Origin of the sequence: Labrys miyagiensis, assembly GCF_030160835.1 — a bacterium.
Taxonomy (GTDB): domain Bacteria; phylum Pseudomonadota; class Alphaproteobacteria; order Rhizobiales; family Labraceae; genus Labrys; species Labrys miyagiensis.
Genome location: NZ_BSPC01000054.1, coordinates 1 through 226,182, shown reverse-complemented (window position 1 = coordinate 226,182; position 226,182 = coordinate 1). Strand labels below are relative to the sequence as shown.

Sequence of the window (226,182 nt, the reverse complement as noted above, 5' to 3'; positions counted from 1 at the left end):
ACAGCCCTCGACGCCGTAGGCACGAAGTGTAAAATCTCAGTGACATTTATGCTTATTTTCCATGCAGCTAGAACGCGTAACTGGCTCCGCGTATTCAGGGGTTGACGCGGCCGAACGCCCATAGTTCCTTGCGGGATAGAAAAGCTCGGCGAATGGCGCCGACCGAGGATCGGAAATAGAACGCGATGATGCGTGGCATTGATTTTCGCGATCATTATCGAAATTTCCCGGAACAACTCATCGTCAATATGCTGGTGGTAAAGGGATGGGCCCACGAAGCGGATCGTTCGCAGGCTGAGGCGGCAACGCGCCAGGCGCTGGAGCGCTGGATCGATATCGGGCTTGGTGTCAGACACGGTGACCATGAGCGAATGTTTGACCCGGTCGAGGTCATCAATTTCCTAAAATGGGCCGGCGTGAACGAGCGTGATACATTTTGGGCCGACCGATATGTTGCCACCGAGCGACGGTTGACAGACGATCTCGCCTCCTTGGGTGAGAGCGAGACCTTCAAGGTTGTTTTTCGGCGAAGCTTCCATATTCGTGAAGGGGCCGACCGCGCGCGTTTGCGAATGCCGCTCCCACTCGCGAGCCCCCATCTCGTCGATCTTGTGATTTCACCGTTCGCGGAAACACCTGGCGATGTAAGCTTGCACGTCAGCGCTGGCCGCCTCGAAGCCCGGGTTTCGGCGCTGAGACCAGGCGACCTGACGATTGGCGCAGAACTTTCGTTCAAGGCCCTTCGCAGACCCGTAGGCACGACTGAACAGTTGAGCGAAAAAGAGTTCGAGCTTTATCTCCGCCCCAACGAGGGCTTGATCGTCGTGTCGGAACGCATCAAGGCACTTGCGCGATCGCTGACGGTGCAGGCGCGGACCTCAGCAGAGGCTCTCCGATCTTTCTGGGATTTCATACTCGACGAGTTCTTCATCGGGTCGATCCACTATGACCAGGTTGATGTCCAACAGCCCTGCGATTGGGCATTGGAGGCGGGATGGTGCGACTGCCAACTCGCCTCCGCCCTCTTCGTCGCATTGTGTCGCGCGAACAATATCCCGGCCCGGCTGACAGGAGGCTACATGCTCTATCGGCCGGCACCGGCCAATCACTATTGGGCCGAGGCTTGGCTCGACGGCCGGGGCTGGACGCCCTTTGATTTCCTAAGCTGGGATCTCTCAAGGGGTGGCCGCGACGCCCAATGGCGCGACCGATGCTTCGGACGCTTGGACCCCCGCATGACGACACAAGCCATGCCGTTGGCATTTACTGGTGCGCTAGGAATTCCAATGCCTGCCGACTTCATTGTCGTGCCAACGGCCGGACCTGGCGGGTTCGAGATTCCGCTGTTCGGCGCCGATGGCAACGCTGTGTACAGCGATCTCATCGAGTTTAGAACCTAGAGCAAAACGCGTTTAGGCGTAAACGCTGCATTGCTCTAAGTCTTTGTTTCGACGCGTCTTTGCGATTCTTGCCGATTCCGACAAATCGCAAAACGCTTTAGGTTAAACTTATGATATTCCCAGAAAAATCCTAGGCATAATCGGGTCACGATCGGCCCGCTCAGCGCAAGAGCCGCCAGGACCTGACTTCGAACGGCCGGAGATCGGCACCGTCGCCGCGGTCCATCGCTTCCTCCAGGATGTTGAGCGGGCCTTCCGCGCTCCAGCCCTGCGCCAGGGCGAGTTTGAAATCCCCCCGCCGGCCGGCCGGTTCGTAGACGCGCAGGATCAGCCCGTTGCCGTCCTCGGCGGCCTTCAGGCCGGAAAAGGCGGCCGGAATGCCGGTGGTGGCGATAGGCGCCAGGACACCCTCGGCGAGGCCATTGGCAACTGTCGCCAGCAGCGGCTGGTTGAGATCTTCGGCCTCCTCGCGCACGCCCGCGTCGAACCAATCGTCGGTATGCGGCATCAGCGAATAGGTGAAGCTCTGCTCGCCTTCATCGGCTTGCGGATCCGGATAGGTCGGCGAGCGCAACAGGCTGAGGCCGATTACATTACCGCGCACGCTATGGCCGTATTTGGCGTTGTTAAGCAGGGCAAGGCCGAAGCCGGGCTCGGAGAGATCCACGAAGCGGTGGCCCGGCGCCTCGAACATCGCTTCGTCCCATGAGGTGTTGGTGTGGGTCGTGCGCCTGATGACGCCATAGGCGCATTCGAAGGTGGCGGTGGAAGAGCGTACCGCAGCGGAGGTCTGGGTGCGCAGGAAGACGCGGCGATCATGCCAGTCCAGATGCGTCTCGATGTCGAGCCGCAGCCCATTGGCCGCGAGCGCCAGCGTTTGCGTGATGGTGGAATGGCGATAGCGCCTGACAATGCGGAGCGCGGCGCGGTGCGGACCCTGCTCCGTGACCTCGATGCTTTCGACGTCGAGCAGCTCCTCGCCGCGCTCGGCATAGTCCTCCTCGACATCCCAGGCATCCCAGTTGCGCGGCTTGTCGGCCGGATAGGCCCAGAGCTGGTTGCCCCGGCCGGCGAGCGCCTCGCGGCCGCTGGCCTTGTGAACCAGGCTGGCGATGGTGCCATCGGCGCCGATCGTCACCCGCAGATGGGCGTTTTCGAGATGCGTCCTGCTGACGGACAGGCCCGGCACGGCAGCCAGGCGCGATCTGTCGAACACGGCGATGCCCATCGGCGGCACGCTCTCCCCGGCGGCGAGGAAGCTGCCATCGGCAAGGCGCAGCCGCAACGGCCGGGCCGACAGGGATGGATTGACCACGACCAGGGCATCGCTGACTGATCCCTTGGCGAGGTTGCCGGCGATCGCCGTCATCGCGGCCTGCTGGGCGGCAAGGCCGTTGTCGATGACGGCGCCAAGCTCGCGCTCGGCATCCTGATAGACCTCGCGGATCGACGAGCCCGGCAGGATGTCGTGGAACTCATTCTTCAGCACCACGCGCCAGAGCGTTTCGAGGCTGCCCGGCCTCTCGCCACCGATCATATGGTTGAGGCCCGCGAGCGCTTCCGCCGTGATGAGGGCGCGTTCGGCCTGCCGGTGCATGCGCTTGACGCCGCTTTGCGTGGTCAGGGTGCCGCGGTGCAGTTCGAGATAGATCTCACCCAGCCAGACCGGCATCTTCTGTGCCCGTGCGCTCTGCTGCGCGCCCTCGAAGAAGGCTTTGATCGTGGTCCAGCGCGCCTTGGGCAGAGCGGGGAAATCGCGCAGCTGTTCTTCGCGCTCGATCATGCCGGGCGTTACGCCGCCGCCACCATCGCCATAGCCCACGGCGAGCAGCGTGGTGGGATGCTTGGTCTTGCCGCGGAAATTCTTCCAGGTCGGCACGAAGCAATCGGGCTGCACGAAGCCGTTATAGCCATGCATGGGATTGTCGAAGGTGTGGGTCAGCACGCGGCTGCCGTCGAGCCCTTCCCACCAGAACAGATCGGCGGGGATATGGTTGGTCTCGCTCCAATTGACCTTGATGGTGAAGAAATTGTCGACGCCGCCCTGCCTGAGCAATTGCGGCAATGCTCCTGAAAAACCGAAGCAGTCGGGCAGCCAGCACACGGTGTGGCGCAGGCCGAAGGTCTTTTCGAAATAGCGCTGGCCATAGAGAATCTGGCGAGCCAGGCTTTCGCCCGTAGGCATGTTGGTGTCGGGTTCGACCCACATGGCGCCGACAGTTTCCCAATTGCCGGCCTTCACCCGCGCCGCGATCTTTTCGAACAGCGCCGGATCGTCTTCTTGCATCTGTGCATAATAATGGGCCGTCGACTGATTGAAGCGGAAGTCCCCGGACTTCTCCATCAGCGAGAGAGCGGTGTGGAAGGTGCGGCGCATCTTGCGGCGCGTTTCGTCATAGGGCCACAGCCAGGCCAGATCGATATGAGCATGGCCGGTCAGGGCGATTTCGCCCTGCTGGGGGAAGCGCTGCTTCAGGATCTTCAACTGCGCCACCAGGGCGTCGTAGGCCGTCGCGACGCTGGCCCGCTCGGCCTGGTTGAGGCCCGCCGGCGCGTCGATGAGTTCGGGCAACTGCCATATCCGTTGCTGGCCGGCCTCCCGGGCGGTGCGCGCGACATAATCGGCGGTTGCCGAGGGCCAGTCGAGGGCGCGGGTCGTCGCCTCCGCGGCGTCGAGCAGATGGGGCACCACTTCGTGGCCCTCGAGTGTCGCCACCGCCTCGGCGATCTGGGTCAGCAGCAGATGCAGCCGGTGGACCGGCAGGTCCAGCCAGACAAGCTCGGCGCGGTTAAGGCGGGGTTCGCGCACCGGCTCGCCGAACGGCAGGCGTGCCACGCTGTCGGTCGCAATGGTGAAAGGCCCGGCCTTCAGCGGGAATTCCTCATGATAGGGATCGAGGCCGAAACGGACGACCTGCCCATCGGCATAGGTCAGGGAAAGCAGGCTTTCGCCGCCGACATTCAGCGACAGACGAGTCTCGGCCAGCGGCCAGCCTTCGGGAACCTCGGCGGAAGCCGCCAGATGCACCACGCCATCACGGCGCGGCCAGAAGGCCCCCCTGGCGATCGGCTCGCCTTCGAAGGTCCAGTTGTCGATGGGACGGCGTTCGCGCTCGCGCCAGAAGGCGAGTTCCGCCAACCGCACCTTGAGTCGATTGAGCCGCTGGGCGAGGGTGAGAGCCATGGATCTGTCCTGTCGCGAAAAACCGTGGGGGAATGGAGCCGCGCTCCGAAGGCCGCGCGAGGGCGGCGTCTCCGGGACGCGACGAATGGCGGGCGCTAGCGCGAGCCGATGACGCCTCTGAGGAAGGCGAGGGCCTTGCGCTCCCCTTCCTTGCGAGCCGCCAGATCCTTGCCCGGCCAGCCATAGTCCGAATCCTCGTGCTCGATCGATATCGTGCCGTCGAAGCCGAAATCGCGGGCCTGGGCGATGAATCGCGGCCAATCGAGAAGGCCGCTGCCGGGCAGGCGATAACGCCACCAGCCCTTGGCGTGATAGCCGATGGCCTGCAGCCGCTCGGGGTCGATCGAGGTATCCTTGCCGTGCAGGATCTTGACGCGGTCCTTGACGAGATCCAGCGCCGCATAGGGGTCGATGCCGAGGCGTATCAGGTGCGACGGATCGAATTCGAGGCCGAAGCGGTTGCTGGGGATCAGCGAGAACAGCTTCAGCCAGCCTTCCGGCGTGACACCGATGAAATCATCGTTCGGCCCCGGCCAGTTCTCGATCGCAAATTGCAATCCGCTGGCGGCGGTGTCGGCGATGAGCTGGTTCACATGGGCGGCGAAGCTGGCATAGTTGTCCTCTTCCGATGAGGTTCTGTCACGCCCCGGAAAGATCACCAAGAGCGGGACGCCCGCATCGCCGACGGCCTGGGCGAACTCGCCTGTAATTGTGCGCAAGGCCTGGCGCTGAGCCGGATCGGGATCAAGCTGGTTGCCGAAATGGGTGATCGAGCAGACGAAAAGGCCCGCCTCCCGCGCCTTGGCGACGACGGGCGCCACGTTCTCGGGCGTCTTGATATGGCCCCTGACGTCGAGTTCGATGGCGTCGAATCCGGCGTCCTTGGCAAAGCCGATCACTTCCTCGGCGGGCCGGTCGTTGAAGGTGGAGGTGTAAAAGCCGATCTTCATCATAATGTCTTTCAGCTATTCGATGACTTGCTAGGGAGAGTTCGGTTCAAAAGCCTGTCGGTCGTTGTAAATTCTGGAGCGGCATGCGCGTACGCTGGGCTGGATCGACTGAGCCGAGCATCAGCGCCGAGGCTGTCGACATCGCCGCCGCGCCCAACGCTCCGGCATCCTCGGCAATCGAGGCGCGGTGAATGGAGGGCAGGTTCGGGTCTGCCTTGGCGAGATGCTCGTGGATGTAGCGCAGCAACTCGTCGATCATGCGAACCGGGAGCCGTCCGCCAACAAGCACGGCGTCGGGATCGACGATCAGGCCGATATGGACGACCGCATCGGCGATGTGGATGCTCATCTGCTTGAGCCAGGCGGAGACCAGGGCTCGCCCGCGAGCGTCCAGGGCCAGCAGATCCTGCGGCTTGCTGACGTGCACATCGTGCTGGCGCAGATATTCGTAGAGCCAGAGCAACGCAAAGACTTGCCCGAGCAAGGTGATCTTGCGGGGCGCCGGGCCATCGTCGGTGATAACCGGCATCCAGCCTATTTCGCCACTGAGACCCATGGCACCGCGATGGCGCACGCCGTCGAGCACCAGGCCACCGCCGAGGAGGGCGTTGATGGAGATGTAGAAGAAGTCGCGGCTCTCCGCGCCAAGGCCATAGTCGAGTTCGGCCACCGCCGCGGCGTTGGACTCATTATCGATGAAGATCGGGCACGCGGTAAAATTGGCCAAAGCGGTGCGGACGTCGAAATTGGTCCATTGCGAGTAATTATCCGGCATGCCGAGAAACGGGATCTCGCCGAGCCAGTCGGGGATGGCGAGGCCGATGCCGCTCAACCTGGCCTCGTCGATCAGCTTGCTGCGGCGGAAATAGGAGATCGCCTCGCCGGTAAGTTCGACGAATTCAGCGGGGAGGATGGCGCGTTTCTCGTGGTGGACGCGCCCGCGCACCGTGCCGATGGCGTCAACCGCCAGGATGGTCAGGTGGTCGCGGTCGATATGCACACCGATGGAGTAGCAGCCTTCGGGGTTGATCTCGAGCTCGATGGCCGGCTGGCCGCGCAGGCCGTGGCGGCGGCGCGCCTCCATGATCAGCCCCTCGTCGAGGAGCCTGTCCACGATGCGGGCGATCGTTTGCTTGGTCAATCCGGTCTTGCGTGCGATTTCGACGCGCGAGATCGGTGCATCCCAGTGGATCGCCCGCAGCACCAGGGCACGATTGTGCTCCCCGGCATGCCCCGCATTGGAGCCGGCAAGGTCCTCGGTCTGGATTGGCTGGGTCCGTTGTCGCGCGACCATGATACTGAAAGCCCACTTTCGAATTGACACGGCTCGAATTGCATCTCGCGCCGTTGCGAAGCTGTTGACCGCCATCCGTGAGGGATCCGGCCTATCCCTTGACCGCTCCCGAGGTCATCGCCCCTAGGATCAGCCTCTGGAGCAGGAGGAAGGCCACGATCGCCGGCACGACCGAGATCAGGCAGGCGGACGCGAGCAATTGGATCGAGGAATCGGTCTGCATGCCCTTGAAGTTGAAGATGCCGACCCCGATGGGCAGCAGATCGTTCTTCGTCAGCAGCAGAAACGGCACCAGGAACTGCGACCAGCCGGCGATCACGGTGATGATGAAGACCGAGGCGATGCCCGGCCCGGACAGCGGCAGGATGATGCGCCAGAATGTCGAGAAGCGGCTGCAGCCGTCGATCATCGCCGCCTCGTCGAGGCTCTTGGGAATGGCGTCGATCGTCCCCTTGAGCAGCCAGGCCGCGAGCGGCACGCCAAGGGCGATATAGACCATGATGACGCCGAAGTGACTGTCGGTCAGGCCGACGCGGTTCATGTAGCGATAGAGCGGCACCATGATCACCAGCGGCGAGATCATCTGGAAGGCCAGCAGCCCCATCATCCACAGGCCCTTGCCGCGGAAGGTAAAGCGCGAGAAGGCATAGGCGGCGGGCATCGCCACGATCAGCACGCCGATGGCGCTGAGCGAGGCGAGCTTCAGCCCATTCCACAGATAGGTGGGGAAGAAGCTGTTGGTCATCACCGCGATGAAATTGTCGAAGGTCGGGTTCTTGGGAATGTAGCGGGAGACGCCGAGATAGATCTCCCGCTTGTCGCGCATGGCGATCGACAGCAGCCAGGAAAGCGGCCCGGCGAAGAACACGAAGGTGAGCGCCATGAAGACATAGCTCAGCACGTCGCCGACGCGATCCACGGTCCTGCCGGTCATGTCGGCTCCTCCCGTGGCAGGAACCAGGCATAGACGAGGGCAAGCCCCAGGCTGATCACCAGCATCAGCACCGACAACACGCTGCCGCCGGAAAGGTCGTAATTGCGGAAGACGATGTTGAAGACATAGAGCGAGAGCACTTCCGTGGCGCGTCCCGGTCCGCCGCCCGTCAGCGCAATGATGGCGTCGAAGGTATTGATGGTCAGGATCGTGATCAGGATCATGTTGACCAGGATGGCCGCCCGCAATTGCGGCAGCGTGATGTAGATCAGGCGCTGGCCGGCCGAGGCGCCGTCCATCTCGGCTGCTTCATAGAGCGCGGGGTCGATGCTCTTGAGGGCGGCATACATCACCACCATCGAGAAGGCGGTGCCGCGCCAGACATTGGCGATCACGGCCGACCACGGCGCCATGGCGGGATCGGAGAGCCAGGCCACGGGGTGCAGGTGCATGACCCGCAACATGCTGTTGAGCGCGCCGTAAGGCGCCTCGCTGAACAGCATCTGCCAGATGATGCCGCCCGCGATGCCGGGAACCACCCAGGCGACGAGCGCGGTCGTGCGCAGCACCGTGGTGCCCCACAGGCGGCGCTTTTCCCCACGGATGACCACCAGCGCAATCGCCAGGCCGAACAATTGCTGGCCGACCACACTGCCCCCCGTGAAGATCAGCGTGGTCAGCAGGATGCCCGGCAGCGCCGGGGAGCTCAGCCCGTTGACGATCGAGCCCAGCGTATAGCTTTCGCGATTGCCGATCAGGGTGGCGTCCGTGAACGCCAGACGAAACACGTCGAAGACCGGATAGAGATAGAAGACGCCGATCACCAGGATAACCGGCAGTATCCAGGGCAAGGGCGCACCTGTGAAGCGGCGTCCCAACCGGCTGGCAAGTCGGCCTGTCAGGGGGGCCGCGGTCACTGCGCTCATGGTTCGCCTGGTTCGCCTGGATCGAGAAAAAGGTCGGCGCCGCCCGGGGAGGAAGCAGACGGCGCCGGCTCATCGCCGCTAAGCAGACTATCGTTGGCAGGCCAACGCTTCGTCCGCTTAGTTGCTTGTTTTGCCGCAGATTCTTGTCGGAAAACCGCGGAACACTTTTCCGGAATCTGCTCAGAGGCGCTTGTAGGCCTCGAGCGCGGCGTTATAGGCGCCCGTCAAGGCGTCCTCGGGAGACTTGGTCCCCGACAACACGTCGCCCATCATAATCTGAATCTGATTGGAGATTTCAGGATAGATCGGCGCGCCCGGCCGGGCCTGGCCATCCTTCAGCGCCGCTGCGAAGGTCTTGTTCTCTTCGGTCGCGAACACCGGATATTTGTCGAACAGCGATGCCCTGGTCGGCAATTGCTGCTGCAAGGCGTTGGCCGGGCCCATATAGACGTCGCGCACCAGGTTGGCGCACATCTCGATCTTCTTGGGGTCCTTGCTGAAGGAAGCGAAGGTCCAGCCGCCGGTGCCAGTCTGGCGCTTGTCGGCGGTTGGTCCCGGAAGCGGCGAGAAGGCCCATTTGGCGAAGGCGTCGGGTTCGAGGGTCGCCTTGAGTTGGGCGAGCTGCCAGTTGCCGCCGAAGAACAAGGAGGTTGTTCCGGCAGCGGCCGCGGCATTCAGGTCATCGTAGTTGGCGATGGTTGTCACACGCTTGGGCGCGGCGCCCGAATCCACCAGGCCCTTGTAGTAGTTGAGGGCCTTGAGGAATTTGGGCCGATTCTCGTCGTCGCCGAACACCGGCTTGCCGGTATCGTCGACGAGCTTGCCGCCGAGATCCCAATAATTGGAAAGCCAGTCGAAGGTGGCGCCTTCATAGCGGCCGCCATTGAACAGCACGCCCTCCATGCCCTGGTCCTTGGAGGCGAGGCCCGCCTTCTTGAGATCGTCCCAGGTCTGCGGCGCATCCTTGTTGATATCGGTGCGACGGTAGAGGACGCGCAGATCGGTGTCCCACCACCAGGCGTAGATCTTGCCATCCTTGTCGCTGATGCCATCGCGTACGAAGGGGAAGAGGTCGGAGATCTCTTCCTTGCTGAAGAACGGCGTGAAGTCGGCCAGGACGTGATTGACCTTGAACTGGCCGAGGACGAAGGAGTCGACCGAGGCGCAATCGGGTGCCGTGCCGGCCTTGGCCTGCTCGAGCATCTTGGCCTGTTCGGTACCGATGTCCTGCGACATGTACTGCATCTGAAGTTGCCAGTCGGGGTGCTTCTTGATGAAGTCGACATAGAGATCCTGGTAGCCCTTGGCGATGTTCGCATCGGCATTGCCGGGGCTGTCGAGGGTTACGCGCAGGATCAGCTTGTTGGGTGCGCTGGCCAGCCCGATACGGTCAGGGGCCGTCAGATCATCGGAATAGGCGGGCAGTGCGGAGCATAGGATCGTGCTCAGCGCCAAGGCGCCGACGAGATGTCTCATCACAATGGTTTCCTCCCAAGGGAATGCCCTGCAGCGGAATTCTCACAGTTGACCTGAGGTAGTTTTGATGCTGCATTGATTAGATTAAGTGACTTTGTTTTCGTGTCAAGTCGCCAAAAGACGACCCCGGGAGGAAACCAGCATGGCTTCGGTCAGCATCGAGAACGTGCGCAAAAGCTATGGCGCCCTCGAAGTCGTGCATGGCCTGAATGTCGAGATGGAGGACGGTTATTTCATCGTCCTGGTGGGTCCGTCGGGATGCGGAAAATCGACCCTGCTTCGCATGATCGCCGGCCTGGAAACGATCACCTCGGGCACCATCCGCGTCGGCGACCGGGTTGTCAACGACCTCGCCCCCAAGGAACGCGACATTGCGATGGTGTTCCAGAACTACGCTCTCTACCCGCATATGACGGTCTACCAGAACATGGGGTTCTCGCTGAAGATCGCGCGGCGGCCCAAGTCCGAGATCAGCCAGAAGGTGGGAGGCGCCTCCTCGATCCTCGACCTTGATCGCTATTTGGAGCGCAAGCCCGTGGCGCTGTCGGGCGGCCAGCGCCAGCGCGTCGCCATGGGCCGGGCCATCGTGCGCGATCCCAAGGTCTTCCTGTTCGACGAGCCCTTGTCCAACCTGGACGCCAAGCTCCGGGTGCAGATGCGCTCGGAGATCCGTGACCTGCACCGGCGCCTGGGCACCACCACGGTTTACGTCACCCACGACCAGACCGAGGCCATGACCATGGCCGACAAGATCGTCGTGCTCAATGCGGGCCGGATCGAGCAGGTCGGCTCGCCGCTGGACCTCTATCGCAACCCGGTGAACCTCTTCGTCGCCGGCTTCATCGGCTCGCCCCACATGAACATCATTTCGGGCCCGATCGCCCAGCGGCTCGGCGCCGAGACCATCGGCATACGGCCGGAACATCTGCTGGTCAGCCGGGAGGGCGAGGGCTGGGAAGGCGTCGTCGCCGTCGCCGAGCATCTGGGCAGTGATACATTCCTCTATGCCGACGTGCCGGATGCCGGACGCGTCACCGTTCGCACAGGAGGTGAGTTTGCCGTGCGCCTGGGCGAGACGGTCCGGCTCAACCCGATGCCGGACCAGATCCATCGCTTCCAGCAGGACGGCTCGGTCGTCGGCCGGTCCTGATCCCTTTCACCCCAACCGGCGTTCCGGGGGGCGCGCCTTATTGCTCACGCTCAAGGAAAGAACATGCGCATTCTCATTCTCGGCACTGGCGGCATGGCCAAGCAGCACGCCGAAAACTTCTCCGCGATCGACGGCGTCAGCGTCGTGGGGGGCGTCGATGTCGTGCCCGACCGGCTCGCGGCCTTCTGCGCCGCGCACAACATAGCCCGGCAGTTCGCTAGCCTCGAAGACGCCCTGAAATGGGGTGAGTTCGACGCGGTGGCCAATGTCACACCTGACCGTATCCATCATCCCACCACCATGCAGGCCATCGCCGCCGGCAAGCATGTCTTCTGCGAAAAGCCGCTGGCGACGGATGCCAGTCTCGCCATGGAAATGACCGAGGCTATGGAGAAATCCGGCAAGGTCGGCATGGTCAACTTCACCTATCGCAACTCGCCCGCCTTGCAGAAGGGCCGGCAGATGGTGCTCGCCGGCGAGATCGGCGCCGTGCGTCATATCGAGGCTTCCCACCTGCAGAGCTGGCTGGTCGGCAAGGCCTGGGGGGATTGGAAGACCGAAAGCAAATGGCTCTGGCGCCTGTCCAGGAAGCATGGCTCCAACGGCGCGCTCGGTGATATCGGCATCCACATCGTCGACTTCACGTCCTATGGATCGGGCCTGGACGTCGCCCATGTGTTCGCCCGCCTGAAAACCTTCGACAAGATAGAGGGCAACGCCATCGGCGAGTATGATCTCGACGCCAATGACAGCTTCACCATGAATGTCGATTTCAGCAATGGCGCCGTCGGCACCATCCAGGCCACCCGCACGGCGGCGGGACAGCTCGATCAGCTTCGCCTGCGGGTCTATGGCGAGAAGGGCTCGATCGAGATGATCTATGACACCGGCAGGTCGTATCTGCGCGCCTGCCTCGGCCGCGACCTCGACACGGCCAACTGGCGCGATATTCCCTACGATCCCGTCGACACCAACTACAAGCGTTTCGTGGCCGCGGTGCGGGCGGGCAAGACGCTGGAACCCTCCTTCCGGCGCGCCGCCGATATCCAGAAGGTGCTGGACAAGGCGATGGCCTCCGATCACAGCCGCCGCGACGAAGCCATCGTGTAAGGCTCGAGGGGTGGGTCTGAAACACAGCTTGGGGATCGTCAAAACGTAAGTGCTTCGAGCGCGCCACTCCTGGTTCGCTGAACACCGGCTTGCCGATTCACTGCTCTTTTAACGATCCCAAGCGTCAATCTCTTTCGCCTCCGCCGCCTTCCCACCACAACGCACAAACGCCCTCGTTCCCACGCCCTTTCCGGCTGGGTTGATAAGGAGACCGGGCGATGGCGGCTGCGGAGCAGCCGTGAATGCAAGATCATGGAAGATGCAAGGCCGCACTGTCGGTGCAGGCCGCCATCGCCCCGTTCCGGTTGCCTGGCCCGCTGACAAGGCGTGCAAGGCCACCTGTTTTTTCCGCCTTCTGAAGGCGGAGGCGAGCCGGGAGCGGACGGCACGGACCATCCGAACCTGACCAGCCGGCTCGGTGAAGGGGCTCAGCGCTGCAGTCCTGGCCGGACAGTGGCATGAGCCGTCTTCACCGCATCGGCGGGACGTGGAGACGAAGGCGTTGCCGGGCTCAAGCCCTTCACGCTCCGTCCAGGGATCGCGTGGCACTTCCATGGGGTGCCGATCCCGTCTGTCCCGCTCGTCACCCCCTGGAAGCCGGCTTCGAGAGAAGCGTGACCGCCGGCGCCTACCCGCGTGGACAGGCTGTCGGGGTGGATGGAAGCGTTCGGAGCCGGGTTGCGCTTGCGCCGGCTGCTGACGCCTCATTCCATTAGGGAATAAAGCATGGCAACGAACAGGAGTCAAGATCCGTTCTCTTTTTGTGTCGATGAACACCAACGGCGTATATCACCGGCGGAGGAGGTCGCGCGGCGTGTTGTCGATTGATCTGGTCGCTGGCGAGGGGTTTGACCGGCTAACCAAGGGATCGTTCAAGAATGCGCTTCTCGCGCCACGCCTCTCCCGCACTCTCAACAACGGCTTGCCGATTCACTTATTTCTTAACGACCCCTTAGACGGCTGCCATCGGCGAGGGCAGCAGTTGATCGAACAGGGGCAGCAGGGCGGCGCCGACGGCGATGCCGCCTCCGGCAAAGCTTGCTGGCCGGATCGGCGAAATCCACGGTGTCGAGACCGGCCGAATCGTGCGGTCGCCGCGTTCCATCGCCATGCGCGCGATCAGGGCATCGATTGCGTTGCGCGGCAGGTCGCCCCCGATCAGGATCGCGCCAGGCGCCACGAATCCCGCCATCGCGATGATGGCGTCGAGCAAATGGCCGGCCGCGGTTTCGATCCAGGCGCATACCGCAGGCGTCATCGGCAAATCCTCGCCGTCCTGCAGCATCTTCTTCTCGGCAGGGGTCAGCTTGGCGTGCAGGGCACCCAAGCCCACCACGGAATCGAGCGGCACCTGGTCGGGGCCGGTTCGCATGGCGCCGATATCGCCGGCCCGTCCATGCACGCCGCCGAAGGGAACACCTTGCAACAGGAGGCCGGCCCGCACCGCCGCGTCGATGACGATGAGGACGAGGCCGCCATCGACCGGACCCGCACCGAACATGCGCTCCGCCAGGGCGCCGACCACGCAATCGCGCTCCACCATCACGCGGAGTGGGCTGAGGCCGGCGCTCAGGGATCCCGGGTCCAGGGCGCCTGGCGTGCTGGCACCGATGCCGATGCCGACGATATTCTGTGGCTGGGCCGGCCCGCTCCTGAGGCGCGCCAGGATTTCGCCGATCGCCGCAGCCAGGTCGGCGCCGGGATCGAAGATGACCCTGTCGCGCACCTGCCCGCCAAGATCGATCAGCACCGCCTCGCTCACAGCCCCCGCCAGGCGAATGCCGATGGCGAAGGCGCCGTTCGGGTTGATGGCAAATTCCACCGACGGCTGGCCCGATCCCTCGCCGCGGCGCCGGCTGGCCGTCACCAGCCCGTTTTCGCTGAGACGACGCAGGATGTTGGTCAGTCCCGGCGCGGACAAGCCGCTGCGGCGCGCGAGTTCAAGGCGGGTGAGGGGACCGGCGCGGCGGATCGCCTCGAGCGTAACGCGCAGATTGTGCTCGGCAACCAGGAGCGGCGTGCGCCCGGTGCCGGCGCCGGGAGCGGCCACCGATGCTGGCTTTTCTCGTCGCCTTACCCGGGCTCGTCCGCTCTGCATGATCGCTCCTGCGCGCCAAATTCGCCGGCTCAGCTTTGGCCCGAGCCGTGTGCGCCCATCATTTTCGCGAGTCAAGTCATCCTAAAGTGGAGCAATCCCGAGGCCAGTTTCCCTAAAGCGTTTTGCGATTTGACGGACTCGGCAAGAATCGCAAAGACGCGCCGAAACAAAGAGTTAGAGTAAAGCAGCGTTTACGCTTAAACGCGCTTTGCTCCAGGAAAAGCAACGGTTTCTGCCGCGAGTTCTTACGCAGGGCCGAGTGAAGACCGCGCCCTTCGTCGTTCCGGCCATTCACTGGACCCGACCTGTTCAAGGCGACCTGCCTGTCCGAACAAAGAGAGGGCGGGATCACGCCCGCCCTCTCTTCGTTTTCTTCAGATCGGCTTCCTATTCAGCAATCGCGTAGGCGTTCTCGGTGGGCAGAGGCGCTCTTGCATCCACGAGGCCCTCGGTCTTGAGGTCGGACCAGAGCGAAGCCGGAATGGTCCAGCGCATATAAGCGAGATTCTGTTCAAGCTCGGCCACGGCGCGTGCGCCGGGAATGACGCTGGCCACAATGGGATGGCCGAGCGGGAACTGCAGGGCGGCGGCGGGGAGGGGCACGCCATGGCTTTCGCAGACCTTCTGGATGCGCCGCACCCGCTCCAGCACCGTTGGGGGAGCGATTTTCGTATTGAAGGTCGCGCCTTCCACCGGGCCTGTCGCCAGGATACCGGAATTGTAGGGGCCGCCGATGACGATCCTGGTGCCGCGCTTCTCGCATTCGGGCAGCAGGGTGGCGAGCGGTTCCTGTTCGAGCAGCGTGTAGCGGCCCGCGAGCAGGAAATAGTCGAAGCGCCCGGCCGTGACGAAATCCGCCAGCATCTGCCACTGGTTGATGCCCACGCCCACCGCCTTGATCACGCCTTGCGAGCGCAATTCATCAAGGGCGGGATAGGCGCCCTCCATCGCTTCCCTGAAGCGGCTGCGGGCGAAGGGATCCTCTCCGGGGGCGAAATGCAGCGCCTCGTCGGGATCGTGGATCGCCAGCATGTCGATGGTATCGACCCCGAGACGCTTCAGGCTGCCCTCGATCGAACGCAGCACGGCGTCGCGCGAATAATCAAAATCGGCCCGGAAGGGTGGGGCGGCGTCCCAGAGCACCGGCTTCACCTCCTCGGGGGGGATGGGTACGAGGTCGTAACCGACCTTGGATGAAATCACGATCTCGTCGCGGGGCAGGGAAGCAATCGCCTCGCCCAGCCGGCTTTCGGCAAGGCCGAAGCCGTAGACGGGCGCTGTGTCGAAGTAGCGCAGGCCGTTCGCAAAGGCGGCATGCACGGTGTCATGAGCCACCTTGGGATCGGTGGCGCGATACATGTTGCCGAGGCCGGTGCCGCCGAGGCCCATCGTGGTCACCTTCAATCCGCTACCCGTGACGGCTCTCGTTTCCATCTTAAACATTGATTTTCCTGAATATTTCTTGCTTCGCCGCACATGCCGGCCACCGCCCGGCAGCTGTGCCGCCGCAGGGCGTGAAAAACATATTGACAGAAAATTTGTCGTACAACAAGGTAACCGTACGATGGGAAGCGCGCTCAAGGCGTCGCTCATATCGGCTCAAGGGGAGGTTGCAGTGACCAAGGAATTCCAGGACGAAGAGGCCGAGCTTCTTGCGCGGCGCCGGCTCAACCGCCGGCAGGCTTTCAGCTTCGCCACCAAGGCCGGCCTCGGCGCGGCGGCGCTGGCGAGCGGCGCGGCCGGACTGCTGGCGAAGACCGATCTCGCACTGGCCCAGGCCGCAGGGGCCAGCGCCGGGCTGCCGAAGAAGCCCTTCAAGTTCCATTTCGTCTGCCACGTGACGCTGGACCAGTTCTTCACTCCCTGCATCTACGGCATCCAGGACGCCTGCGCCGCCTTCGGCACCACCTATCAGTGGACGGGCTCGCAGAAGAATGTCGTCTCCGAGATGGTGTCTGCCATGCAGACGGCCATCGCCCAGAAGGCCGACGGCATCGCGGTCTGCCTGGTTGATCCCAAGGCCTTCGACGCCGCCACCGACATGGCCACCGCCGCCGGTATCCCGGTGATCGCCTTCAATGCGGATGTGCCGGCCGGCAGCCCCAACAAGCGCCTGTCCTATGTCGGCCAGCCGCTCTACACGGCCGGCTACAACGTTGCCATGAAGTGGCTGAAACTCCTGCCCAAGGACGCCCATGTGATGTTGACGATCGGTGTGCCCGGTTCGCTCAACACCCAGCCGCGACTCGACGGCTATATCCAGGCCATCAAGGATTTCGGCAACGGCGTCACCTATGACGTCGTCAATTCCGGCCCGGATCCGCAGACCGAAATCTCTCGCGTGGAGAGCTATTATCTCAGCCACCAGAACGTCGCCGGCCTGTTCGGCACGGGCGGCTCGGATACCTATGCCTGCGGCTTCGTCTCCAACAAATATGGTCTGGCCAAGAAGGGCGGCGTTGTCGCCGGCTTCGACCTCTTCCCGCAGACATTGACCTATATCAAGAGCGGGGACGTGACCTTCACCACCGACCAGCAGGCCTATCTGCAGGGCTTCCTGCCGGTGCAGCAGATGGTCCTCTACAAGATCTCCGGAGGCCTGGTCGGCCCTGCGAACAGCGACACCAGCCAAGCTTACGTGACCAAGGACAATGTCGACAATTATCTCGGGCAGACCCGCTTCGAGGGCCGCACCAACGCGGAGCCGACTTGATCCAGCGTTGGCACTCCGACTGGCGCACCAAACACGGAGTGGCAGTCTCCGACTGCCATCTTCCCGTCTTGCCTGCGCATCGTTTCCAAGAATGGCGGTCGGAGACCGCCACTCCACTGGCGCGAAAGTTCCTTATCGATGAACACGAACTCCGGTAATCCCGAAGCAAGGTCGGCCAGCATCGCGCCACGGCCGAAATTGTCGGTGGGCAATGTCCTGATCATGCTGCTCTCCCGCTACAGGGAGGCCAGCATCGCGGTCGTCGCCGTCCTGCTGGTCATCTATTTCCAGATCGGCAGCAATGGCGGCTTCCTCACCACGCAGTTGATGAGCGTGGTGCTTCGCGATGCCGGCCGGCTCGGCATGATCGCCGCCGCCGAGGTGATGCTGATGATCACCGGCGAGATCGACCTCTCGCTGAGCAGCACATTTTCGCTCGCGCCCTATCTGATGGTGCTGATGTCGATCACCTTCGGGCTGCCACTCTATGCGGGTGCGGCCATCGGTATCCTGCTCAGCGTGCTGGTGGGGTTCGTCAACGGCTTCATCACGGTCAGGCTGCGTGTACCCTCGCTCATCACCACGGTGGGCACGCTGTTCCTTCTGAATGGCATCACCGTTTCGATCTATGACAGCCAGCCCATCGTCGCGCCGAGCGAAGAGCCCTTCAATGCGATTTTCGGCGAGAGCCTGTTCGCGCCGAACGATTCACCGTTCTCGGTGCATGGCCTCTCGGCCTTCTCGCCCTTCCTGTGGGCGCTGCTCGTGGTGCTGGTGCTCGCCGTGGTGTTGACGCGCACGCGTTTCGGCCTTCACACCATCGCCACCGGCAGCAACATCACTGGGGCCCGCGAGATCGGCATCCGCACGGACTGGATGAAGATCTATAATTTCATGATCGCCGGCGGCATCGCCGCCTTTGCCGGCATCATCAACACGGCGGAATTCTCGTCCGCGGATCCCACGGCCGGCAGCCCCTTCCTGACCCTGCAGGCAATCGCCGCGGCGGTGATCGGCGGCACTTCGCTGATGGGTGGTTCGGGCACGGTGGTCGGCTCGCTGATCGGTGCCTTCGTGGTCGCCGCCCTCAACAACGGGCTGGTGATGGTGGGCGCCCAGGCCACCACCTCGGACATTTATCTCGGAGCCGCCATCGTCGCGGCGATGATCCTCAACGTGCAGGTCGGCCGGCTGCGGCTGAGGAGGCGGACATGACGAGCGATATTTTGCCCCCGCTGCCGGTGGATGCCCCGGTCATCCTGGAGATGCAGCATATCTCCAAGAGCTTCGGCCCGGTGACGGCGCTCGTCGATGTCAGCCTGAAGCTACGCAAGGGCGAGGTGCTGGCCCTGGTCGGCGACAATGGCGCCGGCAAGTCGACCCTCATCAAGACCATGTCCGGCTTCCACGCGCCCGACGGTGGCAAGATGTTCTTCAACGGCAAGGAGACGCATTTCGCCTCGCCTCGTGATGCGCGGGCGCTGGGCATCGAGACCGTCTACCAGGACCTGGCCCTGATCGGCGATCTCAGCGTCTACCACAATATGTTTCTCGGTCGGGAGCAGCGCCGGCGCTTTCTCGGCTTCAACCTTCTCGACAATGAACGCATGCGCGAACTCTCGCGCTCCTATCTCGACACACTCGGCATCGCCATTCCGAGCGTCAACAGCACGGTCGACATGCTCTCCGGCGGCCAGCGCCAGTGCATCGCCGTGGCACGCTCGATCTATTCCTCGCCCACCGTCCTGATCCTCGACGAGCCGCTCGCCGCCCTCGGTGTGCGCGAAAGCGCCCATGTGCTCGGCCTGATCCAGAATCTGCGACGCCAGCGCGAAGTCTCGGTCGTGCTGATCGTGCACAATTACAACCAGATCTTCGAGGTCTGCGACCGCATCAACTTCCTGCATTCCGGCGAGATCGTGCTCGATGCCGCAACCTCCGAGACCAGCGAGGAAGAGCTGATCCGCATCGTCAAATCCGGCCTCGGCAAGCGCGCCATCCTGGCCGCCGAGCAGGAGATCGGACCGATCTCGCCGATTGAGCTGAGAAACTGAGAGGACATTCCATGAAGATCGACGTCAGGCACGCCTCGCATGCCGATGCGGTGCGCGGATACGACACGCAGACGCTGCGGCGCCATTTCCTGGTCGAGACCGTGTTTGCCGATGGCGAGATCCGCCTCACCTATTCTCACTATGACCGCATGGTGATCGGCGGCGCCATGCCGCTCGGCGAAAGTTTGACCCTGACCGCACCGAAGGCGGTCGGCCAGGAGACCTTCCTGGCCGAGCGCGAACTCGGTGTGCTGGCCATCGGCGGTGCCGGCCGCGTTGTCGTCGATGGCAATGCTCATGAACTGAGGAAATATGACTGCCTCTATGTCGGCCGCGGCGCGGGCGAGGTGCGCTTTGAAAGCGTGGATGCGGCGGCGCCGGCCAAATTCTACCTCGTCTCGACCCCGGCTCACGCCAACCACCCCACGGTGCTCCTCACCCGCGACAAGGCAAGGCACCTGGCGCCCGGGGACGCCGCCACGGCCAACAGGCGTGCCATCTTCCAGTTCATCCATCCGGAGGTCTGCCAGTCCTGCCAGCTCACCATGGGCCTGACCATGCTGGAGACGGGCAGCGTGTGGAACACCATGCCCAGCCACACTCATGACCGGCGCATGGAGGCCTATCTCTATTTCGATCTCGATGCCGACCAGCGCGTTTTTCACTTCATGGGCGAGCCGCAGGAGACGCGGCACATGCTGGTGGCCAATGAGCAGGCGATCATCTCCCCACCCTGGTCGATCCATTCGGGCGCGGGCACCAAGAACTACAGCTTCATCTGGGCCATGGCCGGCGACAACAAGAGCTTCACCGACATGGACCATGTCGCCATCGGCGATCTGAGGTGAGCATGGCGGCGAACCCCTTCTCTCTCACCGGCCGCGTCGCCGTCGTCACCGGCGCCAACACCGGCATCGGCCAGGCCATTGCGCTTGCCCTTGGCCAGGCGGGGGCGGCGATCGTTGCCGTCGGACGCTCACCCATGGACGAGACCGAGGCGCTGGTGCGGGGGGCGGGTGCCCGCTTCCATGCCATCCACGCCGATCTCGGCAGCATCGCACCGGTGAAGGCCATCGTTGCAGAGACGCTTTCGACCTTCGGCGGCCTCGACATCCTGGTCAACAATGCCGGCATCATCCGCCGCAGCGATGCGATCGACTTCAGCGAAGAAGACTGGGACGCGGTGATGGCCGTCAACCTGAAGACGGCCTTCTTCCTGTCGCAAGCGGCCGCCCGCCACATGATCGGACAGGGGAGGGGCAAGATCGTCAACATCGCTTCGCTGCTCTCCTTCCAGGGCGGTATCCGCGTGCCGTCCTACACGGCCTCCAAGAGCGGGCTTGCCGGCATCACCCGGCTGCTCGCCTGCGAATGGGCGGGCAAGGGCATCAATGTCAACGCCATCGCGCCCGGCTATTTCGTCACCAACAATACCACCGCCCTGCGCGAGGATCCCGACCGCAGCGCGGCCATCCTGGCGCGCGTGCCGGCGGGACGGTGGGGCGACCCGGCGGATCTCGGCGGCGCGGCGGTGTTCCTGGCCTCATCCGCCTCGGATTATGTCTATGGCACCATTATCCCCGTGGATGGCGGGTGGATGGCGCGGTAGGGACGCGGTCTGCCATGCACTGTCGCAGCCGGTCAGCCGGTTTGTCATCCTGAAAACGCCGGGTCTGCAAATAGGGGTGATATCGGCCGCGAGATGGATGCTCCTGATTGTGCCTCGTCAGCTTGCCGTTTCTGCCTAGGCATGGAGCTGTCAACTAGCGGAATTCCCTGTCTTTTCCAACCCAGGTCGTCTTCCAGACCCAAAGCCTCTTGCCCATCACAGAGAGAAAGAGTACGGTTGCCGTCTTGAGGGGTTGTCGTACAATCTCTTCAACAAGATCGCCCTGATCGGAATGTCGCGAAACAGCGATGGCAGCAGCTCCGGGGGCCATTCAACGGGAGGTATTTCATGATCGACAAGGTCAGTTCGCGTTTCGGCGTCCTCAATCGCCGCTCGTTCCTCGCCACCGTCGCGGCCGGCGCCACGGTCGCCGCATTGCCCAGCCGGCTCTTCGCGGCCGACAAGCCCACGCTCGTCACCTCGATCCGCTCGCTCTCGAACCCCTATCACGCCGTCTGGAAGACCGGTGCCGAGGCCTTTGCCTCCGCCATCGGCCTCGACCATGTCACGCTCGTCTCCGAGGGCAACAGCGAGAAGGGCATCGCCGACATCAAGGCCATGCTTGCCAAGACGGGCGGTAACATGGTGCTCAATTCCGACCCCAACGACACGCCGGACGCCCGGCCGATCGTCGAGTCATGCGCCAAGGCCGGTGCCTATGTCGTCACGCAGTGGAACAAGCCGGATGACCTGCATCCGCGCGACCTCAACCCCTATTACGTCTCGCATATCGAGTTTGATGGCATCGCCAGCGGCAAGCAGATCGCCGAGATCCTGTTCAAGGCGATGGGCGGCTCCGGCGGCATCGTCGCCCTTGGCGGCCAGATCTCGAACACGGCGGCGATCGAACGCAAAAAGGGCCTCGATGCCGCGCTGGCAGCCAACCCGAATATCAAGCTGCTCGACTTCCAGGTCGCCAACTGGAAATCCTCGGAAGCCTATGACCTCACCGGCAACCTGCTGACCCGCTTCGGCGATGACGTCAAGGGCGTGTGGGCCGCCAATGACGACATGGGCACCGGCGCCCTGGAATCCCTCCGTTCCGAGAACCTTGCCGGCAAGGTGCCGGTGGTCGGCGTCGACGGTATCAAGGCGGCCGTGGATGCGGTGCGCAAGGGCGAGTTTGCCTGCACGGTTACCTCCGACCCCTTCTGGCAGGGCGGCATGGGCCTCGCCATCGGCCTGGCGGCGCTGCAAAAGAAGATCGATCCGGCCAAGGAACCGCCGGAGCACCGCGAGTTCTATGGCAAAGCCGTGCTGATCTCGAAGGATAATGTCGAGGACTACTACAAGACCAATATCGACTCCCATCCCACCCTGGACTGGAGCGACCTGTGGGGCCGTGTCGTCGGCCCGATCCGTTCTTAAGGGCAGATCTTGCCCTAACTCTCTGTCTGGCCGTCAGCGGTGCTTCCTCTCGCGACTGGCCTACTGCTGGCGGGCGCCTCGTGTCCGCCAGCCTTTTCAGATGGCGTAGCGAGGTGTTCTCTTTTGACCATCGATGCCGAGAACCTTAAAACTGTCGCGAAAAGCGAGCGGGAAGGTGTGATGCCGGCCTTTGCGAGCCGCCTGTCCGGCAGGCTGAATCTCAAGCGCTGGCGCAATTATGCACCGGCCCTCGTCCTGATCGCGTTGTGCATCCTGATTGCGATCGCCAATCCGAACTTCATCGAGCTGCGCAACCTGGTGCGTGTCGCCAATTCGGCGGCCGTGCCGCTGACGCTTGCCATGGGGCTGACCTTCATCATCCTGCTCGGCAGCATCGATCTCTCCGTCGAAGGCTCGCTCTCCATCTCGGCCATGGTCACGGTGCTGCTCGCCGCCAATGACCTGAACGGCAATTCCTATGGCTGGCTTGCCGTGCTTGCCGCCATCGTGGCCAGCACGGCAATGGGCTTCACCACAGGGGTGATCCAGACCTATCTGCGCATTCCCTCCTTCATGGCGACGCTCGGCGTCTGGTTCATCGGCCTCGGCGTCTCCGTCTACATGCTGGGTGGGTCGGCCGTCAGGTTGATGGATCCCTCGATCCGCGACCTTGCCCTGGCGCGCTTCCTCGGCCTGCCGCTGGCGGTCTGGGTGGCGCTTGGGGCCTTCGTGCTGGCTTGCATCGTGCAATATTTCACCCGGCTCGGCCGGCATATCATGGCGATCGGCGGCGGCGAGGATGTCGCCGAGCTGTCGGGCATCAATCTGCGCCGTGTGCGCATCATGGCCTTCGGCCTTGCCGGCTTCTTCTTCGGGGTGGCCGGCGTGCTGTCCGCCTCCCAGCTTGGCCGCTCGGATGCGGTGATCGCCGACGGGCGCCTGTTTGCCGCCGTCACGGCTGTCGTCGTCGGCGGCACAGCGCTGACGGGCGGGGAGGGCGGCGTGATCAACACCCTCGTCGGCGTGCTGATCGTCACCGTCCTCGGCAATGGCATGATCCTGCTCGGCGTCTCGCCCTATGTGCAGCAGACCGTCCAGGGCCTGATGATCATCGCGGCCGTCGCCCTTTCCCTCGATCGCCTGCGCCTGAGGATCGTGAAATGACCGCCCTGCTGTCAGCCAGCGCCATCAGCAAATCCTTCGCCGGCGTTCCCGCCTTGCGGGAGGTCTCCCTCGATATCCGGCCCAACGAGGTGGTGGGACTGATCGGCGAGAATGGCGCCGGCAAGTCGACGCTGATGCGCATCCTGGCCGGCACGCACCAGCCCGACAGCGGCACGCTCCTGCTCGACGGGCAGCCGGTGAAGCTCCGCAGCGCTCGTGACGGGGCCGGGCACGGCATCGGCATGGTCTTCCAGGAGCAGTCCCTGCTACTCAACCTCTCGGTCGCCGAGAACATCTATCTCGGCCAGGAGGACCGGTTCATCCGCTTCGGGCTGATGAACTGGCGGGCGATGCGGGCTGCGGCGCGGCGCCAGCTTGCCAAGGTAGGCGTCGACATCGACGTGGCCGCCCGCACCTCCGAGCTCACCTTCGCCGCGCGTCAGATGGTGGAACTCGCCAAGGCCCTGACGCTGGAAGAGGCAGTCTCGCGTCCCCTGGTGATCCTGCTCGACGAACCGACCTCGGTCCTCGGCGGCAGCGACATCGAGATGCTGTTCAGCCGGGTGCGGTCCCTGAAATCGCGCGCGAGCTTCGTCTTCGTCTCCCACCGCCTCGAGGAGGTGCTGCATGTCTCCGACCGCGTCTACACCATGAAGGACGGGCAGGTGGTCGCCGAGCATCAGGCTCGCGACGTCAGCGCGCCGCAGCTCCATCAGATCATGGTCGGCCGCGGCCTGCAGGCGGCCTATTACAAGGAAGACAAGCAAGTCCCGCCACGCAGCGAAATCGTGGTGGATGCCAGCAGGCTTGGTGTCGAGGGCGTCTTCCGCGGTGTCGACCTGCAGATCCGCGCCGGCGAGATCGTCGGCATCGCCGGCGTGGTGGGTTCCGGCCGCGAGGAGGTGACGCGCACCATCGGCGGCTTCCTCACCCACACCTCCGGCACGCTCAGGATCAAGGGCGAGGCGGTGCATTTCCGCTCGCCCGAGCAGGCCGTGCGCAAGCAGATCGGCTACATCCCGCGCGAGCGGCGCGTCGAGGGGCTGGTGATGTTCCTTTCCATCGCCGAGAACATCTCGCTGGCCGACCTTTCCTCGGTGATGCGCGGCGGCGCCATCAATTATGGCCTGGAGCGGCGGCTGGCCGGCGAGTGGATCAAGCGCCTCCACATCAAGGCTCCCAGCCCCGACATCGCCTGCCGCAAGCTTTCCGGCGGCAATCAGCAGAAGGTGGTGCTGGCGCGCTGGATGACCGCGGGCTCGCGCATCCTCGTCCTCGACCATCCGACCCGAGGGCTGGATGTGGGCGCCAAGGAGGAGGTCTACGAACTGGTGCGGGAGCTGTCGTCCCAGGGGGTGGCGATCCTGCTGATCTCCGACACGCTGGAGGAGACGATCGGCCTCTCGCACCGCGTGCTGGTGATGCGCGACGGCGCGGTGACAGCCCATTTCGACGCGGCCCCGGGCCACAAGCCCGACCAGGTCGAACTCGTGCGGGCGATGGTTTGAGGAGTACGTGGTTTGAGGAGTACGTCATGGAGCGAACCAACAGCCTGAAGACCCTCCTGGCCACCGGATGGCTGCAGGGCGCCATTCCCGTCGCCTTGCTGGTTGCGCTGGTGCTGGTCATCGAGATCGCCGCGCCAGGCTTCCTGACGGGCGATACGCTCCTCCTCCTGCTCTCCAACACGGCGGTGCTCTTCATCCTGGCCGCCGGCGTCACCTTCGTGATCCTGATCGGCGGCATCGACTTGTCGATCCAGTCGGTGGCCTCGCTCGCCAGCGTCATCCTCGCGCAGCTCCTGCCGCGCCTCGGCTTGCTGGCCTTTCCTGTCGCCATCCTGTCGGGCTTCGCCTTCGGCCTGCTCAGCGGCTATGTGCATGTGCGGCTGAAGGTGCCCTCGTTCGTGGCGACACTGGCCACAGGCGGCGTAGTGGCGGGCATTGCGCTCTGGGTCGCGGACGGCCGGGCGATCACCATCGAGGAAGGCGGTCGCGAAAACACGGCCTGGATCAATGGCAGCCTCGGCGGCTTGCCGACGGTGGTGATCATCGCCGCAGTGATCGGCATCGTGGCCTATGTCGGTCTGCGCTATACGCGCTTCGGGCGCTACAGCATGGCCATCGGGGCCGGGGAGCCGGCCGCCATCGCGGCGGGCATCAATGTCGACCGCACCAAGATCATCGCCTTCGCCATTTCCGGCATGCTCGCCGCCATTGCCGGCACGATCCTCGCCGCGCGCCTCTCCAGCGGCTCGCCGGTCCTTGCCAACCAGCTGCTGCTGCCGGCGATCGCCGCCGTCATCGTCGGAGGGACGGCGATCACCGGCGGTCTCGGTGGCATTGCACGCACCGCGGTGGGAGCGCTGATCATTTCCATCGTGCGCATCGGCACGACTTTCGTGGGGATCAACATCTTCGCCGAGAACATCGTCTTCGGCGCCGTGCTCGTCATGGCCGTCGCCATCACAATCGACCGCAGCAAGATCGCCATCATCAAATGAGGGAGCGGTGGCAAAGGGAACGGGAGGACGGAGGGCCGGGCTTGAAGGCGCGGCTCCCCGATGGGTCGGGCGTCACTTCATGGTGTCGAGGCCGATCAGCTCGATCTTGTAACCGTCCGGATCCTCGACGAAGGCGATATGCGTGGTGCCGTGCTTCATCGGGCCGGGAGGGCGGGGAATCCTTGCGCCCTGCTCTTCCAGCGCGCCGCAGACGGCATAGATGTCGTTGACCCCGAGGGCGAGATGGCCGAAGCCGGTGCCGATCTCATAAGGCGTCGCCTGGTCCCAGTTGTAGGTCAGCTCGACCACCGTGCTGTTCTCCTCGGGGCCGTAGCCGACAAAGGCGAGGGTGAAGCGGCCGCCTGGGAACTCCTCCTTGCGCAGCAGCTTCATGCCGAGCAGCTCCGTATAGAACTTGATAGACGTATCGAGATCGAAGACTCGGATCATCGTATGCATCATTCGAAATTGGCCGGACGCATCGGTCATCGTACGGATCCTCCTACAAGTTGTCGTTTTCACACTGGTTTTTAGGAAAGCAGGGCGCGGGAGGGGCCCTCTGCTCTTGATGTTCCAAGCCAGCGTTGTATGATAACCATGCAAGCAGTCCAATTGTCCAGATGTTTTCCCCTCCAGTCGGAGCTTCCGAATGAATGCCCTTCCGCCGTCCCAGCAAAAAGCGCTCGCGGCTCTGTTCGCGGCGATGCCGGCGGATCTGCTTTTGTCGGATGGAGAGGCGCTGGAGCGCTACAGCCGGGACTGGTCCGGCGACCATTACGGGCGCCCGCTGGCGGTCGCAAGACCGCGCTCGAAGGAAGAGCTCAGCCTGCTGATGGGTTGCTGCTACGAGCAGCAGATCCATGTGGTGCCGCAGGGCGGCCTGACCGGGCTGGTGGGCGCCGCCGTGGCGAGCTATCCCGGCGGGGAGGTCGTCGTCTCGCTCGAGCGCATGAACAAAGTCCGCTCGGTCAATCCGATCGATTTCGCGATGGTCGTCGAGGCGGGCTGCATCCTGGAGGATGCCAAGCGCCAAGCCGAGGCCGCCGATTGCATCCTGCCCATCACTTTCGGCGCGCAGGGCAGCTGCCGTATCGGGGGCAATGTCTCCACCAATGCCGGTGGCTTCAACGTGCTGCGCTATGGCATGTCGCGCGATCTGGTGCTCGGTCTCGAAGTCGTGCTTGCCGACGGGCAGGTCTGGAATGGCCTGCGAACCCTGCGCAAGGATAATCGCGGCTATGATCTCAAGCAGCTCTTCATCGGCAGCGAAGGGACGCTCGGTATCGTCACGGCCGCTGCCCTGAAGCTCTTCCCAAAGCCGACGCAGGTCGAGACCGCGCTTGTCGGCCTCGCCTCCGTCGACGCCGCCATGCAGCTCTACGCCCGGGCACGGCGCGAATGCAGCGATCTCCTCTCGGCCTTCGAGCTGATCCTGCGCGGCGGCATCGAGATCGCCCTCAACGCCAGGGATGATCTGCACGATCCCCTCGGCGAGGCCTACCCCGTCTATGTGCTGATCGAGGCCTCCGCAGCGGGCAGGGTCGACCTCAGGGGCCTGCTGGAGGGCTTCCTTGCCGATGCTTCCGACCTCGTGCTCGACGGTGTCATCGCGGGGAGCCGAGCCCAGGCCGACAGGCTCTGGCTCTTGCGCGAAATGATGGTGGAGGCGCAGGGCCGGGGCGGGCGCTACCTTCGAACGGATGTCTCGGTGTCGATATCGAGCCTTGCCACTTTCGTCACGGACACGCTCGACGCACTCGCGCAGATGCTGCCAGAGGCCATCGCCGTTACCTACGGCCATGTCGGCGACGGCAATATCCATCTCAACATCGTGCCACCCGAAACCATGCCGCCAGCCGACTTCGACGGGCTGTTTCACGCCGCCGAGGAGGTGATCTTCGACATCGTCGACAGGCATGGCGGCTCGATCAGTGCCGAGCATGGCATCGGCCGCGTCAAGCAGGCCGCTTTCCTCAAACGCGCCGATCCTTTGACGCTGGAACTTTCCCGCCGAATCAAGGACGCTTTCGATCCCAAGCATTTGCTGAGCGAGGGGCGGATCTTGGCAAGCGCGCAGGGGGTGTGGAATGACGCTGAAGCTCGGTAAGGTCAATCGGGGGCCGCATCTTTCGACCTTGGTGGCAAGCTCGATCTCCCGCGAGATCGCGCAGGGCCGGCTGAAATCCGGCGACCAGCTGCCGACGGAGCAGCAACTCGCGCAGACCTTCGGGGTGAGCCGCAACGTCGTGCGCGAGGCCATTGCGCGCCTGCGCTCGGAAGGGCGCATCTGGTCGCAGCAGGGCCGCGGCGCCTTCGTGGCCGACGAGCCCAATGCGACCGTGCTGACCATCGATTTCGAGGCACTCCAGCAGGGCGACGCCTTCCGCTCCCTCTTCGAACTGCGCGGCATCCTGGAGGTTCAGGCGGCGGCACTTGCCGCCAGGCGCCGGACCGAGGAGGATCTGTCGGCCCTGGAGGGGGCGCTCGCGACGATGCGGGAAGCGCCCTATGGCAGCGTCACGTGGCTGAAGACCGATCTCGAATTCCATAAGAAGGTCGCTGCCGCCACTGGCAACGCCTATATGGTGCAATTTCTCATGTTCGTTTCCGAGAAAGTCCGCGAGAGCATCCTCGCCTCCGGCAACCAGCAGCGCTCGGAAGACCTCGCCGCCGTGACGCTCGGCGAGCATCAGCGCATCCTCGACGCCATCGCCGCCGGCGATGCCGACGAAGCCCAGGACGCCATGCGCGCCCATCTCCATAACGCCGCCGGCCGTGTAGGCCTTGCCGACGAGCAATCCGGATAGGTTCCTATCATCAAGTCAGCGCTCCAATTGCCTGGCTCTGACTGGTCGATACCGCTGCCTCGTCTTTGTCCCGTGCAAAGCATGGCTTTGCTTTTTGGGCTGCCGCAGGGTAGCTACGTTGACAATATTGGTTGTCGGACAGCGGGCGGGCTTCGAGCGGCATGAGAGACAGGGACAGCGCAGTCTTCAACACGATCCAGCAGACGCCAAATCTGCGGAGCGGGCTCGCCGACCGCCTGATAGCCCAGATCGAATCCGGCGACCTGAAACCCGGCCAGCGCCTTCCCACCGAACAGGCGATCATGGAGGCGACCGGTGTCAGCCGCACGATCGTCCGCGAGGCGCTGGCGACCTTGCGGGCAAAGGGGTTGATCACAACGCGGCAGGGGCTGGGGGCGTTCGTTTCCAACGATCCGAATCCGCGTTCCTTTTCAATCATTCCGACCGATCTCGAGTCGATCGACGAAGTCCTGCGCGTGCTGGAGTTGCGGATCGGCATCGAATATGAGGCGGCAGGATTGGCGGCCCTCCGGCGCACGCCCGATGACATTGCCCGCATGCAGAAGCGCCTGGACGCGCTCGACCGCGCCATCCAGCAGGGTGGATATGGCGCCGAGGAAGATTATGCCTTCCACCGTTCGATCCTGGTGGCCACGCAAAACTCCTATTACGGGCGGCTTTTCGATACGTTCGGTACGTCGATGGTTCCGCGCCAATGGATGCGGCTGGACAGGATGACCGACGCCGAACGCCAGCGGCACACCACGCGGATGCGCAAGGAGCACTACGCAATCTTCACCGCGATCCGCGACGGCAACGAGGCTGCGGCGAGGAAAGCGCTTCGCAACCATCTGTCTCGCAGCGCCGCGCGTTTCGAAAGCCTGCGTGACGAGGGCCTGTCCAGGTAGCAACACCCGGCGCCGGCAATTGCGGATCGCTCATGGTATCTTTTCGGTGATGCCGCCCAGATAGAGTTCCCGCATGAGCGACATATCCCGAAGCTCGCCAATGGGACCGGAAATGGCGATGCGGCCGTTCTGCATGAGATAGCCGCGCGATGCCACCGAAAGCGCCAGGCCTGCGTTCTGCTCGACGAGCAGCACGGAGGCGCCGAAACGCTGCCCGATATCGAGGATGATGGCCTGGATCTCCCTCACGAGCAGGGGGGAGAGGCCGAGCGAGGGTTCATCGAGCAGCAGCACGCGCGGCCGCGCCATCAGGCCGCGCGCGATGGCAAGCATCTGCTGCTGCCCGCCGCTCAGGGAGCCGCCCTTGTGCCGGCGCTTTGTCGCGAGGATGGGAAAGAACCGTTCCATTGTCCGCACGTCGGCGTCGACCCCGGTCGCATCGCGGCGGGCATAGGCGCCGAGCCGCAGATTCTCCTCCACGGTCATGTCGGCGAAGATGCGCCGGCCTTCCGGCACGAGTACGACACCGCGCTTGGCCATGGCATCAGGGGCAAGACCGGTGACGTCCTCGCCATTGAGCGAGATGCTGCCGATGCGCGGTTTGACCAGGCCCACGATCGTCTTGAGCAGGGTTGACTTGCCTGCGCCGTTCGGCCCGAGAATGGTGACGATCTCATTGTCGGCCAGCGTGAGCGAGACGTCACGATCGACAATGGTGGCGCCGTAGCCATTGGTGACGTTGGAGACGGAAAGAAGCGTCACAACGCAGCTCCAAGATAGACTTCCAGGACCTTCGGATCGTTGAGCACCTCCTGCGTGGGGCCGTCGGCGATCTTCGAGCCGAAATCGAGCACCGCCAGCCGCTTGCAGAGCATCTGCATCAGCTTCATGTCGTGGTCGATCACGCAGACACTGATGCCATGCCCCGGAAACTGCCTGACGAGCCCGACGAGCGTCGCGGTCTCGCGGTCATTGAGGCCGGCGGCCGGTTCGTCGAGCAGGATCAGGGACGGTCGGGTCGCGAGAGCCAATGCGATGCCGAGCAGGCGCAGGTTGCCGAAAGGCAGGATCCTGGCCTCGTCTCCCGACAGCGCCGAAAGCCCGACGAAATCGAGCAGCGCCTGCGGCGTCGTCCAGGGATAGGAGCCATCCGTCCGGCGCACATGCTCGCAGGCGATGCGGACATTCTCCATTACCGACAGGCCGGGAAAGGCCATGGCCTGCTGGAAGGTATAGCCGATGCCGGCGCGCGAGATCTCATGGGCGGCGAGACCGGTGATGTCGCGCCCCCGCCAGAGGACTCTACCCGCCGTCGCCTTGTGGACGCCCGTGACGACATTGAAAAGCGTGGTCTTGCCCGAGCCGTTCGGGCCGACGACACCGAGGATCTCTCCTTCCTCGATGGCAAGGTCTACGCCCGAGAGGGCGGTGACACCGCCGAACTGTTTGCGAAGGCCCCTGATTTCCAGGATGGCGCTCATCGCTCGGCTCCGGAAGTCTGTCCGGCGGCGGTCGGCGCACCGCTGCCATTGCGGGAGGGGCCGAAAAGGGCGCGCCAGCCAGCCATCAGCCCGGCGATGACGCCGTTCGGGAGGAGCAGGATGACGGCGATCAGGCAGACGCCATAGAGGATGCGTGATTCCACAGGATCGAGATTCATGATCTCCGGCAGGAAGGACACGAGGATGCCGCCGGCGATCGGCCCAAGCAGCAGGCGAGCGCCGCCGATCATCACCATGAGCGCCAGATAGATGCTGGGGAAGGAGGCGAACTGCATCGGCGAGATGTGGCGCAGGAAGTAGCCGAGCAGCACGCCGGAGACGCCGGCGAACACGCCGCTGACGATGAAGGCGCCGATCTTGTGGCGCCCGACATTGATGCCGAGGGAGGCGGCGAGCTTCTCGTTTTCGCGGATGGCGCGCAGCGTACGGCCATAGGGCGAGTTGATGATCGCCCAGCTTGCGATGGCGCTGACGGTGACCATCGCGAACACCAGGGTGTAGTAGAAGGGCAAATCGTCGATGGGGTGGCCGAACAGGGTTACCGGGAACTGCAGGTCGAGGCCGGTGGCCGCACCGGTATAGTCGCCGCCATTGGTGAGTATGATGGTCAGCAACTGTCCGAAGGCGAAGGTCATGATCACGAAATGGTGGCCGCTGACACGCAGCGAGGGAATGCCGATGATAGCGGCGGCCACCGCCGCGAACAGGCCGCCGAAGGGCAGGGCCACCCAGAAGCCGACGCCGAAGTCGCGGGCCAGCAAGGCGGCTGCATAGGCACCGACGCCGACCAGCGCGGCATGGCCCATCGAGAGGATGCCTGTCTGGCCGAACAACACCGAGAGGCCGTAGAGCGCCACGATGTTGATCCCAGCGGAGATGGCCAGCGACAGCAGGCGATTGCTCGGGGACAACAAGGGCACGAGCGCCAGCAGTGCCAGCACGATCAGGGCGGGCAGCAACGACCGGAGGGGCGAGACGGATTTCTTCATGGTATCAGGCCATCTTCGGGCCACTGGTGCCGCCGAAGAGGCCATTCGGCCGAAACAGCAGAACGAGGATCATCAGGCCGAAGGAATAGGCATCGGTCCATTGGGAGAGGCCGTAGCCGGCGCTGAAACCTTCCACCACGCCCAGGATGAGGCCGGCGACGACGGCGCCCGTCAGATTGCCGAGGCCGCCGATCAGCGCCACGGCGAAACCCTTCATGACCATGGTGCCGCCGGTGAAGGGTGTGACGGGAAAGAGCGCGATGAGCAGGGCGCCGCCCAGGCCCGCGAGCGCACTGCCGAGCACGAAGACGCCCGTGATGTAGCGGCGCACGGGAATGCCCATCAGGGCGGCGGTGTCGCGATCCTCGACGCTGGCGCGCAAAGCCCGGCCGTAGCGGCCGCGGGTGACCATGGCGATCGTCAGGGCGACGACGGCGATGGTCACCAGGATCACCATGACGCGCACCGAGGCGATGCGGACCCCGCCGACATTCCAGATGCCGGTGAGCGGCCGGGGGATGCTCTTCTGGTTGGGATCCCAGAAGAAGATGACGATGTGCTGCAGCACGACGATCAGGCCGAGCGACACGATGAAGCCGTTGGTGGGCCGCTCCAGCGTGAAACGGAACAGCGCCCGCTCGAGAACAAGGCCCATCAAGGCCACGGCAAGAATCGCGAGGACCAGGGCGAGCGGAAAGACGAGACCATTGCTCACCGCAAGCCAGGTGATGATGCTGCCGACCATCAGAAATTCGCCATGAGCGAAATTGATGATGCCTGTCAATCCGAAAATGAGCGTCACGCCAACCGCGATCAGAGTGATCACGCTGGCGATGCAAAGCCCGTTGAGGAGTTGCTGTACCAGAATGTCCAAGGCCGTCTTCCGTCTGCTTGGTCTATCCGCCAGGCGGATGGAGGGCGGGGCGCTCGATGAAGGCAGCGGCCCCGTCCCGATGTCAGGCGATCATTGCGGTGCGTCGGCAGGAGGCTGCTGCATCGAGCATTTGAAGTCACCATTGGGCGCGGCGGCGCAAACCTCCGTCGCATGGGTTACCTGATGCGAGGGATTGAAGGAGAGGTCATCGGAGACGACACCCTTGTAATGCAGCTCCTCCATGGCGGCGACTGTCTTGTCCGGATCGGTCGTGCCGGCCTTCTCCCAGGCATCGACGAGGAAGTGGACATAGTCGTAGTAGAGCAGCGACACCGAGGAGGTGACGCCCTTCGGCGCGCCGGAGGCGAAGTAGCGCTGGAAGTAATCCTTGGCCTTGTCGCTCGAAGATTCACCCCAGCACAGCGGTACGCAGCTCATGGCCACCGGAACGTCGGCGCTCAGCCCGCGCTGCTTCCAGATGCCTGGATCGACGCCGAACAGGAAATAGCTGGGGGCAACTCCAAGCTCGATGGCCTGGGGCAGGGCGGTGAGCGTGGAGTCGCCATTGTACCAGAAGTGCACCACGTCCGGGTTCAGGCCCTTGGCGCGGGTGAGGAAGGGCGAGAAGTCCGTCGTATCCGGCGGATAGAAGATGATGTCGGGGACTTCCTGGCCTTCCGCTTTCAGTGCCTTGACGTAGTAGGAGGTCAGGAACTGGCCCGTCGCGTCATTGCCTACGATGACGACGGACTTCTTCAAGGGATGGCCGACCAGCGGCGTCAGCAGGTTGAGGACGCCACGAGCGGTGGAGCCGGAGCGCTGGAACTCCTGTGGTTCCGACTGGAAGAGATAGTGATCCTCACCGCCGGCAGCGACCGATTGCGGGTTGAGGATCTTGGCCAGCGTGCTGTTGCCCGCAATGTGGATGACCTTGGCGGGCTGGGTGATCTTCGCCATGGCCAGCGTGAAGTCATGCGTCTCGGAACCGAAGATCGCCGCGACCTTCTCGTCGCGCACCAGTTCCTGCGTCGCGGCGATGGCGGTCGCGATATCCGTGCGGTCGTCGCGCTTCAGCAGCTGAAGCGTATAGGTCTTGTCACCGAGCTTGACGCCACCGGCCTTGTTGATTTCGTCGACGGCCAGGCTGACGCCGGCCGGCAAGGTGTGGCCGGCGGAAACGAAGGCGCCGGATTCGGCGGCGACCACGCCGATCTTGATCACGTTCCCCGAATCCTGTGCCGACGCGGCCGCCAGAGGCAGGCCGAAGCATAGCGCCGCAAGGGCGCCCTTCCTGAGCAGGTTCCTCACGATCGTCCTCCCGATCCGATTTTGCATTCTTACATGGTTGTACGACAACCGTGTTTTCTGATAATAGCCGTCCCCGTGGATGTCAAGTCCGGGGCCGGCTGGCATGGAAGCCCGCCGCGAGAGGCTGAATTCTGGGATAGAGCGAGATGCGATCAAGACAGTTTGGCCGGACGGGCCGCAGCGTGAGTGAAATCGGCTTCGGGGCCTGGGCGATCGGCGCGGCCTGGGGAGAGATCAATGACGAGGACGCCCTGGCCGCCCTGCATGCTGCTCTCGACGCGGGCGTGACCTTCATCGACACCGCGGATGTCTATGGCGACGGCCATTCCGAGCAGTTGATCGCCCGGGTCATGCGGGAGCGCGGCGGGGAGCGTCCGTTCATCGCGACCAAGGCCGGGCGCCGCCTGCCGGCGCAGTCCGTGGAGGGCTACAGCGCCGAAAACCTTGCGACTTGGATCGATCGCAGCCTGAAGAACCTCGAGACCGAGGTGCTCGACCTGGTGCAGTTGCACTGCCCGCCGACCGATCTCTATTACCATCCGGAGGTGTTCGAACGCCTCGACCGGCTGGTCAAGCAGGGCAAGATCCGCAATTACGGCGTGAGCGTGGAGCGTGTCGAAGAGGCCTTCAAGGCGATCGAATATCCGGGCGTCGTCAGCGTCCAGATCATCTTCAACGCCTTCCGCCTGCGCCCGAGCGAGCATTTCTTCCGACAGGCGAGGGAAAAGAACATCGCCATCATTGCCCGCGTGCCGCTGGCCAGCGGTCTCCTCTCCGGCAAGTTCAGGAAGGACACGAAGTTCGAGAGCACCGACCATCGCCTCTTCAATCGCAGCGGCAAGGCTTTCGATGTCGGCGAGACCTTCTCGGGCGTGCCCTATGAGGTCGGGCTTCAGGCTGTCGAGAAGGTCCGTCCGCTGGTGGGTGATGACACCACCATGGCGAAATTCGCCCTGCGCTGGATCCTGATGTTCGACGCCGTCAGCGTCGCCATTCCCGGGGCCCGCAATCCCGCCCAGGCTCGTTCGAATGCCGAGGCGGCGGATCTTCCCGCGATCCCGCAACAGGCGATGGCGGAGATCCGCGCGATCTACGACACCTGCATCAAGCCCTATGTGCACCAGCGCTGGTAGGAGCGGCGTTTCCTATCCACTCCCATCGTCGACGCCCGTCACCCTGCCTGTGGCTGGTTGAACGCCCTCTTTGAGGCGATCAACAGCAAAATCCAACCGTCCGATCTTCGCCCGGCGCTCGTCGGAGAACTTATACCAACGGCCCTAAGCGTTGACCTGTCATCCCCGGCGTCTGTGAGCCAATAATTGGAGCCGCTGGTATTATTCTTTCTTTTCGCCCAGCGACTCATAGGACACGACCTGATCCCTGCCTTTCATTTTGGCCCGAAACAGCGCCTGGTCTGCGTTATGCAGCAATTCTCCGGCGGAGTTTTCCTCACCGGGTAATGCGTTGGCCACGCCGATGCTGATGGTCACGCATCCCTCGCCATGTGGAATCTGAAGGTCGCGGACCGCCTGGAGCATCTTCTCCGCAATCTGGTTGGCTCCCGTCTCTGATCCATTGACCAGGACTGCGACGAATTCCTCGCCGCCGAACCGGGCAGCCAGGTCGGTCGCTCGGCTCAGGCTGTCCTGAATCGCCCGCGCAACGCGCTTGAGCGCCTCGTCTCCGGCAAGATGGCCGTAGGAGTCGTTGTATCGCTTGAAGTTGTCGACATCGATCATCAAGAGCGAGACGGGCGTTTGCCTTCGCCGCCCACGCATCCATTCCAGGCTGAGATACTCGTCGAAATAGCGGCGGTTGCCGAGGGAGGTCAGTCCGTCGATACGCGTCAGGCGCTCCAGCTCGAGATTGGCCTTGATCAATTGGCGCTGGCTCTCGCGCAGGGCGCGATAGGCCTGGTTGCGTTGCACATGGTCGAGATAGGCGCGCGTGTGATAGCGGATACGGGCGATCAGTTCGATACGATCCGGCAGCTTGACCAGATAGTCGTTGGCTCCGGCGTTGAAGGCCTCGCCCTTGATGGCCGGTTCCTCCTTGGCGGAAAGCACGATGACGGGCACCGACTGCGTGGCCGGGTTCTGCCGATACTCGCGGACGAGGTCGAGCCCATCCATGCCGGGCATGACAAGGTCCTGCAGGATCACCGTGGGCTTGGTCTCGTTTGCAATCCTGATGGCGTCGAGCGGATTGGTGCAATAATGGAAGTCGAGCTCGGGCTGGCCGGCCAGAGCGCGGCGCACCGCTTCGCAAATCATCATCTGATCGTCGACGAGCAGGACCATCGACAGGTATTTGTCGGCAGGGGCCGGCACGAGTTCTAGATCGAGATCGGGATCTTCCGACATGGGCAAGGGTCCTTCAACCATGGTGGCCACAGGCCTGGATGAGGCGGGGAGCAATGAGATCGAGTGGCAGAATCTCGACGGCGGCTTCGATCGCCGCAGCGGCCTTGGGCATCCCGTAGACGGCGCTTGTCGCGGCATCCTGGGCAATGGTCAGATGCCCTTTCTCGCGCAGCAGCTTGAGCCCTCTGGCGCCGTCACGTCCCATTCCGGTCAGCAAGGCGGCGATGATCTCGCCGCGCCATCGCCGTGCCGCGCTCTCGAAGAACACATCCACCGAAGGCCGGTAGAGGTTGTTCAAGGGCTCGGGCGTGTATTTCAGTTCGCCCGTCGATTTGAAGGCGAGATGATCGTTCGTCGCGGCGATGAAAACCGTGCCCGTCTCCAGGCGGTCGCCGTCCTTTGCGGGGCGAATGGGCAGGGCCGTGTGCTGGCTGAGCCATGTCACCAGGCCGGGAACGAACTGCGCATCGACGTGCTGGATCACCACGATGGCGGCCGGCAGATCCCTGGGCAGCTTGCTGAGCACGGCGGCGACGGCGGCAGGTCCGCCGGCCGAAGCCCCGATCGCAATGAGGCGCCGGGCGAGGGAGAAGGAAGAGGCAGACTTCTTCCCGTTTCCCCCGGCCAGCGGACTATCCTTGATGAGCCTCGCTATATTGGCGATCTTGGTCAGGAAAAGCTGCGCCTGGGCCGATGTTCCCCCGTCGGCACTGATCGTTGGCACCTCGACGGCATCGAGAGCGCCATAGCCCATCGCGTCGTAAACTTCGGGAATGTTCGCGTCGATGCTCGCTGTTACGACGAGGATCGGGCAGGGGGTTGCGGCCATGATTCGCCGCGTGGCCTCGACACCGCCCATCTCCGGCATGGTCAGATCCATCAGGACCAGGTCGGGCAGATCGAGCGCGCAGGCCTCCACGGCCTCCCGCCCGTTTGTGGCGATCCACGCGACCTGATGCTCGGCCGTGATCGACAGCGTGCGCCGGAGCAGTTCGATCGCCATGGGCAGATCATTGACGATGGCAATTCTCATGATCGAATACTCATTCGCGATGTCATTCGTTGGCCTCCCCGATGAGATCGGCCACCGCGCGGATGAGCGTCTCGTCGTGGAAGCTTCCCTTCGCCAGGTAGTAATCCGCGCCGGCATCGAGACCGCGGCGGCGATCTTCCTCCCGGTCCTTGTAGGAGACGATCATCACCGGCACTCCGCTGAGCCGCCCGTCACTCTTGATCAGCTTCACGAGCTCGATACCGTCCATGCGCGGCATGTCGACGTCGGTGACGACGAGATCGAACAGATCCGAGCGCACGGCGTTCCATCCATCCATGCCGTCGACGGCGACCTCGACGTGATAGCCGCGCTGATCGAGCAATTTGCGCTCGAGCTCGCGCACCGTAAGGGAATCATCGACGACCAGGACGCGCTTGCGTTGCTTGCGTGCGGCGTCGTCCGAAGCCCGGCTGAGCGTGCGAAGCTGCCTGGACGAAGCGAGCTTCTCGATGGAACGAAGAAGGTCCTCGACATCGATGATAAGCACGGGCGAGCCATCATCCATCAGCGCCGCTGCGCTGATATCCCTGACCTTGGCGAGACGGGGGTCCAGAGGCCGTATGACGAGTTCCCGCTCGCCAACGAAACGATCGACGATCACGCCATAGATCTCGTCGCGTTCGCCAATGAGAATGACGGAAAGCTCGCTTCCCTCCGGTTGCCATTCGGTGCGTTCCAGCACCTCATGCGCGGTGATCAGGCCGATCTGTCGCTCCTCGAAGCGGAAGTGGGGACGGCCCTCGACCAGTTCGACACTCTCGCGCGGCACATTCAGCGCGCGCACGATGCCGACAAGCGGAAAGGCATAGGGCTCCCCGTCGATCTCGACGAGCAGGGTGCGCGCCACCGACCGCGTCAGCGGCAACTCGAGCTGGAAGCTGCTTCCGATGCCCAGCTTCGAAGTGAGGCTGACGAAACCGCCGACCTGCCTGGCCATGGCCCTGACCGCGTCGAGCCCGACGCCGCGCCCTGAAATATCGCTCACCTCTGCCTTGAGGGAGAAGCCGGGCAGGAAAAGAAATTCCAGAAGCTCCTCTTCACTGAGGCTGGTGACGGACTCCCGGCTTGCAAGCTGCCGGGAAACAATCCGGTCCCGCAGGGCGGAGAGATCGATGCCCCTGCCGTCGTCGGAGGCGATGACCTGCAAGCGACCTGCACTGTGCCGGGCCTCGAGCCGAATGCAGGCTTCTTCGGGCTTGCCGGTTGCCAGGCGTTCGACCAATGTCTCGATCCCGTGATCCACGGCATTGCGCAACAAATGCCCGAGCGGTGCATCGAGCTGTTCCAGGATATCGCTGTCGATGGTGGTCGAGCCGCCGACGATCTCCAGTCGAACCATCTTGCCCAGAGCCATGCCGAGATCGCGGACCATGCGCGAATATTGTTTGACGCCGTCCTCGAAGGGCCGCATGCGGCTGGCTAGCGTCTCGTCGTAGAGCCTGTTGGCAAGGTCGGTTACGCGCCTGTCGATCGAATCCAGCTCTTCGAGACGCTTTGCCAGGAATTCCTGCATGGTCACGAGCTTTTGCTTCGCATTGGCAAGCGCCGGCAGGGCCTGTTCGCTGTCTGTGGCCTGCTCCAGGCCGAGGTTGAGGGAGTCGAATGCCTTGCCGAGATCCGATTGCAGCCGCTTCAGCCGGACAAGACTGTCGGCGAATGGCCGCAAGCGCCTCGCCTCGATCAAGGCCTCACCGGCGAGCCCGAGCAGCCGGTTGAGACTGCCTGCCGTCAGCCTGACGATGCGATCCGGCCCCGCGCTGCCGGAAGCCGGAATGCCGGCTTCGACAGGCTCCGGGCGTGCCGGCTCCGGTCTTGCCGAAGCAAGGGCGCGCGAAGGCTGCGCCGCCAGAACAGGCGTGGCTACCTCCGTCCGTGCGGGCGCCGAGGCCTGCTCCAGGGCATCGACAAAATCAGTGATCTCAGGCGCGTCTTCGTCGGTGTCCAGTTCCGACTGCGATGCGAGCGAAGCGAGCAGGTCGACCCCTTTCAAGAGGATATCGATATGGCCTCGTCCCAGTCGGATCTGCCCGCGCTGGGCCGCGACGAAGCATTCCTCCATGGCATGCGTCACCGCGACCGCGGGCATGAAATTGATGATGCGCGCGGCGCCTTTCAGAGAATGCGCGGAGCGCATGCAGGCTTCGAGGTGATCGGCCGCGCTCGGATTGCGCTCGAGCGCCAGAAGGCCGGTCGTCAGGGCATGGGATTGCGTCTCGAGTTCGGCTCGAAACAGGTCGAGCATCGAGAACTGGCTGAAATCCTCCCCGCTCATGCAAGGCTCCGATCCAGCATGTCCAGCACCGAGGTCTCGTCGAGGCAGCCGACGGTCCGACCCTCCCATGCCAGCATGGCGGTGGTGAATGCCGACGCCGACTTGCTGACCGTCGCTGGAATGGTCAGGAGGCTACTTTCATGACGGCGCTGGAGGCCGTGCACTTCGTCGGCGACAAATACGATACGCCGGTGTTCGCTCCCGATCACGACCATGCGCCGAAGTCTGTCCACGCGGGTCGAGCGAGCCTGGGGCGCGGATTGCCCGATATGGAGAAGCTGGGCGAGCGAGACGCAAACCAGCAGTTCACCGCGAACATTGACAAGGCCGAGCACGAGGGCATCGCGGCGATGGGGAAGGGAGTGCACCGGACGGGGTTCGACGACATCGTGAAAGATGGCTGCTGGCAGCGCCAGCCATTCCTCTCCGATGCGGAAAATCATGAAGCTGCGCGATTTCTCCGAAGCGTCGTCCTCTCCCCGGGCGCCTCGGTCGTTGCGCGCGAAATGCTGTGCCCACTCTTCGCGATATCCGACGGGCAGGGGACGGTCGAGCAAGCTTCGTGCCGTTTGGGCGGCGACCGGGGCGTTCGGCAGGGTTGCAGAACCGGGCGTTGGCTGTTCGGCCTTGGCTGGGGCTGTCATGACCCGCTCCTCCTTTGCTCAAGTTTGGCGAGGCGGCTGTTGAGGGCCTTGGCGGCTGAGATATCGCCCCGGCTTTGGAGAAGCAGCGCGAGGTGTGCGAGGGTTTCGGCATGATCGGGCGCCAGGTACAGCGCCTTGCGATAATGCTGGATGGCTTCGCTCGTCTCGCCGCTCGCGTCGCAGATCAGCCCCATCAGGTAAAAGATGTCGGCCGACGGTCCAAAGTCGGCAAAATGAGCGGCGGCGGCCTGCCTTGCCTCTGTCATCCTGCCCGTGTTGGCGGCTCGCTCGATCGCGGCAAGGCTGGCTGCTGCCCTGTCCGCGGACGATACGGCGCTTTCCGGCATGGCGGTTCGCGGCACGCCGAAGGGCTTCACCGCAGCTTTGCCTGCAGCGGCCGTCGGCTTCGGCTTGGGCGAGCCTGCGGGTGCTGCAGGTCGCGGCGCCAGTGACGACTGGAGCGGAAGCACGGCTGCAGGAGCCATCTGCGGTCGGTCGGCTTTGCGAAATGCAAAAGCTCTCGGCGCCCGAACCGAAGCATAGCCGCAGGTCGTCGGAATGCCGGATTCTCCGGGGCCGACCAGCAGCAAGCCGTTGGGCGCGAGCCAGCCTCCCAGCCGGCGAAGGGCCCGCTCCTGCGTCTGGCGATCGAAATAGATCAGGAGGTTCCGGCACAGAATGACGTCGTAACCATGCTCGCCGAGGACCGGCGCCCATTCGAACAGGTTCGCGCGCGTAAAGGCGACCTGCCCGCGCACCCTGTCGTTCGGTTGCAGCCCCACATCGACATTGTCGAAATAGCTGGCACACAAGCCAAGGTCGCTGCCGCGAAAGGAATTGCGGCCGTAGATGGCTCGCTCGGCCTTTTCGAGATTCTGGGTGCTGACATCGACCGCGTCGATCCTGAAATCCTCTGCCCCAAACCCTGCTTCGAACAAGGAGATCGCCATGGAGAAAGGTTCCTCCCCGCTCGAGCAGGGAAGGCTCAGGATGCGCTTGGGACGGCTGATGTCGGAGGTGTTTCGAAGGTGTTGCACGGCTGCCCCGAAGGCCTCGCGGTCGCGGAAGAACCAGGTTTCGGGAACGACGACGGCGTTGATCAGTTCCTGGCGTTCGTAATCCGAGGTGACCAGATGCTGCCGATAGATCTGGATATCGGTGATCCCACAGGCATTCATGCGTTGTTTGATGGCGTGATCGATCACGGAGGAGCCGATTGTGCCGCTATGGAGACCGATCGCCTCCTTGAGGAACAGCTCGACGGCGTCCGACATCACGCCACCGCTTCGATCTGCTGAAACAGTGCGTCGCGAATCTCCGCCGGTAGGAGACCATCCACCTGCACCAGTTGTATGAGGCCCTGCTCGTCTGCCAGGACGGGGCCAAGATAGGCCGGCGTCCCGGCATCGATACCGGAGGGGCCGAAATCATCGAGATTGCGGCTGAGAATTTCAGTCGCGCGCTCGGCAAGCAGCCCGAGCAGGCGCGGCTCGCCCTGCGCAGATGGGTAGCGGACCAGGATGGTGCGCGTGCTCATCACCTCCGCGGATGGACGGCCGAGCGCCAGGAGGCTGAGGTCGATTAACGGCACGGGCCGGCCATGATAGTTGATCGCACCGGCGACACCGTGCGGCGTGCCTGGAATGGCCTTGGCGGCAATACAGGGCAGCACTTCCTCGATCTGTCCGACATCGAGGACATAGCGGTCCTTGTTCAGATGGAACATCAGGAAGAGCATCGTTCAACCCCGGCCTGTCGGTGGCGATACCCGGTCATGCCCTCAGCTTGAACCGGGAAATACTTGTGCGCAGCCCGCTTGAGACCTGGTTCAATTCATCGATCGCGATGGTCGATTGCTGGAGGGACTCGACGGTTTGTTGGGCTGCCTCGCTCAATTGCACCAGAGCTTCGCTGATCTGGACGGCACCGGCCGCCTGGGCTTGCATACCCTCATTGGCCACCTCGAACCGCGGAACCAGCCCTTGGACCTGGTCGATGATTTCGGACAGCCGGCCTCCGACCTCCTGAACCTCGGACATGCCGCGGCGGACTTCTTCCGAAAACTTGTCCATGCCCATGACACCGGCGGCAACGGCAGACTGGATATCCTTCACCATCTGCTCGATGTCGTAGGTCGAGCCCGCGGTCTGGTCGGCGAGACGGCGAATTTCGGTGGCGACGACCGCAAAGCCGCGTCCGTACTGCCCGGCCTTTTCAGCCTCGATCGCCGCGTTGAGCGACAGGAGGTTGGTCTGGTCGGCCACCTTCGTGATGGTGGTGACCATCTGGTTGATGTTGCCGGCCTTTTCACTGAGGACGGCAAGCTTGGCGTTGATGGCGGCCGCAGCGTCCACCACATGCCGCATGGTCGCCTCCATGCGCGACAGGCCTGCCTGCCCGCCTCCGGCCAGCGTCGCCGTCTGCTCGGCGACGGCCGACAACTCCTGCATGGAGCGCGCGAGTTCGTTCGAAGTCGCCGAGATCTCCTTGGCCGTCGCGCCGATTTCCGTTGTCGTCGCGGCGATCTCGTGGGCGGTCGCCTGCTGCTCCTTCGATGTCGCGGCGACTTCGGTGATCGATGTGTTGACCTGGATGCTGGACTTCTGCACCTGGCCGATGAGATTGGTGAGGTCGTCGGCCATGGAATTGAAGCCGGCGCCCAGCGTGCTGAATTCGTCCTGCCGGCCGAGATCAAGGCGCTCGCTGAAATCGCCTTGACGCAGGGTGTCGACGGTTCCAAGCAATCGGCCGAGTGGGGACATCACGGCCCGGAAGAGAAGATATCCGCACAACAGGGAAAGGACAAGCGCGGCAGCAAAGCCGATAGCCAAGCCATAGAGGGCCACGTAGACCGCATCCACGATACGCCGGCTTGAATTGTCGGATTCGCCTCTGTTGTAATTGAACATCGCACCGAGGGCTGTTCCGATATCGGCATAAGGTTCTTTCAGGTGGTCTCGAATATCCGCTTGGACATCCGTTACGACGCCTGACGCACTGGTGGTGAGCCCGCGCTGTAGAACCGCGTCTTCTGCCGGAAACAACTGGTTAGCGATATTCGCCACGGTGTCGTAGTTCTTTTGATCCTGTTCAGTGTCTATTGTGGTCTTGTACTTTGATATCAGCTGACGCAGATTCTCTTGGTTGGTCTTAATCTGATTAGCGACGCGCGCCCGATCCGCCGGGGTATCCTGCAGCGCGAATTCCTCAACGCGGCCAAAGGCCTGTGCCCAAGAGGATTGTAGTTGAGCGCTGTAATAGAGCGCCGGCACCGTGCTGGATTCCAAGGTGTTGGCTTCGTTTTCAATCTGCTGAAGCCAATAATAGATGGCGATAGCCATGATGGAAAGAATCACTAGAATTATTGCAAAGCTTAGCAGAATGCGGTTCTTTATGGTTATATTATTCATTGCCTTGCAGTCTCTCTGGCGTTAAGAGCTGATCGCTGTTTCATATCGTAACGTAAATGCCATATGAGTGGTGTTTCGAAAGTTCACATCGAATCGAAACAGTAACATCGTTGACCGTCATTACTTTCATTTTTATTGAAGAATTCAATAGCAATGGTTGCCTGTTCCGCCAAGCCGCGAGTGGTTGAAGGGAGAATTCCCACTCGGTGCAGTTCTCTGGAGCCTGCCCACATGCATCGCGGGTGACCAGGTTGAAGCGGCCAGAACGCTCTACAGCTCCGAAGATGGGAAATTCGAGGTGGGCGTGTGGGAGTGCACGCCGGGCTGCCTTACGGCTGATCTTGCACGGCATGTCCGGCAAGACACCACTCAACCCTCCGGCTTTGAAGCTGAGCGAGATGTCTCAAGCGCCCCTTCTTCCGCGCCGACGGTGCGCATCGCGCTCGCAACCAGATGATAGCGCGCCTGGATGACGCGATAGTCGCGGTACCAATTCACGAGGTCGCCCCACGGGTCGTTGATCTTGGCAAGCCCGGAGACGAAAGCGACCACGGTGCCGATTTCTGTCTGTCCGTTGACGACGAGATAGCCGCCAATACCCAGGATGACCGCCGTTCCCAGGGCGCTCAGCCAGTTCATCGCGAAGTTGAGCGCGAATTTGAGCTTGTAGATGCTCATGTTCAGACGAAAGACCTGGTCGACACGCCGGGATTGGGAATGGTTGGTGCTCTCGTCGCGCCTGACGGTATCGACGAGCATCACGCTGATCTTGCGCAACACCCAGATGCGAGCCCCGACCCGCCGGTTTATGGCGCCCTGCATCCACGGCACCAGGAAACATTGCGGCAGGAAAACCAGAATGCCGACGAGAGCCATGAGAGGCTGGAGGTATATGAGATAACCGAAGACGGAAATAAGCACGCCGGACTGGAGAATGGGGTCGGAGAAGCTCGACCCGACGAAGCCTCCGATCGGATCGACCTCCGCGACGACCATGGCGATCTCGACCCCGCCTGCCTTGCCGGAGGGTAGCGCCGAGTCGGGCTGCTGGGCGACGAGCGAGATCTCGTTGCGAAGCCATCGCACGGCGGATTCCCCGGCCCAGTTGCGATAGAGATTGAGACCGATCTTGAGGAGGCCCTGCACCAAAGCGCGAACGGCAAACAAGATCGCCAGCATCAGCACGATCTTGAAGTCGCCGCCCTTGACCGCGGAATTGACAAGGCGTCGTTGCACTTCGAGCGGGACCGTGTCCGCGATGAACAACAGGACCGCCAGCAGCCCGATCCAGATCTGATGTTTGCCGGAGACCCGGATGACAAAGCCGAACAAGCTTGGCGGCATCTGGGAATCCGGCGTCGTACGCGGGATCTCGTGCGGACTCACTTCTGCTCCATTCCGCCCGGAGATCAAGGTCATGAATTGTCCAAGCAACGCGTTGCGACCTGATGGTTGACGCGAGTTCAACGCCGACAAGGCGGAGGTGTTCCGTACGCGGTCGAGGTTTCCACCGGCGGCGGAACTTCGATACCTCGTCATAGTTATCACGTCGAAAGAGACGCGGTCGGAAATGGACATTCGACGCCAATCCAGACGCGAATGAGCCGTCAACGAAAGATCCTTCCCATGAAGAGAGAAGATTTTCTTCGTATCGCCGGCCTCTTCGAGGAACTGGATGAGCTTGAACTAACCCTCAAGGAAATACGCCAGACACCGGAATTTCGGTTGATCTACACGACGAAGTCCAATCGGCCGACGGAGCGCGCCGTGAGGCCCCAAATTACGGCCCTGCTGGTATCGGGCCTGGAAAATATCCTCACAGCGGAGATTGCCCGCGTCAGATCGGTCCTCAAGGACTATGGCGTGGAGTTGGCCGAGGAAGCCGCTGCCTAGTGCGTCTTACCTTCAGATCGAACCACCAATTTCGGCGCCGACGAATGGTCGGATGCTCGTTCCCTGGCTGCCGCGCGGGATGCTTTCAATCCTCACCTCGGAAACTATCTGGTGGGCACGCCAAACCTTCCCGACCTGCTTGACGAGGGATTGGCGGCAATCGGGCTCGGCTTCGAGGACGACGAGGAGGGCCGTGCCTGAGGAAGCGTCGGAGAATAAGTGCTCCTTTTCACGCAATTCCTGATCCATACGCCACAGTGCGTAAGTCCGATTCCGGCTTGTCACAAAAGCGCGCGGCCATGTGCATCGATGGACAGAAGAGCCGGGGTGGAACTCATCACCCAGCCGGGTCTTCGTAGATGCCGATGATAAGGAGCCATGCGCCCGAAATGAGGAAGGCGAACAAGACAATGGTTGCAACACCTGCGATGTAAAGTCCTGCGCTATATCCGAGAATAAGTAAAATTGCGCCTACAACCTCAGCAAGGTAACACATTGTGCCACCCGCGAGCCGCGGCGCGTTCAACCCAATGGAACTCATCCCTGCTCTGATAGCTATAGTATAACCTCTTATAAATATGACTGTTGCGATGATCCAGAGGAAAAGCCATTCAAAGCCGAGTGCTATAAGATATTGCTTTCCCAAAAGCGCAAGGCTGCATGCCATGAAAATCGCGCTGAAGCCCGATAGCATATTAATTGCCCGGTTCTTATGTGTGGTGTTTCGGATAATACTTTCGGGATTGATCGACATCGCGACAAAAATCAACCCTGCAAGCGCCGCCGCGCCGCTGCCCACCATGACAAAAAAGTTATCCCATTGATCCAACATAAGATATTCCTCAGTTCCAATTCAATGAGACGCTGCTGATTTCGATGCTCTCGGCGTGAATCTGAAAGAGAATATTCATTCGATTGCTGGAGCGCGCCGATTGTGGACACGATTACGGTCAATATTGAGAAGCAATATCTTTCGCAGAACTCCCAATCTTTCCGGCACCCCTACTTATGCGAACGAGTTTCCCGACAGGTCTGCTATCGTCTCACATAATGTGAGCGAATGGCGATGGTTGCGAGTGCGTCGCAGATAATTCGAGCAAAATTTCAGCTGATGTAAGCGCAGATCTGCCAGCACTCTCAATCAATTTTGGCTTTAGGCAATCTTCATTGTTCAAAGCTACCCGGGAGACGCCGTGTCTTGCAGTTCGGCTGCGGTTTGCGTGCGGGACTGGTAGCCAAGCGATACGATGATATCGTTGTTGTTCTTGGGGTTAGCCGGAAGGGCTTGCCACATCCTCTCCAAGGATAGCTGCCCGATGGCTCGGATTTCCAGCTACCGTGATCGGGGTTACCTCTGCGCCTTCTGCCCGCCTGCCGCCGTGATCACGCCCACGATGATCGCTCCCGTCAGGACCAGGCGCACGCCGGCGCTCACGCCGAAGGTGTTGAGCATGGTGAGCAGCAGCACCAGGAAGAGGGCGGCGCCCCAGATGCCGGGGATGTTGGCCTTGCCGCCGGCCACCGAGGTGCCACCGATCACCACCACGGCCAGCGAGGACAGGAGATATTCATTGCCGAGGTCGACATTGGCGCCGCGGAAATAGCCGGCGAGCAGGGCGCCGTCGATGCCGCCCAGCGCCCCCGAGAGCGTGTAGGTGAGGAAGCGGATGCGCCCGACTTTCACCCCTGCCAGCCAGGCCGCGCGCATGTTCTGCCCGATCGCCAGCACGGAGCGGCCATAGATCATGCGCTGGAGCACGATGGCGGCGAGGATCGTGAACAGGATCACGACAATGGCGAGGACGGGAACGCCGAGGACCTGCAGGTTGGTGAAGTCGGCAAAGCCCGGCGGCGGCTTGATCTGCAGGCCGCGGCCATAGCTGATGTCGACGGACTGGATGATGAAGCTCGCCGACAGGGTGGCGATGATCGGCGGAATGCGCAGGGCCCAGATTAGCAGGTAATTGCACATGCCGATCGCCATGCCGCAGGCCAGCGCCGCGAGCAGGCCCACGGCGACCATGGAGTCGCTGCCGTCCATCACCTTCATGGCGACGGCGCTGGCGAGGCCGATATTGGCCGGCAGCGAGAGGTCGACATTGCCGGGGCCTAGCGTGATGACGAACATCTGGCCGACGCCGACGATCACCGTGAATTCGGCCAGCGCCAGGGCGGCGGTAACCATGCCGCCTGCACCGTAGCCGCCGGTGAAGGCAATCGTCGCCAGGAACACGGCGAGGGCGCCGACGAAGGACCACAGCCAGGGCTTTTCCGTGAGAAGCTTCAGGGACCCCACGATCACCCCTCCCTGCGGCTGATCAGCGCCCGGGCGGCGAGCACGATGATGAGGATGGCGCCATTGGCGGCAACCTGCCAGTCCGGCGGAATGCGCATGAAGGTGAGCAGCGGCGAGGCGGCGAGCGCCAAGGTCAACGCACCGATCACCGCGCCGATCGGCGAGACGCGGCCGCCCACGAACTCACCCCCGCCGAGGATGACGCCGGCCACCGCCAGCAGCGTGTAGCCATTGCCGATATTGGCGTCCGCCGAGGTGGTGATGCCGATCAGCGCCATGCCGGAGAGCACGCCGAACAGGCCTGTCAGGGCGAACAGGCACATCTTGATCTTGAGGAGGGACCAGCCGGCCTTCGCGATGGCTGCCGGATTGCCACCCGAGCCGCGCAGGATCACGCCATAGGAGGTGCGCATCAGGCCAAAATGCACGATCACCGCAATCAGCACGGCTGCGAGGATCGGGAAGGGCACGAAGGGCGGCTTGAAGCCGACGAGGGCAAGAAGCCAGTCGGGCGCCTTGCCGCCGGGCTTGGGCAGGACGAGGATGGCGAGCCCTTGCCACACGAAGCTCATGCCGAGCGTCACCACGATCGAGGGCAGGTTGCGCAGATGGATCAGCGCGCCCAGCGCGGCGTAGACAAGGATGCCGCCGATCAGAACGGCGACGCCGAGCAGGGGCTCGTCGCGCAGCCAGGTCGCGGTGACGCAGGCGACGAAGCCGACAAAGGTGCCGATGGACAGGTCGAGCTCGTTGCTGGCGATCACGAACATCTGCGCGATGGTGGCGAGCGCGATGGGGATCGCCAGGTTCAACATCAGGTTGAAACCGAAATAGCTGATGGCGCGCGGATTGAGCCAGGCGATGGCGATGAGCACGAGAGCGAGCGACAGCGCCGGCAGCAGCGTGCGCAGCAGTCGCGCCCGCGCCATGCGCCTTGCGGCCGCACTTCCTGGATTGGCGTGAACGGCAGGCATCGTCATCTCAGCCTGCCTCGCTGAAGGAGGAGTGGATGATCCGCTCTTCCGTCAATTCGGAACGCGCCAGGTTGGCGACGATGCGGCCATTGTGGAAGACATAGACGTGGTCGCAATTGTCGAGCTCGTCGGTTTCGGTGGTGTACCACAGGAAGGTGCGGCCCTTTTGCGCCTCCTCCCGCACGAGGTCGTAGACCTCGAGCTTGGTGCCGATATCGACGCCGCGCATCGGGTCGTCCATCAGCACGATTTTCGCGTCCGAGCCGAGGGCGCGGGCGAACAGCGCCTTCTGCTGGTTGCCGCCGGACAGCGAGAGGATGTTGTTGGTCATGTCGGGCGTGCGGATCTTGATCTTCTTCTGCCAGTCCTGCGCAAGGTCGGCCTCGCGGCGCGGCGAGATCAGGAGGCCGCTGCGCAGCCGGTTCAGCGAGCGGATGCCGATATTGGCGGCGATCGACCATTGCGGGAAAATGCCGTCCGACTGGCGGTCGCCGGCCACCAGGGCGACCGGCGCGGTCACGCTGATGCCGGGCCGGCGGCGCTCGGCGGCACGATAGATGGCCAGGAGTAGATCGGTCTGGCCATGGCCGGCGAGCCCGGCAAGTCCGATGATCTCGCCCTCGCGGGCGACCAGTTCCTCGCCATCGGTCTGGCGTTCCGGGCGGGCCCTCACCCGTTCGAGGCTCGTCGTCCGCACGATGGCAGCCGCGGCGGCGGCCTTCTGGCGCGGCTCGACGGAGCCCATCGCCGCCACCAGCCTGATACGATTGAAGGATTTCGCCGCGTCGGTAACCACCACCTTGCCGTCGCGCATCACCACGATGCGGTCGGTATTCCCCAGCACCTCGCCGAGGATGTGGGAGATCAGGATGCAGCTCTTGCCACCAGTGACGAAACGCCGGACGAAGGCAAGCAACTGGCCGGCGGTCTGGGCATCGAGCGAGGAGGTCGGCTCGTCGAGGATGACGAGGTCGAGCGGCTCGTCAGTGACGGTGAAGGCGCGCGCGATCTCCACCATCTGCCGCCGGCCGATGGAGAGATCGCTTACGATGTCGGAAGCCGAGATATCGTGGCCGGGAAAGATCTCGTCGAGCTTGGCGGAGATCAGGGTCGCCGCCCGGTGCCGCCAGCCGAAACCCCGAAGCGCGGCGTGGCTGACGCGGGTGTTCTCCGCCACCGAAAGGTTGGGGCAGAGCGAGAGTTCCTGGAACACGCAGCGTATGCCACGCTGCTGGGCCCGCAGGATGGAATAGGAGTCCTCCACCGTATCGCCGACGGTGATGCGCCCGCCGCTCAGCGAGAGCGTGCCGGCAATCATGTGCATCAGCGTCGACTTGCCGGCGCCGTTATGGCCGACAAGCCCGATGCATTCGCCCTCGGCGACGGCGAAATCGACCCCGTCGAGGGCGCGGACGGCGCCGAAATGCTTCTCGACGCCGTCCAGCCTGATGATGGTTCTGCTTACCTCGGCCGGCACGCTCGCTCCTTGCTCACTATAGCGTTTTGCGATTTGACGGAATCGGCAAGAATCGCAAAGACGCGTCGAAACAAAGAGTTAGAGCAAAAATGCGTTTAAGCATAAACGCGTTTTGCTCTAGTGGTCGATACTGCACCGAGGACCGCAGTCTCACTTGATGTTCGCCTTGATGGCGGCCTGGGCTTCGTCCTGGGTGTATTCGTGGCTGGCGACGCCGCCCTTCTCGATGGTGGGCAGGGCCGCCTCGAAATTCTCCTGGGTGAAGGCGAGATAGGGCACGAGCAGATCGTGCGGGATATCCTTGCGCCCGTCCAGCACCTGCTGGGCCACCCAGAAGGCAAGGCTCGACACACCCGGCGCGATGGAGGCGGACCAGGTGGTGTAGCCATCCTTGTCCTTCTGCTCCTTCCACCATTGCAATTCATCCTGGCGGTTGCCCATGATGATGGTCGGGCGGGGCTTGCCGGCGGCGGCAATGGCCTGGGCCGCACCATAGCCGTCACCGCCCTGGTCCACCACGCCGATGATGTCGGGCAGCGAGGGCAGCACGGTCGCCACCGCCTTCTGTGCCGTGGTCTGGTCCCAGTCGCCGGTCACCGAACTGACGATCTTGAACTGCGGATTGGCGGCGACACCCTCGAGGATGCCGGCATGGATGGCATCGTCGATCGAAGTGCCGGCGAGGCCGCGGATCTCCAGGAGGTTGCCGCCCTTGGGTTGGAACTTGGCCATCTGGGCGACTTCGGCATTACCCATGGCCTTGAAGTCGACGACCACGCGATAGGCGCAGGGCTCGGTAACGATGCCGTCGAAGGACACCACCACGATGCCGGCGTCGCAGGCCTGCTTGATGGCGCCGTTGAGCGCATCCGGGGAGGCGGCATTGATGACGATGGCGTCATAGCCCTGCAGGATCAGGTTCTGGATCTGCGCGGCCTGGGTCGGCACTTCCTTGTCGGCCGTGGTGAAGACATCGGCCGCGGCGACGACCTTGTCGGCAACCGCCTTCTGGGTGACGGCGCCATAGCTCTTGAGCATGGCCTGGCGCCAGGAATTGCCGGCATAGTTGTTGGAGAAGGCGATCTTCTTGCCGCTGGTGTCGGCAAGGGTCGTGGTGGCGACGAGAACGCTCGCGAGCGCGCTCAGGACAAGTAGCTTCTTCATTTCGACATCCTCCCGTTTTTGATCGTCATGCCGGCGTGGCTGCCGGCAGCTTCAGTTGTGGCGCTGGAGCGCCGTTCGCCGCCGGTTCGGCCGGAGGTCATTTGGAGCTGGGCCGACCCTGTCGGCTCAGAACAGTCTCAGTCCCGGCACGCGCACCCGCAAGCGGTGCAAGGTGCTGGATGCGGTAATGAACAGGCTGCGAAAGTCATCGTCGCCGAAGGTGAAGTTGGCGCAGGGTTCCGGCGTCGCGATCACGCCCACTATACCACCGGACGGGTCGAAGACATGAATGCCGCCGGGCCCGCAGCAATAGAGATTGCCGCAGCTGTCGATCTTCATGCCATCGGGCGCCCCCGGCCCATCGCCTTTCGTCTCCGCCCAGACGGCCCCGCCGCCAAGATGACCGCTGGCCTCGACGCTGAACACTCTGATGTGCCCGCGCGCGGTATCGTTGACGAAGAGCCGGGAGCCATCCAACGAGAAACACAGGCCGTTGGGCTGGGCGAAATCGTCCGCCAGCAAAGTGAGGCCGGCGGCGTCGAGCCGGTAGACGCCCTGGAAGGCGAGTTCCTGCGGCCGCGGGACGCCGAAATAGCTGCGCCGGCCATAGATGGGGTCGGTGAAATAGATCGCGCCGTCGGCGGCCACCACGATGTCGTTCGGGCTGTTGAGCGCCTTCTCGCCATAGTGGGTGACGAGAACCTCGCTGCTGCCGTCAGGCCTCGTCCGCGTGACGCGGCTGGTGGCGTGCTCGCAGGAGAGCAGCCGCCCCTGGCGGTCCAGCGTGTTGCCGTTCGCCATGTTGCTAGGATCGCGGAAGATCTCCACCACGCCGGCCGGGCTCCTGCTATACATCCGGCTGTTGGGGATGTCGCTGAACACCAGCCACTTCTCATAAGGGTGCCAGACCGGGCCTTCGAGGAAGCCGAAGCCGGTCGCCAATGTCTCCAGGCTCGCATCGCCGACAATGTCGGCAAAGCCTGTCGGGCGGGTTTGCACGGCCATGGTCTTCAGTTTTCGGACTTGGCCACAGTCTTGCCGCCGACATACCAGTCGGGCGCGGCCACATCCTCGAACACCACCCAGATCGCCTCCTTCGGCAACCCGGTCTCCTCGCTGATCGCATCGGTAACGCGGCGCGCGATCTCGTCCTTGCGCTTCTGAGGATGGCCCTTGAGGATCTGGATGTTGACGAAAGGCATTGGCGTCTCCCCGAACTTCTTGATTGTTGAAGTCGAGGCTAGGCGCGCCGGGGCCGTGTCGATACGAGGCAAGCGACAAGATCGACTGTGCGTTTGCACAGTCGGTGTTGCGTATTCATGCAGAGGCCAGCTGATGTCGGCGATCTTATCCGTAGACGCGCCGGTGCAGAATGAGGCTGTCATCCCCGGCGGGCTGAAGGCCCGGGAAGGGGATCCAGGGGCCAAAAGTTCCGCGCCTGTAGGCCCCTGGATTCCCTTCCCCTCGCACTCTCTCGCTACGCTCGCGAGAAGCTCGGCCGGGAATGACAAGCCAAACCTCAAGGCCTTTGGTTATCAGGAATCATCGCCGAGATCCCCCGCCTGGTGTAGCCAGTCATCGAAGCGCTTCTGTTCGCGCTTAAGGGCATCGACATTGATCAGGCCGCGGGCCAGGGCCAGATAGATTGCCCGCGTGCGCGAATTGAAGACCGAGGTCCCGTCGCCTGGAACCGTGGCGAGGCCGAGCTTGTCGTAGAGATGCTGGATGCGGCTCTGGGCGCCGCGCGTCGACAGGCCCCGGCGATGCGCGATGGCCTTGTCGGTGAGGCCGAGCGCGATGTCGATCAGGCTTTCATATTCGGTGTCCGTGATGCCCTCCAGCCGGTCATGGACGCGGTGCTGGATGCCGCGCACCTCGCGGTCGATGATGCAATGCCCCTCGCGGAAGACGCCGCGAAGCGCCGAACGCATGCCTTCCTCGGAGGCCGATTTCAGGACATAGCCGTAGACCGAGCCGGGCGGCACGATGCGCGCCACGCCGCGGACATAGGCCTCATCAGCGAAATTGGACCAGAACAGGATGTGGGTGTCGGCGCGGCGGCTCCAGATCGTGCGGGCCACCTCGATGCCCGTCGCTTTGGGCAATTGCAGGTCGAGCACCACGCAGGGTGGTTCGCGCTTCAGCGCAAGATCGATGGCGCCGTCGCCATCGGCAGCCTCGATCACCTCGACCTCGCCGGGCCAGAGCTGCTCCACGATGCCGCGGGCGAAGCTGCGATGCAATCCGTCATCCTCGGCGATCATCACCAGCATCGCATCGTTCTCCGTCATTGCCCGGCCTCGGCCGACTCAACCCGCGGCGGTGCCGCTTCATCGTCGCCGGCCTTGCGGTCGATGGCAATCTCCACCCGTGTGCCGCCCTTGCGACTGGCGCGCCCGATCTCCAGGCGCGCGCCGATGAGGGCGGCACGGGTGCGCATATGGCCGACGCCGCCGGAAGCGACGGCGGCAGGCGGATCGCAGCCCCGGCCGTCGTCGATCACCGCAACCACGAGTTCGGCCGACGTCGAGCCGATATGGACCTCGATGCGGCCGGCGTCGGCATGGCGAACGGCATTGTTGATCGCTTCCTGGGCGATCCGGTAGAGGGCGGTGCGCGTGGTCTCCGGCAGGTCGTCGGCGCTACCGTCGCTGCTATCCACAATGCCGACGGCGATCGGCGGTTTGGCGCGGCTGACGCTGCGGTTGAGGTGGGCCTCGACGGCGTCGCGAAAGCCGAAGAGTTCGAGCACGCTCGGGCGCATGTCGTCGACGATGTGGCGCAGTTCCGTGAGGCAGCTGACGACCTCCGCTTCCAGGTCCGCCAGTTGCCCCGCCCGCGCCACGCCCTGGCTGCGGAGTGCGGAGATCTGGCGGGCAACACGGGCAAGATCGGCAAGCGTCTGGTCGTGCAGGTCCATCGCCATACGGCGGCGCTCACGCTCCATGCCCTCCGTCAGCCTGGAGGCGCCGACGCGCAGGAGCTCTTCCCGGTTGCGAGCCTCAGCCTCCGCCAGGACGGCCCGCTGCGCCTCGTTTGCCTGCAGCAGGGCGAAGATGTAGGGCGCGATGAAGTCGGCACATTGCTGGGCGACGTCGACATCCTCGAGGCAATAGCAGTCCCGGTCGTGCCGGCTGATATTCAGGGCGCCGACGATCTCGCCCCGCGCCCTGAGCGGCACCACGATGCGGCTGCGCAATTCGGCGGAGTAGATCGGCCCGTCGAGGGCCCCGTCGAAATGGAAGCGCGGATCGGCGACGGCGTCGGCGGCGAGAAGGTAGGGCATATCGCCCCACAGCACCGCGCGGACGGGACTGCGACTGGTGGGCAGCGGCTGCTCGGCGAGGCTGCTCCAGCTCGTGTGATAGCCCGCCTCATAGCAGGCATGGCTGGCGCCTTCCTGCAGGAGCACGGCGACGTCCATATGGTCGTGCGGGATCAGCTTGCCGATCTCGACGGCGGTGGCGCGGAAGGCCTCGCCCGGGTTGGTGTGCCCGGCAAGGGCGCGCGAGATCGCCAGCAGCCGGTCGACCAGAATCGGAGAAACGCTTGCCATGGCTGACCTGTCATCTCCCTGCCGACGGCTGGACGCGACGCTTCTGCGCCGGCTCCCCAATCCGCCATCAAAGCGGTTCCGCCTCTCGCTCGCAAGGGGAGGCGATGGCGTCCCAGGGCAATCACTCGGGGTTAGCGAAACGCCAGAGATGATGGGGTGTAGTACAGCCTCATTCGTCATTGCGAGTGCAGCGAAGCAATCCAGTGGCAACGGACACTGCCCTTCGACCCCTGGATTGCTTCGCTGCGCTCGCAATGACGGCGAGGAAAGCGCCAAACTAACCTGAAGCGATTGCCCACTATGGCAGGAAAAGGGTGCCGGCATCGCCGGGAGGGCGAATGGACGCTAAAGCGTTTTGCGATTTGGCGGAATCGGCAAGAATCGCAAAGACGCGTCGAAACAAAGAGTTAGAGCAATGCAGCGTTTACGCTTAAACGCGCTTTGCTCCAGGATTGGAATATGCATGATGGTCCATCATGACGGGAAGGAGTCCCGACACACAGTGCAAGGAGAAGACGATGACGTTCAAGATCATCGAAGGCGGTAATCCCGCCACGCCGGAGCCGATTCAGTTCAACAATCTGGCCGCCGTCTTCGCTAATCTCGACGAAGCCGCGCTGGTCGAAAAAATCATCCGCCGAAACGAAGGTTTGCTCTCCCCCAATGGTGCTGTTGTCGTCGACACGGGAAGCCACACCGGCCGCTCGCCGAAGGACAAGTTCGTGGTGCGCGAGGACGCCACGGAGGAGAAGGTCTGGTGGGACAACAACAACGCCATCACCCGGCAGGCCTTCGACAAGCTGCTCGACGACATGCTCTGGCACGCCACCGGCAAGGAACTCTATGTCCAGGATCTTCGCGGCGGCGCCGACCCGGCCCATGGCATCAATGTCCGCGTCTACACCGAATATGCCTGGCACAGCCTCTTCATCCGCAATCTCCTGATCCGTCCGCCCGCCGCCGACCTCGTCGGCTTCTGGCCTGACCTCACCATCATCGACCTGCCGAGCTTCAAGGCCGATCCCGCCAAATACGGCATCCGTTCGGAGACGGTGATCGCCTGCGATCTCACCAACGGCATCATCCTGATCGGTGGCACCGCCTATGCCGGCGAGATGAAGAAATCGGTCTTCACTTATCTCAACTACACCCTGCCCGAGGCGGGCGTGATGCCGATGCATTGCTCCGCCAATATTGGCGCGGATGGCGATGTCGCTGTGTTCTTCGGCCTGTCGGGCACCGGCAAGACCACGCTCTCTGCCTCGTCCGATCGCGCCTTGATCGGAGACGACGAGCATGGCTGGGGCCCCGACGGCGTCTTCAATTTCGAGGGCGGCTGCTACGCCAAGACCATCAAGCTCGATCCCGCCGCCGAGCCGCAGATTTATGCAGCCACGCAGCGCTTCGGCACCATCCTCGAAAACGTCGCCATGCATCCGGTGACGCGCCGGATCGACTTCGATGGCGCGGCCTGGACCGAGAACACCCGCGCCGCCTACCCGCTGCACTTCATCGAGAACGCCTCGCCGACAGGGCGCGGCGGCCAGCCGAAGACCATCGTGATGCTGACGGCCGACGCCTTCGGCGTGATGCCGCCGATCGCCAAGCTCTCGCCCGACCAGGCGATCTATCACTTCCTATCAGGCTTCACGGCCAAGGTCGCCGGAACGGAGCGGGGCGTCACCGAGCCCCAGCCGACCTTCTCGACCTGTTTCGGCGCCCCGTTCATCCCGCGCCATCCGGCCGAATATGCCAAGCTCCTGCGCGAACTCATCCTCGAGCACGAGGTGACTTGCTGGCTGGTGAACACCGGCTGGACGGGCGGTGCCTATGGAACCGGACGGCGCATGCCGATCCAGTGGACGCGTACCTTGCTGTCCGCGGCGCTCGATGGAACTCTGGCAGGCGGTGGCTTCCGCACCGATCGCCATTTCGGCTTCAAGGTACCCACGGCGGTCACCGGCGTGCCGACGCATGTGCTCGACCCGTTCAAGACCTGGGCCGACAAGGCTGCCTATGAGGCGCAGGCCAAGAGGCTGGTCGGCCTCTTCGCCGAGAACTTCCGCAAGTTCGAGCCTCACGTCGACAAGGATGTCAAGGCCGTGATGCTGACGAGCTGAGATATCGCACGGGTAAGCGATACCTGGTGGAGAGAGGCGTGGATTTTGGCATGCCCGGGCTTGTCCCGGGCATCCAGTTGCGACTTTGGCCAGGGGTGGCGTTCCTGGATTGCCGGGGCGAACCCGTGAGCCCGCCGGGGGGCGGCGCCCGATGCTGCAGGCCTTTACGGTTCAGAAGCGTTCGCCCACCATCGCCTCACTCTTTGCCCACAGGGCATCGGCATGAGCGACGTCGAGAGCATAGCCGCGCACGCCTTCGCTGATCGCGCTGATCACCGCGTCATCCGGGACGATCCGGCCGACATGGCAATTCTCGCAGTAGCGGCCGCCGATCTCTTCCGCGGGAGCGACCGCGCCAGCCCAGACCGACGTCGCCGCTCCCTGCGGAATCGTCTTGAACTGGAAAGGAGGCTTGCCTTCGGCGGCGAGTTGCTGGGTAAGCTGATCGACCATCGCCTGGAGCTGGCTTGGATCCATATGGCGAGCGAGTTCGGTGTGGATGCCGCCGGGATGCACCGCTGCCGCGCGTACGCCACGCCCGCGATGACGCTGGTCGAAAGCGACGGCGAACAGGATATTGGCGGTCTTCGAACGGCCATAGGCGACGAAGGGTTCGTAGGCGGTTCGTTCGAAATTCGGATCGTCCAGATCGACATCGGAAAAGCGATGGCCGGATGAGGCAAGATTGACGAGCCGTGCGCCATCGTGCAGCAAGGGCGCGATGCGGTTGACGAGCACGAAATGGCCGAGGTGGTTGGTTCCGAACTGCGTTTCGAAACCATCCGCCGTGTGTCCGAACGGGGTCGCCATCACCCCGGCATTGGCAATCACGAGGTCGAAGGGCTTGCCCTGCGCGGTGAGGCTGTCGGCGCAGGCGCGCACGCTTGCCAGACTCGCAAGGTCGAGCGCGATCAGCTCAAGGGCGCCGCCGCTTTGTTGCGCTTGCTCTTGAGCCAGCCGGGTGGCGGCCTGTGCCTTCGCAAGGTCGCGCGCGGCGCCGACCACGTGCGCGCCATGGGCGGCAAGGACGCGGGCTGTCTCCACGCCCAGACCCGCCGATACCCCCGTCACCAGAATGCGTTTGCCTGAGAGATCCACGCCCGCCAACACATCGTCGGTGGTGGAGGTTGCGTTGAAAGCCTGTGTCATGATGTCCTCTTGGTCCAGATACGCGCCATTGTTGCGTGCTGGCATAGACGTTATACGGAGGGATGCTCCGTTTCGGTCATATACGGAGGATGCCTCCGTTTAACAAGGGCAGGGATCTGAATAAGCGCCAAGCGTCCCCGTCGTCATCCGTATTGTCCGCTCGCCCACAGACACGATGCGGTCGACCTTCAGCGTGTTCTGGTTCGCCGGCGTGCTGGAACTCGTCGGCGGTGTGAGGCGGTGCGACGCTAAGACAAAGAGTTGGAGCGGGATTGCGATTCAACGAACCCGCCATCCCGCTCCGGCTGGAGTCCAGATCATTGCCTACCCCACCCAATTGCGCGGGCCCGGCCCCCGGCGGCCGGCCTCGTCGGCGGGGTTGGCCAGGTGGCAGCGGTCGATCGACAGGCAGCCGCAGCCGATGCATTCGCTGAGACCGGCCCGTAGGCGCTGCAGCTCGGCGATGCGCTGGTCGATGCGCTTCGTCCATTCGCCCGAGAGTTTCTGCCAATCCTCGCGTGAGGGCACGCGATGTTCGGGCAGCTTGGCGAGTTCCGCGCCGATCTCCTCGAGCGACAGCCCGATCTTCTGGGCGAAGACGATGAAGGCGATGCGCCTGAGCGTCGAGCGCGGATAGCGCCGGTGCCCGGAGCCCGCCCGTTCCGAGGTGATGAGGCCGCGCTCCTCGTAGAAGCGCAGGGCCGAGGACGCGACGCCACTGCGGCGCGCGATTTCGCTGATGGGGAGCACGGTATCCATCGGCGAATAAGAGCATGATCGGCTCTTGACTTCAAGTTCACTTGAACTTCTATGACAATACCTTCGTTGAACGAAGGAACATCGAATCATGCCCATTCAGACCCCTCTGCGAGGACTGCGCGTGGCCGTCACCGGCGGCACGTCGGGCCTTGGGCTGGCGCTGGTGCGAAACCTCGCAGCCCAGGGCGCGCACGTGGCCTTCATCGCCCGGACGCCGGGCGCAGTGGAACGTATCGCCAGCGAGACAAGCGCCCATGGCATCGTCGGCGATATTGCCAGCAAGGAGGACATCCATCCCATCAGCCTGCAGATTCTCGGCCTGCTCGGTGGGCTCGACGTCCTCATCAACAATGCTTCGAGCCTCGGCCCCGTGCCGCTCGCCTTGCTGGCAGACACCCAATGCGAGGAGCTCGAACAGGCGCTGGCGGCCAATCTCGTCGGGCCCTTCCGGCTGACCAAGGCTCTCTTCGGCGCTCTCGCGGCCTCGGCGCGCGAGGGGCGCGGCGCGGTGGTGGTCAACATCTCCAGCGACGCCGCCGTCACCGCCTATGCCGGCTGGGGCGCCTATGGTGCCAGCAAGGCGGCGCTGCGCCATCTCACTGGGATCTGGGCCGAGGAGGCGAGGGGAGAGGGCGTGGCCTTCCTCTCGCTCGACCCCGGCGACATGGATACGCCGCTGCATGCACTGGCGGTGCCTGAGGCCGATCCCGCCACGCTGAAACACCCGGAGGATGCGGCAGCCGAGATCATCACAGCCATCCGCTCTGCCCTCGATGCCGACACCGCGGCGGAGGTGCAGCGATGATCGTTGCCGACAGCCCGGATCCGGGTGGCGCCAGGCTGCTCGCCGCCGATGCCGGAGGCCGTATCCGCCATTTGCCGCGCCAGGCGCTCGGCCTCCTGTTCCGGCCCGATGATCTCGTCATCGCCAATGACGCCGCGACGCTGCCCGCCAGCCTGCAGGGCCGGCACGAGGCGAGCGGAGCGCCCGTCGAGATCCGGCTCGCCGCCTGGCTGTCGCCGGATGATCCGCTGCGCTTCGTCGCCGTGGCCTTCGGCGGGGGCGATCATCGCATCCGCACGGAGGATCGGCCGTTGCCGCCGCCGCTCGTCACTGGAGATCGTCTCACGCTGGGGCCGCTCACCGCTGTTGTCGAGGGGCTGCTCGACCATCCGCGGCTATTGGCGCTGCGTTTCGAGGGGGATTGCGAAGGCCTGTTCGCCGGCCTCGCCCGCCACGGCCTGCCGATCCAGTATGCCCATGTGCCTGAGACGCTCGCTTTGTGGGATGTCTGGACGGTCATCGCCGCCGAGCCCTTCGCCTTCGAGGCTCCGTCGGCCGGCTTCGCGCTCGATTGGCGCACGATCGACACCTGGCGGACGCTTGGTGTCCGCTTTGCCACCCTCACCCATGCGGCGGGGATCTCCTCCACCGGCGACCCCCTGCTCGACCGGCGCTTCCCGCTGGACGAACGCTATCGCATTCCCGCCGCCACCGCGGCCGCGGTGGCCCGCACGCAGGACACGGGTGGCCGCATCATCGCCGTCGGCACCAGCGTGGTGCGGGCCTTGGAGGCGGCGGCGGTCGGCATCGGCCATATCAGCGCCGGGCCAGGCGTGGCGCGCGGGCGTATCGGGCCGGACACGCCGCTCCGCATCGTCGATGCGATCGTCACCGGCGTGCATCAGCCGGGGGAGAGCCATTTCGAGCTGCTGCGAGCCTTTGCCGATGATGTCCTGCTCCACCGTCTCTCCCTGATGGCCGAGGCCTGGAACTACCGCACGCATGAATTCGGCGATTCCATGCTGATCGAACGCTAGAGCAAAGCGCGTTCAAGCGTGAACGCTTCTTTGCTCTCACTCTTTGTTTCGACGCGTCTTTGCGATTCTTGCCGATTCCGTCAAATCGCAAAACGCTTTAGCACGCCGTCAGTCACAGATCGGTCACGCGGGAGGCGCTAACTGCAGCGGAGCTATGAGGGGAATGAGCCTATCGGCCATCCCCTGTCGGAGATTTCCCTATGACCGAGAAGCCAGCCAGATCGAACCCGGATCCCGTTTGCACCGTGATGCACAGCCAGGCAGCCTTCGTGGGCAAGCAGGGCTTTTCCTATGCGCCGGCCATCTCCGCCGAGACAGTGGGCGCCAGGGCCATCCACCTGCAGATCGTCACCATCCCGCCCGGCGCCCGCGCCAAGGCGCACAAGCACGAGGCCCATGAGACGGCGATCTATGTGCTGGAGGGCGAATCCGGCATGCATTATGGCGAGAAGCTCGAACACCACCTTATCGCCCGCGCCGGTGAGTTCCTCTACATTCCCGCCAATATGCCGCATCTGCCCTATAATCTCAGCGACACCGAGCCCTGCCGCGCCGTGATCGCGCGCACCGATCCCAACGAGCAGGAAAGCGTGGTGCTGCTGCCGGAGCTCGACCGCGTGCAAGCCTGATTGCCGGGGTGCGCGGACATCTTGTCCGCCGCTGGGAAACCGGGCGCTTGGTGGATGGGCACACCGATACGAACGCCTTGCTGGTCGGATAGGAAGATGCAGGCAATATGCCTGCGCACCCGGGAACCGGTCGCGCCTCCTGTGCTACAGCGCCGAGAGGATCTTCTCGATCTCCGCCACGGGATGGGAGGTCAGCTCCTTTGGCACCTCGGCCGAGATGCAGGCGGTGACTTCCTTGTGGAAGGCCTTACGCATCTCGCCCAGCACCTTGGGCGGCGCCACCACGACCAGCTTCTCGCGACGGCCGGCATGGATGCGGCGATAGAGCGTGTCGGCGATCTCGACGGCGAAACGCTCTTCGGCAAGGCGATGCCAGTCTGTCCCCTCTATGGCACCGTTGCGGGCGGTGCCCACGCCGGTCACGGCGCGGCCGGGCTGGTCGGTGCCCTGTTCGGAGGTCGATGGATTGTCCTGCTCGAACACATCCTCCACCTCGAAGCGCAGGCGGGCGGGAGCTCCCTTGTTGCGGAGGAACAGGGCCTTCCGGCCATCGCCGATGAGAACAAGAGCGCCGTGGGGAATCATGCTGTCGATCATGTCGCTATACCATCACCTGTGGGGGCCGGGTTCGGCGGTGGCAGGTTTGGATGGGATGGACAGTCCGGGATGTCCGGACAGCACGGCCATGGGCGTGCCACGCAGGCGAACCTCTCACTGAAAACTTGTGCCCTCGGGTAAAGTTCCTGCCTGGTGCCGGCTATCCGGAACACAGCCGGAATGAATGCCCCGACATTTGACGTTTTGTCAGCGGCCGAACGACAAGATAAGGCAGCACCCGTCTCCATGATCGGGTGCTGCTTCTGTTCGGGGGATGGGCCTTATTGCATCGGGATGCCGGCCTTCTTCAGGCCCGTCTCGATGGCCTTGTGGCAGGCGGCGTCATCGTCCTTTTTGAGGGCGGCGACCGACCGCGTCTTGGCTTCCTCGAGCGCGGCTTTCGCGGCAGTAGACAGATTGGGCGTCTGCAAAGCTTTTTCGAGCTGGTTCATGTCGCTTTCGCAATCGGCCCGGGCGATGGTGGTGGCGGCAAGGCAGGCGAAGGCACTCGCCAGCGCGATCCTGATGGCGTGGTTCAGCATGAGACATTCCTGTGTTGATCGATGCCGGGAAGAAGCGCCAAGGCGCGCGGCTGACGTGGCATCGGGCGTCAACCGTATCGAAGCCCGCGAGGTCTGGAGCAAAGCGCGTCTAAGCGTAGACGCTGCTTTGCTCTAACTCTTTGTTTCGACGCGTCTTTGCGATTCTTCCCGATGCTATCAAATCGCAAAACGCTTTAGAGAAAAATGCATTCAGGCAGGAGCGGATTCCCAGATTGACGCGTTGGCACCAGATGCGTTCTGCGGTTCTTGGTGTTTCGATCTGAAGGCAAAACGCTCTACGCCTGGTTCAGCGGAATCTCGTCTGGTTTGCGGATCGCCAGATAGGAGACGGCAAACAGGATAACAGCGAGGAACACGAGGCTGGTCGTTACCGTACCCCAGCCGAGCCCGCCGGCGAGGACCGGCTTGGCGAGGAGGTCGCCCAGGGAAGCACCCAGGGGCCGCGTCAGGATATAGGCGAGCCAGAACGACAGGATGGCATTCATCCCGATGCCATAGCGCAGGAAGGCAACCACGCCGATCATCGCGGCGAACACCATCAGCGCCTGATCATAGCCAAGGTCCATGCTTTCGGCCAGGAGATCGCCGACCGACGTTCCCATCGCGAAGGTGAAGAGGATGGCGGCCCAGTAGAAGAGCTCGCGGCGGCGCGTCACGATGGAGTGGATGGAGAGCGTGCGCTCGCTGGAATACCAGGCAGCGAATACGCCGGCGAGGATGAAGCCAAAAGCCATCGAGGTGGTGACCAGGCTGATGCCCATGCCGTCCACCAGATTGTCGGAGATCAGCGTGCCGACGATGCTGATGAGCACCACTGTTGTCCAGTAGAGAGGCGCTGTGTAGCGCGGCGCCCTGAGCTGGAAGAACAGGGCAATCACGAATGCGACACTCATCACCCAGGAGGTGAGGGTGAGGCCGAGATCGAGCCGTATCGAGAGCAGGTCTGCGGCGGTCTCGCCCACAGTGGTGGATAATATCTTGATCGCCCAGAAGATCAGCGTGACCTCTGGAACCTTGTTCAAGGATAACGAGACAGCATCATTTCCTGCGGAACTCATCTTGGCCTCAATCGGGGTTCGGCACAACGGAAAGACATCGATCTTCAGGGAAGTATCGAGTGCATTCGTGCAGTGAATGTTGGTGAGCGTAGCGACCGAGACTTAGACGTGACTTAGGGAGGTAGATGTTCGAGTGGGGCGTATCCGGCAGGCGCCGCCGAGGCGCCCTTTGGGAAGCCCCTTTCCCGGCACCCCCGGACGAGAGCAGCACTGCTAAAACGAATGCTCCGACATTTGACGTTTTGTCAGCGGCGATGGATAATCCCACGCCTGCAGTGGATTGTTACACCGCAAGACCGTCTGCAGTGACATGCACGACAATAAAAGCATGAAATCGGGAGGATTGGATGGCTTCTAAATCAGGGGTTTTCAGCGCTGCCTTCATGGCGGTTGCGCTCACCACCACGGCATTGCCTGCCGCTGCTGGCGAATTTGACGGCGTGACCGTCAATGTCATGACGCAGACCGGTGCGATTCAGGAGCCTCTGCAGAGGCGTGCTCCTGAATTCGAGAAGCTTACCGGCGCCAAGATCAACGTGATCGCGGTTCCCTTCTCCGACCTCTACCAGAAGGTCCTGACCGATTGGGCCAGCGGCACCAATTCCGTCGATGCGGCGGTGTTCGCGCCGCAATGGATGGTCGACTATGTAGCCGGCGGCTATCTGGAAGACATCGGCGACCGGGTCGCCAAGGACAAGGGCATCGAGTGGACCGACATCGCGCCGTTCTTCCGCGACTTCTCCTCGAGCTATGGCGGCAAGACCTATCTCGTGCCGCTCGATGGCGACTTCCACATGCTCTATTATCGCAGCGATATCTTCGACAAGGCCGGGCTCAAGCCACCGACGACTTGGGACGAATATCTGGAAGATGCCAAGAAGCTGAACGGCATGGAAGTCGATGGCCAGAAGGTCTACGGCTCCTGCATCGCCAAGAAGCGCAATGCCCAGAGCTACTGGTTCGTCACCGACGTGGTCGGCGCGATGACCCAGTCGAAGGGAACTTCGCAGGGCACCTTCTTCAACACCAAGGACATGACGCCGCTTGTCAACAACGAGGCCTTTCGCAAGGCCCTGGCATTCCTGAAGGAGTCGTCCAAGTATGGTCCGCCGGACGAACTCAACATGGATGTCTCCGACACTCGTCCGCTGTTCACGTCCGGAAAATGCGCCCTCAACCTCGATTGGGGTGACGTCGGCGTGCTTGCCATAGACCCGGCCACCTCCAAGGTGATCGACAAGACCGGCGCCAGCATCATGCCTGGCTCCAAGGAAGTGCTGAACTGGGATACGGGCAAGCTCGAAGCCTGCACCAAGGACAGCTGCCCCAATGCCATCGACGGCGTGAGCCATGCACCCTATGCGGCCTTCGGCGGCTGGAGCGGCGGCATCAATGCCAAGGCGAGCGACAAGGTGAAGGATGCGGCCTACGCCTTCTTCTCCTATATGAGCGCGCCGGCGCAGTCGAATGTCGACGTCACCATCGGCAAGACCGGTTTCAATCCCTATCGCCTGTCGCAGCTGTCCTACAATGACAGCTGGAAGAAAGGCGGCATGAGCGAGAAGGCCGCGGCGCAATATTTGGGCGCCATCAAGGACAGCCTCAACAGCCCGAACATGATCCTGGACCTGCGCATCCCGCAGAACCAGAAATATCAGCAGGTCGTGCTGGATGAGGCGATCTCACGCTTCCTCGCCGGTGAGATCGACGAGGACACCACCATCAAGACGATCTCCGATGGCTGGAAGGACCTCAACGACCAGATCGGCACCGACGACCAGCTGAAGTTCTACAAGAACACGCTCGGCGCGAAGTAAGCGCTCGAAGATCCGGCCGTGGCGATTGTTCGCCGCGGCCGGTTGAAGAGGCGATGTGACTGGGACCGCGGACGTCCCCGTCCGCTCTTCTCTTCCTGCTCCCGTACCGTTTCCAAGAGGCGGACGGGGACGTCCGCGGTCCCAGTCACTGCGCGTTCCCGGCTATGTCTCGCAATACCGGGCACAGCATGGCCGTCAATGTCACCATCCCCAATGAAACCGACCGGCGGGAGCGTCTGTCCCAGTGGCTCGACCGGCATTCCGGCCGCATCATGGTGCTGCCGGCCGTGCTCATCCTGCTGGCCTTCGCCATCTTTCCGCTGATCGCCTCGGCCTATCTCTCCCTGTCGCGCTTTGCGCTGGCGGCCGGCGGCTTCAAGCTCACCTTCATCGGGCTCTACAATTACAACCGCCTTTTCCTGGGGGTGCAGCAATATCACTTCCTCGGCACGCTGAAGGCGCTCGGACCGCTCGAATGGGTACTGCTGCTGGCCGTCGTCGCCCTGATGCTGGCCTGGTTCGTGCGCTTCGCCATGACGGGCTTCACCTTGCTCGGTTTTCTCGGCCGGCTGGTCACGGCGAGCCTGATCACCGGCATGTGGTATGTGGTGCTTGCCACGGCCTTCAGCGGCGCCATTCCCGGCACGCTGCTCAACACCCTGCTCTATGTCTTCGTCGGTGTGTTCTTCCAGTTCCTGCTCGGCCTTTGCCTGGCGCTGCTTTGCGCCCAGCCGATCCGCGCCCGCAACTGGTTCCGGGTGATCTTCTTCATTCCGGTGATGGTGACGCCGGTGGGCGTCGCCTACATCTTCCGCATGCTCGCCGACATGCAGAAGGGGCCCTTCGCCCCGCTCAGCCAGATCCTTGGCGTCAGCCAATGGTCCTGGGCGACGGAAGCCTGGTCGGCCCGCCTGATGGTGATGATCGGCGATACCTGGCAGTGGACGCCCTTCATGTTCATCGTGCTGCTGGCGGCGGTGGAGAACCAGCCCCGCGACCAGCTCGAAGCCGCCCATCTCGACGGCGCCGGCCCCTGGCAGATCTTCAAGGATATCACCTGGCCTTCCATCGCCCCTGTGGCGGCGACGGTGGTGCTGATCCGCCTGATCGAGGCCTTCAAGATCATCGACATGCCCAACGTGCTGACGGCCGGTGGACCGGGCCTGGCCACCGAATCCCTCACGCTGCATTCCTTCATCGCCTGGCGCACGCAGGATCTCGGCGGCTCTGCGGCGGTCGGCTATCTCCTCCTGTTCGTCTCGACGGTGACCTGCGTCTCCTTCTTCAACTTCGTGGTGCGGCCCACCAGGAGATATCAGTGATGAGCACGGCTCCCGATACACGCTCGCTGATGGAGCGCCTGTTCGAGCGCCGCAGCCTCGACGAGATGGCGCCGGTGCCCAAGGCGCTGACCTATCTCGCTTTGCTCGGCTGGGCCTTCGTGGTGCTGTTCCCGCTCTACTGGGTGCTGGTCACCTCGTTGAAGGTGCAGATCCAGGTCGATGCCGGGCCCTATTACATCCCCTTCGTCGACTTCAAGCCGACCCTCGGTGCCTGGAACTTCATGCTGTTCCAGAACAATACGCTCTGGCCCTATGTCAACTCGATCATCGTGGCGCTGTCGAGCACCATCCTGGCGCTGCTGTTCGGCTCGCTCGCTGCCTATGCGCTGGTGCGCATCCGCTTCCAGGTGAAGATCGCTGCCGTCATCTGTTTCATCCTGTTGGTTATCGGCATCATCCTGGCCGTGACGCAGTTCGCCGTGCCCTGGCAGGTCGCGACGGTGGCCGCGATCGTGCTGTTCTTCCTGATCCTCGGCACCATCGGCCGCCGCTTCAAGGCGGCGCTCGGCAACAACGATATTGAGTTTTGGATGATCTCGAACCGCATCATGCCGCCGATCGTGGCCGTGCTGCCGATCTATGTGATGTTCCAGAACCTAAAGCTGCTCGATACGCAGGTGGCGCTGATCTCGACGTACACCGCCGTCAACCTGCCCATCGTGGTCTGGCTGACGCGTGACTTCTTCGCCGGCATTCCGCTCGACCTCGAGGAAAGTGCGGAGATCGACGGCGCCTCCAAGTTCCGCGTCTTCTTCACCATCGCCTTGCCGCTGGTGCGCTCGGGCCTCGCCGCCACCTTCATGCTGGTGCTGATCCTGGCCTGGAACGAGTATCTGCTGGCGCTCTTCCTCTCCAATGCCAATGCGCAGACCATGCCGGTGCTGGTCTCGGCCCAGAACACCACCCGCGGCCCGCAATGGTGGTACATGTCCGTGCTGATCGTCATCATGATCGTGCCGGTCATCGTCATCGCGGCCTTCCTGCAGAAACATATCGCGCGGGGCCTAATGGTCGGTGCGGTGAAGGGGTAGGATGCGATGGTGGAGGGAAAGGACGCGCCCGTCATTCCGGCCGTAGCGCAGCGAAGAGCCGGAATCCATGAACACGAACATCACAGGACGGGGTTCATGGATTCCGGGTTCTTCCTTAGGAAGCCCCGGAATGACGTTGCTCGCGCCATGCCTTTATCCCGCCCGCATGAAATCGGATCAAACGAATGCAAGTGACGCTGCAGAACATCCACAAGTCGTTCGGCGCGGTCGATGTCGTCAAAGGCCTCGACCTCGATGTGAAGGACGGGGAGTTCCTGGTGCTGCTCGGCGCCTCGGGCTCGGGCAAGACCACGGCGCTGCGCATGATCGCGGGGCTGGAGACCGTCACCTCCGGCATCGTGCGGATCGGCGAGCGCGACGTCACCAACATCCTGCCGAAATATCGCGACATCGCCATGGTGTTTCAGTCCTATGCGCTCTATCCGCACAAGACTGTGTTTGCCAACATTGCCTACCCGCTGACGGTGCGCAAACATCCCAAGGCCGAGATCGAGGCGGCGGTGAAGGATGTCGCCCGCCAGGTGCAGCTCGACCAGTTGCTTGACCGGTATCCTCGCCAGCTTTCCGGCGGCCAGCGCCAGCGCGTGGCGCTCGCCCGCGCCATCATCCGCCGCCCCGCCGCCTTCCTGATGGACGAGCCGCTCTCCAACCTTGACGCCAAATTGCGCGGTCATATGCGGGCCGAGCTGAAGCATATGCAGCACGAGCTCGGCATCACCACCATCTATGTCACGCATGACCAGGTGGAAGCGATGACGCTTGCGCACCGTGTCGCCCTGCTTGACAAGGGCGTGCTGCAGCAGCTCGATACGCCCGCCAACATCTACAACCGGCCCGCCAATCTCTTCGTTGCCGGCTTCATCGGTTCGCCGCCGATGAACTTCCTCGAGGGCGAATTGAAAGATGGTGGCTTCTCCTCGCCCGCTGGCAGTTTCGGCACGCCTAGCCATGCCAGCGCGGCCAAGGCCGTCGTCGGCATCCGGCCGGAGGATTGCCGGGTGACGACGCCGGAACTCGGCAAGTTCGCCGGCGAGGTCTTCGCCACCGAGCTGATCGGCGACCACTCGCTCGTGACCTGCCGCTGCGCTTCCTCCACCGTCACCGTGAAGGTCGACAAGGATTTCCAGCGCGAGATCGGCGAGAAGATCGGCATCGGCTTTGACGACCGGGCGTTGCATCTGTTCGATGCGGCAAGCGGGGATCGGTTGGGATAATCGGGGGGCGGGTCTTCAGACCCGGCTTTTGGAACAACCGTCCTCTGAAGAAGAGAGCCGGGTCTGAAGACCCGCCCCCCGATTCACTTCTGGAGTCCCTCATGGCCACCGTAAAGCTGCTCACCGATGCCGAGGTCGCCGCCATTCCCACCGCGCGGGCGGTGTTCGACGACATCCGCGCCACGCGCAAATCCGATTTCGTCAACAATTTCTGGCGCGGCCTCGCCAATGATCCCGTGCTGCTGAAGCGAACCTGGGAGGATGTGAAGGCGGTAATGGTGGGCGAGGGGGCTCTCGATCCGCTGGTGCGAGAGATGATCTATATCGCCGTCTCCACCGCCAATGGCTGCCAATATTGCGTCCACTCGCACACCGCAGCGGCCCGCGCGAGAGGCATGTCCGATGCTCAATATGGCGAGCTCCTGGCGGTGATCGGCCTTGCCGGCAAGACCAACCACCTCGTCACGGCCATGCAGATTCCGGCCGATCCGGAATTCCAAGTGAAGAGCTGAGGGGGCGCCTCAGCCGTCGTTCTCCGCATTGAGCTGATCCGGGCGCAGCCCCTCGGCCTGGTCGATGCCGGAGGCCTCGCGCAGGATGGCGTTGATGCGATCCTGCCAGCCGAGGCCCTCAGCCTGATAGTGCTCGATCACGTCCCGGTCGAGCCGCAGCGAGACAAGTTCCTTGGCATTGGGGATGGCCGGTTTCTTTGGGGCCGGGCTCGCCGCCTTGGGAACCTTCGGCTTGAAGGCTGACTCCGCAGTTTTCCACGGATCGCTCGGCCGGCGGGGTCTGTCGCTGGACATGGAAGCAAGTTCCTCCTGCATTGCGGGGCAAAGGAATACCACGGTGGCGCGAGATGGTTGCGGCCCGGAGCAATCTCTATGCTATTTCGGGGCTTTATGGCCGAATTGCGCGGTGCCCGCATCATGGAAATTTGGACGACCGAAAGACTGACCGCCCAAAGGCTCAAACATGCGGACCTTGATGATCTCGTCGCGCTTCATCTCGACCCGGATGTTTCACGCTATCTGGGTGGCGTGCGCTCGCCCACGGTGACCACGGCCTATCTCGAAACCAGCCTGGCCCATTGGGATCGTTACGGATTCGGGCTCTGGACCTGGCGGACATCGGACGGCAAGTTCGTTGCACGTGCCGGCATCCGGCACGTCGTGGTCGAGGATGCGCGGGAGGTGGAGATTGCCTACGCCTTGAAGCGATCTTTCTGGGGAATGGGCCTGGCAAGTGAGATCACCAAGGCGTTGCTCGAGGTGGGATTCCAGCGGCTGGGCCTTTCTTCGCTGGTCGGCGTGGTCTTCGTCTCGCATGCCGCTTCCCGCCATGTTCTGGAGAAAGCGGGTTTCCTGTTCGAGCGTGATGTCGTCTTTCACGACCAGCCATGCGTTCTCTACCGAAAATTGTCTCCCGAGGCGCCTGGCGGCGTCACGCCGTGACCTTGGCATCCCACCACACAGCTTCACTGCCCTTTCGGGCGATGGCCAGGGTCACCTTTGGCGTCGTCCAGTATTCCACCAGTTCGCCGCGGTTCTTCTTCGCAAGGCGGCGAGCTTCGGCTTGATCCTGCGTGATCACGAGCTTTCGTGTGGTGATGCCGTATTGCGTATGGGCGCCATAGGCGAATTCGCCGTCCGGCAACCGGATCGCCCAACCCAGGAACTGAAAGCGAATACCCTGTGCTTCCTGGTCTTCGATGAGTTGTTTCAGATTATCGAGATCATGGACCTGACGTCGAGGCATCTGCCGCTGCCTTTTGGTATTGTGACCTGGGTTACATCGCATGACCCAAATGCCCCGGCCTGTGCGATCCAGCACATGGAACGGCGTCTCCCGCCGATCCCTTTGCGGCGAATGCTTCCCTGACCTGTTTGAGGCGGGTACGCCTTACACCGGCAGGCCCTGATCGGCCTTCACTTCCTCCATCACCGTATAGGTCCGGGTCTCCCTGACCCCGGGCACGGTCCACAGCGCGTCGCCGAGGAAGTTACGGTAGGCGGCCATGTCGGCCACGCGCACCTTGAGGAGATAGTCGAAGCCGCCGGCCACCATGTGGCATTCGGCGACGTCGGGCGTGCGGCGCACGGCGTCGGCAAAGCGGTCGAAGACATCGGGCGTGGTCTTGTCGAGCAGCACTTCCACGAAGACGAGGAAGGCGCGGTCGAGCTTGCCGGCATCGAGGCGTGCGCCGAAACCGGTGATGAAGCCCTCGCGTGTCAGGCGCTTGACCCGTTCGGTGGTGGCGGTGGGGGAGAGGCCGATGCGCTCGGCGAGTTCGACGGTGGCGAGGCGTCCATCGGCCTGCAGGAGGCGCATGATCTTGCGGTCGGTGCGGTCGATGGAGGATGGTTCTGGCATGGGGCTCGGGCTCGGTGTGCCGACCTCCAGGTCGGCACTTTTGCGCATCGCACGGCGGAGAAGAGTGCCGACCTGGAGGTCGGCACACCAAAACCGCGCCTTCCGCGAATATCGCTATCACTATAACAAAAGCTAGTGACTATCACTACCAAACTCCAAAAATCGCCGTCGAAAAACTACGCGATCAGTGCGAGATTCCAGCATCTCCAAGGGAGTTCCCGAAATGCCTGTCATGCCGCAGTTCCATGCCCCTTATGCCGCCGACGATTCCACCATCGTGGCGCAATTGCTGGCCGATCCCGCCATCGACCAGGCGGGCCAGGCTCGCATCGATGCCACCGCCACCCGCCTGATCGAGGCGATCCGCAAGGGCGTCGGCTCGATCGGCGGCATCGAGGACTTCCTGCGCGAATATTCGCTCTCCACCAAGGAGGGCCTGGCCCTGATGATCCTGGCCGAGGCGCTGCTGCGCGTGCCCGACAAGGAGACGGCCGATGCCCTCATCGAGGACAAGCTCGGCCAGGGCGACTGGGCCAATCGCGAGACCAAATCCGAGGCGCGTCTGGTGGCTGCTTCGGCCTGGGCGCTCGGCATCACCGCCCGCGTGATCCAGCCCGGCGAGACGCCGGAAGGCATCGTCGCCTCGCTTGCCAAGCGCATCGGCCTGCCGGCAGTGCGCACCGCCACGCGCCAGGCCATGAAGGTGCTCGGCTCGCATTTCGTGCTGGGCCAGACCATCGGCGACGCCCTCAAGCGCGCCGCCTCCGGCGAGGGCAGGGGCTTTCGCTATTCCTTCGATATGCTGGGCGAGGGCGCCCGCACGGCCGAGGACGCAAGGCGCTATTTCAAGAGCTACAGCGACGCCATCGATGCCATCGGCCGCGCGGCCGGCAAGCAGGCGCTGCCCGCCCGTCCCGGCATTTCCGTCAAGCTCTCGGCGCTGCATCCGCGCTACGAGGCCCTCAGCCGTGACCGCGTGATGGCGGAGCTCGTGCCGCTGGTGCAGGAACTCGCCCGCAAGGCCAAGGGCTACGATCTCAATTTCACCATCGACGCCGAGGAGGCCGACCGCCTCGAACTCTCGCTCGACGTCATCGCCGCCGTGCTGGCGGATCCTGCCCTGGAAGGCTGGATCGGCTTCGGCCTCGCCATCCAGGCCTATCAGAAGCGCGCCTTCGCGGTGATCGAATATGTCGAGGCGCTGGCCAAGTCTCTCGGCCGCCGTCTGATGGTGCGCCTGGTCAAGGGTGCTTATTGGGACACCGAGGTGAAGCGCGCCCAGGAACGGGGCCTCGAAGACTATCCCGTTTTCACCCGCAAGGCCGTGACCGACCTCAACTACATCCACTGCGCCCGTCGCATGCTGGACGCGCGGCCGCACATCTATCCGCAATTCGCCACCCACAATGCGCTCTCGATCGCCACCATCGTCGAGCTTGCTGGCGGCACCGAGGGCTATGAGTTCCAGCGCCTGCACGGCATGGGCGATCTTGCCTACAAGGCCCTGATGAAGGAGCGCCCCGCCACCGCCTGCCGCGTCTATGCCCCGGTCGGTGGTCATGCCGACCTGCTCGCCTATCTGGTGCGGCGCCTGCTCGAGAACGGCGCCAATTCGAACTTCGTCTCGGTGGCGGCCGATCCCGCCGTGCCGATATCGAGCCTGTTGCGCCGGCCCGAAATCCAGATCGGCAATGCCCGCAAGGCCCGCCACGTCCGGATCCCGATGCCGAGCCAGCTTTATGGCGAGGAGCGCGACAATTCCGATGGCGTCGAGCTTGGGTCGCGCGAGGATCTCGCCCGCCTGCAGGCCGACCTTGCCAAGGGCGGCAAGGTCGACGCCACGCCCCTGATCAACGGCAAGCCGGTGTCCGGCAAGGCACGGCCGGTGATCTCGCCCGTGGACGGCAAGACGGTGGCCGGCAGCGTGGTCGAGGCCGGGGAGGACCAGGCGCGCGAGGCGATGAAAATTGCCGCCGCCGGCTTCCGTGCCTGGGACCGCACCGATGTCGCCAGGCGTGCCGCCGCGCTCGACAATGCCGCCAATCTGATGGAGGCCCGCCGCGGCCCGCTCCTGTCGCTCCTGCAAGTCGAGGCCGGCAAGACTATCGACGATGCCATTGCCGAGCTGCGCGAGGCGGTCGATTTCTGCCGCTATTACGCCGCCCAGGCCCGCAAGCTCTTTGCGGAGGGCGAGGCCATGCCTGGCCCCACGGGTGAAGAGAACCGCCTTGTTCATCGTGGGCGCGGCGTGTTCGTGTGCATCAGCCCCTGGAACTTCCCGCTGGCGATCTTCCTCGGCCAGGTCGCGGCGGCGCTCGCCGCCGGCAATGCCGTGGTCGCCAAGCCCGCCGAGCAGACGCCGCTGATCGCCCATGAGGCGGTGAAAATCCTGCTGGAAGCCGGCGTACCTGGTTCGGTGATCCAGTTCGTGCCGGGAGACGGCCGCATCGGCGCCGCCCTCATCAACAATGCCGCCGTGGCAGGCGTCGCCTTCACCGGCTCGACCGAGACGGCCTGGGCGATCAACCGGGCGCTCGCCGCCAAGAACGCTGCCATCGTGCCGCTGATCGCCGAGACCGGTGGCATCAACGCCATGATCGTGGATGCCACCGCGCTGCCCGAGCAGGTGGCCGACGATGTCGTGCTCTCTGCCTTCCGCTCGGCCGGCCAGCGCTGCTCGGCCCTGCGCCTGCTGTGCGTGCAGGACGATGTCGCCGACAAGATCGTCACCATGATCAAGGGCGCGGCGGAGGAGCTGAAGCTCGGCGACCCGCGCGACCTCTCGGTGCAGATCGGCCCGGTGATCGACGCCGAGGCCAAGACCGGGCTCGAAGCTCATATCGCCGAGATCTCGAAGACCGCCAAGACCCGTCTTGCCACCAAGGCGCCCGCCGAGGGCACTTTCGTCGGGCCGCATATCTTCGAGATCGGCAAGGTCGAGGACCTCAAGCGCGAGGTGTTCGGGCCGGTGCTGCATGTGGTGCGCTGGAAGGCCGGCAAGCTCGACGCCCTGCTCGATGCCATCGCCGCCAGCGGCTACGGCCTGACGCTCGGCGTTCATACCCGCATCGATAGCACCATCGAGGCGGTGACGGAGCGCATGCCGGCGGGCAATATCTATGTGAATCGCAACATGATCGGCGCCGTGGTCGGCACGCAGCCCTTCGGCGGCGTCGGCCTCTCCGGCACCGGCCCGAAGGCGGGCGGCCCGAACTACCTCAAGCGCTTCGCTTCCGAGCAGGTGGTGGCGGTGAACACCGCGGCTGCCGGCGGCAACGCCAGCCTGATCGCGATGGGCGAGGAGTAGGCTGGGAGCGCCGGTTTTTCCGGGTGCACGGGCATCTTGCCCGTTCTTCCCAACCTTCAAGCGCGCCGGTTCAAGAACGGGCAAGATGCCCGTGCACCCGGAATGCTCCCAGGGGCTTCCTTCCCCTGCTTCCCCATGCCAAGAATAGTCCAACCGATAAGTCAGACTATTCAGGGAGGAGGCCGCCATGGCCAAGACGCGTTGGGGTATCATTTCAACCGCCAGGATCGGCACCGGCAAGGTGATTCCAGGCATCCAGCGGGCGCCGTCGGCGGAAGTCGTCGCCATCGCCTCGCGCGATCTCGCCCGGGCGCAGGAGGCGGCCAGGGAGCTCGGCATCCCCAAGGCCTATGGCTCCTATGAGGAGATGCTTGATGATCCCGACATCGAGGCGGTCTATAATCCTCTACCTAACCACCTTCACGTGCCGCTGACTTTGCAGGCGGTGGCGGCTGGCAAGCATGTGCTGTGCGAAAAGCCCGTCGGTCTCGACGCCGCCGATGCCGAGAAGTTGCTCTCTCTGCCGCAGGACCGGCTGGTGATGGAGGCCTTCATGGTGCGTTTCCATCCGCAATGGCTGCGCGCGCGGGACGCTGCCCGCTCGGGCGAGCTTGGCGAGGTCCGTGCCATCCAGTGCTTCTTCTCCTATTACAATGACGATCCGGCTAATATCCGCAACCAGCTCGACATCGGCGGCGGCGGCATCATGGATATCGGCTGCTACCCGATCGTCGCGGGCCGCTTCATCTTCGAGGCCGAGCCGCAACGCGTCATCGCGCTGGTCGACCGCGATCCCCACACGGGCGTCGACCGCCTCGCCTCGGCCATCCTCGATTTCGGCGGCGGGCGGCGGACGGAATTCACCTGCTCCACCCAGCTCACGCCCCTGCAGCGCGTCGATATCGTCGGCACGAAGAAGCGCTTCCAGATCACCATCCCCTTCAATGCTCCACAGATGGAAGCGGTGACCGTGCTCACCGACGACGGCTCCAAGCTGGGTGATGCCTCGGTGGTGCCGGAGATGATCCACCCCGTCGACCAATATGCCGAGCAGGCGGAGGCTTTTTCGAAGGCCGTGCGGGGCGAGATCAAGCTGCCCTACGGGCCGGCAGACGCCGTGCAGAACATGAAGATCATCGACGCGCTGTTCCGCTCGGAGAAGAGCGAGGCGTGGGAGAGGGTGTGACTGGGCACCTTCCCGGGATCGCAGGCATCCTTGCCTGCTCTTTCCTTCAGCATGTGTACGAAAGCGTCGGAAGCGCTCCTGGGACCGCAGGCGTCTCGCCTGCTCTTGAACCGCATCGTTTCCAAGAGCAGGCGAGGCGCCTGCGGTCCCAGGAACGCTTCGCCGGTTTGTGCTTCGCTATGTCGGTCTCCAGACCAGCACGGAACCACTGCGGTTCCAAGGGCAGGCATCTCAGGGGGTTACCGTCACTTCTTATTGTAAGGCACCTGCCTCCAGTTGCAGATCTTCGTCCGCGTGCGGATGCGCCTGCCCTGATACACCGCCCCCGGCGCGAACCAGCGGCAGCCATACCAAGGTGGGCGGCGGGTGGTGGTCTCGATGTGCACCGATCGATAGGTGCCGGGCGTGACGCGGTGGCCGCCCACGAAGACGTTGTTGCCGATCTCGACCTGGGCCGAGGCCGTCCCGCCGACGAGCAGTATCGCCAGCTGGAACGGCAGGACAACAAGTCGAAGCAGCCTCATTTCGGCGTGGTGAGCGCGGCTTCGAGGATATCGAGGCCTTCCTTCAACACGCGGGGCTGGATGGTCAGCGGCGCGAGCAGGCGCACCGTCTCGCCAAAGACGCCGCAGGTGAGGATCATCAGGCCGCGCTCCAGGCATTCGGCCGCCAGCGCCTTGGCGGCGTTGGGGTCGGGCTCGTTGCCGCCATGACTGGTGACGAGCTCGAAGGCCGTCATGCCGCCAAGGCCCCGGATGTCGCCGATCGGGCGGCCTTCCTTGCGGCGCTTGATCGCCTTGAGGCGCTTGATGATGATCTCGCCCTGCTTCATCGATTTGTCGAGCAGGCCCTCGGTCTCGAAGGCCTCGATCACGCCCAGCGCGGCGGCGCAGGCAACCGGGTTGCCGGCATAGGTGCCGCCGAGGCCGCCCGGATCGGGTGCATCCATGATCGCGGCCTTGCCGACCACGCCGGCGAGGGGGAAACCGCCGGCCAGGCTCTTGGCGGTGGTAAGCAGGTCGGGCTCGACGCCGGAATGCTCCATGGCGAACCATTTGCCGGTGCGCCCGAAGCCGGTCTGGATCTCATCGGCGATCAGCAGGATGCCGTGCTCGTCGCAGAGCGCGCGCAGCCGCTTGAGGAATTCGGGGGAGGCGACATAGAAGCCCCCTTCCCCTTGCACCGGCTCGATCACGATCGCGGCGACATTCTTCGGGTCGACATCCGTCTTGAACAGCCATTTCAGGGCATCGAAGGTGTCGTCCACCGAGATGCCCTTGTGCTCGATCGGGTAGGGCACGCGCCAGACGCCGCCGGGGAAGGGGCCGAACTTGGTCTTGTAGGGCACGACCTTGCCGGTCATCGCCATGGCCAGCAGCGTGCGGCCATGGAAGGCGCCATTGAAGACCACGACGTCGGAGCGGCCGGTATGGGCGCGCGCGACCTTGATGGCGTTCTCGACCGCCTCGGCGCCGGTGGTGACCAGCATCACCTTCTTGGGGCCGGAGATCGGCGTCATGGCGATGAGCTTTTCGGCCAGCGTCACCGCCGGCTCGTAGGGTGTCACCATCAGGCAGGTGTGTGTGTATTTCTCGAGTTGCTCATAGACGCGCTTCATCACCGTGGGGTGGCGATGGCCGGTGTTGAGCACGGCGATACCGCCGCCGAAATCGATGAAACGCCGGCCCTCGACGTCCCAGATCTCGGAATTCTTGGCCTTGGCGGCGAAGACGGGCTGGCCCGCGCTCATGCCGCGCGAAAAGACATTGGCGCGCCGCTCGAGGAGTTCATCCGTCTGCGTCCTGTTCGAGCCGTGCGCCTTCGCTGGTGCGTTCATGGTTCCTCTCCGATTGCGGCGATTCTATCCCGATGCCTTCCTTGCTATGGCGCTGGCAGCGAGCGGCGTCAATCGACGAGGTCAAGGTCATCCCGGACGCGATGCGGCACGCAGTGACGCTTCGCAGATCCGGGACCGTCAGCGGAGAGAGACTCACCTTCTTGCGGTCCCGGATCTGCGCCGCAGCACTGCGCGCTGCGCCTTGTCCGGGATGACCAAAATGGGCCTATTTGTCAGACAAATTGTTGCAGATTCGCCACTCTGTGGCAAGAAAGTGCTAACCATTCCCTTAAAAAGACCCCGGTGTGGAGAAGTTTTGTAGCCACGTTGTTTTTTCGCCACATAATTCATTACCGGTCGTTAACTTCCTCACAGCACAACGAGCGTATGAAAACAGACACCATCAAATTTGCCGCACGTTTCCTCGCGATCGCGATTGCGACGTCCGGCCTTGGCGGCTGCGCCCTCTTCTCCGGTTCGCGTGTGGCCAGCACGACCAATGAACGTGAGTGCCTGGCGCGCGCGATGTATTTCGAATCCAACCGGTCGAGCGATGACGGCATGCTCGCCGTCGGCACCGTGGTGATGAACCGCTACGAATCCGGCAAGTATCCCCGCTCCATCTGCGGCGTGGTCGGCCAGCGCGTGCAGTTCGCACCGGGCGTCCTCACCAAGCAAATGGCCGATTCCGGCAAGCCGCGCGCCTTCCGCATGGCGGACGCGGTGCTCTCCGGCAAGCGCTATCCCGGCATGGCGAAGAACGTCATGTTCTTCCACACCGCTGGCTATACCTACCCCTATTCCAACATGCATTACGTGGCTGTCGCCGGCGGCAATGCCTTCTACGAGAAGCGCAGCAGGCCGGGTAGCGCGCCTGCCGAGGCTCCGGTGATGGTGGCCCAGGCCGATATGCCGCCGCTGGCTGCTCCCGAGCCCGCGCCGCTTCCCGAACCCGCGCCGCTTCCCAAGCCCGTCCGCATGGATGTCGCTTCGGCCGAGATGCCGATGCCGCCGCGCGAGCCCCGCAAATATGGTCGCAGCACGGCGGCCAAGCCTTTGGCGGTCGCAGCCTATCAGGCTGATCCCGGCCCGCAGGCGGATCCCGTCATCGACATCCTGCCGCCGGCCCGTCCGGCTCGCCTGAACACGGCGAAGAAGCTGCGTACGCCAGAAGCGGAAGTGGCGCAGAACGACACGGATGCTGGCAACGCGCCTGAGGCCCTGCCGCCGGTACGCCCGTCGGTTGGCCAGGTCCATCTGCCGCCGATCCGCAACCGCGCGCCGCAGCCGCAATTCAACTTCGAGCAGGGCCCGTCGGGTGTGGCTGACGCCGCGCCGGCCGTGAAGCCCCAACGCGCGAAGGCTATGGTGGCGCAGTCCCGCGCTGTGCCGACCGTGACCATCCGGCCGGCCGCCGTCGAGGCCGACATGGGTGGCATGCCAGTTCCGGCCCCTGCGCCGAAGCCTCGGCCCAAGCCGCTCTCGGCCCTGGAGCCGCAGCCGCTGTACTGAGGCTGCAAACCCATCTCGCCTTCCCCAAGCAGGGAAGGCCCCAAAGGGCGGATGAGGGGGTCTCTCCGCCCTTTTCTTTTGGGCGCTGGACGGAAGCCTGCGGTCTCAGGGCTTTCGGGTGCACGGGCATCCTGCCCGTTCTTCCTTTGTCATTGGAGGCGTCGTTTCCAAGAACGGGCAGGATGCCCGTGCACCCGGAAACTCCCAGCCTCACGCGATCATCGCGTAGCCCTGCTCTCTCGCTTCCCGGTCCCAGGCGAGCGTGCGCTCGAAGTCGGCCAACTCCACCGGCGCGAAGGCGGTGAGGTGCAGCGCCTCACCCAGAGGCGCGAACCAGGGCTGGTGATGGGCGGCGGCGAAGGCGGTCTTGAGGCGCACGATCGTTTCGGCCGGCAGGCCCGGCGCGGCGACGAACGAGGGTATCGGGGCGAGATCCGTGCTGGCGATGACGCGGATGCCATCCGTGAGGTCGGGGCGATAGGCGCGGATCAGGTCATGCCAATAGCCGTCGAGCGGGCCGACGTCGATCTCACCGGCCAGCACCGCGTCGAGGATGCCACGCGCGGTGATCAGATTGCCATGTGCTTCGCTGTAGAGCGTAGGACACTTCGGTGTGCGGTAGGCAAGAAGATGGTGGCGCAAGGCGTTGAAGCCTGAATGCGAGTGCTCCACCGTCCAGCCGACGCGATGGCCGAACGTATCCTCGATGCGCCGGAAGGGGCTGTCCTTCCTGACGATCAGGTCGGAGCGATAGAGCGGCTTGCCCTGTGACCAGGGGGCGGAGGGGATGGGCGCCGCGATCGGGATGACTTCTGAGAGCTGGAAGGCGATGGGATAGCCGCACATGAAGACGCATCCGAGATCCTCGCGTTCCCACAACACCTCCAGCGGCTTGGGCGCGGGATAGGGCACATAGTCGAAATCGACGCCCGCCATGGCCAGTACATGGCCCAGCAGCGCCTTCCAGCTCTCCTCGACCTCGGGCGTGACGGAATACATGCGGGCATTGGTGATGAAGCGGGTCATGGGCTTTGATTTTGTTCTAGTTCTGAGAAGTCGCGCAGCCCCTCACCTCTATCCTCTCCCCGCAAGCGGGGCGAGGGGACTTCGAAGGCTCGCGTAGTTTGGAAAGGGCTCATCTCGCGCAACGGTTGGGCGAGATGAGGCGCCAGAGAACAGGTCTCGCCGATTGCGCCCCCTCGCCCCGCTCGCGGGGAGAGGATAGAGGCGAGGGGCTGCGCGACTTTTGAAAGAAGAGCACAACCTACAGCCCGCCCGGCTGGATCGCCAGGCCGGTGCCGATCATTGCATCGCGGGTGACGAGCTGGGCCAGGGCCATTTCGCTCCAGCCCTTGGTGCCGTCGGGCCGCTCGGGCAGCACGAGATAGCGCAGTTCCGCCGTGGAATCCCAGACCCGGATCTCCTTGCTCGCCGGCAGCTTCACGCCGAATTCCTCCAGCACGCCGCGCGGGTCGATCACTGCCCGCGAGCGGTAGGGCGCCGATTTATACCAGACCGGCGGCAGGCCCAGCACCGACCAGGGATAGCAGGAGCACAGGGTGCAGACGATGAGGTTATGCACCTCAGGCGTATTCTCCACCACCTTCATGTGCTCACCCTGCCGCCCGGAATAGCCGAGCGAGGCGATGGCGGCGGTGGCGTCCTCCAGCAGCCAGTGGTGGAATTCCTCGTCGCGCCAGGCATGGGCAACGACATGGGCGCCATTGCGCGGGCCGACCTTGGTCTCATAGGTATCGATATAGACATCAAGGGCGGCGGGATCGACATAGCCCTTTTCCACCAGCACGGCTTCGAGCTTCTTCACCCGCTCGGCCATCGGGGAGGGCGGCGCGCCATGATGGTGGTCGTCATCATGGTCATGGTCGTGATCATGCGTGCTCATGGCGGATGTGTCGCAGAGATTGAGGCAAGTGGCAATGCTCGCGCTGCACTCTTGTCCTGCCGTCGCTGCATCGTTAGATCATAGCCACCACGCTCCCGCCGAAGGCCTTAAGCTGAGATGCAACCGATCTTCATCATCATTGTCTATCTTCTCCAAATCTACGCCTTCATTCTCCTGGCTTCGATCGTCTTTTCGTGGCTGGTGGCGTTCAACATCGTCTCTCGGCGCAACCCGATGGTCGCGTCCGTTGGCGACGTGCTCTATCGGCTGACCGAGCCCGTGCTGGCGCCGATCCGCCGGCGCCTGCCCGATTTCGGCAATCTCGACCTGTCGCCGATCGTGGTGTTTCTGGTCATCTGGCTGCTCCAGATGGAAATCGTGCAATACGTCATTCCGAACGTTCCCTGAGGATGCTCGCCGCCGGCTCGGCCTGGCAGGCTTCGCCCGAGGGTCTGCGCATCGCCATGCGACTGACCCCGCGCGGCGGCAAGGATGCGCTCGGCAAGGTCGAGGTCCTCTCTGACGGCAGACCGGTGCTTGCGGCCCGCGTGCGCGCCGCGCCGACGGATGGCGAGGCAAACCAGGCGCTGATCAGGCTGATTGCCAAGACGCTGAAGGTATCCGCGTCGCAAGTGTCGATTGCGCAGGGCGCGACCAGCCGGGTGAAGATGGTGCTGGTGGCGGGAGACGGGGAAAAACTGTGCGCTGCCCTGGAGGGATTGACGCGATAATCCCGGGTGCAGTCCATCCTGTCCGCATCTTCCGATATCGTAGAGCGAGCCGTTTCCAAGGGGCGGACAAGATGTCCGCGCACCCGGGCACGGGCTCCCAGTCAGCGCGAAACATTCCCCAGGCTCGTATCCTTGTCCCATCTCGGGCGCACCAGGCCCTCCTGCGCCACGGAGGCGATCAGCTTGCCAGCCTGCCAGATCTGGCCGCGGGCAAAGCCGCGCGCGGCGCCGGTGAACGGGCTCTCCTGCGCGTAGAGCAGCCACTCGTCCATCTTGAAAGGAGCGTGGAACCAGAGTGCATGGTCGATCGAGGCGGCCTGCACGTCGGTGTCGAACACGCTCTTGCCATGGGCGACGAGCGTGGTGTCGAGCAGCGTCATGTCGGAGGCATAGGCCAGCACCGCCTCATGCACGGCGGGATCCTCGGGCAGCTTACCGGCTGCGCGGATCCAGATATATTGCCTCGGCTCCTGCGGAATGCGGGCGACATAGCGCGTGAGGTCGACGGGGCGCAGTTCGATCGGCCGCTCGCGCTCCCAGTAATCGCGCACGCTCTTCGGCATCAAGGCGAGGAAGCGCTCCTTCAGCTCGATATCGCTCGGCAACTGGTCGGGCTTGGGCACCTCGGGCATGGTGGACTGGTGGCTCCAGCCTTCCTCATAGCGGTGATAGGAGCAGGAAAGCGAGAAGATCGGCTGGCCGTGCTGGATGGCGATGGCCCGGCGGGTGGCAAAGCTCTTGCCGTCGCGCAGGCGGTCGACCTCATAGATGATCGGCACGCTGGGATCGCCCGGGCGCAGGAAATAGCCATGCAGGGAGTGCACGCGCCGCTCGGCATCGACCGTGCGGCTGGCGGCGACCAGGGCCTGGCTGATCACCAGCCCGCCGAACACGCGCTGCCAGCCCACCTGCGGGCTCGTGCCGCGATAAAGATTATGTTCGAGCTGTTCGAGATCGAGTATCGAGAGCAGATTGGAGATGGGATCGGGCATCATGGCTTCCTTATGGATGCAGACGAGCCGTTCCTGCTGCTGAAAGTCAAGTGTGAGGATCAACCATGGTGAAGCAAGCCGATCTCATCATCGCGGGCGGCGGCTTTGCCGGCCTCGGCCTCGCCGTGGCGCTGAAGGTGGAACTGGGCGGGGGCTTCGACATTGTCGTCGTCGATCCCGTCCTGGGTGGAACGCCTTCGCGTGATGCCCGCGCCTCCGCCATCGCCGCCGGTGCACGCCGTTTCTTCGAAAGGCTCGGCGTCTGGGGCGAGGTGGCGAGCGAAAGCCAGCCCATCCTCGACATGGTGATCACCGATTCCAGGCTCGACGATCCGATCCGGCCCTCGTTTCTCTCCTTCGGCGGCGATGTCGAGCCGGGCGAGCCCTTCGGCCATATGGTCGAGAACCGCCTGCTGCTCGATGCCCTGGTGAAGCGGGCCGCCGCGCTCGGCGTCGAGCTGCGCGGGCAGGGCGCCTCCGTCAGCCGCTACAGGCGGGAGGACGAGGAGATCACCGCCATCCTGCCCTCGGGCGAGGACATCACCGCGCGTCTCCTCGTGGCGGCCGATGGTGGGCGATCGCGCCTGCGGGAGCAGGCCGGCATCGCCATGCATGGCTGGGACTACGGCCAGTCCGGCATCGTCACCACGGTGGAGCACGAGCTCGATCACGAGGGCCGCGCCGAGGAACACTTCCTGCCGGCCGGGCCCTTTGCCATCCTGCCGCTGACCGGCCGGCGCTCCTCCTTGGTGTGGACGGAGAAGACCGCGGAGGCGCAGCGCATCATCGGCCTCGACGAGGCCGGCTTCCATGCCGAGCTCGAAAAACGCTTCGGCCTCAAGCTTGGCGAGTTGCGCGCCGTTGGCCCGCGCGCGGCCTTCCCGCTCGCCATGCGTATTGCCCGCTCTTTCGTGGCCGATCGCCTGGCTCTCGTAGGCGATGCCGCCCACATCATCCACCCGATCGCCGGGCAGGGGCTCAATCTCGGCATCCGCGATGCGGCGGCGCTCAGCGAATGCGTCACCGATGCCGCCGGCCTTGGCCTCGATATCGGCGCGCCCGATGTGCTGGAGCGCTACCAGCGCTGGCGGCGCTTCGACACCGTCTCGATGGGCATGGCGACCGACGGCCTCAACCGCCTGTTCTCCAACGACAACGACGCCATCCGCCTGGTGCGTGATTTCGGCCTCGGCCTCGTCGAACGCTTCCCGGCCGCCAAGCGCTTCTTCATCCGCGAGGCGACGGGCCTGACTGGCACGGTGCCGAGGCTGATGCAGTAGCTGGGAGCGCGGGCCTCTTCCCGGGTGGGCGGACGTCTCGTCCGCCTCTTCCTTTATCGTGGAGCGACTCGTTTCCAAGAGGCGGACGAGACGTCCGCGCACCCCGGGAAGAGCAGGCTGGGACGCTTGCGATCCAAGGAACCCCGCCAAGTTGCTCATTTCCGCGCCATCTGACACTCTCGGCTCCTTTTTGAGGTGAGCAAAGCATGGATCTTGAATTTGCCGGCAAGGTGATCGCGCTGACGGGTGCTTCGCGCGGTGTGGGCCTTGCCATTGCCGAGCGCCTGGCTGCCGAGGGGGCGGCAGTGGCGATCGCGGCGCGTTCCGCGCAGGAACTGGCCGATGCCCATGCCGTGATCGAGGGCCATGGCGGCCGGTGCCTCGCCTATGCCTGCGATCTCGCCGTGCCGGGCGAAGCCGCGGCCTTCGTTGCCAGCGTCGTCGAGATCTTTGGACGCCTGGATGGCCTTGTCTGCAACGGCACCATGGCGACCAAGGGGGGAGCGGATCGCGAGGCCTGGCAGGCGGAGCTTGCCCTCAATGTCGGCCATGCCGTCGAGGCGGTCGAGGCCGCCGGGCCGCTGCTGCATGCCTCCAGCGCCGTCCTGCTGGTGGCCGGTGCGGAGAGAAAGGGCGAGCCCTGGCCGGCGGCGGGCGTGCGCGGCGCCCTGGCCGAGGCGGCCCGGCACTTCAGCGACGCGTTCGCCGCGCAGGATATCCGCGTCAACCAGCTTCTTTCCGGCGGTCAAGCCTTCGCGGATACGGCGGCCTTCCTGCTCTCCGCCCGCTCGGCCGATATCAAGGGGACGACGCTGCCGCCGCGGTGAGGTGAATTGGAGTGGCGGTCCCCGACCGCTAGTCTTGAACCGCTGTGCTCCCCGGATAGGAAGATGGCGGTCGGAGACCGCCACTCCAAGCCGGCGGCTCCTCAGCCAAAGTTGGCGCCAACGCTATTTTCGCTCGCCGCAGGCCTCCCACGCCCGTTCCTCCGCAACGCGATCGGCGAGATGCCGAAGGCCTCCTTGAAGCGCCGCGAAAAATTCGAGGAATGGGTGAAGCCGGTCACCCCGCCGATCTCGATCATGCTCTTGGCCGTCGTTACAACCATCTGGTGCGCCACTTCGAGGCGCAGGCGCACATAGGCGGCGTTGGGGCGGGTGTTGAGCGCGTTCATGAACAGCCGCTCCAGGCCGCGCGTCGAAAGCCCGCAGCGGCTGGCGATCTCCGAGATCGGCAGCGGATCGGCCATGGATTGCTCCATGATCAGCAAGGCGCGACGCACCCGCTTGTCAGAGACGGGCCGGGCCACCGGCACATGCGGCTGCGGATCGGACGGCGCCCGCGCCTTTTCGATCTGCAGCACGTCGAGGGCCTTCTGTTTCATGGCGAGGCCGAGATGGCGTTCCACCAGCAAGGCGGCGAGATCGGCCGCCCCGGCGCCGCCGGAACAGGTGATGCGGTTGCCGTCGACGAAGAACAGGCGGTCGGCGATGGGCGTGTTGTCCGGAAACTCGCTGCGGAATTCTTCGAGATGGTACCAGCTCACGCAGACCTTGCGCGCGCGCATTAGGCCTGCGCGCGCGAGGATGAAGGTGCCCGTGCAGACGCCGATCAGCGGCACGTTCTCTTGTGCCGCCTTGCGCAGAAAAGCCAGGGCCGCGGCGCCGACCGGCTCGGGATCGCGCAGCAGGCCGCCGACCACGGCGACATGGGTGAAGCGCCGCGGATCGGCGAGCGCCGCCGTGGGCGCCACCTCGACGCCCGTGCTGGAGCGGATGAGATGGCCGTTCGCGCTGAGCACGTCCCAGTCGCAATGGACCTTGCCGCTGCGATCGCCCTCGTCGCCGGCGAGGCGGAGCGTGTCGACGAAGAGCGAGAAGGCCGAGAGCGTGAAGTCGTTGGCCAAGATGAAACCGATGCGCAGGGGCTTGCGGGCGGGAGGCTCCATGGTGGCTAACGCGCGGTGGGTTTGGGATTGGTCGCAGCACCGTCATTCCGGCTGGAGCGTAGCGGAACGCCGGAATCCATGAACATTGCCCTCGGAAGATGGTGTTCGTGGATTCCGGATCTCCCTTCGGTCGTCCGGAATGACGCTGGTATTCGCTTAGCTACTAAGGGAACGTGTTCGTACATGCCTTACCCTTATCAGATCGACAGAACACCTCAGGCTGCCAGCTCCTGCTGCGATACCGTCTCGCGCAGGAAGGCTGCGAAACGCCTGGTCGCCACGCTGGCATTGGCCGGGACGACCAGCGCGATGTCGAGCGGCGGCAGCTCGGGGAAGCCTTCGGCCTCGCCCAGGCGGCGCCATTCCTTCGGGATCGAGGAGACCCCCAGGATCGAGACGGCCATGCCGGCATTCACGGCCGAATGGATGCCGGGCATGTGGCTGGAGGTGTAGGCGATCCGCCAGGACCGGCCCATGGCCTCCAACGAGGCGAGCGCATCCGGCCGGCAGCGGCAGCCGTCGGGGAACATGGCGAGCGGCAGCGGATCGATCAGCTCAGGGCGATGGTCGCGTGCGGCGCACCAGGCTCGCGGCTCGCGGCGAAGCACCTCGCCGAGCGGACGGGCCGGATCCTGCGTGATGATGGCAAGGTCGACCTCGCCGCGCTCCAGCATGGGTTCGAGGCGGAAGGAAAGGTCGCAGCGCATTTCGAGCTGCACGCGGGGAAATCGCCGCGAGAAGGCACCGATCAGTGGCGTCACCATCATGTCGACGAAGTCATCCGGGACAGCGAGGCGCACGCGTCCGGCCGCCTCGTCCCCACCGATGGCGGCGAGCGCCTCGTCTTCCAGGCTGAGGATGCGGCGGGCATAGCCGATCAGGATCTCGCCGGCGAAGGTCGGCGTCACGCCCTTGCGCGAGCGCTCCAGCAGGCGCTTGCCGACGCGGGCCTCCATGCGCGAGACGATGACACTGACCGCTGCCTGCGTCTTGCCGAGCGCCTCGCCCGCCGCCGTGAAGCCGCCGCGGTCCACGATGGCGACCAGCGTTTCCAGACTGTCGGTGTCGAAATGGCGCATGGCAGGCAATCCATAAGGATTTGATATCCTTCCATATGATACATTCGTTTTCGCGTATGGGAAGTCCCGCTTATGGTCAGCCTCGGCAAATATGTCCCCTGCGTGAGCCTGTTATGAGCGATATTACCTCCACCAGCCGTGCCGCCAGCCTGCCGGTGGTGGATTCCGTCGGCCTCGGCGCCATGATCGCGGCCGTGCTGGCGATTGCCTGGTCGCCCATTCTCGCCCGCTTCAGCGATGTGGCGCCGGCGGCGACGGCGTTCTGGCGGCTGATGTTTTCGCTGCCTGTGCTGGTTGTCTGGGCTCGCGCGGAAGCCGGTCGAGCCGGCGGCCAACCCCTGGCGAACCTGCTGTCGCGCCCGGGGCTCGTCGCAGCCGTGCTGGCGGGCATCGCCTTTTCCGGCGACCTCGCCTTCTATCATGCCGCCTTGCCGCTCACCTCTGTGGCCAATGCCAGCTTCATCTCCAATCTCGCGCCGGTCGCTTCCGTCGTCGCCGGCTTCGTGCTGCTGCGCGACCGGATCCGCCCCTTGGTGTTGCTGGCGCTCGGCGTCGCCTTGGTCGGCGTGGTCATCACCAGTGGGGCCTATCATGGCGGCTTCTCAATGGGGCGAGGCGACCTGCTGGCCACCGCGGCGGGTTTTTCCTACGCCTTCTATCTCGTCGCCCTGCGCGTGGCGCGCAGCAGCCGTCTTGCCGCCGACGTAACGCTGGTCTCCACCATCGCGGCGGCTATGGGCCTGCTAGCCATTGTGCTGGTCGAGGGCGGGACCTTCCTGCCGCATACGTTGCAAGGCTGGGCCGTGGTCGTCGGCCTCGGCCTGATCTGCCAGGTGCTCGGCCAGGGCCTCAGCGCCGTCGGCATCGGCCGCCTGCCCGCCGGGATCGTGGCGATCATCCTGCTCTCGCACCCCATCTTGTCGGCGATCATCGCCTATTTCGTGTTCGGCGAAGCTCTCAGCCTCGATCAGCTTGTCGGCGGCCTCCTGATATTGGGCGCGGTGATGATGACGAGAATCAATATGAAGTGATCGCCTACCTCCATTGGACGGCTCGACTCCTGCATAGGTTGCGGATTACTTTCTGACAGGAGTGTTACGGCGGCGAGGCCGTCACTCGCCGTTTGGTGACCCATGCGTCTCATCTGCATGTTGTCGGCCCTGATGATCGCGGTCCTGCCGGCAACCATGGCGCAGGCTGCCGGGCGCAGCGCGACGACCGATCCGATCTTCGGCGATATCAGGCTCTTCAAACCCTTTGCCGCCCCCAAGAACGTCGTCGTTCTCCTCTCGGATTCCGATGGCTTCGGCCGGGACGAGAGCCGGGTCGCGGTGGAATTCATGCAGCACGGCGATCTCGTCGTTGGCCTGAGCTGGCCGGCGAGCCGGCATGTCATCGGGCTCGGCCGCACCATGACCTGCACGGAGCTGGCCGGCCATATCGAGGATGTCACCCTGCATGTGGAGCGCCTGCTCGACATCGCGCCCTACCAGACGCCGGTGCTGGCCGGCGCCGGTCTCGGCCAGAATGCCGCGCGGGCGCTGGCGCTCGAAGCCGCGGGTCACAGCATCGCCGGCGTGATCGCCCTTCACACCACCGACATGAAGCCCGACACGGTGTCGGCCTGCGCCGCCAACACCTCCACGCTCACCAATGCCGATGCCAGCGCCTCTACCGCAGCGAGCTTCACGGCCTTGCGCGAGATCGAGGATGGCGACGAGACGGCCGCGGAGGAGGCGGCCGAGGCGCTCGGCAAGGATGCCGGCCCGCATGGCCCGGGTGATCTTGCCGACCTGCCGCTTTATGTTGCACAGCCCGACGCACTGCCCCATCGCCTAGCGGTGGTGCTGTCCGGGGATGGCGGCATGGGCCCGCTCAACCGCAATCTCGCCACCTCGCTCACCAAGCGGGGCGTCGGCGTGGTGACCATCGATTCCCGGCGCTATTTCTGGGCCAAGCGCGATCCCGGCGATGTGGCTGTGGATCTGCGCCGGATCATCCGCCATTTCCGCGCGGCCTGGCCGGTCGACCGGGTGGCGCTGGTCGGTTATTCCTTCGGCGCCGATGCGCTGCCGCTGGTCTATAACCGCCTGCCGCCGGCCACCAAGCGCATCGTGGCGGTGGTGTCGCTCCTGTCGATCGCGCCGGTGACCGATATGCGCATCGAACTCAGTGACGACGATTATCCCAATGAGACGCCGCTGCTGCCCGAGGCCGCGCGCATCGACGCGCCCAGCGTGCAATGTATCTATGGCAAGGAAGACCGCATGGCGGCGATGGCCTGCCCAGCACTCGCCAATGCCCGTCCCGATTTCACGATCCTGCCGGAGTCTGGCGGCCACGGTTTCGATGGCGATTCCGATCGTCTCGCGGATATCATCGTTTCGCCGCTGCTCTCCGCCCCGCCGGTGCCGAGACGGCCGCGGTCCGTGCCGCCGCAGACGCTGGCGAAGCAGCCCCAGGCATTGGCGAAGCACTGATTTCCTGGGTTCGCAGGCATCCTTGCCCGTGGGTGCTCATTTTGTTGGAGGAGGCGCGACACTCACCCTCCCCATCAAGGGGAGGGTGGGCGTTGCACCCATCTTCGCAAGATCCGAGTCCTTCGGGGTTATCTCAGCTCCCCGTTCTTTGCAGCGGAACCACCGGCGCCACCTGTCGGTGCCGGGCATCGACCAGCGTCTGGAAGTGCCGCAGCAGCGTGCGGTAGAGGTCCTCGCCCGCCGCCGCATCCTCCATGCCGATATCGATGTTGGGATTGTCGTTGACCTCGATGACCAGCACTCCCGTCCTGGTCTGCTTGAGGTCGACGCCGTAAAGCCCGTTGCCTATCAGGCGGGCGGCAGCGAGGGCCGGATCCAGCACCTCGCGCGGGACATCCTGGACAGCCACCGCCTGGGTGCGGCCCTCGACATATTTGCCGGCGCCTTCATGCTGTATGATCTGCCAATGGCCTGACGACATGAAGTATTTGGCCGCGAAGATCACCTCGCCGGCGAGGATGCCGATGCGCCAGTCGAAAGCGGTGTAGATGAATTCCTGCACCAGGATGAGGTCGGACTCCTTCAGCATCGCGGCCGCGATCTCCTGGAACTCGGCCCAGTTCTCCGCCTTCTTGACGCTGAGGCTGAAGGCCCCATCCGGCACCTTGAGCACCACGGGATAGGTCAGGCCCGTTTCGAAGGTCGGCAGCGTGCGCCTGGTCAGGAACAGGGTGCGCGGCGCGGCGATGCCATTGCCGGCGAGAAGCTCGGAGAGGTAGGCCTTGTTGGTGCAGCGCAGGATCGAGTCCGGGTCGTCGATCACCGGCATGCCCTCATTCGCCGCCTTGCGCGCGAAGCGGAAGGTGTGATGGCCGATCGCCGTGGTCTCACGGATGAACAGGGCATCGAACTGGGTGAGGCGCGGGAAATCCTTCTTCTCGATCAGCTCGACCGCAATATCCATGCTCTGGCCGATGCGCGCCATCGCCTGCAGCGTCTTGAGCTTGGAGGGCGGCATCGGGTCCTTGGGATCGTGCAGGACGGCCAGATCCATGCGCGGCCCGCTCGACGTCGGCGCAGCCCGCCAGGGCCGGCGCGCAAACTTGCCGAGGCCATCGAGAAAGACCTTGTCTCGGCTGGCATCGACGTCGCGCGGGTCGAGGGGATGGAGGTTGGCGATCTTCCAGCCATGGCCGCCACCGATGCGTTCGAGGTCGATGGCGAGCAAAGGGCAGCGGAAAAGCTCGAAACTGCGGGCCGCCATCTCGGCCAATTCCTTGTCCTCGATCTGGCCGAAGAAAACCTGCACGCGCATGGCGTTGACGGCGCGCGGCACCGAGGGCAGGGGGCCGAGGCAGCGGTTGAGCCCGGCGAGCTTGAGGGCCTGCACCCCCTTTTGCTGCAGGTCGGTGATGGTCTCGACGCTTGGCGTCACCCGGTCGCCACGGGCCTCGGCCAGCAGCGAGACGTAATAGCCGATGCTGAGATAGGCGTAGCTGCGGCACAGATTGATCACCCGATGCGGGCGATTGAGGGCATTTCGGCCCTCGGCGATGAATTCCTGCGCGGTGAGGACGCGCGCCTCGGGATCCGGCCAGCGGAAATCGCTGCGCTTTTCGACGATGATCAGTTGAGATGACATGACTTGCTTTCGGGGCGCGCATGGATCTCGTCGTCCGAAATCATGCGCTGGTAACGAATGGCCTCGGCGCCGTCCTCGTAATAGGCGGGGATGCGCTTGAAGGGCTTGAAGCCAAGGTGGATGAACAGGCGCTGGGCCTGGAGATTGTCGAAGCGGGTCTCGAGCCTGAGGAGGCAGGCACCGGTCTCGGCCGCTGCCAGCATGACGACGTCCAAGAGCAGCCGGGCGACGCCCTGCTTGCGGGCCTCCGGCGCGACGGCGATCGAATAGAGCCGGGCGATGGCGGTGCGCTTATTGAGGAGCACGACCGTGCAGCCGGCGACGATGTCGCCGACCGTGGCCACGGTCACCAGGGCGGAAGGGCTTTTCAGGAGATCCCGCCAGCTTCGGCGGGAGATGCGGTCACCGGGAAAGACGGAGAATTCGAGGTTCACCAGGGTGTCGAGATCCTCGGCCCGGGCTTTGCGAAGTCTGATGGTGGTCATGAGCTTGACGGCACTGCGGTCTTGAAGACACCCGAGAAAATAGGCTCGACGAGAGCAGCCGACAAATAAGGAAAGTATAAGGGATGGCATCAGGTCGGACGCGAAGGTCGCCGGGCATACCCTTGAAAAGGCTTGATTTTCCAGAAGTTGGCTGGGGCGCCGAGTTGGTCAGGTGCCGGTCAAATCCGTGTCGGCTTGACTGATCCAGGCCAGAGGCGATGCCTATTGGATCACGATGCGCTTCTGCGCGCTGATGCCGATGACGCCCTTCTGGCGCACATAGACCATCACCTCATTGGCGAGCAGCTTGCCATCGGTGGCGCCGATCAGCACCCGACCTTTGGCCAGCGCGGTGTATCCGTCGCCGCCGGCGAGCATGAAATTATTGGAGGCGAGCTTGTAGCTCTTGGTTGGATCGAGCGGCTCGTTATTGATGCTGACCGAAACGATGCGGGAGCCGACCGGGGCCTTGCTATCCACTGTGACGATCATGCCCGATACCTGGGGAAAGCGGCCGGCATAATTCTCCAGCTGCGAGACGCCATTTTCCAACGCAGCCTTCAGATCGCTCCCCTTCAGCTCGACGAGCACCGTGGTGTTGCCGAAAGGCAGTTCGGAGAGGATGTCGCGGCGGGTGAGCTGCGAGCCGGCCGGGTAGAGCTTGTTGGCGCGGATGCCGCCGCCATTGGTGAGGGCGCAATCGGCATCGGTACGGGCGCGGATGGCGTCGGCGATCAGATCGCCCATGGTCGTTTCCTCGGAGCGCACGCTGGCGGTTCGGCTGTCGAGTGCGACGACCGTTTTGCCGATCACCACGTCCAGTTCCTGCGACAGCTCGGCTTCGAGCTTGTCGACGACGGCTTGCACCTCGGGATCCGGCGTCACCGACATGCTGTCATGTACGCGGAAATTCGGCAGCCAGCTCAATTTGCGCTGGTCGCCTTCGCCGCTCACTGTTACCGCGAAGTCGATGGCCGTGACGAAATTGCCTTCCTCGTTGGACTCCACCATCACCGTGCGGCCGTCATAGCCGATGGCGAGGTCATGGTCGTGGCCGGAGAGCAGCACGTCGACCAGGCGCGAGCGCACGATCTCATTGTCCATGGTGCGGTCGGTATGGGCGACGCAGACGATGAACTCGGCACCCGCCTTGCGCAGCGCCGCGGTCTCGGCGCGGAGGGTCTCCATCTCCGGCTTGAAGACGAGGTTGCCGCTCTGCGACATCTGGGGCGTGGCAGCCAGCGCCAGGCTGGTGACGCCGACCTTTATGCCGCCGAGCTCGATGATCGTGTTGTCCTGCATGCCAGGGATGGAGGAGCCGTCGGCCTGGCGCATATTGGCGGCGAAGAAGGGGTAATTGGCTTCCCTTAGTCGCTTGAAATAGACGTCGGTGCCGAAATCGAACTCGTGATTGCCGGGCACGAAGACATCGGGCTTGATCATGTTGGTGAGCGTGACGATGTGCTCGCCCTGGTCGAAGCCCGACATCAGCGAGGGCGAAAAGCTGTCGCCGGCGTGGCAGAACAGCATGGGCACGCCACGGGCCCGCTCGGCCTTGACCACCGCCGCCAGCTTGGGGAACCCGCCCCGGCCCTTGGTGTCACCGGCCTGGTAGATGTCGTTGACCAGGAGAAGCGAGAAGGTGGTGCCGGCGGGCGCCGCCTTTGCCGTGTCTTCGCCACCGGCAAGCATGGTCATGGAGAAGCCGGCTGCCAGGCCGAGACCAAGGGTTTGACGGCGCGAGATCTTCGACATGGGCCTCTCCCGGGAGTGCGGACAGTGGGTCTGCCAAGCCTTCCACAGGGATGTGACGCAGGCAAGTCAAGAGAGTTGGTATGATGCCTTATGTCGGCGATTTTGTGTAATGCATTGCGTAAAATAATTTGACCATCGAGCCATTTAATGCCAGTGAATCCTTTATATTTGAGGTTCACGCATGACCGCTCCGGAGACCAACCGCAACAAGATCGTCAAGCGTCTTGAAGCGGAGGGATGGGTAAATGTCGGAGGCGGTGAGCACGATAAGTTCGTCGAGCCGGGCTTTTCCTCGATAATGGTGCCGCGTCATCGTGAACTTTCGCCAGGTGTCGCGCGCTCTATCGCCAAGGCCGCGGGCTGGAGATAGGAGGAATTCATGCGATATGTTGCACTCGTGGATGGCAAGGCTCCTTCCATCGGCGTTTCCTTTCCCGATTGCCCAGGCTGTGTCGCCATGGGCAAGACCATGGATGAGGCCGTCGGCAATGCCATCGCGGCTCTCGCGGAATGGATAGACGATGAAGAGCGTGCCGGCCGCCAGCGTCCCGTTGCCCGCTCTCATTGGGAATTGCACGACGATCCGGAAGTCAGTCAGGCGCTGGGAGAGGGGGCGATTTTCATCGCTATTCCCTATCTGCCTGAAGCTGCCAAGAAATGGGTGCGTCTGAATATCTCGATCGATCCGGATCTCGTCGCGGAGATCGATGCGGCGGCTGAAGCGCGTGGACTGACGCGATCCAGCTTTCTGGCGCATGCCGCCAGGGAAAAAATCCGGACCGGCATATAGGATAAGCGGCTGGAGGCGTTCCTGGGACCGCAGGCGTCTCGCCTGCTCTTGGAAACGTTGCGGTCCAAGGTGCAGGCGGGACGCCTGCGGTCCCAGGAAAGCCTCCCGCCGTGTCACATCACTCGGCCAGAAAGAAAATGGCAGCCGAAACCGCCATCTCCTCCTACTTCTTCAGCCGATCCAGGATGGCGCGCGCCACCGGTTCGTAATTGCCGTCGAAGTGGTGGCCGCCGGGGCGCTCGATGATCTCGGCCTTCTTCATCTCCGGGAAGACGCAGGCCGTGTCGTTGTCGGGCACTTCCTCTGCGCCGTAGAAGCACATGGTCTTCTCGAAGGGCAGGCCGGGCAGATAGGGCTTCAGGTCCACATCGGAGGAGGAAGCGACGCCGAGCCAGCCGGACACCGAGATTTCGAAGTCGGCGGTGGGTTCCAGGCCCAGCATGGCGAGGAGGTTGACCTTCTTCTGGGTCTGCGGCGACAGCTTCTGCCAGGTGAAGGGGATCACGTCTGCCCCGAGCGAATAGCCGATTATCGCGATGCGCTTGGCCCCCCACAGCTTGGTGTAATAGCTGATGATGCGGGTAAGGTCGCCGGCGATGACATCCGGCTCCTTGGTGCTCCAGAAATAACGCAGCGAATCGACGCCCACCACCGCGACGCCTTCCTTCTGCAGGATCTCGCCGATGGTCTTGTCGATGTCGCGCCAGCCCCCGTCACCGGAGATGAAGATGGCGAGGCCGACCGGCGGCCCGGAAGCAGGCAATTCCACCAGGGGCAGGTCGCTCAGTTCCTGGTTCGGCGGCGCGCCCATCTCGACGGCCGCCTTTACGGCAGCGTCGTTGACAGCATCCGTGCCGTCAGCAGTGACGACCGAGGTCGCGCCCTTGGTGCCGGCGATGAAGGCCTGCTCGGTGGCGTCGGGCGGAGAGGAGGTGACCAGCGTCCAGCGGCCGGGCATCTCCTCCAGCGGTTTGTACTTCCAATTGCCGTCGGCGGCTTTGTCGCTCGAGGGGCCGTCGCACATGCGCAGCTTGGAGGCCATCTCATCGCTGAAATCGGTGGAGACCGCGCCGGCCGCGGTGTTCTCCGGAGCCTGGGCGAGGTTGATATAGGCGTAGGTGCCGCCGAGCTTGCCGAGGCCCATCACCACCGGCCAGCGCCAGGTCTGCATGCCCAATTGGCGCTGCGCTTCGCGGGAGGCGTCCTCGATGTCGCCGAAGGCATAATGGCAGTCTTCCTCGTCGCCCTTGGCAAGGCCATCGATGAAGGCCTGGGAATCGATCAGCATCACGGCGCTGCCCTGGGCCACCAGCTTTTCGGCCACGTCGTTATAGGCCGGCGAGAAGCCGTCCTTGTCGGAGAGTAGCGCGATGAACTTGGTGGGTTCGTCCTCCGGAGCGAGAACAGTGACTTTGCCGAGGATTTCTTCCTGGACCTGGACCTGACGGGGTGCCGCAAGGGCAGAAGTCGTACAAGCCAGCATGGCAACGCAGAACAAGGCGATGCGCCGCATCAAGTAGTCTCCTCAGACAAAGCTCGTCTCGGGCTTGAGGAAATCAAGCCGGTAACATCCATGAGAATTTGCGGTAGGGCCAATCCACCCGGGAATGCAAGATATTTCGGCCGCCATTCCGGCTTGAATTTGTCCTTGTAGGACCGAAGCCCTTCGAAATTATAAAAGCGGTCGCCACGCCGGTAGACGAAGGCGCCGACCCGGCTCCACAGCGAAGCGAGGGGGTGGCGCGCCAGGCCGGAGAGGGGCGCCATGCCGAGATTGAACCACTGATAGCTCTCGCTCTTGGCCTGGGAGAGCAGGCCAATGAACAGGAGGTCCATCATGCCGGCCGGTCCATCAGGCAGATAGCGCATCAGGTCGACCGTGTATTCCTTCTTGTCGGCGCCGCGCCAGATATTGGCGAAGGCGACGATGCGGCCGCTCTGCCGGATCACGGCCTGGTCGTAGCGCCTGACATAGTCTGATGACCAGAAGCCGAGCGAGAAGCCCTTCTCCTTGTTACCCTTTTCCGCGAGCCAGGCATCGGAGACCGCCTCGAGCTCAGGAAGAATGGTTTCGACTTTGGCCGCTGGCACGAGCTCGAAAGTGGCGCCGGAGCGTTCGGCTTTGGCCTTGGCCTGGCGCAGGCGTCGGCCCTCGCTGCCCTCCAGCGTGAATTTGCTGAGATCGACCCAGGCTTCCTCGCCGAGCTTGGCCAGCGAGAAGCCGGCATCGAGATAAGCGGGCAGATGGCCGGTGGTGATCTGGTAGAACACTGGCATGCCGCCATTGCGATCCACCAGCTCCTTGAAGCGCCAGACCATGCCGTCGATCTCTTCCTCGGGCGCCACAGGATCACTCATGGCGATCCAGCTGCGGCCCTGCACGCCATACATGGTGAAGCCCTTGCCGCTGGCCGAGAGCAGGAAGCGCTTGTCGCCGAGCATGGCGAGATGGGCGTCGGAGCGGGTGCTCGCCTCGATCAGCGGCTCCAGTGTTGCCAGCTCCTCGCGCGTGGCCGGATCGAAGGCGGCGCGCGTGCGGTGCATGATGATGTAGGCGGCAATGCCGAAGGCGACCACCACGGTGGCGAGCGTGGCGCGCAGGAAGCGCGGGGCATCGTCGCTGTAGGCGAAGTCCCACCACAGCTTATGCTGGTAGTCGACATTGGAATAGACGAAGAAGCCGAGCCAGATGGTGGCTCCAACAGCCACGATGCAGGCGATGATCCAATGGAAGGAGGGGCGTACCGAGAAGAGCTCGGCCTGGCGGTAGAACTCGTCCTTGTAGAGCACGAGCAGGCCCGCAACGATCGAGCAGATGATGGCTTCCTCGACATCGAGGCCCTTGAACAGGGCGCAGACGGCGCCGGCGAGCAGCAGTAGCACGGCCAGGCGCTGGGCGTTGGCCATGCGCCGCACCAGGCCGTAGGAGATGATCAGGAGCACCATGCCAGCGATGCTGCCGGCGAGCTGCGAGAGCTCGACGAAAGGCAGCGGGATGATCGTGCGCAGGATGGCGATGCGGTAATGCTCCTCGGGCGTGGCGCTGGAGAACAGAAGCACGACACCGCCGAGGAACACCGCGATGCCGGCGGCGCGCGGGGCGATCGGCCGGGCGAAGGAGCGCAACGCCTTGGCGAACTGGCCGACCTCCTGCTGGCGCTGGCGCACTTCATAGGCGCCGAACATCAGGCAGGCGATGGCGAACGGGATGATGTAGTAGACGAGGCGGAACAGGATCAGCGAGGCCCACATGTCGCCGCGCGGGATCTGCGGCTGGGCGAGCAGCAGCGTCGCTTCGAAGACGCCGACGCCGCCGGGGACATGGCTGATGACGCCGAGCACGGTCGCGATGGCGAACACGGCCAGGAAGCTGATGAAGCCGGCATCGGGCCCGGCGGGCAGGATCAGCCAGAGTGCCGCCGCGGCGGCGACGGTGTCGAGCAGGCCGACGAGAATGGCGCCGAGCGTCGCCTGCGGGCCGGGCAGGGGCATGGTCACTTCGCCCACCGTTAGCGTGCGCTTGCGGATGGTCGAGACCGTCACCCAGGTGCCGACGCCGACAAGCACGGCAACGCCGATGATGAAGTTGAGATTGGGCGCCAGACCGTCGATGGGCGCCAGCGAACTCGGCCGGAACAGCAGGCAGATGGCCGCCACCGTGGCGATGCCGAGCCAGAAAGTCAGGGTAGTGAGCGCGCCGACGGCGAGGATCTGGCTGGGCTTGAGGCCATAGCCCTGATACATGCGCCAGCGCACCGCCCCGCCTGTCAGCACGCCGAAGCCCAGCGTGAAGGTGAAGGTCTGGCTGACGAAGGAGGTGAACGCGACGGCGGGCAGCGGCACCTGCTTTGCCCCGACATGGTGCAGCGCCAGGATGTCATAGCCGATCAGCGCGGCATAGGAGAGGGCGGCGGCGGCGAAGGCCAGCGCCACCTGGTGCCAGACGATGCGCGACAGCGCGTTGGCGATGTCGTTCCAGGTCAGGTCTTCCAGCGTGTCATAGAGGACGAAGGCAGCGATGAGGAAGAGGGCGAGGCCGACGAGAAGGCCGGCCTTGCTCCAGTCGATCCGCTTCAGCCAGCTACCTTGAGCAGGAGGGACCGCGGCGATTCCAGCGGGTGCAGGCGAGGGGCCGGGAGCATCGTCGCGCGTCACGGCGCGATCGAGCGATCCCACAATCTCAGCCATGCCTTAAGCCCCATCCTGAAAGGCGGCCGCCTCAACGGACCCGCCCACTGTCGACACGTCACTGCGCCCTGAACTGGATCGTGACCGACAGAAAAGGGCACATGCCATCGGGAGAGCACTAACAAGGCACTCCCCGCGATTCAAGCTCAGCGGTCACTTATCACGCGCAATGTTCATGCTGGCAGAACGTGGCATTCCGGCGGCGGGTATGTGAATTGTGTGTAACAAACTGCAACGCCGGGCGCGGGACTGGTGGGCCTGGCTGGAGGTTCGCTCGAGACCGGCCGGGCTCAATAGCCGCCGTCAGCTCGAAAACAGCGTCAGCCCGTGATACAACAGATAGGCCGAGCACGCCCAATGCGAGTAGCGCGTACTGACATTGGGAACGACCGCGTCGAAGTTCGCCCAGCGGCCGCCGACGTACCAGCTCGACCCCATAGGATTGTCGCCCGATGGTGATGGGCGATTCTGATAGATGATGCCCTTCGCAGGCCGCCAGGTCGAGCCGCCGGTCTGTGCTACCCCATCGAGGTCGAAAATGCGGGCCGTCATGTTGTCCGTGCCGACGCCGCGCGTTTGGAAGGAGCGGTGCGCGTTGACGCCGTTGGAGAAACTCGAAGTATAGATCGAGGAAAACACGAACGTGTCCCTGAGGGCATAGGGGTTGATGTCGTTCATCGCGGCAGTGACCACCGCGCTGACGACATCGCTCCAGTCGTCGCAGAAGCTCCCGAGATTGTAGCCTTGGCTCGTCTTGTAAAAGGGAATGACCAGAACTTGGTTGACGCCAGCGGCCGAAATCAGCCCGCCGATCCGGTCGGTATAGTCGTCCCACAATTTCGTCCAGCCAGCGAATGAGTCGTAGTTGCCGTCGGTGTAGCCGCCCTGGATGGGCGTGGGGGTGAAAAATAGGTGGGGCGAGGCGCTCCCGATCGTCAACACGACACTGGCGGGCACCAAGACCCCAAACCATTTGATCGAGGTTCCCGTGACGGCGACCAGGCGGCGCGAATAGACCGTCGGCTGGCTCATGGGAATGAGCGGCGCCCTTCCAGGCATGCTGGAGACGGCAGCGAAAAACGGCACCGACGCGACATTGTCCACCAGTAATCCGCCGCCTGGATCGTAGACCCTCGCGCCAAGGGGCGGGTCGGCGGCCAATTGGTTCATCAGGCGCAACGTGCCGCCACCGGGATCCACCACCGAGTCGGCCGACGCCATATCGTTGGTGGTCTGGAAGGTGTTGATCTGGCCGGCGATCTCCGAGATCAGCGAATCGCGATCGATCGGCCAGGCTCCGGGGGAATCCGCCGTGCCGCCGCTCGCCGTGGGGATGCGGTCCAGCAGGTCGCTGATGGTGGCGAGATCGATATTCCGATTGGGCATCGGCTGCACGCCGTTACGTAGACCGACCGCGGCCCCGATGCTGACTCTCTGCGTAGCCATGGAAACTTCATCTCCCCAAAGCATTCTGCGGCCTAGTCGAACCTGCCCTTCCGCGGAATACACGTCAGCAGGTCGATCCTGCCCCTCGTCGAGGAGCTTCTGACCCAGGGCGATCTGCTCGCTCCGGTGTCGCCAAACATCGGCATCTTCGCGACATGAAGAACATAATGCTGGCTCGCTTCGGGAGTGTTTCATCAGGCAAGGCGACCACCGTCGACCGCAAGCTCGGCACTGGTGATGAAGGCGCTCTCGGCAGCGGTCAAGAACAGGATCGCATTGGCCTACTCGGAGGGCAAGGCTCATCCTGAGCAGAGGAACGGTGGAGCGTACCATTTGTCGTCCCTCAGTTTCTCCTGAGCCCACGAACGACTCCATCATGGGGGGGCATGCGGCAACGTTGCCACCACGCGTACGCCATAAGGCGCCAGCTCCAGGGCCGCGCTGCGCGTCAGGCCGGTGACAGCGAACTCGCTGGCGGCATAAATGCCAAGCGAGGTGGCACCGGTTCGCGTAAATAAAATGTGTCGAAACAAATGGATAGAGATATCTTCCGATCCAATGGGATCGGAAGATGCTCCAGCGACAGACCGCAGGTGACGGTTTGGCAAGCGATGGTTTGCCTGTACTGGGGGCGTGGCTCCTATGGAGCCTGACCGAGAAATCGCTGGAAGCTCGACAAAATCTACGCCCTTCCCCCTATCGTGCGCTTTTTGAGCCAGGCTCCTACACGCCCGCCATCGCCTCTGCCGGGATGATCGCGCCGCGATGGGTGATCACCCGGGCGGCGAGGCGATGGCCGGCGAGCGCCGCCGCTTCCTCGGAGGCGCCGCGATGGCGGGCGGCAAGATAGCCGGCATTGAAGCTGTCGCCGGCGGCCGTGGTGTCGACCGGCGAGACCTTTTCAGGCACCGGCACATGGATCTGGCTGGTGCTGCTGCGGATATAGACGCCGTTGGTGCCGTCCTTCACCACGATCTCGCGGATGCCGTAGCGGGCGAGCCGCGCCAGCGTATCCTGTGGCCTCAAATCCCCCCACAGGGCCTGCTCGTCGTCGAAGGTCGGCAGCATGATTTCGACCAGCGGCAGGAAGCGGGAAAAGGTCTTGCGCGCCCGCTCGGTACTGCCGCCCCAGCCGCGCGGGCGGAAATTGCCGTCGAAGGCGATGCTCGCGCCGAAGCGCTTGGCGGCCTTCAGCACCTGCTCGAAGCGGTCGAGGCCGGCGGGCGTATAGAGCGACAGCGTGATGCCGGAGAAATAGATGATCCCGGCCCTCTCGATGCGGGCCGTGAGATCGGTGCTTTCGGCAAGTTCGAACAGGCTGCGGGCGGGGGCGCTGTCGCGCCAATAAAAGAAGCGCCGCTCGCCCTTGTCGTCGGTCTCGATGGCGTAGAGGCCGGGCACCCGGCCGGCCAGGCGCGGCACGCCGGTCATGGCGATGCGCTCGCTGGCGGCGAGGTCGCAGATGCCCTGCGAATAGGGATCATCGCCGAGCGCCGTGGCATAGGCGACATCGAGGCCGAGGCGCGCGGCGTAGACGCAGGTATTGAAGGTGTCGCCGCCATAGCTCAGACTCATGACATTGCCGCTATGACGCGAGAGTTCCACCATGCATTCGCCGATGGCGATGAGATCGGTCATGACGTCTGTCCTGGCGGGTTGGCGGTGAGGCAAAGCCAGCGGGCAAGCATCGGGCCGGTGTGAACGATGACAGGCTTCACGCGTGGTTCCCCGGATTGGCGCTGAGGAACTCGCCCATCCGGCCGAGGGCCTTGCGGATATTCTCGGCGGAATTGGCGTAGGAGAGGCGGATATAGCCCTCGCCATGCACGCCGAAATCCGGGCCGCCGATGGTAGCAACGCCGGCCTGCTCCAGCAGGGCGGAGGCGAGGGGCTTGGCCTTCCAGCCGGTCTTGCGGATGTTGGGGAAGGCGTAGAACGCGCCCTTCGGTGTAATCGACGAGACGCCGGGCAATCGGTTGAGTCCCTCGACCACGATCTTTCGCCGCCGGTCGAATTCGGCGACCATGGCGTGGACCTCGTCCTGCGGGCCGGTGAGGGCGGCGAGGCCGGCCCATTGGGCGCTGGCGTTGACGCAAGAATAGGAGTTGACGGCGAGCTTGCGCGCCGCATCGCCCCAGGCTTTGGGCCAGAGCGAGAAGCCCATGCGCCAGCCTGTCATGGCATAGGTCTTGGACCAGCCGTCGAGCAGGATCAGGCGGTCGCGGATGGAGGGATAGGTCAAGAGCGAGACGTGCTCCAGCCCGTCATAGCTCATCTGGCTGTAGATCTCGTCGGAGAGGATGGCGACGTCGGGATAGGCTTCCAGCCCCTTCACCAGCGCGTCGATCTCGGCCTTGGGCGTGACGCCGCCGGTCGGATTGGCTGGCGAGTTGAGGATGAGGAGGCGCGTGCGCGGCGTGATCAGCGAGAGCGTCTCCGCCGCCGAGAAGGCAAAGCCATTCTCCTCGCGGATCGGCACCGGGATGGGCGTGGCCCCGGTGAACTCGATCATCGAGCGGTAGATCGGAAAGCCGGGATCGGGATAGAGGATCTCGGCGCCCGGCTCGCCGAACATCAGGATCGCCATGAACATGGTGACCTTGCCGCCCGGCACCACGATCACCTCGTCCGGCGAGATCGAAACGCCGGTGCGCTTCTCGACATCCGCTGCCACCGCCTCGCGCAGGGGCAGGATGCCGGTGGCCGGCGTATAGCCGTGATGACCGTCGCGCAAGGCCTTGACCGCCGCCTCGACGATATGGGCGGGAGTGGGAAAATCCGGCTGGCCGATACCCAGATTGATGATGTCCTTGCCCTGCCCGGCGAGGTCGGTGGCGCGGGCAAGTACGGCGAAGGCATTCTCCTCACCGATGCGTGAGAAGGCGGAAACCAGGTGAGGAGGCATTGGGGCGTTCCGTTACGGGAAGAAGTCTTCTATGACGGGCAGGCTACAACGAGAATCACGGCTGTGGGAACCCGCTTTTCCGCACCGCTTCGCTTTGGCGTTGCGAATGGTCTGACAAAAGTGCTAGATCGTCAATTGCGCAAGAAGGCAGCGGCCTGGTGCACAGGCCCGGCAGGAAATTAGGGAGTCTCACGATGGCTGACACCACTGGCAAACCCCGGAAATTGCGGTCTCAGGCCTGGTACAACAACCCGGACAATCCCGGCATGACGGCGCTCTATATCGAACGCCAGCTCAATTACGGCCTCACGCGCAAGGAACTGCAGTCCGGCAAGCCGATCATCGGCATCGCCCAGACCGGCTCTGATCTCTCGCCCTGCAACCGCCATCATCTCGTCCTGGCCGAGCGCGTGCGCGAGGGTATCCGCGAGGCGGGCGGCATCGCCTTCGAATTTCCTGTCCATCCGATCCAGGAGACGGGCAAGCGCCCGGGTGCGGCGCTCGATCGCAACCTCGCCTATCTCGGCCTTGTGGAACTCCTCTATGGCTATCCGATCGACGGCGTGGTGCTCACCATCGGCTGCGACAAGACCACGCCGGCCTGTCTGATGGCCGCCGCCACCGTCAACATTCCCGCCATCGCGCTCTCCGTCGGCCCGATGCTGAATGGCTGGTGGCACGGCGAGCGCACGGGCTCCGGCACCATCGTCTGGAAGGCCCGCGAGATGCTGGCCACCGGCGAGATCGACTATGAAGGCTTCATGGATATGGTGGCCTCCTCGGCGCCGTCGACCGGCTATTGCAACACCATGGGCACGGCCACCACGATGAACTCGCTGGCCGAAGCCCTCGGCATGCAGCTGCCCGGATCGGCCGCCATTCCCGCGCCCTATCGCGAGCGCCAGCAGATGTCGTACGAGACCGGCAAGCGCATCGTCGACATGGTCTGGGAGGATCTCAAGCCCTCCGACATCATGACGCGCGAAGCCTTCGAGAACGTCATCGTGGTCAATTCGGCCATCGGCGGTTCGACCAATGCGCCCATCCATATCAACGCCATCGCCCGCCATATCGGCGTCGAGCTCGACATCCGCGACTGGCAGACCATCGGCCACAAGGTGCCGCTGCTGGTGAACCTGCAGCCCGCCGGCAAATATCTCGGCGAAGACTACCAGCATGCGGGCGGCGTGCCGGCCGTCGTGAACGAGTTGATGAAACACAAGCTCATCCATGAGGGCGCGCTCACCGTGAACGGCAAGTCGATCGGCGAGAACTGCAAGAACGCCTCCATCGAGCTGCCTGACGTGATCCGCACCTTCGACACCGCTCTGGTGCAGGATGCCGGCTTCATCGTGCTGTCGGGCAACCTGTTCGATTCCGCCATCATGAAGACGAGCGTGATCTCCAAGGAGTTCCACGACCGCTATCTCGCTGACCCGAAGAGTCCGGGCGCCTTCGAGGGCCGCGCCATCGTGTTCGAGGGGCCGGAGGATTATCACCACCGCATCGATGATCCCTCGCTCGACATCGACGAGCATTCCATGCTGTTCATCCGCGGTACCGGGCCGATCGGTTATCCCGGCGCGGCCGAGGTGGTGAACATGCAGCCGCCCGCGGCCCTGATCAAGCGCGGCATCACGGCGCTGCCCTGCATCGGCGATGGCCGCCAGTCCGGCACCTCCGGCTCGCCCTCCATCCTCAACGCCTCGCCGGAAGCGGCGGCAGGCGGCGGCCTTGCCATCCTCAAGACGGGCGACCCGGTGCGCATCGACCTCAACAAGGGCGAGGCCAATATCCTGATCTCGGATGAGGAACTGGCACAGCGCCGGGCCGATCTCGCCGCAGCCGGCGGCTTCCATTACGCGCCGAGCCAGACGCCCTGGCAGGAAATCCAGCGCGCTATGGTGGATCAGCTCGGCGATGGGATGGTGCTCAAGCCCGCAGTCAAGTATCAGAAGGTTGCCCAGACCTTTGGCGTGCCGCGCGACAACCACTAACCTCGCGCTCCGACATGATTTTGTCGGGATGCTCCCGTAGGTCGAGGTGGGGCTGGGTGCAGCCCCTCCGTGACCTGCCAGGAATTTCGACATGACGACCAGACGCTTCGCTGCCTCCCTTGCCACCGGACTGCTTCTGGCGGGTGTTGCGACGGGCAGCGCCAATGCGGGCCTGTTCGACTTCCTGTTCGGGCCGCGCCAGCGTCCCCAGCCCGTTGCGCCGCCTGTTCAGCAGCAGCCGCAGACTCAACGCCCCAAGGCGCCGGGGCCCGCGGTGAGCGCCTCGCGCATGCGGGGTTACTGCGTGCGCACCTGCGACGGCTATTATTTCGCTACCGGTTTCATCCGCAACCAGCGCGACCAGGACTTGCAGGCCTCGATGTGCGAGTCCTCCTGCACGGGCGGCCAGATGGTGCTCTACACCGCCACAGTCAACAATTCGGACAGCAACGGCAACACCAAGCCGGCGATCGAGTCGGCCCAGGACGAGGGCGGCAATCTCTACACGGCGCTGCCCACGGCCTATGCATTCCGCAATGGCGAGAACCCTTCCTGTACCTGCCAGTCGACGGCGCGCGGCCTGCCGCAGATCCCGATCTCCCTCGACCCTACGCTGCGCAATGGCGACATCGTGGTGATGCCCGATGGGCTCAAGGTCTTCCACGGCTCCAATGATGTGCCGCACGAGGACAGCGACTTCAGCTCCGTTGCGTCCTCCAAGGCGCTGCCAGGGGTGGTGCGCCAGGAAGTGCTTTCGCTTGAACAGCGCATCGCCCCGCAATAATCCTGCTGCCTCTCGTCTGCCCTCTGCCAAGGATAAGTGATGGACCTCTCGGCCTGGAACGGGGTGCCGTGCCCCGAACGCGTCGTTCTCGAAGGCCGCTACACACGGCTGGAACCGCTCGATGCGGCAAGGCACGGCGCCGACCTCCTGCATTCGGCGCAGGAGCCGGGCGCCGATGGGCGGTTCCGCTATCTGTTCGAGATCACGCCGGCGGATGCGGCAGCGTTCCAGGCCTGGCTCGACAAGGCCACCATCGGCCAGGACCCGATGTTCTTCGCGGTGATCGACAAGGCGAGCGGCAAGGCGGAAGGACGCCAGGCGCTGATGCGCATCGATCCCGTGCACGGCGTCATCGAGATCGGCAGTGTCCTGTGGGGCCCGGCCATCGCGCGTACGCGCGTATGTACGGAAGCGCTCTATCTCTTCGCCCATTATGTCTTCGACACGCTCGGCTATCGTCGCTTCGAGTGGAAGTGCCACAATCTCAATGAGCCTTCCAAGCGGGCGGCGGAGCGCTTCGGTTTTGTCTTCGAAGGCATCTTCCGCCAGCACATGGTGGCCAAGGGCCAGAATCGCGACACCGCCTGGTTCTCCATCATCGATGCCGACTGGCCGCGCCTGAAGGCGGGCTACGAGGCCTGGCTGCGGCCGGAGAATTTCGACGAGGCCGGCCAGCAGAAGAGCAAGCTGCAGTTTGATTAGGGGGGCGGGTCTTCAGACCCGCCTGCCTGGAAGCATATCGGATGTCGGGAGGGGAGGCCGGGTCTGAAGACCCGCCCCCCATTTACTTCGCCGCCACCAGCACCGGCTCGGCTCGGTAATAGTCCGGGAAGAGTTGCTTCAATGCGGCGACCTTGGGCAGGTCGTTGATCACGATATAGGGATAGTCCGGGTTCCGGGTCAGGAAGTCCTGATGATAATCCTCCGCCGGATAGAAGCCGCGCAGGCCGCCGATCTTGGTCACCACGGGGGCGCTGTAGGTGTGGGCCGTGTCGAGCTGCTTGATATAGGCGGCCGCGACCTTGGCCTGTTCAGGCGTCGAGGTGAAGATCTGCGAGCGATATTGCGTGCCGGTGTCCGGGCCCTGGCGGTTTAGTTCGGTCGGATCGGTCGCCACGGAGAAGTAGATCTGCAGGATCTTGCCATAAGAGATCTTGGAAGGGTCGAAGGTGATGCGCACGGATTCGGCATGGCCGGTGGTGCCGGTCGAAACGATCTCGTACTGGGCATGGGCCTTGTCGCCGCCGGCATAGCCCGACACGGCCGACGTCACGCCCTTCACATGCTGGAACACGCCCTGCACGCCCCAGAAGCAGCCGCCGGCCAGCACGGCGGTTTCGAGATTGCCGGAGGCGATGCTGTCCACCGCCGGCGCAGGCACCAGATGCGGCGCCTCGTCGGCCTTGGAAGTCGAGAGCCAAAGGCCAGCCGCGAGGGGAACGGCAAGTCCGGCGATCAGCCAGTTGCGGAAAGTCGACGAGGTCTTTTTCATGGCGAGGCTCCAGCCCGATGTCGCGTTACAGCCACTATACGGGTATTTGGAGCCTTCGTTACCTGTGTCACGCGGATTTGAGCCTCACGCCGTCCGGTGCTGACGCCGGCGTGAGGCAAAGCTCTCAAGGCTGGCTGACGGCAGGGACCTTCTTGCCGAACAAGGTGGCGCGGAGTTTGTCCTCGCTCTGCGTGACTGGGAGGGAAGGGGATCCAGGGGCCAAAGGTCTCGGTCCAGTGAGCTCCTGGATTCCCTTCCCCTCGTCCTCTCCCGCTATGCTCAAGAGCGGCTCGGCCGGGAATGATGGAGGCGCCTATTTGCCGACGGGCCTCAGTGGGAACCCTACCACCTCCGCTTGGTTCCCGACTATGCCTTCACATGGAAGGGTTGCAGCATGAGGGTGAGCGCCGGGCCGATGGAAGCGAGTTCCTTCAGGTGGGCGGAGGACAGGGCCTGCAGCTTTTCCTCGCCGAGCGGTGTCAGCCTGATCAGCGCCCGTCGCCCGTCACGGGGATCGGCCACCCGCACCGCGAGGCCGAGCTTGACCAGGCGATCGACCAGTTCGACCACGCTGTGATGGCGCAACAGCAGGATCTCGGCGAGCTCGCTGATCGACAATTCGCCCGGCGACAGGCCGCGTATGGCGAGCAGCGCCTGGTGCTGCTGGCCTGTCAGCCCTGCTCCAACCGCCGCATTCTCGCTGAAGGCGAGGAATTTACGCAATTCGTAGCGAAACTGCGCCAGCGCTGCATAGTCGATCGGTTCCATTCAGGAGGCTGCCCATCTGGTTGTTGCCCTCTTCTCTACAGAAGGAAGGCGGCAAGGGCAATTTATATCGTTTTACGATATAAATTTAGGGAACGGCGCACCGCCGGCCTGCAAGCCGCCGCGGACGACCCAATCGGGGCGAGGGCGCAAATTTTTGATCGCCCCGGCTCCACGAAGAGGCCTCATGCTATATAGCACCGCCGGGCCGTGTGCCCGGCAACCAGAGTGAACCCACGCCATGACTTGGACGACCGCCAGATCCACCTTCCTGCTCGCGACGAGCATCATCATCGTCAGCCTTGGGCCCGCGAGCGCCGATTGCCAGATTCGGGGGCCCGATACGATGTATCTCGGGGATGGTGGATCCTATTCGCTGCAGTTGACAGCCCACCGCAGCGGGACTTGTTCGCTTTCCTTTACGCGCAAGGCGGCCGATGTCAGTTTCTCCTCCGTTGAGGTCACAAACCAACCCAAAGCCGGCAAGTTCAGCGGTAGCGACACCTATAATCTGTTTTATACGCCACCCCCGACCGGTAACAGCGACAGCTTCAGCCTCAAGGTCTGTGGCAAGGACACGCATGGCGCCGGCTGCAACGTCTTGAATTACGCCGTCACCATCGTCGAATAGCGCCGTCAGAGCCCTCTCAGAAGAACATCTCATATTCCCGCACGCTGAGCTCGGAGAGGAACTCCTCATGCTGGCCGTGGACGAGATGGGCATAGGTCTCCAGGTAGCGCCTGGAGAAATAGTCCCTCAGCACCCTGGCGCCCTTCAGGCGGCGGACGGCCTCGAAGACGTCGGCGGGCAGGCCGGGATCCTTGATGAAACCGGCATGCTTGCCGGCCACCGGCGCGTCCGGTTCGAGCCGGTGCGTGATGCCGTGATGGGCGGCTGCCAGGATGGCGGCGACGGCGAGATAGGGATTGGCATCCGCCCCGGCGACGCGGTGTTCGATGCGCCGTCCCGCTCCCTTGTCGGTGGGAATGCGCAAAGCCACCGTGCGGTTGTCCTCACCCCATTTGCGGTTGACCGGCGCGAACAGACCGCCAAAACGACGGAAGCTGTTATGGTTTGGCGCGAAGAAAACCAGGGATTCCGGCATCAGCTTCTGCATGCCGGCCACGGCGTGGCGAGTCGTTGCTTCACCCGTGGCGGCATCGGCGAAGATGTTGCGGCCATCTGTGTCGCTGAGGCTGACATGCACATGCAGGCCTGAGCCCGCCTGGTCGGCATAGGGCTTGGCCATGAAGGTGGCGTCCCAGCCCTCGGCCCGCGCCGTGCCGCGGATCAGGCGCTTAAGCAATACGGCATGATCGGCCGCGAGCACCGCGTCGTCACGGTGGTGCAGGTTGGTCTCGAACTGGCCGACGCCCATCTCGGCGATGACACTGCCCATCGGCACATCCTGCGCGCGGGCAGCATCCTCCAGCCTGGCCGTCCACAGCGCCACTTCCTCCAGCGTCAGCACGGAGAGGTTGGTGGGTGGACCGATAGGCCGGCCGGTACGCCGAATCACCGGTGGGCGAATACGGCCATCGGCCTCGCGGGCGCCGTCGGTGAGGAAGAACTCATATTCGCAGGCGACCGTCGGGAAGAGGCCGTCCGCGTTGAGCTGCGCCACGATGGTCTTCAGGAGATGGCGCGGATCGGTCCAGAGCGGCTCGCCGCTGGCGGCGAAGGTGATGTCGAGCATCACCTGCGCGGTCGGCACCGCCGCCCAGGTCATCGGCTTCAGGCTGCCGGGGATCGGCACCCCCCTGGCGTCGGGATCGCCATCGTCCCAGCCGATGCCACCTGAGCCATAGCCGCCATGCTGCGGGTTCAGCACATAGGGGGCGGCGGAAAAGCCCATGCCGGAGCGATAAAGGCTGTCGATCTCCCCCACCGGCAGGCGTTTGCCGAAGCCGTAGCCGGTGAGGTCGGGCGTGAAGGCTTCGATGAAGCGGGTATCGGGATGGGCGACAAGGAAGGCGGCGACTTCGGGATGGCGCGGCGCGCTGGTATCTGCGGGCATGATGGCTCTCGATGAGGCCCCAGAGAACGCGAGCGCCGGGATGGCGTCAAGGCCTGCCGGCATTCGGGCTTGCTCGCTGCCGTTGTGATGATCGTCCTGGATGGAATGCGTGTTCCACGCGGCCCGAAATCATGGCATCCAGCCACAGCGAGTCACGATAGGGAAGCCTGATGAAGACATATCTCAGGGAATGCCGATGGGGCATGTTCATGCTGCTGCGTGGCGACATGATCAGCCAATATGTCGACATGTATGGCGAATGGGTGGAGACGGAGGTCGAGCTCTTCAGAACCTTGCTGCCCGATGATGGCGTGTGCATCGAGGTCGGCTCCAATATCGGCATGCACGCCGTGCCGCTCTCGCGCTTCTGCGAGAACGGGCGGATCTATTGCTACGAGCCGCAGCGCCCGATCTTCCACATCCTGTGCGGCAACATGGCCCTCAACAATCGCCTCAACGCGGTGGTGCGCAATCTTGCGGTCGGAGAGAATCCGGGGCGTGTCAGCATCCAGACCGGCGACTATGAGGAGGCCTGGAACTATGGCTCCTTTTCGATCGACGCGGGCTTCAGCACCGAAGGGGCCTTCAAGGGCGGCGTCCGCAGCGATACGATCGATGTCGTTAGCCTCGACGACGATCCGGAGTTGGCCGATCTTGCCCGGCTCGACCTGATCAAGATCGATGCGGAAGGCTTCGAGCCACAGGTGCTGCGCGGCGGGCGGCGTCTGATCGGGCGGCACCAGCCCTATCTCTTCGTCGAGGCGAACAAGGCCGAAGTGGTGGAAGATATCCTGGCTGAGCTACGCTCTCAGGGCTATTCCGCCTACTGGTTTCTGGCCTTGCGCTTTCGCACCGACAATTTCAACCGGTCGAACTTTTCGGTGCCGGGCTGGGATTCGAACATGGTCTTCTGCCCGCCCGGCCGGCCCTCCTTCGATGGCAAGCTGATGCCGGTTCGGGATTTCGATGATCTGAACCAGGGCGTGCCGATCTTCTCGCGTTTCGGATGAGGGATGATCAAGAGGTAAGAAGGTTCTGCTTTACGTCATTCCGGCCGGAGCGCCGGAATCCACGAACACAGTCCTCAAAAGATGAGGTTCACAGATTCCGGGTCTCCACTCACAAGCGAAGCTTGTGAGGATACGGTCATCCAATCAAACCTTCGGCTTGGTTTTGGGAATGACGCGCGTCGCGGCTCGGTCTTCTACCAGTGGCCCTGCTGCTTGAGGCTCGTCTCGACATCGCCGCTGAAGTTGTACTGGCCCAGATGAGAGAGCTTGGACTGGGAATCCACCCAGACCCTGCCGCCGATGTCGCGCCAGCGCCGGCAGAAGGCGTAGTCCTCCGAGAGGTAACGGCCGGAATCGGGATCGACCATGCAATCGAAGAACAGCCAGTGCAACGGCTTCAGCGGATTGTCGGGCGGCCCGTCGGGCGTGTAGTTGAGCTGCGGATAGGCCTGCATCATCTTCGGAAAGACGTCGCGCTTGATCACCATGAAGCCGGTGGGCGCTTCCGAAACCTCGATGAAGCCCTCGGCATCGACATGCTGGCCGACCGGCGTCTTGCCATGATCGACCGGGTTGAAGGCGTAGCGCGCGAAACGGATCTCCAGCTGCTCCCTCGTCATGCCCGGCGGCAGGGCGTCGGGCCAGCCCAGCGTCTTGATCGGATAGACGCCGCCGACCACGTCTCTGTCGGCCAACAGCAGCCGGATCACGGCCTGGGTGTTGAAGGATATGTCGGAGTCGATCCAGAACAGATGCGTGAAGGATTCGTCCTGCAGGAACTTCAGCACCACCATATTGCGCCCGCGCGTGATCAAGCTCTCGGAGTGCATGTGCAGCACGGTCTTGAGGCCCAACGCCGAGGCATCGCAGGCGAGGCTGTACATGCTTACCACGTAGTTCATGCTGACGGCTGAGATGTAACAGGGAGTTGCGAACAACACCTTCATCGACTGGAGGGCTGAGATATCGAGCATGCTCTGCTTGTTTTCGATTGGGGCCCCACACCGCGGGGGCCCAGAGGCGGGAGAGATATGGAGCGGCGGCTGACTGCTATCAAGCAATTAGAACATGTCCGGCGCGGGAATCAAAGGCAGCTTCGGGCGCCATGCACAAGCCATCCAACGATACCAACCGGCGGGTTCGACCTTATTTAGCCGGCTGCGCTGTCGGCAGGATAGAAGAACTGTCCGGTGTCGGGAGGATGGAGGACGGCGTCGCGGCGGGTGCCGGCAGGGGAATGGGGGAGGCCGGCGGCGCGGGGGTGGGTAGCGGGATCGCGGCCTGCGGAGTTGACTGCGGCATGGGAACCGGTGCCGGTGCCGCTGGAGTGGCTGCCGTACCGAAGCTCGAATCGACGGAAACGGCGATGCAGGTCTTGTTTACACCGGGCAGTAGGAACACCCGTTTGCCGTCGCGGTCGATCATGATCTGCGTGTTGAGGATCGGAGTGGGCGTGGAGCCGGCGGATTGCATGTATTTCTGCGCCGTCCCGCAGTCGCTCGCGAGCGGGAATACCTGCACGGCCACGCCGTCGCAGGTTCCGCCCGGCGTGGGTGTGGCAATGATGGCCGCCAGGCCGTTGGCCGGCATCACCTCGGGCCGCTCGACCACCGCGACGCTCTGGAACACATGCTGGGCGGGCGCCTGACCGTTCCAGCCCGACTGGACGTCATATTGGCTGTTGAGCGTCCCGCGCGATATCTGGTCGACCATGCCGAGGCACTGGGTCAGGCCGAGCTTCTGGGCCTGCTGCACCGGGAGCGGCGGGTCGGGCAGCGGAGCTGGGGCCGGCGCAGTGGCGGGCGCAGCCTTCTTGGCAGGCGCCTTGCCCTTCTTCGCCGGTTTCTGTGCCGACTGGGCCCGCGGGACCGAGGGCGCGATGCAGATCGCCCCCATCGCACCGATGCTCAGGGCCAGAAAGAGGCGTTGAAAGTGAATGCGCATGCACGTGGCCGTCCTGTTGCCGAATTTGTGCCGCTTATAAGGGAGGATATCGAGTTGAAACAGGCCCTATCCAGCAATGCCGCGGCAGTCCGGCGTTTTTCTTGGACTGGCGACGTAGAGATAGAACGTGGTAGTACCTGACACGTGCAGATCGGTGCGCGATTTGGTCATCCGGCCCGAGGCCGTGACTAACACCGCCCAATCTGGGAGACTGGGTCTCCACTCCATGAAAGCTCCTGCCAAGAGAGATATCCAGGCCCAATGAAAGCCTATCCATTGCAGATATTTTCGACGACAAAACGGCGCCCGCTCGTGTGCCTGACGACCGTGGGCGTGCTCACCCTCGGCCTCGCGGCCGGTTTCATCATACCGGCCGCCGCCCAACAGCAGCCCGCCGCCAAGACGCCCCCACCGGCCGCCGCACCGGCTGGCCCGCAGGCGGTGAAACTGGATCCCAAGGCGATCCTGGTGCTGGTGCGCTCCACCCTGATCGCGCTCGACCAGGCCAACAAGACCGGCAACTACTCCGTGCTGCGCGATCTCGGTGCACCCGACTTCCAGCGCGGCAATACACTGGCGAAGCTCAGCGATCTCTTCGCCGGCCAGCGCCAGGTCGGCCTTGACCTCAGTGCAGCCCTGATCCTGGAGCCGACCATCACGCTCCAGCCGCAGGTCGAGAGCAACGGCTTGCTGCATCTGGCAGGCTATTTTCCCGTCAACGGCGATGGAAAGCTGAATTTCGAGCTGCTCTACCAGTTCGTTGACAAGAAGCTGGTGCTTTATGGGCTCAGCGTGAATGTGAGCCAGGCCGGCACTCCCCCCGCAGCTGCGCAAGCTCCGGCTCCCGCTGCGGCTGCCCCCGCGGCTCCAGCCCCTGCCGCCAACGCTCCGGCACCCGCCGCAACCCCGGCGCCTGCTGCAACGCCGGCACCGGCGGCGTCGGATCCCCCCAAGGCCAAGCCCAAGCCCAAGCCGAAACCCAAGCCGAAGCCGAAGCCCGCACCGGTTGCGGCTCCGGCCCAATAGGCGCGCCGGGCCTCGGGCTCCAGCGCAGCTTGAAACGCCAAGCAAACAGCGGTCCCGCGGGCCGCTGTTTGCATGTGCGGCCTGTCGTGTTCGGGGGGAAGATGTCATGCGCCGACAGGGGAATGGAGGAAGGATGCCTTTGCGATTCTATCCGGGTTGCGAGCCCCTTGCCCTCAGCTTCCTGTCTCACCCGTCCTGTTGAAACCGGTTCCAATATTCCCTAACGTCACTTTTTCACTTGCATTATTGCAAAATTCGATTGTACGAAAGTTACTTTCGTGCTGGTAAATTTTTATTCTTGTCGTGGGTGTACGGAGAGCCCTTTTGCTGCTCGATTCAACGCCCGGATTGATAAGATTCCGTCCAACTTCAGAAGGGGCCGAAAAGGCACGTTCCATGGCTGGAACGGGGACGAAAGGCTTATCTGAAGGTAGGTTTGGGCGATAGGCTATCTTGCGGCTTCGATCATCAACTCCATCCGCTCGATCTCAGCGGGCGCGAAGACCTCGATGTCGTGGGCGCGCAGCAGGGCGGCCGTCACGCCGCTGCCCTTGTGAACTGTCCCATCAAAGTCACCGTTGTGGATGAAGCTGCTGCCGCAGGAAGGACTGCCGTCGATGAGAAGGGCGAAGCGGCAATTTTCGGCCTGCGCAAGCGCGAGCGCGGCCCGGGCTCCCACGAGGTAGAGCGCCGTCACATCGGCGCCGCCCTGTTCGATCACCTGCGCGCCGCCGGTCAGCACATCCTCGCCTGAGCGGCCTGCCGCGATCTCCGCCGGCGGTCGCGGTACGCTGAAGCCGGCCGTGAGCTCCGGGCAGATGGAGACCACGCGTCCCTCCGTCTGCCAGCGGGCAAGGGCAGGATGGATGAGCGGCTTGGCCGAGCCGTTATAGCGCACCGGCCGGCCGAGAAGACAGGCGCTGACCAGGATTCGCGCGGTCATGGAAGGTCTCCTGCGAGCCCTCGCGATACATCCGGGATGAAGGAACCGCAATGCCGGCTTCAGGCCAACGCCGCCAGATCCTGTCGCAACCTGCCGGCGTTGCCGTCCGGCAGGCTCGCTTCCAGCGCCTCATGCGTGCTCTTCCAGATCGGCACGGCGCTCGCCAGGACCGTGCGGCCGGCGGGTGTCAAGGCGAGCAGGCGAGAGCGTCTGTCGGCTGGGTCGGGCGTCACCGTCACCAGCCCGCGCCGTTCGAGGAGCTTGAGCGCCGCGGTCAGCGTGGTGCGATCCAGGGCGAGCAGGGCTGAGACCGGCGCCATCGTCGGGGGCTTGGGGCGGTTGAGCGCCATCAGCAGCGAAAACTGGTTGTTGGTCAGCCCTATCGGGCGCAAGGCGAGGTCGAAGCGGCGGGCCAGCGCCCGGGCCGCGCGCTGCACATGCAGGCACAGGCAGGAATTTTTCACGAGCAGTGTCGTTTCGAAAGAAACAGAAACGTCTTCCATCTGTAGCGACGGAGAAGACGGTTCGATGGTTCTGGTCTGGCGCATCATCTCGATCGGCTATCGGCCTGCGTTCCGAAATTTTCGTGGGAGCGGGGCTCTTTGACAGGCAGGAATAATGTTGATATCAACCTTTTCTGTCAAGAAGCCTGAGGGGCCCGACGGCGTATTTTTCAGTCGGGGCGAACATCGGTTCGCCTGCGAAAAAGCGCGGTGAAACAAAAACTTGGAACGACATCCGGTTCTTTTGGATCGGTTGAAGCTCTTGAGGAGGATGAAATGACAGCACACCCGGTCGTATCGCGGGAGGAATGGCTCGCAGCCCGCAAGGCGCTGCTCGTCAAGGAGAAAGAGGCGACGCGGGCGCGCGACAGGCTCAATGCCGAGCGTCTGGCTCTGCCCTGGGTCAGGGTGGACAAACCCTACGAATTCGACACGCCGCAGGGGCGCAAATCCCTTGCCGACCTCTTCGCCGGCCGCAGCCAGCTGATCGTCTACCATTTCATGCTGGGACCGGACTGGACCGCGGGCTGTACCGGCTGCTCCTTCCTGGCCGATCATTTCGACGGCGCGCTGCCGCATCTGGAACATCACGACGTGACGCTCACGGCGGTGTCGCGCGCGCCACTCGCCAAGATCGAGGCCTACAAGACGCGCATGGGCTGGCGTTTCCCGTGGGTGTCTTCGCATGGCAGCGACTTCAATTTCGACTACCACGTCTCCTTCGAGCCGGCGGCGTTGAAGAACGGCGCGGTCTTCTACAATTTCCGGGAGATTCCGGGCTCCGAGGCGAATGACGAATTGCCGGGCCTCAGCGCCTTCCACAAGGACGAGGACGGCACGATCTTCCACACCTATTCGAACTATGCCCGCGGCGGTGAGGAGATGATCGGCACGCTGATGATCCTCGACCTCGCGCCTAAGGGCCGCAATGAGGGCTCGACCATGGATTTCGTGCGCCGCCGCGATGAATATGAGAGCAAGTCCGCCCACGCCTGCTGCGGTGGTGCCGCAACGGCATGAGCGCCAGATAATCGTCACCTTCTTCCGCTAAGTTTCCACCCGCCCTCCAGGGCCAACGCAAACCCCGTATTCCACAGGGAGAAAACACATGACCGACCACCACGGCAGCTTCGTCTGGTATGAGCTGATGACCAGCGATACCAAGGCCGCAGAGGCCTTCTACAAGACCGTGATCGGCTGGGATGCCGCCGATTCCGGCATGCCCGGCGTCGAATACACCCTGTTCTCGACCAATGGAACGCGTGTCGCCGGCCTGATGACGGTGCCCCCCGAGGCTGCCGCCATGGGCGCCCGCCCGGCCTGGATCGGCTATATCGGCTGTAACGACGTGGACGCCGTGGCCGCCGAGATCAAGATGGCTGGCGGCAGGATCATGCGCGAGCCCGACGATATTCCAGGCATCGGCCGCTTCGCCGTGGCCGCGGACCCGCAAGGCGCCGTGTTCTGCCTGTTCAAGGGTCAGGGCGAGCCGCCTGAAATGCCACCGATGAACACGCCCGGCCTGATTGCCTGGCGCGAATTGAACGCCGGCGACGGGCCGAGCGCCTTCGACTTCTATGCTGGCCTGTTCGGTTGGCGCAAGGGTCAGGCCATGGATATGGGCCCGGCGGGTGTCTACCAGATCTATGGCAAGGGCGATGTCGACTTCGGCGGCATCACGACCAAGATGCCGGAAGCCCCGATGCCCTATTGGCTCTATTACATCAACGTCGCCGATATCGAAGCCACCCATGGCCGTATTGGCTCCAATGGCGGCAAGGTGCTGCATGGCCCGATGGAAGTGCCGGGCGGCATGTGGATCGTGCAGGGCCAGGATCCACAGGGCGCCATGTTCGCGGTCGTCGGTCCGAAGGTCTGAGCTCTCTCTTCAGCATAGGCACGATGCCCGGGCGAAAGTCCGGGCATTATTATGCGGCGACGTGGCGAGCCTCACCCACCATGAATTGTAGGACCAAAGCTTGCCTCGCTTCGGCAAAGGTCCTATCGCTAAGGCCCCGCCCGGTCCGGCGGATCACAAGCAAGAATTCTGGCAGGGCATGGTTGCGCGTCGTCGAACGACCACTCCCGGGGAAATGACGAGGCGTGGCGATGAAGGTGCTGATTCTGGGCGCGGCTGGCATGATCGGCCGCAAATTGTTCGAAAGCATTGCCCAGAGCGGCATGTTCGGCGGCAAAAGGGTCGATGAGGTCCTGCTCAGCGACGTCGTGCTGCCCTTGGTGCCGCCCGGCCTGCCCTTCACCTGCAGCGCCTCGCAGGATGACCTGCCGGCGCCTGGCACGGTGGAACGGCTGATCGCCGCCCGTCCCGACGTGATCGTGCATCTGGCCGCCATCGTTTCCGGCGAGGCCGAGGCGGATTTCGAGAAGGGCTACCGCATCAATCTCGAGGGCACCACGCGCCTGTTCGAGGCCATCCGCCAGGCCCATGGCGGCAGCGCGCCGGGCGAGGGCTATTTTCCGCGCGTGATCTTCTCCTCCTCGATCGCCGTGTTCGGCGCGCCCTTCCCTGAGCGCATCGGCGACGAGTTCTTCAACACGCCGCTCACCTCCTACGGCACGCAGAAGACGATCGGCGAATTGCTGCTGGCCGATTACAGCCGCAAGGGCTTCTTCGACGGTATCGGCATCCGCCTGCCGACCATCGCGGTGCGGCCTGGCAAGCCCAACAAGGCGGCTTCCGGCTTCTTCTCCGGCATCCTGCGCGAGCCGCTCAACGGCCAGGAAGCGATCTTGCCGGTGTCGGACCAGGTGCGACACTGGTTCGCCAGCCCGCGTTCGGCCGTCGGCTTCCTGCATCATGCCGCCGCCATCGACACCGCCCAGCTCGGCTGGCGCCGCAACCTCTCGATGCCCGGCCTTTCGGCCACCGTCGCGGAGGAGATCGAAGCCCTGCGCCGCGCTGCCGGCGACAAGGCCGTCGCTTTGATCAAGCGCCAGCCCGATCCGGTGATCGAAAAGATCGTGGCCGGTTGGGCGCGTGATTTCGACACCGCCCGCGCTCGCTCGCTCGGCTTCGTCGCCGACAAGGACATGGACGCGATCATCAAGGTCTATATCGACGACGAGCTTGGCGGTAAGCTGCCGAACTACTGATACTCCGACCGCAAAACCATTTTTTCTTGCCTGTACCGGATTGTTCTGCCGATGCCTTCGCTCGACTTGCTGATGCCCCGCCCGATGCTGCCGCACGCCACATCGGTGCTGGAAAAGGAGTTCACCGTCCACAAGCTCTGGCAGGCGGTGGATCCGGCGGCGATGCTGGCGGATCTTCGCGACAAGGTCCGCTTCATCGCGGCGGGCAGCCATTCGGCGGTCGATGCGGCGATGATCGAGGCACTGCCGAAGCTCGAGATCATTGCCAATTTCGGCGTCGGCTACGATTCGGTCGATGCCGCCACCGCGGCCAAGCGCGGCATCATCGTCACCAACACGCCCGACGTGCTGAACGAGGATGTCGCCGATCTCGCCATGGGACTGTTGATCTCGACGGTGCGCGAGCTACCGCAGGCCGAGAAATATCTGCGCGATGGCAAGTGGCTTGAAGAGAATTATCCCCTCACCCGCGGCACGCTTCGGGGGCGCACCCTCGGCATCGTCGGCCTTGGCCGTATCGGCAAGGCGATCGCGAAGAGGGCCGAGGCCTTCGGGCTGAAGATCGCCTATTTCGGCAGGCGCCAGCAGGCGGATGCATCCTATCCCTACTATGACAGCGTGCTGGCCCTGGCGGAGGCCGTCGACACGCTAATGCTGATCCTGCCGGGTGGCACGGAGACCCGCAACCTCATCGACGCCAAGGTGCTCGAGGCGCTCGGACCCCACGGCATCCTGATCAATGTGGCGCGCGGCTCGGTAGTGGACGAGCCGGCCCTGATCGCGGCCTTGCAGAAAGGCGAGATCCTCGGTGCCGGCCTCGACGTCTTCGCTGACGAACCCAAGGTGCCGGAGGCGCTGATCGCGCTCGACAATGTCGTGCTCCTGCCCCATGTCGGCTCGGCCTCGCACCACACGCGCGCGGCCATGGGTCAGCTCGTGATCGACAACCTCATCTCCTGGCGCGACGGCAAGGGGCCGATCACGCCGGTGACAGAGACGCCGTGGCCAAAACCGTGAAAGCATCGTGGATCGATTGATCCACGATCAATTGCTGCGGTTGTGCTGCGACATTTGCCTGCGGTGGCGAGGACGTGCCGGGACCTGCGATGCTTCAAAGGGCGCGTCGCAACGGTCTGTTCTCTCTATTCCGCAACGTAAATTTTTCGGTTGCCGTAACGACGTGATCTTGATTTCTTGAAGGCTAACTCCGGGCGTATCGATCGATTAATTCTTGTGGTCATAACGATCCGTAAAATCTGCGCTCTATTTAATGCCTTCGATCACAAATATTTTCTATGTATTATGATGCGCATGTAAATATTTAGTGGATGTAATCTTTTCTAGTAACTAAAATTTACAGGGTCAATGAAGTAAAATGTGTCTTTCAAGTTACACATGCCCAGAAATTTGAGCGCGGCGACCTGAGGGGCAAAACCTGAGTTGTGCAATTCTTCCGGGCGAAGCAGTATTCCTGCAACGATTCATTCGCGATTGCCCTGCTGCCGCAAGTCCAAGAGTGTAATCGAGTTTATGGGTTCGGCCGTGTTGTAAAGAGCCTGGCTCATTGAGTAATGACTGCCTGCTGGGGATAATTTGGAATGATAAAGCCCATCCTTCTCGGTGCTGTTGCCGGCATCGTGTCTATTGCTGCTGCTCAAGCCGCTGATCTGCCCATGACCAAGGGCGAAGCCGTTGAGTATGTGAAGGTCTGCTCGACTTTCGGCCCCGGCTTCTTCTACATCCCCGGCACCGACACCGGCCTCAAGATTGGTGGTGAAATCCGCGCCGATTATCGAGTGTTTGGCCACAGCAGCGACGCGCCGGCTGGGTTGACCGGGCCGGGTCTGGGCGATTTCACTCGCAATGACGACCGCACGGCCTTCAACACCCAGGCCCGCATCTGGTTCGACGCCCGCACCCAGACCGATTACGGCCTGCTGCGCTCCTATTTCCAGATCAATGCCGATTCCCATCCGATCAACGGTTCGCCCGCTGCCGATGCCGTCGACGCTGCCAGCCGCGGCACCTCGAACAAGTTCAGCATCGACAAGGCCTTCATCCAGTTCGGCGGCCTGACGGCTGGTTACGCCCATTCGTTCTTCGGCTTCTACGACAATGAATATGGCGACACAATCTGGGCGCCCTACTACGCAGAATCGAGCACGGTGAACCTGATCGCCTACACCGCCCAGTTCGGCGGCGGCTTCAGCGCCACGCTGTCGATCGAAGACGGCCGTGATCATCGCGTCGACAATTTCAGCTCCGGCATCGCTCTGCCGTTCGAGGGCGGCCAGCAGGTGCCCGACATCGTCGGCCAACTCCGCTATGACGCGGATTGGGGGGCCTTCGCCATCCAGGGTGCTCTGCACCAGCTGCGCTCGGGCGAGGACATCGTGGTCACCGCCCCGACCACGCCTCCTGCCAGCGTAACCATCGGCGTTCCGCACGAGAACAAGTGGGGCTACGCCGTGGGCGCCACGGGCCTGGTCAAGCTGCCCTTCATCGACGGTGGGCACTTCATCGTGGAAGGCCAGTATGCGGATGGCGCGACGCAATATCTCGGCGTCGGCAATTCGCAGCCGGGTATCTTCGGCAATTCAGACCTTTATCCGACGGCCCTGGGCGCCATTGCGTTCTTGAACTACGACACCACCAAGGGCTGGTCGATCGTGGCCGAACTCGGCGGCAACATCACGCCGGTGCTCAATGCCAATCTGGTCGGCAGCTATATCGACACTAAATACGACAATCTCCTGGGTAGTTTTGGCGATCTAAGCCTCAAGGAATACACGATTGCCGGCAACCTGACCTATACGATCGTCAAGGGCCTGACCGTGGCGGGCGAGGTAACTTACACGCAGCAGACGCAGGACGTCCTTTCGGTCAGTTTCAAGGAAGACATCTGGCAGGGCGGTATCCGCTTGAAGCGCGTATTCTGAGGTCCCGCTAAGGCAAATTGGAGGGCTCGGCGGATGCCGGGCCTTTCTTGCGCTTGTGGTCGAAGAAGTCGACCGCGAAAGGCGCTCTCAAGCGGGAGTCATAGTCTCGCTCTCCGCCTCCAGGCCGACGAGTTGATGCGGCAATGCTGATGATAGTTCCGGAAAAATGACCAGAAATTCATGAAGTTTCCCGGCATTGCGGGATTCCTGGCGGTATTTTCCTTAGGAAAGCGCGACGCGATCTGAAATAATGCAGCTGCGCTATCAACGGGAAACTTCGGATGATCGAAGGGTTGGTCGATCGCATCTACGAATGCGCCTTCGTGCCGGAGCAATGGCCGGGCACGCTGGAGACGCTTTCGAACCTGACCTTGGGGGCTGGCGGCAGCCTCTATATCTTCGGCAAGGATGCGACCATGCTGACCGCCTCGCCCGGTGCCCGGGAGCGGGCGGCGGGAGCGCTCAGGGGCGGTTTCGTCGAGCGCGGCAAGGGTTTGGCCCGCGTGCTCGCCTCTTCGCGTTCCGGCTTCATCACCGAGCGCGACATCATGACCACGGACGAGTTGGAGCAGGAACCGCTCTATCGCGACTTCTGGCGCCCGGCCGGCATCGGCTCGATGGTCGTCACCACGGTCGAGCTGCCCACCAAGGAGTCGCTGCTGCTCCTCTTCACGCGCTGGCTCCAGCAGGGGCCAGCAGAACGCGGACTGATCGACCAGCTCGACAGGCTGCGTCCGCATCTGGCACGTAGCGCCCTGATGACAGCCCGTCTGCAGCTCGAACGCGCCAAGGTGGCGAGCAAGACACTCGCTGCTCTCGGCCTGCCCGCTCTCGTCCTCGATCGGCATGGCAAGGTGCTCGCGGCCAACAGCCTGATCGAGAGCCTGCCCAAATTCGTGCATTGGCGCGCCTTCGACGGTGTGTCCTTCAGCGACAGGGCGGCTGACCAGCTCCTGCGCGACGCCATAGCGACCGTCGATCTCGCCGAGGGGGCCAGCGTGCGCTCCTTCCCGGTGCGGGGCGGGGAGGCGATGATGGTGGCCCATGTCGTGCCGATCCGCCTGAGCGCGCGCGATATCTTCGCAAGCTGTGCCGCCACGCTGATCATGACGCCGGTGACCGCGCCCGAGGCGCCGCCGGTCGAGCTCGTGCAGTCGTTGTTCGATCTTACCCCGGCCGAAGCGCGTGTCGCCCGCAGCCTCGCCACCGGTGATACGGTCGAGGACATTGCCGTGCGCAGCGGCGTCACCCTGAATACCATCCGCACGCAGGTGCGGGGTGTTCTGGAAAAGACCGGCTGCAGCCGCCAGGCCGAAGTCGTCTCCCTGCTCGCCGGCGCCATCCCGAGCGTCCGCTTCGGTGCGAGCCCCATCTAGATCGCGATCTTGTTCAGCCTGCACTCTGGCGATGCTGTTCCCTGGGGAACAGAGCGCGCGTCACCTTCGCGCGACAAGAGGCATGGAGCAACGATCAAGGGCCGCGAATAGAGGGTCCATGCTGCTTCCGCCATCAAGATCGCGATGACACGTGGGAATGTAACAAACCGTCCAGCAAGGCACTATGCCGCGCCTCAGGTAAGAAATATTCCCGTCCTCATCTATTTTGGTGATGTCTCCCGGCGCCGCACAAGCGACACTCTGCATCACGCGGTTCCGGATCTCTGGGCGTCATCTTCTACCTCGCCCTCCGGCTGCCTGTACGAGCACCAATCCGACGAGAAGCGGGGCTGACCCCGCCGCGAGCAAAACGAGATGCGGAAAGACACGGGTCATGGATCAGGAGATTACCTACAGGCTTGGCGAGACCGTTCTGGATCTCAACCGAGGAACCCTGCGCAAGGCCGGCGAACTGGTGTCTCTGCGCCCCAAGACATTCAAATTGCTGGGATATCTGGCGCATAACGCCAGCAGGGTGGTGACCAAGGACGAATTGCTCGATGCCGTCTGGCCCCGCACGATCGTGACCGAGGATTCGCTCACCCAATGCATCCGCGATGCGCGCAAATGCATCGGCGATGAGGACCACAAGGTCATCCGCACCGTGTCGCGCCGTGGCTATATGTATGTACCCTCGAGCGATGAGGAGGAAGAGCTCGCCGAGCCTTTGTCCCGGGCGCCCGACGATCTCGACCTCAGCCTGATGTCGACCGAACCGAGGGTCGCCGTACTGCCCTTCCGCCTCGGGGGAGCAAGCCAGGCCCTGAAGAGCAATTTCGACGTGGTGGGCCAGGAGATCCAGACCGCGCTCTCCACCTCCCGTACGATCACGGTGCGCACGCTCTCGCCCACCATGCCAGCCGCGCTCATCGAGGCCAGCGTCGACTATCTGGTGGAGGGGGAGGTCCAGGGCGGCGATCCGCATTTCAACGTGATCGTCACCCTCACGGAGGCGAAGTCCAAACGCCGCCTGCTCACCCAGACCTTCTTCCTGAAAGCCGAGGGTATCCTCGCCTTTCACCAGACGGTGGCCAGGCAGGTCGTCAGCGCCATGGTCTTCAACATCGAGACCTCGGCATGGCAGTGGACGCCGCAGGGAAGCAGCTCCGTGCATGTGTGGTGAGGGTGGGGCTGGGGCGCATGGCGCTGTGCGAGGCCCGGCCACCAAACTCTCGCCCTTGAGTGGGATGCATGCGAGGCTTGCGCCGCCGCCTTTTCTCCCCTAAATCGCTGGCACCGTACTCCAACAGGATGGTGCACCGTGGATTCCAGCCCGATCGCAATGCCGCTACGCCTTGCCAACGGGACCTTGCACATCCATGCCCGCCACTATCACGCTCTCCAATCTGTCGTGGTCCACGCCTGAGGGGCGGCCCCTCTTCTCCCATCTCGATCTGAGCTTTGGGCTCGAGCGCACCGGGCTTGTCGGCCGTAACGGCGTCGGCAAGACCACGTTGCTCGGGCTGATTGCCGGCGAGATCCCCCCACAAACCGGCGCCGTCTCGGTCGGTGGCAGCCTCGGTATCCTGCGCCAGAGCGTGCAGGTGGCGCCGGGCGCGACCGTCGCCGACCTCTTTGGCTTGACCGGCGCACTGGCCCTGCTGCGGCGGGCGGAAGCGGGGGAGGCCGATGCCGACGAACTCGCCACCGCCGACTGGACGCTGGAGGCACGCCTGGCCAGTGCTCTCACCCGCGCTGGGCTCGATGCCGAGGGAGGGACATTGCTCGCCAGTTTGTCCGGCGGCCAGCGTACACGGGCGGGCCTAGCCGCGCTGGTCTTCAGCGAGCCCGATTTCCTTATCCTGGACGAGCCAACCAACAATCTCGACCGCGAGGGACGGGAGGCGGTGATCACACTGCTGGCCGGTTGGCAGGCGGGTGCGGTCATCGTCAGCCACGATCGCGAATTGCTCGAGACCATGGACGCCATCGTCGAGCTGACCACGCTCGACGCCACACGGTACGGCGGCAATTGGAGCCGCTATCGCGAGCGCAAGGCGCTGGAGCTCGCGGCCATCAGGCACGATCTCGCTGACGCTGAAAAGCGCGTCGCCGAGGTTATCAGCAGCGCGCAGATGGCGGTGGAGCGGCAGGCGCGGCGCAACAGCGTCGGCAAGAAGATGGCGGCAAAGGGTGACATGCCTCGCATCATGCTGGGCGGCTTGAAGGAGAAAAGTGAGACCACTTCAGCCAACAATGCCCGTCTCGCCGAACATCGGCGTGCGCAGGCCCTCGGCGCGGCGGCTGCGGCGCGCGAGCAGATCGAGGTGCTGCAACCTTTGTCGGTCACCTTGGCGCCGACCAATCTGCCGGCGAGCCGGGTCGTGCTGAGGCTCGACGGCGTAACGGCCGGCTATCGGCCAGAGGAGCCGGTGATCCGCGATCTCTCCTTGCAGATCACCGGGCCGGAGCGCATCGGCCTCACCGGCCCGAATGGCTCTGGCAAGACGACGCTGCTGGCGCTCATCACCGGCGCACTGCGGCCCTGGGCGGGCTCGGTGCAGGTCATGGTTCCCTTCGCCATGCTCGACCAGCAGGTCAGCCTGCTCGATCCCAGACTGTCGATCCGCGACAATTTCCGCCGCCTCAACCCCGGCACGAATGAGAATACCTGCCGCGCCGCGCTCGCCCGCTTCATGTTCCGGGCCGATGCGGCGCTGCAGCTTGTTTCCACGCTCAGCGGTGGCCAGATGCTGCGTGCCGGCCTCGCCTGCGTGCTGGGCGGCCCGATGCCGCCGTCACTGCTGATCCTCGACGAGCCGACAAACCATCTCGACCTCGATTCCATCGCTGCGGTGGAGAGCGGGTTGCGAGCCTATGACGGCGCGCTGCTGGTCGTCAGCCATGACGAGGCGTTTCTGGCGGGCATTGGGGTGTCGAGGCGGGTGGACTTGGCCAGCGGGGCGAGATGAGGCGATTGGTATAGCGCGAGCCCGGCGTGCGAGGGCCTCCCCCAGCTTCGTGAGGGAGGCTCGCGTCCCGCCCTTTCTCGCCGGACGCTTAACTCGGCCGCTCACTCCCCATAAGGCACCCAGATGTTCTTCACCTGCGTGGCATGGCGCAGATAGTCCTCGCCCTGGGCCTGGGCGTCCACCAGCCAGCTGATCGGCCGGCCTTGGTTGGTCCAGGTCGCCTTGAGGTTGCCGGCAGAAGCCTTCTCGGCGGAGGCCGCGCCGCTCCTGGAGCCGTGATACCAAAGGGCGTCGACATCGTCGTGCTCGGCCAGAGTCTTGGCGAGTTCGTCGCGGGCGCCGGTGACGATGTTGACCACGCCGGTCGGGACGTCGGAGGTTTCGAGGATCTGGTAGAAATCCGTCGCCGCCAGCGGGAAGGCGGGCGAGGGCACCACGACAACCCTGTTGCCCATGGCGATGGCCGGCAGCGCCAGCGAGACGAAGCCGAGCAGCGGCGCCTCGTCCGGGCAGAGGATGCCCACAACGCCGAAGGGTTCGTTCATGGCCAGCGTCACATTGCGCGTGCGAGTCGCATGCACCCGGCCGTCATATTTGTCGGCCTGGGCGGCGTAGTAGAAGATGCGGCGGATTGATTTCTCCACCTCCGCCTTTGCTGCCTTGGCGTTGTGGCCGAAGCTCGCCAGGCGCTGCTCGAACTCGGCGGCACGGGCGGCCATGTTCTCGGCGATGTAATAGAGCACCTGGGCGCGGTTATGCGCGGTGACGCTGCCCCAGCCGCCGGCCTTGGTGGCGGCCTCGACGGCGTTGCGGATGTCCTTGCGGTTGCCGAGGCCGGCCTGGCCGAGCGTGGCGCCGGCGCTGCTCTTCACCGTGTAGCTGTAGCCGGAATCCGGGCGCGCCTGCTTGCCGCCGACGAACAGCTTGGCCGTGCGGTCGATGGTGGGCAGGGCATTGCCGGTAGGCGCTTCGGCTGGTGAGACGCTGAGCGCCGCGGCTTTGGCGTCCTCGGCGGCCGGCAGGGCCTTCTCCCAATCGGGCTTGAGGTATTCGTACATGCCCTCGCGCCCGCCTTCGCGGCCGAAGCCGCTTTCGCGATAGCCGCCGAAACCGGCCGCGGCGTCGAAGAGATTGGTGCAGTTGACCCAGACCACGCCCGATTTCATGCGTGCGGCGGTATCGAGCGCGCGGTTGATGTTCTCCGACCAGATCGACGCAGCAAGGCCGTAGCGCGTATGGTTGGCGAGCTGGATGGCTTCCTCCGGTGTGCGGAAGGTCATGGCTACAGCAACCGGGCCGAAGATCTCGACCTCCGAGACGGTCGAGGAAGGCTCGACATCGACGAAGATGGAGGGCGGGTAGAAATTGCCCTTGGCCGGCAGCGCGCAGTTCGACTGCCAGAGCGTGCCGCCCTCGCTTTCGCCCTTCTTGACGAGGTCGCGGATGCGCTGGAGCTGCACCGGGGCCACGATGGCACCCATGTCGACCGACTTGTCGAGGGGATCGCCGACGCGCAGCGTCTCCATGCGGCGTTTGAGCTTGCCGAGGAAGCGTTCGGCGATACCTTCCTGGAGGAGCAGGCGCGAGCCTGCGCAGCAGACCTGGCCCTGGTTGAACCAGATGGCGTCGACCACGCCTTCCACGGCGCCGTCGAGATCGGCGTCCTCATAGACGATGAAGGGCGACTTGCCGCCGAGTTCCAGCGAAAGCTTCTTGCCGGAACCGGCTGTCGCCTGGCGGATGAGGCGGCCAACCTCGGTGGAACCGGTGAAGGCGATCTTGTCGACGTCGGGATGGGCGACAAGGGCCGCGCCGGTGGCGCCGTCGCCGGTGACGATGTTGACGACACCTTCGGGCAGGCCGGCCTCACGGCAGATCTCGGCGAAGGCTAGCGCCGTGAGCGGCGTGAACTCGGCAGGCTTCAGCACCACCGTGTTGCCGGCGGCCAGCGCCGGGGCGATCTTCCAGGCCAGCATCAGCAGCGGGAAGTTCCAGGGAATGATCTGGCCGCAGACGCCGACGGGGCCGTAGCCGGCAAACTCGCTCTCCATCAGCTCGGCCCAGCCGGCATGGTGGTAGAAATGGCGGGCGACCAGCGGGATATCGATGTCGCGGCTCTCGCGGATCGGCTTGCCATTGTCCATCGTCTCCAGCACGGAGAGGAAGCGCTCGCGCTTCTGGATATGGCGGGCGATGGCATAGAGGTAGCGGGCACGCTCATGGCCCGGCAGGCCCGACCAAGCGGGAAAGGCTTTGCGGGCCGCCTTCACCGCGGCGTCGATATCCTCCGCCGTGCCCTCGGCGACCTTGCCGAGCACGGTATCGCGGGCCGGGTTGGTGACGTCGAAGCTCGTCTTGCCCTTCGAAGCAACGAAGGCGCCACCGATGAAATGGCGGAAGCCCTTCTCATGCTGTTGAAGCCAGGCGGCGACATGGCTCTCGGCTTCCGGGGCAGGACCATAGTCCATGGTTTGCAGGATTTCCTTGACGGTGGGCATGGGAGGGACTCCAGAGGGAGAAGAGGGGCGGTCATCCCGGACGCGCTGCAGCGCGAAGCGATGCTGCGCAGATCCGGGACCGTTAGACGACAAGGGCGGCCTATCCGGGGGACGGTCCCGGATCTGCGAAGCGTCACTGCGTGCCGCATCGCGTCCGGGATGACGCCCTACGCCAGCGCGTGATGCGTGAGCGCCGAGTAGCGCCCGGTGATGAAATGCTCCAGCTGCCGCTCGATGTCCGCTAGCATCGAGCTCGCGCCGATGCGGAAGAGGTTCGGCTCGAGCCAGGGGCGGCCGAGTTCCTCCTTCATCAGCGCCAGCCAGGCGAGGGCGTCCTTGGCCGTCTTCAGGCCGCCGGCCGGTTTGAAGCCGATCATCTCGCCGGTGAACTCGCCATAGTCGCGTAGCGCCCGGATCATGGTGAGGCTGACGGGCAGGGTGGCGTTGACGTCTTCCTTGCCGGTCGAGGTCTTGATGAAGTCGGAGCCCGCCATCATCGCCACCATGCTGGCCTTGTAGACATTGCGCAGGGTCTTGAGATCGCCGGTGGCGAGGATGGCCTTGAGATGAGCCTCGCCACAGGCCTCGCGCATGGCCTTCACTTCGTCATAGAGAGCGTTCCAGTCCTGGGTCAGGACCTGGGCGCGGTTGATGACGATGTCGATCTCGCCGGCGCCCTGGTCGACCGCGTAACGGATCTCGGCGAGGCGCTGCGGCAGGGGCGTCAGGCCGGCGGGAAAGCCGGTGGCGACCGAGGCCACGGGAATGCCGGAGCCTTGTAGCGCCTTCACCGCCGAGGCGACCATGGTGGGATAGACGCAGACCGCGCCGACCGTGGGCGGTGCGTCGGCGAGGCCAAGGGCCGCAACGATGTCCTCTCGGATCGGCCGGCGTGCCTTCAGGGCGAGGCGATGCACGCGGCCGGGGGTGTCGTCGCCGGCGAGGGTGGTGAGGTCGATGCATTGCACCGCCTTCACCAACCAGGCCGCCTGATATTCCTTCTTCACCGTGCGGCGCCCGCCCAGCGTGGCAGCACGGCGTTCGGTAGCGCTGAGATTGACCTGGACGTTCTCGAACCATTCGGGCTTCAGCGCCGTGCCGGGATTACGGGCATGGGCACCATGGCTCGTTACGGTGAGGGCCGAGCCGGTGGGCACCACGCTGAGCGCCGGGGTGGTGGAGGCAGATTTCTTGGTGGCAGTCTGTGTGCCTTGATCGGTCTTATCCATGATGAGCCTCATCCAGGAGGAAACGCGCTGTCTGCTCGTCGGTGACGAGCACGTTGATATAGCCTGCTCGCAGACAGGCAAGGGTAATGGCTTGCTTCGACTTGCCGGCGGCGACGCCGATCGAGAATTTGCGCTCTCGACACAAACGCAAATCGAGGCCGATGGTTCTGGCATCGATGCCGGCATCGACGATATTGCCATAGGCATCGACATAACGGCTGAGAATATCGCCGACCGCGCCCTTCGCCTTCAGCGCGGCCGTCTCGGCCTCGGTGACGAAGCCGGACTGCACCAGCACCGAATCGGGGCTGATGGTGCCGAGGCCGAAGCAGATCACCGGCGCGCGGCGGGCAAGCTCGAGCACACTGGCGATGGTGGGGTCCTGCTCCAGCGCCACGCGGGTGGCGGCATGGCCGAGGATCGCCGGCACGGGCAGCAGCGTCGCCGTGCCATTGGCGGAACGGGCGAAGAGTTCGGCGACATTGTTGGTGCGGATCGAGGGCGAACGGATGTTCATCGCCCCGTTCAGCAGCACCACCTCGACGCCCTCGTTCCAGAACGGCGGCAGGCGGTGGGCGACGGCGCTCATGGTGCGGCCCCAGGAGACGCCGATCAGCGGCACCTTGCCGAGCCCGGCCAGCATGCGCGCGGCGGCCTGTGCCACGCTTTCGAGCAGCAGGGCCTCGTCCTCCTCGCCTGAATGGGGCACCACCACCGCTTCCTTCAGGCTGTAGCGGCGCTGCAGCCGCGCCTCGATATCGGGGCTGCGCGGCGCGCGCGGCACGATCTCGATGCGCACGATGCCGGCCTCGCGGGCATCGGTGAGCAGGCGGCTGGCCTGCCAGCGGGTGAGGTTGAGCTCCTTGGCCAGCTCGCCCATGGTCATGTCGAGCTCGTAGTAGCGCTTCGCGACCTGAATCATCAGGAGCTCGCGCTGCTCGCCCGACAACGTGCGGAACTGAACGTCCTGGTCGAGATTGGTGACGCTCATGCCGCGCCTCCCAATTGCCGCGTGGCGAGGCGGCGCGAGAGCGGTGCCAGGAGTTCGGTGGCTTCCAGATAGTCCTGAAGCAGCTCGCCATAGCGGGCATGAGCGGCAAGATCGGGTTCGATCAGGGTGGTCGGCTGGGTCACCGCATCGGCGGCGGCGAAGAGGTCCTTGAACAGGCCGGCGCCGGTCGCGGCGCAGGCGGTGGCGCCGATGATGGTGAGGTTGGTTTGCGAAAGAAGTTCCACGGGCATTCCCAGGGCGTCGACGGTTGCCCGCAACCATAGACGATTTTTGGCATAGCCGCCCGAACTGACGATGCGATTGCAGGGGATGCCGAGCTTGCGGATTCGCTTGAGCACATTGGCCGAACCGAGCGCCACGCCTTCCACCGCCGAGCGGTAGATATCAGCCCGGCTGTGGCTGAGCGACAGCCCCATCACGGCGCCGCGCAGCAGTGGATCGCGATAGGGCGTGCGGTTGCCCATGAAATAGTCGAGCGTCAGCAGGCCGGTGCTGCCGACGGGCTTGGCGGCTGCTTCGTCCCACAGTGCGGCAAGGCCACCATTGTCGAGCTGGAAAATATCGCGCGAAGCCCAGGAAAGCACCGAGCCGGCCGAAACCTGGCCCGCCTCCACCAGCCAGTAATCGTCAACCATCGCATGCGGATAGGGGCCCCAGAAGCCGGTGACGGGGGCCTCCCCATCAAGCTGGAAGAGATGCACCACCGAGGTGCCGCCGATCATCAAATGCTCGCCGGGCCTGAGCGTGCCCGCGCCGACGATGCCGGTATGGGCATCGATGCCGCCCTGCGCCAGTATCGGCCGATTGACGAGGCCGAGATGTTCGGCCGCCGCGGGGCTGATCTTCCCGATCGGCGCGCCGACGGCCTTGATCTCGGGCGGCAGCTTGCGCGCGAGATCGGGCACGCCGAATTCGGCGAAGAGGTCTTCATGGAAGCATTTGGCGACGGAATCATAATTCCACTTGCAGGTCGCGTTCATGCGCGAGCCGACCCACAGGTCCGTCAGCTTGAAATTGATATAGTCGAGGCACTCGCAGATGATCTCGGCTCCGCCATAGATCTCGGGCTCGTGGCGGGCCAGCCACATCGCCTTGGGCACCAGCCACTCGGCGGCGTCGCTTCCCCCGGCATAGGCGAGGACGGGATGCGCGCTGCGCGCGGTAATGGCGGCCTCCCCGGCGGCGCGGCAATCCATCCAGAGCAAGGAAGGGCGGAGCGGCGTGCCGTCGCGCTTGCAGGCGACCACGGTGGAGGCCGTGGTGGCGGCGCAGACGCCATCGATCACCGGCGAGCCGAGATCGCGCATCAGGCCGCGCGTCGCCTCGCCGAGGCAACGCCACCAGTCGGCGGGCGATTGCTCGGCCCAGCCCGGATGGGGCTGTCGCGTCTCATACTGCACCTCCCGCTCGCCGAGCATGGTGCGGCTGTCGAGGTCGAACACGCCGACCCTGATGCCGCCCGTGCCGAAATCCAGGCCGAGAAGACGTGGCATGGAAACTCCCTGGGAGCGCGGACGTCCCTACGACACTCAAGTGAGTGTCGGACGATCCGCTCTTGGAAACGTAGCGCTTAAGGACAAAGGAAGAGCGGACAAGATGTCCGCGCTCCCAGTTACGGCCTGAACATCACTTTCGAGAAGAAATCATTCTTCCGCTTGAAAGTCTCGAACATGGCCGGCAGCTCTTCGAGCTCCAGCTCGTGCGAGATCATGAATTCCCAGCGCAGCGTGCCGTTCGACAGCGCTTCGAGCGCCACCGTCCATTGCTTGCCGGGAAAGGGTGCGCCGAAGGAGTTCCAGGCCCCGTGCAGCGAGATCTCCTGGCGCAGGAAATGCTGGAAAGTCTTGTTCTCCAGTGTCACGTCGGCGACGGGGATGCCGATGAAGACGACATGGCCGCCGGGCCCGGCGAGCTTTGCCGCCAGGTTGATGGAGGAGGGATGGCCGGCCGCCTCGACGATGAGGTCGCAGGTGAGGCCCGCCGGCACCTCGTCCGTCACCAGCAGTGTCCGAGTGGCGCCGGCTTCCTTCGCCTGGTCAAGCTTCTGCTGCGAGATGTCGACGGCCACCACCTCGGTGCAGCCCATCAGCTTCATCCACTGGATGGCGAACAGGCCGATGGGGCCGCAGCCGATCACACCGCCACGCTGGCCCATGGTGGGCGGCGCCTTCCAGACGGCGTGCAGGGCGATGGAGGCCGGGTCCGTCATCGCCACGGCGCGCGGATCCGCGCCCTCGGGCGTCTTGAGCAGGTTGCCGACCGGCACCGAGACGAACTCGGTATAGGCGCCGTCGCGGCGGCTGCCGAAATAATCATAGTTGCGACAGCGCGAGAAATTGCCGGTGGCGCACTGGTCGCAGACGCGACAGGGGATGAGCGGGGCGACGCCAACCAGCTCGCCGGTCTCATAGCCGCTTACGTCCTTGCCGATTTCGGCGATATGGCCGGAGAATTCATGCCCGCAGACGATCGGCATCCGATGCGCGCCCTTGGTGAGCATGCGCGGCAGGTCCGAGCCGCAAACGCCGACGGCCGCTACGCGCAGGAGCACCTCGCCAGTCGCGGCCGCGGGCTTGGGAACGTCCTCGAGCCGGATATCGCCGGGCGAATACATGACGGCTGCACGCATGATCAAAGTCCTTGGGGTGAAAGGGAAACAGGAAAGGTAAGTCGGGGCAGGGTAGGGCGCGGGAAGCCTCCCCCACGAAGCTGGGGGAGGTGGCATTGCGAAGCAATGACGGAGGGTGTGTGGTCAGGGTAAAGCAGAAGATGAGCCGGTACCCGGCCATTCTGACTTCTTGTCAGAGAGCGGATCCGGCGCCTCATCCCGACCACACCCCCTCCGACCTCGCTCCGCTCGGCCACCTCCCCCAGCTTCGTGGGGGAGGCTTCCCGCGCCCTTCGCCTCATGGCTTTGCCTCTCTGAACAGCGCGCTCGTGAACGCATCGAGCGCGATGATTGCGTCGCGGACGATTTCCACCGACAGCGGCACCGCCACGCGCCAGGTGATCGAGCCCTCCTTCAGCGCGGCCTTGGCGACGCGTTCGATGTCGTCGGCCGTCACCTTCGTGAGCTTGAGGTCGGCCAGGGTGCAGGGCAGGCCGAGTGTCTTGCAGAAGCGGGCCGTTTCCTCGATCTCCGCAAGCGGGCGGCCTTCCAGCATCAGCAGGCAGAGCACGCCGAAGGCGACCTTCTCGCCGTGGAAGAAGCTGTGGGTCTCTGGCAAGACGGTGAGCGCATCATGGATGCCGTGGGCGGCCGAGACGGCGCAGTTCTCGAAGCCGAGGCCGCTGAGCAGCGTGTTGGCCTCGATGATGTTCTCCACCGCTGGCGTCAGCGCGCCCTTCTCGACCGCGATCTTGGCGGCGAGAGCGTCGCGCATCAGCGTCTCGTGGCAGACCTTGGCGATGGCGACGCCCGCGATCGGCGCCGGATAGCCGCCGGCGATGAAGTTGTTGGAACGCGACTCCAGGTTCGAACGGGCCTCGAACCAGGTAGAGAGAGCATCGCCGATGCCGGCGACGAGGAAGCGCACCGGCGCCTTGGTGATCAGGGCGCTGTCGACAACCACCACGTCAGGGTTGCGCGGCAGCATGAAGCTCTCCTTGAACAAGCCCTGCGGGGTATAGGTCACCGCGATGGCGCTGGTGGGCGCATCGGTGGAGGCGATGGTCGGCACGATGGCGATGCGCGCCTGATTGGCGATGGCCGCGAGCTTGGCGGTATCGGCCGTCTTGCCGCCGCCGATGCCGACGACGACATCCGCCTTCGCCTTGGTCACCAGGTCGGTGACGCGGTCGATCTCCTCGCGGCAGCATTCACCGTTGAATTTCTCAATGGTGAGCGCAAGGCCGCTGCCTTCCAGCGAGGCGAAGATGGCTTTGCCGAGCTTCTCCAACACGAGGCCGTCGACCAGCAGGAAAGCGGTCTTGCCGAGCGGCTTGAGGTGGTCGGCCAGGCGATCGATCTCGCCGGCGCGCTGGATATATTTCAGCGGGCCGCCGAAGGCCCGGCCGGAGGCAGCGTGCCAACCCTGTGATGCGCTCATCGGAAGATCTCTCCATTCGCCGCGACAGCTCGGCCGCGGATGATCCTATCTTCACATTTGTGAATAAAGATCATTTATGTGAAAAACTAGACAAAGAAAGGCGCACTGTCAAACTTTTCGACAGCGCGCCCGATTGGTCTCAGCGCTTGAGCGTGCCGGTGGCGTATTGCAGCAGCATGGCCACGACGATGATGAGGCCGGTATAGAGCTGCTGGCTGTAGCCGGGCACGCCGGCCAGATTCATGATGTTGGCGATGATGCCCATCACCAGCGTGCCGAGCAGGGTGTTGATGACATCGCCGCGCCCGCCCATCAGGCTGGCGCCGCCGATCACCACCGCCGCGATCACGTTGAGCTCCATGCCGACGCCGACCTGGGCCGAACCAATGGTGGTGCGGCTGGCCGAGATCACGCCGGCGAGGCCGGCAAGCGCGCCGGAGATCACATAGACGGCCAGGACATAGCGCGGCACGGCGATGCCGGAGAGGCGCACCGCTTCCTCATTGGAGCCGATCGCCGTGATGATGCGCCCGAAGCGGGTGAAGGAGAGCACGATGCCGCCGACGATGAACACCGCGAACATCAGGATCACCGGCTGGGGAATGCCGAGCCAATAGCCGGAGCCGAAATCTGCCAGCGATTGGCCCTCGTCGCCGATCGAGATCGGGCGGCCCTCCGAGATCATGAAGGAGAGTGAGCGCGCGATCGCCATCATGGCCAGTGACATCACGAAAGAGGGCAGGCGCATATAGGCGACGAAGAAGCCCACCGCGAGGCCGCAGGCGGCACCGCACAGGATGACCAGGAGGATCGAAAGCCCGACGCCATAGCCCAGCTTCGAAATGAAATAGGCCGTGAGCACGCAGCCCAGCGCCAGCACCGAGCCGACCGAGAGGTCGATGCCGCGCGTGAGAATGACGAAGAGCATGCCCACCGACATGATGCCGGCGCCCGAGGCGACCTGGCGCAGCACGTTGAGGATATTGGTCTTGGTCAGGAAGCTGTCGGTCCAGAAAGAGGCGACGATGACCAGCACCAAGAAAATGCCGAGGGTGGCGAAGCGTTGCACCAGCGCGCCGAGATCATAGCCGCGTTTCTTCTCGTCGCGCTTTTCGCTGAGAGCCGTCATGTCATCTTACCGCTATGGTTGCGGCTGAGCCGGGCTGTCCGCCTTCGCTCATCGCCAGAGAGAGGAGATTTTCTTCCGAATAGCTGTCGGGCTTGAGTTCGCCCCTGATCTCGCCTTCGCGCATCACCAGCACGCGGTCGCACAGCCCGAACAGCTCCTGGTGCTCGGAGGAGATCACCAGCACGGCCTTGCCAGCCTCGGCGAGCCGGTTGACGAGCGCGTAGATCTCGGTCTTGGCGCCGACATCGACGCCGCGCGTCGGCTCGTCGAGGATGATGATCTCGCCCTGGGCGTGGAACCATTTGGCCAGCACCACCTTCTGCTGGTTGCCGCCGGACAGGCTCGAGACTGGAGCATCGACGCTTGCCGCCTTGAGGCGCAGGCTCTGGCCGAGATCGGTGACGGTACGCCTTTCCAGGCCCTGGCGCAGGAAGCCGAGGGCGGTGGTGATCGAGGACATGCGCGCCATGGTGGCGTTCACGCGGATCTGCTTGTCGAGAATCACGCCCTGGTGCTTGCGATCCTCCGGCACGAGGCCGATGCCGGCCGCCACCGCGTCGCGCGGGGAGCGAAACTTCACTGGCTGCCCCCTGAGCTTGATCGAACCCGAATCCGGCCTGTCGGCGCCGAAGATCAGCCGCGCCACCTCGGTGCGGCCGGAGCCGACCAGGCCGCCGAGGCCGACGATCTCGCCGGCACGCACCGACAGGCTGACATTGCGGACCTTGCGGCCGGCATTGAGGCCGCTGACCGAGACCATCTCCTCGCCGATCTTGCGCGGGGCCGTCTCCGGGAACATCGCCGAGAGCGGCCGGCCGACCATCATGCGGATGATGTCCTCGATGGTGACGTCGCCGGCGGCGACGGTGCCGACGAGCTGGCCGTCCTTCATCACCGTCATGCGGTCGGAGATGCGCATCACCTCCTCGAGGCGGTGGGAGATATAGACGACGCCGACATTGTGGGCGCGCAGGTCCGCGATCACCCGGTGCAGGCGTTCGGCATCCTGCGCCGAGAGCACGGCGGTGGGTTCGTCGAAGATGATGATCTTCACTTCGCGCGACAGCGCCTTGGCGATCTCGACCACCTGCTGATGGGCGACAGCGAGGTTGCCGACGCGCTCGCCCGGATCGATGTCGAAGCCGAGGCGGCGGATCAGCTCGCCGGCCTTCTTCTTCAGGCCCGGGCCGGCGAAGACGCCCGGTAGTTCGCCCAGGAAAATATTCTCCGCCACCGACAGGTCCGGCGCCAGCGCGAGCTCTTGGTGGATGACGGCGATGCCCAGTGCCCGGGCCAGGCGCGGATCGCGGAAGTCGACATGCTGGCCGGCGATCCTGACCTCGCCGCTGGTAGGCTGGAGCTCGCCACCGAGCACGCGCATCAGGGTTGATTTGCCGGCGCCATTTTCGCCGAGAAGGGCGTGGACCTCACCGCTCTGCACGTCGAAATCGACGCCCTTCAGCGCGTGAACGCCGCCAAAGGATTTGGTGATGGCCGTCAGCCGTGCGAGTTCAGGCATGGTGCGCTCGCTGGATTGAATGGTCATCCCGGACGCGATGCGGCACGCATTGCCGCTTCGCAGATCCGGGACGGTAAGACGAGAAAAATGCTTGCTGGGGGACGGTCCCGTGTCTGCGCTGCACCATTTCATGATGCAGCACGCACGGGATGACCCGGTCCCTCAGAACACTGCATCCTTCCTGTAGTACTTGTCGACATTGTCCTGGGTGATCACGGCAGGGGTCGTCAGGTTCAGCTTGGGGAAATCGGCCGGCAAATCACCCTTGAGGGCCTTCATGCCGATATCGACGGCCGTGCGGGCGACGAGGTCGGGGTCGTTGAGGCCGGTCGCGCCATATTTGCCGTCCTTGATGAGGGCGAGCGCCTCCTTTTGGCCGTCGGCGGCGGCGAGCACCAGCACATCGGTCTTGCCGGCAGCCTGGAGCGCCTTCATGCCGCCCAGCGCCATGGAGTCGTTCTCGGCGAGCAGGACGTTGACGTCCGGATGGGCCTGAAGCAGGTCTTCGGCGGCCTTGAGGCCGTCTTCCGTGGCCCAGTTGCCCCAACCCTGACCGAGCACTTCGAAGCCGGCCTTGCCGTCGTTGACGAGCTGGCCTTCCACCAGGCCGCGGAACACGCCGAGGCGACGGTCACGGCCGACTTCATTACCCTGCGAACCGGAGAGCAGGATGATCTTGACCGGCTTGCCCTGCATCTTCTTGGCGAGCCACTCGCCGACCAGGAAGCCGTTCTGGTCGTTGGAGGAGCGGACCTGGGTGATGACATCGGCCTTGGTGTTGATGGAGGAGTCCATCACCACGACCTTCACGCCGGCCTTGGTGGCGGCATTGGCGGCGCCGACGAGGCCTTCGGGATCGCGCGGGTTGAGGATGAGCAGGTTGACGCCCTTGGCGACCATGTCCTCGACGTCGGAGATCTGCTTGCCCATGTCGTTCTGGCCGTCCGAGGTGGTGACCTCGCAGCCCGCCTTCTTGCCTTCGTCGATGGCGGCGGCCTGCTGGGCGGCAAAATAGGGCGCGCTGAGCGTGTACATGGCGACGCCGATCTTGCAGTCGGCCGCCTGGGCAAGGCCGGCCGTGCCCGCCAGCAGGGCCGCCAACAAGGCGCCACCCAAAAGGGATTTCTTCATCGTCCGTCTCCTCCGAAGCCAAATTCGCTGGGCGTTTCTTTGCGGCCCATTTGGTAGCTTAAATACATTTTTCGATAACGGTCAAGCGAGAGGAGAATTCAAAATTTGATGTCGAATCACATAGGTGAAATATTGCAGCGCAATATTGCGCATATTACCGCGCTCCCAGTTAAAAACTTGCCTTCGGTCTTGTCGGTTGATTATCGAAAATGTAGCATAGCTACACAATTTCGAGTCCCAAGGCTCGCTTCATTGCGTTGAAAGGTTGTGCTGAAATGCCGATGCGTGAACCCGGTATCTGCCGCGTCGATGTCGAAAAGGGCGAACTGAGCGGCGCCAGCAATCGCTACACCAGGACGATGGCGGACCTTGCTGGCCTCTATGCGGATGGGAGCGCCTACAAGGCCGTTCTGGCAGAGCTCGGCGACACGGTGGTCTACGAGGTCACCGACTTCAAACCCTCGGCCGATGCCGGCGACATGATCATCGGCGTCACGCGCATGATCCCTGGCCGCGTGGGCGATGAATATTTTCTCACGCGCGGCCACATCCACGCCAACGCCAACCGGCCGGAAATGTATTACGGCGAGGCGGGCTACGGCCTCATGCTGCTGGAATCACCCGCCGGCGAGATTCGCACAGTCGAGATCGGCCCGCGCAGCCTGTGCTACGTGCCGCCCTACTGGATCCACCGCTCCGTGAATGTCGGCACCACGGAACTGGTGATGACCTTCGCCTATCCAGCCGACTCCGGCCAGGACTACGACATCATCGCCAAGGCCGGCGGCATGCGCAGCCGTATCGTCGACGACGGCAGGGGCGGCTGGAAGGCGGTTGACAATGAAAGCTACCGGTTCCGCTCGAAGGAGCTGGTGGAAAGTATCATGGGGCGGTGACTGGGAGCGCGGACATCCTGTCCGCTCCTGAAACGAGTCGTTATGCAAAGGCACGCAAGCAGCTATTGAGCACACGCCCTGAAGCGGACACTGAGAAATGGATTGGGCGGTGCCTTATCCTGAAACATTATCGTTTCCAGAGCGGACAGGATGTCCGCGCTCCCAGGTCCGCGCTCCCAGTCACACCTCGTCGGCATCCCCATCGTCGGCGCCGTCATCGTCGTCGGGATCCATCTCGCCGCCCAGCGCGTGCTTAAAGCCCTTCTCGACGCGCTTCAGCAATTTGCGCAGGCGCTTGCGGTCCTTGCCATCGAGATGGCTGGTGGCCTCCGCCTCGATGTCGAGGGCGAGGGCGGCGATGGCCGCCGCCTTGTCCTTGCCGGTGGGGCTGAGCGCCACGCGCACCACGCGCCCGTCGCCGTCCGTCGCCTTGCGCTCGATCAGGCCTGCTGCGGAGAGGCGGGCGATCGTCTTCGAGGCCGTCGGCGGGCGTACGCGCAGGATGTCGGCGAGTTCGCTCATCGACAGCGCCTCGCGCCCAGCCAGTGCTTCGAGCACCTGCTCCTGGCCGGGAAACAGGCCAAGCGCTTCCAGGAGCTTGGCTGTTCGGGCCCGGTGCAGCCGGGCCACATGGATCAATTGATAACCAAGGGTCTTGGAGGCCGGATGTCGCATGGTAATAATCCGCCGGCTGATGATTTGATGTAGCCGGCTTCAAATACATTTTCTTGCAGAAAATGTCGAGGAGTACCTGCGAATACTGTGAAAATGGTTTTTGTTTGACCGGCGGGACAAGGCGGCGATCCTAAAGCCGCTCGAGCGCTCGCTCCACTTTGGCGAGGAAGGCCCGGCGGGTCTGATCGGTCGACAGGTTCATCGAGTAATGGGCGAGATAGCGGAAGGGTGCGAAAGGTTTCACCACGCCGCGCAGCATGCGCATGATCACGCGCCGCGGCGGATCGCCCATCAGGATCGCCTTGAAACGCGAGCCGCCATAGGAGGTGACCGCCATCACTCGGGTGATGTTGTGCAGCGCGCCCTGCACCTCGCCATCGACCAGATTGAAGGAGACGCCTGGCAGGAAGACCCGGTCGAAGAAACCCTTGAGAATGGCCGGAAAGCCGTAATTCCACACCGGCGTGACGATTACCAGCGCCTCGGCCCGTTGCAGCCGTTCGACATAGGCGGCGACGCCTGCCCGGTTCTTTGCCAAGTCATGATAGGCGCGCCGTTCCGCCGCTGACAGCACCGGCTGGAAATCCTCGGCGTAGAGGTCGCAATCATCGACGTCGTGGCCGGCCTTGCGCAGGGTCTCGACGGCCTTGGCGTGCAAGGCCGCGCCGAAGGATTCCTCGCAAGGGTGGGCGAACAGAACCAGGACCCGCATCAAGCCTTCATCTCGATTTCGACGAAGGCCATCGGGCCGGGCCCGGCATTGAAGACGTTATGCTCGATGCCGGCGGGGCGGGAATAGCTGACGCCGGCCGAGAGCGGCACCAGTTTCTCGCCGGCCGTGTCGACGATGCGCAGGGTGCCGTCGAGCAGCGGCACCACGGCATAGGGATATTCATGGCGGTGCCAGCCCGTCTCGGCGCCCGGCGTGAAGTCGTAGCGCGTGATGCGCACGCGCTCGTCATCGACCTGCAGGGTGCCGGTCGCAAGATTCTCACCGCTCTGGTTGCCGCACATGATTTCTCTCCCTTGGTGGGTATGGGGCAGGGCTGGTACGAGACGGCTTCGGGGACGTGCGCGTCGTCATACCATTACGTCTCCTCCATCTGCATGCCCCGGAACAAATAGGTCCGGCTCGAGGTGTAGTCGTAGTTCGGATCGTCCCAGGAGATCATCTTGCCGGGGTTGAGCAGGCCCTTGGGGTCGGCCTCGCGCTTGAAGGCGAGCTGCAGCGCGTCCGTCTGCTTCATGCCGCCTTCTTCCAGCGTGTAGCGGTGCGGATTGAACACTGGCGCGCCCATCTCCTCGTGGATGCGGATGATCTCGTCAAGCCGCTCCTCCGTGGTGAACTTCACCAGCGGCAGGCCGAAGCAGGTGACCTTGCCGTCGAAGCGCACGAATTCGAGGTGAGCCGGCAATTCGTCGCCGAAGCGCGCATGGATCTCCGTCACCAGCTCGAGCTGATTCGGGAAGGGATAGAGCACCTGCAGATAGGTGATGGTGGGATCGATCTTCAGCGCTCGCAGCGTGGTGTGATTCCAGCCAAGCTCATAGATGTCGGGCAGGCCCTTGCGATCCGCCTCGCTCAGACCCGATGTCGAGAACAGCAATTCGGCGCCCCTGCGCCGGCGCGTGAGGGTAAGGAAGGCATCGTAGTTCTGCGGCGCGATCATGGCGCAGACGATGTGCTTGTCGCGCGGGATCCAGCGCCGGTGCCGATTGAAATAATCATGCGCCGCGGGTGCGGCCACCACCGCAAGCTGCTTCTTGAGGATGCCGTCGGCCTCGCCCGTCTCGTTGGCAAAGGCGGCTGCCTCGGTGAGCGTATCGAAGCCGATGATGACATCCACCCATTCGAAGGCGGTGGTCAGCGGCATTTCCACCTCGGTGATGATGCCGTTGGTGCCATAGGCGTGGCTGACCTTCTGCAGGTCCTCGCCGGTGAGGTCGAGCACGCGCGGGCTTGCCTCCATCGTCACCACCTTGAGGCGGGTGACATTGCCCCAGTCGCGCAAGCCGCCCCAGGTGATCGAGCCGACGCCGCCCGAGCCGCCTGCGACGAAGCCGCCGATGGTGGCGGTCTTGGCGGTGGAGGGATGCATGCGCAGTTCCTGACCGGAATGGGCCTGCGTCCTGCTGTCGATCTCCGCCATCACGGCGCCCGCCTCGGCGACCAGCACGCCCGGCTCGATCTTCAGCACCTTGTCCATCAAGGAAAGGTCGAGCACCACGCCGCGCGAAAGCGGCATGGCCTGGCCGTAATTGCCGGTGCCGGTGCCGCGCGGGGTGACGGGAATGTCGAGGTCGTAGCAGGCGGCGAGCGTGGCGGCGACATCGGCGGCGGATTTGGCGAAGACGACGCAATCGGCGGTGATGTGGTCGAGCTGGCGCTTGAGCACCGGCGAATACCAAAAGAAGTCGCGGCTCTTCTGGCGCACGAGGGTGGGGTGATCCTCGATGCGGATGCTAGGCAGTCGGGCCTTGAGCGCGGCGATGTCGGTCATGGGACCTTCCTGGGGGCGCAGGCTTTCGGCCTGATCTTGGAGACGATACGCGCATGAGAAGGGAAGAGCAGGCTGGAAGCCTGCGGTCCCAGGAAGTCGGGGGGCGGGTCTTCAGACCCGCCTGCCGCGCCGGTGCCTTGGAAGAGGCGGGTCTGAAGACCCGCCCCCCGAAATGTTCCCCTCATCCCCCCAGTACTCCGTCCAGCTCTTCATAATCCGGCAACGCCGTATCGATCGACTGGCCACCACGCACCACCATGCGGTCGCTTTGAGGGCGCGAGAGCAACTCCGTCCAGCCGCGCGCCCGGAACAGCACCAGGTCTGCTGCCCCGCCGACGCGCAGTCGGCCGGCATCGATACCCATGACCGAGGCGGGGGTCGCCGTCACCGCCATCGGCCAGTCGCCGAAGGGGTGGTCGAAATGGGCGATGCGGCTCGCCTCGCGGAATACTTCCAGCGCATCGAGATCGCCATAGGCGTAGAAGGGGTCGCGCGTATTGTCGGAAGACACCGCCACCTTGACGCCAGCGGCCTTCAGCTCATGCAGCAGCGTAACGCCGCGCGAGCGCGGGGTGCGGCCGGAAACGCGGTCCTGGAGATAGAGGTTGCACATCGGCAGCGAGACCACGGCGATGCCTGAGGCCGCCACCTTGCCTATGGTTTCCTTGATCTCCTCCTCGTCCTGCCGAGCGAGTGAACAGCAATGGCCGACGGTAACCTGGCCGGCGAAGCGGTGGCGCTGGGCAGCCTCGGCGATATGGCGCAGCGAGCGCGAGGTCGGGTCCTGCGTCTCATCGACATGGAAGTCGAGGTCGAGGCCGTTGTCGGCGGCGACGCGGAAGAGCGTGTCGAGGTTTTGGTCGAGCTCGGGCACCATATAGGTGACGCCGCCCATGATGCCGTCATGGTCGCGCACGGCGGCCGTGACCTCAGAGACATGGGCGCGGTCCGAGACCTGCTCGATCGAGAACAGGGCAACGGCCTGCAGCTCGATGCGGCCGGCCCATGTCTCGCGCAATTCGGCAAAGACGGGCCAGGAAATGCCGATCTGCTTGCCGATCGAATCGAGATGGGTGCGAATGGCCGAGGTGCCGTGCGCATAGGCGCAGCGCAGCGAGAATTCCATGCGGGCGGCAACATCGGCAGCCGACCAGTGGGCCTCGCGGTCGAGTGTGACATTGTCGAGGGCGCCGAAGAAGGTGCCGTCGGGATTGCGCCGGCGCGGCCAGATATGGCCCTTGTCGAGATGGGTGTGCAACTCGACAAAAGTCGGGAAGGCCATGCCGGCCCTGAGCGCACCGGGCACGGCGCCGGCCGGGGCGAGGGCGGCGATCCGGCCGTTCTCGACGGTGAGGCTGATGCGGGCCAACCCGTCCTCGTCCGGCGTCAGGCCCGGCAAGGCCACAAGGCAAGCGGGCACGGTAGCTTCGATGGACCAGCTGCCCGAGGCAGGAATTTCCGGTAACGATGGCACAATCAGTTTTCCCGCTTCAGGGCGCTCTCGTGCCATTTATGCAAAAGCAGATGCGAGACGAAAGAGAGCAGCAGGAAGATGACGATACCGGACAGCGACAGCAGCACCAAAGCGGCATAGGCGCGCGGGTAGGCGAAATAGCGCGGCGCGAGATAGATGACATAGCCCAGGCCCCCGCGCGCGCCGCCAGCCCCGGTCGCGAGTTCGGCCACCACGGCGCCGATCAGCGAGAGGCCGCCGGCGATACGCACGCCGCCGAGGAAATAGGGCAGGGCGCTGCGCAGGCGCAGCACCCAGAGCTTCTGCCAGGGCGAGGCGCGGTAGAGCTCGAACAGGTTGAGGAGATTGTGGTCGGTCGAGCGCAGGCCGATCAGCGTGTTGGCAAGCACCGGGAAGAAGGCCACCAGCCAGACGCAGACCAGCAGCACCGTACCCTGCGAGAGAATGACGAGCAGGAGCGGAGCAATCGCCAGCACCGGCGTGACCTGCAGGATGATCGCATAGGGATAGAGCGTGTATTCGACCAGCCGCGACATCGAAAACAGCACCGCCAGCACCACGCCGCCAACCACGGCCAGCACGAAACCCTCGATCGTGACCTCGATGGTGAAGAGCCAGGCCGGGCCCAGCGTGTTCCATTCGCGGAAGAAGGCGGCCCAGATCTCGCTCGGCGCCGGCACCACCTTTTGCGGCGTCAGGCCGGCATCGACGCAATATTCCCAGATGGCCACGACCACGACCAGGAAGACGAGTGGCAGGGCCCATTTGAGGAAAGCGCCCGAGCTGCTCCGTGGGACGCTTGCCGGGTCGCTGGTGGCGGTGAGGGTGCTCATGTCGGCCTCCGCTCAATGTCCATCGACGGTTTCGGCCGCCTTGCCGATGGCCGTCGTCAGTGTGGCCGAGGCCTGGCGGCAATAATCCACATAGGCGGCGGAGGCACGGAACTCGGGGGTGCGCGGGCGGGGCGCATCCACGATCATCTCGGCGAAGGCCCGGCCGGGGCGGGCCGCCATCACCACGATGCGATCGGAGATATAGACGCTCTCGAACACGGAATGGGTGACGAACACCACCGTCCAGCCGAGTTCGTGCTGGATGCGGATCAGATCGTCATTGAGCTTCTGGCGCGTGATCTCGTCGAGCGCGGCGAAGGGCTCGTCCATGAGGAGGAGCTTGGGCTTTGTCACCATGGCGCGGGCAATGGAGACGCGCATGCGCATGCCGCCGGAAAGTTCGCGCGGATAGGCACCGGCGAAGGCGGAGAGGCCCACATTGTCGAGCGCATGCATCACGGTGTCCTTCGCCGCGTTGCGCGAGACGCCCTTGAGGCGCGAGGGCAGCCGGACATTGTCGAACACGGTGGCCCAGGGCATGAGCGTCGGCTCCTGAAAGACGAAGCCGACATCGCTGGAATGATCATCGCCTCCGCTCGGCCAGATGATGCGGCCGCTCGAGGTGTCGCCGAGCCCGGCGATGATGCGCAAGGCCGTCGACTTGCCGCAGCCGGAGGGGCCGAGCAGAGAGAGGATCTCGCCTTGGTAGATATCGAGATCGAGATGCTCCAGCGCCAGCGTGCCCGAGGAGAACACCTTACTGACATCGCGGAGCGACACGACGGTCTTGGGGGTGGGTGGGCGGGGAGCGGAGGCGGCTTGGTTCAATGTGAGGTTTCCAATGGCACGGAGCGCCACGCGAGCCTCCCCCACGAAGCTGGGGGAGGTGGCCGAACGCAGTGAGGTCGGAGGGGGTGTGGTCAGAATAGGGCGTGCGAAATGAAAACCGAGGCTAGCGTTTCCTGCGCCTTATCCTGCCCACACCCCCTCCGTCATTGCTTCGCAATGCCCAGTGACAACTTCGCACGCGAAGTTGTCACGGATACCCCCAGCTTCGTGGGGGAGGCTCGCGTCGCGCCCTTCATCCTCACTTCTTGATCAGATCCGAGCCGACATTCTTGTTCACGAATTGCAGCGTGTAGCCCTTCTTGAAATCAAGATCGGCGGTGTAGACCCCCGCCTGGACCATCTTGTCGAAGAAGGACTTCATGTGCTCGTCGGTCATGGCGCCGATGCCCCCCTTCTCGGCGTCGCCCGAGACCACCAGGCCATGCGCCTTAAGCTGGGAGACGCCATAGGCGATCTGCTCGTCGGTCATGTCAGGATCGTCTTTCTTGATCGCCTCGTTGGCGGCCTTGTTGTCGCCGTAGAGATAATTGGCCCAGCCGATGGCGGAGGCGTCGACGAATTTCTGGACGACATCGGGATGCTTGTCGATGAAGTCCTGCCGGGTGACGATCAGGGTCGAATAGGTGTTCCAGCCCTGATCGGCGATCAGGAAGACGTTGGGCTTGAAGCCGCCGCTCTTTTCCACCTGCAGGGGTTCGGAGGTCACGTAGCCCTGCTGCACCGAGTCCTTGTCGGCGATGAAGGGGGCGGGGTTGAAGTCGTAGGGCTTGACCACCTCGTCGGTGAAGCCGAAGGCCGCCTTCATCCAGGCATAGCCGGTGGCCTGGAAGTCGGGACCGATCAGGATGGACTTGGCCTTCTTGAGGTCCGCCCAGCTATCGAGGCCGACGCCGGGATGGGTCATCAGGATCTGCGGGTCCTTCTGGAAGGTGGCGGCGACGGCGACCAGCGGCACGCCCTCCTTCACGGCCGAGAAGACCTCGACCATGTTGCCGCCCATGTAGAAGTCGTTCTTGCCGGCAACCAGGGCCGTGGCGTTGTTGGCCTGCGGACCGCCCTGCACGATCTCGACGTCGAGGCCGTATTTCTTGTAGGTACCGTCGGCGACCGCCTGGTAGAAGCCGCCATGCTCGGGCTCGGCCAGCCAGTTGGTGCCGAAGCGCACCTTGACGAGATCCTCCGCGTGAGCGGCATTCAGGCTGGTAAGGAGCATGGCCGTCGCGATGAAGCCGGCCTTCTTGAGCATCATGTTCATTCGTTCGCCTCTGTTCCGTTCCGGCTTGAGATGCCGTTTGTGATCATGCGGGATGGCCAAGCCTGCCGCGCCGGAAGGGATTGTTAGCGGCAAATCGCGCTTGCACAAGAGACAAGCACGACTAATTTCGCGCCAGCTACTTTTGCCGAGGAACTGTCCCCATGCTTCGCGCCATTACACCGTCTTCCCTTAGGGCGCCCTTCGCCCGCTACAGCCACGCCATCGAGGTGCCCGAGGGTGCGCGGCTGGTGTTCTGCTCGGGTCAATTGGGTATCGGCGCTGACGAAGTGATACCGGAAGGCGCCGAGGCGCAGGCCACGCTGATCTTCAGGTCCATCGCCGCCATTCTCGCCGAAGCCGGCATGGGGCTTGGCGACATCGTACGCATCAACGCCTATGTCACCGGCCGCGAGCACATGGCGGGCTATATGAAGGCACGCGATGCGGTGGTGTCTGATCCGCCGCCGGCCTCGACGCTGATGATCGTTTCGGGATTCACGCGGGAAGAGTTCAAGGTGGAGGTGGAGGTCGTGGCGGCAAAACCGTGAGCCCGCCAATCCGCGGGCAACGCCCCTCATGACAGAAGGCTCTTGTGATTTTCGGCCCGTGTGGAACAATGCCAACACGCGTTGAGAAGGTTTGACGAGGGCGGCACAGGCAGGGGTATCACCATAGGGGAATCAACAGCATGGACCACCTAGTCCGGTGCCTCGCGGTGAATGCGTTGCACGCGTGCTCATCGCGCCTCCGGCTTGCCGGCTTTCTTCCGCGCCCCTCATGCTGAATCTTGACCCCTACTTGCTTCGCGCCTTTATTTCCGTCGCCGAAGTGGGGACGGTGAACGGCGCGGCGCTGTCGCTGCATCGCACGCAAGCGGCGGTCAGCATGCAGATCCGCAAGCTGGAGGGCCTGGTGGGGTCAGACCTGTTCGAGCGCAGTCCCAAGGGACTGACCCTGACTGCCGACGGACTTCTGCTGGTGCCCTATGCCCGTGAAATCCTCACTTTGACCGACGAAGTCGGCAAGCGTCTGAACGGCCGGCAGATCGAGGGACGCATCCGGCTCGGTGTGGTCGAAGATTTCGCGGCGACCCGACTGATCGACATTCTCAGGGATTTCCGTGACAAGAACGCACGGGTCGATATCGACATCCTGGTCGATTCCAATGCGCGCCTGGCGGCCATGCTTGAGAATGACGAGCTTGATATCGCTGTCTGCGATACCAGCCGTTGCAGCCGCAAGCCTGTGCATGTCTGGAACGAGTATCTGCACTGGGTTGGGCGTACCGATATCGAATTCATGCCGGACATGCCGCTGCCCGTCATCATGTTCGTGGAAAGCTGCCCCTGGCGAGGCCCGGCCATGGCGACGCTCGCGACACGCAACCGCAATTGGCGCATTGTCTGCGAGGCTTCAACCCTGGTGGCGATGGCGACGGCCGTCAGGGTCGGCATCGGCATCGGGCCAATGATCGCGGCGACCATACCCGAGGGTTGCCGCGCCCTCGACAGGTCGATCGACATGCCGGGTTCGGCCCGTGTCGACATCGGTCTCTACGTGCGCAGTGGCGCGCGCGAGGAGTCGCGTTTCCTGGTCGATTTCGTACTGCGCCAGGTTGAACTCGGCCACGCCTGAGAGACCGCCTGCGGCGGCGCTCCGCTAGAGCGTTTTGTGTTTTGACGGAATCGGCAAAACGCAAAGACGCGTCGGAAAACAAAGAGTTAGAGTAAAGCTGCGTTTCTACCAAAACGCGCTTTGCACTAAAGCGTTTTACTTTCAGATCGAATCACCAAGAATCGCAAAATGCTTTTGATACCAGTCAGTTAATTTCGAAATCCGCTCCTACTTGAACGCATTTTGCTCTAAGGGCATTCAGCAGCGCTTATACCCTCACATCTATTTTCCGGCTACCGCAGCCGGCCTTTTTCGGGCCCCCTCGGCCGTGCTGGCGCTGCCCACAAGAAGTCGGTCCACGACACGGGCATGGCGGCAGCCGCAGAGGGGAAACATCATGATTGAATTGTCGCGCAGGAATCTGCTCGCGCTTCTGGGCTCGATGAGCGTGCCCGCGCTGTTGGGGGTGGTCGCACCGGCCCGGGCCGCTGGCACCAAGTTGACGGCCGTCGAATGGGGCGGCGATGTCGTCAAGGCGATGAAGGAGATCGCCGCTCAGCAAAGCACCGTCGATATCGATTGGGTCCTCCATCAGGGCGGTGCCGCCGCCATTCTCCCCAAGATCAAGGCGATCTGGCCGCGCACCGATTTCGACTATGTCGCGGGCTGGGAAGGTTCCTTCAACAGCATGATCAAGGAGGACTGGCTGGAGACCATCGCACCGGCCGACATTCCCAATCTCGCCGACATTCCCGCCAAGATGATCATCAAGGACAGCAAGGGAGGAATCAAGGCGGTGCCGCGTGCCGTCGGCGGCATGTATTTTGGCTACCGTACCGATACGGTGCCGATGCCCGTCACCAAGATCGAGGACCTGTTCGATCCCAAGCTGAAGGGCGCCATCTGCTGGCCCGGTCCGACGCAAAGCATGATGCTGCAGATCGTGGCACTGGCGCTGCATGGCGGCGGCGACGAGAAGAACATGGAACCGGGCTGGGCCCTGATGAAGGATCTCGCCAAGTCGGGCAATATCGGCCGCATCGCAGTCACCGATGTCGACTTCACCAACTCCTTCACCGCGGGCGAGACCTCGGTCGGTTTCTTTGCGGAGCCGAGCTGGGCCGCCGTCGCCAAGAATTTCCCGGTAACCCGGCTGACCAAGCAGAAAGGCATGGCGACCTTCCTCTATCAGAGCGGCTTCGCCGTGCTGAAGAACCGGCCCAATTTGAAGGCGACGCTGGACTTTATCAATTTCGCCATCAGCCCGCCGATGAACGCGCTCTATGCCAAGGTCGCAGGCGAGGCGCCGCTCAATGCCAAGGCTGAGACGCCGGACAACCTCAAGCATCTCATCTTCACGGCGGCCGAACTGGACGAATATGTCCACGTGCCAGACTACGATGTGGTGCTGTCCAGCCAGGATGCCTGGGCCAAGCGCTGGGAAGCCGATATCGCACCGCTGCTCTGACACAAATCGAGACGAGGGCTCCATCGCCCTCGCTCTTCTCCTTCCCGCCAGATCGCCGTCTCCCTCACCCCGTGTGCGGGAACGGCCTGCAGGAGAATATGCTTTGTCGTCCCAAGCCATCCCTGCGACCCGCCCGTCGACGACGCCATTCCGCGATCGCGGGGCGATGCTGCTGCTCGTGCCGGCGCTGGCCGTCTTCGTGTTGATCTTTGCCGCGCCGCTTATCGATCTCGCGCTGGAGAGCTTCAGGCAATTCGTGCCGGGCCGGATCGGATCGGCGCCCGATTCGCCTTTCGTCCTCGACAATTACCGCGAGCTCGCCAGCCCCTCCTTCCTGGGGGTGCTGGTCGAGACTTTCCGTATCAGTCTCGCCGCCTCGCTGGTGGGCATGATCATTGCCTTTCCGATCGGCTATGGCATTGTGCGCCGCTTCTCGAGACGGGGGAGGGTCGCCTGCATCGGCTTGATGATCATGCTTGTGCTGCTCTCCATGCTGGTGCGCACCTATGCGCTCGAACTCACCTTCGGCTCGGTCGGCATCGCCCGTCCGCTGCTCACCGCCTTGGGTGTCGCGCCGACCAGCCGTTGGTATATTGAGACCCTGGTCGGGGCCGGGCTGTTGCACGCCGTGATTCCGATCAGCGTGCTGACCCTGATCGGCACCGTGCAGAATCTCGATCCCCGCCTGATCGATGCCGCGCAATCCCTCGGGGCGCCGGTCTGGCGGGCTCATCTTGATATCACCCTGCCGCGCAGCCTGCCGGCGCTGATTTCCGCATTCCTGGTCTCGCTGACTTTCTCCATCAGCGCCTTCGTCATTCCGATGGTGCTCGGCAAGGGACGGGTTCTGTTCATTTCCAACGTGATCTATAACCGCTTCAGCGACGTCTCCAATTACCCCAGCGGCGCCGCCGTCTCGATCACCATGCTGATCCTGACCCTTTGCGTCGTCTATCTCGTCTCGCTCGCACAGCATGGCGGGAGGAAACGCGCATGATCGCGGATGGCAGGACCAAGCTCTGGGGCGATCGTTTCGCCATCGCCGCGACGAACGTGCTGGTCGGGCTGGGCCTGGCCTTCCTCATCGTGCCGTTGCTGGTGGCCGGATTGCTCGCCTTCGACGCCCGTGACTATCTCGGGCCGCTGCCGCCGCCCAGCCTATCGTTGCATTGGTTCGAAAAGCTGTTTTCGCAGGATTACGTCGTGGCGGGGCTGAGCACCAGTCTGCAGATCGCAATCCTGGCAACCCTCGTCAATGTCGTGATTGGAACGGCAGCGGCGGTGGGGCTCGACCGCGGTGATTTTCGCGGCAAGGGCCTGATCATGGCGGCGTTCCTGTCGCCGCTGATCGTGCCGGCCGTGGTGACGGGCTTTGCCCTGTTGCTATTCCTGTCCAAGATCGGCGTGATCAACGGCTTTCCGCGCCTGCTGGCCGGGCACATCATCATCACGCTGCCCTATGCCCTGCGCGCCACCCTGGCCAGCCTGGTTGGTCGCGACAAGCGCCTGACCGAGGCAGCCCTGATTCTGGGGGCCACGGAGAGACAGGCTTTCTGGAGCGTCACCCTGCCGCTCATCCGCACCGGCATCGTCACCGGCGCGGTATTCACCTTTGCGATCTCGATGGACGACGTTGCTGTCAGCCTCTTCCTCACCGATCCCACCACCTATACGCTGCCGGTGGCGCTGGTGAGCAACATGCGGGCCTCCTTCGACCTCACCATCGCGGCTGCGGCCGTTCTGCTCGTCGGCATCACGGCCATCCTCATCATCGTCCTGGAACGACTCGTCGGTTTCGACCGCCTGATCGGCCAGGGCATGTTCAGATAACAGGAGCAGGACATGGCCAACTCCGTGGAATTCACCAATGCTGTCAAGCGTTTCGGCGACATGACGGCTGTTGATGACGTCTCCTTCTCGATCGCCGGCGGCGAGACCGTCGCTCTTCTGGGCCCGAGCGGTTGCGGCAAGACCACGATCCTGCGCATCATCGCCGGATTCGAGAAGCCGGATGCCGGGACCGTGCGGATCGCCGGCGAGGATGTCACCCGGCTCAAGCCTTATCAGCGCAATGTCGGCTTGCTGTTCCAGCACTATGCCCTGTTTCCGCATATGACCATCGCCGAGAATGTCGCCTATGGGCTGCGCTATCGCGGCTGTCCGCGCAATGAGATCGACGACCGGGTCGCCGAGATGCTCGAACTGGTGCGCCTGCCGGATTTCGGGCATCGCAAGCCTCATCAGCTCAGTGGCGGCCAGCAGCAGCGCGTCGCCTTGGCCCGGGCCTTGGCGACACGCCCCGGGCTGGTGCTTTTGGACGAGCCGTTGTCCGCTCTCGACGCCAAGCTGCGTCAGGAATTGCGGGCGGAACTCAAGCAGGTGCTCGCCGCCGTCGATGCCACCACCATCGTGGTCACCCACGACCAGGAGGAAGCGATGAGCCTGGGCGAACGCGTCTTCGTGATGAGAAGCGGGCATATCGTGCAGGCAGGGCCGCCGAACGAAGTCTATGGCCAGCCTCGTTCTCGCTTCGTGGCGGAGTTCATGGGGCGGGCCAATTGGTTCCGCGGCCGCCTTGAAGCCCGTGGCAATGGGCTCGCGGCCTTCGTCGGCGCCAATGGCATGAAGCTGGTGGTCTCCACGCAGCACAACGGCGTCGGGCGCGGCGAGGTCGATCTTTGCGTTCGCCCGGAGAGCATCGACCTGATGGCGCCGCAGGCCGCCGCGGCCTCGGGCGAGCGCAACCGCATTCCCGGACAGGTTCTGGAAATCACCCCGCTTGGCGCCATGCGCCAGGTGTTGATCGAGCTCCAGGGAGGGGAGCAGCTGCTCGCTGTCCAGCCCAATCGAGCCGGCGACGCCCAAGTTCCCGGCCAGCCCGTGGTGGTCGGGCTGCCGGCGGAGGGCTGCGTCGTCATCCCCGTCGCCGCTTGAATACTCTGCATCGTTGAAACGACCCATCCAAGAAAGGACGAGTTCCATGAAGCTGAATTTCCTCCTGCGTGCCGCCGTCGTGACCGCGGCGCTCGTCGCCGGTGCCATCGGCGCCAGAGCCGATGCGCTTGATGACATCACCAAGGCCGGCGTGATCAATGTTGGCGTCTTCGCCGACTTTCCGCCCTTCTCCTCGGTGAGTTCGGACATGAGCCTCAAGGGCTATGACATCGATGTGGCGCAGATCATCGCCGATGGGCTGAAGGTCAAGCTCAACCTGGTCAGCGTCACCGGCCAGAACCGCATCCCCTTCCTCACCGAAAAGCGCGCCGACATGCTCCTGAGCGTGGGTTACAGCGCCGAACGCGAGAAAGTGGTCGACTATGTCTCGGCCTATGCACCCTATTACATCGCGGTGATCGGTCCGCAGGCGCTGAAAGTGTCCGGCAAGGAAGATCTGGCGGACAAGTCCATCGCCGTCAATCGCGGCACGCTCGAGGACACGTCGTTGACCGCGGTGGTGCCGAACTCGGCCGATGTCCGCCGTTTCGACAATTACAACTCGGTGATCCAGGCTTTCCTGTCGGGCCAGGCGCAGCTCATGGTGGTCGGCAATGATGTCGGCTCCCAGGTGTTGGCCAAGCGCGTGGATCTCAAGCCGGAGCAGAAGTTCCAGCTCTTGACCTCTCCCGACCACATCGCCATCAACAAGGGCGAGCCGCGCCTCAAGCAGGCTCTGAACGACGTGATTGCCAAGATGGTGGCGGACGGCAGCCTGAACGCCATCTCCGTGAAGTGGCTGAACAAGCCGCTGGATCCCAAGGACCTGAAGGACTGATCGCGAAAACGGATTCCGGCTTGCGACAGAGGGCGCGACGATGGGCGGTGATCTCGACTTCGGATGGCTCGGCGAAGCGTCTGACGCAATCGCGAGGGGAGCGGCGACAACCATCGGCATGATCCTCGTCTCCGCCGTGGTGGGCATCGTCCTCAGCGTCATCGGCGCGGCGGGGCGGCGCAGCCGGCATGTGCCCATCCGCTATTTCGTCACTGGCTATGTCGAACTGATCCGCAACACGCCCTTCATCGTGCAGATGTTCTTCATTTTCTTCGGGCTGCCGAGCATTGGGCTGGTGCTCAATCCCCTGGTGGTCGCTATCCTCGCGATCACCATCAATTTGACGGCCTATGGCATCGAGATCGTCGGTGCCGGCCTCGACGCCGTGCCGCCGGGGCAGACCGAGGCCGGCATGGCGCTCGGGCTGCGACCCGGGCAGATCTTCGTCAAGGTGGTGTTGCCCCAGGCCTTGCGGGTGATCTCGCCGGCTCTGACCAGCCAAATTATCATCATGATGCTGGAGTCGGCCGCCGTCTCACAGATTGCGGTGAAGGAGCTGACCTATGAGGCCGACCTCATCCAGGCCAGAACCTTCCTGCCCTTCGAGACCTATCTCGTGGTCGCGCTGATCTATCTGGGGCTGAGCATCATCCTGCGCCGGGTGCTGCTGAACGGTGGCCAGCGCTTCCTGTTCAGAGGTGCCGCATGATGGACTTCACCCTCTGGGATATCGTGCGCAATCTTCTGCTGGCGGCCCGCTGGACGGTGCTCCTGTCGATAGCCGCCTTTATCGGCGGCGGCATCGTTGGCCTCGCCATTCTGCTGATGCGGATCGACAGCCGCAAATGGCTGCGGCGGCCGGCAGAATATTATATCGGCCTGTTCCAGGGAACGCCGCTTTTGCTGCAGCTCTTCCTGGTCTTCTTCGGCCTGCCGCGCCTGGGTCTGCGTATCGACCCCTGGCTGACCGCCGTGCTCGGCCTCACTCTGTGCGCCAGCGCCTTCCTCGCCGAGATTTGGCGAGGCGGTGTCGAGGCCCTGCCGCGCGGCCAATGGGATGCCGGGGCGAGTCTCGGCCTGCACTATTTTCTGCAATTGCGCCTGGTCATCCTGCCCCAGGTCTTTTCGATCACACGGGCACCCACCGTCGGTTTCCTGGTGCAATTGGTGAAGAGCACGGCTCTGACCTCGATCATCGGCTTCGAGGAATTGCTGCGTACCGCCAATGCCATCAACAATGCCACCTTCCAGCCCTTCATTGTCTATGGCTGCGTGGCCCTGATCTTCTTCGTGATTTGCTTCCCGCTCACGAGCTATGTGAAGGCACTGGAAACGCGGAAGGCGTGAGCGGGCCTATTCGGCCAGCGCCGCTTCGACCGCCGCCTCATCCACGTCCGCCAGCGGCGCCAGCACCTTGCAGGCCCTGGTCTTCACGCCCGGCTGCATGATCAGGATCACTGTCTCGGTGCCGGGGCAAGAGGCGTCGCCGCACTGGATTTCGCTCACCGACACCGTGGTCTCCTGGCCGAGGCCACACAGCGCACGAACCTGCTCCTTGATGGCGGCCGCCTTGTCGCGTTCGGCCTGGCTCGGCTTGCGGAACAGGCCGAACATCGGCTCAGGCCGCAGCGGGCAAGGTGAGGATGCCGGCCTGGCCGTCCTCGGTGCCGATGGCGAGCTGGGCGCCGGTCTTGTCCCAGGCGAGCGCCGTGATGTTCGAGCCGTCGACGGCGCGGCGCACCAGGATCTCGGAAGCGTCAGTCAGCCGGCAGAGCAGCACGCAACCATCCTCATAGCCGAGCGCCAGCACCAACGCCTTGGGGTGGAAGGCCACACGGGTCACCTTGGCGTGGCGGATGCCGCATTCTCGCGGCGCCTTGCCCATGGGGCCGTCCTTGGACTGGAAGGGCCAGACGATGCCGGCGTCCGCTCCGGAGGTGGCGAGCCAGTTGCCGTCATGCGACCAGGAGAAGGAGCGCGTCTTGGAGGGATAGCCCGACATGCGCATGTGCTTCCTCTCGGCCACCGACCAGCCATGGAGCATGTTTTCCTGCATGGAGGTGACGATGAAGCGGCTATCGGGCGAAATCGTGATGTCGAGGTGGCTGCCCTTCCATTCGTAGAATTCCGGCGTGGCCGTCGAATTGGGGAACCAGAGCGAGACGCCGTTGTAATGGGCGATGGCCAGGCGATAGCCCTTGGGCATGAAGGCAACGCCGCGCACGCCGGAGGGCGCCACCCACTGCTTCACCGCCCCCTTTTCGTCGCGGACGAAGACGAGCTTGCCGGCCGACCAGGCCGTGGCGCCGCTGGGAGAGACGGCCACCGCATCGATCCACTTGTTCTTGACCTCGCCCAATTGGCCGATCTCGCCATTGGCCGAGAGCTTGACCACCTGGCCATCATCGCCGCCGGCGACGAGCATGGTGCCGGTCGAGGCGACCGAGAGCAGGCCGGCATCCTCGAACAGCCTGTCGCGCTTCTCCTCGCCGATTTCGGCCCTGAGGACCGTGCCGTCGGTGAGGGCGAAGACCGGTGTTCGGCCGAGCCAGCTCGCGGCGAGCACATGGCCGCCAGCCTCGATCCAGGTGGTGCTTTCGGACAAGGAGGGGAAGGTGGTGGTGTTCACGATGAGGGGCTCTTGGGATAATTGTCATCCCGGACGCGCTGCATCGCGAAGCGGTGCTGCGCAGATCCGGGATCGCAAGAGGAGAAGGGTGCCTTTGTCGGCATGCGGTCCCGTGTCTGCGAAGCGTCACTGCGTGCCGCGTCGCGCACGGGATGACTTTACGCCGCGCAGTCGCGGAAGCCCTTCTCCAGCGCCTCGCGGTTGATGTCGTGCCCGATGAACACCAGGCGCGACTCGCGCTTCTCGCCCGGCTTCCATTCGCGCTGCAGGTCACCCTCGATGATCATGTGCACGCCCTGCAGCACGAAGCGGCGGGGCTCGTCCTTGAGGGAGAGGATGCCTTTCCAGCGCAGCAGGTTCGGGCCCTCGCTCTGGGCGATACGCTCGATCCAGGGCATCACCTTGGCCGGGTCGACGTCACCATCGATCTTCAGCGACAGGGACTGCATGGTCTCGTCGTGATAATGCTTCAGGCCGTGCTCGTGGTCGTGATGGTGGTGATCATGATCGTGATGATGGTCATGATCGTGGTCGTGATCATGCTCGTCGGCTTCCAGGAAAGCCGGTTCGAGATCGAGGATACGGTCGAGGTCGAAGGCGTTGCGGCCGAGAACATCGTTGATCGCCACGTTGGAACGCGTCGCCTTGTGCAGCTTGGCATAGGGGTTGAGGGCGCGGATACGCATCTCCACCTCGCGCAGCTCGGCGGGGGTGACGAGATCGGTCTTGTTCAGCACGATCACATCGGCGAAGGCGATCTGGTTCTTGGCTTCCGGCGCATCCTTGAGGCGGTCCTTCAGCCATTTGGCGTCGGCCACCGTCACCACGGCGTCGAGGCGGGTCTTGTCAGCGACGTCCTGGTCCATGAAGAAGGTCTGGGCCACGGGAGCCGGGTCGGCAAGGCCGGTGGTCTCCACCAGGATGGCGTCGAACTTGCCCTTGCGCTTTAAGAGGCCGTCGATGATGCGGATGAGATCGCCGCGCACCGTGCAGCACACGCAGCCATTGTTCATTTCGAAGACTTCCTCGTCGGCGTCGACAATAAGGTCGTTGTCGATGCCGATCTCGCCGAACTCGTTGACGATCACGGCGAAGCGCTGGCCATGCGGCTCGGTGAGGATGCGGTTGAGCAAAGTGGTCTTGCCGGCGCCGAGATAGCCGGTGAGGACGGTCACGGGAATCTTGTCGGAAGTCTTGTTTTCGGAAGCAATTAGATCGGCCATGGCAATCTCCGGAGCGCGGGGAGCGCTCTTGAAAAACGGATAGGCGCACGGCCAGGGCGCAATACCGCCTTGGCCGCGTTCGCTCAATCTTATATTGGATCGAAGCGGCCCGATGTAAGCCCCCGCGACGTGGATAGTGCGGGATGAGGTTCAAAAAGCACAGCGTCCCCATGTATGCTGGCGATTGCTGCCCGGCTTTGGCACGGATATCGTTCACCCGCTGCCATCGGCATCCGATGCGGGGAAGGTTATCGCCATGAAATCTGCGACAGCACCAGCACTCCTCCTTGCGATGATGGTCCCGGCTCTCGCGGCTGATGGCAAGAGCGTGCCACTGACGGGCACCTGGAAGGGCTCGTATCTTTGCGGGCAGGGCCTTACGGGATTGACGCTGTCTCTCGATCAGCAGTCAGGAGAAGCGGTCCTCGGCACATTCCATTTCTATCCCTTGCCGTCCAATCCGGCGGCCAAGGAAGGCTGCTTTGCGGTCGCAGGGCACATTTTCGAGGATAAGCGGGTCTTCATTGGCGCTTCGACCTGGATCACGCAGCCGAAGGATTACATCACCGTCGACCTGGAGGGGCGCATCGCCGCCTCCGGCAAAGCGATGAAGGGTGATGTGAAAACGCCTTATGCCGGTCTGTGCAGCGTATTCTCGCTGATCAGGACCTCGCCAGCACCATCAGCGGATAAGCCCTGCCAAAAATAGGGCAAGCCGCACGTCCGCGTGGTCGTGATCGCTGCCGCCGAAGCGGCGACAACCAGTCTCAGCCGGCTGGAAGCTGCGCCAGGCCGTTCTTGGCAGCGGAATTACCCGGATCGATTCCGAGGGCCTGATGGAAGCTCTCGCGGGCTTTCTGGATGTCGTTGAGGCCGGCGGACGCATAGCCACGACCAGCCCAGGAAGCCGGGTTCTTGTTGTTGATCTGCAGGGCCTGGTTGAAGTCGGCCAGAGCCTCCTTGTACTTCTTCAGCTGCAGATAGGAAGTGCCGCGCGAATAATAGGGCGCCTCGGCCAGCGGATCGTTGGAGATCGCCGAGGTGAAGTCGTCGATGGCCACCTCGTGATTGGCACTGGCCTGGCGGATCAGGCCGCGATTGTAATAGGCCTCGGCCGTTTCCGGCTTGATCTGGATGGCCTTGTCGTAGTCGGCCATGGCCTGCTGGGTCTGGCCCTGCAGGCGATAGATGTTGCCGCGGCCGACATAGGCCGGCGCATAGTTGGGATCGACCGAGATGACCTTGTTGTAATCGGCGAGCGCCTGGTCGGTCTGGCCGGTCTGGCGGTAGACGAGGGCGCGGTTGGCGAGGGCCTGCGCGAAGTTCGGATCGAGCTGGAGGGCGCGATTGAAATCGGAGACCGCCGGGCCGAACTGCTTGGAGCGCGCATAGGCGGAGCCGCGCATGTTCCAGGCTTCCGGATCGTTCGGGTTCTTCTCGATCACCTGGGTGAGGGAGGAGATGTCGGTGGAGGCCACCTGGTAGCTCTCGCCACCGTCATCGGCATTGCCGACACGCCCCACGGTCTCGCAGCTCATCAGGCCAAGGCTGGCAGCACCCAGCAACAGGGCGGCCACGAACAGGGAGCGCGAACTCCGCTGGGTGGCCGGTGCGGCTGCATTCATGGGGTCTGTCATCATTCTGATCCGGACAGTTCGAGACAAGTCACAATGGCCAGGGACCTTCGCCCTCGAGGCCTTGGGCCGGCAATTTGCCGCATTAACCTTGCTGGAAGGTAAAGCCTTCCCTTGAACTTTTCGCAAACGCAGCGTTTGCCGGCTTCCTGACTTAACGTCAAGCGCCTTGCGCGCGTCGTCCCCGTTGTCGATCCCGAAGCCGCTAACGGCAAATCTGGGCAAGGCTGTGACAAACGCACAAAACACAAACGCCCGGCCAAATGCCCGGGCGTTCGTCGGAGACGGTAACTTCGATCGGAAGCGGAGCTTACTTCTTCACAACGCGGGGCGTTGCGGGAATCAGGCCTTCGCGCTGCAGCTTCTTGCGAGCGAGCTTGCGGGCGCGACGAACGGCCTCGGCGGCCTCGCGGGCACGCTTTTCCGACGGCTTCTCATAATGGCCACGGAGCTTCATTTCACGGAAAATGCCTTCGCGCTGCATCTTCTTCTTGAGCGCCTTCAGAGCCTGATCAACATTGTTATCGCGAACGAGAACCTGCACGCGTGCTGTCCTATACTTGATGTGAATTGCTGCGGCGGCTTGGCGCAAGAAAACCCAGTGCCAAGGCACCGCCGAATTTGGAAGCGGCGTCATATCAGACGGGGCTTCACCTGTCCATACAGTTTAGCATGGATCAGCGACTCTTGGGGAAAATCCGTGTGACGTGGCCCATTTTCCGGCCCGCACGCGCTTCATGCTTGCCATAAAGATGGACGGAGGCATTCGGCTCGGCCGCGAGCGCGCGCCAGGAATTGACACTGTCGCCTATGAGATTGGTCATCACGGCATCGCTGTGACGATCGGTCGAGCCGAGCGGCCAGCCACAGACGGCGCGCACGTGATTCTCGAACTGGCTGACCAGGCAGGCATTCTGCGTCCAGTGGCCGGAATTGTGCACGCGCGGCGCAATCTCGTTGACAAGCACGTTGTGATCGGCGGTGACGAACATCTCCACTGCCAAAACTCCGACATAGTCGAGGGCGGCGATGATTCTGATGGCGATGGCGCGGGCCTGGTTCTCCACCAGGGCCGACAGGCGCGAGGGCACGATCGACTGGTCGAGGATATGGTCGTGATGCTCGTTCTCGACGAGGTCATAGGTGCGGGCAGCACCGTCGTCGCCGCGGACCGCAACCACGGAGACCTCGGCCACGAAAGGCACGAAGGCTTCCAGGATGGCAGGCTGGCCGCCCATGCGGGCAAGAGCCTCGGAGAGGTCGCTGCCGGGCCGGATGATGGTCTGGCCCTTGCCGTCATAGCCGAAACGGCGCGTCTTCAAGACGCTCGGGCGCCCGAGCGCGGCGACGGCGGAGGCAAGGTCGGCCTGGCTGTCGACGGCGCGAAAGTCCGCCGTGCCGATGCCGAGCGAGCGCACGAAGGTCTTTTCCGTCAGGCGGTCGGCCGTGGTCTCCAAAGCGCGAACGGCCGGCAGGACCGGGCGCGCTGCCGAAAGGATGGCGGCGGTGGCGGCCGGGATGTTTTCGAACTCATAAGTGATCGCATCGACGCTTTCGGCGAAGGCGGCGAGGGCGGCGGGATCCTCATAGGCGGCACAGGTATAGCGGTCGGCGATCTGGAAGGCGGGGCTTGCCTTGTCGGGACAATAGATATGGCTCTGGATGCCGAGCTCCGCCGCGGCCAGCGCCAGCATGCGGCCGAGCTGGCCGCCACCCAGGATACCGAGCGTCCCGCCCGGCGGCACACGCACGCCGCTCATGCCTTGGGAGCCTCGTCATTGCTGGGATGCTCGGCGATGGCGGCTGTCTGCGCGGCACGGTAGCGATCGAGCCGGGCAGCGAGGCCTTCATCGTGCAAAGCGAGCACGGCCGCCGCCAGCAGCGCGGCATTGACGGCGCCGGGACGGCCGATGGCCAGCGTGCCGACGGGAATGCCGGCCGGCATCTGCACGATGGAATGCAGGCTGTCGACGCCCGCCAAGGCCTTGGATTCGACCGGCACGCCGAAGACGGGCAGGGGGGTGAGCGCGGCAGCCATGCCGGGCAGGTGAGCGGCGCCGCCGGCCCCGGCGATGACGAGCTGGTAGCCCTTGGCCTTGGCCGTCCTGGCGAAATCGTAGAGACGGTCGGGCGTGCGATGGGCCGAGATGATCAGCGCTTCATAGCCGACGCCCAGCGTTTCCAGGGTCTGCGCCGCATGGCGCATCGTGGCCCAGTCGGACTGGCTGCCCATGATGATGGCGACAGGCTTGCTAGCGACAGGCTTGGCCTGCCCCGCCGCGGCGGTTGTTGGCATCGAGACTTCCTTCGGCAAAAGGGGTGTCTAGTGCATGACGCGGCGTTTGGGAAGAACCTGGGAGCGCGGACATCTCAGCCACAACCACCAAGATGGTTGTGGCGGTGTCCGCTGTTTCGTCCGGGGCGCCGGCCTCAATCGGTGTGCCGGTCTTCAGACCGGCATGCCCTGGACATAAGTGGCAAGATGCCGGTCTGAAGACCCGCACACCGATCACGCTCTTTCCTGCCAACGGCACCTTTCCAAGAGCGGACACCGCCACAACCATCTTGGTGGTTGTGGCGGTGTCCGCGCTCCCAGTCAGAACGGGTGGTACTGATAGAGCCAGGTCTCGCTCAGCACCTTGTCGCCGAGCTTGAGATAGCAGCGCATCTCCACCGGATCGGGGCCGGTGACCTGCAGGTCGAACTGGGCGCGCCAATGACCGTTGATGCCATCCGGCACCGCCTCGGTGAAAATATAGGAGAGCTCGCCGCGCGAGGCGGTGATGACCGGAACAGGCTTCACGCCATAAGGCAGGTCCTTGAGGGAGTCGCCCAGGAACTCGATCATGAACTTGCGCAGGCCCGGCGGGCGCGGCTGGCCGGGATGGCCGCCATTGCCGAGGCGCGTCGCCACCACCCGTGCGAGATTGGTGGGGAAGGGCTCGTCCGCCGCCCAGTGCAGGCGGTATTTCAGGTTGAACTCCTGGCCGGCCTTGACCGGATCCTTCGGCACCCACATGGCGACCACATTGTCGTGGATCTCGTCATCGGTGGGGATCTCGATGAGCTGCACCTGGCCCTCGCCGAAGGGCGCCAAGGGCTCGACCCAGAGCGAGGGCCGCCGGTCATACATCACGCCGTCGAGGTAATGGTCGAAGATGCGGTCACGCTGCAGCAAGCCGAAACCGCGGGGATTGGAATCGATGAAGGCCGAGGTGGTCGTCGCCGGCACATTGTTGAGCGGGCGCCAGATGTGCTCTCCCCCTCCCGTCCACATCGCCAGGCCGTCGGAATCATGAACCTCCGGCCGCCAGTCGATTGCTGTCTGCTTGATGGTCTCCGAGAACCAGTACATCGAGGTCAGCGGCGTCAGGCCGAAGCGGTTGATGTCGTTGCGCGTGAAGACATGCGCATCGATGTCCATCAGCACGGCCTTGTCGCGCGTCATCAGGAAGGAGAAGGCGCCGGCGACGGACGGGCCGTCGAGCAGGGCATAGACCTTGACCTGGTTGGTGGATCCAGCCACCGGCTCCAGCCAGAATTCCTTGAAGTCGGGGAATTCCTCCTGGTGCGGCGGGTTTGGATCAGCCGCATTCACGGCAAGGCCGCGGGCGGAGAGGCCATATTGATAGAGCTCACCAATGGCGCGGAAATAGGACGCGCCGAGGAAGGCGACCCAGTCATTCTTCTTCCAGTCGATCGGGCCGGTGCGCGGCTCCTGGAAGCGGAAACCGGCAAAGCCGACGCCGTCGGGCAAGGCCTGGGCCGGGCTGTCGGCCGGCATGTCGAAGGAGGATTTGCGGTAGATGATCTCGCTGGCGTTCTTGCCGTCGACCACGTTGATCGTCACCTTCTTCTGGAAGAAGGTGCCAAGATGGAAGAAGGTCACCGGGAAGGGGGCAGGTCCGTTCGCCCAGAGCGCGTCTTCGGTCTTGAACTTGATCTTGCCGAGCTCTTCATAGGTCAGCTTCGAGGTGATGTCCGCCGCGGGCTTCTCGGCCGGCACATAGGCTTCGGTCGCCAGCTTGCGAGCCCGGTCGACCAGACCGTCGAAGGAGAAGGGTTCGGCGGGGCCGAAAGTCAAGGCCCCTTCATCGGCGAATGCGGCCGCGGGCAAGCCCAGAGCAATCAGGGTCGAAAGGCTCACGGCTCCCTGGAGGAATAGCCGCCGGTCGAAAGCGTCGTTCATCAACAAGTTCCTAACTCAAACCGAGCCGCAAGCTAAACAGGGATTATCAGGTGTCAATGCCAAGCTGTCTTAAACATGGCCTATTTCATGACAATAGATTAATCCCACCGACGCCATGACCTTCCTTCCCGCTTCTTTCTATAACCGCAATGTCCTTCAGGTGGCGCGCGATTTGATCGGCGTGACGCTCCTGGTCGACGGAGTCGGTGGCGCGATCGTCGAAACCGAGGCCTATGATCGCGACGATCCGGCCTCGCACACCTTTCGCGGACAGACGCCGCGCAACACCGTGATGTTCGGCGAGCCCGGCCACATCTATATCTATCTATCCTACGGTATGCATTGGTGCGCCAATCTCGTCAGCGGCGAGGGTGGGCGGGCTAGCGCCGTGCTGCTGCGCGCGATCGAGCCGGAGGTGGGGATCGAGCGCATGGAGGAACGGCGGGGCGTCACGAAGCGGACGTTGCTCTGCTCCGGTCCGGGCCGGCTCTGCGAGGCCCTCGGCCTCACCGGTGCGCAGAACGGACTTGCGCTGACGCAGCTTCCTTTCGAACTCCAGCGCCGCCGGGAGGAACCGCCCATCGTCGCCGGGCCACGCATCGGCATCACCAAGGCGGTGGAGCGGCCCTGGCGTTTCGGGTGGGAAGGCTCGAAATTCCTCAGCAAGAAGTTCTGAAACGAAAAGGGCCCGAGAACGGGCCCTTTCCTCGGTTTTGCGTAGGGCGTTGTCCTACTTGCCGCCGAAGATGTCGCAGATCTTGGAGTTCGGCGAGCCGGTGCAGTGTTCCGTGGGCGAACCCTGGGCGGGAACGATGCGGATGAGGCGGTCATCGCCGACGAGGGCGGTCTCGCCCGGCTTGACGATCTTGCAGTAGCCGATCGGGCGATGCGGTGGGCAGATGAAGGTCTTGCCCTCGTAAAGCGTGATGGCGCTGGTCGGGGTGCGCGAATCAACCTGGAATTTCGTGCCGCGGACACCAATCGAGGCCTGAGGGGCCTGGATCTTGTAGGCGCTCTTGGCCGAGTCGCCCGTCGCGAAACGGAAGGCGCCGCGAGCGAATTGCAGCACCACGGAGTTGGCCTTGCCGTTGCCGGCATAGACGAAGGTGTCCAGGGTCACCGAAGAGTGCGAGCCCAGCATGAGGTGGGTGTTGTCGAGGAAGCGCAGCTCGATCACACCACTGGGGCCGGTGTCGATCTTCTCGCCCTGGTGGACCTTGGAGCCAATCTCGAGCAGGCCGGAAACGGTGCCATGGACCGCCGGCGTGAGGCCGACCACATCGCCGATCACCGTCGGGTCCTGGGCGGCGGGCGCTCTTTGAGCATAGGCTGTCTTGAAGGAGTTGGCTGCAAGCAAAATCAGCAGCACCGGGACAAGGCGCAGGAGGCGGGCGATCATGACGAGTTTCGAACCATTAAGCGAATGTTACGTTTGTGCGTCGTCTGGTTCCTTTTATATTAACGCCTTAGCAAGGGAAAAGTGAAGCGCTATTAATCATGATGAGCGTTGCTTGCCCGAAATCAAGATGCGTGTTGCTTTTTTGCACCCCAATTGATCCAAGGATACGTAGAGAATTGATAGTAACCGAGGGGTAGAGCTTAATCCTTTTCGATCTAATCCTCTTTGCTCCCTGAGCCTCAAAAGGGAGATCGAGAGTTTAAGTTTCTCATATTACACTACGGAACTAACTCTTTTGAGGTAGGGTGGATATCTGCGCAATTCATTTAAAAGATCAGATTTGTTGATTAAGCTCAAGCAGCCGCCGGTTACCATCACACTGCTCTACGCCAGCAGGCACGCGAGATGAATTTTCATCCCCTGTTACATGGATTAAACACGCTCCGTCAGCGCAGCTTGTTGCCTATGACATGATGAGGCCGCCATCGACGTTGATGGTCTGGCCGGTAATGTAGGCCGCGTCCGAGCTGGCGAGAAAGGCCACCAGGCCCGCCACATCCTCGCCCGTGCCGGCGCGAGCCATCGGAATGTTGCGCACCCATTCGGCCATCAGTTCGCCCGGCTTGTAGTTGCCGAGGAGCTTGCCCCAGGCGGTATCATTATAAGCCCACATGTCGGTCTCGATGATGCCTGGGCAGAAGGCGTTGACGGTGATGCCTTCCTTGGCCACTTCCTTGGCAAGACTTTGAGTCACGCCCACCACGCCGAATTTCGAGGCGGCGTAATGGGGGGTGAAGATGAACCCCTGCCGGGCCTGGCCGGAGGCGGTGTTGATCAGCCGCCCGCCCTCGCCATGCTTTCGCATGCGCCGGATCGCTTCCTGACAGCACAGGAAGACACCCTTGGTGTTGACGTCCATGATCTTGTCCCACTCCGTCTCGGTCAGGTCCTCGATACGGGCGATGGTGATGACGCCGGCATTCTGCACCGAGACGTCCACCCGGCCGAAATGCTGCTCGGCTGTGTCATAGAGCGCGGCGACGCTTTCCTTGTCGGTCACATCGCCCACGAAGGCCGCGGCTCTGCCGCCCTTGCCCCTGATCTCGGCCGCTACTTCCTCGACCCGAGCCTCATTGGCGCTGACCAGGACCGCCGCCCCTTCCTCGGCGAAGCGTCGGGCGATGGCGGCGCCGATGCCACGGCTGGCGCCCGTAATCACCACGGTTTTGCCGGCAAAGCGGGAAGGGGAAGTCATGGCATGTCCTTTCAGGTCGTATTGATCAGAGCTTGGGAGGCGGTTCGCCGGCCAGCAATTGCCCGGCGGTGAAATGATCGGTGATGAGCACGTCGATATAGCCGCCGAGCATGGCGGCGCGGATGGCAGGCACTTTGCGGGAGCCTCCGGCGACCGCAACCACGCGCTTGGCCGCCTTGATCTCGGCGAGCGTCATCGAGATCACGCGTTCGTTCAGGGGGGTGATCACCGGGGCGCCCTTCGCGTCGAAGAAGCGCAGCCCCATGTCGCCGACGGCGCCGTGCTCGGCGAGCTCGTCCAACTCCTCGCGCGTGAAGGCGTTGCCGGAATTGACCAGCATATAGGAAGGCGTCATCGAGCCGATGCCGACCAGCGCCAGCGTCACCTCCGCGAAGCAGCGCAAGGTCTCCTCCACGAAGGGATCGTTCACCAGGATGCGCCTGCTTTCGGGCGAGCCGGCGACGCCGGGGGCGGGCAGGAACTGCGCCTTGGCGTTGGTGAGCTGGGCGAGGCGGGTGACGATGTGCTGGGCATGCGACTGCATGGTCGGATTGCCCATGCCGCCGAAGGTCTGCACCACCTTGCTCGCCTGCACCCGCTTGATCGGTGTGATGGCGTCGACCGTACGCAGGAGCGACAGGCTCCAGGAGGAGATGCCGATCACTTCATTGTCGGCAATGGTGCTCTCGAGGAAATGCGCGGCGGCGTCGCCGATGGCGGCAAGGATGGCTTCATCGCGCTCGCTCATCGCCTCGGCGACGATGACTTCATCGATGCCGAAGCGCTCGCGCAGCCCCGCCTCCAGCTCGGCGAACACGCCCGGGGGCGGCGTGATCGAGATGCGGACGATGTTCTCGTCGAGGGCCCGTTTCAGGAGACGCGAGACGCGCGCCTGGGGGATGTGCAGCCGCTCGGAAATGTCCGACTGCTTCACGGCGTCGAGGTAATACATCTGCGCGACGCGGGTGATGAGGCGTAGTTCGTCGACCCTGGACATGGTTCTTATCGTTGTCTTACGGGAATGAGGGTTCCGTGCGCTTGCGGCGCGACGGCGCGGAAGCCTCCATTCTCGACCGGATCGCGGGGAAGCGACAAGCGCCAATCTCACTCGTGCACCACCGCATCCCGCCATGGCCAGGTCACCAGCACTCGAAGCCGCCATCCACGAGAAGGTCGACGCCCGTCACGAAGGAGGCTGCGGCGCTGGCGAGGAAGACCGCCGGCCCCACCATTTCGTCGACCAGGGCCATGCGCCCCATCGGCGTCTCGGCTTCGAAGCGCTTGACCTGTTCGGCAACCTCGGGACGCAGGTTCATCGGCGTCGAGGTGTAGCCCGGGCTGATGGCGTTGACGCGGATGCCGCGATCGACCCACTCCATCGCCAGGCTCTTGGTGAGGTGCACCACGCCGGCCTTGGATGTGTTGTAGTGGATCTGCTGGATGCCGCGGTTGACGATGGAGCCGGACATCGAGGCGATGTTGACGATGGCGCCGCGCCTCCTCGGCAGCATCACCCGCGCCTGCGCCTGGCACGACAGGAAGATGCCGGTGAGGTTGATGTCGAGCATGTGCTGCCACTGGTCGAGCGGCATCTCCTCGGCCGGCGCGGCATTGGCGATGCCGGCGGCGTTGATTGCAACCTGCAGCGGCCCAAGGGCCTTTTCGGCTTCGTCCACCGCCCTGGCGAGGTCGTCGGCCTGGGTGACATTGCCTGCGAGCGCAATGGCCTTGCGCCCGAGCTTCTCGATGGCAGTGACGGTCGCGCCGATACCCTTGGAGCCCGGCAGGTCGAAGCCGGCAATGTCGGCACCCGCCTCGGCGAGACCGATGGCGATGCGTTGGCCGATGCCGCTGCCGGCGCCGGTGACGAAGGCGGTTTGCCCGTCCAGTCTGAAGATCTGCATGAACCCATTTCCTGCTGTCAGAGCGTGGCGCGTTCCATCACGGAGACGCGGTTGGCTTGATCGTGATCGAGGATGCCGCGGTTGAGGCCTCGGCTGAGGACCATCACGCGGTTGGCAAGGCCCAGCACTTCGTCGAGGTCGGAGGAGACGACGATGACGGCGAGGCCCTGTTTGGCAAGGCCCGCGATGACGTCATAGATCTGGGCCCGGGCACCGACATCGATGCCGCGCGTCGGTTCGTCCAGGATGACAACCTTGGGCTGGCGCGAGATGCATTTGGCCAGCACGACTTTCTGCTGGTTGCCGCCGGAGAGATGGTTGACCGGCTGGGCCGGGCTCCCCTTCACGCCGAAGCGTTTGATATTCTCATTGGCATAACGGCGCACGGCGCTCGGTGTGACGAAGCCTGAGGGCGCGACACGCGGGTAGTTGCCGAGGGCGATGTTGTCGCCGATCGTATGTTCGAGGATGAGGCCCTGGTCCTTGCGGTCCTCCGGCACCAGCACGATGCCGGCAGCCAGGCTGTCGGCCGGGCTCCTGGGCGCCAGCGGCTTGCCGTCGATGATGATGGAACCGGCAGCGATCGGATCGGCGCCGGCGATGGCGCGCACCAGCTCGGTGCGTCCGGCGCCGACGATGCCGGCAATGCCGAAGACTTCCCCGGCGTGCACGTTGAAACTGACGTCGCTGAAGGATTTGTCGAGTGCGCTCAGCCCCTCGACACGCAGAACCTCGCGGCTGGTGGCGGCAGCGATGGCGGGGAACATGCGCTCGACCGAACGGCCCACCATGGCCTCGACCAGCGTCTTCACCGGCACCTGCGCGGTGGCATATGTGCCGACCAGGCGCCCGTCGCGCAACACCACCACGCGGTCGGCAATACGGGCGATCTCGTCGAGGCGATGACTGATATAGATGAAGCCCATACCCTCCTTCTTCAGGCGCTCGACCTGTTCGAACAGGTGGTCGGTCTCCTCGCCCCCCAACGCCGCGGTGGGCTCGTCGAGGATGAGCAGCCTGGCATCGAGCGTGAGGGCCTTGGCGATCTCGACCTGCTGCTGGGCGGCGATGCGCAGATTGCGCACCAGGGTCGAGGTCCGCACGTGGAGGCCGAGGCGGTGGAGCTGCTCGGCCGCGCGCTTCTCCATGGAGGCGCGGTCGATACGCCCCATGGTGGTCGGCTGACGGCCGACGAAGACATTCTCGGCGATGGAGAGATCGGGAAGCAGCCGCATCTCCTGGTGGATCAGCCCGATGCCCCGGGCCAGGGCATCGCGCGGATTGGCGGGCGCATAGGGCTGGCCGTTCCAGGTCATGGTGCCGGCGGTCGGCTGTACCAGCCCGGCGATGATCGAGGAGATGGTCGACTTGCCGGCGCCGTTCTCGCCGAGCAGGGCCACGACTTCGCCCGGACCGACCTCGAGGTCGACACCTTCGAGCACAGTGACCGGGCCATATTTCTTGCCGGCACCGCGCACCGACAGGCCCGTGGCGAGAGGTTCGTTGGATTGGGACATGACGGGCCTCCAGGGTGTCATCCCGGACGCGCTGCAGCGCGGAGCGATGCTGCGCAGATCCGGGATCGCATGAGGAGTAGGGCGCTTTTCTCGTCCTGCGGTCCTCGGACCAGACCTTTCGGTCTGGTCTGGCTGCGGCGCGGCATTGCACGTCGCACCGCGCACGGGATGACTGCTTACGGATGCTCGGCGATGTACTGATCCACATTGTCCTTGGTGGTCAGCGCAGCATCCTGCAGTTGCTCGGCCGGCACCTTTTTGCCGGCGACGAGGTCGAGCGCCGACTGCAAGGCAAGCTTGCCCATGAACTGGGTGCGCTGCGTCATGGTGCCGTCGAGCGTGCCGTCCTTCACGGCCTTGAGGCCGGCGAGGTCGCCGTCGAAGCCGAAGACCCAGACCTTGTGGTCGGGGCCTGTAGCCTTGACGGCCTGGGCGGCGCCGAGGGCGAGGGCGTCGGCGCGGCCGAAGAATACGCTGATGGTCGGATCACGCTGCAGCATGTTCTGGGCGATGTTGAAGCCCTCGTCCTTCATCCACATCTTGGACGCTTCGCGGGCCACTTCCTTGATGCCGGGGCAGGCAGACATGGCTTCCTTGAAACCCTTGTCGCGGTCGAGCTCAGGTGTGGTGCCGATCTGGCCCTGGATGACGCCGAGCACGCCGGTGCCGCCGGTCTGCTTGCAGGCATAATCGCCCAGCGTCTTGGCGGCGACCACCGAATTGGTGGCAATGAAGGTGTCGCCGGGCGCATCGGCCGGGTTGCGGTCGACGGCGATGACCGGGATGCCGGCAGCCTTCGCGGCCTTGACCGGCACGCTGGCGGCGGCGGCGCCGGCCGGGATATAGATGAGGGCCTGCACCTTCTGGGTGATCAGATCCTGGATCTGGCTGACCTGCGTGGCGCCGTCGCCCTTGGCGTCGACGGTGATGACCTCGGCGCCCATCGCCTCGGCGTTCTTCTCGACCGACTGCTTGATCTGGTTGAAGAAGTCGGCCTGGAGGTTGGCGACGGCGAGGCCCACCTTGATCTTGTCGGCGGCAAGAGCACCGGAGAGGGCGAGCGGGGAGACGGCAAGGGCGAGCGCCAGGGCGAGCATACGCGTTTTCATGGTCATAGAGCGGTTTCCTCAGTTGGTGGTTGGCTTGTTGGTGGTTCTGGGGAGATACCGGGAGGGCAGGGCCCGCCCCGATCTGGTCACCGGCGTCGCCGGATAAGGGTATCGAAGGCCACGGCCGCCGCGATCATGATGCCGATGATCACGTCCTTGTCGTAGGTCTGGGCGCCGACCTGGCTGAGGCCGGAATTGAGGACGCCGATGATCAGGACGCCGATCAGCGTGCCGCCGATGCTGCCGACGCCGCCGGAGAGGCTGGCGCCGCCGATCACCACGGCCGCGATGGCAGTGAGCTCGTAGCCGAGGCCGTCATAGGGCTGCGAGGTCTGCAGGCGGGCGGCATTGGCCATGCCGGCGACGGCCGAGAGCGCGCCGGCCACGGCATAGACGATGACGATCTGCAGCTTCACGGAGATGCCGGCAAGACGCGCCACTTCCGGATTGCCGCCGATGGCGTAGAGGTTGCGGCCGGCCGGGCGGTATTTCAGGAAGGCCCAGGTCAGCACCACCAGGGCCAGGAAGAAGGCGGTGGTGGCGGTGATCAGGCCGAAATGCCGATAGGTATTGAGGGTGTTGAAGGCGTCCGGCCAGCCCGAGACGACATTGCCGTCGGTGTATTTGTTGGCGAGGCCCCTGGCGACCGTCATCATGGCGAGGGTGGCGATAAAGGGCGGCAGGCGCGCCTGCGTGATCAGAAGGCCCGAGATCAGGCCGCAGGCCGCGCCGGCGAGGATGCCGATGAACAAGGCGAGCATGAAGGGGAGGCCGACGATCGAGAACAGCCAGCCCGTCGTCATCGCCGAGAAAGCCAGCACCGAGCCGACAGAGAGGTCGATGCCGCCGGAGATGATCACCAGCGTCATGCCGATCGCCAGGATGCCGTAGACGGTGACCTGGTCGAAGATGATGATGGCGTTCTGGACCGTGAAGAAATGCGGCGCCCGGATCGAGAAGAAGGCGATCAGCACGAGGAGGCCGATCAGGGGGCCCCATACGCCGCTGGTCAGGTCGATCTTGAAACGGGACGTCGTCTGGCCCGTATTCTCTGCTTGAGCTGACATTCCTGTTCCTTCCCGTGTCGATTTCGTCCGCTTTGCGCGATTATCCGTGTCATTCAGGCGCCGCCTGCCGGCCGAAGCCGCGAGCGCGCCACCGCGTCGAGCCAGTGCCGGCGTTCGAGATCCCGCGCGCACGCCTCCATCCCAGGCTCGAATACGTCGTGCGGGCGCTCCAGCGCCGCGAGGGTCTTGGTGTCCCAAAGCCCGGCCTTGAAGCCGGCGAGATGGGCGACGCCGAGGGCGGAGAGCTCGGCCGTGTGGCCGCGCAGGATGGGACGGCCGATCATGTCGGCCTCCATCTGCATGAGCTGGTCGTTGCGGGTCGGCCCGCCATCGACATGGAGCCGGCGCAGCCGGGTGCCGCTGCGGTCGAGGGCCTCCACTACATCGGCGATCTGGTGCGCGATGCTGTCGAGGGCGGCGCGGGCGATGGCCTTGCGGTCGGTGCTGAGCGTGAGGCCGGTGAGGAGCCCCGTCGCCTCCGCATCCCACCAGGGCGCGCCAAGCCCGTTGAAGCCGGGTACGAGGGCGACGCCGTTGCTCGGCGCGGTCTTCGCCAGCGCGGCGAGCTCGTCGGTGGTGACGCCGAGGATGCTGGAAGCCCAGCGCAGGGTCGAGCCGGCGGCGCGGATATTGCCCTCGGCGGCAAGGGCGAGCTTGTCTGGCATTGTGCCGTCAATGGCCCAGGCAATGGTGAGGCAAAGGCCCGGATCGAGGGTGGCGCTGCCAGCGACGAGGCCCATCACCGAGGAGCCCGTGCCCTGTGTCGCCTTGGCTTCGCCCGGCGCGATGGCGCCATGGGCGAAAAGGGCGGAATGGGAATCGGCCATGACAGCCAGTACGGGGATGCCGTCCGGCAGGGGCGCGAGACCGCGCAGGGTGGGGAAGGGGCCGGTTGAAGCCGTGAGCTGCGGTAGCGCCTGGGCCGGCACCCTGAATAGGTCCAGCAGGTCCTGGTTCCAGCACCCCTTCATGACGTCGAGGAGTTGCGTACGTGAGGCATTGCCGGCCTCGATCAGGTGCTCGCCGGAGAGGCGGCTGAGCAGCCAGCTGTCGATGGTGCCGAAAAGGATGTCACCGGCCCGTGCCTTCACCCGGTCCGGGTCGAGCTCATCGAGCAGCCAGGTGAGCTTCAGGGCCGAGAACATGGGGTCGAGCGGCAGGCCGCTGACGCGCCTGACCATGGCAAGGGTGTCGGGCGCGCCGATCTCCTGCGCCAGCGCGGAGGTTCGCTGGTCCTGCCAGGACAGGACGGGAGAAAACGGCGCGCCCGTCTTGCGGTCCCACAGCAGGCAGGATTCGCGCTGCGTGCTGATGCCGGCCGCGACGACACGAGAGGCGAGGTCCGGCGAGACGCAGGCCGCCACGGCCGACTTGACGCTCGCCCAGATTTGCCTCGCGTCCTGCTCGACCCAGCCGGGCCGGGGATGGCTCTCGGACAAGGACGCTTGCCCGCGCGCCACCACGGCGCCGGAGCCGTCGACCAGCAGGCACTTGGTGGAGCTCGTGCCCTGGTCGATCGCGAGGACGAGCGGGCCGGCCATCAATGTGCTCCCTTGCCCAGGAGGCCGAGCGCTGCCTTCACGATGCCCTGCGCATTCAGGCCGAAATGGTCGAGCAGGAACTGCGTGTCGCCCGTTGGCGCAAAGCCAGATACCCCGAGGATCTTCATCGGCACGGGATGGTGCTGCGACACGGTTTCGGCAACGGCGCCGCCGAGGCCGCCGCCGACAACCGCTTCCTCGGCGGTGACGATGCGCCCCGTCTCGCGCGCGGCCTTGAGGATGGTCTCCTCATCGAGCGGCTTGAGGGTGGAGACATTGAGGACGCGGGCCGAAACGTCTTGCTTTGCCAGCAGATCCGCTGCCTCCAGCGCTCGCGAAACCATGGTACCGATGGCGGCGACGGTGACGTCGCTGCCCTCGCGAAGCGTGGCGATCCTGCCGGGCTCGAACCGTGACTCGGACGGGCTGACGGCCGGGATCTTGAAGCGGGGGATGCGCATATAGATAGGTTTGCCGGCGCCGGCGGCCCAGCGCACGGCCTGGCGCGTCTCCTGCGGATCGGCAGGCGCCATCACGGTGAGCTCGGCGATCGCCCGCATCCAGGCGAAATCCTCGATCGAGTGATGGGTGGGGCCGAGTTCGCCATAGGCCATGCCCGGCGACATGCCGCACAGCACCACCGGATATTGCGAATAGGCGCAGTCCGCCTTGATCTGCTCAGTGGCGCGGCCTGACAGGAAGGGCGCGGCGGCGCAGACGAAGGGGATCATGCCGGCATTGGCAAGGCCCGCGCCGACACCCACCATGTTCTGTTCGGCAATGCCGACATTGACGAGGCGATCGGGAAATTCCTTCTGGAAGGCGCCGAGATTGCTGGAGCCGACGCTGTCGTTGCACACGGCCACGATGCGGCTGTCGGCGCGGGCGAGGGCGGTCAGCTCCTCGGCGAAAGCCACGCGGCAGTCGAAAGTTTCCTTCGCGAAGGTTTCGGGCGCCCCGGCAGGGCGGGGAGCTTCGTGGGCGCTCATGACGACAGTTCCTTCAATGCGAGCTCGACCTGTTCGGCGCTCGGCACCTTGTGGTGCCACTCCACCCTGTCTTCCATGAAGGAAACGCCGCGCCCCTTGTAGGTCTTGGCGATCACGGCGCGGGGCTTGTCGGTGCCGCGGGCGGCGAGCACCTTGAGCAGGGCCGCCGTGTCATGGCCGTCGATATCGATCACTTCCCAGCCGAAGGAGCGGAACTTGTCAGCGAGCGGTTCGAGCGTGTTGGTGGCCTCCGTGCCCGCGCCCTGCTGGAAGCGGTTGCGGTCGACGATAGCGGTGAGGTTGGCGAGCCTGCGGTGGCCTGCCGTCATGACGGCCTCCCAGTTCGAACCTTCCTGCAGTTCGCCGTCGCCCAGCACCACGAAGGTGCGCCAGTCCTGGCCGGCGAGCCTGGCGCCGACGGCGGCGCCGACACTGATGGGCAGGCCGTGACCGAGCGGGCCGGTATTGGCCTCGACGCCGGGGATCTTGCGGCGGTTCGGATGGCCGTTCAGCGCGGCGAGCGGCTGCATGAAGGTGTCGACGGCTTCGGGATCGAAGAAACCGCGCAGGGAGAGCACGCTGTAGAAGGCGGCCGCGCAATGGCCCTTTGAGAGGATGAAACGGTCGCGGTTCGGCTTGGCCGGATTGGCGGGATCGATGTCGAGCACGCCGAAATAGAGGGTGGTGAGGATGTCGGTCACCGAGAGGTCGCCGCCTACATGGCCGAGGCCCGCTTTGGCGATGGTCTTGACGATCTTGATGCGCACCTGGCGGGCGATCTCGGCCAGCGCCTTCGGATCAGAGGTGGCGCCGAAGGCGGGGGAGGCCACGGCCCGCAAGGCCGAGTCCGGGCCCGCCGTCACGGCGTCCGGACCCGTTGTCACGGTGTCCTGCAACGCTGATTGGCGATAGGGCGCTGTCATCTGTCCTCCCGTATGGGGCTTTGAATATTTATTCATTAATGATATTAAATTCAAGATAGCACGCGAAACGATGCTGTCAAGAGCGGTCGTCATGACTTGTCAGGCCTGGGCGGCGAGGGCGGAGGTGAGTGGGACTCCAACGGCGGCCGATCTCATGTCGGCGTTCGCAGTGGAAGATCGTGATCCTGCCGCTACCAAGGGATGTCGGCTGAAGGGTCCCTTGAATCGCTTCAGCATCATCCCATCTGGGGTGTGGCAAATCGCACGGACCGAATCGAAAGGATATGCAGGAGCGATTCGTCACCCTTAAAGCGCATGGCAGGCCAGCTTATGCTGCGGTGCAATATCGCTCGAATCCTGCTATGGTGAGCGTGATCAATGAGAAGGCATTCACTCCCGTGAGCGAGACCTGGAAGACAAAATATGGCAGCCGGCGTGTCAAGCAGGCGCTTCCCACCATCGAGGAAGCGATGATTGCCGCGGAATGCCTTAGCGACGAGTTCGAGCAGCAGATCGAAATTGCTGCGTCCCTGCTCGGCATCGGTGCCGAAGAAGTGCGCGCTGTCGCCAAACGCCCGGCGCCGCTCAAGCCGACCGAGCGCCGGCTGAGCCTGCCGATCGGGCAGTCTCGCGCCTCTGCCGCACCGCGCTCCGTCGTGGTGGAATATCGCGCACCCAAGCGTCTGGTCGGCGTGCGCTAAGACGGTATCCGCGCGGTTTCCGGCCGTATGCCAAATCTCGAGGGAGCCATCGCATCGACGGCTTCCTTCTCCTGCCAATGGCATTGCCAGGCCTTGAACGACGGCGGGCGATCTGCGAATGCGAAAAAGCGCAGATTGGTCCTTGCTCGCAGCGAGCTTTCCCGCTATAGGCCCACTCCTTGCCGCTGCTCCCATCGTCTAGTGGCCCAGGACGTCGCCCTCTCACGGCGAAAACACCGGTTCGAGTCCGGTTGGGAGCGCCATTCAACAGCAGTTTCAAATGGTTGCGGAATGGTTAGCCAGGATGGTTCGCCATCGGCCTTTTTCGGCTGCCGAATGTGCCTGACAACCGACTCCATCGTATCTTCGCCAGCTTCTTCTGCGACGCACCGCGCGACTTGCAACCGCTATCACGCCTTCAGCGTGCTGAGGATATGCGTTTTTGCGTGGCAGGAGGCGGAGTGAGTACGGAATCCGCCGAAGGATTATTGTAGGGTAACTCTCTGACTCCGCTGGGTATCCCCCTTATTCTTCTACTATTACCGCTATTTGCAGAATTGACGCTTAACGATAACTTCTTCAATATAATATAGAGGGGCACGCAGAACGCGAGCGAAGTAGTGGACACGGTCGATTTAGTTAAGCTTATATTTTTTCTCCTAGCATGTGTAATCACCGCTAGCGGGATTGCCTCCATATTATTTCGGCGGGACAGTGCATTTCATTGGCTCATAGTTCTTGCTGCAGTTTGGGTTTGTGTTTTAACCTCATTTTATATTGTATCTAATCTTGACTATTAGCGTGATTTGGCGGTTAAATTCGAAGTAGACCTTCCAAGATCGCTTCGGCGGCCTCAGGATCGAGCCGACCCACAAGCCGACATCCTGAGCCTGGGGACAGTCAACAAAAAACCCGGCTCGCGTGCGGCGAACCGGGTTGGGCAAGTCCATCTCGCTCCAGAACGATGGCCTTGGTTGGCGAGGCCACCGATTGGGCAAACATATACCCTCCTGCGCTGCCGGATTATCCCTCAAACAGAGGAGTGTCCTGCACATGACAAAAACCAGCTCGGGGCTGGAGGCTTCGCCGCAACGGAAAGGGCACGTCGGGCAAAAGAACCGGCTCGTTGGAGCCGGTTAAATTGCTGGTGCCGATTGCCGCAGACCGCTCGGGGAGCCGTCGGCGTGCATCTCCAAAACTTTTCTATTTGGGGTAGTGTTCCCTGCGGCAACAAAAACCCGACGCTCGCGAGGTGCCAACTATTGCCGGCGTCAGCGTTTCGGTAGGATGGAGGCTACCAGGACGACGGCGCCAAAGAAGGCAATCGCAGCGATTACGCTCCCCAAGCCCACGAGCAAAAGATATCAGAGGCCTTCATAGAAAGGCATCGACGCAAGGTCGAGAACTTTATTTGACATCTTGTTTGGCTCGCCAAGGGCCAGGTGGCTTCTTCAATATCATGGCGAATGCTGTTTGGAGAAGGGTCATGCCAGCCGATTTCAACGCGCTAGGAATGCCTCATGAACTAACTCGGGACTTTTTGTCCCTTACGGAATCGCGGGCGTTTCCGACTTGCTTTCAGGGTCGCCATCTCCTACGTGAACAAGCGAAGAAACTGGCGCACGTTCGCCAAACTAAGCCCTTGTTTTCATTTGCTCTCGACAGTCCGATTGGGAGCGCCATCCGCCTCAGGCGTGTATGACCAATCCAGCACATCCCGTTTCTACCACCTTCGAGGTTGCCGAAGCCGGCGAGCGTATTGATCGCTTCCTGGCGCGCCAGTTCCAGGACTCGGACGCACAGCCTCTGTCGCGCACGCGCATCAAGGCGCTGATCGAGGCCGGCCATGCGCAGCTCGACGGCAAGCCGGTGCTCGATGCCGGGCACATCCTCAAGGCCGGGCAGACGGTGGGCTTGGGCGTGCCGGAGGCGGTGCCGGCCGAGCCGCAGGGTGAGGACATCCCGCTCGTCATCGTCTATGAGGACGACGACCTTCTCGTCATCGACAAGCCGGTGGGCCTCGTGGTGCATCCGGCGGCGGGACATGAGAGCGGTACGCTGGTGAATGCCTTGATCGCCCATTGCGGTGATTCGCTCTCCGGCGTCGGCGGTGTGAAGCGGCCGGGCATCGTGCATCGGCTCGACAAGGATACCTCCGGGCTTCTGGTGGTGGCCAAGAACGACCGCGCCCATCAGGGTCTCGCCGCGCAATTCGCCGATCACGGCCGCACCGGGCCCCTGGAGCGCGCCTACCTCGCTTTCGTCTGGGGCGGTACCCGCCCGCATGGCACCGTTGAGACCGGCATCGACCGTTCTACCCGCAACCGCGAGAAGATGGCCGTCGTGCCGCTGGGGCGTGGGCGCGAGGCGATCACCCATTATGCCCTGGTCGAGACTTTCGGCGAGCAGGCCGGCCAGCCGCTGGTCAGCCTGGTGGAATGCCGGCTCGAGACCGGCCGTACCCATCAGATCCGCGTGCACATGGCCCATCTCGGCCATCCCCTGCTGGGCGATGCCGTTTACGGTTCGGGCTTCAAGACCAAGGCCGCGCTGCTGCCGGAGGAGGCGAAGGCCGCTCTCGCGGCGATGGACCGGCAGGCCCTGCACGCCCGTCTGCTCGGCTTCGAGCATCCGGTGAGCGGAGAGCATATGGTGTTCGAGAGCCCGCTGCCGGCGGATCTGGCCGCCTTGGCGCAAGCCTTGCGGGGATAACGCCCCTGGGACCGCCGGCATCTTGCCGGCTCTTCCTCTCTTGCGGGCGTATCGTTTCCAAGAGCAAGCAGGGATGCCTGCGATTCCAGGGCGCTATCTTTTCCGGCCGAACCAGAAGCCGCCGGCGAGGGCGGCGATGACCAGAGCCTGGGTGGCGGACTTCTTGTCCGGCAGCACTTCCGAGGCCAGGCCAGCGGCGGCGAGCATGGCGGCGGCGAGCGCCTCGCGGCGCTTGGCGCGCTTGTTCAACTGCATCGATACCATAAGCGCGATCAGGGCGATCACCGCGAACAGGCCAGCGAGGGCGGCATCCGCCCAATAGGGGCCGTAGCGCTCGCTGACGAAACGGTGGAGACTGATCAGGCCGATGATCGCCATGGCCACCATGCAGAGCCCTGCGATGCCCTGCCACAGAAAGACGGCCCCACGCTGGCGCAGGGCCGTGCCTACTTCCTTTTTGGCGAGACTACCGAGAGCAAGAAGACGCATCACGAGCGGTTCTTGCTCCACAGGCCGAGCAGCAGGCCGATGCCAGCCGCGATCGCCACCGATTGCAGCGGCTTCTTGGTGATGTAGTCGAGCGTGGCCTTCTGCAGGTCCGAAGCCTGCTCCCGGGCCGCATCGCTGATCTCGCCGGCCTTGCTGCCGACATCGCTCAGCTTGCTGTCGAGCATCTGCTTGGCGCTCTTGGCCTCCTTGGAAAGGATCTTCGACAAGGTGGACTTTTCCTCGTCGATGAAGCTGCTGAGCTGCTCCGTCAGGCGGGCAACCTCGGCGCGCAATGCGTCGATATCCGTGGTGAGCGCATCGGATATGCGTGCCTTGGCCTGTTCCACTCGCTTGTCTCCGTCCATTCTCATGCCTCCCGTGCTGGTGAACGATGAAATACGGTCTTCGTTTTGGTGTGCGAGGAACTTCCAGGGGGCGGATTTGTTCCCCTCAACAGATAGAGGACCCAGCGGACAGCACAAGGTAAACGAGTGGTTACGGTAAACACCGCGGCCCCGGGGCATCTTGGTCTGGCGCAGGAGATGAAGCCTCCCGGTGACGTTGCAAGAGTCCTCCGCAGCCCTCAGCGCAATGCATGGCGGACCTCCCAAAATTGCAACGTGAAATCGCCGCAATCGGGCGCATGATACGTGCGCGATAGGGGATTGGTCCGTGTCTGCAAGGGCACATGCGGGGCCGCCAGGTGGTGCAAGAAGATTTCCCAAGGGGGTCTTCACAAATGCATGTGCCGTCCCCATATCGTGTAGGCGTTGTCTGCCCAGTATGGGGGATGGCGATTGAACCGCCCAAAAAGGGGGTTCAGAGGAGAGGAACATATGGCTTCTGCCGCGCTTCCCGTCTTGGCCGCCGAGAGTGGCCTTTCGCGTTATCTCGATGAAATCCGCCGCTTCCCAATGCTCCAGCCCGAGCAGGAATACATGCTTGCGAAACGCTGGCGCGAGCATGGCGACCGTGATGCGGCCCACCAGCTTGTAACTTCGCATCTGCGTCTGGTCGCCAAGATCGCCATGGGCTATCGCGGCTACGGCCTGCCGCTCGGCGAAGTCGTGTCCGAAGGCAATATCGGCCTGATGCAGGCCGTCAAGCGTTTCGAGCCGGAAAAAGGCTTCCGCCTTGCCACCTATGCCATGTGGTGGATCCGCGCCTCGATCCAGGAATATATCCTGCGCTCGTGGTCGCTCGTAAAAATGGGCACCACGGCCAACCAGAAGAAGCTCTTCTTCAACCTGCGCAAGGCCAAGAGCCAGATTTCTGCGCTCGACGAGGGCGACCTTCGTCCCGACCAGGTGCAGTCGATCGCCAAGTCGCTCGGCGTGCAGGCGCAGGAAGTGGTGGAGATGAACCGCCGCCTCGGCGGCGACGCCTCGCTCAACGCGCCCGTGCGCGAGGATGGCGACGGCGAATGGCAGGACTGGCTGGTCGACGAGACCAGCAACCAGGAGGCCCGTCTCGCCGAAAGCGAGGAGAGCAGCAACCGCACCACCGCGCTTCGTCAGGCCCTCAACGTCCTGAACGATCGCGAGCGGCGCATCTTCGAGGCTCGCCGCCTGGTCGATGATCCGATCACGCTCGAGGAGCTGTCCGACGAGTTCGGTGTCTCGCGCGAGCGTGTGCGCCAGATCGAGGTCCGCGCCTTCGAGAAGGTGCAGGCAGCGGTGCGCTCGGGCGTCGCCCGTCTCGAGGCGGTGCACGCCCCGGCCTAAGGAAAAAGATCAAGACAAGAAAGCCGCCCGAAAGGGCGGCTTTTTTATTGGCGCGCCGTTCCCGTCATTGCTTCGCTTGCGCTCGCAATGACGGTAGCTCTACCGCCGCTCCGATCTTACTGGATCGCAGCCGTACCGTTATTCCAGGCCACCATGGCGTCGTTGAAGACCTTGTCGCCGGCCGGTCCCTTCTCGAAGGTGATCACGGCCCTCCGGCCATTGTCGAAGGCAAACAGCACGTCGAACCACTCATTGTCCTGCAGCATTTTGGCGTTACGCCCCTTCTCGTTGAAGGGGTCGGCGATGCCCATCAGGAACACCCCGGTCGTCACCTTCATCAACACGCCGTCGAGGGGCGTACCGGTCACCTGCGGCGCATGCTTGACGTTGACGCCGCTGAGTGAGCCGACATTGCCGTTGGGATAATCAGGCGGCACCGTCATCTGGATCTGCAGCAGGAAGGCAGCCGGGAAGGCGGGGTCGGAATTGCGGCGCAGGGTGAGCAGCGCCTTCATCTTGCGGTCGGGGAAATTGAGCTCGCCGACGACCACCGTCTCGAGCGGGCCGTTGGTGCCGCTTGCCTGCGACTCCGTACGCCAGTTCACCGTCCCCTCGAAGACGCGCCCCTTCATCGGAGCCGTCGGATCCTCCTCCAGCATGCGCGCGCGCTGTCCCTCGGGCGCCTGCGTCGGCGCGGAAGGCAGGAGGGGGGCTGGCGCGGTCGTGGGCGGGGGAGACGCCGGTGTCTGTTCGGGCTCGGGCGTGATCGAGCGGGTCTGCACCGTCGGTGTCGGCGTTGCCGCCGCGACCTGGTTCGGGGGCGGTGCGTCGGGCTCGCCGCCGAGGCGGTCGTTCAGCTTGGCGGGATCGGGATCGGCCGGCTTGGCGGCGGCTTGCGGTCCTGGTGCGGGCTGCGCCGGCACGAGCACGGTCTTGTCGTCATGGCTGCGGAGATAGAGCGCGGTGGCCGCACCGCCGCCGACGATGAGAAGGCCGACAAGCCCCATCACGGCATAGCGCCGCAAACCGCCTCCCGAGGCGTTGCGGCGCGGGGCTTGCGGCCGGCGCTTCTCGGCCCGGCGCTCGGCAAAGGCCGGCAGGCCTTCGGGCTGGGAGGCAGGCGCGGCGCTGGGCTCTTCCGCTACCACCTCGTCATCCTCAGGCAGCGCGGTGTCATTGGCCGTGCTTGCGGGTTTGGGTGCCGCTGGGCGCTCTGAGGCCATCGGCTCGGGCGTCAGTTCGGCTTCGTCGTAATGGTGTTCGACCCGCCGGATCGCTTCCTCCAGCAGGCCGCGCTCCCGCGAGATCTGGCCGGGGGTCAGAGCCGGGTCGGCGGCATTGAGTTGCCGAAGCAGAGCCGTGCGCGCCTTTTCGTAAAGGGCGCTGCGGGTCTCCTGGGTATTGGGCAACAGCCCCTGCACCGCTCGCTGGATGGGAGGGAAATAATCCGTCGACACTCGTCCTGGCTCGATCTCTTGAAAGGCAGATGGGGGGCTGCCGCAGGGATTCCAGGCAGCTCTGCATGGCCTTCGCCACCATTGATCCGCCATCCCAGGCGAAATCAAAGACTGCCAAACACCTGGCAAGCTAGGCGAATTTGCTTAAGAATCCGCTTAGCCTAACCTACGGCACTCACGCACTAACGCCCGAATCTGACGGGAATAGGTCTGCTCTTAGACTTGAAAGGGGTTTTGCACAAGGATCGTGTCGTCCCGGTCCGGGCTAGTGGAGAGCACCGCCACGGGAGCGCCGATGAGTTCCTCGATGCGGCGGACATATTTGATCGCCTGCGCCGGCAACTGGGCCCAGGAGCGCGCCTTGGCGGTGGTCTCCTGCCAGCCCTCGATCTCCTCATAGATCGGTTTCACGCGCGCCTGCGCAGCCTGGCTGGCGGGCAGATAGTCGATCTCGCGGCCGTCGAGCTCGTAGCGCACGCACACCTTGATCGTCTTGAAACCGTCGAGGATGTCGAGCTTGGTGAGGGCGATCCCCGTGATGCCGGAGGTGCGGATGGTCTGGCGCACCAGGGCCGCATCGAACCAGCCGCAGCGCCGGGCGCGGCCGGTGACCGTGCCGAATTCGCGCCCGCGTTCGCCGATCAGACGGCCGGTCTCGTCATGCAATTCGGTTGGGAAGGGGCCTTCGCCAACGCGGGTGGTGTAGGCCTTGGTGATGCCGAGCACATAGTCGATGGCGCTGGGGCCGAGGCCGCAGCCGATCGCCGCCTGTCCCGCCACCGTGTTGGACGAGGTGACATAGGGATAGGTGCCGTGGTCGATGTCGAGAAGGGCACCCTGCGCACCCTCGAACAGAATGCGGTTGCCGGCCTTGCGCTCCTTGTCGAGCAGGGCGCCGACATCGTCCATGAAGGGCAGGACGAGGGGGGCGACATCGGCGAGCTCGCTGTAGAGCGCTTCCGGGTCGATCTCGGGCTGGCCATTGCCGCGGCGCAGGGCGTTGTGGTGGTTGAGGAGCCGGGCGATCTTCGGGCGCAGCGCCTCGAGGTCTGCAAGGTCCATCAGGCGGATGGCGCGGCGGCCGACCTTGTCCTCATAGGCCGGACCGATGCCGCGGCCGGTGGTGCCGATCTTGGTGCCGTCCGTCGCCGATTCGCGCAGGCGGTCGAGCTCCTGGTGGAGGGAGAGAATGAGCGGGGTATTCTCGGCGATGCGCAGAACGGCGGGCGTGACCTTCACGCCCTGGTCGCCAAGCTTCTTCACCTCGGCTACGAAAGCACGTGGGTCGAGCACGACGCCATTGCCGATGACCGAGAGCTTGCCGCGCACGATGCCGGAGGGCAGCAGCGAGAGCTTGTAGACGTTCTCGCCGATCACCAGAGTGTGGCCGGCATTGTGGCCGCCCTGGAAGCGGACGACGACGTCGGCCTGCTCCGACAGCCAGTCGACGATCTTGCCCTTGCCTTCGTCACCCCATTGCGACCCGACCACGACAACATTGGCCACCAGCGCTCTCCCTTTCTCTCTGGTCCGGGTATGACTTCGGTGTGCGACAGCCCGGACGCGCAAAAGCCCGGCACATCCGATGGCCGGGCTTTTTCACTTCCTAACGGAATGTAACGGGCGCGTAAACCCGTAAAATTTCGCCCCAAACCGCTAAAATACTGATTGTCATATATGACAATCGGGATTGACACAAAACTGTCAACCGTCATTGATACCAGCGCCGCTGTAAAAACCCGTACGGGAAAAATGGGCCAGCGCGGCACCATCAAGGAGTTGAACAATGAGCAGGAAAACGTGGCTTGGTATCGCATCGGTATCGGCCCTGGCCTTGACGGCCTCCATGGGCAGCGCGTTTGCCCAGAGCCAGGATCTGATCGACGCCGCCAAGAAGGAAGGTCAACTGACCGTGATCGCGCTGCCGCATGACTGGTGCGGTTATGGCGACGTCATTGCCGGCTTCAAGGCCAAGTATGGTCTTCAGGTCAATGAGCTGAATCCGGATGCTGGTTCGGGCGACGAAGTCGAAGCGATCAAGGCCAACAAGGGCAATACCGGCCCGCAGGCTCCCGATGTGATCGACGTCGGTCTGTCCTTCGGCCCGACGGCCAAGAAGGACGGCCTGATCCAGCCCTATAAGGTCTCGACCTGGGCTTCGATCCCCGATACCGCCAAGGATGCCGACGGCTACTGGTATGGTGACTATTACGGCGTGCTCGCTTTCGAAGTGAACAAAGACGTCGTCAAGGAATCCCCGAAGGACTGGGCAGACCTGCTCAAGGACGATTACGCCAACAGCGTTGCCCTTGCCGGTGACCCGCGTACGGCCAACCAGGCTATCCAGGGCGTCTATGCTGCCGGTCTTTCCGCCGCCGGTGGCGATGCGGCCAAGGCAGGCGCTGCCGGCCTGAAGTTCTTCAGCGATCTCAACAAGAAGGGCAATTTCGTGCCGGTCGTCGGCAAGATCGCCTCGCTGACCCAGGGCGCCACGCCGATCATCGTCCGCTGGGACTACAACGCACTGGCCGATCGTGACAACGGCAAGGGCACCAATATCGACGTGGTCGTGCCTGCGAGCGGCGTGGTGGCCGGTGTCTATGTCCAGGCGATCAGCGCTTTCGCTCCGCATCCGAATGCTGCCAAGCTCTGGATGGAATATCTCTATTCAGACGAGGGCCAGCTGCTTTGGCTGAAGGGCTATTGCCACCCGATTCGCTTCAACGACCTGGCCACCAACAAGAAGGTCCCTGCCGACCTTCTTGCCAAGCTGCCGCCGGCTGAAGCCTATGCAAAGGCGGTGTTCCCGACGCTTGACGAACAGGCTGCCGGAAAGGCCGCGATCACTGCGGGTTGGGACGGCGTCGTCGGCGCGGCGGTGAAGTAAGCTTCATCCGCTCTCCGAGGACCTGAGCAAAGCCCGCCTGACACGAAGGTGGGCTTTGCGGTTTTTAACCCCTAGCCCGGTCGAAAAATGTCCACCGATGTGCTCACGACGGCTCCGCCCGTCAAAAATCGAAGCCCGGCGCTCGGCCTATCGTGGTCAGCCCTGGGAATGCTGCCTTTCGCCGCATTCTCCGTGCTGTTCCTCATCGTGCCGACCGCGCTGTTGCTGGTCCGGGCGTTCGAGGGGCCGGATGGCTCCTTCACGCTGAACAACATTGTCGACCTGTTCGGCAATCCCTCCATCGTTCATTCATTCTGGCTCAGCATCGAGATCAGCTTCGTGACGGCCGTGGCCGGCGCGTTTTTCGGCTTTCTGATTGCCTATGCCATCGTGCTCGGCAATCTGCCGGGCTGGGTCCGCGGGGCGGTGATGACCTTCGCAGGCGTGGCCTCGAATTTTGCTGGTGTCCCACTGTCCTTTGCCTTTATCGCCACGCTGGGGCGCGTGGGCCTCGTCGCCTTCATCCTGCGCGATTGGTTCGGCATCAATTTCAACGCGCTGGGCTTCAATCTCTACACCTTCTTGGGTCTGTCCATCGTTTACCTCTACTTCCAGATCCCGTTGATGGTGCTGGTCATCGTGCCGGCGCTTGAGGGCCTCAAGCGCGAATGGCGCGAGGCGACGGCGGTGCTGGGCGGGACGACCTTCGACTATTGGCGTTATGTCGCCATTCCCGTGTTGTGGCCGAGTATGCTCGGCTCCACGCTGCTGCTCTTCGCGAACGCCTTTGGCGCTATCGCGACCGCCTATGCCCTGACCGGATCGGCCCTGACCATCATCCCGATCCAGCTCTACGCGCAGATTCGCGGCGACGTTCTGAATAATCCTGGCCTCGGCTATGCCATCGCGCTCGGCATGGTGGTCATTACCAGCATCACGAGCGGCGCCTATATCTGGCTGCGCAACTGGAGCGAAAGGTGGGTACGATGAAAACCGGATCTCTCTTCGCCTGGATTATCATCGCTGTTGCGGCGGTGTTCTTCATTCTGCCCTTGCTGGCGACGCTTGAATACGCCATGCGCCAGATGGCGGATGGCGCGACTCCGGGCTGGTTCTTCCTGGGCAAGCCGCACAGTTTCGACTCCTTCTTCTCCTCTGTGCAAAGCCCTAACTTCCAGTTCGCCTTCCTGAGTTCCGTCGGGCTTGCGATCGCTACCATCCTGCTCGGCATCCTGCTGGTCGTGCCGACGGCATACCTTATCCGGCTGCGCTTCCCAGCTTGGCGCTCGCCGGTTGAGTTCATCACCTTGCTGCCGCTGGTAATCCCGGCGATCATCATCGTGTTCGGCTATAGCAGGCTGTATCTGGCCAACAGCTGGTCGCCGTTCAACAAGTCGCCTTTTGCCACCGAGGTGCTGCTCGCCTTCGGCTATGTGACGTTGGCTCTGCCTTACATGTATCGTTCGGTCGATACGGGTATGCGGGCCATCGACGTCAAGACCTTGACGGAGGCCGCGGAGAGCCTTGGCGCCAGCGGATCGCGCATCCTGTTCAATGTGATCCTCCCAAACGTCCGCTCTGCGGTATTGAGCGGCGCCTTCATCACCTTCGCAATCGTCATCGGCGAATTCACCTTTGCCAGCCTGTTGGCAGTGCCTGTATTCGGTACCTACCTGCAGGAACGCGGCGCCAATCAGCCTTACGAGCCTTCGGCGCTTTCGCTGGTGGCCTTCTTCATCACCTGGGCCTGCATGGGCCTGATCCAGCTCGTTGGCCGCTCGCGCGGCGCCAAACCCGCGCGCTAGGCGGAGGAACCGACATCATGGCATTTCTCGAGATTTCCAACCTGAAAAAGAGCTACGGCCCCAACCAGGTCGTCAAGCATTTCGAGCTTTCGGTGCAGAAGGGCGAGTTCATCACCCTTCTCGGCCCCTCCGGCTGCGGCAAGACCACTGTGCTGCGCATGGTCGCCGGCTTCGAGACACCGACCTCCGGCTCCATCCGCATGGACGCCAAGGAGGTTACCAGCCTGGCGCCGAACCAGCGCAATGTCGGCATGGTGTTCCAGGCCTACGCGCTGTTTCCGAACATGACGATCGCCCAGAACATCGGCTTCGGCATGAAGATCGCCAAGAAGTCGCCTGCCGAGATCGCCGAGCGCGTCAAGCAGATGCTGGACATGATCAAGCTGCCGCATATCGCGGACCGCTATCCCTTCCAGCTCTCGGGCGGCCAGCAGCAGCGCGTCGCCTTGGCCCGCGCCATCGCGATGCAGCCCAAGATCCTGCTGCTCGACGAGCCCCTCTCGGCGCTCGACGCCAAGATCCGCGTGTCGCTGCGCGATGAGATCCGCGTGCTGCAGCAGCAGCTGGGCATCACCACTTTGTTCGTCACGCACGACCAGGAGGAAGCCCTCTCGATGTCCGACCGCATCGTGGTGATGAGTGCCGGACAGATGGAGCAGGTTGGGACACCCTTCGAGGTCTATAATTTCCCCAAGACCAGCTTCGTCTCCTCCTTCGTCGGGCATCTCAACTACCTCACCGGCACGGTTACCGATGCGGCGAGTGGCCGCTTCTCGATCGATGGCCAGGAAGTCGTGGTCGGCCGTGGCCTGCAGGGCGCCCGCAATGGCGAAACCCGCCGCCTGGCGCTGCGTCCCGAGACGGTGGAACTCGGCGAAGGCGGCAATACCCGCAACACGCTGCGTGGCAAGATCGACCTCGTCAGCTTCCTGGGTTCGATCGTGCGCATCCACGTGAATCTGGGCTCGAACCGCCTGTCGCTCGATACCTTCAACACGTCGAGCGCGGTGCCGCCGAAGGCGGGGGACACGGTGGCCCTGAATTTCGGGCGCGACGACCTGCTGCTGCTGGAAGACGCCGCCAAGGCGGCGTGATCGCTGGGAGCGCGGACTTCCAGTCCGCTCTTGAAACAACAGATTATACGAAAAGGGCGCCAACCGTGAGGTGGCGCCCTTTTCTGCTTCTACATCGCTTCCGAGAGCGGACACCGCGACATGCAAGCATGTCGCTGAGAAGTCCGCGCTCCCAGCTACCCCAGCGGGCCCTTCCTCAGACGCGACAGGTCGAAATCCCTGACGTCCCGCAGCAGGTCCACAAAGGCCTGCGCGCCGAACTCAGCCGATTGCACGCCATGGTCGCGCGTGGCCTTCGAGGCATCGCCTGCAGCGCCTTCGGGGCGGATGTCCTGCGCCATCCAGCCGAAGCCGCCGGGGCGGCCCGTGCGCAGATATTTGAAGGTCTGCTCCATCTCATAGGTCACGGGACGGAAATCCCTCGCGCGGTCCATATGGACGAGCTCGGGCCTGAATTCGAGCATCAGCGCCGTCTCGACTTCGCCGGCATGGATGCCGAGCCGCATCTCGTCCTCCGAGAAGGCGCCCTTGGGATAGCCGAACATATGCCAGGAGGTGAAGGCGACGAGCATGCCGTGGCGCACCCGCAGCTCCCGTGCCACGATGTCCATCACTGCCATGTTGCCACCGTGCGAATTGACGATCAGCAGCTTCTTCACGCCGGCGCGGTGAACGCTCTCGCCGATCTCGACCCAGGCGCGCAGCACGGTCTCCGCCGACAGGCTGATCGTGCCGGGAAATTCCAGGTGCTCGTTCGACTTTCCGATCATCTGGATCGGCAGGAAGGTGGCGGGAATGTCGGCGGGAATGAGGGGAATGGCCCGGTCCAGATAGCCCTGCATGATCATGCTGTCGACGCCGACGGGCAGATGCGGGCCATGCTGCTCGACGGCGGCGATCGGCAGCACGGCAATCCAGGAGGACGTATCGGAGGTGCGGAACTCCTCCGTCGTCATCTCGAACCAATGGCGACGGGGCAGGGCAACGGAAGAGGGCATGGCAAGGTCCGGGCAGGAAGGAAAGGCCGGACGATAGAGCCAGGCAGCGCGGACTTCCAGCCCGCTCATGAAACGATATTGAGGCAAGACGGGGCGCCCAGGGGTTGCGCGCCCTCTCTTCTACCGGATCAACGGTTCGTCATAGGGATCCGGCACGCGGCGCGGGCGGCGGGGATAATAGGGCCGGTCGGGATAGTTCTGCGGCGTCACCACCGGCCGGGGCCGCGGATAGGGGCGCGGGCGCACATAGGGCGGCATCCAGTCCGCGGGCCGGCGCCGAATCGGCGGATCGACATAGACGGGCGGTGGTTCATAGGTCGGGCCTTCCTCCACCACCACCGGCGGGCGACCCTGGCGGGGAGGCTGGTAGTCCTTGCGGGCGGCGCGCCTTTTGAGAGGCTTCTGGCCCTGCGGTGGAGGCGGCGGCGTCGAGATGTAGGGAGCGACGGCCGGCGCCACCATCGGCGGGCAGAGGGCCACATTGCCGGGACCGACATTGACAGCGGCGGCCGAGGCAGCAGCATTGAGCCAGAGCAGCCATTCGCCCAGAAAGTCCGGTTTCCATGGCACAATGGGGCCGGTGTCGTAATCAATCACCGTGGCGGGCTGAGGGAGCACATAGACGGCGATGCCGCGCACCACCTTGATGCGGGTCACCGGTGCGCTGGCCGAGAAGGCGGCCGCGGGGGCGGCGGCCGGCTCCGCGTCGCAGCGGTTGGCGAGCTTGGCCGTCTCGATGAAGGTCCATTGCTTGTCGGCGTTGAAGCTTGCCAGCGTGATTTCCTGCTGGTCGCTGTTGGGGGGCGTCGGTGCCCAGCCGGTCCAGTCGCCGCCGCTGCGCCATATGACCCAGGCGGGTGCCCATTCTGTGCCGGGAATCCAGACCCAGCCGGCCTGGTCGTCATGTGCCCAACGTCCATAGTGGTGCACGATCTTGCCCCAGGTCGTGGGGTCGTCATAGGTCCAGCCATAGGTGCGGTCGTAGACCCAGTGGCAGGCGGGGTAGGGGTGCCAGCCCGCGGGCAGGGAGGTCGGCTGCAAGACATTGCCGTAACGCTCCGAATAGATGAACTGCCCGAAATTCGACAGCGTCGCCTTGAAGGCCTCTAGCGTGGGCGGCTGGGGCTGTACCGCCGCCGCGGGTGCCGCCTGCGCGGGCGCTGTCAGCCCGGCGATCGGCACGAGCGAGGACAGGGCCAGCATCGCCGATGTGAGCAGCACAGTTCCGATATTTCGCCTCGTGCCGGCCATCGCATGCCCCCTCATGTGGGATGTCGCCTCAGTCGTGCGACATCATGGGCTCGTTAGCGTGACCTGTCCGTATGAATTGGCACACGCGTGCGATCGTCCAACACCTCTCCGGCCGCCCAAAATGAAACCGCCGGCCCCGGATCAACTCCAGGCCGGCGGTTGGGAATGCTCCAGCTTTGGCTGGGTCAGTGCACCGTCCCGGTGCTCTTCAACTTCTCAATTTCATCTTTCAAAAGGAGTTTCTTACGCTTCAGCTCTGCAATCTTGAGATCATCCGAGGAGGGATGCGACAAGGCGATGGTGAGTTCGGTTTCGAGAGCGTGATGCTTACGCTCCAACTCAACCAGATGCGACTGCACAGGCATTAACGGCTCCTTGTTGTCACAGTTCCGACATTTGACGTTCTCACGAAATGGAGGGCTTGTCGAAGGAAAATTCGGGTTTTTTGGGTCTTTATCGATTGTGCAAAGCAGCAATTACATTAGTCAGAACAATAGTTTACCGCGCGATGCACCAAAGTGCCTAGCGCTGAAAAAGGGTGCGGAAACAAGGATGTAGCAGCCTTGTCTCAAGGTTCCTCGGCCAATGCCCGCCAAAGCGTGTAAATAGATGGCGATATCTTTCCACAGCGCTTGCGGGTGACGAATCGCACCGGCATAGTTTGCGCTATAATGCCTTCCCCGGGCGGCAACGGGGCAAGGCGAACAAGAATCGCAGCGTGGCTTTCAAGCCGAGGCTGCGCCGTTTGGAACGGAAAGGTGAAGGCTTGTCAGATCCGCTGAGTGAGGAGGAGGAAGCCGCGCTCGTGGCGGAACTGGGCCAGCTGCGCCAGGAACACCGCGACCTCGATGCTGCAATCGCCGCGCTGGAACAGGTGGGCACGCCGGATCGACTGCAATTGCAGCGCCTGAAGAAGCGCAAGCTCCATCTGAAAGACCGCATTTCCTACATCGAGGACATGCTGACGCCGGATATCATTGCGTGAACTGGGAGCGCGGACGTCCCGTCCGCTCTTGGAAGCCCGGCGCTTGATTTGAAGGAAGAGCGGACAAGATGTCCGCGCTCCTGGAGCAAAGCGCGTTTAGGCGCAAACGCTGCTTTACTCTAACTCTTTGTTTCGACGCGTCTTTGCGATTCTTGCCGATTCCGTCAAATCGCAAAACGCTTTAGCCTATCCTGTCACCGCCCCGCTCTGGATCTCGCCCAGCATCCACTCGCGGAAGGCTTTGATCATCGGCTTGTCGGCCTTGGTCTTGGGCACCACCAGATAATAGGCGAATTCCGGCGAGATCTTGAGCGACAGATCGAAGGGGCGTACCAGCCGGCCGGCGGCGAGGTCGTCGCCCACCAGGCTGGTGTTGCCGAGCGCCACGCCCTGGCCGTCGATGGCGGCCTGCAGCGTCATGATCGACTGGCTGAAATGCAGGCCGCGGCTAGGATCAGGCTTGTCGGCCTTGGCGGCAAGCAGCCACATGCGCCAGTCCGGCCAGGCATCGTACTGCCCGTACCAGTCGAGATGGATCAGGGTGAAATGCTGCAGGTCGTTGGGCTCGCGCAGCGGTACCGGGCCTTCCAAGAGTTTGGGACTGCAGATCGGAAAGACCACCTCGTCGAACAGCCGGTCGGAGCGCAGGCCGGGATAGACCCCCCGGCCAAAACGGATGCCGACATCGATCTCCTCGCGGCCGAAATCGGCCAGCGTGTCGGAGATGTCGATGCGCATCTCGATCTCCGGGAACTTCTGCCGGAAATGAGGCAGGCGCGGCACCAGCCATTTGGCCGCAAAGGACGGGCCGGAAGAGACGGTCAGGGTCTCCCGATGCGTGGTGTTGGCGGCGCGGCGCAGGGCCTCGTCGATGGTGCGCAGCGCCCCGGCGGTGGAGGACAGCAATTCCTCCCCGGCATGGGTGAGGCGCATGCTGCGGCTGGTACGGAAGAACAGGCGCGTGCCGAGGCGTTCCTCGAAGGCGCGGATCTGACTGCTCACCGCCGCCGGCGTGACGTCGAGTTCGGCCGCCGCCCTGGCGAAGCTGAGATGGCGAGCGGCGGCGGCGAATGTCCACAGCGCGCCCAGCCCCGCGCCAGATTTGCTCATCATAGACCTGCGATCATCAAGTTATTCTTGATTATGAAGATAGGTCAACTGCCTTGATGAATCCACATAAAACGTTGAAAATAAACACCATAGGGAAATCAGGAACTAACTTTTTGTTAAGGATGAGTGTCATGTCGAGCGTTGAATACCACGAGGATGAATGGGGCCGTCACTGGAGCTATTCCCCGGCCCTCCACGGGACGCAGGTTCGCGTAAACTATCCGCTCTTCGCTACCCTGCTCGAAGGTGTGCAATCGCTGATCGAACAGGCGTCGGAGCGTTATGCCCGGCACCAGGCAGAGCTCTTCGCCTTGTCGCGGCCGTCGCGCCTGCACGACGCCTATAGCGACGACGATGTGCTCCCCGTGCTTTATACCCCGCATGAAGGGGTTCGCGACGAGTTCGGCCGCCCGATCGGCTGACCTCGAAGCAGGGCGACCATTATATGAAAGGCGCGACTGGGAAGCCGGTCGCGCCTTCACCCGTGTAAGGACCTCCGTCGGGGAAAATGTGGGGCGGCAGGCGACAAAGAAAAGCGCGACCACGCTTTGCCGTGATCGCGCTGCGATATCGCATCGATGCCGGACGGCTGAGAAGCCTCAGTCGTCCTTTTGCTTGATGCCCTTGAGCTTGGCGAAGACGTTGGCGACGTCGAGTTCTTCCTCATCCTCGTTCGGGCGCGGCTTGTTGCCGAGCGAGGCGAAGGTATCCTCGACCCTGTGGGCGCGCTCGGCCGGACCGGTGGTGATCTCGGCCGGCAGCAGCGTCGCGCTCTCGGGCTCGGGCGGACGGTCCTTGGAGGCACGGGCCACCTCGAAGTCGAGGTCGATCTGTGTGCACAGGCCCAGCATCACCGGATCCGACGGGGTGAGCTGTTGGGTGTTCCAATGCGTGCGGTCGCGGATGGCGGCGATCGTGGTCTTTGTCGTGCCGACCAGGCGCATGATCTGCGCATCCTTGAGTTCGGGATGGTTCTTCACCAGCCAGAGGATGGCGTTCGGGCGGTCCTGGCGGCGCGAGACCGGCGTATAGCGCGGGCCCTTCTTCACCTTGGCGATGGCGATCTTCACCTTCGGCTCCGCGAGCCTGAGGCGGTAGTTGGGATCGCGCTCGGCGCGGGCGATCTCCTCGCGCGTGAGCTGGTTGGCGATCACCGGATCCTGACCCTTGATGCCGGCGGCGACTTCGCCATCGGCGATACCCTTGACCTCGAGCGGGTGTAGTTTGCAGAAATCGGCGATCTGGTCGAAGGTGAGGGCGGTGTTCTCAACCAGCCAGACAGCGGTGGCCTTCGGCATCAGCGGGGCGGTCGACATAAGCATCTCCTCGGAAGCATGAACTCGCTGCCGCCTCGCACCGGCCTCCCGGAGCGAAGCCCGACGCGAGCTGATTGTCGGGATTCATCCCCCATATAGTCGTCGTCGGTCTGAAAGGAAAGCCTGTTGCGCATTTTCGAGGGTGGAGGACATCGACAAAAGCCGATGGAACGATATCCTCACGCAACGCCAGGTTCGGAATGCGGAGGCGAGAGGTGCTGGCACGGCGCAGCTTCGTGCAGATGGCAGGGGGCGCCCTGGCTCATATGGTGTCCAGGCGTGCTTTCGCCGACACCGATCCCGGGCAGTTCCGCCAGGAAGTCGCCACGAACTCTTCATTGCGAATGCGGATAGGATAAGGCTTGCCACGGCCCAGGAGATGGCGGCACAACGGGCGGAATAGGGCCGCGAGCCCAGGGTTGCAGGAGGAGGAACATGGCCGTTTTCGACGACGAACCGCGCAAGGCCGCTATGGGCCACCAGATCGGCCAGGATCTTTCCACGCTTTCCCTGCACGAGCTCGACGAACGTATTGCGGCGCTGAAGGACGAGATCCGGCGCCTGGAGGAGGCGAAGGAGCGCAAGGCCGCCTCGATGTCGGCGGCGAGTGCGTTTTTCAAGACGTAGCTGGGAGCGCGTTAACCGAACAGTAAGTTTTCTCAGGTAGCCTGTGCCCATTCCAGCTTCCCTGGATGTTCGAGTGGCTCCTGTTCACTCTGTTTGACGCCTCCCTGTTTCTGACTTGGATTAAGCCGCGATCTTCTCGCGGCTTCTTTTTGTACGCCTTTCCCAAAACAAAAGCGGACCCGAGGGCCCGCTTTCAACGTCACAGCGATGGGAACTCGGATCAGCGCTTGAAGCTGATGCCGGCGAAGCGCTGGTTGAACTTCGACACGCGGCCGGCGCGGTCGAGGAGCTGCTGCGTGCCGCCCGTCCAGGCCGGATGCGACTTGGGATCGATGTCGAGCTGCAGCGTGTCGCCTTCCTTGCCGTAGGTCGAGTGCGTGTAGAACTCGCTGCCGTCGGTCAGAACGACCTTGATCTTGTGGTAGTCGGGATGAATGTCGGCCTTCATGGGGTCAAATCCTGCTCTTTGCCGGAGCGCTACCCCGGTCGGATAAGTCAAATTCGAATGAGTGGCGGGTCGATAGCGCAAAACCCGCCAATGTTCAAGCGTCTGTCTGCAGGCCGCTACAGCAAAGTGCCCTTGAGGATGAGCAGCGCCACGGAGAAGTAGATCACCAGCCCTGTCACGTCGACGAGCGTGGCGACGAAGGGGGCCGAGGCGCTGGCGGGGTCGAGCCCGCATTTCTTCAGGGCGAAGGGCAGCATGGAGCCCGCCAGCGAGCCGAAGGTGACGATCGCCGTCAGGGCCATGGCGATGGTAAAGGCGACGAGGCCCCAATGCACGCCATAATCGAAGAAGCCGGCGGTCTGCCACACCGTGATGCGCAACACGCCGAGTACGCCCAGGATAGCGCCGAGGCAGACGCCTGTCGGCAGTTCGCGCAGCGCCACACGCCACCAGTCCCTGAGCTTGACCTCGCCCAGTGCGATCGCGCGGATCAGCAGCGAGGTCGCCTGCGAGCCGGAATTGCCGCCCGAGGACATCACCAGCGGAATGAACAAGGTGAGCACCGCCGCCTTGTCGAGCTCGTCCGAGAAGTGCTGCATGGCGCTGGCGGTGAGCATTTCCGACAGGAACAGGATGCACAGCCAGCCGGCGCGCTTCTTGATCATCGCCCAGAAGCCGATGGTGTTGTAGGGCTCGTCGAGAGCTTCCATGCCGCCGAACTTCTGGGCGTCCTCGGTGCCTTCGGCCACGATGGCGTCGATGATGTCGTCGACGGTGACGATGCCGATGACATGCCAGCTCTCATCGACCACCGGCACGGCCAGCAGGTCGTATTTGGAGATGAGCTTGGCCACTTCCTCGCGGTCGGCCGTGGGGGAGACCGTGATCGGCTTGTCGAAGCGGGCGGCTGTGAGCACCGAGGCCTTGGGATCGGCCGTGATCAGGCGGCGCAGCGCCACGGCTTTGAGAAGCTGACGGGTCTTTGGATCGAGGACATAGACCGAATAGATCGTCTCGCGGGTGCGCTCGACGCGGCGGATATGGTCCAGCGTCTGCTCCACCGTCCAGGAGGAGGGCACCGAGACGAATTCGGTAGTCATCAGGGAGCCGGCGCTGTCAACGGGATAGGACAGCACCTTGTCCAGCGATGTGCGGGTCTCGGGGTCGAGACGCTGCAGCAGGTCCGAGCGCGGCGGATCGTTCATGTAGCGGAACACATCCGCCACGCGGTCCGAGGACATGCCGGCGAGCAGTTTCAGGGCGCGATCGGTCGGCAGCGCCTCGATCAGGGCGGCGGGATCGTCCAGCCCGGGCTGGTCGAGCACTTCGATGGCGCGCTCATCCGGCAGGTGGATGAGGACGCGGGCCTGCTCCTCGATATCCTGCTCGTTGAGCAATTCAACGATATCAGCGACATGCTCGAGACCGAGGCAGACATCGAGGATGTCGCGATCGGCGAGATCGACATTCTTTTCGGCCAGGTCTTCCATGGCTCTTCCTTCCTATCGGCCGTTGCCGGCCGGAAGGACGAGCCCGCGAATGCGGTCAGTCCATCTCAGCCGTCAACGGCGCGAACATTCGACTGGTACTGTCGCTTGGCATGGATCTTGGGGTCTCGTGGGGTCCGGTAGACGAATAAATTCGTGAGCCGGAACAATGGCGAATTGCGCTTCTGCGCCGTCGCAGTCAAGCGCTTTTTTGCACGGCGCACGAAGGTACATGCCGCGGCAAACTGTAGCGGTTCGAAACGGCGCGATTGCAGCCGGGGCCGCGGCGCGGCATTGTCCCGCGCGCTCGCGAGGATGATTGTTACGTGGCTACAGAAATAACCGCCCAGACGCCGGAAACACAGAAAAGCAGCCGCGCGCTCTCCCCGTTGAAGGCCTTGATTCCCTATGCGCTGCACTATCGTGGGCGCATCGCCTTGGCTTTCATCGCGCTGGCTGTGGCTGCTGCTACCACGCTGGTGGTGCCGGTGGCCCTGCGGCGCATGGTCGATTTCGGCTTTTCCCTCGATCATGCCGGCGAGATCAATTCCTACTTCGCGGCCCTGACGGGCGTAGTGCTCGTGCTCGCGCTGGCTAGTGCTTCGCGCTACTATCTGGTGATGACTTTGGGCGAGCGTGTGGTGGCCGACGTGCGAACGGCCGTCTTCGCCCATCTCACCGAGCTCTCCCCACTGTTCTTCGATACGGCCAAGACCGGCGAAATCATTTCTCGCCTCACCGCGGATACCACGCAGATCAAGGCAGCGTTCGGATCATCGGCGTCGGTGGCCCTCCGCAATCTATTTCTGTTCGCAGGCGCGGCGGCGATGATGGTGGTAACCAGCCCGAAATTGTCGGCGCTGGTGCTGATCGCCATCCCCATCATCGTGCTGCCCCTGGTTGCCTTCGGACGCGCGGTACGGGTGCGCTCTCGCAAGGCGCAGGATACGCTTGCCGACGCTTCCGCCTATGCATCCGAGATCATCGGCGCCATGCGCTTCGTCCAGGCCTTCACGGCGGAACGCCTGGCGATCGGTCGTTTCTCGGGGGAAGTCGAGCGTGCCTATACGGCGGCGGTTACCTCGATACGATCCCGCTCCGTGCTGACGGCAATCGCCCTGTTCCTGGTGTTTGCCTCCATCGTCGGCGTGCTGTGGCTCGGCGCCCATGACGTCATCGCCAAGACGATGACTGCCGGCACCCTGGTCCAGTTCATCGGCTATGCCGTGTTTGGCGCAGGGGCTCTATCGGAGCTGAGCCAGGTCTGGTCGGAACTCATCCAGGCAGCCGGCGCGGCCGAGCGTCTGGGCGAGCTCCTGCACGAACGGCCCGCCATCGTGGCTCCGGCCAAGCCCATGGCTTTGCCGGAACCCGCCCGCGGCGCCATCGCCTTCGAGAAGGTCGAGTTCGCCTATCCCGGCCAGCCCGACCGGCCGGTGCTGCATGGCATCGACCTCGCTGTGAAGGCGGGCGAGACCGTCGCCATCGTCGGACCCTCCGGCGCGGGCAAGAGCACGCTGTTCCAGCTCCTGCTGCGCTATTACGATCCGCTGGACGGCCGCGTGACGCTCGATGGCATTGCCCTGCCAACCGCCGACCCCAAGCGCGTGCGCCAGCGCATCGCCGTGGTGGCGCAGGACCCCGTGGTGTTCGCCGCCAGCGCCCGCGACAATATCCGCTTCGGCCGCCCGGATGCCAGCGATGCCGAGGTGGAGGAGGCCGCACGCCTTGCCGCCGCCGATGGCTTCATCCGCGCCATGCCGCAGGGCTATGACACGTCGATCGGCGAGCGCGGGGTCACCCTGTCGGGCGGCCAGCGCCAGCGTATCGCCATCGCCCGCGCCATCCTGAAGGACGCGCCGGTTCTGCTGCTCGACGAGGCGACGTCAGCCCTCGATTCCGAGAGCGAGAAGGCGGTGCAGCGCGCCCTCGACGGCCTGATGACGCAGCGCACCACGCTGGTGATCGCCCACCGCCTCGCCACCGTGCAGGCGGCCGACCGCATCGTGGTGCTGGAGGAGGGCCGCATCGTCGAGGAGGGCACGCATGATGCGCTGGTTGCCCGGGGCGGCCTCTATGCCCGGCTGGCGCAACTACAATTCAGGGACGCGGCGTAAAGCTGGGAGCGCGGACGTCCCTACGACACTCAAGTGAGTGTCGGACGATCCGCTCTTGGAAACGGGATGGTCACAAAAAAGGGCGCGAACCTCATCGGTTGCGCCCTTTTCTGCAAACTCGATGTTTCCAAGAGCGGACAAGATGTCCGCGCTCCCAGTGTTCACGCCGAAGGCGCCGGCTCCATGCCGGGATCCGCCTGGGGCGGGCGGCGGCGGGGCTTGCCCGGGGAGATGGCCGAGCCGCGCGTGGTCGCCGGCTCGTCCAGGGGATCGCGGGACGGCGGCTTGCCGGCCAGGAGGTCGTTGATCTCGTCGCCCGTCAGCGTCTCGTATTCGAGCAGGGCCTGGGCCAGCTTTTCGAAATCGTCCTTCTTGTCGACCAGGATGTGGCGAGCCTCGTCGAGGCCCTCGCCGACCAGGCGGCGCACTTCGGCGTCGATCTTCTGGGCGGTGGCTTCCGACACGCTCTGGGTGCGGCCCATCGACATGCCGAGGAAGACCTCGTCCTGGTTGTCGCCATAGGCGACGGTGCCGAGAATGTCGGAATAGCCCCAGCGCGTGACCATCGCCTTGGCGAGTTTGGTCGCCTGCTCGATGTCGCTGGCGGCGCCCGAGGTGATGTTGTCCTTGCCGAACTTCAGTTCCTCGGCGATGCGCCCACCCATCATGATGGCGAGGCGCGAGGTCATCCAAGTGTACTTGGCCGAGTAGCGATCGCCTTCCGGCAACTGCATCACCATGCCGAGCGCGCGGCCGCGCGGGATGATCGTCGCCTTGTGCACGGGATCGGCCAGGGGGACGTTGAGCGCGACGATAGCGTGACCGGCCTCGTGATAGGCGGTCAGTTCCTTCTCTTCCTGCGTCATGGCGGCGGAGCGGCGCTCCGCACCCATCAGGATCTTGTCCTTGGCGTCCTCGAACTCGACATGGGTGACCATGCGCTTGTTGCGGCGGGCGGCAAGCAGCGCGGCCTCGTTGACGAGGTTCATCAGGTCGGCGCCGGAAAAGCCGGGCGTGCCGCGGGCGATGACCTTGAGATCGACGTCGGGAGCCAGCGGCACCTTGCGCACATGCACGCGCAGGATCTTCTCGCGGCCCGACAAATCGGGGTTGGAGACGACGATCTGGCGGTCGAAACGGCCTGGACGCAGCAGGGCCGGGTCGAGCACGTCGGGACGGTTGGTCGCGGCGATGATGATGATGCCTTCATTGGTCTCGAAGCCATCCATCTCGACCAGCAGCTGGTTCAGCGTCTGTTCGCGCTCGTCATTGCCGCCGCCGAGGCCGGCGCCGCGATGGCGGCCGACAGCGTCGATTTCGTCGATGAAGATGATGCAGGGCGCGTTCTTCTTGGCCTGCTCGAACATGTCGCGCACGCGGCTGGCGCCGACGCCGACGAACATTTCGACGAAGTCCGAACCCGAAATGGTGAAGAAGGGCACATTGGCTTCACCGGCGACGGCGCGCGCCGTCAGCGTCTTGCCGGTGCCGGGCGGGCCGACCAGCAGCACGCCGCGCGGAATGCGGCCGCCCAGGCGCTGGAACTTCTGGGGATCGCGCAGGAATTCCACGATTTCCTGCAGGTCTTCCTTGGCTTCGTCGATGCCCGCGACGTCATCGAAGGTGACGCGGCCATGCGCCTCGGTGAGAAGCTTGGCCTTGGACTTGCCGAATCCCATCGCCTTGCCGCCGGCGCCCTGCATCTGGCGCGACAGGAAGATCCACACGCCGATCAGGGCGAGGATCGGCAGGGCCTGCAGCAGGAGCTGAAGCAGCCAGGGCGTCTCGCCCGGTGGGGCGGCGCTGACCTGAACATTGTAGTCGTTCAGCGTCTTGGCGAGGTTCGGATCGTTCGGCAACTGGGCGCTGAAGGGGCGACCATCGGTATAGCTGCCAGTCAGCTCGCTGCCGGTGATGGTGACTGCCTTGACCTTGCCGTCCTTGGCGGATTTCACCAGGTCGGAATAGGAGATCGTCTCATTGGCGGAAGCGCTCTGGCCGCCTGTCTGACGGAACAGGGTGAACAGTGCCAGCAACAGCAGCACCACGATCACCCAAAGCGCAAAATTACGGAAGTTCGCGTTCATCTCTTGCCTTTCGTGGCAGCCGTCTTGCGGAGTCGCGGCGAGTGCCACAGGATATCCTGGCTAAAATAGGCATATGGAACTCAAATGCCAAGGCAAGCCCTCGGGATAGATTACCGAACGCTCCCTTACAGGCCCGCAGCGCGCTTGTCACGGCCAAGACGCTCCAGGAACCTCATTTCATAAGATATTGAACAGGCGGCCCATTTTAAGGTGCCAGCCACTCACCTGCGTCCATAATGCCTGTAAATGACATTTTCTACATCTTGTTTTTTACCTGTCCGCGCCGGCGCGGTGGCTCGGTGGCGACGTGGATATCGCCATCACGGGCCAGACGGACGAGCGCGCCGCCGAGGCTCCATTGCCGGGCCCTGCCGGCAGGCAAGGCGGCGTCGAGAGCCTGCGCCAGGGTCTCAAGTCTTTCCAGCCGCAGGCCGTAGGGTTTCCCGGCTTCATCAGGCCGGATGTGGTCGATGGCGCGTTCGAGGAGCCGCAGCCTGATCTCGGCCGGCGCGGCGCGATAGACGGAGCCATCCAGAACGCCTTCGGCACCCTCCTGCCGGAAGGCCCGGGCAAAATCGGCCGCGGCGATCGCCTCCAGCGCATCGGCGCTGCGGCCCGCCCGCTCGGCCAGCAAGGCGAGACGCCGGGAATCGAGACCGAGCGGGGCGAGCTCGGTGAGGAGATGGCGCAGGCGCACCCGTTCGAAATGGCTGTTGCGGTTGGAGGGGTCCTCGATCCAGGCGATGCTCTCGGCCTCCAGCGTCGCCACCAGCCTCGCCTTGGGGACGCCGAGGAGGGGGCGAAGATGGGCGAGCCCGTTGCGCAGGCTCTCGGGGCGCATGGCGGCAAGCCCGTCAACCGACGATCCGTGCAGCAGGCGCATCAGCACGGTCTCGGCCTGGTCGTCGAGGGTGTGCGCAGTGGCGATGGCGTCGGCGCTGATCCCTACGGCCGCTTCCGCCAAGAGGGCATAGCGGGCGGCTCGCGCGCTTTCCTGCAGCCGCGAGGCGGGCTTGGGGCCGCTCCAGCGGCGGACAAGGCAGGGCAGGCCGAGGATTTCAGCCTGGCGCACCACTGTGGCGCATTCGGCCGCGCTTTCGGGGCGCAGGGCGTGATCGACGGTGACGACGGTGAGGCGGGTGCCGGGATGCGCCTCCCGCCAGCGGGTCGCCAGCAGCATCATCGCCGTGGAATCGGCGCCGCCGGAGACGGCGAGGACGACATGGGAACGGGCGGCGAAGGCCGTGAAGAGGGAGGGGAGTTCGTCGGCGGTGATGGGGTCGGGCAAGGGCGCAATTCCTAGGAGCGCGGGCGTCCCTACGACACTCAAGTGAGTGTCGGACGATCCGCTCTTGCCTTGTCGCAGAACTGACCGTCTCCAAGAGCGGACGAGGACGTCCATAGGCGCTAACTTTACGCGGTAGGACGCAGATTGGGATCGACAATCTAGGAAACGATGCGTTTTGCGGAAAAGTAAGAGGGCGATCGGTGATCGCCCCTCCAAGTCTCCGCCGCTTTGGCCCGTAAAGTTAGCGCCTATGGACGAGGACGTCCGCGCTCCCAGCTCAACCCGCCGTGCAGGCGTTGCGCTTGATCTCGCGGTCGGCGCCACTCAGGATCGTCGGCCCGGCCTTGGGATATTTGCTGGCCACGGCCTGGAGGGCGGCGCAGGCCGCGTCCTTCTCGCCCATGGCGGCCAGGGTGATGCCGAGCTTCAGCATGCTCGCCGGCGCGCGGCTCGACTTGGCATAGGTCTTGGTCACCTTGAGGAACTGCTCGGCCGCATCGGTATATTGCTTGCGCTGATAAAGGCTCTCGCCGATCCAGTGGATCGCGTCCGGCACGCGCTTGTCCTTGGGGTGGTTCGCCACGAAGCTGCGGAAGGCGGCCTCGGACTGCTCATATTGCCGGTTCTCGAACAGGCGGTAGTCGGCGGTGTATTCCTCCTCGGGCGTTCCGGGCGTCGCAGCCGGGGCGCCACCGCCCACGCCGGCATCCGGCGCGTTGCTGGCAAGCGGCCGGCTGGTATCGACGGCGATGCCTGGCAGGCCGGTGGCCGAAGTCGGCGAGTTCACCCGCTGCTGGCGCGGCGGGGGCGGGGCGGTCGGCTGGTCGTCGCCGGTCTGGTCCTGCATCGCCACGTCGGTGTTCTGGTTGTCGGCTGGGATGCTGCCGAGATTCTGAGGCTGTGCACCCGGCCCGTTCTGGCCGCTGCGCTGTTTCTGCGGAACCGGCTTGGGCGCCGGAGCCTTGGCACCGCCGCCACCGCCGCCTTCCAGGGCCTGCAGGCGATATTCCGTATCCTCCTGCTGGCGCTTCATATCGTCCTGGAGCTTGCGGATCTGCGACTGCAGGTCGTCGATCGTGCCGTTCAGGCGGCGATTGTCGCCCTCCAGCCGCTGCACCCGCACCAGCAGATCGCCCATGGTGGAATCCTGGGCCACGACATAGCTGCCGCCCTGAGACGATGGCGGCGCCGGGGCCTGGCCATAATTCTGCTGTGGCGCGGCCTGGCCATTATCCTGCTGGCCTTGGTCATAAGTGGCCTGCCCGTCGTCCTGGCGGCCATAGCCGTCCTGGGGGCGCTGGGCGGGATAGGCTTGCGGGTCCTGGTAGGTCTGGTCCTGATAGGTCTGATCCTGCCCGACCGAGCCGGGCGGCATCAAGCCATCATCATATTGGGCGGCACGAGCCAGGCCTGGGGACAGGGCCAGTGTCACGGCCAGGGACACGGTCGCCAGGAGCGCGGCGGAGGCGGGGCGGAGCATAGGGCGGCTCATGGGACGGCTCTTGGGGTTGCAAATCGATCCAGGGTTGGACATGTCGATACCACACAGGCCAAGTCAGGCGAAACTTTGAAGAACCGGCTTTCCCCATGAGAGAATCAGCGCAAATGACCCATAATTCTGGCGGCGTGCTTAATGGAGACTGCCACCACCTGCCGTTGCGGGTCTATTACGAGGACACGGATTTCTCCGGCATCGTCTACCATGCCAATTATCTGCGCTTCTTCGAGAGGGGCCGGACCGAGTTCATCCGGGCGCTGGGCGTCGACCAGATGGCGCTGCATCGCGAGGAAGGCATCTCCTTTGCCGTACGTTCGATCAGCGTGGACTTCCTGCGGCCGGCCCTGATGGACGACATCATCGAAGTGCAGACCAAGGCCGGCCTGGTGCGCGGGCCCTCGCTCAACCTCACCCAGACCATCCGCCGCGGCGAGGACGTGCTGACCACGGCCGAGGTCCTGGTGGTCTGTGTCAAGGCCGGCCGCCCGCAAAGGCTGCCGGAGGTGCTGCGGAAGGTGCTGGCGGAGAGGAAGGGGGAGGCCTGAGAGGACGGGGCGCAACGTAAGCCTCCCCCACGAAGCTGGGGGAGGTGGCACGACGAAGTCGTGACGGAGGGGGTGTGGCCCCGACGGGTTGGGCTCGGAGGAACAAAGCTCGGGGCCTTCGGGGGATCAAAGCCCTGTTCTGGTAGGCGAAGCTAGAGCAAAGCGCGTTTAAGCGTAATCGCTGCTTAGCTCTAGCTCTTTGTTTCGACGCGTCTTTGCGATTCTTGCCGATTCCGTCAAATCGCAAAACGCTTTAGCGGGCCACACCCCTCCGACCTCACTGCGTTCGGCCCAGCGCACACAAACCGTGTGCGTGATACCCCCAGCTTCGTGGGGGAGGCGAGTCGCGCCCAGTCTTCATGCGCCGCGCCTCCCACTCCATGCTGCACCGCATCATGAACAAGAAATGTTGAAATCTTCCCCGCCGTAACCCGACATTAACGATACGGATGGTCAATAGGCCGGAAATCTGCCGCGCACAGCGGCGAAGGAAGGGTGCCGTACTGCGGTCACATTCAAAAGCCAAAAGGACCGGGGATCGCTGACGTTGTTGCCCTGCACAACGTCGCCCGTGGATTTCCTGAGTATCGTTTGGTGTGAGGTAGGCTCGCCGGCTTCAGGACGAGGATTTGGACGTATGGACTCGACAGCGGATATTGCGCAGACAGCATTGGCTCCCGTCGCGGATGTGAGCCTCATCGGATTGGTTCTTCATGCCGGCCTGGTGGTGCAGATCGTCATGATCGGCCTGATGATCGCCTCGATCTGGTGCTGGGCCATCATCATCGACAAGACGATCCTGTTCTCCCGCTCACGTGCCGCCATGAACCGCTTCGAGCAGGTCTTCTGGTCCGGCCAGAGCCTGGAGGAACTCTACCGCTCGCTGTCCCAGCGCCAGAACAATTACGGAATGGCCGGCCTGTTCGTCTCCGCCATGCGCGAATGGAAGCGCTCGCTGGAGACGCCCACCCGCTCCTTCCTCGGCGTGCAGGCCCGCATCGAGAAGGTGATGGACGTCACCATCCAGCGCGAGGCCGAGCGACTCGAATCCAAGCTCCTGGTGCTTGCCACCGTCGGCTCGTCCAGTCCCTTCATCGGCCTGTTCGGTACGGTTATCGGCATCATGACGGCCTTCCAGTCGATCGCCGCCACCAAGAACACCTCGCTCGCCGCCGTGGCGCCGGGCATCTCGGAAGCGCTGTTCGCCACTGCGATGGGCCTGGTCGCCGCTATCCCCGCCGTGATCGCCTACAACAAGTTCAACGCCGAAGTCGCCAAGCAGCAGGGGCGCCTCGAAGGCTTTGCCGACGAGTTCTCCGCCATCCTGTCGCGCCAGATCGACGAGCGCATGGCTGCCTGAAAGGGTGGCGACTGACCTCTTTTCCAAGGATTGCATCATGGCTGGAAGTGTAGCGGCAGGGGCAGGCGGTTCGGGTGGCGGCACGCGCCGTCGCCGCAGCCGCCGCAAGGCGCCGATCGCCGACATCAACATGACGCCGTTCATCGACGTCATGCTCTGCCTGCTGATCATCTTCATGGTGGCCGCGCCGCTGCTGACTTCGGGCGTGACGCTGGACCTGCCAAAGACGGCGGCCGGAGCAGTCTCCGTGAACAAGAAGCCGCTGACCATCTCGGTCAAGCAGGACGGTCAGGCTTATATCAACGACAGCGAGACGCCGGAGCCCGATCTCCTCGGCAAGCTCAAGTCGATGGCCGATAACGGCGCGGGTCTCGATGACCGCATCTTCGTGCGCGGCGACGCCAAGGCCAATTACGGTCAGATCATGGGCGTCATGGGCCAGATGTCGGGCGCCGGCTACAAGAAGCTGGCCCTGATCACTGATCAGAAGAATTGACGACGATTGCGAGTGGCCGACAGGCGCCAATCGAAAGGCCGGTTTGAGTATTATGCGTGATTATGGACTTCCCGTTTCGGCGATTGTGCACGCGGTGTTGCTTGGCGCGCTTCTATTTGCGTGGCCGGCCGCCGCGCCGCTCGAGCCACCGGCCGAAACCGTGGTCGAGACAGTCTCGCAAGAACAATATAACGAGATGATGAAGGGCGATCCCTCCGCCCAGCCTTCCCAGCAGGCTGATGCATCCGGTGGCGGCCAGCCGACGCCCTCGCCGCCGCTTCCACCCTCCCGCGAGGTACCGGACCAGCAGCAGGTCGCCGACAATTCCGAGCCGCCGGCTCCGCCTCCGCCTTCTCCCCAAGCGGAGGACGACGCCGCCCCACCGCCGCCCACCCCGCCTCAGCCTCCCAAGCCGGATAGGACGGCGGCGGATGCTGCCCTGAAGCAACAGCAGGCCGAGGCAGCCAAGCAGGCTGAGGCGGCCAAACAGGCGGAAGCGGCCAAGCAGGCCGAAGCGGTGAAGCAGGCCGAGGCAGCCAAGAAGGCTGAGGCCGCCAAGCAGGCTGCCGCTGACCAAAAGGCGGCAGAGCAGAAGGCTCTAGCCGACAAAATAGCACAGGCTGAGGATCAGGCGGCGCAGGAAGAAGCAGCCAAGCAGGCCGCGGCCAAGAAAGCTGAAGCCGCAAAGCAAGCCGAGGCGGCCAAGCAGGCGGAGGTCGCGAAGCAGGCAGCCGCAGCTAAGCAAGCCGAGGCGGCCAAGCAGGCTGAGGTCGCGAAGCAGGCAGCCGCAGCCAAGCAAGCCGAGGCGGCCAAGCAGGCTGAGGCAGCGAAGCAGGCAGCGGCAGCTAAGCAAGCCGAGGCTGCAAAGCAGGCAGCGGCGGCAAAGCAGGTTGAGGCAGCTAAGCAAGCAGCGGCTGCTAAGCAGGCTTCCGCTGCCAAGCAAGCCGCTGCGCTGGATGGTATCCAGGGGTTGCTTGCTAAGCACCAAGTGAAGGAAGGCACCAAACTTGCCAGCGCGGGTCCGGCCACCACGCCGAGCAAGCCCACCGGACGAGCCAGCAATACGCGGGACAACGTCGGTCAGACTGCGTCCACTGGCGCGCCCGAAGCAACGGGTCGCAAAGCCAGTCCTACCGAGCAGATGGCCATGCAGGGCATGATCAACAATCAGATCCGAGGCTGCCTCAACCTCCAGCTCGGTGTTGACGGTGATCAGCAGAAGGCGACCATCCGGCTTCACATGAATGAGGACGGCACGGTGGCTCAAACCGAAGTCATGGATTCCACCAGTGCGACGGTCACTGGAGCAGTCACCCGAGCCATCAAACGCTGCATCACATCCGACAATCCGCTCAAGTTCAAACCTGAACTCTACGCCTCGTGGAAGGTCTTCAATTATGTCGTCAGACCCGGCAGCTTCTGAGAAGGCGCCGGAAGTCTGCAAAGCCGAGAGATAAGAATGTCCATCGCTTCCTTCATACAAGCCAAGGTCCGTCTGTGTGCAACCGTTGTGGCTCTCGCCGTTGTCGGTGTGAGCACGCCCGCGGCGGCGCAAGATACGATCATGACGCTTCAGTTTGACGGTAGAGGAACCATAACCCCCACTTCCGTCGCCATCATGAACATCACTGGCGGAGGCAAAGACCTCTCCGGCATTATCTCCAACGACCTGAGTCGCTCCGGGCTGTTCCAGCCGATCGATCCCAAGGCTTTCGTGGAACAGGTCGGCCCCAATGCCCAGCCGAATTTCGGCAGTTGGCAGACTTTGAACGCGCAGGTGATCGTCGCCGGCCAGGTTGTCCCATCGGGCGGTGGTCTCAGCATTCAGGTGCGTGTGTGGGACGTCGCCCAGGGCAAGCAGATTGCCGGCCAGCAATTCACCACTTCCGCCAACAACTGGCGCCAGCTTGCGCATGTGGCCGCCAACACGGTGTTCAAGGCTGTTACCGGCGAGCCCGGTGCCTTTGATACACGCGTCGCCTATATCGCCGAATCCGGCCCTGCGGACAAGCGCGTGAAGCGCCTCGCCGTGATGGATCAGGACGGCGCCAACGTCGTCTATCTCAGTCGCGGCAACGACCTCGTGCTGACGCCGCGCTTTTCGCCGACCAACCAGGAGCTGACCTATCTCTCCTTCGGCGATGCCGATCCGCGTGTCTTCCTCGCCAATATCCAGACCGGCCAGCGCGAGACGGTCGGCAACTTCCCGGGCATGACCTTCTCTCCGCGTTTCTCACCGGATGGCCGCAAGGTGATCATGAGCCTTGAGAACAACGGCGCCTCGACGATTCAGGTCATGAACCTGCAGTCGCATCAGAGCCAGCAGCTCACGGATGGCAGTGCCATCGACACGTCGCCCTCCTATTCGCCGGATGGCAGCCGCGTGGTGTTCGAGTCCGACCGCGGCGGCACCCAGCAGATCTACATCATGAATGCCGACGGCTCGAACCAGCAGCGCATCACCTCCGGTGACGGCGGTGCACGCTTCTCGACGCCGGTCTGGTCGCCGCGCTCCGATCTCATTGCCTTCACCCGCCAGATGGGTGGCAAGTTCGGCATCGGCATCATGAAGCCGGACGGTTCGGGCGTGCGCATGATCACCGAGGGCTTCCACAATGAAGGTCCGACCTGGGCGCCGAACGGACTCTATCTGATGTGGTTCCGCGACCTCGGCCAGGGCCCACAGCTCTGGCAGGCCTCGATCTTCGGCACGCCCGAGCAGCGCGTGCCGACCCAGGGCTATGCCTCGGATCCGGCCTGGTCGACCAACATGATGGCCTCCCGGTAGACTTGACGCCTGTCTCCGATTGAACGTGAAGCCGCCCTCCTGATAGCTCGTCAGGAGGGTTTTTCTTTGCAGTGGCATCGAGATCCGGGCCGGGCGGAACATCCCTCTGCCGCCGGGTGTTCTCCCTCTGAAACCCCGTCAATTAGGCGCCTTTGCTTGGGAGATTGCGTGCCGGGGGAACGTATCCCACGCCCGACCGCGGAGATGCAAAGGCCCCCAACGCAAGGAGGTCACCATGGCCGACCTGAATATGCTGGGTGAAGAGACTGTTGTCGTCGTTGATATCAAGAAGCGTCTTCTCGATACCGATCACGAGGGCAATAGCTGGCTGCTGGCCAAGAACGACAAAGGTGAGCTATTCATCGAGCATCATTGCCGCACGCGCGCGAACGGCGATCATGATATTCGCGTCATCTCCCTGGTCGATTTCCTCAAAACCCAGGCGCGTAAGCCCGCGGCGCGCGAACTCATCCGGCTCCTCGGCCTGATCGTCGAGGATGCCGAGGCGACCTCCGAGACATCGTGACTATCGGGCGCCCGCTATGACTTCGCCGGCGCGTTGGCCGTGCCTTCGGTTGCAACGGTGACGTCGGACTTCAGGCGCTTGGCGTAACGCTGGGCAAGCACGGCGCAGGTCATCAGCTGGATCTGGTGGAACAACATCAGCGGCAGCACGATGGCGCCGATGTTCTGGCCGGCGAAGATGACGGTCGCCATGGGCACGCCGCTGGCCAGGCTCTTTTTCGAGCCGCAGAACACGATGGTGATCTCGTCCTCCTTGGAGAAGCCGAGCCAGCGGCTGGCATAGGTGGTGGTCAGCAGCACCAGCGCCAGCAGGAGGGCGTTGACCAGCACCATGGTGAGCAGGGCCATGGCTGAGAATTCCTTCCACAGGCCCGTTACCACCGCATCCGAGAAGGCGAGATAGACGACCATCAGGATCGAGCTGCGGTCGACATAGCTCAGCCCCGCCTTGTGTCGGCGCATGAAGTCGCCGATCCAGGGCTGCAGCACCTGGCCAAGCACGAAGGGCAGCAGCAACTGGCTGACGATGGTTAGCAGCACATCGGTGGAAAAGCCGACGCCGCGCGCGCTGAACAGCAGGCCGGCGAGGATCGGCGTGACGAAGATGCCGATGATGTTGGAGCCGGAGGCCGCGCAAACAGCCGCCGGCACATTGCCTCCAGCCATCGAGGTGAAGGCGATCGAGGACTGTACGGTCGAGGGCAGGATGGACAGATAGAGGATGCCGCTGGCGAGCGCCGGGGTGAGGGCCGCGGCGAGGCCGTAATCGAGGACGAGCGCCAGGATCGGGAAGAGCACGAAGGTGGAGAGCACGATGGTGAGATGCAGCCGCCAATGCGAGAGGCCGGCGATCACCGTCTGCCGCGACAGGCGGGCGCCGTGCAGGAAGAACAACAGGGCAATGGCGAAATTGGTGGCATAGCCGAAATAGACGGCCGGCTGGCCCGAGATGGGCAGGAAGCTCGCCAGGATGACCGTGGCGACCAGCATCAGGGTGAAATTGTCGGGACGAAATCGGGAAAGCAAGGGGATGGCCGCTATTGACTGGGACGAGGAAGCATAGACGGCTTGTTCTCGTGCTGCACTCAAAATGGGGTGATGGCCTGGGGTCGTGAGGGGCCAGCCGGCTCTTCCCGGGTGCGCGGACGTCTCGTCCGCCCCCTCCTATCCGGCAGGCGCAACGTTTCCAAGATGCGGACGAGACGTCCGCGCACCCGGGAAGATTACGCCCTTTGAAAGGCGGGCGGCCTCACGACGACGGGGTCGATATTCGGGCCCCGAAAGTAGCGCACTTCGCCATTGGCGGCGAAGACGGTGGCGTTGAGGAGCTTCAGCCCCACCGGCTTGTTGGTCTCGCCGGCGCGCAGGGCCGGCAGGTCGGCCTCGACGATGGTGCGCTGGGCCCCCAGCGCCACTTCCAGGCGGCGGGTGGCGCCGACACGGCGCTGCGCCACCACCACGCCGTTGAGCGTACCCGAGGCCGGCTCAACGGGAGCGACGTCGTGCGGGCGCACGAACAGCGTGGCAGGGCCATCCGGCAGGCCCTCGGCATTGAAGGGCAGGGTGGTGCCCTCGAACTGGATCCGCCCGCCGGTCAGCGTCACCGGCACGCGGCTGGATTCGCCGATGAAGCCGAAGATGAAAGGCGTGGCGGGATGGTCGTAGATCTCGTCGGGCACGCCGAGCTGGTCGATGCGGCCCTTGTCGAGCACGGCAATGCGGTCCGACAGTTCCAGCGCCTCGTCCTGGTCATGGGTGACGAAGATGGTGGTGTGGCCGGTCTTGTCGTGGATGGTGCGTAGCCAGGAGCGCAGGTCCTTGCGCACCTTGGCGTCGAGCGCGCCGAAAGGCTCGTCCAGCAGCAGCACCTTGGGCTCCACCGCGAGCGCGCGGGCGAGTGCCACGCGCTGGCGCTGGCCGCCGGAAAGCTGCGCCGGGAAGCGCTGGCCATAGGCGCCGAGCTGCACGAGTTCGAGGAGATCGGCCACGCGCTTGACGATCTCGGCCTCGGCGGGGCGCTTGCCCCGCGGGCGCACGCGCAGGCCATAGGCGACATTGTCGGCCACCGACATGTGCCGGAACAGGGCATAATGCTGGAACACGAAGCCGACGCGGCGCTCCTGCACGCTGAGGCGCGAGGTGTCGTCCGTGCCGAAGAAGACAGTGCCGGTGCTGGGCTGTTCGAGGCCGGCGATGATGCGCAGCAGCGTGGTCTTGCCCGAGCCCGAGGGGCCGAGCAGGCCGAGCAATTCGCCGGACTTGATGTCGAGATCGATGCCGTGCAGGGCGGGCGAGATGCCGTAGCTCTTGGTGAGGCCGGTAACGCGGATATCCATTGCCGGGGTCCTTAATGTTTGGCGCCGCGCGCCAGCTCATCCCCATAGCGCCATTCCAGGATGGTCTTGGCGACGAGCGTGACGAGCGCGAGCATGGCGAGAAGGGAGGCGACGGCAAAGGCGGCTGTGGCGCCGTCCCCACCGCCCTCATAGAGGATCTGGATTTGCAGGGGCATGGTGTTGGTGCCGCCGATGACGTGGCCGGAGACCACGGAGACGGCGCCGAACTCGCCCATGGCGCGGGCGTTGCAAAGCAGCACGCCGTAGAGCAGGCCCCAGCGGATGTTGGGAATGGTCACCGTCCAGAACATCTTGAGCGGCGAGGCGCCCAAGGTCAGGGCCGCTTCCTCATCCGACTTGCCCTGTGCCTGCATCAGCGGGATCAGTTCGCGCGCCACGAAGGGGAAGGTGACGAAGATCGTCGCCAGCACGATGCCGGGCAGGGCGAAAATGATGTGAATGCGATGGGCGGTGAGCCAGGGGCCGAACAGGCCCTGCGCGCCGAACAGCAGCACGAAGACTAGGCCCGCCACCACAGGCGAGACCGAGAAGGGCAGGTCGATCAGGGTGATCAGCAGGCTCTTGCCCTTGAAATCGAACTTCGCAATGGCCCAGGCGGCGATCACGCCGAACACCACATTGAGCGGCACGGTGATGGCGGCAACGCCGAGAGTCATCCAGATCGCTGTCTGCGTGTCCGGATCCTCGAAGCTCTCGAAATAGGCCGCCGCGCCGGTGCGCAAGGCTTCGTAGAACACCTCGATCAGCGGTACGACAAGGAAGGCGCCAAGGAAGACCAGCGCAATGCCGATCAGCATTCGTCGCACCCAGCGCGACTCGGTGGTGACGTTGTGTTCACGCGAAACCGGCGGTTCGCGATAGAGTTCGATTGCGAGCTCAGACATCGCCTGTCCTCTTGCGGCTCCAGGCCTGGATAAGATTGATGATCAGCAGCACCGCGAAGGAGATCGCCAGCATGATGATGGCAATGGCAGCGGCATCGGCATATTTGTTCTGCTCGAGCTTCTGGAAGATCAGGCTGGGCACGATCTCCGAAACATAGGGAATATTGCCGGCGATGAAGATCACCGAGCCATATTCGCCCACGGCCCGGGCGAAGGAGAGGGCGAAGCCCGTCAGCACGGCGGGAAGCAAAGGTGGCAGCAGCACGCGCGTCACCGTCTGGAAACGGGTGGCGCCGAGCGTGGCGGAAGCCTCCTCGATCTCCTTGTCGATCTCCGCCAGCACGGGCTGCAGCGTGCGCACCACGAAGGGCAGGCCGATGAAGACGAGGGCGACGAAGATGCCCTTGGGCGTATAGGCGACCTTGATGCCGGCCATGGCGAAGAACTGGCCGATCCAGCCATTGGAGGCATAGAGGCTCGAGAGCGCCAGGCCCGCCACCGCTGTCGGCAAAGCGAAGGGCAGGTCCACCGCCGCGTCGACGAGCCGCTTGCCCGGGAAATCATAGCGCGACAGCACCCAGGCCACGATCACGCCGAACACCACATTGACGATGGCCGCCAGGAAGGAGATGCCGAAGGTGACGCGCAGCGCCGCGAAGACCTGAGGTTCCAGCGCGATCGCCAGGATGCCCGATGGGCCGAGCACGGCGGACTTGTGCAGCAGGGCCGCCAGCGGAATCAGCACGATCAGGCTGAGATAGAGGATGGTATAGCCGAAGGTCAGGCCAAAGCCCGGCAGGGCGCTGGGCGCGACGAAAGTGGCTCGGGGGCGGGCGGCTGCGGCCTGCCGGAGGGCGGTATCGGCCATGGGTTATCCGTTGTGTCATCCCGTGCACGATGCAGCATGCCATGATGCATCGTGGATACGGGATCGTCTCACTTAAAGTTCGCGTTCTGCGGTCCCGTGTCTGCGCTTCGCCATTTCATGGCGGGGTGCGCACGGGATGACGTCTCAGCCCTTGGGCTTGTAGATCTGGTCGAAGATGCCGCCGTCCTCGAAATGCTTGGGTTGCACATTCTTCCAGCCGCCGAATTGCGGGTCGTTGATGCTGAACAGCTTCAGCTTGGGGAAGCGGGCAAGATCGGCCGGATCGGCGGCCGAGGTGTCGAAGGCGCGATAGCCATTATGGGCGATGATCTTCTGCGCCGCCGGAGTGTAGAGGAAATTCAGATAAGCCTCCGCCTGCTTGCGGGTGCCCTTGGCATCGACATTACCGTCGACGACGGCGACGGGCGGCTCGGCCAGGATCGATTCCGACGGCGTGACGATCTCGAACTTGTCGGCGCCGAATTCCTGCAGGGTCAGATAGGCCTCGTTCTCCCAGGCGATCATCACGTCGCCGACCTCGCGCTGGGCGAAGGTGATGGTGGCGCCGCGGGCAGCGGAATCGAGCACCGGCACATTCCTGTAGAGCGCGGCCACGAAGTCGCGGGTCTTGGCCTCGTCGCCGCCGGTCTTGTCCCAGGCATAGCCCCAGGCGGCGAGGTAGTTCCAGCGCGTGCCGCCGCCGGTCTTGGGATTGCCAGTGATGACGGCCACATCCGGGCGCACGAGATCGTCCCAGTCCTTGATGTTCTTGGGGTTGCCCTTGCGCACCACCAGGACGATGGTCGAGGCATAGGGCGTGGAATTGCGCGGCAGGCGGGACTGCCAATCGGCAGGAATCTTGTTCGTCGCCTTGGCGATGGCGTCAATATCGTTGGAGAGGGCCAGCGTCACCACATCGGCATCGAGCCCGTCGATGACGGCCCGCGACTGCTTGCCCGAGCCGGCGTGGGACTGCTTGATGGCGATGTCCTCGCCGGTCTTGGCCTTCCAGTCGGCCGCAAAGGCCTTGTTGATCTGCTTGTAGAGCTCGCGCGTGGCGTCATAGGAGACGTTGAGAAGCTCGGCCGCATGGGCACGGAAGGGGCTGCCAAAGGTCATCCACAGCACGAAGCCGAGCGCGATCAGGACGACGAGCGTGTCCCTGAGGCGTACAAAGGAGGATCTGGTCATTTCACAGCCCTGGGCCGGTATTGGATAATTCCACGTCGCAGGCGCTTTATCTACTAAATCAATCGACAATGTCAATGTGTTAAATTGAATAAAATCCACAAATAATGTGTGTTATATGGAGTGGCGGTCTCCGACCGCCATCTTCTTCCCGTATGTAGAGCGCTTCCAAGACGGCGGTCAGAGACCGCCATTCCAACGAAAAGCGGGCCGCAGGGGCCCGCTTCCATGTCAACGAGGGTCGTGTCGCTTATTGCGGCTTGTAGATCTGGTCGAAGATGCCGCCATCGTTGAAGTGCTTGGCCTGCACATTCTTCCAGCCACCGAACTTGGGATCGTCGATGCTGACGAGCTTGATCTTGGCGAAGCGGGCAAGATCGGCCGGATCGGCGGCAGACGAGTCGCTCGGGCGGTAGTAGTCGTGGGCGATGATCTTTTGCGCGGCCGGCGTGTAGAGGAAGTTAAGATAGGCCTCGGCCTGCTTGCGCGTACCCTTGGCATCAACATTGCCGTCGACGACGGAGACCGGCGGCTCGGCGAGGATCGAAGTCGGCGGATTGACGATTTCGAACTTGTCGGCGCCGAATTCCTGCAGCGCGAGGAAGGCGTCGTTCTCCCAGGCGAGCAGCACGTCGCCGGTCTCGCGCTGGGCGAAGGTGATGGTGGAACCACGAGCGCCGGAATCGAGCACGGGGACATTCTTGTAGAGCGCACCGACGAAGTCTTTCGCCTTGGCTTCATCGCCATTGTTCTTGTCGAGGGCAAAGCTCCAGGCCGCCAGGTAGTTCCAGCGCGCGCCGCCGCTGGTCTTGGGATTGGGCGTGATCACGGAGATTCCGGGCTTCACGAGGTCGTCCCAGTCCTTGATGGCCTTCGGATTGCCCTTGTGCACGACGAAGACGATGGTCGAGGTGTAGGGCGAGGAATTGTGGGGCAGGCGGGTCTGCCAGTTCGCCGGGATCTTGTTGGTGGCGGAGGCGATCGCATCGATATCGGCCGAGAGCGCCAGCGTCACCACATCGGCGTCCAGCCCGTCGATGACCGAGCGGGCCTGCTTGCCCGAGCCGCCATGCGACTGCTTGATGCTGAGGTCCTCCCCTGTCTTGGCCTTCCAGTCGGCGATGAAGGCGGCGTTGATGTCCTTGTAGAGCTCGCGCGTGGGATCGTAGGAGACGTTCAGAAGCTCGGCGGAATGAGCGCCGGGGGCCGCGGCGAACGTCATCCACAGCACGAAGGCCAGGGCGAGCAGCACAGCCAGGGTATCCCGGAGGCGTGCAAGGCGAAGGGAGGTGTTCCAAAGAGGGGCGTTCCAAAGGCGAGCGTTCATTGGGGTCCGTTTCCAACCAGGAATATCAGCGTGTCCGCAATGTCCACTAAATCAATCGACAATGTCAATCTATAATACGCAAAAATTTATGGGGAATTTAATATTTCACGTTCAAAAGATGTGTGACATATATGCATCGCCATACGGCAAAGAGTTCGCGCCTTGCGCCTGCCTGCTCCGGGCCACCTTTGCGCCGGATTTGCACAGCACTTCCTTAACCATAACGGCAGTTTAAGGGTAGCGGCACGGTGTTACCGGGCTGCAACGCCCCGGAAAACTCCGCGAACAAGGTTTCCAGAACGTTCGATTAACCAGCTTTCGCTATGCCTCATTCACCAATTCTGACGACCGGAGGAGTAACCGGAATGATGACGTCCCTGCGTGCGGTCCATGGACTGCGCTTCGCTGCTGCGCTGACCTGTGTTCTCGCGCTTGCGGCTTGTAAGAGTACTTCGGGCACGGGTGCCGACGGCGTGGGTGGTGCCGGCGGTGCGGGCTATGGCGCCGGCGGCGCGGCCTCGCCCGGCAGCCCGCAGGACTTCGTCGTCAATGTCGGTGACCGGGTGCTGTTCGAGGAAGACCAGTCCGATATCACCAGCATCGGCCAGGAAACCCTGAACAAGCAGGCCCAGTGGCTGAAGGCCTATCCGCGCTACACCGTCACGGTCGAAGGCCATGCCGACGAGCGCGGCACGCGCGACTACAACTTCGCCCTCGGCCAACGCCGCGCTCAGGCCGTGCGCGACTATCTGATGGCGCAGGGCATCAATGGCAGCCGCATGAAGACGATTTCCTACGGCAAGGAACGCCCGGTCGCGACTTGCAACGACAATTCCTGCTGGTCCCAGAACCGCCGCGCCGTCACCGTCCTGAACGGCGCCGGGAATTCCTGACCCGGGAGCGCGGACGTCCAGTCCGCTCTTGAAACTCGACTTGAACAAAAAAGGCGGAGCGCTTGTTACGGCGCTCCGCCTTTTCTTTTGAACCCGCCGTTTCAAGAGCGGACATCGCGACATGAAGGCATGTCGCGATGTCCGCACGCCCAGGTCACTCCTCGTCCGTGAACAGCGTCATCTGCGGCGGCGTGCTGCTCGGCACGGCGAGGCCCAGGTGCTTGAAAGCATGCGCGGTCAGCATGCGCCCGCGCGGGGTGCGATTGAGGAAGCCCTGTGTCAGCAGATAGGGCTCGATGATGTCCTCGATGGCGTCGCGCGGCTCCGAGAGCGCGGCGGCAATGGTCTCGATGCCCACCGGGCCGCCGCCGAAATTCATCGCCAGCAGATTGAGGTAGCGGTTGTCCATCGCATCGAGCCCGGCCTGGTCGACCTCGAGCGCGAGCAGGGCCTTGTCGGCGATGGCGCGGGTGATGGTCTCGGCGCCGAGCACGGAGGCGAAGTCGCGCACGCGGCGCACCAGGCGGCCGGCGATGCGCGGCGTGCCGCGGGCGCGGCGGGCAATCTCGTTGGCGCCGTCATCGGCGATCGGCGCGCCCATCACGCGGCCTGAGCGCTTGACGATTAGTTCGAGCTCCTCGACCGTGTAGAATTGCAGGCGTAGCGGGATGCCGAAGCGGTCGCGCAGCGGCGTCGTCAACAGGCCCGCGCGCGTGGTGGCGCCCACCAGCGTGAACTTGGCGAGATCGATGCGCACCGAACGCGCGGCCGGGCCCTCGCCGATGATGAGGTCGAGTTGGAAATCCTCCATGGCCGGATAGAGGATTTCCTCCACCGCCGGATTGAGGCGGTGGATCTCGTCGATGAAGAGCACGTCCCGCTCTTCGAGATTGGTGAGCAAGGCGGCAAGGTCGCCGGCCTTGGCGATTACGGGGCCGGATGTAGCGCGGAAATTGACGCCGAGTTCGCGCGAGACGATCTGGGCCAGCGTGGTCTTGCCGAGGCCGGGCGGCCCGACGAAGAGCACGTGATCGAGCGCCTCGCCGCGCTTGCGGGCCGCCTCTATGAAGACTGCGAGGTTTTCCCTCAGCTTGGCCTGGCCGACGAACTCCGACAGGTCCTGCGGGCGCAGCTTGGAATCGACGCCATCCTCGTCGCGCTGGTCGCCGCTGATCAGGCGGCCCGACTTAGGCGTTGAATTGGGCGGCTCGGCGGCGGGTCCTTTGCGGGGCGGCTTCATCGCGCCAGTTCCTTGAGGCCGAGGCGGATGAGCTTGGCGGTCTCGGCGCCCTCACCGGCCTCGCGCAGGGCGACCGCCACGGCGGCGGAGGCCTGCATCTGGGCATAGCCGAGGTTGACGAGGGCGGAGACGGCATCGCTGACCGGTCCGGAGGCGCGCTTGTCGCCGAGCTCGGCCTGCAGGCCGATCACGTCGGACGGCACATGGCCGAAGCTCGGCACCTTGTCCTTGAGCTCGGTGACGATGCGCTGGGCGACCTTGGGGCCGACGCCGGGCGAACGGGCCACCGCCGCCTTGTCGCCGAGAGCGATGGCGGAGGCGAGGTCCGCCGGCTTGAGGGTGGAGAGGATGGCGAGCGCCACCTTGGTGCCGATGCCCTGCACGGTCTGCAACAGGCGGAACCAGTCGCGCTCATTGTCGCTGGAAAAGCCGAACAGGCGGAGCTGGTCCTCGCGCACATAGGTCTCGATCGCAAGCGCCGCTGCCTCGCCCGGGGAGGGCAGGGTGGCGAGCGTGCGGCTCGAACAATAAACGATATAGCCGACGCCCTGCACGTCGAGGATCACCCAATCCTCGCCGTAGCTGTCGATGATGCCGCGCAGTTTGCCGATCATGAAAGTCCTCTCAGGGCGCTTTTAGCGCTTTGCCATGATTCGCGGCATGGGAAGCATTGCTGGGACCGTGGAGTCGCTCCTGGGACCGCAGGCGGCTCGCCTGCTCCTGGAACCGGTGCGCTTGCAGGGGAGGAAGATGCAGGCGAGACGCCCGCGGTCCCAGGAGCGATCCCGCTCCCGATACCCCTCACTTGCCGAAGATTGCGGCCAGCTCCGGATAGGGCATCGCCTCTTTCGCAAAACTGAAGCGGCCCTCGTCGCGCAGTTCGAGCGCGGCGCGGCGCAAGGCCCCGAAGGCGGCGCGGGCGAAGGATCCGCCGACGCTGACCCGGCGCACGCCAAGCCCGGCGAGATCGGGAATGGAGAAGTCCTGCCCCGCCAGCGTGGCGAGGATGTTCACCGGCCGATCCACCGAACCAAGCACGCTCTTGATCTGGTCGAGCCGGACGAGGCCGGGGGCATAGAGCACCTCGGCCCCGGCTTGCTGGAAGGCCTGCAGGCGGCGGATGGTGTCGTCGAGATCGGGAATGCCATGCAAGAAGTTCTCGGCCCGGGCGGTGAGCACGAAGCCTGCCGCCTTGGCCGTCTCGGCGGCGGCGCGCACGCGCTCGGTGGCGAGGCCGATCTCGTAGATCGGCTGGTCCGGGCGGCCGGTGGCATCCTCGATCGAGCCGCCGGCAAGGCCGACACCGACGGCATCGCGGATGGTGGCCTGGCACGCCTCGGGGCTGTCGCCGAAGCCGTTCTCGAGGTCGGCGCTCACGGGAAGCTCGGTCGCCGACACGATGGCGCCGGCATTGGCGAGGGTTTCCTCGCGCGACATCTGGCCGTCCTTGCGGCCATGGCTGAAGGCAAGGCCGGCGCTGGTGGTGGCGATGGCCGAAAAGCCCAGCGAAGCCAGGAGCTTGGCCGAGCCGGCATCCCAGGCATTGGGCAGGAGGAAGAGTTCGGGGCGGCGATGCAGATCGGCGAAGGCAGCTGCTTTCCGGGCCTGGGACATGATTCCTCCGGGGTTATGAATTCACGGTTTGTTCTAGAGGGTCGGGGGAGGAAGTGCAACCCTGGGAGCGCGGACTTCCAGTCCGCTCTTGAAACGCTTCGTCCGCAGGAATTTCTCGCTGGTATCGTCTTTTCTTCGACGCTTCGTTTCAAGAGCGGACTGGAAGTCCGCGCTCCCAGGAGTGGCTGGTCCGATGATGGGCATGCGTGATCGCGATCGCCAGCGCGTCCGCCGCGTCGTCCGACTTCGGATCGGCCTTGGGCAGCAGCACCTTGATCATCAGGCGAATCTGCTTCTTGTCGGCATGGCCGGAGCCGACCACCGTCTTCTTGACGAGGTTCGGCGCATATTCGGCCACGAACAGCCCGGCCTGCGCCGGCACCAGCATGGCGATGCCGCGGGCCTGGCCGAGCTTGAGGGTCGCCGTCGCGTCCTTGTTGACGAAGGTCTGCTCCACCGCCGCCTCGTCGGGCTCATAGCTGGTGACGACCTCGGTCAACCCCTTGTGCAGGGCGAGCAGGCGGTGGGCCAGTTCCTCCTTGTCATCCGAGAACACCGTGCCGCAGGCGATGAAGGAGAGGCGATTGGCCAGCACCTCGATCACACCCCAGCCGGTGCGGCGCAGGCCTGGATCGACGCCGAGGATGCGGGTGGGGTGCTGGGGCATGGTTGTTTCCCGGGTGCGCGGACGTCTCGTCCGCATCTTGAACCGTAGTGCTCGCGGAGAGGGCGAAGGCGGACGAGACGTCCGCGCACCCGGGAAGAATTACCCCGCCAGTTTCGCCATCAGGGCGTCCGACAGCTCGAAATTGGCATAGACGTGCTGCACGTCGTCATGGTCGTCGAGCGTATCGACCAGCCGCATCAGCTTCTCGCCGGTCTCGTCATCCACCGCGATGCTGTTCTGCGGGCGCCAGACCAGGCTCGACTTGCGGGCTTCGCCGAGCAGGGCCTCCAGCGCCTTGGTGACTTCGGCGAGGTTCTCGGCCGCGCAGACGAACTCATGGCCGTCCTCCGACGAAAGGCAATCGTCGGCGCCGGCTTCGAGCGCGGCTTCCAGCATGGCGTCCGGCGTACCCTTGTCGACATCGTATTCGACCACGCCGACGCGATCGAACATGAAGGACACCGCGCCGGTTTCGGCGAGGTTGCCGCCCGCCTTGGTGAAGTAGGAGCGCACATCCGAGGCGGTGCGGTTGCGGTTGTCGGTCAGCGCCTCGACGATCAGGGCGACACCGCCGGGACCGTAGCCCTCATAGCGGATCTCGTCATAGTTCTCGCCATCGGCGCCGGCGGCCTTCTTGATGGCGCGGTCGATATTGTCCTTGGGCATGTTCTCGACGCGCGCGGCGATGATCGCGGCGCGGAGGCGCGCATTCATGTTCGGGTCGGGCAGGCCCAGCTTGGCCGCCACGGTGATTTCGCGGGCGAGCTTGGAGAAGAGCTTCGAGCGCTTGGCATCCTGCTTGCCCTTGCGGTGCATGATGTTGGCGAATTGGGAATGACCGGCCATCTGTCCTGCCTTGGTTCGGTTTGCGGGCGACGTCTTGTTGCACCTGCCCGCGTGAATTGTGGCGCGGCTTATAGAAGTGACGGCGGCAAAAATCCATCCCACACGCGTCATTTCCTCCGCCAGGCCGCAAGAAGGCGCCCCGCCGGACTGGTGGCCGGCAATGGCATGTGCACGAGCGCCAGCGGCCAGGAAGGCACCGCGACGTCGTCGGCAATGCGGCGATAGAGGACGCCGACGGCCGGCAGGGCCCGCGCCACCGAGGCAGGCAGGAGGGCAGCGCCGACGCCGGCGGCAACCAGCGCCAAGGTGGTCATCATCTCCGGCGTCTCCTGCACGATGCGCGGCGTCAGTCCCTGGGTGGCGAATAGGGCGAGGATCGCTTCATGCAGGGCCGGGCCCTGCTGGCGCGGGAACATCACCAGCCGATCGGCGATCTCGGCGAGGGCGATGGTGTCGCCCATCGCCGGAGCCTGCGAAGCGGGCACGGCGGCGACGATCTCCTCGCCATGGACAGGGATGGTCCGCATGCGCGCCGTCATCGCGAAGGGCGGAGAGGCGACGCCGAGGTCGAGCCGCCCGTCTGCGAGAGCTTCGAGCTGTTCGTTGCTGCGCATCTGAATGAGCTCGACCGGAATTTCTTCGTCGCGTGCCAGGGTCAAGAGCGCCGGCATTACACCCCAGAGCGCGGCATGGACGAGGCCGATGCGGACCGGATGCCCCGCCTGCGCGGTGCGCCGGGCCAGCGCGCTGCCGCGATCGAAGGCGCTGACGGTGATGCGAGCCTCCGGCAGCAGCGCCTCGCCGGCCGGCGTCAGTTTCGTGCCGCTGGCAGCGCGCAGGAACAACGTCGCCCCGCTGTCTCGTTCCAGTCTGGCGATCGACTGCGAGAAAGGTGGCTGCCTGATGCCGCAACGCTCGGCGGCGCGGGCGAAATTGCCTTCCTCGGCCAAGGCGATGAAGTGGCGCAGACGCTGTATCGACATATCTCTCCGATATCGATTATAACCAATATGATATTGGATATATATGAAACGGCTCGCTATCTCCACACCATCGAAAAGCAAGGGAGATTGCCATGCGCAGGAAAATCCTCGGAACGGTTGCCGGTGCCATCCTGGCTTTGGCCGCTGGCCTGGTTAGCGCGGCTCGCGCGGACACCGTCGTGCTCGTCCATGCCGCGCTGCTCGACGGCTCGAGCTGGTCGAAGGTGATTCCGATCCTCCAGAAGGCGGGGCTGAAGGTGGTGGCGGTGCAGAATCCGCTGACCTCGCTCGCCGACGATGTCGCCGCCACGAGACGGGCGATCGCCGACGCCGAGGGGCCGGTCATCCTGGTTGGCCATTCCTGGGGCGGCTCGGTGATCACGCAGGCCGGCACCGATGCGAAAGTGAAGGCGCTTGTCTATGTCGCCGCCACGGCGCCGGCGCAGGGCCAGTCGGTGATGGATCTCCTCAAGACCGCGCCGCCGACGCCCGGCGGAGCCGAGATCAAGCCCGACGCCACCGGTTTCCTGGCCATGGCGCCGGATGCTTTCGTCAGGGATTTCGCACCGGATGTTCCTGCTGCCGAGGCCCGCGTGCTCGCCGCGGCGCAAGCCCCCATCGCCGCCAGCGCCTTCGGCGAGAAGGTGACGGAGGCCGCCTGGAAGACCCGGCCGAGCTGGTACATCGTCGCCGGCGATGATCGCATGATGCCGGTTTCGCTGGAACAGAGCATGGCGGCGGCGATCAAAGCGAAGACCGTGACGGTGCCGGGCAGCCACGCCCTGATCATCTCCCACCCCAAGGAGGTGGCGGACGTGATCGTCGAGGCGGCGAAGAGCATGGCCAAGTAACCCCTGGGAGCGCGGACGGGACGTCCATAGGCGTTAACTTAAGGCCCAAATGCGCGACGACTCCTTCCCCGACTGCGGGGAAGGCGCGCACACAAGTGTGCGCTGGGACGAACGTAGTGAGGTCGGAAGGGGGAGAGTGGCGCGACATCTGCTTATTTCTGCGTTGTCGCGCCACTCTCCCCCACCCGTCCCGGCTTCGCCGGTCCACCCTCCCCGAAGTCGGGGAGGGATTCCTGCACCCTCACCGGCTTAAGTTAGCGCCTATGGACGAGACGTCCGCGCTCCCAGCTCCTACATCTCCTCGAGCTCCCGACCCTTCGTCTCGGTGACAAAGCGCCAGACGAAGAACAGCGAGATCAGCGCCATGGTGGCGTAGAAACCATAGGCGAGGCCGAGGCCGGCGGCGGCCAGCGGCGGGAAGGTCTGCGAGACCAGGAAGTTGGCGACCCATTGGGCGGCGGCGGCCAGTGCCAGGGCATAGGCGCGGATGCGGTTGTTGAACATCTCGCCGAGCAGCACCCACACCACCGGCCCCCAGCTCATGCCGAAGAACACGACATAGAGATTGGCGGCGGCGACGGCGACGAGGCCGGCAGTATCGCTGAGCACCGGCTGCGAGGCGCCATTGACCATCGCAGTCGGCGCGGTGCCGAAGATATAGGCCATGGTGCCAAGGGTCAGCGTCATGCCCAGGGAACCGAGCAGCAGCAAGGGCTTGCGGCCGATCTTGTCCACCAGGGCGATGGCGATCAGGGTGGTGGCGATGTTGGTCACCGAGGTGATCACGGTGATCTTCAGCGAATCCGCTTCGGTGAAGCCGACGGCCTGCCAGAGCACCGAGGAATAGTAGAAGATCACGTTGATGCCGACGAATTGCTGGAACACCGACAGGAAAATGCCGACCCAAACCACCGGCAGCAGGCCCGCAGCCGGGCCCTTGAGGTCGGCAAGGGTCTGCTTTTCCTCGACGCCGAGCGTCCTGCGGATATCGGCGACGCGGGTCTCGGCGGGTGGCTTATTGCCGAGGAAGCGGCGAATGACGATGAGGGCGTCCTTCATGTCGCCCTTCGAGACGAGATAGCGCGGTGATTCCGGAATGAGGCTCGCCATCACGCCATAGACGATAGCGGGAACGGCCTCCACGATGAACATCCAGCGCCAGGCCTCGAGCCCGAGCCCCAGCGTCTTCTCCGCCCCACCGGCGCCATAAGCCAGGACGTAGTTGCACAGGAGCGCCACGAAGATGCCGGTGACGATCGCCATTTGCTGCAGCGAGCCGAGGCGTCCGCGCAGATTGGCCGGCGAGACCTCAGCGATATAGGCCGGAGCGATCACGCTGGCGATGCCGACGGCGACACCGCCAATCAGGCGGAACACGGTGAAGGACCAGATATCCCAGGGCAGTCCGGCGCCGATGGCGCTGACGAAGAAGGCGATCGCGGCCGCCCGCATCATGGCGAGGCGCCCATAGCGGTTGGCGAGCGGCCCGGCGAACCAGGCGCCGACCGCCGAGCCGAGCAGCACGCTCGCCACCGAGAAGCCGAGCAGGGCATTGCCGACATCAGCCCATTTCTGGATGGCGCCGACGGCACCGTTCACCACGGCGGTATCATAGCCGAACAGGAAGCCGCCCATCGCCGCGGCGGCGGAAACCAGGATGACGCGCCCTGTCGGGACGGTGTCGGATGGCGCGGTGGCAGATGTCGACGAAATGGGTGCGCCAGCCATGGCACTCTCCTGAAATCACTTTGTTTGTAGGCTTGTCGGGAAAAAGAGGGAAGTCGTTCGGCCGGGGAATTTGAAATGAAGGAGAGGTCCCTGGCAGTATATAAGAACTGTTGCGAAGGGGCTAAGCAATCCGGTGAAATTTGCGCGAGCGTATCGAGAGTCCGGCGTTCGTCATTCCCACATCTCTGTCTTGCGATGTTGGGCACAGGAATCCTTCCCCGCAGTCGGGGAAGGATTCCTGTGCACTTCCTGTAGAGTCCTGAAGGGATAGCCTCCCCTGTCATCAGCCCACGGGTTCGCCTTTCCGCGCCCTGAGCGGGCCGGGCTATGCAAGAAGAGCGGGGCGACGGCGGCCGCAGAGCAGCCGCGATCCTGTGTTCGGTGGAGTGCATGGCAGCCTGTCGATGCGGCCGCCGTCGCCCCTGCCTTCATCCCAGCCCGCGCGCCGACAGCGCGCGCCAGGCCCGGACATGTCCATCGCCCGGAGCCTCATCCCCGGCTTGGCCTTTCGGCCTTGCCGGTTTGAGCGCCTCCAGGCCGCCGGATGGACGGGCATGAAGAGGACAGGAAGGCGCGGCCCCTCCTTATCCAAGCCATGCCGGTCAGACGATGCAGGCGCCTGCGGCTTGCGAGCCAGGCAAGCCATCGGTTCCGCACATCATCTCGCCCACGGAACGGGCGATGGCGAGAGGAGCGCACGCAGCGATCTCTCGCCCCGCTTGCCGGCGCCGACAGCCCTGTCCTCGCTGTCGCCGCCGCCAGGACCGGCGAACCGGCCCTGGTTCCAGACGGACCTCCGCTCCGGCCTTGCACGCCGGACCGAAGAGCCCTTCCCATCGCAAAGGGATCGCAGGGCGGTTCCACGGACCGCCGATCCCACAGGTTCCTCATCAAGCCCCGTACGCAGGCCGAACGGACCGGAATCAAACCCTCGGCAAAGCCGAAGGCGAGAACCCTCGCCGCCCGAAGGCGACGAGCCGGCCTGCATGATCCCTCGCCCCTCCGCCCCATCCTGGTGTGCAGCCAAGACGAGCCGGACGGAAAAAGCAAAGCGGCTGGCGCGCCGCCGGCGAAAGCCGGATCAACCGAGGTGGGCGGAAGCGGCCGGCCGACCCGGATCGGCGCTGCGCTTCAGTCCGGGGAGGAGTAAGGCATAAAGCGCAAGAAATGTCAATTCTCGTATGCCATATGTTCTGGAAGCATCAGGGTCTCTTCTGACTCTCCTAAGACAATGGGAAAGTCCGCTTGTAGGAACTCCGACAACTGTCCAAGAGGGGCTGCAATTATCCGCTTAGGGGCCGATGAACGAACCCGCTGCGCGGGAGGGCGCCTGCGGTTAAGATAGAGATCA

Annotated in this window: 206 protein-coding genes, 1 tRNA gene and 2 pseudogenes; 85 read left to right on the top strand and 124 right to left on the bottom strand. The window is 63.9% G+C overall.

Annotated features, from left to right (window positions below; translation table 11 throughout):
- The first annotated feature begins 185 nt into the window (after window positions 1-185).
- Window positions 186-1,400 carry a transglutaminase-like domain-containing protein gene (locus QQL24_RS24435; protein WP_284314900.1) on the top strand — a complete coding sequence of 405 codons (1,215 nt, stop codon included), beginning with the start codon at window positions 186-188 and terminating at the stop codon, window positions 1,398-1,400.
- Window positions 1,401-1,560: 160 nt separating this feature from the next.
- Here the strand turns inward: QQL24_RS24435 and QQL24_RS24430 are convergent, their stop codons facing one another.
- The 6 genes from QQL24_RS24430 to QQL24_RS24405 form a co-directional block, all read right to left on the bottom strand.
- Window positions 1,561-4,584, bottom strand: coding sequence for an alpha-mannosidase (locus QQL24_RS24430; RefSeq protein ID WP_284314899.1), 3,024 nt, complete (start codon window positions 4,582-4,584; stop codon window positions 1,561-1,563).
- Between the two features lie 95 nt (window positions 4,585-4,679).
- On the bottom strand, window positions 4,680-5,534 hold the full coding sequence (locus tag QQL24_RS24425; RefSeq protein ID WP_284314898.1) for a sugar phosphate isomerase/epimerase family protein: 855 nt from the start codon (window positions 5,532-5,534) through the stop codon (window positions 4,680-4,682).
- Window positions 5,535-5,580: 46 nt separating this feature from the next.
- Window positions 5,581-6,828, bottom strand: a complete 1,248-nt coding sequence (locus tag QQL24_RS24420; protein WP_284314897.1) for an ROK family transcriptional regulator — start codon at window positions 6,826-6,828, stop codon at window positions 5,581-5,583.
- Between the two features lie 91 nt (window positions 6,829-6,919).
- Window positions 6,920-7,762, bottom strand: a complete 843-nt coding sequence (locus QQL24_RS24415; protein WP_284314896.1) for a carbohydrate ABC transporter permease — start codon at window positions 7,760-7,762, stop codon at window positions 6,920-6,922.
- Window positions 7,759-8,688 (bottom strand): carbohydrate ABC transporter permease, encoded by a 930-nt coding sequence (locus tag QQL24_RS24410; RefSeq protein WP_284314895.1) that lies wholly within the window; start codon window positions 8,686-8,688, stop codon window positions 7,759-7,761. The genes QQL24_RS24415 and QQL24_RS24410 overlap by 4 nt, the downstream gene beginning before the upstream one ends.
- Before the next feature lie 180 nt (window positions 8,689-8,868).
- On the bottom strand, window positions 8,869-10,164 hold the full coding sequence (locus QQL24_RS24405; RefSeq protein ID WP_284314894.1) for an extracellular solute-binding protein: 1,296 nt from the start codon (window positions 10,162-10,164) through the stop codon (window positions 8,869-8,871).
- Window positions 10,165-10,306: 142 nt separating this feature from the next.
- Between QQL24_RS24405 and QQL24_RS24400 the strand changes: the two genes are divergently transcribed.
- Together QQL24_RS24400 and QQL24_RS24395 are read left to right on the top strand one after the other, a co-directional pair.
- Window positions 10,307-11,314, top strand: a complete 1,008-nt coding sequence (locus QQL24_RS24400; protein ID WP_284314893.1) for an ABC transporter ATP-binding protein — start codon at window positions 10,307-10,309, stop codon at window positions 11,312-11,314.
- Between the two features lie 63 nt (window positions 11,315-11,377).
- Window positions 11,378-12,424, top strand: a complete 1,047-nt coding sequence (locus QQL24_RS24395; RefSeq protein WP_284314892.1) for a Gfo/Idh/MocA family protein — start codon at window positions 11,378-11,380, stop codon at window positions 12,422-12,424.
- A gap of 952 nt (window positions 12,425-13,376) precedes the next feature.
- On the opposite strand, the gene QQL24_RS24390 is transcribed toward QQL24_RS24395, so the two are convergent.
- Window positions 13,377-14,522, bottom strand: a complete 1,146-nt coding sequence (locus QQL24_RS24390) for an ROK family transcriptional regulator (protein ID WP_284314891.1) — start codon at window positions 14,520-14,522, stop codon at window positions 13,377-13,379.
- 387 nt (window positions 14,523-14,909) lie between these two features.
- Entirely contained in the window at window positions 14,910-15,965 is a 1,056-nt protein-coding gene (locus QQL24_RS24385; protein WP_284314890.1) for an aldo/keto reductase, read from the bottom strand.
- Window positions 15,966-16,137: 172 nt separating this feature from the next.
- Here QQL24_RS24385 and QQL24_RS24380 point away from each other — a divergent pair, with 172 nt between their 5' ends.
- The 9 genes from QQL24_RS24380 (at window position 16,138) to QQL24_RS24340 (ending at window position 25,993) form a co-directional block, all read left to right on the top strand.
- Window positions 16,138-17,235, top strand: a complete 1,098-nt coding sequence (locus tag QQL24_RS24380) for a sugar ABC transporter substrate-binding protein (protein WP_284314889.1) — start codon at window positions 16,138-16,140, stop codon at window positions 17,233-17,235.
- 138 nt (window positions 17,236-17,373) lie between these two features.
- Entirely contained in the window at window positions 17,374-18,450 is a 1,077-nt protein-coding gene (locus QQL24_RS24375) for an ABC transporter permease (RefSeq protein WP_284314888.1), read from the top strand.
- Window positions 18,447-19,289 (top strand): ATP-binding cassette domain-containing protein, encoded by an 843-nt coding sequence (locus QQL24_RS24370; protein WP_284314887.1) that lies wholly within the window; start codon window positions 18,447-18,449, stop codon window positions 19,287-19,289. The genes QQL24_RS24375 and QQL24_RS24370 overlap by 4 nt, the downstream gene beginning before the upstream one ends.
- 11 nt (window positions 19,290-19,300) lie before the next feature.
- Entirely contained in the window at window positions 19,301-20,137 is an 837-nt protein-coding gene (kduI, locus tag QQL24_RS24365) for a 5-dehydro-4-deoxy-D-glucuronate isomerase (RefSeq protein ID WP_284314886.1), read from the top strand.
- A 2-nt stretch (window positions 20,138-20,139) separates the two neighbouring features.
- On the top strand, window positions 20,140-20,898 hold the full coding sequence (gene kduD / locus QQL24_RS24360; protein WP_284314885.1) for a 2-dehydro-3-deoxy-D-gluconate 5-dehydrogenase KduD: 759 nt from the start codon (window positions 20,140-20,142) through the stop codon (window positions 20,896-20,898).
- A gap of 348 nt (window positions 20,899-21,246) precedes the next feature.
- On the top strand, window positions 21,247-22,326 hold the full coding sequence (locus QQL24_RS24355; protein WP_284314884.1) for a sugar ABC transporter substrate-binding protein: 1,080 nt from the start codon (window positions 21,247-21,249) through the stop codon (window positions 22,324-22,326).
- A gap of 180 nt (window positions 22,327-22,506) precedes the next feature.
- On the top strand, window positions 22,507-23,490 hold the full coding sequence (locus tag QQL24_RS24350) for an ABC transporter permease (RefSeq protein ID WP_284314883.1): 984 nt from the start codon (window positions 22,507-22,509) through the stop codon (window positions 23,488-23,490).
- Window positions 23,487-24,998, top strand: a complete 1,512-nt coding sequence (locus QQL24_RS24345; protein ID WP_284314882.1) for a sugar ABC transporter ATP-binding protein — start codon at window positions 23,487-23,489, stop codon at window positions 24,996-24,998. Before QQL24_RS24350 ends, QQL24_RS24345 begins: the two co-directional genes overlap by 4 nt.
- Before the next feature lie 26 nt (window positions 24,999-25,024).
- Window positions 25,025-25,993, top strand: coding sequence for an ABC transporter permease (locus tag QQL24_RS24340; RefSeq protein WP_284314881.1), 969 nt, complete (start codon window positions 25,025-25,027; stop codon window positions 25,991-25,993).
- Between the two features lie 72 nt (window positions 25,994-26,065).
- On the opposite strand, the gene gloA is transcribed toward QQL24_RS24340, so the two are convergent.
- Complete coding sequence (gene gloA / locus QQL24_RS24335) at window positions 26,066-26,482, bottom strand: lactoylglutathione lyase (RefSeq protein WP_284314880.1); 417 nt, start codon at window positions 26,480-26,482, stop codon at window positions 26,066-26,068.
- A 160-nt stretch (window positions 26,483-26,642) separates the two neighbouring features.
- On the opposite strand from gloA, the gene QQL24_RS24330 reads away from it, so the two are divergent.
- From QQL24_RS24330 to QQL24_RS24320, 3 genes are all read left to right on the top strand, one after another.
- Window positions 26,643-28,100, top strand: coding sequence for an FAD-binding oxidoreductase (locus tag QQL24_RS24330; protein ID WP_284314879.1), 1,458 nt, complete (start codon window positions 26,643-26,645; stop codon window positions 28,098-28,100).
- A complete protein-coding gene (locus tag QQL24_RS24325; RefSeq protein ID WP_284314878.1) occupies window positions 28,081-28,800 on the top strand; it encodes a FadR/GntR family transcriptional regulator in 720 nt (239 codons plus the stop codon). The genes QQL24_RS24330 and QQL24_RS24325 overlap by 20 nt, the downstream gene beginning before the upstream one ends.
- Before the next feature lie 161 nt (window positions 28,801-28,961).
- A complete protein-coding gene (locus QQL24_RS24320) occupies window positions 28,962-29,708 on the top strand; it encodes a FadR/GntR family transcriptional regulator (protein ID WP_284314877.1) in 747 nt (248 codons plus the stop codon).
- A 30-nt stretch (window positions 29,709-29,738) separates the two neighbouring features.
- On the opposite strand, the gene QQL24_RS24315 is transcribed toward QQL24_RS24320, so the two are convergent.
- The 5 genes from QQL24_RS24315 to QQL24_RS24295 form a co-directional block, all read right to left on the bottom strand.
- Window positions 29,739-30,470: an ABC transporter ATP-binding protein gene (locus QQL24_RS24315; RefSeq protein ID WP_284314876.1), complete on the bottom strand. Its 732-nt coding sequence runs from the start codon at window positions 30,468-30,470 to the stop codon at window positions 29,739-29,741.
- The gene (locus QQL24_RS24310) at window positions 30,467-31,189 is read right to left on the bottom strand and encodes an ABC transporter ATP-binding protein (RefSeq protein ID WP_284314875.1); all 723 of its coding nucleotides are present in this window, start codon (window positions 31,187-31,189) and stop codon (window positions 30,467-30,469) included. Before QQL24_RS24310 ends, QQL24_RS24315 begins: the two co-directional genes overlap by 4 nt.
- Window positions 31,186-32,199 (bottom strand): branched-chain amino acid ABC transporter permease, encoded by a 1,014-nt coding sequence (locus QQL24_RS24305; protein ID WP_284314874.1) that lies wholly within the window; start codon window positions 32,197-32,199, stop codon window positions 31,186-31,188. Before QQL24_RS24305 ends, QQL24_RS24310 begins: the two co-directional genes overlap by 4 nt.
- 4 nt (window positions 32,200-32,203) lie before the next feature.
- Entirely contained in the window at window positions 32,204-33,073 is an 870-nt protein-coding gene (locus QQL24_RS24300; RefSeq protein WP_284314873.1) for a branched-chain amino acid ABC transporter permease, read from the bottom strand.
- A 90-nt stretch (window positions 33,074-33,163) separates the two neighbouring features.
- Window positions 33,164-34,381, bottom strand: a complete 1,218-nt coding sequence (locus QQL24_RS24295) for an ABC transporter substrate-binding protein (RefSeq protein ID WP_284314872.1) — start codon at window positions 34,379-34,381, stop codon at window positions 33,164-33,166.
- 146 nt (window positions 34,382-34,527) lie between these two features.
- Here QQL24_RS24295 and QQL24_RS24290 point away from each other — a divergent pair, with 146 nt between their 5' ends.
- On the top strand, window positions 34,528-35,514 hold the full coding sequence (locus QQL24_RS24290; protein WP_284314871.1) for an aldo/keto reductase: 987 nt from the start codon (window positions 34,528-34,530) through the stop codon (window positions 35,512-35,514).
- Window positions 35,515-35,715: 201 nt separating this feature from the next.
- Here QQL24_RS24290 and QQL24_RS24285 read toward each other — a convergent pair whose 3' ends face one another.
- From QQL24_RS24285 to QQL24_RS24250, 8 genes are all read right to left on the bottom strand, one after another.
- Entirely contained in the window at window positions 35,716-36,744 is a 1,029-nt protein-coding gene (locus QQL24_RS24285) for a GGDEF domain-containing response regulator (RefSeq protein ID WP_284314870.1), read from the bottom strand.
- Between the two features lie 13 nt (window positions 36,745-36,757).
- A complete protein-coding gene (gene cheB, locus QQL24_RS24280; protein ID WP_284314869.1) occupies window positions 36,758-37,777 on the bottom strand; it encodes a chemotaxis-specific protein-glutamate methyltransferase CheB in 1,020 nt (339 codons plus the stop codon).
- A 22-nt stretch (window positions 37,778-37,799) separates the two neighbouring features.
- On the bottom strand, window positions 37,800-40,070 hold the full coding sequence (locus tag QQL24_RS24275; RefSeq protein WP_284314868.1) for a hybrid sensor histidine kinase/response regulator: 2,271 nt from the start codon (window positions 40,068-40,070) through the stop codon (window positions 37,800-37,802).
- Window positions 40,067-40,714: a chemotaxis protein CheW gene (locus tag QQL24_RS24270; protein ID WP_284314867.1), complete on the bottom strand. Its 648-nt coding sequence runs from the start codon at window positions 40,712-40,714 to the stop codon at window positions 40,067-40,069. The genes QQL24_RS24275 and QQL24_RS24270 overlap by 4 nt, the downstream gene beginning before the upstream one ends.
- A complete protein-coding gene (locus QQL24_RS24265; RefSeq protein WP_284314866.1) occupies window positions 40,711-41,988 on the bottom strand; it encodes a CheR family methyltransferase in 1,278 nt (425 codons plus the stop codon). Before QQL24_RS24265 ends, QQL24_RS24270 begins: the two co-directional genes overlap by 4 nt.
- Window positions 41,988-42,452, bottom strand: a complete 465-nt coding sequence (locus QQL24_RS24260) for a chemotaxis protein CheW (protein WP_284314865.1) — start codon at window positions 42,450-42,452, stop codon at window positions 41,988-41,990. Before QQL24_RS24260 ends, QQL24_RS24265 begins: the two co-directional genes overlap by 1 nt.
- Window positions 42,453-42,486: 34 nt before the next feature.
- Window positions 42,487-44,124, bottom strand: a complete 1,638-nt coding sequence (locus QQL24_RS24255) for a methyl-accepting chemotaxis protein (protein ID WP_284314864.1) — start codon at window positions 44,122-44,124, stop codon at window positions 42,487-42,489.
- A 369-nt stretch (window positions 44,125-44,493) separates the two neighbouring features.
- Window positions 44,494-45,543 carry an ABC transporter ATP-binding protein gene (locus QQL24_RS24250; protein ID WP_284314863.1) on the bottom strand — a complete coding sequence of 350 codons (1,050 nt, stop codon included), beginning with the start codon at window positions 45,541-45,543 and terminating at the stop codon, window positions 44,494-44,496.
- A 207-nt stretch (window positions 45,544-45,750) separates the two neighbouring features.
- Between QQL24_RS24250 and QQL24_RS24245 the strand changes: the two genes are divergently transcribed.
- A complete protein-coding gene (locus QQL24_RS24245; RefSeq protein WP_284314862.1) occupies window positions 45,751-46,017 on the top strand; it encodes a hypothetical protein in 267 nt (88 codons plus the stop codon).
- Window positions 46,018-46,056: 39 nt separating this feature from the next.
- Window positions 46,057-46,218: pseudogene (locus QQL24_RS24240) on the top strand (DUF3775 domain-containing protein); the annotation flags it as partial.
- Between the two features lie 136 nt (window positions 46,219-46,354).
- Here QQL24_RS24240 and QQL24_RS24235 read toward each other — a convergent pair.
- The 9 genes from QQL24_RS24235 to QQL24_RS24195 form a co-directional block, all read right to left on the bottom strand.
- A complete protein-coding gene (locus tag QQL24_RS24235; RefSeq protein WP_284314861.1) occupies window positions 46,355-46,849 on the bottom strand; it encodes a hypothetical protein in 495 nt (164 codons plus the stop codon).
- A gap of 516 nt (window positions 46,850-47,365) precedes the next feature.
- Window positions 47,366-48,313 (bottom strand): ABC transporter permease, encoded by a 948-nt coding sequence (locus QQL24_RS24230; RefSeq protein WP_284314860.1) that lies wholly within the window; start codon window positions 48,311-48,313, stop codon window positions 47,366-47,368.
- 2 nt (window positions 48,314-48,315) lie between these two features.
- Window positions 48,316-49,287 carry an ABC transporter permease gene (locus QQL24_RS24225; RefSeq protein WP_284314972.1) on the bottom strand — a complete coding sequence of 324 codons (972 nt, stop codon included), beginning with the start codon at window positions 49,285-49,287 and terminating at the stop codon, window positions 48,316-48,318.
- 7 nt (window positions 49,288-49,294) lie between these two features.
- Entirely contained in the window at window positions 49,295-50,764 is a 1,470-nt protein-coding gene (locus tag QQL24_RS24220) for a sugar ABC transporter ATP-binding protein (protein ID WP_284314859.1), read from the bottom strand.
- A gap of 150 nt (window positions 50,765-50,914) precedes the next feature.
- Window positions 50,915-51,928 (bottom strand): substrate-binding domain-containing protein, encoded by a 1,014-nt coding sequence (locus QQL24_RS24215; RefSeq protein ID WP_284314858.1) that lies wholly within the window; start codon window positions 51,926-51,928, stop codon window positions 50,915-50,917.
- A 126-nt stretch (window positions 51,929-52,054) separates the two neighbouring features.
- Entirely contained in the window at window positions 52,055-52,933 is an 879-nt protein-coding gene (locus tag QQL24_RS24210) for an SMP-30/gluconolactonase/LRE family protein (protein ID WP_284314857.1), read from the bottom strand.
- Between the two features lie 5 nt (window positions 52,934-52,938).
- Complete coding sequence (locus QQL24_RS24205; RefSeq protein WP_284314856.1) at window positions 52,939-53,130, bottom strand: tautomerase family protein; 192 nt, start codon at window positions 53,128-53,130, stop codon at window positions 52,939-52,941.
- Window positions 53,131-53,463: 333 nt separating this feature from the next.
- Complete coding sequence (locus QQL24_RS24200) at window positions 53,464-54,201, bottom strand: response regulator transcription factor (RefSeq protein ID WP_284314971.1); 738 nt, start codon at window positions 54,199-54,201, stop codon at window positions 53,464-53,466.
- Window positions 54,202-54,215: 14 nt separating this feature from the next.
- Window positions 54,216-55,484: a GAF domain-containing sensor histidine kinase gene (locus QQL24_RS24195; protein WP_284314855.1), complete on the bottom strand. Its 1,269-nt coding sequence runs from the start codon at window positions 55,482-55,484 to the stop codon at window positions 54,216-54,218.
- Between the two features lie 518 nt (window positions 55,485-56,002).
- Between QQL24_RS24195 and QQL24_RS24190 the strand changes: the two genes are divergently transcribed.
- Entirely contained in the window at window positions 56,003-57,604 is a 1,602-nt protein-coding gene (locus tag QQL24_RS24190) for a phosphoenolpyruvate carboxykinase (RefSeq protein WP_284314854.1), read from the top strand.
- Window positions 57,605-57,775: 171 nt separating this feature from the next.
- On the opposite strand, the gene QQL24_RS24185 is transcribed toward QQL24_RS24190, so the two are convergent.
- Both QQL24_RS24185 and soxR read right to left on the bottom strand, forming a co-directional pair.
- Window positions 57,776-58,753, bottom strand: coding sequence for an SDR family NAD(P)-dependent oxidoreductase (locus tag QQL24_RS24185; protein ID WP_284314853.1), 978 nt, complete (start codon window positions 58,751-58,753; stop codon window positions 57,776-57,778).
- A 324-nt stretch (window positions 58,754-59,077) separates the two neighbouring features.
- A complete protein-coding gene (gene soxR / locus QQL24_RS24180) occupies window positions 59,078-59,512 on the bottom strand; it encodes a redox-sensitive transcriptional activator SoxR (protein WP_284314852.1) in 435 nt (144 codons plus the stop codon).
- A gap of 88 nt (window positions 59,513-59,600) precedes the next feature.
- Here soxR and QQL24_RS24175 point away from each other — a divergent pair, with 88 nt between their 5' ends.
- The 3 genes from QQL24_RS24175 to QQL24_RS24165 all read left to right on the top strand — a co-directional run bounded on the left by QQL24_RS24175 (window position 59,601) and on the right by QQL24_RS24165 (window position 61,962).
- A complete protein-coding gene (locus QQL24_RS24175) occupies window positions 59,601-60,317 on the top strand; it encodes an SDR family NAD(P)-dependent oxidoreductase (RefSeq protein ID WP_284314851.1) in 717 nt (238 codons plus the stop codon).
- Window positions 60,314-61,333 carry an S-adenosylmethionine:tRNA ribosyltransferase-isomerase gene (locus QQL24_RS24170; protein WP_284314850.1) on the top strand — a complete coding sequence of 340 codons (1,020 nt, stop codon included), beginning with the start codon at window positions 60,314-60,316 and terminating at the stop codon, window positions 61,331-61,333. The genes QQL24_RS24175 and QQL24_RS24170 overlap by 4 nt, the downstream gene beginning before the upstream one ends.
- Window positions 61,334-61,581: 248 nt before the next feature.
- The gene (locus QQL24_RS24165; RefSeq protein ID WP_284314970.1) at window positions 61,582-61,962 is read left to right on the top strand and encodes a cupin domain-containing protein; all 381 of its coding nucleotides are present in this window, start codon (window positions 61,582-61,584) and stop codon (window positions 61,960-61,962) included.
- 144 nt (window positions 61,963-62,106) lie between these two features.
- On the opposite strand, the gene QQL24_RS24160 is transcribed toward QQL24_RS24165, so the two are convergent.
- The 3 genes from QQL24_RS24160 to QQL24_RS24150 all read right to left on the bottom strand — a co-directional run bounded on the left by QQL24_RS24160 (window position 62,107) and on the right by QQL24_RS24150 (window position 64,144).
- Window positions 62,107-62,559 (bottom strand): baeRF12 domain-containing protein, encoded by a 453-nt coding sequence (locus QQL24_RS24160; protein WP_284314849.1) that lies wholly within the window; start codon window positions 62,557-62,559, stop codon window positions 62,107-62,109.
- A 281-nt stretch (window positions 62,560-62,840) separates the two neighbouring features.
- The gene (locus QQL24_RS24155) at window positions 62,841-63,101 is read right to left on the bottom strand and encodes a hypothetical protein (RefSeq protein WP_284314848.1); all 261 of its coding nucleotides are present in this window, start codon (window positions 63,099-63,101) and stop codon (window positions 62,841-62,843) included.
- A 296-nt stretch (window positions 63,102-63,397) separates the two neighbouring features.
- On the bottom strand, window positions 63,398-64,144 hold the full coding sequence (locus QQL24_RS24150; protein WP_284314847.1) for a COG4705 family protein: 747 nt from the start codon (window positions 64,142-64,144) through the stop codon (window positions 63,398-63,400).
- A 383-nt stretch (window positions 64,145-64,527) separates the two neighbouring features.
- Here QQL24_RS24150 and QQL24_RS24145 point away from each other — a divergent pair, with 383 nt between their 5' ends.
- The 5 genes from QQL24_RS24145 (at window position 64,528) to QQL24_RS24125 (ending at window position 70,118) form a co-directional block, all read left to right on the top strand.
- Window positions 64,528-65,997, top strand: a complete 1,470-nt coding sequence (locus tag QQL24_RS24145; protein ID WP_284314846.1) for an ABC transporter substrate-binding protein — start codon at window positions 64,528-64,530, stop codon at window positions 65,995-65,997.
- Window positions 65,998-66,161: 164 nt separating this feature from the next.
- The gene (locus QQL24_RS24140) at window positions 66,162-67,319 is read left to right on the top strand and encodes a carbohydrate ABC transporter permease (protein ID WP_284314845.1); all 1,158 of its coding nucleotides are present in this window, start codon (window positions 66,162-66,164) and stop codon (window positions 67,317-67,319) included.
- Window positions 67,319-68,371, top strand: coding sequence for a carbohydrate ABC transporter permease (locus tag QQL24_RS24135; protein ID WP_284314844.1), 1,053 nt, complete (start codon window positions 67,319-67,321; stop codon window positions 68,369-68,371). The genes QQL24_RS24140 and QQL24_RS24135 overlap by 1 nt, the downstream gene beginning before the upstream one ends.
- 185 nt (window positions 68,372-68,556) lie before the next feature.
- Window positions 68,557-69,606 carry an ABC transporter ATP-binding protein gene (locus tag QQL24_RS24130; RefSeq protein ID WP_284314843.1) on the top strand — a complete coding sequence of 350 codons (1,050 nt, stop codon included), beginning with the start codon at window positions 68,557-68,559 and terminating at the stop codon, window positions 69,604-69,606.
- A 101-nt stretch (window positions 69,607-69,707) separates the two neighbouring features.
- The gene (locus QQL24_RS24125) at window positions 69,708-70,118 is read left to right on the top strand and encodes a carboxymuconolactone decarboxylase family protein (RefSeq protein WP_284314842.1); all 411 of its coding nucleotides are present in this window, start codon (window positions 69,708-69,710) and stop codon (window positions 70,116-70,118) included.
- A gap of 9 nt (window positions 70,119-70,127) precedes the next feature.
- Here the strand turns inward: QQL24_RS24125 and QQL24_RS24120 are convergent, their stop codons facing one another.
- Window positions 70,128-70,412, bottom strand: a complete 285-nt coding sequence (locus tag QQL24_RS24120; RefSeq protein ID WP_284314841.1) for a BrnA antitoxin family protein — start codon at window positions 70,410-70,412, stop codon at window positions 70,128-70,130.
- A 57-nt stretch (window positions 70,413-70,469) separates the two neighbouring features.
- Between QQL24_RS24120 and QQL24_RS24115 the strand changes: the two genes are divergently transcribed.
- The gene (locus QQL24_RS24115) at window positions 70,470-71,060 is read left to right on the top strand and encodes a GNAT family N-acetyltransferase (RefSeq protein WP_348536497.1); all 591 of its coding nucleotides are present in this window, start codon (window positions 70,470-70,472) and stop codon (window positions 71,058-71,060) included.
- Here the strand turns inward: QQL24_RS24115 and QQL24_RS24110 are convergent.
- On the bottom strand, window positions 71,050-71,439 hold the full coding sequence (locus QQL24_RS24110; protein ID WP_284314840.1) for a hypothetical protein: 390 nt from the start codon (window positions 71,437-71,439) through the stop codon (window positions 71,050-71,052). The genes QQL24_RS24115 and QQL24_RS24110 overlap by 11 nt on opposite strands.
- Before the next feature lie 69 nt (window positions 71,440-71,508).
- Entirely contained in the window at window positions 71,509-71,979 is a 471-nt protein-coding gene (locus QQL24_RS24105) for an Lrp/AsnC ligand binding domain-containing protein (RefSeq protein WP_284314839.1), read from the bottom strand.
- A 223-nt stretch (window positions 71,980-72,202) separates the two neighbouring features.
- On the opposite strand from QQL24_RS24105, the gene putA reads away from it, so the two are divergent.
- A complete protein-coding gene (gene putA, locus QQL24_RS24100; RefSeq protein ID WP_284314838.1) occupies window positions 72,203-75,286 on the top strand; it encodes a bifunctional proline dehydrogenase/L-glutamate gamma-semialdehyde dehydrogenase PutA in 3,084 nt (1,027 codons plus the stop codon).
- Window positions 75,287-75,473: 187 nt separating this feature from the next.
- On the top strand, window positions 75,474-76,472 hold the full coding sequence (locus QQL24_RS24095) for a Gfo/Idh/MocA family protein (RefSeq protein WP_284314837.1): 999 nt from the start codon (window positions 75,474-75,476) through the stop codon (window positions 76,470-76,472).
- 245 nt (window positions 76,473-76,717) lie between these two features.
- Here QQL24_RS24095 and QQL24_RS24090 read toward each other — a convergent pair whose 3' ends face one another.
- Window positions 76,718-76,996 carry a hypothetical protein gene (locus QQL24_RS24090; protein ID WP_284314836.1) on the bottom strand — a complete coding sequence of 93 codons (279 nt, stop codon included), beginning with the start codon at window positions 76,994-76,996 and terminating at the stop codon, window positions 76,718-76,720.
- The gene (gene gabT / locus QQL24_RS24085; protein WP_284314835.1) at window positions 76,993-78,309 is read right to left on the bottom strand and encodes a 4-aminobutyrate--2-oxoglutarate transaminase; all 1,317 of its coding nucleotides are present in this window, start codon (window positions 78,307-78,309) and stop codon (window positions 76,993-76,995) included. The genes QQL24_RS24090 and gabT overlap by 4 nt, the downstream gene beginning before the upstream one ends.
- Before the next feature lie 435 nt (window positions 78,310-78,744).
- Here gabT and QQL24_RS24080 point away from each other — a divergent pair.
- Window positions 78,745-79,275: pseudogene (locus QQL24_RS24080) on the top strand (cell wall hydrolase); the annotation flags it as partial.
- A 756-nt stretch (window positions 79,276-80,031) separates the two neighbouring features.
- Here the strand turns inward: QQL24_RS24080 and QQL24_RS24075 are convergent.
- Both QQL24_RS24075 and nthA read right to left on the bottom strand, forming a co-directional pair.
- Entirely contained in the window at window positions 80,032-80,847 is an 816-nt protein-coding gene (locus tag QQL24_RS24075; protein ID WP_284314834.1) for a phosphate/phosphite/phosphonate ABC transporter substrate-binding protein, read from the bottom strand.
- A gap of 238 nt (window positions 80,848-81,085) precedes the next feature.
- On the bottom strand, window positions 81,086-81,724 hold the full coding sequence (gene nthA / locus QQL24_RS24070; protein WP_284314833.1) for a nitrile hydratase subunit alpha: 639 nt from the start codon (window positions 81,722-81,724) through the stop codon (window positions 81,086-81,088).
- Window positions 81,725-81,841: 117 nt separating this feature from the next.
- Between nthA and QQL24_RS24065 the strand changes: the two genes are divergently transcribed.
- Both QQL24_RS24065 and QQL24_RS24060 read left to right on the top strand, forming a co-directional pair.
- On the top strand, window positions 81,842-82,132 hold the full coding sequence (locus QQL24_RS24065; protein ID WP_284314832.1) for a YggT family protein: 291 nt from the start codon (window positions 81,842-81,844) through the stop codon (window positions 82,130-82,132).
- Between the two features lie 2 nt (window positions 82,133-82,134).
- A complete protein-coding gene (locus QQL24_RS24060) occupies window positions 82,135-82,455 on the top strand; it encodes a DUF167 family protein (protein ID WP_284314831.1) in 321 nt (106 codons plus the stop codon).
- 101 nt (window positions 82,456-82,556) lie between these two features.
- Here QQL24_RS24060 and tesB read toward each other — a convergent pair whose 3' ends face one another.
- Window positions 82,557-83,447 (bottom strand): acyl-CoA thioesterase II, encoded by an 891-nt coding sequence (tesB, locus tag QQL24_RS24055; RefSeq protein ID WP_284314830.1) that lies wholly within the window; start codon window positions 83,445-83,447, stop codon window positions 82,557-82,559.
- A gap of 65 nt (window positions 83,448-83,512) precedes the next feature.
- Between tesB and QQL24_RS24050 the strand changes: the two genes are divergently transcribed.
- Complete coding sequence (locus QQL24_RS24050) at window positions 83,513-84,727, top strand: ubiquinone biosynthesis hydroxylase (protein ID WP_284314829.1); 1,215 nt, start codon at window positions 83,513-83,515, stop codon at window positions 84,725-84,727.
- A gap of 206 nt (window positions 84,728-84,933) precedes the next feature.
- On the top strand, window positions 84,934-85,554 hold the full coding sequence (locus QQL24_RS24045; RefSeq protein WP_284314828.1) for an SDR family NAD(P)-dependent oxidoreductase: 621 nt from the start codon (window positions 84,934-84,936) through the stop codon (window positions 85,552-85,554).
- A 101-nt stretch (window positions 85,555-85,655) separates the two neighbouring features.
- On the opposite strand, the gene QQL24_RS24040 is transcribed toward QQL24_RS24045, so the two are convergent.
- Entirely contained in the window at window positions 85,656-86,675 is a 1,020-nt protein-coding gene (locus tag QQL24_RS24040) for a GlxA family transcriptional regulator (RefSeq protein WP_284314827.1), read from the bottom strand.
- A gap of 215 nt (window positions 86,676-86,890) precedes the next feature.
- Entirely contained in the window at window positions 86,891-87,754 is an 864-nt protein-coding gene (locus tag QQL24_RS24035; protein ID WP_284314826.1) for a LysR substrate-binding domain-containing protein, read from the bottom strand.
- A gap of 113 nt (window positions 87,755-87,867) precedes the next feature.
- Between QQL24_RS24035 and QQL24_RS24030 the strand changes: the two genes are divergently transcribed.
- Both QQL24_RS24030 and QQL24_RS24025 read left to right on the top strand, forming a co-directional pair.
- Window positions 87,868-88,785, top strand: coding sequence for a DMT family transporter (locus QQL24_RS24030; protein WP_284314825.1), 918 nt, complete (start codon window positions 87,868-87,870; stop codon window positions 88,783-88,785).
- Window positions 88,786-88,887: 102 nt separating this feature from the next.
- On the top strand, window positions 88,888-90,234 hold the full coding sequence (locus QQL24_RS24025; RefSeq protein WP_284314824.1) for an AcvB/VirJ family lysyl-phosphatidylglycerol hydrolase: 1,347 nt from the start codon (window positions 88,888-88,890) through the stop codon (window positions 90,232-90,234).
- A 133-nt stretch (window positions 90,235-90,367) separates the two neighbouring features.
- Here QQL24_RS24025 and QQL24_RS24020 read toward each other — a convergent pair whose 3' ends face one another.
- The 3 genes from QQL24_RS24020 to QQL24_RS24010 all read right to left on the bottom strand — a co-directional run bounded on the left by QQL24_RS24020 (window position 90,368) and on the right by QQL24_RS24010 (window position 94,116).
- Window positions 90,368-91,876, bottom strand: coding sequence for a RimK family ATP-grasp domain-containing protein (locus QQL24_RS24020; RefSeq protein ID WP_284314823.1), 1,509 nt, complete (start codon window positions 91,874-91,876; stop codon window positions 90,368-90,370).
- Complete coding sequence (locus QQL24_RS24015; RefSeq protein ID WP_284314822.1) at window positions 91,861-92,361, bottom strand: GNAT family N-acetyltransferase; 501 nt, start codon at window positions 92,359-92,361, stop codon at window positions 91,861-91,863. Before QQL24_RS24015 ends, QQL24_RS24020 begins: the two co-directional genes overlap by 16 nt.
- Before the next feature lie 222 nt (window positions 92,362-92,583).
- Complete coding sequence (locus QQL24_RS24010) at window positions 92,584-94,116, bottom strand: bifunctional metallophosphatase/5'-nucleotidase (protein WP_284314821.1); 1,533 nt, start codon at window positions 94,114-94,116, stop codon at window positions 92,584-92,586.
- Window positions 94,117-94,297: 181 nt separating this feature from the next.
- On the opposite strand from QQL24_RS24010, the gene QQL24_RS24005 reads away from it, so the two are divergent.
- The gene (locus tag QQL24_RS24005) at window positions 94,298-94,486 is read left to right on the top strand and encodes a type II toxin-antitoxin system HicA family toxin (RefSeq protein WP_284314820.1); all 189 of its coding nucleotides are present in this window, start codon (window positions 94,298-94,300) and stop codon (window positions 94,484-94,486) included.
- Window positions 94,487-94,495: 9 nt separating this feature from the next.
- Entirely contained in the window at window positions 94,496-94,906 is a 411-nt protein-coding gene (locus QQL24_RS24000) for a type II toxin-antitoxin system HicB family antitoxin (RefSeq protein WP_284314819.1), read from the top strand.
- A gap of 163 nt (window positions 94,907-95,069) precedes the next feature.
- Here the strand turns inward: QQL24_RS24000 and QQL24_RS23995 are convergent, their stop codons facing one another.
- From QQL24_RS23995 to QQL24_RS23975, 6 genes are all read right to left on the bottom strand, one after another.
- Window positions 95,070-96,419 carry a virulence factor family protein gene (locus QQL24_RS23995; RefSeq protein ID WP_284314818.1) on the bottom strand — a complete coding sequence of 450 codons (1,350 nt, stop codon included), beginning with the start codon at window positions 96,417-96,419 and terminating at the stop codon, window positions 95,070-95,072.
- Window positions 96,419-99,094, bottom strand: coding sequence for a bifunctional lysylphosphatidylglycerol flippase/synthetase MprF (gene mprF / locus QQL24_RS23990; RefSeq protein ID WP_284314817.1), 2,676 nt, complete (start codon window positions 99,092-99,094; stop codon window positions 96,419-96,421). Before mprF ends, QQL24_RS23995 begins: the two co-directional genes overlap by 1 nt.
- A gap of 303 nt (window positions 99,095-99,397) precedes the next feature.
- Window positions 99,398-100,540 carry a hypothetical protein gene (locus tag QQL24_RS23985; RefSeq protein ID WP_284314816.1) on the bottom strand — a complete coding sequence of 381 codons (1,143 nt, stop codon included), beginning with the start codon at window positions 100,538-100,540 and terminating at the stop codon, window positions 99,398-99,400.
- Between the two features lie 374 nt (window positions 100,541-100,914).
- The gene (locus QQL24_RS36745) at window positions 100,915-101,073 is read right to left on the bottom strand and encodes an SDR family NAD(P)-dependent oxidoreductase (protein ID WP_431310750.1); all 159 of its coding nucleotides are present in this window, start codon (window positions 101,071-101,073) and stop codon (window positions 100,915-100,917) included.
- A gap of 190 nt (window positions 101,074-101,263) precedes the next feature.
- Window positions 101,264-102,178 (bottom strand): sugar kinase, encoded by a 915-nt coding sequence (locus QQL24_RS23980; RefSeq protein WP_284314815.1) that lies wholly within the window; start codon window positions 102,176-102,178, stop codon window positions 101,264-101,266.
- Between the two features lie 76 nt (window positions 102,179-102,254).
- Window positions 102,255-103,445 (bottom strand): pyridoxal phosphate-dependent aminotransferase, encoded by a 1,191-nt coding sequence (locus QQL24_RS23975; RefSeq protein ID WP_284314814.1) that lies wholly within the window; start codon window positions 103,443-103,445, stop codon window positions 102,255-102,257.
- A gap of 194 nt (window positions 103,446-103,639) precedes the next feature.
- On the opposite strand from QQL24_RS23975, the gene QQL24_RS23970 reads away from it, so the two are divergent.
- The 3 genes from QQL24_RS23970 (at window position 103,640) to QQL24_RS23960 (ending at window position 106,928) form a co-directional block, all read left to right on the top strand.
- Window positions 103,640-105,442 (top strand): IlvD/Edd family dehydratase, encoded by a 1,803-nt coding sequence (locus QQL24_RS23970; protein WP_284314813.1) that lies wholly within the window; start codon window positions 103,640-103,642, stop codon window positions 105,440-105,442.
- A gap of 91 nt (window positions 105,443-105,533) precedes the next feature.
- A complete protein-coding gene (locus tag QQL24_RS23965) occupies window positions 105,534-106,226 on the top strand; it encodes a DUF2865 domain-containing protein (RefSeq protein ID WP_284314812.1) in 693 nt (230 codons plus the stop codon).
- A 36-nt stretch (window positions 106,227-106,262) separates the two neighbouring features.
- On the top strand, window positions 106,263-106,928 hold the full coding sequence (locus QQL24_RS23960) for a GNAT family N-acetyltransferase (protein ID WP_431310749.1): 666 nt from the start codon (window positions 106,263-106,265) through the stop codon (window positions 106,926-106,928).
- An 82-nt stretch (window positions 106,929-107,010) separates the two neighbouring features.
- On the opposite strand, the gene msrA is transcribed toward QQL24_RS23960, so the two are convergent.
- Window positions 107,011-107,718 (bottom strand): peptide-methionine (S)-S-oxide reductase MsrA, encoded by a 708-nt coding sequence (gene msrA, locus QQL24_RS23955; protein WP_284314810.1) that lies wholly within the window; start codon window positions 107,716-107,718, stop codon window positions 107,011-107,013.
- Between the two features lie 366 nt (window positions 107,719-108,084).
- Window positions 108,085-108,486 (bottom strand): MarR family winged helix-turn-helix transcriptional regulator, encoded by a 402-nt coding sequence (locus QQL24_RS23950; protein WP_284314809.1) that lies wholly within the window; start codon window positions 108,484-108,486, stop codon window positions 108,085-108,087.
- 238 nt (window positions 108,487-108,724) lie between these two features.
- Here QQL24_RS23950 and QQL24_RS23945 point away from each other — a divergent pair, with 238 nt between their 5' ends.
- Complete coding sequence (locus QQL24_RS23945; protein WP_284314808.1) at window positions 108,725-109,114, top strand: hypothetical protein; 390 nt, start codon at window positions 108,725-108,727, stop codon at window positions 109,112-109,114.
- Window positions 109,115-109,130: 16 nt separating this feature from the next.
- Here QQL24_RS23945 and QQL24_RS23940 read toward each other — a convergent pair whose 3' ends face one another.
- A complete protein-coding gene (locus QQL24_RS23940) occupies window positions 109,131-110,501 on the bottom strand; it encodes a glutamine synthetase family protein (RefSeq protein ID WP_284314807.1) in 1,371 nt (456 codons plus the stop codon).
- A gap of 170 nt (window positions 110,502-110,671) precedes the next feature.
- Here QQL24_RS23940 and QQL24_RS23935 point away from each other — a divergent pair, with 170 nt between their 5' ends.
- The gene (locus QQL24_RS23935) at window positions 110,672-111,511 is read left to right on the top strand and encodes an FkbM family methyltransferase (RefSeq protein ID WP_284314806.1); all 840 of its coding nucleotides are present in this window, start codon (window positions 110,672-110,674) and stop codon (window positions 111,509-111,511) included.
- Between the two features lie 194 nt (window positions 111,512-111,705).
- On the opposite strand, the gene QQL24_RS23930 is transcribed toward QQL24_RS23935, so the two are convergent.
- Together QQL24_RS23930 and QQL24_RS23925 are read right to left on the bottom strand one after the other, a co-directional pair.
- Complete coding sequence (locus QQL24_RS23930; protein ID WP_284314805.1) at window positions 111,706-112,485, bottom strand: hypothetical protein; 780 nt, start codon at window positions 112,483-112,485, stop codon at window positions 111,706-111,708.
- A gap of 172 nt (window positions 112,486-112,657) precedes the next feature.
- Window positions 112,658-113,455 (bottom strand): hypothetical protein, encoded by a 798-nt coding sequence (locus tag QQL24_RS23925; protein ID WP_284314804.1) that lies wholly within the window; start codon window positions 113,453-113,455, stop codon window positions 112,658-112,660.
- A gap of 312 nt (window positions 113,456-113,767) precedes the next feature.
- Between QQL24_RS23925 and QQL24_RS23920 the strand changes: the two genes are divergently transcribed.
- Window positions 113,768-114,481, top strand: coding sequence for a hypothetical protein (locus QQL24_RS23920; RefSeq protein WP_284314803.1), 714 nt, complete (start codon window positions 113,768-113,770; stop codon window positions 114,479-114,481).
- A 448-nt stretch (window positions 114,482-114,929) separates the two neighbouring features.
- Here the strand turns inward: QQL24_RS23920 and QQL24_RS23915 are convergent, their stop codons facing one another.
- Window positions 114,930-115,424 (bottom strand): 2-thiouracil desulfurase family protein, encoded by a 495-nt coding sequence (locus QQL24_RS23915; RefSeq protein ID WP_284314802.1) that lies wholly within the window; start codon window positions 115,422-115,424, stop codon window positions 114,930-114,932.
- Between the two features lie 59 nt (window positions 115,425-115,483).
- Complete coding sequence (locus QQL24_RS23910; protein ID WP_284314968.1) at window positions 115,484-115,927, bottom strand: MarR family winged helix-turn-helix transcriptional regulator; 444 nt, start codon at window positions 115,925-115,927, stop codon at window positions 115,484-115,486.
- 276 nt (window positions 115,928-116,203) lie between these two features.
- Here QQL24_RS23910 and QQL24_RS23905 point away from each other — a divergent pair, with 276 nt between their 5' ends.
- The 8 genes from QQL24_RS23905 (at window position 116,204) to QQL24_RS23870 (ending at window position 126,328) form a co-directional block, all read left to right on the top strand.
- Window positions 116,204-116,947 carry a DUF899 domain-containing protein gene (locus tag QQL24_RS23905; protein ID WP_284314801.1) on the top strand — a complete coding sequence of 248 codons (744 nt, stop codon included), beginning with the start codon at window positions 116,204-116,206 and terminating at the stop codon, window positions 116,945-116,947.
- Window positions 116,948-117,035: 88 nt separating this feature from the next.
- Window positions 117,036-117,806 (top strand): VOC family protein, encoded by a 771-nt coding sequence (locus QQL24_RS23900; RefSeq protein ID WP_284314800.1) that lies wholly within the window; start codon window positions 117,036-117,038, stop codon window positions 117,804-117,806.
- 230 nt (window positions 117,807-118,036) lie between these two features.
- Complete coding sequence (gene denD, locus QQL24_RS23895) at window positions 118,037-119,041, top strand: D-erythronate dehydrogenase (RefSeq protein ID WP_284314799.1); 1,005 nt, start codon at window positions 118,037-118,039, stop codon at window positions 119,039-119,041.
- Between the two features lie 51 nt (window positions 119,042-119,092).
- A complete protein-coding gene (locus QQL24_RS23890) occupies window positions 119,093-120,058 on the top strand; it encodes a 2-hydroxyacid dehydrogenase (protein ID WP_284314798.1) in 966 nt (321 codons plus the stop codon).
- Window positions 120,059-120,639: 581 nt separating this feature from the next.
- Window positions 120,640-121,980, top strand: a complete 1,341-nt coding sequence (locus QQL24_RS23885; protein ID WP_284314797.1) for a porin — start codon at window positions 120,640-120,642, stop codon at window positions 121,978-121,980.
- 281 nt (window positions 121,981-122,261) lie between these two features.
- Window positions 122,262-123,356, top strand: coding sequence for a helix-turn-helix transcriptional regulator (locus QQL24_RS23880; protein WP_284314796.1), 1,095 nt, complete (start codon window positions 122,262-122,264; stop codon window positions 123,354-123,356).
- 394 nt (window positions 123,357-123,750) lie between these two features.
- Window positions 123,751-124,539 (top strand): winged helix-turn-helix domain-containing protein, encoded by a 789-nt coding sequence (locus QQL24_RS23875; RefSeq protein WP_284314795.1) that lies wholly within the window; start codon window positions 123,751-123,753, stop codon window positions 124,537-124,539.
- 196 nt (window positions 124,540-124,735) lie between these two features.
- Entirely contained in the window at window positions 124,736-126,328 is a 1,593-nt protein-coding gene (locus QQL24_RS23870; protein ID WP_284314794.1) for an ABC-F family ATP-binding cassette domain-containing protein, read from the top strand.
- A gap of 101 nt (window positions 126,329-126,429) precedes the next feature.
- On the opposite strand, the gene QQL24_RS23865 is transcribed toward QQL24_RS23870, so the two are convergent.
- The 9 genes from QQL24_RS23865 to QQL24_RS23825 form a co-directional block, all read right to left on the bottom strand.
- Window positions 126,430-128,826, bottom strand: a complete 2,397-nt coding sequence (locus tag QQL24_RS23865) for an aldehyde dehydrogenase family protein (RefSeq protein WP_284314793.1) — start codon at window positions 128,824-128,826, stop codon at window positions 126,430-126,432.
- Window positions 128,827-128,993: 167 nt separating this feature from the next.
- Window positions 128,994-130,055, bottom strand: a complete 1,062-nt coding sequence (gene deoC / locus QQL24_RS23860; RefSeq protein WP_284314792.1) for a deoxyribose-phosphate aldolase — start codon at window positions 130,053-130,055, stop codon at window positions 128,994-128,996.
- Window positions 130,048-131,046, bottom strand: coding sequence for a sugar-binding transcriptional regulator (locus QQL24_RS23855; RefSeq protein WP_284314791.1), 999 nt, complete (start codon window positions 131,044-131,046; stop codon window positions 130,048-130,050). The genes deoC and QQL24_RS23855 overlap by 8 nt, the downstream gene beginning before the upstream one ends.
- Window positions 131,043-132,560, bottom strand: a complete 1,518-nt coding sequence (locus QQL24_RS23850) for an FGGY-family carbohydrate kinase (protein ID WP_284314790.1) — start codon at window positions 132,558-132,560, stop codon at window positions 131,043-131,045. Before QQL24_RS23850 ends, QQL24_RS23855 begins: the two co-directional genes overlap by 4 nt.
- Window positions 132,561-132,679: 119 nt before the next feature.
- Window positions 132,680-133,696, bottom strand: a complete 1,017-nt coding sequence (locus QQL24_RS23845) for a galactitol-1-phosphate 5-dehydrogenase (RefSeq protein ID WP_284314789.1) — start codon at window positions 133,694-133,696, stop codon at window positions 132,680-132,682.
- 277 nt (window positions 133,697-133,973) lie between these two features.
- On the bottom strand, window positions 133,974-135,116 hold the full coding sequence (locus QQL24_RS23840) for a glycerol dehydrogenase (RefSeq protein WP_284314788.1): 1,143 nt from the start codon (window positions 135,114-135,116) through the stop codon (window positions 133,974-133,976).
- A gap of 139 nt (window positions 135,117-135,255) precedes the next feature.
- Window positions 135,256-136,245 (bottom strand): ABC transporter permease, encoded by a 990-nt coding sequence (locus tag QQL24_RS23835; protein ID WP_284314787.1) that lies wholly within the window; start codon window positions 136,243-136,245, stop codon window positions 135,256-135,258.
- 1 nt (window position 136,246) lies between these two features.
- Window positions 136,247-137,764, bottom strand: coding sequence for a sugar ABC transporter ATP-binding protein (locus tag QQL24_RS23830; RefSeq protein WP_284314967.1), 1,518 nt, complete (start codon window positions 137,762-137,764; stop codon window positions 136,247-136,249).
- A 162-nt stretch (window positions 137,765-137,926) separates the two neighbouring features.
- Window positions 137,927-138,895 carry a sugar ABC transporter substrate-binding protein gene (locus tag QQL24_RS23825; RefSeq protein ID WP_284314786.1) on the bottom strand — a complete coding sequence of 323 codons (969 nt, stop codon included), beginning with the start codon at window positions 138,893-138,895 and terminating at the stop codon, window positions 137,927-137,929.
- 275 nt (window positions 138,896-139,170) lie between these two features.
- On the opposite strand from QQL24_RS23825, the gene QQL24_RS23820 reads away from it, so the two are divergent.
- Complete coding sequence (locus QQL24_RS23820; protein WP_284314785.1) at window positions 139,171-139,791, top strand: glucose-6-phosphate isomerase; 621 nt, start codon at window positions 139,171-139,173, stop codon at window positions 139,789-139,791.
- A 180-nt stretch (window positions 139,792-139,971) separates the two neighbouring features.
- On the opposite strand, the gene QQL24_RS23815 is transcribed toward QQL24_RS23820, so the two are convergent.
- The 8 genes from QQL24_RS23815 to QQL24_RS23780 form a co-directional block, all read right to left on the bottom strand.
- Window positions 139,972-140,466, bottom strand: coding sequence for a MarR family winged helix-turn-helix transcriptional regulator (locus QQL24_RS23815; RefSeq protein ID WP_284314784.1), 495 nt, complete (start codon window positions 140,464-140,466; stop codon window positions 139,972-139,974).
- Between the two features lie 130 nt (window positions 140,467-140,596).
- A complete protein-coding gene (locus QQL24_RS23810; protein ID WP_284314783.1) occupies window positions 140,597-141,178 on the bottom strand; it encodes an NAD(P)H-dependent oxidoreductase in 582 nt (193 codons plus the stop codon).
- A complete protein-coding gene (locus tag QQL24_RS23805; protein ID WP_284314782.1) occupies window positions 141,178-141,480 on the bottom strand; it encodes a cupin domain-containing protein in 303 nt (100 codons plus the stop codon). The genes QQL24_RS23810 and QQL24_RS23805 overlap by 1 nt, the downstream gene beginning before the upstream one ends.
- Before the next feature lie 74 nt (window positions 141,481-141,554).
- Window positions 141,555-142,967 carry an FAD-binding oxidoreductase gene (locus tag QQL24_RS23800; RefSeq protein WP_284314781.1) on the bottom strand — a complete coding sequence of 471 codons (1,413 nt, stop codon included), beginning with the start codon at window positions 142,965-142,967 and terminating at the stop codon, window positions 141,555-141,557.
- 181 nt (window positions 142,968-143,148) lie between these two features.
- A complete protein-coding gene (locus tag QQL24_RS23795) occupies window positions 143,149-144,477 on the bottom strand; it encodes a cytosine deaminase (protein WP_284314780.1) in 1,329 nt (442 codons plus the stop codon).
- Complete coding sequence (locus QQL24_RS23790; protein ID WP_284314779.1) at window positions 144,444-145,274, bottom strand: ABC transporter permease; 831 nt, start codon at window positions 145,272-145,274, stop codon at window positions 144,444-144,446. Before QQL24_RS23790 ends, QQL24_RS23795 begins: the two co-directional genes overlap by 34 nt.
- 12 nt (window positions 145,275-145,286) lie before the next feature.
- A complete protein-coding gene (locus tag QQL24_RS23785) occupies window positions 145,287-146,132 on the bottom strand; it encodes an ABC transporter ATP-binding protein (RefSeq protein ID WP_431310748.1) in 846 nt (281 codons plus the stop codon).
- A 229-nt stretch (window positions 146,133-146,361) separates the two neighbouring features.
- On the bottom strand, window positions 146,362-147,378 hold the full coding sequence (locus QQL24_RS23780; protein ID WP_431310747.1) for an ABC transporter substrate-binding protein: 1,017 nt from the start codon (window positions 147,376-147,378) through the stop codon (window positions 146,362-146,364).
- 161 nt (window positions 147,379-147,539) lie between these two features.
- On the opposite strand from QQL24_RS23780, the gene QQL24_RS23775 reads away from it, so the two are divergent.
- The 9 genes from QQL24_RS23775 to QQL24_RS23735 all read left to right on the top strand — a co-directional run bounded on the left by QQL24_RS23775 (window position 147,540) and on the right by QQL24_RS23735 (window position 155,579).
- Window positions 147,540-147,926, top strand: coding sequence for a RidA family protein (locus tag QQL24_RS23775; RefSeq protein WP_284314778.1), 387 nt, complete (start codon window positions 147,540-147,542; stop codon window positions 147,924-147,926).
- Between the two features lie 229 nt (window positions 147,927-148,155).
- Window positions 148,156-149,013, top strand: a complete 858-nt coding sequence (locus QQL24_RS23770) for a LysR substrate-binding domain-containing protein (RefSeq protein WP_284314777.1) — start codon at window positions 148,156-148,158, stop codon at window positions 149,011-149,013.
- A gap of 376 nt (window positions 149,014-149,389) precedes the next feature.
- A complete protein-coding gene (locus tag QQL24_RS23765) occupies window positions 149,390-150,460 on the top strand; it encodes an ABC transporter substrate-binding protein (protein ID WP_284314776.1) in 1,071 nt (356 codons plus the stop codon).
- A gap of 103 nt (window positions 150,461-150,563) precedes the next feature.
- Window positions 150,564-151,457, top strand: a complete 894-nt coding sequence (locus QQL24_RS23760; protein WP_284314775.1) for an ABC transporter permease — start codon at window positions 150,564-150,566, stop codon at window positions 151,455-151,457.
- Window positions 151,454-152,290 carry an ABC transporter permease gene (locus tag QQL24_RS23755; RefSeq protein WP_284314774.1) on the top strand — a complete coding sequence of 279 codons (837 nt, stop codon included), beginning with the start codon at window positions 151,454-151,456 and terminating at the stop codon, window positions 152,288-152,290. The genes QQL24_RS23760 and QQL24_RS23755 overlap by 4 nt, the downstream gene beginning before the upstream one ends.
- Window positions 152,291-152,302: 12 nt before the next feature.
- On the top strand, window positions 152,303-153,394 hold the full coding sequence (locus QQL24_RS23750) for an ABC transporter ATP-binding protein (protein ID WP_284314773.1): 1,092 nt from the start codon (window positions 152,303-152,305) through the stop codon (window positions 153,392-153,394).
- Window positions 153,395-153,440: 46 nt separating this feature from the next.
- Window positions 153,441-154,232, top strand: coding sequence for a transporter substrate-binding domain-containing protein (locus tag QQL24_RS23745; protein WP_284314772.1), 792 nt, complete (start codon window positions 153,441-153,443; stop codon window positions 154,230-154,232).
- A 40-nt stretch (window positions 154,233-154,272) separates the two neighbouring features.
- On the top strand, window positions 154,273-154,941 hold the full coding sequence (locus QQL24_RS23740) for an amino acid ABC transporter permease (protein WP_284314771.1): 669 nt from the start codon (window positions 154,273-154,275) through the stop codon (window positions 154,939-154,941).
- The gene (locus tag QQL24_RS23735) at window positions 154,938-155,579 is read left to right on the top strand and encodes an amino acid ABC transporter permease (RefSeq protein ID WP_284314770.1); all 642 of its coding nucleotides are present in this window, start codon (window positions 154,938-154,940) and stop codon (window positions 155,577-155,579) included. The genes QQL24_RS23740 and QQL24_RS23735 overlap by 4 nt, the downstream gene beginning before the upstream one ends.
- Before the next feature lie 6 nt (window positions 155,580-155,585).
- Here QQL24_RS23735 and QQL24_RS23730 read toward each other — a convergent pair whose 3' ends face one another.
- From QQL24_RS23730 to QQL24_RS23720, 3 genes are all read right to left on the bottom strand, one after another.
- On the bottom strand, window positions 155,586-155,846 hold the full coding sequence (locus QQL24_RS23730) for a hypothetical protein (protein WP_284314769.1): 261 nt from the start codon (window positions 155,844-155,846) through the stop codon (window positions 155,586-155,588).
- 4 nt (window positions 155,847-155,850) lie between these two features.
- Window positions 155,851-156,864 carry a WD40 repeat domain-containing protein gene (locus QQL24_RS23725; protein ID WP_431310755.1) on the bottom strand — a complete coding sequence of 338 codons (1,014 nt, stop codon included), beginning with the start codon at window positions 156,862-156,864 and terminating at the stop codon, window positions 155,851-155,853.
- A 155-nt stretch (window positions 156,865-157,019) separates the two neighbouring features.
- On the bottom strand, window positions 157,020-158,084 hold the full coding sequence (locus QQL24_RS23720; RefSeq protein ID WP_284314767.1) for a CobW family GTP-binding protein: 1,065 nt from the start codon (window positions 158,082-158,084) through the stop codon (window positions 157,020-157,022).
- A gap of 184 nt (window positions 158,085-158,268) precedes the next feature.
- Here QQL24_RS23720 and QQL24_RS23715 point away from each other — a divergent pair, with 184 nt between their 5' ends.
- A complete protein-coding gene (locus QQL24_RS23715) occupies window positions 158,269-158,793 on the top strand; it encodes a hypothetical protein (RefSeq protein ID WP_284314766.1) in 525 nt (174 codons plus the stop codon).
- Window positions 158,794-158,851: 58 nt separating this feature from the next.
- Here the strand turns inward: QQL24_RS23715 and QQL24_RS23710 are convergent, their stop codons facing one another.
- The 5 genes from QQL24_RS23710 to QQL24_RS23690 all read right to left on the bottom strand — a co-directional run bounded on the left by QQL24_RS23710 (window position 158,852) and on the right by QQL24_RS23690 (window position 163,907).
- Window positions 158,852-159,721: a tetratricopeptide repeat protein gene (locus QQL24_RS23710; protein ID WP_284314765.1), complete on the bottom strand. Its 870-nt coding sequence runs from the start codon at window positions 159,719-159,721 to the stop codon at window positions 158,852-158,854.
- 307 nt (window positions 159,722-160,028) lie between these two features.
- Window positions 160,029-160,262 (bottom strand): 30S ribosomal protein S21, encoded by a 234-nt coding sequence (rpsU, locus tag QQL24_RS23705; RefSeq protein ID WP_068285423.1) that lies wholly within the window; start codon window positions 160,260-160,262, stop codon window positions 160,029-160,031.
- A gap of 133 nt (window positions 160,263-160,395) precedes the next feature.
- A complete protein-coding gene (locus QQL24_RS23700; RefSeq protein ID WP_284314764.1) occupies window positions 160,396-161,478 on the bottom strand; it encodes a 5-(carboxyamino)imidazole ribonucleotide synthase in 1,083 nt (360 codons plus the stop codon).
- Window positions 161,475-162,014, bottom strand: coding sequence for a 5-(carboxyamino)imidazole ribonucleotide mutase (gene purE, locus QQL24_RS23695; RefSeq protein WP_284314763.1), 540 nt, complete (start codon window positions 162,012-162,014; stop codon window positions 161,475-161,477). The genes QQL24_RS23700 and purE overlap by 4 nt, the downstream gene beginning before the upstream one ends.
- 300 nt (window positions 162,015-162,314) lie before the next feature.
- On the bottom strand, window positions 162,315-163,907 hold the full coding sequence (locus tag QQL24_RS23690; protein WP_284314762.1) for an OpgD/OpgG family glucan biosynthesis protein: 1,593 nt from the start codon (window positions 163,905-163,907) through the stop codon (window positions 162,315-162,317).
- 115 nt (window positions 163,908-164,022) lie between these two features.
- On the opposite strand from QQL24_RS23690, the gene QQL24_RS23685 reads away from it, so the two are divergent.
- Window positions 164,023-164,583 carry a DNA-3-methyladenine glycosylase gene (locus QQL24_RS23685; RefSeq protein WP_284314761.1) on the top strand — a complete coding sequence of 187 codons (561 nt, stop codon included), beginning with the start codon at window positions 164,023-164,025 and terminating at the stop codon, window positions 164,581-164,583.
- Between the two features lie 54 nt (window positions 164,584-164,637).
- Here QQL24_RS23685 and QQL24_RS23680 read toward each other — a convergent pair whose 3' ends face one another.
- The 10 genes from QQL24_RS23680 to QQL24_RS23635 all read right to left on the bottom strand — a co-directional run bounded on the left by QQL24_RS23680 (window position 164,638) and on the right by QQL24_RS23635 (window position 175,611).
- A complete protein-coding gene (locus tag QQL24_RS23680; RefSeq protein ID WP_284314760.1) occupies window positions 164,638-165,306 on the bottom strand; it encodes a FecR family protein in 669 nt (222 codons plus the stop codon).
- A gap of 463 nt (window positions 165,307-165,769) precedes the next feature.
- Window positions 165,770-166,561, bottom strand: a complete 792-nt coding sequence (locus QQL24_RS23675; RefSeq protein ID WP_284314759.1) for a glucose 1-dehydrogenase — start codon at window positions 166,559-166,561, stop codon at window positions 165,770-165,772.
- Between the two features lie 25 nt (window positions 166,562-166,586).
- On the bottom strand, window positions 166,587-167,558 hold the full coding sequence (locus QQL24_RS23670) for a sugar-binding transcriptional regulator (protein WP_284314758.1): 972 nt from the start codon (window positions 167,556-167,558) through the stop codon (window positions 166,587-166,589).
- A gap of 142 nt (window positions 167,559-167,700) precedes the next feature.
- The gene (locus tag QQL24_RS23665; protein ID WP_284314757.1) at window positions 167,701-168,465 is read right to left on the bottom strand and encodes an SDR family oxidoreductase; all 765 of its coding nucleotides are present in this window, start codon (window positions 168,463-168,465) and stop codon (window positions 167,701-167,703) included.
- 17 nt (window positions 168,466-168,482) lie between these two features.
- Window positions 168,483-169,982: a sugar ABC transporter ATP-binding protein gene (locus tag QQL24_RS23660; protein WP_284314756.1), complete on the bottom strand. Its 1,500-nt coding sequence runs from the start codon at window positions 169,980-169,982 to the stop codon at window positions 168,483-168,485.
- A 176-nt stretch (window positions 169,983-170,158) separates the two neighbouring features.
- A complete protein-coding gene (locus tag QQL24_RS23655; RefSeq protein WP_431310754.1) occupies window positions 170,159-171,091 on the bottom strand; it encodes a sugar ABC transporter substrate-binding protein in 933 nt (310 codons plus the stop codon).
- An 86-nt stretch (window positions 171,092-171,177) separates the two neighbouring features.
- Window positions 171,178-172,158, bottom strand: coding sequence for an ABC transporter permease (locus tag QQL24_RS23650; protein ID WP_284314755.1), 981 nt, complete (start codon window positions 172,156-172,158; stop codon window positions 171,178-171,180).
- A gap of 53 nt (window positions 172,159-172,211) precedes the next feature.
- Entirely contained in the window at window positions 172,212-173,699 is a 1,488-nt protein-coding gene (locus QQL24_RS23645) for an FGGY family carbohydrate kinase (RefSeq protein WP_284314754.1), read from the bottom strand.
- Window positions 173,699-174,688: a transketolase family protein gene (locus tag QQL24_RS23640; protein WP_284314753.1), complete on the bottom strand. Its 990-nt coding sequence runs from the start codon at window positions 174,686-174,688 to the stop codon at window positions 173,699-173,701. Before QQL24_RS23640 ends, QQL24_RS23645 begins: the two co-directional genes overlap by 1 nt.
- A complete protein-coding gene (locus tag QQL24_RS23635) occupies window positions 174,685-175,611 on the bottom strand; it encodes a transketolase (protein ID WP_284314752.1) in 927 nt (308 codons plus the stop codon). The genes QQL24_RS23640 and QQL24_RS23635 overlap by 4 nt, the downstream gene beginning before the upstream one ends.
- A 398-nt stretch (window positions 175,612-176,009) precedes the next feature.
- On the opposite strand from QQL24_RS23635, the gene QQL24_RS23630 reads away from it, so the two are divergent.
- The 3 genes from QQL24_RS23630 to QQL24_RS23620 all read left to right on the top strand — a co-directional run bounded on the left by QQL24_RS23630 (window position 176,010) and on the right by QQL24_RS23620 (window position 179,024).
- Entirely contained in the window at window positions 176,010-176,312 is a 303-nt protein-coding gene (locus tag QQL24_RS23630; protein WP_284314751.1) for a hypothetical protein, read from the top strand.
- Window positions 176,313-176,499: 187 nt separating this feature from the next.
- A tRNA-Glu gene (locus QQL24_RS23625) sits at window positions 176,500-176,575 on the top strand.
- Between the two features lie 1,435 nt (window positions 176,576-178,010).
- Window positions 178,011-179,024, top strand: a complete 1,014-nt coding sequence (locus QQL24_RS23620) for an RluA family pseudouridine synthase (RefSeq protein WP_284314750.1) — start codon at window positions 178,011-178,013, stop codon at window positions 179,022-179,024.
- 93 nt (window positions 179,025-179,117) lie between these two features.
- Here QQL24_RS23620 and QQL24_RS23615 read toward each other — a convergent pair whose 3' ends face one another.
- Both QQL24_RS23615 and QQL24_RS23610 read right to left on the bottom strand, forming a co-directional pair.
- Window positions 179,118-179,516 carry a hypothetical protein gene (locus tag QQL24_RS23615; protein ID WP_284314749.1) on the bottom strand — a complete coding sequence of 133 codons (399 nt, stop codon included), beginning with the start codon at window positions 179,514-179,516 and terminating at the stop codon, window positions 179,118-179,120.
- Window positions 179,513-179,878: an ElaB/YgaM/YqjD family protein gene (locus QQL24_RS23610; RefSeq protein ID WP_284314748.1), complete on the bottom strand. Its 366-nt coding sequence runs from the start codon at window positions 179,876-179,878 to the stop codon at window positions 179,513-179,515. The genes QQL24_RS23615 and QQL24_RS23610 overlap by 4 nt, the downstream gene beginning before the upstream one ends.
- A gap of 471 nt (window positions 179,879-180,349) precedes the next feature.
- Here QQL24_RS23610 and rpoH point away from each other — a divergent pair, with 471 nt between their 5' ends.
- Window positions 180,350-181,237 (top strand): RNA polymerase sigma factor RpoH, encoded by an 888-nt coding sequence (rpoH, locus tag QQL24_RS23605; RefSeq protein ID WP_284314747.1) that lies wholly within the window; start codon window positions 180,350-180,352, stop codon window positions 181,235-181,237.
- 116 nt (window positions 181,238-181,353) lie between these two features.
- Here the strand turns inward: rpoH and QQL24_RS23600 are convergent, their stop codons facing one another.
- The gene (locus QQL24_RS23600; RefSeq protein ID WP_284314746.1) at window positions 181,354-182,646 is read right to left on the bottom strand and encodes a hypothetical protein; all 1,293 of its coding nucleotides are present in this window, start codon (window positions 182,644-182,646) and stop codon (window positions 181,354-181,356) included.
- A gap of 264 nt (window positions 182,647-182,910) precedes the next feature.
- Window positions 182,911-184,200 (bottom strand): adenylosuccinate synthase, encoded by a 1,290-nt coding sequence (locus tag QQL24_RS23595; protein WP_284314745.1) that lies wholly within the window; start codon window positions 184,198-184,200, stop codon window positions 182,911-182,913.
- 340 nt (window positions 184,201-184,540) lie between these two features.
- On the opposite strand from QQL24_RS23595, the gene QQL24_RS23590 reads away from it, so the two are divergent.
- From QQL24_RS23590 to QQL24_RS23575, 4 genes are all read left to right on the top strand, one after another.
- Window positions 184,541-185,581, top strand: a complete 1,041-nt coding sequence (locus tag QQL24_RS23590; protein ID WP_284314963.1) for an ABC transporter substrate-binding protein — start codon at window positions 184,541-184,543, stop codon at window positions 185,579-185,581.
- A gap of 87 nt (window positions 185,582-185,668) precedes the next feature.
- Entirely contained in the window at window positions 185,669-186,571 is a 903-nt protein-coding gene (locus tag QQL24_RS23585) for an ABC transporter permease (RefSeq protein ID WP_284314744.1), read from the top strand.
- On the top strand, window positions 186,568-187,386 hold the full coding sequence (locus QQL24_RS23580) for an ABC transporter permease (RefSeq protein ID WP_284314743.1): 819 nt from the start codon (window positions 186,568-186,570) through the stop codon (window positions 187,384-187,386). The genes QQL24_RS23585 and QQL24_RS23580 overlap by 4 nt, the downstream gene beginning before the upstream one ends.
- Window positions 187,387-187,403: 17 nt before the next feature.
- The gene (locus tag QQL24_RS23575; protein ID WP_284314742.1) at window positions 187,404-188,480 is read left to right on the top strand and encodes an ABC transporter ATP-binding protein; all 1,077 of its coding nucleotides are present in this window, start codon (window positions 187,404-187,406) and stop codon (window positions 188,478-188,480) included.
- Window positions 188,481-188,635: 155 nt separating this feature from the next.
- Here QQL24_RS23575 and QQL24_RS23570 read toward each other — a convergent pair whose 3' ends face one another.
- From QQL24_RS23570 to QQL24_RS23560, 3 genes are all read right to left on the bottom strand, one after another.
- Window positions 188,636-189,544, bottom strand: a complete 909-nt coding sequence (locus QQL24_RS23570) for a creatininase family protein (RefSeq protein ID WP_348536496.1) — start codon at window positions 189,542-189,544, stop codon at window positions 188,636-188,638.
- 33 nt (window positions 189,545-189,577) lie between these two features.
- The gene (locus QQL24_RS23565) at window positions 189,578-190,723 is read right to left on the bottom strand and encodes a DUF6600 domain-containing protein (protein WP_284314741.1); all 1,146 of its coding nucleotides are present in this window, start codon (window positions 190,721-190,723) and stop codon (window positions 189,578-189,580) included.
- Between the two features lie 170 nt (window positions 190,724-190,893).
- Window positions 190,894-191,073 (bottom strand): YdcH family protein, encoded by a 180-nt coding sequence (locus QQL24_RS23560; RefSeq protein WP_284314740.1) that lies wholly within the window; start codon window positions 191,071-191,073, stop codon window positions 190,894-190,896.
- Window positions 191,074-191,486: 413 nt separating this feature from the next.
- Here QQL24_RS23560 and QQL24_RS23555 point away from each other — a divergent pair, with 413 nt between their 5' ends.
- Entirely contained in the window at window positions 191,487-191,693 is a 207-nt protein-coding gene (locus tag QQL24_RS23555; RefSeq protein WP_284314961.1) for a YdcH family protein, read from the top strand.
- A gap of 186 nt (window positions 191,694-191,879) precedes the next feature.
- On the opposite strand, the gene gcvA is transcribed toward QQL24_RS23555, so the two are convergent.
- A complete protein-coding gene (gene gcvA / locus QQL24_RS23550; RefSeq protein WP_284314739.1) occupies window positions 191,880-192,803 on the bottom strand; it encodes a transcriptional regulator GcvA in 924 nt (307 codons plus the stop codon).
- Window positions 192,804-192,934: 131 nt separating this feature from the next.
- Between gcvA and QQL24_RS23545 the strand changes: the two genes are divergently transcribed.
- The gene (locus QQL24_RS23545; RefSeq protein WP_284314738.1) at window positions 192,935-193,225 is read left to right on the top strand and encodes a hypothetical protein; all 291 of its coding nucleotides are present in this window, start codon (window positions 192,935-192,937) and stop codon (window positions 193,223-193,225) included.
- Window positions 193,226-193,402: 177 nt separating this feature from the next.
- On the opposite strand, the gene QQL24_RS23540 is transcribed toward QQL24_RS23545, so the two are convergent.
- On the bottom strand, window positions 193,403-194,119 hold the full coding sequence (locus QQL24_RS23540) for a DUF1013 domain-containing protein (protein WP_284314737.1): 717 nt from the start codon (window positions 194,117-194,119) through the stop codon (window positions 193,403-193,405).
- A 435-nt stretch (window positions 194,120-194,554) separates the two neighbouring features.
- Here QQL24_RS23540 and QQL24_RS23535 point away from each other — a divergent pair, with 435 nt between their 5' ends.
- Window positions 194,555-194,746, top strand: coding sequence for a DUF1192 domain-containing protein (locus QQL24_RS23535; protein ID WP_284314736.1), 192 nt, complete (start codon window positions 194,555-194,557; stop codon window positions 194,744-194,746).
- A gap of 220 nt (window positions 194,747-194,966) precedes the next feature.
- Here the strand turns inward: QQL24_RS23535 and rpmE are convergent, their stop codons facing one another.
- Window positions 194,967-195,194: a 50S ribosomal protein L31 gene (gene rpmE, locus QQL24_RS23530; protein ID WP_284314735.1), complete on the bottom strand. Its 228-nt coding sequence runs from the start codon at window positions 195,192-195,194 to the stop codon at window positions 194,967-194,969.
- A 116-nt stretch (window positions 195,195-195,310) separates the two neighbouring features.
- A complete protein-coding gene (mgtE, locus tag QQL24_RS23525; RefSeq protein ID WP_284314734.1) occupies window positions 195,311-196,684 on the bottom strand; it encodes a magnesium transporter in 1,374 nt (457 codons plus the stop codon).
- Between the two features lie 290 nt (window positions 196,685-196,974).
- On the opposite strand from mgtE, the gene QQL24_RS23520 reads away from it, so the two are divergent.
- A complete protein-coding gene (locus tag QQL24_RS23520) occupies window positions 196,975-198,798 on the top strand; it encodes an ABC transporter transmembrane domain-containing protein (RefSeq protein ID WP_431310753.1) in 1,824 nt (607 codons plus the stop codon).
- 161 nt (window positions 198,799-198,959) lie between these two features.
- Here the strand turns inward: QQL24_RS23520 and ftsH are convergent, their stop codons facing one another.
- From ftsH to ybgF, 3 genes are all read right to left on the bottom strand, one after another.
- Entirely contained in the window at window positions 198,960-200,885 is a 1,926-nt protein-coding gene (gene ftsH, locus QQL24_RS23515) for an ATP-dependent zinc metalloprotease FtsH (RefSeq protein WP_284314732.1), read from the bottom strand.
- Window positions 200,886-201,141: 256 nt separating this feature from the next.
- Window positions 201,142-202,173: a tRNA lysidine(34) synthetase TilS gene (gene tilS / locus QQL24_RS23510; RefSeq protein ID WP_284314731.1), complete on the bottom strand. Its 1,032-nt coding sequence runs from the start codon at window positions 202,171-202,173 to the stop codon at window positions 201,142-201,144.
- A 277-nt stretch (window positions 202,174-202,450) separates the two neighbouring features.
- Complete coding sequence (ybgF, locus tag QQL24_RS23505; RefSeq protein WP_284314730.1) at window positions 202,451-203,665, bottom strand: tol-pal system protein YbgF; 1,215 nt, start codon at window positions 203,663-203,665, stop codon at window positions 202,451-202,453.
- A 113-nt stretch (window positions 203,666-203,778) separates the two neighbouring features.
- Between ybgF and ybgC the strand changes: the two genes are divergently transcribed.
- The 6 genes from ybgC to QQL24_RS23475 all read left to right on the top strand — a co-directional run bounded on the left by ybgC (window position 203,779) and on the right by QQL24_RS23475 (window position 209,386).
- Window positions 203,779-204,216, top strand: a complete 438-nt coding sequence (gene ybgC / locus QQL24_RS23500; RefSeq protein WP_284314729.1) for a tol-pal system-associated acyl-CoA thioesterase — start codon at window positions 203,779-203,781, stop codon at window positions 204,214-204,216.
- A gap of 637 nt (window positions 204,217-204,853) precedes the next feature.
- The gene (gene tolQ / locus QQL24_RS23495) at window positions 204,854-205,576 is read left to right on the top strand and encodes a protein TolQ (protein ID WP_284314728.1); all 723 of its coding nucleotides are present in this window, start codon (window positions 204,854-204,856) and stop codon (window positions 205,574-205,576) included.
- 37 nt (window positions 205,577-205,613) lie between these two features.
- Entirely contained in the window at window positions 205,614-206,072 is a 459-nt protein-coding gene (locus QQL24_RS23490; protein ID WP_284314727.1) for an ExbD/TolR family protein, read from the top strand.
- A gap of 517 nt (window positions 206,073-206,589) precedes the next feature.
- Window positions 206,590-207,495: a hypothetical protein gene (locus QQL24_RS23485; protein WP_284314726.1), complete on the top strand. Its 906-nt coding sequence runs from the start codon at window positions 206,590-206,592 to the stop codon at window positions 207,493-207,495.
- Window positions 207,496-207,531: 36 nt separating this feature from the next.
- Window positions 207,532-208,860 (top strand): Tol-Pal system beta propeller repeat protein TolB, encoded by a 1,329-nt coding sequence (tolB, locus tag QQL24_RS23480; protein ID WP_348536495.1) that lies wholly within the window; start codon window positions 207,532-207,534, stop codon window positions 208,858-208,860.
- Window positions 208,861-209,095: 235 nt separating this feature from the next.
- Window positions 209,096-209,386, top strand: a complete 291-nt coding sequence (locus tag QQL24_RS23475) for a hypothetical protein (protein WP_284314724.1) — start codon at window positions 209,096-209,098, stop codon at window positions 209,384-209,386.
- A 14-nt stretch (window positions 209,387-209,400) separates the two neighbouring features.
- Here the strand turns inward: QQL24_RS23475 and QQL24_RS23470 are convergent, their stop codons facing one another.
- From QQL24_RS23470 to QQL24_RS23445, 6 genes are all read right to left on the bottom strand, one after another.
- The gene (locus QQL24_RS23470; protein ID WP_284314723.1) at window positions 209,401-210,411 is read right to left on the bottom strand and encodes a bile acid:sodium symporter family protein; all 1,011 of its coding nucleotides are present in this window, start codon (window positions 210,409-210,411) and stop codon (window positions 209,401-209,403) included.
- 197 nt (window positions 210,412-210,608) lie between these two features.
- Entirely contained in the window at window positions 210,609-211,721 is a 1,113-nt protein-coding gene (locus QQL24_RS23465) for a sulfate/molybdate ABC transporter ATP-binding protein (RefSeq protein WP_284314722.1), read from the bottom strand.
- A gap of 11 nt (window positions 211,722-211,732) precedes the next feature.
- On the bottom strand, window positions 211,733-212,626 hold the full coding sequence (gene cysW, locus QQL24_RS23460; protein WP_284314721.1) for a sulfate ABC transporter permease subunit CysW: 894 nt from the start codon (window positions 212,624-212,626) through the stop codon (window positions 211,733-211,735).
- Window positions 212,619-213,494, bottom strand: coding sequence for a sulfate ABC transporter permease subunit CysT (cysT, locus tag QQL24_RS23455; RefSeq protein WP_284314720.1), 876 nt, complete (start codon window positions 213,492-213,494; stop codon window positions 212,619-212,621). Before cysT ends, cysW begins: the two co-directional genes overlap by 8 nt.
- 144 nt (window positions 213,495-213,638) lie before the next feature.
- Entirely contained in the window at window positions 213,639-214,613 is a 975-nt protein-coding gene (locus QQL24_RS23450; protein WP_284314960.1) for a sulfate ABC transporter substrate-binding protein, read from the bottom strand.
- A gap of 319 nt (window positions 214,614-214,932) precedes the next feature.
- Complete coding sequence (locus tag QQL24_RS23445) at window positions 214,933-215,904, bottom strand: sulfate ABC transporter substrate-binding protein (RefSeq protein WP_284314959.1); 972 nt, start codon at window positions 215,902-215,904, stop codon at window positions 214,933-214,935.
- A 470-nt stretch (window positions 215,905-216,374) separates the two neighbouring features.
- Here QQL24_RS23445 and pal point away from each other — a divergent pair, with 470 nt between their 5' ends.
- On the top strand, window positions 216,375-216,902 hold the full coding sequence (pal, locus tag QQL24_RS23440; RefSeq protein ID WP_284314719.1) for a peptidoglycan-associated lipoprotein Pal: 528 nt from the start codon (window positions 216,375-216,377) through the stop codon (window positions 216,900-216,902).
- A gap of 154 nt (window positions 216,903-217,056) precedes the next feature.
- Here pal and ruvB read toward each other — a convergent pair whose 3' ends face one another.
- The 6 genes from ruvB to QQL24_RS23410 all read right to left on the bottom strand — a co-directional run bounded on the left by ruvB (window position 217,057) and on the right by QQL24_RS23410 (window position 222,252).
- Window positions 217,057-218,142, bottom strand: a complete 1,086-nt coding sequence (gene ruvB, locus QQL24_RS23435) for a Holliday junction branch migration DNA helicase RuvB (protein WP_284314718.1) — start codon at window positions 218,140-218,142, stop codon at window positions 217,057-217,059.
- The gene (gene ruvA / locus QQL24_RS23430; RefSeq protein ID WP_284314717.1) at window positions 218,139-218,756 is read right to left on the bottom strand and encodes a Holliday junction branch migration protein RuvA; all 618 of its coding nucleotides are present in this window, start codon (window positions 218,754-218,756) and stop codon (window positions 218,139-218,141) included. The genes ruvB and ruvA overlap by 4 nt, the downstream gene beginning before the upstream one ends.
- A gap of 187 nt (window positions 218,757-218,943) precedes the next feature.
- Entirely contained in the window at window positions 218,944-219,759 is an 816-nt protein-coding gene (locus QQL24_RS23425; protein ID WP_431310752.1) for an isocitrate lyase/PEP mutase family protein, read from the bottom strand.
- A gap of 145 nt (window positions 219,760-219,904) precedes the next feature.
- Window positions 219,905-220,423 carry a crossover junction endodeoxyribonuclease RuvC gene (gene ruvC / locus QQL24_RS23420; RefSeq protein ID WP_284314715.1) on the bottom strand — a complete coding sequence of 173 codons (519 nt, stop codon included), beginning with the start codon at window positions 220,421-220,423 and terminating at the stop codon, window positions 219,905-219,907.
- Window positions 220,424-220,522: 99 nt separating this feature from the next.
- Entirely contained in the window at window positions 220,523-221,269 is a 747-nt protein-coding gene (locus tag QQL24_RS23415; RefSeq protein WP_284314714.1) for a YebC/PmpR family DNA-binding transcriptional regulator, read from the bottom strand.
- Between the two features lie 107 nt (window positions 221,270-221,376).
- Complete coding sequence (locus QQL24_RS23410; protein WP_284314713.1) at window positions 221,377-222,252, bottom strand: LysR family transcriptional regulator; 876 nt, start codon at window positions 222,250-222,252, stop codon at window positions 221,377-221,379.
- Window positions 222,253-222,344: 92 nt separating this feature from the next.
- Here QQL24_RS23410 and QQL24_RS23405 point away from each other — a divergent pair, with 92 nt between their 5' ends.
- Window positions 222,345-223,103 carry an alpha/beta fold hydrolase gene (locus tag QQL24_RS23405; protein WP_284314712.1) on the top strand — a complete coding sequence of 253 codons (759 nt, stop codon included), beginning with the start codon at window positions 222,345-222,347 and terminating at the stop codon, window positions 223,101-223,103.
- Window positions 223,104-223,394: 291 nt separating this feature from the next.
- Here QQL24_RS23405 and QQL24_RS23400 read toward each other — a convergent pair whose 3' ends face one another.
- A complete protein-coding gene (locus tag QQL24_RS23400) occupies window positions 223,395-224,831 on the bottom strand; it encodes a sugar porter family MFS transporter (RefSeq protein WP_284314711.1) in 1,437 nt (478 codons plus the stop codon).
- Window positions 224,832-226,182 lie beyond the last annotated feature (1,351 nt).

Coding starts and splice junctions, on each gene's coding strand:
- QQL24_RS24435 (WP_284314900.1), top strand. CDS start 186: ATGATGCGTGGCATTGATTTTCGCGATCATTATCGAAATTTCCCGGAA.
- QQL24_RS24430 (WP_284314899.1), bottom strand. CDS start 4,584: ATGGCTCTCACCCTCGCCCAGCGGCTCAATCGACTCAAGGTGCGGTTG.
- QQL24_RS24425 (WP_284314898.1), bottom strand. CDS start 5,534: ATGAAGATCGGCTTTTACACCTCCACCTTCAACGACCGGCCCGCCGAG.
- QQL24_RS24420 (WP_284314897.1), bottom strand. CDS start 6,828: ATGGTCGCGCGACAACGGACCCAGCCAATCCAGACCGAGGACCTTGCC.
- QQL24_RS24415 (WP_284314896.1), bottom strand. CDS start 7,762: ATGACCGGCAGGACCGTGGATCGCGTCGGCGACGTGCTGAGCTATGTC.
- QQL24_RS24410 (WP_284314895.1), bottom strand. CDS start 8,688: ATGAGCGCAGTGACCGCGGCCCCCCTGACAGGCCGACTTGCCAGCCGG.
- QQL24_RS24405 (WP_284314894.1), bottom strand. CDS start 10,164: ATGAGACATCTCGTCGGCGCCTTGGCGCTGAGCACGATCCTATGCTCC.
- QQL24_RS24400 (WP_284314893.1), top strand. CDS start 10,307: ATGGCTTCGGTCAGCATCGAGAACGTGCGCAAAAGCTATGGCGCCCTC.
- QQL24_RS24395 (WP_284314892.1), top strand. CDS start 11,378: ATGCGCATTCTCATTCTCGGCACTGGCGGCATGGCCAAGCAGCACGCC.
- QQL24_RS24390 (WP_284314891.1), bottom strand. CDS start 14,522: ATGCAGAGCGGACGAGCCCGGGTAAGGCGACGAGAAAAGCCAGCATCG.
- QQL24_RS24385 (WP_284314890.1), bottom strand. CDS start 15,965: ATGTTTAAGATGGAAACGAGAGCCGTCACGGGTAGCGGATTGAAGGTG.
- QQL24_RS24375 (WP_284314888.1), top strand. CDS start 17,374: ATGAACACGAACTCCGGTAATCCCGAAGCAAGGTCGGCCAGCATCGCG.
- QQL24_RS24370 (WP_284314887.1), top strand. CDS start 18,447: ATGACGAGCGATATTTTGCCCCCGCTGCCGGTGGATGCCCCGGTCATC.
- kduI (WP_284314886.1), top strand. CDS start 19,301: ATGAAGATCGACGTCAGGCACGCCTCGCATGCCGATGCGGTGCGCGGA.
- kduD (WP_284314885.1), top strand. CDS start 20,140: ATGGCGGCGAACCCCTTCTCTCTCACCGGCCGCGTCGCCGTCGTCACC.
- QQL24_RS24355 (WP_284314884.1), top strand. CDS start 21,247: ATGATCGACAAGGTCAGTTCGCGTTTCGGCGTCCTCAATCGCCGCTCG.
- QQL24_RS24350 (WP_284314883.1), top strand. CDS start 22,507: ATGCCGGCCTTTGCGAGCCGCCTGTCCGGCAGGCTGAATCTCAAGCGC.
- QQL24_RS24345 (WP_284314882.1), top strand. CDS start 23,487: ATGACCGCCCTGCTGTCAGCCAGCGCCATCAGCAAATCCTTCGCCGGC.
- QQL24_RS24340 (WP_284314881.1), top strand. CDS start 25,025: ATGGAGCGAACCAACAGCCTGAAGACCCTCCTGGCCACCGGATGGCTG.
- gloA (WP_284314880.1), bottom strand. CDS start 26,482: ATGACCGATGCGTCCGGCCAATTTCGAATGATGCATACGATGATCCGA.
- QQL24_RS24330 (WP_284314879.1), top strand. CDS start 26,643: ATGAATGCCCTTCCGCCGTCCCAGCAAAAAGCGCTCGCGGCTCTGTTC.
- QQL24_RS24325 (WP_284314878.1), top strand. CDS start 28,081: ATGACGCTGAAGCTCGGTAAGGTCAATCGGGGGCCGCATCTTTCGACC.
- QQL24_RS24320 (WP_284314877.1), top strand. CDS start 28,962: ATGAGAGACAGGGACAGCGCAGTCTTCAACACGATCCAGCAGACGCCA.
- QQL24_RS24310 (WP_284314875.1), bottom strand. CDS start 31,189: ATGAGCGCCATCCTGGAAATCAGGGGCCTTCGCAAACAGTTCGGCGGT.
- QQL24_RS24305 (WP_284314874.1), bottom strand. CDS start 32,199: ATGAAGAAATCCGTCTCGCCCCTCCGGTCGTTGCTGCCCGCCCTGATC.
- QQL24_RS24290 (WP_284314871.1), top strand. CDS start 34,528: ATGCGATCAAGACAGTTTGGCCGGACGGGCCGCAGCGTGAGTGAAATC.
- QQL24_RS24285 (WP_284314870.1), bottom strand. CDS start 36,744: ATGTCGGAAGATCCCGATCTCGATCTAGAACTCGTGCCGGCCCCTGCC.
- cheB (WP_284314869.1), bottom strand. CDS start 37,777: ATGAGAATTGCCATCGTCAATGATCTGCCCATGGCGATCGAACTGCTC.
- QQL24_RS24275 (WP_284314868.1), bottom strand. CDS start 40,070: ATGAGCGGGGAGGATTTCAGCCAGTTCTCGATGCTCGACCTGTTTCGA.
- QQL24_RS24270 (WP_284314867.1), bottom strand. CDS start 40,714: ATGACAGCCCCAGCCAAGGCCGAACAGCCAACGCCCGGTTCTGCAACC.
- QQL24_RS24265 (WP_284314866.1), bottom strand. CDS start 41,988: ATGTCGGACGCCGTCGAGCTGTTCCTCAAGGAGGCGATCGGTCTCCAT.
- QQL24_RS24260 (WP_284314865.1), bottom strand. CDS start 42,452: ATGCTCTTCCTGATGTTCCATCTGAACAAGGACCGCTATGTCCTCGAT.
- QQL24_RS24255 (WP_284314864.1), bottom strand. CDS start 44,124: ATGAATAATATAACCATAAAGAACCGCATTCTGCTAAGCTTTGCAATA.
- QQL24_RS24250 (WP_284314863.1), bottom strand. CDS start 45,543: ATGACCTTGATCTCCGGGCGGAATGGAGCAGAAGTGAGTCCGCACGAG.
- QQL24_RS24245 (WP_284314862.1), top strand. CDS start 45,751: ATGAAGAGAGAAGATTTTCTTCGTATCGCCGGCCTCTTCGAGGAACTG.
- QQL24_RS24235 (WP_284314861.1), bottom strand. CDS start 46,849: ATGTTGGATCAATGGGATAACTTTTTTGTCATGGTGGGCAGCGGCGCG.
- QQL24_RS24225 (WP_284314972.1), bottom strand. CDS start 49,287: ATGCCTGCCGTTCACGCCAATCCAGGAAGTGCGGCCGCAAGGCGCATG.
- QQL24_RS24215 (WP_284314858.1), bottom strand. CDS start 51,928: ATGAAGAAGCTACTTGTCCTGAGCGCGCTCGCGAGCGTTCTCGTCGCC.
- QQL24_RS24210 (WP_284314857.1), bottom strand. CDS start 52,933: ATGGCCGTGCAAACCCGCCCGACAGGCTTTGCCGACATTGTCGGCGAT.
- QQL24_RS24205 (WP_284314856.1), bottom strand. CDS start 53,130: ATGCCTTTCGTCAACATCCAGATCCTCAAGGGCCATCCTCAGAAGCGC.
- QQL24_RS24200 (WP_284314971.1), bottom strand. CDS start 54,201: ATGCTGGTGATGATCGCCGAGGATGACGGATTGCATCGCAGCTTCGCC.
- QQL24_RS24195 (WP_284314855.1), bottom strand. CDS start 55,484: ATGGCAAGCGTTTCTCCGATTCTGGTCGACCGGCTGCTGGCGATCTCG.
- QQL24_RS24190 (WP_284314854.1), top strand. CDS start 56,003: ATGACGTTCAAGATCATCGAAGGCGGTAATCCCGCCACGCCGGAGCCG.
- QQL24_RS24185 (WP_284314853.1), bottom strand. CDS start 58,753: ATGACACAGGCTTTCAACGCAACCTCCACCACCGACGATGTGTTGGCG.
- soxR (WP_284314852.1), bottom strand. CDS start 59,512: ATGGATACCGTGCTCCCCATCAGCGAAATCGCGCGCCGCAGTGGCGTC.
- QQL24_RS24175 (WP_284314851.1), top strand. CDS start 59,601: ATGCCCATTCAGACCCCTCTGCGAGGACTGCGCGTGGCCGTCACCGGC.
- QQL24_RS24170 (WP_284314850.1), top strand. CDS start 60,314: ATGATCGTTGCCGACAGCCCGGATCCGGGTGGCGCCAGGCTGCTCGCC.
- QQL24_RS24165 (WP_284314970.1), top strand. CDS start 61,582: ATGCACAGCCAGGCAGCCTTCGTGGGCAAGCAGGGCTTTTCCTATGCG.
- QQL24_RS24160 (WP_284314849.1), bottom strand. CDS start 62,559: ATGATCGACAGCATGATTCCCCACGGCGCTCTTGTTCTCATCGGCGAT.
- QQL24_RS24155 (WP_284314848.1), bottom strand. CDS start 63,101: ATGCTGAACCACGCCATCAGGATCGCGCTGGCGAGTGCCTTCGCCTGC.
- QQL24_RS24145 (WP_284314846.1), top strand. CDS start 64,528: ATGGCTTCTAAATCAGGGGTTTTCAGCGCTGCCTTCATGGCGGTTGCG.
- QQL24_RS24140 (WP_284314845.1), top strand. CDS start 66,162: ATGTCTCGCAATACCGGGCACAGCATGGCCGTCAATGTCACCATCCCC.
- QQL24_RS24135 (WP_284314844.1), top strand. CDS start 67,319: ATGAGCACGGCTCCCGATACACGCTCGCTGATGGAGCGCCTGTTCGAG.
- QQL24_RS24130 (WP_284314843.1), top strand. CDS start 68,557: ATGCAAGTGACGCTGCAGAACATCCACAAGTCGTTCGGCGCGGTCGAT.
- QQL24_RS24125 (WP_284314842.1), top strand. CDS start 69,708: ATGGCCACCGTAAAGCTGCTCACCGATGCCGAGGTCGCCGCCATTCCC.
- QQL24_RS24120 (WP_284314841.1), bottom strand. CDS start 70,412: ATGTCCAGCGACAGACCCCGCCGGCCGAGCGATCCGTGGAAAACTGCG.
- QQL24_RS24105 (WP_284314839.1), bottom strand. CDS start 71,979: ATGCCAGAACCATCCTCCATCGACCGCACCGACCGCAAGATCATGCGC.
- putA (WP_284314838.1), top strand. CDS start 72,203: ATGCCTGTCATGCCGCAGTTCCATGCCCCTTATGCCGCCGACGATTCC.
- QQL24_RS24095 (WP_284314837.1), top strand. CDS start 75,474: ATGGCCAAGACGCGTTGGGGTATCATTTCAACCGCCAGGATCGGCACC.
- QQL24_RS24090 (WP_284314836.1), bottom strand. CDS start 76,996: ATGAGGCTGCTTCGACTTGTTGTCCTGCCGTTCCAGCTGGCGATACTG.
- gabT (WP_284314835.1), bottom strand. CDS start 78,309: ATGAACGCACCAGCGAAGGCGCACGGCTCGAACAGGACGCAGACGGAT.
- QQL24_RS24075 (WP_284314834.1), bottom strand. CDS start 80,847: ATGACCCGCTTCATCACCAATGCCCGCATGTATTCCGTCACGCCCGAG.
- nthA (WP_284314833.1), bottom strand. CDS start 81,724: ATGAGCACGCATGATCACGACCATGACCATGATGACGACCACCATCAT.
- QQL24_RS24065 (WP_284314832.1), top strand. CDS start 81,842: ATGCAACCGATCTTCATCATCATTGTCTATCTTCTCCAAATCTACGCC.
- QQL24_RS24060 (WP_284314831.1), top strand. CDS start 82,135: ATGCTCGCCGCCGGCTCGGCCTGGCAGGCTTCGCCCGAGGGTCTGCGC.
- tesB (WP_284314830.1), bottom strand. CDS start 83,447: ATGCCCGATCCCATCTCCAATCTGCTCTCGATACTCGATCTCGAACAG.
- QQL24_RS24050 (WP_284314829.1), top strand. CDS start 83,513: ATGGTGAAGCAAGCCGATCTCATCATCGCGGGCGGCGGCTTTGCCGGC.
- QQL24_RS24045 (WP_284314828.1), top strand. CDS start 84,934: ATGGATCTTGAATTTGCCGGCAAGGTGATCGCGCTGACGGGTGCTTCG.
- QQL24_RS24040 (WP_284314827.1), bottom strand. CDS start 86,675: ATGGAGCCTCCCGCCCGCAAGCCCCTGCGCATCGGTTTCATCTTGGCC.
- QQL24_RS24035 (WP_284314826.1), bottom strand. CDS start 87,754: ATGCGCCATTTCGACACCGACAGTCTGGAAACGCTGGTCGCCATCGTG.
- QQL24_RS24030 (WP_284314825.1), top strand. CDS start 87,868: ATGAGCGATATTACCTCCACCAGCCGTGCCGCCAGCCTGCCGGTGGTG.
- QQL24_RS24025 (WP_284314824.1), top strand. CDS start 88,888: ATGCGTCTCATCTGCATGTTGTCGGCCCTGATGATCGCGGTCCTGCCG.
- QQL24_RS24020 (WP_284314823.1), bottom strand. CDS start 91,876: ATGTCATCTCAACTGATCATCGTCGAAAAGCGCAGCGATTTCCGCTGG.
- QQL24_RS24015 (WP_284314822.1), bottom strand. CDS start 92,361: ATGACCACCATCAGACTTCGCAAAGCCCGGGCCGAGGATCTCGACACC.
- QQL24_RS24010 (WP_284314821.1), bottom strand. CDS start 94,116: ATGTCGAAGATCTCGCGCCGTCAAACCCTTGGTCTCGGCCTGGCAGCC.
- QQL24_RS24005 (WP_284314820.1), top strand. CDS start 94,298: ATGACCGCTCCGGAGACCAACCGCAACAAGATCGTCAAGCGTCTTGAA.
- QQL24_RS24000 (WP_284314819.1), top strand. CDS start 94,496: ATGCGATATGTTGCACTCGTGGATGGCAAGGCTCCTTCCATCGGCGTT.
- QQL24_RS23995 (WP_284314818.1), bottom strand. CDS start 96,419: ATGCGGCGCATCGCCTTGTTCTGCGTTGCCATGCTGGCTTGTACGACT.
- mprF (WP_284314817.1), bottom strand. CDS start 99,094: ATGGCTGAGATTGTGGGATCGCTCGATCGCGCCGTGACGCGCGACGAT.
- QQL24_RS23985 (WP_284314816.1), bottom strand. CDS start 100,540: ATGGCTACGCAGAGAGTCAGCATCGGGGCCGCGGTCGGTCTACGTAAC.
- QQL24_RS23980 (WP_284314815.1), bottom strand. CDS start 102,178: ATGACCGATCTCATCGCCATCGGCGAATGCATGGTGGAACTCTCGCGT.
- QQL24_RS23975 (WP_284314814.1), bottom strand. CDS start 103,445: ATGCCTCCTCACCTGGTTTCCGCCTTCTCACGCATCGGTGAGGAGAAT.
- QQL24_RS23970 (WP_284314813.1), top strand. CDS start 103,640: ATGGCTGACACCACTGGCAAACCCCGGAAATTGCGGTCTCAGGCCTGG.
- QQL24_RS23965 (WP_284314812.1), top strand. CDS start 105,534: ATGACGACCAGACGCTTCGCTGCCTCCCTTGCCACCGGACTGCTTCTG.
- msrA (WP_284314810.1), bottom strand. CDS start 107,718: ATGAAAAAGACCTCGTCGACTTTCCGCAACTGGCTGATCGCCGGACTT.
- QQL24_RS23950 (WP_284314809.1), bottom strand. CDS start 108,486: ATGGAACCGATCGACTATGCAGCGCTGGCGCAGTTTCGCTACGAATTG.
- QQL24_RS23945 (WP_284314808.1), top strand. CDS start 108,725: ATGACTTGGACGACCGCCAGATCCACCTTCCTGCTCGCGACGAGCATC.
- QQL24_RS23940 (WP_284314807.1), bottom strand. CDS start 110,501: ATGCCCGCAGATACCAGCGCGCCGCGCCATCCCGAAGTCGCCGCCTTC.
- QQL24_RS23935 (WP_284314806.1), top strand. CDS start 110,672: ATGAAGACATATCTCAGGGAATGCCGATGGGGCATGTTCATGCTGCTG.
- QQL24_RS23930 (WP_284314805.1), bottom strand. CDS start 112,485: ATGCTCGATATCTCAGCCCTCCAGTCGATGAAGGTGTTGTTCGCAACT.
- QQL24_RS23925 (WP_284314804.1), bottom strand. CDS start 113,455: ATGCGCATTCACTTTCAACGCCTCTTTCTGGCCCTGAGCATCGGTGCG.
- QQL24_RS23915 (WP_284314802.1), bottom strand. CDS start 115,424: ATGACCGCGCGAATCCTGGTCAGCGCCTGTCTTCTCGGCCGGCCGGTG.
- QQL24_RS23910 (WP_284314968.1), bottom strand. CDS start 115,927: ATGGAAGACGTTTCTGTTTCTTTCGAAACGACACTGCTCGTGAAAAAT.
- QQL24_RS23905 (WP_284314801.1), top strand. CDS start 116,204: ATGACAGCACACCCGGTCGTATCGCGGGAGGAATGGCTCGCAGCCCGC.
- QQL24_RS23900 (WP_284314800.1), top strand. CDS start 117,036: ATGACCGACCACCACGGCAGCTTCGTCTGGTATGAGCTGATGACCAGC.
- denD (WP_284314799.1), top strand. CDS start 118,037: ATGAAGGTGCTGATTCTGGGCGCGGCTGGCATGATCGGCCGCAAATTG.
- QQL24_RS23890 (WP_284314798.1), top strand. CDS start 119,093: ATGCCTTCGCTCGACTTGCTGATGCCCCGCCCGATGCTGCCGCACGCC.
- QQL24_RS23885 (WP_284314797.1), top strand. CDS start 120,640: ATGATAAAGCCCATCCTTCTCGGTGCTGTTGCCGGCATCGTGTCTATT.
- QQL24_RS23880 (WP_284314796.1), top strand. CDS start 122,262: ATGATCGAAGGGTTGGTCGATCGCATCTACGAATGCGCCTTCGTGCCG.
- QQL24_RS23875 (WP_284314795.1), top strand. CDS start 123,751: ATGGATCAGGAGATTACCTACAGGCTTGGCGAGACCGTTCTGGATCTC.
- QQL24_RS23870 (WP_284314794.1), top strand. CDS start 124,736: ATGCCCGCCACTATCACGCTCTCCAATCTGTCGTGGTCCACGCCTGAG.
- QQL24_RS23865 (WP_284314793.1), bottom strand. CDS start 128,826: ATGCCCACCGTCAAGGAAATCCTGCAAACCATGGACTATGGTCCTGCC.
- deoC (WP_284314792.1), bottom strand. CDS start 130,055: ATGGATAAGACCGATCAAGGCACACAGACTGCCACCAAGAAATCTGCC.
- QQL24_RS23855 (WP_284314791.1), bottom strand. CDS start 131,046: ATGAGCGTCACCAATCTCGACCAGGACGTTCAGTTCCGCACGTTGTCG.
- QQL24_RS23850 (WP_284314790.1), bottom strand. CDS start 132,560: ATGCCACGTCTTCTCGGCCTGGATTTCGGCACGGGCGGCATCAGGGTC.
- QQL24_RS23845 (WP_284314789.1), bottom strand. CDS start 133,696: ATGCGTGCAGCCGTCATGTATTCGCCCGGCGATATCCGGCTCGAGGAC.
- QQL24_RS23840 (WP_284314788.1), bottom strand. CDS start 135,116: ATGAGCGCATCACAGGGTTGGCACGCTGCCTCCGGCCGGGCCTTCGGC.
- QQL24_RS23835 (WP_284314787.1), bottom strand. CDS start 136,245: ATGACGGCTCTCAGCGAAAAGCGCGACGAGAAGAAACGCGGCTATGAT.
- QQL24_RS23830 (WP_284314967.1), bottom strand. CDS start 137,764: ATGCCTGAACTCGCACGGCTGACGGCCATCACCAAATCCTTTGGCGGC.
- QQL24_RS23825 (WP_284314786.1), bottom strand. CDS start 138,895: ATGAAGAAATCCCTTTTGGGTGGCGCCTTGTTGGCGGCCCTGCTGGCG.
- QQL24_RS23820 (WP_284314785.1), top strand. CDS start 139,171: ATGCCGATGCGTGAACCCGGTATCTGCCGCGTCGATGTCGAAAAGGGC.
- QQL24_RS23815 (WP_284314784.1), bottom strand. CDS start 140,466: ATGCGACATCCGGCCTCCAAGACCCTTGGTTATCAATTGATCCATGTG.
- QQL24_RS23810 (WP_284314783.1), bottom strand. CDS start 141,178: ATGCGGGTCCTGGTTCTGTTCGCCCACCCTTGCGAGGAATCCTTCGGC.
- QQL24_RS23805 (WP_284314782.1), bottom strand. CDS start 141,480: ATGTGCGGCAACCAGAGCGGTGAGAATCTTGCGACCGGCACCCTGCAG.
- QQL24_RS23800 (WP_284314781.1), bottom strand. CDS start 142,967: ATGACCGACATCGCCGCGCTCAAGGCCCGACTGCCTAGCATCCGCATC.
- QQL24_RS23795 (WP_284314780.1), bottom strand. CDS start 144,477: ATGGCACGAGAGCGCCCTGAAGCGGGAAAACTGATTGTGCCATCGTTA.
- QQL24_RS23790 (WP_284314779.1), bottom strand. CDS start 145,274: ATGAGCACCCTCACCGCCACCAGCGACCCGGCAAGCGTCCCACGGAGC.
- QQL24_RS23780 (WP_431310747.1), bottom strand. CDS start 147,378: ATGAACATGATGCTCAAGAAGGCCGGCTTCATCGCGACGGCCATGCTC.
- QQL24_RS23775 (WP_284314778.1), top strand. CDS start 147,540: ATGCTTCGCGCCATTACACCGTCTTCCCTTAGGGCGCCCTTCGCCCGC.
- QQL24_RS23770 (WP_284314777.1), top strand. CDS start 148,156: ATGCTGAATCTTGACCCCTACTTGCTTCGCGCCTTTATTTCCGTCGCC.
- QQL24_RS23765 (WP_284314776.1), top strand. CDS start 149,390: ATGATTGAATTGTCGCGCAGGAATCTGCTCGCGCTTCTGGGCTCGATG.
- QQL24_RS23755 (WP_284314774.1), top strand. CDS start 151,454: ATGATCGCGGATGGCAGGACCAAGCTCTGGGGCGATCGTTTCGCCATC.
- QQL24_RS23750 (WP_284314773.1), top strand. CDS start 152,303: ATGGCCAACTCCGTGGAATTCACCAATGCTGTCAAGCGTTTCGGCGAC.
- QQL24_RS23745 (WP_284314772.1), top strand. CDS start 153,441: ATGAAGCTGAATTTCCTCCTGCGTGCCGCCGTCGTGACCGCGGCGCTC.
- QQL24_RS23740 (WP_284314771.1), top strand. CDS start 154,273: ATGGGCGGTGATCTCGACTTCGGATGGCTCGGCGAAGCGTCTGACGCA.
- QQL24_RS23735 (WP_284314770.1), top strand. CDS start 154,938: ATGATGGACTTCACCCTCTGGGATATCGTGCGCAATCTTCTGCTGGCG.
- QQL24_RS23730 (WP_284314769.1), bottom strand. CDS start 155,846: ATGTTCGGCCTGTTCCGCAAGCCGAGCCAGGCCGAACGCGACAAGGCG.
- QQL24_RS23720 (WP_284314767.1), bottom strand. CDS start 158,084: ATGGCCGATCTAATTGCTTCCGAAAACAAGACTTCCGACAAGATTCCC.
- QQL24_RS23710 (WP_284314765.1), bottom strand. CDS start 159,721: ATGACAGACCCCATGAATGCAGCCGCACCGGCCACCCAGCGGAGTTCG.
- QQL24_RS23700 (WP_284314764.1), bottom strand. CDS start 161,478: ATGAGCGGCGTGCGTGTGCCGCCGGGCGGGACGCTCGGTATCCTGGGT.
- purE (WP_284314763.1), bottom strand. CDS start 162,014: ATGCCAACAACCGCCGCGGCGGGGCAGGCCAAGCCTGTCGCTAGCAAG.
- QQL24_RS23690 (WP_284314762.1), bottom strand. CDS start 163,907: ATGAACGACGCTTTCGACCGGCGGCTATTCCTCCAGGGAGCCGTGAGC.
- QQL24_RS23685 (WP_284314761.1), top strand. CDS start 164,023: ATGACCTTCCTTCCCGCTTCTTTCTATAACCGCAATGTCCTTCAGGTG.
- QQL24_RS23680 (WP_284314760.1), bottom strand. CDS start 165,306: ATGATCGCCCGCCTCCTGCGCCTTGTCCCGGTGCTGCTGATTTTGCTT.
- QQL24_RS23675 (WP_284314759.1), bottom strand. CDS start 166,561: ATGACTTCCCCTTCCCGCTTTGCCGGCAAAACCGTGGTGATTACGGGC.
- QQL24_RS23670 (WP_284314758.1), bottom strand. CDS start 167,558: ATGTCCAGGGTCGACGAACTACGCCTCATCACCCGCGTCGCGCAGATG.
- QQL24_RS23665 (WP_284314757.1), bottom strand. CDS start 168,465: ATGCAGATCTTCAGACTGGACGGGCAAACCGCCTTCGTCACCGGCGCC.
- QQL24_RS23660 (WP_284314756.1), bottom strand. CDS start 169,982: ATGTCCCAATCCAACGAACCTCTCGCCACGGGCCTGTCGGTGCGCGGT.
- QQL24_RS23655 (WP_431310754.1), bottom strand. CDS start 171,091: ATGAAAACGCGTATGCTCGCCCTGGCGCTCGCCCTTGCCGTCTCCCCG.
- QQL24_RS23650 (WP_284314755.1), bottom strand. CDS start 172,158: ATGTCAGCTCAAGCAGAGAATACGGGCCAGACGACGTCCCGTTTCAAG.
- QQL24_RS23645 (WP_284314754.1), bottom strand. CDS start 173,699: ATGGCCGGCCCGCTCGTCCTCGCGATCGACCAGGGCACGAGCTCCACC.
- QQL24_RS23640 (WP_284314753.1), bottom strand. CDS start 174,688: ATGAGCGCCCACGAAGCTCCCCGCCCTGCCGGGGCGCCCGAAACCTTC.
- QQL24_RS23635 (WP_284314752.1), bottom strand. CDS start 175,611: ATGACAGCGCCCTATCGCCAATCAGCGTTGCAGGACACCGTGACAACG.
- QQL24_RS23620 (WP_284314750.1), top strand. CDS start 178,011: ATGACCAATCCAGCACATCCCGTTTCTACCACCTTCGAGGTTGCCGAA.
- QQL24_RS23610 (WP_284314748.1), bottom strand. CDS start 179,878: ATGGACGGAGACAAGCGAGTGGAACAGGCCAAGGCACGCATATCCGAT.
- rpoH (WP_284314747.1), top strand. CDS start 180,350: ATGGCTTCTGCCGCGCTTCCCGTCTTGGCCGCCGAGAGTGGCCTTTCG.
- QQL24_RS23590 (WP_284314963.1), top strand. CDS start 184,541: ATGGGCAGCGCGTTTGCCCAGAGCCAGGATCTGATCGACGCCGCCAAG.
- QQL24_RS23585 (WP_284314744.1), top strand. CDS start 185,669: ATGTCCACCGATGTGCTCACGACGGCTCCGCCCGTCAAAAATCGAAGC.
- QQL24_RS23580 (WP_284314743.1), top strand. CDS start 186,568: ATGAAAACCGGATCTCTCTTCGCCTGGATTATCATCGCTGTTGCGGCG.
- QQL24_RS23575 (WP_284314742.1), top strand. CDS start 187,404: ATGGCATTTCTCGAGATTTCCAACCTGAAAAAGAGCTACGGCCCCAAC.
- QQL24_RS23565 (WP_284314741.1), bottom strand. CDS start 190,723: ATGAGGGGGCATGCGATGGCCGGCACGAGGCGAAATATCGGAACTGTG.
- QQL24_RS23560 (WP_284314740.1), bottom strand. CDS start 191,073: ATGCCTGTGCAGTCGCATCTGGTTGAGTTGGAGCGTAAGCATCACGCT.
- gcvA (WP_284314739.1), bottom strand. CDS start 192,803: ATGAGCAAATCTGGCGCGGGGCTGGGCGCGCTGTGGACATTCGCCGCC.
- QQL24_RS23545 (WP_284314738.1), top strand. CDS start 192,935: ATGTCGAGCGTTGAATACCACGAGGATGAATGGGGCCGTCACTGGAGC.
- QQL24_RS23540 (WP_284314737.1), bottom strand. CDS start 194,119: ATGTCGACCGCCCCGCTGATGCCGAAGGCCACCGCTGTCTGGCTGGTT.
- QQL24_RS23535 (WP_284314736.1), top strand. CDS start 194,555: ATGGCCGTTTTCGACGACGAACCGCGCAAGGCCGCTATGGGCCACCAG.
- rpmE (WP_284314735.1), bottom strand. CDS start 195,194: ATGAAGGCCGACATTCATCCCGACTACCACAAGATCAAGGTCGTTCTG.
- mgtE (WP_284314734.1), bottom strand. CDS start 196,684: ATGGAAGACCTGGCCGAAAAGAATGTCGATCTCGCCGATCGCGACATC.
- ftsH (WP_284314732.1), bottom strand. CDS start 200,885: ATGAACGCGAACTTCCGTAATTTTGCGCTTTGGGTGATCGTGGTGCTG.
- ybgF (WP_284314730.1), bottom strand. CDS start 203,665: ATGAGCCGCCCTATGCTCCGCCCCGCCTCCGCCGCGCTCCTGGCGACC.
- ybgC (WP_284314729.1), top strand. CDS start 203,779: ATGACCCATAATTCTGGCGGCGTGCTTAATGGAGACTGCCACCACCTG.
- tolQ (WP_284314728.1), top strand. CDS start 204,854: ATGGACTCGACAGCGGATATTGCGCAGACAGCATTGGCTCCCGTCGCG.
- QQL24_RS23490 (WP_284314727.1), top strand. CDS start 205,614: ATGGCTGGAAGTGTAGCGGCAGGGGCAGGCGGTTCGGGTGGCGGCACG.
- tolB (WP_348536495.1), top strand. CDS start 207,532: ATGTCCATCGCTTCCTTCATACAAGCCAAGGTCCGTCTGTGTGCAACC.
- QQL24_RS23475 (WP_284314724.1), top strand. CDS start 209,096: ATGGCCGACCTGAATATGCTGGGTGAAGAGACTGTTGTCGTCGTTGAT.
- QQL24_RS23465 (WP_284314722.1), bottom strand. CDS start 211,721: ATGGATATCCGCGTTACCGGCCTCACCAAGAGCTACGGCATCTCGCCC.
- cysW (WP_284314721.1), bottom strand. CDS start 212,626: ATGTCTGAGCTCGCAATCGAACTCTATCGCGAACCGCCGGTTTCGCGT.
- cysT (WP_284314720.1), bottom strand. CDS start 213,494: ATGGCCGATACCGCCCTCCGGCAGGCCGCAGCCGCCCGCCCCCGAGCC.
- QQL24_RS23450 (WP_284314960.1), bottom strand. CDS start 214,613: ATGACCTTTGGCAGCCCCTTCCGTGCCCATGCGGCCGAGCTTCTCAAC.
- QQL24_RS23445 (WP_284314959.1), bottom strand. CDS start 215,904: ATGACGTTCGCCGCGGCCCCCGGCGCTCATTCCGCCGAGCTTCTGAAC.
- pal (WP_284314719.1), top strand. CDS start 216,375: ATGATGACGTCCCTGCGTGCGGTCCATGGACTGCGCTTCGCTGCTGCG.
- ruvB (WP_284314718.1), bottom strand. CDS start 218,142: ATGAAGCCGCCCCGCAAAGGACCCGCCGCCGAGCCGCCCAATTCAACG.
- ruvA (WP_284314717.1), bottom strand. CDS start 218,756: ATGATCGGCAAACTGCGCGGCATCATCGACAGCTACGGCGAGGATTGG.
- ruvC (WP_284314715.1), bottom strand. CDS start 220,423: ATGCCCCAGCACCCCACCCGCATCCTCGGCGTCGATCCAGGCCTGCGC.
- QQL24_RS23415 (WP_284314714.1), bottom strand. CDS start 221,269: ATGGCCGGTCATTCCCAATTCGCCAACATCATGCACCGCAAGGGCAAG.
- QQL24_RS23410 (WP_284314713.1), bottom strand. CDS start 222,252: ATGTCGATACAGCGTCTGCGCCACTTCATCGCCTTGGCCGAGGAAGGC.
- QQL24_RS23405 (WP_284314712.1), top strand. CDS start 222,345: ATGCGCAGGAAAATCCTCGGAACGGTTGCCGGTGCCATCCTGGCTTTG.
- QQL24_RS23400 (WP_284314711.1), bottom strand. CDS start 224,831: ATGGCTGGCGCACCCATTTCGTCGACATCTGCCACCGCGCCATCCGAC.